This is a genomic window from Shewanella sp. GJ50-10, from assembly GCF_055808815.1.
Genome location: NZ_JBVVSS010000001.1, coordinates 1,499,458 through 1,730,143, shown reverse-complemented (window position 1 = coordinate 1,730,143; position 230,686 = coordinate 1,499,458). Strand labels below are relative to the sequence as shown.

Below are 230,686 nucleotides of genomic sequence, written 5' to 3'. Positions count from 1 at the left end.
GTTTATCAGCGCTGATAAAGAATTTAACTGCATCGATACGGTTTACGGAATGGGTTATCGCTGGGATAGTGTTAGCTGATGTTTAATATCCCCATTGGTCTTCGCGCCAAAGTTGTTATCTTATCTTTATTCCTACTGTGCTTGCCTTGGCTAGGCTATGAGTACGTGTGGGAAATGGAAAAGTACCTACGCCATGGTCAAGAAAAAACCCTTGAGGGCACGACTCAAGCATTAGCAACAGCATTGCATGAACGACCTAAACTATTTAATCATCAAGCGAGCTTTTTAAGCCAAGTAGAAAAAGGCCGCGACTTATACGCCTATCCATTATCAGGCCCTATTCAATTAGATGGAAAATTGATTGATTGGCAGCAATATCAGCACCGTATGATTAATTACTCCAGTGAGCATGTGATTTTTAATCGTGATGAAAGCCAACCTGTTGATATTAATTTTACCCATATGGTGGGTAAATATGGCGGTTACTTATATGGTTTTTTTAAGGTACATGACAAGCAGCTTGTGTATCGCAGTAAAAACAGTCTGCGAGTAGATAAAAACGATCACTTAGTGATTGCGACTCAAGCGCCTGATGGACTGTTTAAACGCTATGTAGTGGCTAATATGCAAGATGGTTGGTTAAGCGCATTTGAATTACCACAAGACCCAACACTCTCAATGCCCGTCACCCCAGAAATCCGTATACAAGGCCAATGGGTTGCTACTAAAGATGGCTATAATATCGAGTTCAGAATGCCGCTATCTATGGTAGGCAGTAAACTTGGTTTTGCAATTTATAACGTCGATGATGTTAAAACTCGCACTGTGAACACCATTATTGGTACTTCGGCAATTGATTCAGTGGACCATTTAGGTACAGTCTTGGTGCCCTCACCAGAAATAGAAAACATCATCAAAGGCATGAGCCACAATAGCTCGCGTATTTGGGTGGTAGATAATCACGGCAGAGTATTGGCTAAGTCCGGTGACATTCGTGCCAGTAATAACGTTTGGTCATCTAGCTTAACTGAAACAGAAAATCGCAGTGCATGGAGTCAATTTAAAAGCGATCACCTATTGCCTTTGTACTATAAGATTTTAACTAAACCACCGCAGGACTTTGTTGACTCCTTACAAGACTCTACTGAACTCAGTGGTAGCCATATCCAGCAAGCGCTAGATGGTAAACGCGGCTCAACTTGGCGATTAACCCCAGATAACAAAGCGGTAGTATTGGCCGCAGCCAGTCCTATTTGGATTGACGACAAAGTCATGGGGGCGGTAATTGCAGAAGAAACTACTCATGGCATTCGTACCTTACGTAATCGCGCCTTAGAAAAACTCTTTAATGTGATTTTAACCATCATGAGTATGGGCACACTTGCATTGTTTATTTTCGCATCGAGTATTTCTAGCCGTATCCGAAAATTACGCGATCAATCAGAACAAGCCATCGACAGCCAAGGTCGGGTGAAACAACAAATCGTACCTTCTAAAACTCGTGATGAAATTGGTGACCTATCTCGAAGCTTTGCCAGTATTGTCGGTAGACTTGGGCAATATACCCATTACCTTGAGAATATGTCATCACGCTTGTCTCACGAATTAAGAACGCCTGTTGCAGTAGTGCGTTCATCACTTGAGCATTTAAGTTTGCAACCCCTTGAGCCTGCCAGCGAAAAGTATGTCGCACGCGCACAAGAAGGCGTCAGTCGTTTGCATCTCATATTAAACAATCTAAGTGAAGCTACGCGTCTAGAGGCCAGTTTGTCCCACGTTGAACAAAGTGATTTTTCACTGCAACAAGTGGTCAGTGGCTGCATGCAGGGCTATCAATATACTTACCCTGACAATGAGTTTGCCGTAGACATTGACAACAATTCTATGTCGATGCACGGCGTACCTGAGTACGTTGCCCAACTAATGGATAAGCTTATTAATAATGCCATTGAGTTTAGCACTGAAGATCCCATTGAAGTTTCGCTGAAACTCACAGGCAAAACAGCTAAATTAACCGTTAAAAACCGCGGGCCACTTCTACCTTTTGATATGAGTGAACAAATTTTTGAATCTATGGTCTCTATCAGGCCGCAAGGTGTGCAGGCAAAACCCCATTTGGGATTAGGTTTGTACATCGCAAGATTAATCACTGAGTTTCATCAAGGCAGTATTCGGGCGCAAAACTTAACTGACGATTCCGGTGTCGAATTTTATTTAGAATTTCCAGTAACAGAATCAAAATAAGCATTATTATCACCCTCGCGCTTTATTATGGCCGTATAGATGGTAGGATGGCTAAATAAAATGAATAACATCACCTTGCATTAATTGGGAATGAATTTATGAGTCATCAACAAGACAAACTCGCAACGCAAATTGTCAGTGTCGGTAGAGAGAAAAAATACTCAAAAGGTATTATCAACCCGCCAATTTATCGTGCATCTACTGTGGTATTCGACACCATGGATGACATGCGCTTTGCCATAAAGAACAAAACCAACGGTGAAATGTTTTATGGTCGTCGTGGCACCCCGACTCATTTTTCTTTTCAGCAAGCGATTAGCGAATTAGAAGGTGGTGCAGGTACTGCCCTTTATCCATCTGGTGCTGGTGCCATTAGCAGCGCTTTACTGTCATTTTTGAAAAGTGGCGATCATTTATTAATGGTCGATAGCGCCTATGAGCCAACTCGTGATTTATGTAATAAATTGCTGGCAGGTTTTGGCATTGAAACCACCTACTACGATCCGCTGATTGGTGAAGGCATTAAAGACTTAATTAAACCAAATACCAAAGTGTTATTCTTAGAGTCGCCTGGGTCTATTACCATGGAAATTCAAGATGTGCCTACATTAAGCCGTATTGCACATGAACACGATGTAGTAGTAATGCTCGATAACACTTGGGCTTCACCCATCAATTCTCGTCCATTTGAAATGGGCGTCGATATTTCAATTCAGGCAGCGACCAAATACATTGTCGGCCACTCTGATGTGATGATGGGTACGGCCACAGCCAATGAAGCACATTGGGAACAATTGCGTGAAAACAGTTACATCATGGGTCAAACCACCTCACCTGACGATGTATACCTTGCAGCACGCGGATTACGTACATTAGGCGTGCGCATGGCCCAACATGATAAAAATGCCCTTAAAGTGGCAAATTGGTTAGCTAGTCGACCTGAAGTGGATCATTTGCGTCACCCAGCCTTCGAAACTTGTCCTGGTCATGAGTTTTATCAGCGCGACTTTAGTGGCGGCAATGGTTTGTTTTCATTTGTTCTAAAGCAAGGCAACTTAGCTTCTGTCACTGCTTTTGTTGAAAACATGCGCCATTTTAAAATGGGCTTTTCGTGGGGCGGATATGAAAGCTTAATTCTTGGTGTATTCGGAATTGATAGACTGCGCACAGCAACCAAGTGGGATACCAGCAAACCGCTGATTAGACTTCATATCGGTTTAGAAGATCCAGATGATTTGATTGCTGATTTAACTGACGCATTCGAACGCTTTAATGACGTTATTGAAAAATAACGATTAAAATTGCGCAGCATAAAATAAAGGGCCTTCTCATAGAGAAAGCCCTTTTTTGCTTTTTATGCACTATCCGAAAAAAGGGCTGCACTAACAACACCAATAAACTCTATCTAAAACACGTTAGCGGATCAGTTCGCGTTTACGATGGACTGCAGCACTCTTCTTAGTTCGTCACTATTGGCTTTCGATAAACCAATTATCACACTGGGCTTTTGACCTCGAGTTTCAATTTCGACTTTGTCCCAAATAATGCCACTACGATAATTAAAGCCCGCAATCTTATTCCACGGCACTTCATCAGTATTATTCCATAGCCTAAATATGCCTGGTGTATTAATCGTAACCTTGTCTTCATCAGTGACGATTTCTTGAGGTAAAAACCGAAATCTGAATAACAATGATGCCAACACTTCTGAATTAAATGACATAGACAACTGGGTGACATCAATACTTATTTGGCTAAAGCGATAATGACAATGCATACAGACTTTAGCCTCTAACGGTAATGTGCCATGGCAATCAGGGCACACATGGTTAGATAAATATTCAAGGCAATGACCACATTTAAGTGCACCATCATTCAATTCATTCTGACAAAAAGGACAATCCATGTAGTCACCTTTGCTATTGTTGTTTTCTCTAAGTCTTTAATACATCGATAAATACTAGTTCGCTGCTTGTGTCTGGCTGTAAGCTTTAGTGCCCCATAAAGGCACTGTCGACAAGCTGTGTTTATAGCTTCCTGAGGTTTCTTTTGTAGAATAAGAAACATACATCAGTGTTTGGTTTTCTTTATCAAAAATACGTCTAATTTTCATCGTTTTGAAAAAGATACTTTTTGATTTTTTAAACACAATTTCGCCTGATGCCGACATATCAATTGCAGCAATCATTTGCGGGGTAATTTCACCTGTTTGGCGACATGAAATAGCGGAATCAGAAGGATCAGAAAAACTTAAATCCGCTTCGATACTCGCCACATGACAGGTCACTCCAGTCACAATCGGGTCGACCATCATATTGAGCTTAATATCTTTAGTGGTAAACACCCCTAAACTCACTTTACCCACATCATCACTACAGCTCATTGTAAGAAAACTCGTTGCAACAATGAATAAGACTGACGATAGTTTTTTGTTTAAAAATAATTTTGATTGAGAAAACATAAAGCGACTTTTCCTTAAGAGTTAAATACTTTACCTGCCCAGCGCACTAAACCACTGGTCACACTGCCAAAGTGATCGCCGACCACGATTTCAGCTTGGCTAAATTGATCGGCAATACATTGATGGATCACCGGGCTTTTGGCTGTACCGCCTGTCACATAGACCACATCAGGCATAACACCGGCTTCTTCAACGGCTTGCTTCATAATAGTGACTAATTTGGCCACAGGTTGATCCACTGCAGTTTCAAAATCAGTTTGATTTACAGCGACAGCAAATTGAGACTCAATAAATGATAAATCAGCTTGGTACTCAGCTTGAGTTGATAGACCAATTTTTGATTGCTCTGCTTGACGCACAAACTGGTAACTCATTTGATGCTGTCTTAATGACTTTAAGCGCGTCAATAACTCAGGTTTTAATGAATCTTTGATTAGTTCATCAATTAGCTTCGCCGTCGACAACGAATTAAAGTCACGCTGAGCACTAATATCATTCACAGCAACGCCATTCCAAAACGGTTGCCGCGGTACTGTCAAATTGGTTTTTAATTGCGATCCCAAACCTAAATGAGGCATAAAGCAATTCATTGCAACGGCAATGTCTAAATCATTACCGCCCACACGCTGACCACTATGGCCTAACACGTCGTCACTGCGATCGGTTTTATGCTGTAAATCAGGCCCCATTTTCACCATAGAGCAATCCGTCGTACCACCGCCCACATCCACAACCAATACTGTTTGATTACGGCTCATTGAGGCTTCAAAGTCCATGGCTGCTGCCATTGGCTCAAATAAAAAGCTTACCTGCTCAAAACCTGCTCGTTTAGCGGCGGTCTCTAAAATCGCTTGGGCTTGTTGATTGCTTAATTCACCACCAATTCCTTGGAAATTAACTGGTCTGCCGATAACTGCTTGGGTAATGGGTTCGTTAATTAATTTGTTTGCTCGGGACATAACCTCTAGCATCATTAACGTCACAATATCTTCAAACAAAGCAACTTGTTCTGGGCGTAACCCACTGGCACCAAGAAACGATTTTGGCGACCGGACATAAAAACCTTCATCAGGAAAATCTAAGTAAGCATCGATGGCTTCTGGACCTACAAACACCACTTGTTCATCTGGGTAAATATCTAAATCATGGCGCACCATTCTTGCTCGGCTTAATTGCGCTGAGCGTAACTTGCCATATTCAGCTTTAAACTCTGGTGCAATACGTTGATAAACAGCTTCTGCGATTAACTCTCGATCCATTGCATATAAGGTAGATGATAAGAAATTACTGTCGCCATTGATCGGAATTAACCTAACTTCTCCCTCTTTTTCAATACCAACGGAACAATTTGCACTGCCATAATCAAACCCAATAAACATTTCTTACCACTCAAAAATTCAAATCAATGCTAAAAATAACACAAGCTTTATATCGGATCTTATAAAGTTTAGTGTTCACTGTTATTTAGCTGACAATTTCATCAATTGGTTTAATTTGCTTAATCAATTTGTTGCACTATTGAATTTGCTGAAAACAGTGTTCAACTCAATAACATCACAAAATTGTCATATTACTGCAGTAAAATATCTTTTTACTTTATTCATATTAAACAGTGAATTAGCTATTCCACCCTAGCGTATTATTTTCGCACCATTCGATTATGGCTTTTATGAAAGTATTACCGCAATGCTTTGCAGGAGCAAAATGTGACTGAATCCCGTCATCTAAAATTCGTTGATAAAGAACTGTCTTGGTTGTCATTTAATGAACGTGTATTACAAGAAACTTATGATGCTTCTGTACCACTGATTGAGCGAGTGAGATTCTTAGGGATTTTTTCAAGTAACATGGATGAGTTTTTTCAGGTTAGAGTCGCTGCAGTTAGACGTGCGATACTCGTTTCTGGGATCAGTTCTAAACAGCTTCAGTACCAGCAATTAATGACCAAAATTCAGGATAAAGTATTCGACTTACAAGAAAAGTTTGATCAAATTTACCCTGTATTAATGAAAGAATTAGCCCGCTGTAATATCTTTTTAATTAACGAGACTCAACTGAGTGAGTTTCACAGTGCCTGGCTTAAAAAGTACTTTAAAAACCAATTAAAGCGTCATATAGCACCACACATCGTCACCGATGAAAGTGATTTAGTACAGCACTTAGTTGATGGAACAACCTACTTAGTCGCTAGCCTCCAATCGGGCGATAATAAAGCGTACGCTTTGGTGGAAGTGCCCAATAAGAATGTACCGCGATTTTTAGAACTTCCAACTGAAAAAACATCAAAAATTAAACACTTAATATTGCTCGATAATATTATCCGTCACTGTATTGATGATTTATTTAGACCTTTTTTTGAGTTCGATACCATTCAAGTTTTCTCAATGAAAATGACCCGAGATGCGGATTACAACATCAGTAATGAGCTTGAACAAACAACACTTGAGCGAATGACAAAAGGGATTAAAAAGCGCTTAAATGCTCAGCCAGTTAGGCTGGTTTATGACCGTAATATGCCTGAAGATATGTTAGAAATGCTCAAGTCACACTTGCATATCAGCTCTACAGAGTGTCTGGTGCCGGGTGGGCGATATCATAGCTTCAAAGACTTTATGGACTTCCCCAATCCAAGTCGTAAAAAGCTGGTTAATGAGAAGCTTCATCCCATTGATAGCAGTCAGTTTTTAGCGTTTGATAACAGCTTTGATGCTATTAGACATAAAGACATTATGCTCAATTATCCGTATCATAAGTTTTCTCATTTCACAGAGTTAGTCAGACAAGCCGCTTACGATCCAGCAGTTAAATTCATTAAAATTAACCTCTACCGAGTGGCTAAAAAAAGCCACATTATGCAGTCACTGATTGATGCTGTTAAAAATGGTAAACAAGTGACGGCAATCATTGAGCTTAGAGCCCGTTTTGATGAGGAATCAAACATTAACTGGACTCGCCGCTTAGCTGAAGCTGGAGTAACGGTTCATCATGGTATTCCGAGTTTAAAAGTCCATTCAAAATTATGCCTCATTGGCCGTAAAGAGCATGGCCAAACTCAGTATTATTGCCACATAGGTTCAGGTAACTTTAACGAAGGAACAGCCCGTTTTTATACTGACTTTTCGTTGTTTACCGCCAATCAAGATATTGCAGGTGAAGTTAAACAAGTCTTTGATTTAATCGAACGACCTTACCGTAAAGACGAGTTTAATCATCTAATCGTCTCGCCTTATAACTCGCGATCACGCTTTTTAAGCTTAATCGATGATGAAATTGCACAAGCTAAACAAAAAAAGCCTGCCAGTATTCAGCTAAAACTGAATAATCTGGTGGATGACATCATGATTAATAAGCTATATGAAGCGTCGAATGCCGGTGTAAAAATCACTATGCTTATCCGTGGTATGTGTAGCTTAATCCCGCAAATACTAGGGCAAAGCGACAACATTAAGGTTTATAGCATTATCGACCGATATCTAGAGCATTCACGGGTGATGTTGTTCCATGCAGGCGGCGAACAAAAACTATTTATCGGCTCATCAGATTGGATGACCCGTAATATTGATGAACGGATTGAAGTCTCAACGCCAGTATATGATAAGCAGTTAAAACAGATGGTTATTGCTATACTTTCGTTGCAATTTAAAGATAATACTAAGTCTAGGGTGATTAATCAGCAGCATGATAATCGCTATAACCCTAGAGGAAATAAACGCAAACTTCGTAGCCAAGTTGCTATTCATCAATACCTTAATAGCTATGAAAAGAAGGTAAAAACTGCATTAGCAGTCAAACATAACAATAAGAACCAAGCAGAATTACCACAAGAGGCTTAAATTGGCTGATGTTATTGCACAAGACTCACAACATTTTGTCGCTATCGACATGGGGTCAAATAGTTTTCACTTAGTAATTGCTCGTGAACAAGACGGGCTTTTGCAAGTGTTACACAAAGAAAAACGCCAAGTGCAGCTGGCAAAATACCTTGATAATCACAATGTATTAGCAGAAGTAGCAATTGAAAATGGCGTTCAATGTCTTAAAGATTTCAGTCAGCGCTTTTCAAACTTAGCGAAAGCCCAAGTCAAAATTGTCGCCACGCACACCTTACGCGTAGCCAAGAATCGGCAATCTTTTTTAACCGCAGCTCGCAAAGTGCTGCCCTATCCAATTAATGTGGTTTCGGGGCATGAAGAAGCTCGTTTAATCTATACCGGTATTGCCCACAGCCAAGTGCTTGAACAAAAAAATATCGTTATAGACATTGGTGGTGGCTCAACAGAAGTGATTGTGGGTAATGAAAAACGTGCTAAACATTTAGCCAGTTTAAAATGTGGCTGCGTCAGTTATAACAAACGTTTTTTTGTGAATGGTCACCTTTCAAAAGAATCATTTAAGCAAGCTATTCAAGCAGCAGATAAGCAATTTTCAGGCTTAAGCCAAGTTTACTTTAACCAAGATTGGTCACTCGTGTTAGGGAGTTCAGGCTCAGCAAAAGCCATTACTCTCGCCATCAGTGAAGTTACCGATAATGGCGAAGGCATAACTAGTAAAAACCTATTAGCGTTAAAAAAGCACCTTATCAATGTCGGTCGTATCGACAAGCTTGAATTCGAGCAACTCGATGAAAGAAGGATCCCGCTTCTTGCTGCAGGTTTAGCCATTTTAATCAGTTTTTTTAGACAGTTAGAAATCAAACATTTGCAAGCTGCAAAAGGTGCTCTGCGTGAAGGAGTCCTTTATGAGCTTGCCAAGATTGAACAGCAAGATGATATAAGACAACGAACATTAACCAGTTTAGCTCAGCTTTATCATACTGATGCAAACCAAGCGAATAAGGTCACTCAAACGGCCTTAGCTCTATTTGAGCAAGTCAGTAAACCATGGGGATTAACGGATTATCGCTGGTTACTCGAAGGCGCTTGTCAGCTTCATGAAATTGGCATATCCATCAACTCTAAGTCTCACCACAAGCATGGTAGCTATATTTTAGAAAACAGCGATTTACCTGGCTTTAACCAACAACAGCAGCAAATGCTAGCGTTACTGGTGGGCAATCATCGCAAGAAACTGAATTATCTATCCATCACCATCGCAGACGATATTCAGCGCCAAGCTTTTACGCGCTTACTAACCCTTCTGCGTCTAGCTGTATTGTTTAATTTAGGCAGAACATCCAGCAGCGACCAACAAATAAAGGTTAAAGCTCAACAAGCAGATTTTACAATTAAGCTTTCGCAGTGCAAAGAGCAAGATAAAGAAGCAACTCAACGCTGTGAATTATTAATACAAGATTTATATGCCGAACAGAAAAAGTTAGCCACAATAGGGATTAACTTAAGTTTTAAGTAAGTTGTGTTTTAAATAAGTTGAGCTTTTACTAAAGAGAACACCCATAAAAAAGTACACGCTATTATTCATAGCGTGTACTTTTTAGTTCTTTAATCTTGTTAGACCTAAATAAAGAACTGTAACTTGATGGTGATGCTTATCGAAAGCTGACTGATAAAAGTAGAGTTTTAACTAGCTTTCGTTTTGCGCTTGCTTTAACGACTCTTTATCTTTGCGGCGCTGTGCAATGACTTGTTTAACTTCGCTGCCAATGTGCGCTTCACCACGTTGTTTTGCTAATTGTACTTGGCGTTCTCGTTCAATAAAGCGCTGACGTTGCTCATCTGAAATTTTATCAATACAGTGTGGGCAACTAACCCCTTGGACATAAGCTTCTGTTTGCATTTCTTCTTGGGTAATCGGCATGCGACAAGCATTACATTGATCGTAAATGCCTTTTTCAAGTTGATGATTCACTGCGACTCGGTTATCAAATACAAAGCACTCACCTTCCCATAAACTTTGCTCAGGCTTTACTTCCTCTAGATATTTTAGGATGCCGCCTTCAAGGTGATAAACCTCATCAAACCCTTGTTCTTTTAAATAGGCAGTGGATTTTTCACAGCGAATACCACCGGTACAGAACATTGCGACTTTTTTATGTTTGACAGGATCTAGGTTTTCTTTAACGTAGTCAGGAAATTCACGGAATGTTTCTGTTACAGGGTTAACCGCATCTTTAAAGGTACCAATTTGTACTTCATAGTCATTACGAGTATCTACTAATAGCACTTCAGGATCTGAAATTAACGCATTCCAATCTTTAGGCTTTACATAAGTACCTACCACTTCACGAGGATCGATTCCCTCAACGCCCATAGTCACAATTTCTTTTTTAAGTTTTACTTTAGTGCGATAAAAAGGCATTTGTTCATCAAATGAAAGCTTGCACACAATATCAGCTAAGCCTTCTTGTGTGGCTAACCATGCCAGTAATCCATCAATGGCTTGCTGGCTACCAGCAACTGTACCGTTAATGCCTTCTTTAGCCAGTAATAAGGTACCGCGGATTTCAGCATTTTCCATATGGGCTAATAATGGTGCTCTAATAGATTCAAAATTAGGTAAGGCAACAAACTTATATAACGCACAAACTACAACGTGTGACATGGTTTTCTCCGCTAGCTGGAACTTAATTTCCAGTGCATAGGTTTTATCGAAATAATGTGTTTATTAAGCTTTAAATTTGAGAGCGTTGTTGTAGAGCAATATTAATTAATGCCAATAGGCAACGATAACTGCTCAGAACAAACGGGACGCAGCTCAAATAAAAGCGCGGAATTGTACCTTAATCACACTTATCTCGGCAATTTTATTTGATTAAGATCACATTGCGAAGCGAGTTATAGCTAACAATCCATTGAATAACGCCTTAGAATGGCTCGTATATTAAGAAATCAAAAATAAACACACCACATGATCCTATACAGTTTTAGACGTTGTCCTTACGCAATGAGAGCCCGCTTAGGACTACACTTATCTTCACTAAACCCGCAGGTACGAGAAATCATCCTTAAAAATAAACCTGCTGAAATGCTGGAGATTTCTCCTAAAGGAACGGTACCGGTTTTAGTCATTCATTCCGAGAATCAATACCAAAACAAAAACCAAGACGAAAGTATTAATAATAAGTGGCTTATACTAGAAGAAAGTCTAGATATTATTAATTATTCACTCAGTCATTATCCTGCAACGAATTACGAATATTTATGCAAAGGTGAATATGACTTATTGATAAAGTCGTTAACAGATAAAGATGCAAAAGCATTAATTGATATAAACGATAATGAATTTAAATCTTGGCTAGACAAATACAAATATGCAGATAGACACCTTGAATTTACTGAAGAGTATTACCGTGAAAAAGCATGTAAATTCATAGCAATACTTGAGACTAAGCTGAGCAATACAGATCACTTATTTGCTCACAGTCCAACCTATGCCGATTTTGCTATTTTTCCATTCGTTCGCCAGTTTGCCCACGTTAACCGAAGTTGGTTTGAACAAAGCCCGTATTCTCATGTGAGAAAATGGCTAAAACACCATATTGAAAGTGATTTATTTCAATCCGTTATGTGCAAATATCCATTATGGCTCGATGATATTGAGCAACAAACCAAGTTAAAGTGACCAAACTAGTTAAGCATATGCTTAATTAATAAGCGTAGATTCACACTTTTGTATAATTATTCAATAAAACCATTGAATTAATGAGTTAAATTGAAGTATGTTACGTCAACTATAAGATGGATTTTTTATTGTTTTTGCTGCGAAATTCCAAAATGAGATTAAGCTTAGATAAGTCTCTTTGCAGTAATCAAGGATGTAGACATGGAACAAATGGATTTGGTGATGTTATTAATACTGTTGCTCAGTATTTTACATATCATGTTTTGTCATAGAGCGATGACAACTGGCGCTCATATAGATAATGTGCGCAGGTATTTATGGGGAACCATCAGCCTATGTTTTGGACCTTTAGGTTACTATATTTATCAGAATTTACTGCCACTAGATTCGTTAGACCCTAAAGAGTAAATTAAACTTACTTTAACACCTACTCCAATAACTTTTATCATACAGACGCTGCCTTTAACGCAGCGCCATATTTTTATATGTTCTTTTTTTATTTTGCTTTGATGCGCAGACTTTATATTTCAAAGTGCTTTGATAAATCCTGCCTCTAAAGAAAACGAGCAAACTGACGACCTTCCTTTAAAGGTTTAACTGGTGCTTTAACTGCTGGTGTTCCAACATATAAAAAACCTACAATTTGTTCTTCTTCAGCTAAGCCTAACTCTTTATTTACAGTGGCATTAAAAGCAAAGTCACCTGTACGCCAAACTGCACCTAAGCCTAAAGCAAATGCTGCTTGTTGCATTGCCATGGTCGCACAGCCTGCTGCAAGTTGCTGTTCTAGTAATGGAACTTTCGGATGCTGTTGGTTTTTAGTCGCAATGGTAATGACCATAGGCGCACGATGCGGCATGCCTTTAGCCTTTGTGATAAAGGCTTCTTCAGCTCCATTCGCGCTAGCTGCTTTAACAAAAATTTCGCCTAACTTATTAAGGCCATCACCAGTGGCAATGATAAATTCCCAAGGCGTTAAAGCACCATGGTCAGGCACTCTTGCTGCGGCATTAAGAATAAAGTCGAGTTGAGATTCTGAAGGGGCTGGCAGGGTTAATCTCGGCGTTGATTGTCGGGTGAGTAATAATTCTGATGCGTCCAATGAAATGTCCTTTTTACCAATCACAATAATAAATTCAGACCGATACTAACAAAAATCCCACATTGAAGTGGGATTTTTTAATGACTCAACTTATGACATAAAACGTTTTCGAATAAAGTAATCAAGGCTAGTGTATCGACCACCACCTAGCATAAGTAGAGCCAGCAACATGAATAAATAGGTTATGGCAAATTCGATTCCGTTATTCAAAATAACAAAATTACCTGAGCTTGTTAGCCACTCATAATTACCGTGCTGTTGCAAAATTGACTTGGCAGCCTCTAATTTTTCAGCCGAAGCAGCAACATTATCATTCGCTAACCAAGAACTCGCATCTGCTATGGCTAACCAACCATTATCAATATGCACAGCAAAAGCTGCGACGAACATGGTGAACATCATCGGAATAGCAATGAGTCTAGTTGCCAATCCAATTAATAATAAAAAACCACCAAATAACTCTGTACCAGCAGCTAACGCCGTCATTACCTCAGGCATAGGCAAGCCTAACCCCCAATCTGGATTACCAAACCAAGCTGCGGTATCACTAAAATGCGACAATTTGTTGTAACCCGCTTGCATTAAAACTGGCGCAAGGTAAATACGCAAGGCTAATGGCGCTAAGCCTTCAATATGTTTTAAAAAGTTTAAAAATTGCTGGTAAAGATTACTCATATTTATTCCTTAAAATATTCGTTCATTACGTCACTAGACCAAGCATAGTAGATAAATCTTTCAAAACATGATCAAAAATAACTCATACATTTTATTTCAGATTTACTTTATCTCTTTTGAAAGATCACTTAGGTCAGTAATTAACTCATCCATTTTTTTAGTGAAATGTTGTCTTTGTTTAGCAGATAAACTGCTATTAAGGTCAATCACTAATTGGCCAAATAAACGAGAGTTTTGGTCAACATGTTGCTGATAAACTTCCGATTTTAATTCATCAGGCGATGTCATCAATAAGCGCATACGCTGCTCAAGTAGCTCTGTATCATCACGCATTTCAATGGCTTGTTGAAATTGCCTTAACCAGTCCAGTCGATATTCTAGCCACATATCTAATGTCGCTAATCGCTGTTTATTATATTGCTTAACTAATGCTTGTTGCTGTGGCGAAACACTGCCTAACCAATCGTCAATGTTATCGATGACTTTTTCATTTGAATCGTCTAACAATTGCTGCGGAGTTTTTCCGGCATACTTTTGATTTAGTTCTTTATTATCTTCTTTAAGCTTTTCAATCAATTCGCGAGCTTGTTGATCTGAAAGGCTGGCTAAAATGGGTAATAAATCAGGTAATACAAAATCAAAAATACGAAACCAATGTGCTTTAGCATCGGTGACTTGCTGCTGCCATAACTCAGGAGTGACAGTTTGGCTTTGAATCGCTTGCGAAAGAGAGTTTAACTGCTGGCTATATCGGAGTAATTCATCTTTTTGATGCCAGATTAGGAATTTCTCTAGCAATACATCAAACTGTTTCTGCTGCTGTTTATCAAAAGTAACGTACTCCTCTACTCGCCATTCTATGGCCCAATCGAGAAAGAAATAGCTAAATTTTGTGGAACACCCCACCAAAAACACCACCAGCAATAATGGAACGAATGACTTCTTCAACGGACGTTCTCCTTAATCTTGGCTATTGATTAAGAATAATAGCCTTATGATATTAAAGATAGGTATTTGTTGAATAACATAAAATATGAAGTTTTTGAGTCAGTTGACGTTTGATTAACTAAAGCATCAACGAGTTGATCATCTTCTGAATCTGGGCCTTTAGCTGCCATCATCAATGCCCAAGCCGCGCTAAATGCCCAAAAGCAGTTATAGATTTGATCTAAATACTGAATAGCATTGGTTTGAAGGTTTGGATGTTGAAATAGATATTGCTCAGAAAGATCTTTAGCTTGTTGATCAGTTAACTGATGAGTTGCCAAAATCGAGGCTAAATCAAACATCGGATGGCTTGCTGCGCAATATTCAAAATCGATACACAGCAATTTATCTTGTTGTAGCAATAGATTAAACGGTGATAAATCGCGATGACAAAATTGTGGCCTAATCAAACAAGACTCTACATCAGCCAGCCAAGAAGTCATTGCAGGTTTTAAATCTAATAATTGTGCAAATGCATCACACCATTGTTTATCTAATTGGTGATTTGACAGTTCAGCTAATGACTCAAGATAGACGTGCCACTGCTCAGTAATGCTAATGGCTTTAGGGGGTAAAGCTAATGTAGTGAGTTGATTCAGTAAGTTCAGTAATTGACTAACGGGTTCGTACTGCTCAGCTAGACCATCACCACATTGAAAGACATTGTTTTTGGGTCTATTAGATGAGCTAAAGCCATATTCAGAGAATGTAGATGACCAATCAAAGCTTGCTTGCTTGATAAACTCACTTAAATAAAACTGCTTAGTCCCGCTTTGCCATATAAGTTTAGGCGCTAATTGGATAGCTTGCGCCATTTGCCAGCAAGCGACTTCATTATCTCTATCACACCACTGCTGAATATCTTTATTATCCCGTAACACCCAGTCTTTAGATGGCATTTTAAGGTGGTAATTACTGTTACTTAAGCCTGCGGACAACCTATCGACACCAGTACAATTGTCGCTAATATCCACCACTAACGATGAAGGCAATTGATGTTTAAGATCAGCAGGCAATAATGCCCAAGGGTTAAATACTGTCATCGGTTATTAGTCTTTATTCTCGCTCGGTTTGTGGGTTTTAAAATTAGCAGAGAGCTTATCAACAAGAGTTATTTAGCGAGATTAAACTGTGTTTCAAGCGTATCTTGCTGCATTTTTTTACGCCACATAAAATAACCACTCACCGCCATAAATAAGTATAAAACCAGTAAACCAGAAGTGAGCATTAAGCCTTTTTGAAGATACAAATATATAGACAACGAATTTATTACCATCCAGTAATACCAGTTTTCTATCACTTTTTTAGCAACTAAGTAGGTAGTCATTACAGCAAAACACGTCGTTAATGCATCAAGGTATGGAAAAGATGCCGAAGTATTCGTGGCCATCAAATAACCTACAATCAACGATATTACAGACGTTACCGCAATAATAATCAGATGCTTATTCAATGACCAACTCACAATAGCTAACTCAGTATCTTGAGAGCTGCCTTCAATTTTATTACTGCCATAGCGCCATAACCAAAAGCCATACACAGCCATCGCCATATAATAGACGTTAAGTAGGGATTCCATTAATAGTGAGACTTTCCAAAACAACACCGTATAAATAGCGGTACTGACAAAAGCTGCAGCCCAGCACCAGATATTGGTTCTCATGGCTAAAACTAAATAGGCGATTGCAAGTACCACAGCAATAGCTTCCCACCCTGTCATAGCGGAGGCTTCTGTTAAGGCAGTTTGAAAGTATTGGAAAATCTCAGCAAGCATATTAATGATTTCTTTTTCTATTCAAAAATTAATTAACTAAAGTATTTAAGGACATTAGTTCTTAAAAATTACTTCTTATAATGAGTAGCAATAGTTCGCTATGAACAGTTATTCAGTGTGAGTTAAATCTAACTCGCCACCAATGAATTTACACACAAAAACAGCCTTGCCCCACTTTTGGTGAGCAGCTTCCATCTCCACAGCAAGCATTGACATCACATCAGCATATTCACCACAAACTTGTGTTGCCATGGCATTGGTTTTTCTTTCGATATTTGAGTAGCTATCAACACGGCCAATAAACCATTTAATCGGATCCAAATAGTTTTCGTTAAACGGATACATACTGATTTCAGCTGTTAATTTCATCAGGAATTCCTTAGGGGCGACTTAAGTAAAAATACCGCCATAGTTTAGCAAAGAAATGGCAAACCATGGCGGTATTTCACTGTATTTCATTGTTAAATAACAATGTTAAAACTATTGTTATTGTTAAAGAAATTCAGCTTTATCAATAATCAGTAAACACTACATAAACTTCACATCAAGTGTAATGCCTAACTGGCGAGGATCGCCATAACGAACATATTGTTTATCAGCCCAATCTAAATCTGGCTCATTACCAAAGTAGAAACCACGTACGCCATATTGCTCATCAAATAAGTTTCTGCCCCATAAGTAAGCTGACCACATCTGTGACTCATAACCAATGCGTGCATTGAATATGGTGTAAGCATCTGATTTGGATTCATTGCTATCTGAGTAGTAAAAGTCACTTTTTCCACTGGCATTTAAGTTGGTGAACCAACCTGAATCACTGACATAGCTCATACCTGCGCTGTAAGTGAAGTTAGGCGCATGCGCTTGGTCGCGCCCTGTTAAGTCAATTACGTTACCTGAACCATCATTGTATTGATAATCACCGTATTCAGTTTCTAACCAACCTACACTGCCGTAAAACTCTATGTTATCTGTGGCATAGTATTTAAAGTCTGCTTCTGCGCCATAGTTTTTAGCGCTACCGGCATTATCAGTGTATAGAATGAAGCGCTGTTGGTCGTCAGGATCTTGCTGTGACGCCGATACTTGTTGGTTTTGACGGTCCATGTAAAACAGCGCCATATTGGTCGCTACCGCGCCATCTAACCATGATGATTTAAGACCTAACTCATAGTTGTATAGAATTTCAGTATCGAATTCTTTTTTATCAGCAAGTTCAGGTGGTAAAGTCATGTTAAAGCCACCCGCTTTGTAACCGCGAGCAATTCTAAAGTAAGCGTTATGATCTTGGTTTAAGCTTTTAGAAATCGCTAAATGCCCGCCCCACATATTTTCTGTAGGATCGAATTCATCGCCATTACTGTCGGAATACTCACTTACGCGGCGTTCTAATCGCACACCTGCTGAAAATACATAACCATCACCAAACTGGGTATCTGTTTGGGCAAAAATGGCATAGTTGGTGGCTTCATATTCTGACTGTAATACTTCATCAGGCCAGCCATTGTATTCAGAGTATAAATCGTTATCTTCTTTCAGGTTCATGCCGTATAAACCCACTAACCAGTCAGTCGAATCGTTAAAAATTCGTCCTGCTTCGTTTGAGCTAATACGGAACTCTTGTGAAATCGTTTTGCGGTCGCCTTGCTTATCCCATGTGTAATCGTAAACACATGGCTCTGTGCCAATCTCGACCCAGTTATCATCATAAGCAGTACATTCTTTTGAGGCCCAATAATCAGGGTTAGCCCAATCGCCATCATAATTATGGTGATGGTCAGTTTGTGCAAATGAAGTTAGCGAGGTCAGTTCAAATTTTTCAAACTGAGTAAAAATCGCTTTTAAGCCAACGCCAGTGGTTTTTTGGCTATCAACTCCAGGCTTATCAGTAATGGTTTCAAAACCATTATTATCTAATGTCCAAGCATCATAACCATTGTCAAAGTTGGCATGTAATAAGGTTAAATCAAGTTGCACGTCATCGGTTGCATACCAGCGCAGTTTTGCTCTAGCGGTAAACTCGTCACGGGCGTTCGTATCTTCACGCTCTAGATAGGTATTATCACGGTAACCATTTTGAGAATGCTGTTCTAACGATACGCGATACAACAATTTACCTGAATCAGATAAGGGACCGGAGCTAAAACCAGAGAAAGTTTGTAAATCATCATCACCCATTGACACTTGTGCGCCATGTTCAAATACATCCGTTGGGTCATTACTTTTTAAATAAATTAACCCGGCTAATGCATTAGCACCATATTGGGTGCCTTGAGGTCCACGTAATACTTCAACTTGTTGCATATCGTACATGCTTGAAACCATGCCGATACCTGATAAATCAATATCATCAACGATAAAGCCAACCGATGAGTTAGGTGCGCCTTGATATTCTTCTTGCTCACCAACACCACGAATTTGGAAGTATTTAGGACGTGAACTGCCGCCTGACCAGTTAAAGTTGGCAATAGAGTTCAATACATCTTCAAAATGCTGTGCCCCTTCGTCTTGTAATTGCTGACTGTCGATTACCGTCACGCTAGAAGGCGCTTTTTCAAGCTCGATATTACTGAAGTCAGCATTAACAACAATGACTTCCATCTTTTCTGCATTTGGCGCTGAGCGCTCAATATCTTCAGATTGTGCAACAGCAGAAGTCGATAAAGCGGCGAGAATGGCAATCGCAACAGGCGATTTAGGTTTAAATAAAGACATAGGACCTCAAATAATAATTTTGAGATCCGGCAAGCATAGTGAATGAGTGATGTGCATCTGTGACAACATTGTCGAGTTCGCTTTCTTGTTTTAGCGTTAATTCAAAAATGATGTCTTAAAAAATGCAGCCTATTCCTACGCCGGTATTAGCCGGATCAGGTTCTAAGGGTTCGTCAAAAAACATCTCAGTTAGCTCTTTTTTGAGCTAACACCCCTTGGCGAGGCGGATTATAAACGATTAGCAATAAGTACGACACTGTTACTGAGAACTTTTCATTAACTATTTAAGTACAAGTTTGTATCACCTAAAGAAGTGAACCGTTTAGGCATAAAAAAACACCCAAATATGGGTGTTTTCTAAAATTGATTAACGCTTAATTTGAGAAGGCTTTGCGGACATAAACATCAAAGCGTGTGGCTGTGGTATTAGGTGCTACAGCGGTTACCTGCATTTGTTGCTTACCGTGAAGTTTTAATGATTTCCAGCTAGTAGCTTCATCTTCAATAGTAAATCCACCAGCGTCATACCAAGTAAATTTATATTGTAGACGTAGGTCGGTGCTAACCTTGCTTAATATTAACGCCGAGCCTTGTAATAAATCACCTTGTGTACGCACGTTAACTTGCTCGACAGCGACCTCTTGACCAAATGAGTAATTATCAACCCGAGTTTCGCCATTGGAACCTGCTGATACTCCAGCGGTGTGATTAGCACAAGCTGACATCATTAATACTAATGTTACAACGACTATTGAAAACTTCATCATGTATCCTCTTGATAACTTAGCCCTATGGGCTTGAAACTGACGGTTCGTAAGTGACTCTTCTATAAAATATATAAAGCTTATTGGTCTAACAAAAAGTGCGCTCTCGCGGTGGCAATTAATTGCTTTCTATTCGTTTGCCAGCAATTGATTGTAACGTGCGCGACTCTGCGGCCTTGGCGAGTAATTTTACACTCTGCAAAGGTATCTTGGTGCAAACCAGCCCTTAAATAATCGATTGAGAAATCAATAATTTTAGGCACTTTCTTCGCTTGCATGAACACCATTAATTGTACAATTGCCGACATTTCCATAAAGCCTGCAATCACACCTCCGTGAATAGCGGGTAAAATCGGGTTGCCAATATTGTCGTCTTTTTGCGGTAATTTAAACACCATTTCATCACCGAAACGGTTAACACTCATGCCGATAAACTGTGTGTACGGCACTTTAGCTAATAAATAACTATAGTCGTTCAAGTCAATGGCACGTTTAACAATATCATGAACATTTAAGTCATCTGCCGCAAAAGCATCTGCAATTGGCGTAATTGATTCCCGTGTACCGATATCGCTATTGCTTGGCTCTACAGTATTTTTCGACTCGCCCATTAATGCTTGACGAAATTCTTCACCTACCATTTCAGGGCTAATACGCATAAATGAACCTACAGCGTGAGCAATAGGGTCATCAACACTGTCTTGATATGCAATTGCTCGAGTAAATGCGACATTAGCAGATAAACGATAACATTCGGCAATGGCATATAGCGGCTTATCAGGTTCCGCGGGCTTCATATAATCAACACGCAAATCCAGTGTTGGTGATATCTCTAAAGACTCGTACTTAGCTAAAATTGCACTCACAACCGACGTACCTGATGCCGTGTCGATTAACGTAGTCACTACCCCGCCGTGGATAACACCAGTATCAGGGTCACCAATAATATCTTGGCTATATGGTAGCTCTAGTAATACATGGTGTTCACTGGCTTCAAGTACGCTGATATTCAAACGTCGGCATTGGGCTAATTGATTAACAAAGCGGGTCGCTACTTCTGTTAACGGGAAAAATTCACTGTTTATTTTCATTTCGCTTAATTTATCCTGCGTGATTAAGCATAGAACCTAATGGTTTACCGCCTACCAAGTGCATGTGAATATGATAAACCTCTTGGCCACCATGTTTGTTGCAATTCATAATTAAACGGTAGCCATCTTCAGCAATACCAGCTTCATCAGCAAGTTTAGCTGCAACTGACATCATGCGGCCTAAAGCAAGTTCATCTGAAGCTTTAATATCGTTAGCAGTAGGAATAAGGTGATTGGGGATAATCAATATATGGGTCGGAGCTTGAGGTGAAATATCACGAAACGCAGTGACTAGCTCGTCTTGGAATAAAATATCCGCTGGAATTTCGCGGCGAATAATTTTACTAAAAATGGTTTCTTCGGCCATGGGTAATCATCCTTATCGTTATATGTAGGGTGAAGCCTGTTACGTTATTCGCAAACTAGGTTATCTTATAGTATCAACTACCGCCTTTGTCACTCCAGTAAATACTCATTTTAGATTTAGTGGATATGTACATCTGCATTTGCACATTGCTAGTGATTTTGGCAGCATTAACACTCTTCTAGCTCGCATTTCTTTTTAGCAACACCAACTTACTTGGAATTTGTTCATGCATTATCACATCATTGCTATCGATCCTAAAGCGCATTTATTTGAAGTCACTCAAACAATTAACACTGCAAAACCTCATCAGATTTTGTCATTGCCTTCTTGGTTACCGGGCAGTTATATGATCCGTGATTTCGCCAGAAATCTAATTGATATAAAAGCAGTTGATAACAATGAACAACCCGTTGAAGTATTGCAGTTAGATAAGCAAACTTGGCAATGCCAAAACAGCGACAGTTTTATCAAAATTAGTTATCAAGTTTACGCCTGGGACTTATCTGTGCGCTCAGCGCACCTAGATACTACCCATGGATTTTTTAATGGCAGTAGCGTTTTCTTATGCGCTAAAGGACTTGAAGAAACCAAGCATACCTTAACCATTGAAAAACCAGCGTTGGATGAACTTAGCCAATGGAAATTAGCCACCAGCATGAAAAGAACTGCTGGTGAACCATTTGGCTTTGGTGAGTTTTATGCCGATAGCTATGATGAATTCATCGATCACCCTGTCGAAATGGGCGATTTGACGATTGAAAGCTTTGAAGCCTGCGGCGTTCCGCACGATATTGTCCTCAGCGGCAAACATCGCGCATCAATGCCGCGATTATGCAAAGACTTAAAAGCCATTTGTGAATATCAAATAAACCTTTTCGGTGGTAATGCGCCATTTGAACGGTATGTCTTTTTAACGACTGTTTTAGGTAATGGTTTCGGAGGGTTAGAGCATCGAGCCAGTACAGCACTCATGTGTTCACGAAAAGACTTACCCACTGATATGGAGCACGAGGTAAACAAAGATTATCGAGTTTATCTATCCCTATGTAGTCATGAATATTTCCATAGCTGGAATGTAAAACGGATTAAACCTGCCGAGTTTACCCCGTTCGATTTATCTCAAGAAGCCTATACAGAGCAGCTTTGGGCTTATGAAGGTATTACCTCTTATTTTGATGATTTTCTTACCTATCGAAGTGGTTGTGTTGATCAAACTCAATATTTAACCATGCTTAGCGAAATCATGACCCGAGTTTATCGTTCCCAAGGCCGTTTCAAGCAAACCTTAAAATCATCGAGCTTTAATGCTTGGACTAAATTTTATAAGCAAGATGAAAATGCCAATAATGCCATTGTGAGCTACTACACCAAAGGAGCATTATTCGCACTCTATTTGGACTTAACTATCCGATTAGAAACTGATGGAAAACAGAGCTTAGATGATGTTATGCGCGCGCTTTGGCAAGATTATGGTTCAAGAAACATTGGTACTCAGATAGATACTCACAAGCAAATCATTGAGAAGCTGTTAAATAGAAATTGTGATGACTTATTCGCTTATCTTGAAAATACCCAAGATATCCCGCTAGAAGCTTTACTTGATAAAGTCGGGATTACTATGCGCCTTAGAGCAAGCGCTGGGAATACCGATTTAGGCGGCGGTGATGTATCTGGTAATAAAATCGCATTTGGCGCAAGAACCAAATCGGAATCTATCGGATTAAAAGTATTAACCGTGACACAAAATAGTCCTGCTCATCAAGCTGGGTTAAGCGCTGGGGATTTATTAATTTCAGCCAATCACCTTCAAGTCGATGCTCAACTTGAAGCACAACTTCAATCAATGACCATCGGTGATGAAGTGTTACTGCATTGGTTTAGACGCGATGAGCTGATGCAAGGTCGTATGCCAATCAGTGCAACTGAAGCGGATACCATTAGCCTTGAAATCCAAGATAAAAATAAGCTAAGCATTTGGCTATAGTGAATAGAGATAATTTGTAAAAGTGATTTGTAAGTTATTTAGAACTGATTTATAAGAAATAAAAAAGGTGCCTCAAGGCACCTTTTTTAGGTAAAAATTATAGATTATCCACGTTTGATTCTTGCACTTACTTTAGATTCACTATGCGCTTCCAACCAATATTTCTGTAAGGTTGTATTTTGCATACCTGTTGCTGAATCACCTAAACTCCAAGCCCCTTTCCAAATACCGTCAGCGATTAAATGAACCACTGCACTTTCAATGGCTGAAACAACACAAAGACTCACAGGTTCATTTGAAGTGTAACCAGCTTCAGCTTCTAATAAGTCTTGAGCATCAATAAACTTAAACACTCCTGCTGTAATTTCTTTTGAAATAACCGCTTTGGTCGTCGTCACACTACTTAACAATCGTCCGGTGCGAATATCAACCGCACGTAAATTTACAGTAATACTGTCAACACGATACTGACCAGATGCGCCAATGCCTAAATAACGTGCGCCTGCACCGCCAGTTTTAATATTGGTATCATAAGCGACAATTCCGCCTTCCATTAACACCTGAGCACTGTTTAACTGTGGAAGTTTACTCGCATCCCCTTTAAGTCCTGCGCGAACAATTTTTCGCTCCGTCAAAAGATTTTGAAGTCCTTCTCGCTCTACAGGAATAAACCATGACGAGTCATTTAAAGACTGCGCTAAAAACGCTGTCCCAGACTGCGGCACTGCCGTAGAAAAGTTACTTGATGGAATTGGCTTGTATTGCCCTGTTTGATCTCTAAAGTCATAAACAGCCGCAACCATAGCGCCTTGCGGAAAAGGTAAACTTGTTAGGTCATAATAAGTTTCACTTTTTGGCATTAAACTAGACGTTGCATCAATGTCTTCAAATTGCTCGTCAACTGATGAACAAGCTGAAAGTAAGATGACTAAAGAACTAATAATAATCTTATTCATTGTTAGCCACCCACACTATCATCAACAATACCGCCAACTTCAATAATGGTTGTTTCGCCAGTCAGCACATCAGTAATGTGTACAATTAGCGAACCATCTTCATTGACGACATTAATTTCAAAATCATCAGTTAATAAATATCCTTCACCACCATTAGCTGCATCATTAAAAAGTTGGCTCATTAATCTAGATTGCAATGAACTAGAAAGTCTCTCTAATGCTGTCGGTGGAACATAGCCAGAACCACCGCTATCATGGTCATTTTGTGCAGCTGCGTTCGCTAATAAATATGAACCATTTAAATAACTGCCACCAAATGCAGGGTTCACGGGTTGATAAATTAATTGAGTTGCAAAACTATTAACTGAAAACATTAATAGAATAAAAGTAAATATTAGTTTTTTCATATCGGCATTCCCTGCTTATATTTCATCAGGAGCAAGATCAGGATCAAATAATGCTCCCAACACTGCTTGTTCATTTCTTTTAGTCACCGCTGAATTTACACGTTTAGCGGCATACTTAACCTGATCGTCCATATTCCTACTCACCGGTGAAACAAAAGTGATAAATATGGTTTTACGATTCTGTTGAATTAAAATTTTACTACCACTTCTTGCTGTTGCTTGCTCAACAACCGTTAAGCCCGAGTGCTTGTTATTACCGCCAATATCTCGATATGCAGCTACAAACTCACGATAAAAGCGATGACCTAGCCTTGTCATAGCTCTGTTTAATATAAGTCCATCAATTAAGTCAGATTCTTGTTTAGGTTTGTTATCATTAACTATGATTGATTTTGTCCCTGGTTTTTTTAATGAATTTTCTTGCGCCACAGATGCTTTAGACTCTGGCACGATTTCATCTAAAGCAGGCTGCACCTCAGGGACTGACACTTCTTTTTGAGTTTCGACTTTAACTTTATTAACTTCAGCAGCCACTGACTCGTTCATCATAATGACAAATAAGAAATTAAGGCTTATGAATATCAATAAAGAATTTTTCACACTCTTACCTCATGCATATGAGTTTGAGCCCAAGCAATCGCTTGTCCACGACTTGAAACTCCAATTTTTCTAAATGCTCTATAAAGATGAGTTTTAATGGTGCTTTCGCTGACAAATAGTTGATTAGCAATATCTAAGTTTGTACTACCTGTTAGAAGAGCTTGTAACACTTCTCTTTCTCTAATAGTAAGATGCTCCGACTCATCATCTGCATCATCATTCATAATCGACTTATGTAAATCAATTGGAATGACACTTCGGCCTTTCAAAATTTCATTTAAACCACTGCTAATTTCGGTCAGATCCGCATCAATATAAAACGCTCCTGTCGTTGTGGCAGGATGGATTAAAAATTTTGCATCAACTTGCTTTGGAAAGTTTATAAACACTGTCTTTACAACATAATGCTCACGCTCAATGAGTCGTTGTAATTGATAAGCTTGTTGTAAATCTATGGTGGCTAAATCAAACACCACTAAAGATATTTGCTGAGTTGCGAGTTGAGAACTCATTGTTGCTGGCGTTGCTTTAGCAAGCTTAACCAAGAACTCTTGAGGCCAACGGCAATCAAGTAAATCAATGAGTAATTGAGAACGGGAAACTATCATCCAGTTGATAACTTTAAACATCACTTACACTCCATGTGATTGCGAATAAAAGGTAATTAATAAGCTTTGATACTGTGCCTGTATCATTAAAGCCAGATTAGCAAGCTAACCTGGCTTTAACAATTAGCCGAAAGGGTGTTTAAAAACCCTTACTTATACTTTAGTACTACATACCTTGGTTAACCATAGCTGTGTTGTTGCTACCAAGTTGAGTTACGTTAGCCATATTACCTGTATCAGATTGCATTACTGAAGCAGTGTTCATATCGCCATTGGCATAAACTTTTGCATAGTTATTGTCATCTGTTTGTGTAATATCAATATCATTGCCACTACCTAACCAAGACTCAGCAATCGCTTCATGAAACTCACCAGTCTGTGAAATATCTACATTAGAACCTGAATCAGATGAATCCGCATAAGCATGGTTATCATCACCTAATTGAGTGATATTTAAAACGTTACCATCACCATAAGTACCAGCACCGATATCTCCAGGACCGTAGTAATTAGCTGCATCAGGATGTTGTGATACAGAGTTTCGGTTACCGTCTTGGTTAATAGTTATTGTACTTCCAGCACCTAGCTGAGTAGAAGTGCCCGCATAGTTTTCAGAACCTGATTGAGTAGTTGATACAAAATTGCCAAAGCTACCAGCACCATGCTCAGAAACTGCAACGTTTAAATTACCAGTTTGAAGAATTGTCACATCATCTCCGTCACCAGCTTGGTTCACAGTAGCACTGTTACCCATACCTGATACAGAACCACTTTGAGTAACAGAAGCCATGTTGTTTGAATTGCTTTGAGTTACTAAAGCATATTGATCATAATCAGACTGCATTACTGTTGCAGTTTGTTCTTCACCAGACTGATTTACTGTAGCTTGACCATTTTCACCGTCTTGCGTCACTGTTGCTAAACCACTATTACCAGTTTGGTCAACGTCAGCCATGTTATTAAGATTAGATTGGGTAACATAAGCTTGGTTTACATCGCCCATTTGCATTACGTTAGCGTCATTCGATAAGCCAGTCTGACTAGTATTACCAATATTTGAGCTACCAGTTTGACTAACCATCGCGACTGTATCGTCCGAGCCAGCTAAATTGTAATTCTGAGTATCTTGAACAACTAATGAACTGTTATTATCGCCATCTTGGTAAATACTAGCTGATGCTGCATCTGATGATTCTTGCTCAATTCGACCAAAGTTATTTGGTCCACCAGCTTGCGTTATTGTTGCATCAGCATAATCAGACCAATGGTTATAAATTTCTGCTGTGTCATTACTGCCATTTTGATCGATAATTGAAACTGCGCCATCACCATCATCTTGGAAAATGTTAGCGTTATTCTCATTACCATCTTGAGTCACTGCAGCAACTGCATTTGCACCATTATTAAATTGCTGTTCAATAAATGCGATATTTGAATTACCAGTAGATTCAATAGAGCCTGTTGCTGTTTGAGTATCATTATGTTGCAGCACAGTACCTACATTTAAATTACCCGTTTGAGTAATAGTAGCTAACGTTTCAGAAGTTTCTGATTGAGTAATTGTTGCAGTGTTTGTATCACCAGTTTGAGTCACAAAAGCATCATTGTTCTCACTGTCAACGACTTGCGTTACTGTCGCGCCATTGCCGTTACCATTTTGGTCAACTGTTGCTTCATTAGTAGAACTTGCATATGCGCTACTAGAAGCAAAAATTGCTGCTGTAACTAAAAGAGCTATTTTAGAATGTTTCATTATCGTATTTCCCTTTACTATGTTTAAAAAAATTAATTATGCTTGGGTTAATTTCCACAACACCTTTGAGTGACTTCAACGTGCTGCGAATTACCCCATTGGAGTACACCTACCGCATTCCCGGAGCCATACTGCTGGATCCCGATAGAATTTTCGTAACCACTTTGCTGTATTAAAGCTACGTTTCCTGTTCCTGTTTGCATCACATCGAGAGATAAGCTTTCTCCATGCTGCAAAGAGACAACTACATTACCCACCCCGGTTTGTAAGATTTGCGCTTCAATATCAGATCCTGACTGAATCAAACCAGCAAAATGTTGCGAGCCTTGTTGATTAGTATTTATTGAATTATTAAAGCCACCTTGATGAGAACGAAATAAGTTGTCCATTCCAGATTGATTTAGGTTTAATGAGTTATCACTGCCGTCTTGATTGATTCGAGCAATATTGTTTGCCCCGCTAGCAAGTTCATCATATTCACTTAAATCTGACTGACTGAAACTAGGAAAAGAAGCTAGACAGACAACAAGAGCAAGCATCCCTGCTATTGTTTGTAAGCGATGCAATATTTCACGCTTGAATAAGTCCATGCTTCCTGCCCTTAACATAGTGAAGAGTTAATTCCCTTCACATTTCCAGTAAGCTCAGTATTACTTTTTCCCGACAAATCTGAATCCACCCCGAGTATTAAAGGCGCTTAGACCAATAGGCTAAAAAAATATCACCCCCCACTTTATTACTACACCCACAAATAGCACTAAGCCACATAAGCAATTGATAAATAAGGCAAAAGCTTGTTCGCGTCAGTAAAGTGACATATAACGAAAGGTTGAGAGGTTTACCAGAAGTGAGACTTTGTTGGGTTTAGAATTTGAAGCTCAGGGTTAAACCAACAACAAATAAAAGCACCACAGCAATAAGATTGCACACATGGATTGCCAAAATTTAATTGGGTTTCTTTGAATAAAAGGAATGAAGGTTGTGGAATGAGTTTGACTAGGGGTTGTTAATGCATGAACAAATTCATTAGAATCAGCAAAGCGTAATGAAGGCTCTATCGACAACGCCTTTTCTAAGGCTGTATCCATCCACTCTGGCACCATTGGGTTGGTTTTATAAACGGGAATATAAGTGAGTTTCAAAAAATCAATTCTTGTGTGACATTTTGCAAGTTGACCTTTAAAAGGTTGCTCACCTGCGAGCATTTCATAAGCTATAACCGCAAAAGAGAATAGATCAGCTCTGCCATCAGACTGATAACCTAATATCACTTCAGGTGATGTGTAATCAGCAGTGCCGAGTATCTTGTCTCGTTTAAGCGGCGTATTAATTTCAGCGATACCTTTGATGTGACAAGCACCAAAGTCGATTATTTTGACCACCCCATCGCGGGTGATATAAATATTATCTGGCTTTAAGTCTTGATGAAGGGTTTCTTTACGATGAAACGCGCGAATGCCAGTTTCAATTTGTTTTAAAAGTTGCAGCACATCTTCTACTGGCCCTCGCTGATGTTGCTCCATCCAATCAGCCAGACTTAGCCCTTCCAAATATTCAGTTAAATAATAAAGTGCCGATTTATTCACATGATGATCAACCACTTTCACCACATGTTGATTATTAATTCTATGACCTATCCAACTCTCAAGCATAAAACGTTCTATATAAGCTGCATCATCAATGTAATTGACTGATGGGGTTTTCATGCAGCGTTCTTCACCAAGCTTATTTTTTACAATATACACTTGGCTGCGCTGACTTTGATGCAGCACCTTGGTGACTTCATAGTCATCCAGTTTCATCCCTACAGCCATTGGCGGCGGAAAAGGTCGGCTAGATAGTTTACGGTAAACATCATCAATGGCTTGGGTGGGAAGCTGTTTTATAGAGATAAGCTGTGCGCTTAAATTATCTTTACTGTCTAATTCATAAGCTTTATCAAGGAGCTTTTGACAAAATACCTCACAGGCATCATCCGTTAAAGTGGGATTAGATTGCTGAAAATTCGATAAACTTTTAGCTAGTTCATGGTCGGTAACCACATCATGAATACCATCTGTGGTCATTAAATAAAGGTCACCGACTTCGATATTGAACTGCTTGTAATCAACCTCTAAATTAACATCCATACCCAATGCACGAGTAAGGTAACTGGTAAAATCATTCACTGAAGTGCTGTGATCTCGACTTAATTTGACCAATTGACCATGTCTAAAGCGATATATTCGCGAGTCACCAACATGCAGCATATGCGCCGAACACGACTTAAACACTAGCGCACTAAAAGTACACACATAGCCTTTTCGCGCATCGCGGTAATCTTGTCCTAGACCATACAACCAGCGATTAAGCGCCGTTAATACTCGAGTACTAGAGGTTAAAACACTCCACGATTCAGGTGTTGAATAGTAATCAGCGATAAAGTTAGACACGCTTATAGCTGATGCTTTAGCACCACCTTCAGCTGCACTCACTCCATCGCTGATGACACTCACAATCCCTTTTGTGGTTAACATCAAACCCGTTGGTATTTTGATCCCAATGGCATCTTCATTTTCAGGTTTGCGGCCTTTATCAGACACTTGTCCTGCAAATACCTCTAATGAGCCAGAAATCGGTAATTGCTCATCTTTTGGGTTTGCAGCATCCATTAAAGCGGTTTTATTCTTACTCTCATGACTATCAATATGAGCATCAACATAAGCATCGTCTTGAGTTAAGGCATTCTCTACCTTATTCAAACTTGCAGTGTTCAATTTAGTATTATGATTTGATTGCATCACAACCCTTTATAAAAACTAACACCGTAAAGTTAATACAATACGGTGTTAGTGATTGATAGAGAAGACTAATTAACACTAATAAGTGTCACTTCACCCTTTTCATTCACTTCAGCCATATGGCCTTTAGGCTCAGCCATAAAGAATAAGGTAATAAAGCCGAGTACAGCGCTAACAGCAATGACATAAAAGAACACAGATGTCGGTACCATTGAATAAACAGTTAAGAAAAACACCGCGCCAACATTACCATAAGCCCCTGTCATACCAGCAATTTGCCCCGTTAAGCGGCGCTTAATTAGTGGTACAGCAGCAAATACAGCCCCTTCTCCGCCTTGAACAAAGAATGAACATGCCATAACTACTACAACTGCTAACGGCAGCGACCAAGTCCCATCAATTTGCCCAACAGCAAAGTAACCCACAGCTAAACCTGCTGTAAGAATTAACAAGGTATTTTTACGGCCAAATTTATCACTTAACCAACCACCACCAGGGCGAGACATCAAATTCATAAACGCATAACTCGATGCCACCATACCTGCTTGCGCCATGCCTAAACCAAAGGTTTCAGCAAAAAATAAAGGCAACATGGAGACAACCGCTAACTCAGAACCAAATGTCGTAAAGTAAAGTACATTTAACACCGCGACTTGCTTAAAAGGATAGCGTTCAAACTCAGGCACTTCTTTGACAAAAATATCTTTATTCACCTGATATGTTTGATAAAAGTCGACAAAAAAGATACCGACTAAACCTGCGTAAATAATGTTTGTAGTTTGCTCATCAAGCATAGCAACGCCTGCTGGTGATAACTTCCAAGCAAGTAGTGCTAAGGTTGCGTACATCGGGATTTTCATGAAAATCAGTAACGCAAAATCGCCTTTACTGGTGACTTCTAACCCGCCTGCTTTTTTAGGTTTAAAATAAGTCGAACCTTTTGGCGTATCAGTGACATTAAAGTAATACACAAATGCGAACGTTAAGCTCATTAATCCAGTTAGACCAATGGCATAACGCCAGCCATCTTCACCACCAAAATAAATAGCAATGGCAGGTAATGTGAATGCAGCAGCAGCTGAACCGAAGTTACCCCAACCGCCGTAAATGCCTTCAGCAGTCCCTAGCTCTTTTGCAGGGAACCATTCACTGACAATACGAATACCAATAACAAAGCCTGCGCCAATAAAACCAATTAAAAAACGCGCTAGCGCAAGTTGCTCAAACGAGTCTGCTACCGCGAACATAAAACACGGTATCGAACACACACCCATTAACACTGAGTAGGTTAATCGAGGACCATATTTATCCGTCACCATTCCGATAATAATTCGTGCAGGAATAGTTAACGCAACGTTTAAGATTAACAAAGTCTTAATTTGCGATGTCGTTAGGCCTAAGCTATCCGCGATTACGCTCAGTAACGGCGCAGCATTAAACCAAACCACAAAAGTAATAAAAAATGCAATCCAGCTTAAATGCAGCGTTTTCATCTTTCCCGAAAACGACAATAAGTTAAATTTTTCAGAACTCATACTTCACGTCCTTATGACTTAGCCAATACAAGAACTTGGCCAGCTTCCTTTTTAATCTCATAGGGAGAAGCGACTAACGCTTCATCTTCGATACAAACACCTGTTTCAAGGCTGTAATGTTGCTTATAAAGCGGTGAAGCAACACATAACACCCCTTCCATATCGCAAATTAACCCTCTGGCTAATAAGCTAACGCCAGTCGCAGGGTCAACATTATCAATGGCAAATAATCCGTGTTTACCTAGATCAAATATCGCAACCGCTTTACCAGCAACCCAAGCAGCAACACCTGTTCCTTGAGGTAAAGTTGATTCATTACATACGTTTACCCAACTCATACTAATTCCTCCGCTACAGCTTGCTCGTTTTGTTCACTGGTGATGTCTTTAATCGCTATATTTCCAGCACCTGATGATTCAGGGCTTAATGGGAAACGTTGCTCACGAACGCGCTCGTATAAATGTGTCTCACCTTCTGGCATCGCATCAGGGTTAACAAACTCATTAAAGCGCGCTAAAAACTCCGGTTTATCTAAACTGGTTTTCCATTCGCACTGATAAGTATCGACTACATTATTCATTTGCGTATCTAACTCGGCAGCAATGCCTAAACTGTCTTCAATCACTACAGATTGCAGATACTCAAGGCCGCCCTCTAACGATTCCATCCAAACAGAGGTACGCTGTAACTTGTCTGCAGTTTTAATATAGAACATTAAAACTCTATCAATGTATTTCACTAAGGTTTCAGTATCTAAATCAGTGGCAAACAAATCACCATGACGTGGACGCATCCCACCATTACCCGCAACATACAGATTCCACCCTTTATCCGTTGCAATCACACCAATATCTTTACTTTGTGCCTCTGCACATTCACGGGTACAACCAGATACTGCAAATTTAATTTTATGAGGACTACGCAGACCTTTATAACGATTTTCTAAATCAATCGCGGTGCCAACTGAATCTTGAACACCATAACGACACCATGTGCTACCGACGCAAGATTTAACAGTACGTAGTGATTTACCGTATGCATGACCCGTCTCAAAACCTGCATCAATTAGCTTGTGCCAAATAATCGGTAACTCGGATAATTTGGCGCCAAACATATCAATACGTTGGCCACCGGTAATTTTGGTGTACAAATCGAATTCTTTGGCCACTGCACCAATTGCGATTAAACCATCTGGGGTGATTTCGCCGCCCGCAATACGCGGTACAACCGAATAAGTCCCGTCTTTTTGTAAGTTACCTAAGTAGGCATCATTAGTATCTTGAAGTTGCACGTGACTACTTTCTTGGTTCAATACATATTTATTCTGTAACGAAGCAAAGATTGACGCGGCAGCGGGTTTACAAAGATCGCAACCAAAAGTGCTGTGTTGTCCAGTGGGTGATTTTTTACCATGTTTAGTAATCAAACTATCAAAGTCAGTAATATTCTCGACCTGACATAAATGATAAAGGGACTGTCTGTCATGCTCAAAATGCTCACAAATACCTGTGTTACATTCAACCCCTTCAGCAATAAGGGCTTGATCCATCACCTGTTTAACTAATGCTGAACAACCGCCACAACCTGATGCTGCGCGAGTACACGACTTAATTTCAGCGATGGTATGGTTACCTTCTTTCACTGAATTAACAATATCGGCTTTGGTTACCTGATGACACGAACAAATAATAGAGGTGTCTTTTAACTCAACAGCAGATTCATCACCAGTCATTAGCAACTCAACCGCATTACCTTCAATTTCATCTTGTGATAAATAACAATCTAATAGTCGGTTGTAGTCACTATTATCGCCGACTAACACCGCACCTTTTAGGAACTTACCAGTTTCATCTAGCCAGAGCTTTTTATAAATTCCTGATTGGTTATCTGAAAGCTCAACAAACTGCGCATTTTCAAACCCACGGCTTTCACCTATTGCAGCAACATCTACACCAAGCAATTTAAGCTTGGTACTCATGTCTGCACCTGTAAAAGTAGAAGATGAAGCTGAACTATCAGCACTTGCAGCAATGTGAGACACAGCAACACGCGCCATTTGATAACCTGGTGCAACTAAGCCAAAAATGCGGTTTTGCCATAAAGCACATTCACCAATGGCATAAACATCTGCCGCTGAAGTTAAACAGTTATCATCAATGGTAATCCCGCCGCGCTCACCCATTGCTAGGCCACTTGAACGAGCCAATGCATCTTGCGGGCGAATACCTGCTGAAAACACAATCATGTCTGTTTCAAGGAAGGTATCATCGTTAAATGTCATGCGGTGCATAGCCGACTCGCCATCAATAATGGCGGTAGTCGCTTTTGAAGTATGAACCGAAACACCCAAGTCATTAATTTTACTTTTCAGTAAATCACCGGCTTTATCATTTAACTGAACTGGCATTAACTGCGGTGCAAACTCAACCACATGGGTTGTAACTCCTAACGCCATAAGCGCATTTGCAGCTTCTAAGCCTAATAGCCCGCCACCGACGACAACGCCTACTTTAGATTGGCTTGCTGCGGCTTCAATATCTTGTAAATCTTCAATGGTGCGGTAAACCACACAACGTTCTCGATCATTACCGTTAATTGGCGGTACAAAAGGATACGACCCCGTTGCCAAGACTAAACGGTCATATGTGCTAGTGATACCATCTTCAGTAGTAATGGTTTTATTTTCTGTATCTACTGCCGTAATGCGCGTCTCTAGATGAAGTTTTACACCCCAATCTTGGTAATCCTGTGCACTTGTTAACATCAGCTCATCAGCGCTGCCTGTTTCAAAGTACTTGGATAACTGTACACGGTCATATGCTGGACGAGGCTCTTCACCAAAGACTTCAACATCAAATTGATTTTGTAAGCCTTGACTGCATAACTGTTCAATAAAATGGTGCCCGACCATGCCATTTCCGATCACAACAAGCTTTGGCTTTGCACTTGTTACTTTCGTTGAATTCGACGTTCCTGTTGAATTAGCCATCGTAGGCTCCTTTATTATTTTGAATGCTAAAAAACAAAAAGGCGCCAATCTCTGGGTTAACAGAGATGGCGCCATTGCCTATGATTCAAATTTTTAAAAATAAACTGAAAAAACTTTTACTGACTAACAAATCATTATGAGTGTGACTAAGACGCCATTGCCTTAAATCAAACCCTCATATTCATCAAAATATTCGCTAGCCTTTAATCTTGGATAAATTTCTCACTACATACATTTAATATTGCATCGACTATGCCAACCCGATAATTATTATAAACCACTGATAATTAATACTTAAAAGTCACATTAAATATAAACACTTAGGCTTCCTTGTTCACCACAGGAGCAGTTGCACCAAACTGATGCATCTTCTTTGCCTCAAGTTGTTGCGCTGCAGTAATGATCTGCTGCGCCATGTCTGCAAGACTAATGCTTCTATCCATTGCTTGTTTTTGAATTAATTCATGAGCTTGTGATTCAGAAACACCTTGTCTTTGTAACAGTGACTTAGCCTTAGACATGAGTTTTAAACCTGTACACTGGGCATCAAGCAGCTTGACCTTTTCAAGTATATTAGACGCGCTGTTAAAGCGAATTTTGGCTAATCCGACTAATGAGTTTAATCGCTTTGGGGTCATTTTCTCTGGCACAAAAGTGACTCGACCGCACTTTAATAAATTCTCAAGATGACTCTCATCCCAAGCGTAAGCATTAACGATTATTGGCAATGCTGTACTTGCCAGTAATCGCTCAATAAAAACTTGTTGCATAGGTTGCAACGCTTCAGTAAAAAACACCAAGCACAAACCGTTACCTTTCATGGCTTGACGCTCTAACTGACTTAGCGAGGTCATCTCGACACAAGGCTCAACAGAGCTCAGCTCAGACATACAATCTACAAACAAATCTTCATTTTTAAACGAAGGGTCACGATAAACTAAATTAACCATGAGTTAGCTCCGAACGTTATGGTTAAGAAACAGAATATTAAATTCGCTAAAACTACTGTAATCAATAACTTCATGGCCGCTGCTCGCACACATTGGCATCCGCTTGATAAGAGTTCATAAACGTCTCACCAGTTTGGCTTAAGTCATCTTTAAAAGAGGCGCTATTATTGCGAAGAAGCCAGTCTTTATTGGCTCTTTTAATCGCTTTTTCAATGGTTAATGAAGGCGACAACAAGGCATACACTAAGGCCATTGTTGCAGTAATACTGCTAATGGCTTGGTGCAACTGTAAATCTGTCAATTCGGTTTCGTTAATATCAACACCGCGCCACAACTGTGCAAGCAAGTATGCTGGCAAATCAGACTGCCCTACTTTTGCACCAACAAAAGCCTCAAGCTGTGTCGGCATGTCCATCTGCTCAGTTTTAGAGGCAAAGTGAGTACCGGCAGCACTAAAACGTAGCAAGCTTACTTGAGTGGTTACTCTTGGATTAATCTCTGTTTCACCCTGCAACCCTTTAAAAATGGCAATATTGGCAGGCTTTTCTGCTCTATTAGGTACTTGTTGTGCAGCCAATAGTATTGCGACTTGTTGGTGCTGCTTATCTAAACCGGGATGAAAATAGCTGCGTAAACTAAATGCTGCATTAGTTGGATTAATACAACGAACTGACATTTGAATTAAACTTCGAAGCCCCAATTCTTGGTGTAAGCGGCGACAATCATTAAGTACAGGAACGATATCAGCAGAGTTAACGTAGATAACCCCAGAAGACGCTAAATTGGATTTCGCTTGCTCTGCGGTAAAACAACGTGGAATATCTAGCGCAGAAATAAAAGCTTCAACATGTCGACGATGAGGCAAAGATTGACTGTCGCCATGTAAGATAATGGTTTTGCCATTTTTCGCGAGTGTTTTAGCCGCTAATAATAACCAAGGTAACTGCTCTCTTTTACCTGCATAAACTGGCCAGTCGATATCAGCTTTAATTGATTGCCACTGAGGTGAGACTAACTTTTTTAATCCTGCAGCGACGCCCGCCAATTCTTCAATGGATTCACCACGAACACGCATCAACATCATTGCTGCTGCCATTTGGCTATTAGTTACATCACCTTTAGCAAAAGCTGTGATTAAATGTGACGCCTCTGCAAAATTTAAGCTGCGACTGCCTTTAATCCCTTTCCCCAAGGTTTTAACTAATTTTCGGGTATCAAAGTCTTCGGCTGTCAGCATGGCCTCATCATGTTGTTCAACCATTTACGACCTCGTCTAGATGGTAATCAGCCATATTGTTGTTCGCTAAATTGGCATCAGCAGAGCGAGTTTCAATATCATCAAGTAGTGCTGTTAACTCTTGGCCAACGGCAACGACTTCCCCAATAATAATTAGTGTCGGACCGCTGTCTTTAATGGTTTGTGCTTTGTCAGCCATGTTGCTCACATTAGCGAACGTCACTAACTGATTCGGTCTACCACCGTTGGTCACAAATGCCACTGGAAGTTGAGCAGGTGCATCGACCGCCAGTAAACCTGCTGAAATTGCCGTGGCTTGTTCTTTGCCCATATAAAAAACTAAGGTTGATTCAGCAGCAAGCAAGGCTTTCCATTGAGTTGGCGCTTGATGATTACCTTCACTAATAAACCGTGTACCTGTTACTAAGGTGACTGAACGCGCGGTGCCACGATACGTTAAAGGAATACCTGTGGTAGATGCACAGCCCAATGCTGCTGTTACTCCGGGAGTAAATCGACTCACTACCCCTTTTTTAGCAAGGTAAATAGATTCTTCAGCTCCGCGACCAAAGATATGTGGGTCGCCCCCTTTTAAACGCACAACCTTTAACCCTTGTAGCGCAAGCTTTGCCAGCAAAGCATTAATATCATCTTGTTTATAGCTAGGTTGACCGCAACGTTTACCAACAAAATGGCGTTCACACTCTGGAGACACTAGAGAAAGAATATCGCTACTGACTAGGCTGTCATACACCAGCGCTTGGGCTTGAGAAACAATCCTCGCCGCTTTAATCGTCATCAAATCCAATTGTCCACAGCCTGCTCCAACAATTTCAACTTCACCTGCGCCTAATTGATTTTCATCCGTTGTGTTTAAAGAGGTTATGGCCTGATTAAAGTTAACTAACTTATTAAATGAATGGCTCATCACGCCACCTCCTCTTGTGTGGATTTTGTCGAACTTTTCTTGGTATTTTCTGATTGTGTTTTTACTTCAGTATTTTGAGTAGCAACTGCTGGCATTTTCGTTTCATGCTCAGAATCTTTAGTTTCAATAGCCATATCTTCAAGCCCAACTAACCAGATATCACTAGCACATTGGACGACTTCACTATGACAACTACCACATTGCTTTCCGCATCCAAGTTCTGCCTGAGTTTCGATAAGTGCAGCATTAAAGTCGGCTTGGTTAATTGAAATATTGTCTGCTGCGCTGCGTTTATTAAATACGGTGTTGTCGAGTTTTTGCAGCATAGCATCTTGAATTTTGGCTTCCGTCACGCCTGTACATGCACAAATAAGTGGGCTGTTACCTGCTTTGATTAACTGATGCAATTGCTGCATTAACGCAGTATCGACTTCTTTTCCAATAAGCAAGTGCATAGGTTCAAGTGCCACTTCAACCTGTTGATCGCTTAACAATTTTAGCGATACCAGCAGACCTTTATGGATATTGCATTGCACATGAATAAGTTGCTTACTGAGTAAACTGATGGTCCATTTAAGAGAATAAAGCGTCGATTGAAACCCAAAGCCTTGCTCTGCATCACTGAAAGCAATGTGAAAACACTCACCTTGTGATAATGACTGCTGTACGTTCCAGCAAGTTCCATTAAATTCAGGGTCGTGATCACCAAAAATGACCCCTTGAAGTGCCACATTAACTTTAGATACGCTAACGGTTTGACACTTAAATGCAGGTTGCTTTGATACTGGGTCAACAGCGCTGCTTAAGGCTTGATTAACCCCATCGCCAATTGAAAATTGCGACGACCAATGCATAGGCATAAACGCAATATCTGGCGCTTGATTATCATCTGAAACCACTCTGGCAGCAGCAACTCTTCCACTATCAGTTTTTGCATCATCAACTTCTGTTTCAAAACTGACCAAGTCCCCATGTTGTAAATCAAGTTGCTGGATTTTTAGCGGATGCATTGCAATAAATGGCTCAGGAATACTGGCGCGAAGACTGGCAATATGGCCAGTACGAGTCATGGTGTGCCATTGATCTCGGCTACGACCACTGTTTAATTTAACTTGATGCTGACTGACAACTTCAGTGGCGACACTAACTACTGTTGAATGCGCAGTCGTAATAAATTGCGCTTTTTGGCTTGGGGTTGAGAATAAGCCATATTGATAAACTCTTTGATTCGATTGACCTAATTGTGAGGTATCTGCCACAGGCCATTGAGTCGGCTTTAAAGCATCATATTGCTCATCAGTTAAATTACTCATACCAGTTAAGTCGAATTGTTTTTCAGGAAAGCGACTTTTTACGGCTTTTGATAATTGTGCAAACTCTTTAAATACTGCGGCGCTATTTTTGAAATCAAATTCATTTTCAAAGCCCATTAATTTAGCGACTTCAGCAAGTGCCCACCAATCAGCTTTAGCCTCACCTTTTGCTGGGATAAAACCACGCTGGCGGGTAATGACTCTTTCGCTATTAGTCACAGTGCCGCACTTTTCTGACCAACCTAAAGCAGGCAACAAAATATCTGCTTGTTTAGCTGTTGCAGCATCTTGAGTGATATCTGACACCACCACAAAAGGACAGGCATCAAATGCTTGCTGAATTTTAGCGGTATTAGGCAGCGACACTAACGGGTTAGTCCCCATAATCCAGACCGCTTTAATTTTTCCTTCAGCCATGGCATCAAAAAGTTCAACAGCGGTTAAACCTTTATCTTTCGCAATAACACCGCTCTTATCATCGGTATGCCAAAAATCGGCAAGCAATTGACGTTCAGCATCAGTAAAGCCCATATGGCAAGCAAGCTGTGTTGCTAAACCACCGACTTCGCGGCCACCCATTGCATTGGGTTGTCCAGTAAGAGAAAAGAAACCACTACCAGGCTTACCGATATGTGCTAATGCTAAATGGCAATTGATCATCGCATTGGTGGTATCAGTTCCTAAAACCGACTGATTTACCCCCTGACAACTGGCTGTCATTACTTTTTCATTACCAATGAATAATTGGTAAAAGTGCAGCAACTCACTGCTTGATAAACCCAGTGAAGTGGCTAGATTATCCACTTCAAATTGCTGCTTATCTTGTGACAGTTCAGTTAACACAGCTTCGAAATTTTGAGTATACGCCGCAATATAATCGGTATCAGCAGCGTCATTATCTGCGATAAACTGCAGCAATCCATTAAATAGTAAACTGTCAGTACCTGGGGCAATTTGTAAATGTAAATCTGCCTGACTTGAAGTCGCGGTTTTAGCTGGATCAATCACAACAATTTTTGTGCCGCGCTGTTCACGGGCTTTTATCATGCGTTGAAATAAAACAGGGTGAGTCCAAGCACTATTGGCACCAACTAATACAATCACATCGGCAAGTTCAAAATCTTCATAACAGCCTGGCACCACATCTTCGCCGAATGCGCGCATATGACCACTAACAGCAGAAGACATACATAAGCGTGAATTAGTATCGACATTGGCAGTGCCAATAAAACCTTTGGCCAGCTTATTTGCAACATAATAGTCTTCAGTCAGCAACTGACCTGACAGATAGAAGGCTACTGAGTCAGGCCCATGCTCTGCAATTGTTTGCTTAAAAGTCTCTGCAACTGTTGTCAGTGCAGCATCCCAAGAAACCGGTTTGCCTGATTTCAATTTGGGGTAGCGCAAGGTATTAAGCTGAACCAGACTTTCGATAAGTCGCTCGCCTTTGGCACATAGCTGACCTTTATTGGCCGGATGGGCTTGATCGCCAATCAACTCAAACTTGGCATTAAATGCAGTTGATTTTTGTGTACCAACATTTAGTAAACCTGAGTTTATCAAACCTGAATTTAGCGATTTTGGTGAAATTGTAACGCCACAGCCTACTCCACAATAAGCACAACTAGATTGGATATTAGACATGCAACTTCCCTTTACTGACAAAATTTTATGTCAATAACACCGCAAAAGTTGTGCCAATTACTAAGGTAATGATTTAACGGGGATTTAACAAATAAGTAAAAGAAAAGCATTAAGAACTGTGCAACATAAGTGCACCATTTCGCACCAAATTTGCGCAAACCATTGAAAATAAACGATTATAAATACCACTTTAGAGGTATAAGAAAAAGAGTAATGTCGAGAATGTTTTCAACTTCAACTTGAAGTTTGATGACAAACTGCAATTAAAGCCATAAAAAAAGCGCCGACATCAACGGCGCTTTTTTATACTATTTTGCATCGTACTCATAATAAGCATCGATGAAAAATAGCAATCAAGTTATCAAAACTACTGAGCAGAACGCCCATCATCATGACAACTATCACATGTTGGTACATCGCCAACATTCATGTCATGTGGTGCGTGACAATCTGCACACATTAGCATGCCATCATGCGGTGCGTGATTATCGTCCATTTCAGCAAGTGTTCCGTGACAGCTTTGACACTGTTCGAACTCATACTCACCATCTGCTGAAGGCTCGCCGTCAGCGTGACAGCTTTCACATCCACCCATTTCTGCGTGGAAATCAGCTAAGTTCTCATCATGTGCAAAAGCATTTGATGACAAAGTTAGTACAGCAAGAGCTGCTGCAAACAATGCTACAAGAATTTTATTGCTCACTATTATACCCTCCATTTGTGATAGTCGAGAAAGCTCTCATCAAGTGGCTTTCTTCGATATCGGTTATCAGCACGACATTTATGGCTCAGTTATAAACTTAGCTAACACTGGTTATTTTAGCAACAGCAAAAGTAACCACTAATAGCTAACAACTGCACCAACTCCCTAATATGCGTCACTTTTTGTATCCGCAATATTAAAGTCGAGGTTATTCTACTCGTTCAAGAGTAAAAAGAAAGCAATAAAAAAGGAGCCATAAGGCTCCTTTTGTTAATCATATTAAGATATTAGCTGTTTTTAAGAGCGCTAATACGCTTATCAAGTGGTGGATGGCTCATTAAAAATTCAGCCATTGAACGCTTACCATTAATACCTAATGCTGACATTTGTGCTGGCATTGCGCCCGCTTCAGGGCCAGTTTTTAAGCGCTCTAATGCCGCAATCATTTTATGCTTTCCGGCTAGTTTCGCAGCGCCTTCATCAGCTTTAAATTCACGAATACGTGAGAAGTAAGCCACGATCATTGACGCTAAAATACCAAATAACATATCCATGACGAAAACAACCGCCATGTAAGCAAACATACCTAGACCTTCACCGTCTTCACTGTTGTTAGCAACGACGTTATTCACAATACCTGCAACAACACGGGCTGCAAAGATAACAAAGGTGTTTACCACGCCTTGAATTAGGGTCAGAGTCACCATGTCGCCATTGGCAACGTGGCTAACTTCGTGTGCTAGTACGCCTTCAATTTCGTCTTGAGTCATGCCATAAAGTAGACCAGAACTTACTGCAACTAATGCATTGTCTTTGCTTGGGCCTGTGGCGAAAGCATTCATTTCTGGTGATTGGTAAATCGCCACTTCTGGCATTTTAATACCAGCTTGCTCTGCTTGACGAGCAACAGTGTCAACCAACCAACGTTCAGTGTTATCACGTGGTGATGTAATAACCTCACAACCCATAGTCTTTTTAGCCATCCACTTAGAGATAGCTAAACTGATGAATGCACCACCAAAACCAAACATTGCAGCAAAAATTAATAATCCGCTCATGCTTGAAGTACTCACTCCAAGTAGAGACATAACAATTGAAGCTACTAGCAAAATTGCTAAGTTAGTTCCAATCAATAACATAATACGTAACATTACAACTCCTATCTGGCACAGATGCCGCTTTAAACTTAAATATTGAACCCATCAGTTCGCGTTAATCGCGGTACTGTTTACATTTTTTTCGTCTTTCTTAATCAAACAATCGATGAACACTTAACGACATAATATGTCCTAAAAATTGTTTTTCAAGGGTCGAATCTCAAAAATAGACATAAAATGTCGACTAATTTGAAAAAAGTATCACAGCAAGCCTTACCTAACCTGAATGCATACCAATAAATTACGCAATGAATAAATTAGCAATGTGTCATTAATAAATCAGCCGATAAGTCTAGGTAGCTTGCATTAATCTAAACTTAAAATTTACATTCATTTACGCCTAAGTCATGGGTTAAGTTATGGAAAGCGATTAATCTTTGTTAATATCGGTGTATACCAGAATAAGAAGTTAATAATTAACCAGTTAAGGATATTTACATGGCTATGAATGCATTGATGTTAAGCAGTTCTCGTGAAGGCAATACCGCTTATTTAGCCCATGCCATTGATTACATCAAACCACTGACAACCCATGCTAAAAAATGGGTGTTTATCCCCTACGCTGGCGTAAGTGTCGACTATGATAAGTACCTTGCAATGGTCACCGAAGGTTTGGCGCCACTGAATATTGAAGTCAGCAGTATTCATCAATACAGTGACCCGAAACAAGCCATAAAAGACGCTGACGGAATTTTAGTTGGCGGTGGTAATACTTTCCAACTATTAAACGAACTTTATCGCTACGACCTAATCCATTTAATAAATGAACAAGTCACTAATGGTAAGCCTTACATTGGTTGGAGCGCAGGCTCTAACATCACCGGCTTAAGCATTCGAACCACAAACGATATGCCAATTGTTGAACCAGCATCATTTACGGGTCTTAAACTGCTACCTTTTCAATTAAACCCTCATTACACCAACTATCAGGCGCCTGGTCATAATGGCGAAACTCGTGCTCAACGATTACTTGAGTTCACCTTAGTTGACCCAATAACTCCAGTGATTGGCATTCAAGAAGGTACAGCACTTTGGCGACGCGGCGATACCTTAACCTTGGTCGGCGATAAAGAAGCCTATTTATTCCATGGCAAGCAACAAGAAGTCGTTATCCCTGTTGGCAGTGACTTAAGTAGCTACTTAGATTAAACAAGTTAACGCTTAAGTTTTATCGGATAAGCTTCTTCATTTTCACTTAGACAATAAAAACCTAGCGAAAATAAAAAGCCTTAAATTCATATTGAATTTAAGGCTTTTTTTAACTCATCGCCAGTTAATTAACTGGCGATAGTTATAACAGATATCAAATCACTATCACTTAAAACGTGTAGTTCAATTTAACGCTGAAGTAACGTCCAGGTTGGCTATAAGTCTCTTCAGTCACACCTAAGTTAGACATCAAAAACTTAGATTGACCAGCCACATCAGCATAATCGATGTACTCAGTGTCAAACACGTTGAATATACCTGAACGTACTGTCCAGTTATCACTCAAGACAAAGTTAGCTGTGACATCGAATACCGCATAGCCAGAAGTATTAAACACTTCATTAAAGCCCATATCAGGCATTCCAGGGATTGGCGGGAAAATATCTAAATCAGTAGTACGATCCATACTGTCAGCAAAACGGACTGTTAAACCGAAGTCCATTTCTGTATTGGCAAGGTAAGTGTGATAATTAATACCCACATTACCTTTAAGCGGACTAACCGAATTTAAGTAGTCACCGTTTTGATCTTCGCCGTGGGTGTAAGCAATGTTACCCCAAAGTTCAATCTCATCAGTAAACCACTGGCTAAATGATGCTTCAGCACCATATAAAGTCACTTCATCATAGTTAATGTACTGGTACTCAAGCGAACGAGGCATTACACAACCTAATGGACCACCACAACCAACAAATTCCCAATCAATATAATCATTAGCTTGAGTATAGAAAGTGGTGAATTCGTATTGAGTATCGCCGTGATGACCACGCACACCCAGCTCGATAGTATGGCTTGATTCAGACTCTAAATCGTAGTTCGCTTGGATCATTACTGGGAATGGCATTTTGCCATCTTTAACTTCAAGCTCACCCCATTTTTGATCTGGCGTAGGCATTTTGTAACCATAAGCGTACTGAGCATACACATTGACGTTCGGCGTCATGTGGTACACAAGACCAAGTTTTGGAGACCAAAAACCATCACTCATTTCTTCAAAATCAGCTGGGTCACGACCCGCTTCTTCAGCCTGATTTTGATCTGGTGTGTTTTTAAAGTAATCGTAACGCAAACCTAAAATCGCATTTAACTTGCCATCATAAAAGGTAATGTCATCTTGAATGAAAGCACCCACACGTAAACTTTTGGTGTCAGCAAATGAGAAAGTATCTGTATCTGAAGGTGTCCAGCTACCATTGTCATCCATCACTTGATAATCACGAGGACGGCTCATTTCTGATTGCTCAACATCCACACCATAAATGATATTGTGGTCATGACCCGTTAGCGATAAAGATTTGCTAAAGGTACTGGCAAAACCTACACGGTATTCATCGAATTGGTAATCTCTGTGCTCATAAATGTCACGAGCCTCACCGTTAGCACCATTGTAGTAATCACGCTTTTCACTTTGATCTGTTTTACCGTAGTACAAAACAAAATCGACATTGTCGTGGATAACACGGTCTTTAGTAGAGCGTAAACGTAGCGAAGTGTTTAACGATTGTGTTTGACGGTCATAGTCAATAGAGCTATTTCCTGCACTATCGAATGTGCTTTCCCAGCGGTCTAGCTGCTGATTCATATAATCAACAGTTAACTGTAAGTTAGTGTCATCATTAAAGTGATATTTACTTTTTATTAAGAAGCTATCTGTCACTAAATCACTATCAGGAAGTGTTTCACTGTAGTTTTGTTGCTCTTCACCTTCACGGCGTTGGTACGTCACTAAGTTATCAAAGTTACCTGCAGAAAACGCACTGGTAAAACCTGCACTGTACTCATCATTCATGCCGGTGTAACCCGCATTCGCTGAGAAGTAGTAATCTTCGCCACGTAAATAGTCATCAGCATCTTTTGATGTCATCACTAATACGCCACCAAGAGCATCTGAACCATACATGGTTGATGCTGCAGCTTTTAAAACTTCAACTTGTTTTAAGCCTTCAACTTCAGTCAAACCACGGCCTGTACCCTCAGCGCCAGGGCCTAATGGAGAAGCATATTGGTTGTTCACACGCACGCCATCCTTCACCATCATGACACGGTTGCCACCAATACCACGGATAGTCACCGAGCTTGGTTTACCAGCACCGCCTTTAACATCAACTGCCGCTTCATTACGGAACAAAGTTGAAAAATCAGTGCTCATATTGCGGGCAATAGCTTCTTCATCAATAACCACGACAGAGCCGGCAACTTGATCAAGCGTCTGTTCCATACGAGAACCAGAAACAACAATCACTTCATGGAAATTTGAGATAGATTGTTTAATTTCTTCTTTTGATACGACTTCTTGAGTCTCTGCTACGACCTGAGGGGATAGTGCAGCAGCGATTGCAGCACTAATTAATTTAACTGAAAGTGGTTTCATCAACGCTATCCTTAATTAAACCTTAATAGGAATTAATCTCATCTTTAATAGCGCAGGAGTCTACCATGAAGATTTTTTCACATAGCGATCACGATCCCAATATTAGCGTGTAGCGATGAATCTCAAGATTTTTCTTCGCCACTGTTTCATAGATGTAAAAACATAGATTGCTAATGTTTGTTTAATTGAAACTAAAGCAGCGGTTTAGGACAACATTTGCATCAAAATGTATCTTAAAACCCAACAAAAACTATTGAAGAATTAACAGTAAACAGATGAAATGCCTTAATGCTTACCTAGAGCCAGTATAAAAATACCATGGACAAACTATAAGGATTTTAGAATGGGTGAAGAATGTAATAAAAAAGAGCTAACACAAATTAATCTGCTAGCTCCTTTTTACAGTCATCGTTGTTTATTTAAAACTAGTACTGATTAATTAACATCTTAATCAGTCAGTTGCCTCTGAACTCTTAACTGATTGTTCATCAACTGAGGGGGCCTCAAGATCAGCGCTATGAACATCTTTTAGCTCTTGTTCAGTCAATACTCCCCCACCTAACGAACGGTAAAGCGTGATCATTGACAATAAACGGTCGCGTCTAACTTGGCTCAAGGTTAATTCGGCATTGAATAAGCTACGCTGAGCATCCATTAAATCTAATGAACTCGACACCCCATTTCGGTATCTCAACATAGCTAAACGTGTGTACTCTTTTGAAGCTGCAACCAAATCTTGCTGCGCTTCAATAGCAAGCTCTGAACGTCTAAAGCTATTCATCGCATCATTTACTTCAAAATATGCCCTAAGCACGGTACTGCGATACGCCAAGTTAGCCTGTTTATATTCTTGCTGTGCAATCTCATATTGCGCGGAAATACTACCAGAATTAAAAATAGGTGCAGTAATTCCACCCAACAAAGACCAAGTCACGCCTTGGCTGTCAAATATGCTACTAAGATCATCCGTTTCGGTGCCGTAACTTCCGCTAATGGTAAACTGAGGAAAGAAAGCTGTTTTCGCCACGCCGACATTGGCGTTAGCCGCTATAAGCGCTTGTTCTGCCGCTTTAACATCAGGACGCTGTGATAACATTTGCGACGGCACACCAACAGCAAAGGTCGTTGGGAATAACTGAATATCTTCTAATAACTCAGTACCCGTTTTTACTTCTAACGGATAATTAAACTCGCCGAGTAATATTTTTAACTGGTTTGATTTAGCTTTTCTTTCAAAGTCTAAATCAGGCAAAGTCACTTTAGCGCTTTGATATTCCACTTCAGCTTGACGCACTTGTAAGCCTGAAATCACCCCGTTCTTTTTACGTAAACGAGACAAATCACGTTCTTTTAAACGGATTTCAACAGTATTCAGGGCAATTTGATAACGCTGCTCGATATCTAACCATTCATAGTAGCGACTAGCCACATCACTAATAAGGCTAATAACTGCTAGGTTTAACGAATCTTGAGCCGAAATAAAATTGGCATATTCCGCTTCACTTCTGCGTCTATTAGCTCCCCAAATATCAAGTTCCCATGATACGACGCCATCTAGGGTAAACTCATTACCGTGCTCAGGATCAGTACTGGTTATTGCACTATCAATAGAGCGTTCAGCCCCAGCTTCTAGCCCTAATGATGGATACAAGGCAGCATCTGTCACAGTCACTTTTGAGCGAGCAGCAATTAATCGAGAGCGCACCGTCTTTAAATCTAAATTTTTCGATAACGCATGAGAAATAAGCACTTGAAGCTCAGGGTCTAAATAGAATTCTTTCCATTTAGATAAACCCAAGTTTGTTTGCGACTCTTGGGCTAGATCATCATGATATTGTTCAGGCACTTCCATTTCAGGCCGCTCATAATCAGGGCCCATAGCGCAGCTAGATAACAATAAAGTTAACCCTAGAGAAACGCCGATTCGAGTCATTTTATGCGAAGGTGTCAGTTGAAAATTAAACATTACCTGCCTCCTGCGCATTTTCTGGTTTTGCTTGAGTCTCAGGTTTAGCTTCAGGTTTAGAACTATTATCTGTATTGCCATCAGCTGATATTTTAGATTTAAGCCAACCTGCCGTAGTCACAAAAAATAGCGGCACCATCACAATACCAATCGAGGTGGCGAACACCATGCCACATAAAATCGGAATCGAAATACTTTGGCGACTCACAGCGCCAGGCCCAACCGATAACACTAGTGGTAATACCCCAAGAATAAATGCCATCGAGGTCATTAAAATAGGCCTAAAACGCATGGTGGCAGCCTCTAAAGCCGCATCAAGTCTATTCTTGCCGTCTTTATGTAACTGGTTGGCAAATTCAACAATCAAAATTGAGTTTTTAGCGGCCATTCCAATAAGCGCAATAAATGCCACTTGGAAAAACAAATTACTTTCCATGCCACTGACTAAAGTCCCCAATGACGCACCTAACATCGCAATTGGTGCAATCAACAATACAGCAATGGGAATAGTCCAACTTTCATATAAAGCAGCTAAAAATAAGAACACAAACAGCATCGCTAACGACACGGCAATGCTGGTTTGATTGGCAGATTGCACCTCTTGATAAGTGATCCCTGTCCATTCGTAACTGAACTCATTAGGCAACATAGGCTTAGCGACCCGTTCAATGGCCTTAATCACATCACCCGATGCGTAACCTTGAGCAGGTGTTGCATTAATCGAAGCGCTACTGAACAAGTTATAGTGAGTCACTGCTGCAGGCCCCACCGTATAATCATATTCAGCCAACACTCCAATTGGCACCATTGCCCCCGTATTTGAGCGAACATAGTAATCTTTTATTTGCTCTGGAAATTGACGGTACTGCTCTTCAGCTTGCACTTTTACCCGATAAACACGGCCGAATAAATTAAAGTCATTCACGGTAGATGAATCTGTAAAGGTTTTAATCGTGCTATAAATATCAGCCACATTCACCCCAATGGCCATGGCTTTCGCTTCATCAACGGTAAGATGTAGCTGCGGAATCGCGCTCTGTAAAGATAAACTCGCCGAGGCAATTTCAGGTTGCAGTTTCAGTGCTTCAACCAATTCATCCGCGGTTTCCATTAAGCCTTTAAAGTTCGTCCCAGAAGTATCTTGTAACTCCATTTCAACCCCAGAGCCATTACCAAGTCCTGGTACTGCTGATGGTAAATACAGATTAAATTCTGCTTCTAAAATGTTATGCAGGGAAAGACGAATATCTTTCATGACCTTTTGCACCGTGGCATCACTTTCAGCTCTATCAACCCAAGGCTTTAAAATCACCTCAAACTGACCGTTTGCTTGGTTAGAACCTGAACGTTTATTTTCCCCCGCAAGGGTAAATGAATAAGCAATGGCAGGATGGGATAACACATAAGCTTCGGCTTTTTTAAGCACAGCTTGTGAGCGGTTAACGGTTGCGCCATCAGGTAAGGTCATATCAATAAATAAACGACCTTGATCTTCATCGGGCATAAAGCTTGATGGTAACGTCGACATGATGAAGTAAACACCACCGACCATTAAGGCAAACAACAAATAACTGCGTTTTGCATGCTTAGTGGTTAACGCCACCAACGCGGTATATTTGGTGGTGCTGATATCAAGCTTATCGTTCATCCATTTGAAAAAACCTGAAGTGGGTTTATCACCCGGTCTTAATAACAAAGCACACAATGCAGGAGATAATGTCAGCGCTACAATTGTTGAAATAAGCACAGCAACAGTAATTGCCACTGCAAATTCGCGATACATAATACCGGTGATCCCAGACAAGAATGACACTGGAACAAATACCGCAGCCAACACTAAACTGGTCGCGACTAATGCGCCCGACAGTTCTTTCATGGCTGAGCGTGTTGCTTCGGCAGGCGATAAGCCGTTTTCATTCATTAATCGCTCTACGTTCTCGACCACCACAATCGCATCATCGACCACAATACCAATGGCGAGTACTAAAGCTAAAAGACTCACGGTATTAATGGTAAACCCAAACGCCAACATGGCAGCGAGCGTACCGATTAACGACACAGGTACCGCAATGGCAGGGATTAAAGTGGCGCGTACATTTTGTAAAAACAAATACACCACTAGAATCACTAATATCAGTGCTTCCACCAATGTTTTAACCACTTCATCAATGGAGTTTTCGATAAATACTGAGGCATCAAAAAACACTTCCCAGTTCATGCCTTGAGGGAATTTTTCGGCAAGTTTTGCCATCTCGGCTTTAACGTTTTTAGTGACTTCAAGTGCATTAGCTCCAGGCAATAGGTAAACCTGTAAAATCGTCGCATTAGCGCCATTAAGCTGAGATTGTAAAGTATAAGAGGAAGAACCTAGCTCGATTTGAGCAATGTCACGTAATCGAATAATCGAACCATCATTATTCGCCCGAACAATAATTTCTTTAAATTGCGGCACACTGCTCATACGCCCTGCCGCTGTGATTGGCAATGTCATGCTTAGCGAGTCACTGTTTGGCTGGGAGCCAATTGATCCCGCTGGGGATTCTTTATTTTGTGCTTTAACAGCATCAATCACATCGGCTGTGGTTAACCCATAACCCGCCATCGTATCGGGTCTTAACCAAACACGCATCGAATAACTTCGAGCACCAGTATTACGCACTCGGCCAACACCGGGAATACGCTTGAGCGCCGATTCAATATTAATGGTGCCGTAGTTACTTAAATAAATCTCATCGAAACGTTCATCACTTGAGGTGAGTGCAAGTTTTAATAACTCAACTGAGGCTTCTTTAGATACCGATACCCCTTCTGTTTGCACATCAATGGGCAAACTGCCCGTCGCTTGTTGAGTTGAGTTTTGCACATCAACGGCTGCGAGATCGGGGTTAGTACCCACATCAAACGTAATAGTGACATTGGCACTACCTGAGTTGGTGCTTTTTGAGCTCATGTAAATCATATTGGGCAAGCCGTTAAGCTCTTGCTCAAGTGGCGTGGCAACCGATTCAGCCGCCGTCGTTGATGTTGCACCAGGGTATGATGCAGAGACTTTTACCTGTGGCGGGGTAATATACGGATATTGATCAATCGGCAGCTGAAACATGGCAATTAAGCCAAGCAACACGATGACAATAGAAATTACGCAGGCATAAACAGGTCGATTAACAAAAAATTGAGCCATTATTTTTGCTCCTGTTCTTGTTCTTGCTCCTGTTGCTTAAGCCCTTGCTTTTTAAGGATGGCATCTTCTCTTTTAAGGTATTCATCAGCCGTTAAAGGTTCAGCTAATTGACCATGTCGTACACGATGCATTCCTTCAACAATAACCAGTTCACCCGCTTTTAGGCCACTTTTAACCACCACACCCATTTGGCCTTGATGCTCAATAACAATAAAACGACGCTCCACTTTATTATCTGGCAATACCACCATGACATAAACCCCGCCTTGCTCAACTTGAGTGGCTTTTTGCGGGATAACAATCGCGTTATTAACTTCATTTAGTTTAATACGAACATTGGTATATTGCCCTGGAAGTAGCTCCCTATTAGGGTTAGGCAGCTCAGCTCTTACTTGGAATGTACCCGTTTCAGGGTTAACTGACGGGTCAGTAAAACCAACATCACCTAAATAACGGTACTCACTGTTATCTGGCAGTGTAATGGTCACAAAGCCTTCTACAGCTTTACCTTCAGCTTCAGCCTCTTGCTGTTCGCTGTAGCTTGTCATACGGCGGCGTGCGTTGAGGTAATCAAGAGCCGACATATTAAAGGTCACGAAAATAGGGTCGACTTGCTTCACTCGGGTTAATAGTGACTGGCCGCTGCTACCCACTAACGCACCAATATCCACTTCAGAGCGGCTCACTAACCCAGAAATGGGTGAGGTAATTTGGGTATAACTAAGTTCAAGTTCAGCTTCTTCTAGCTCAGCTTTACTGGCGGCAAGACTTGATCTTGCTTGTGAAAGTACCGAAATAGCATTATCAAAATCAAGTTGACTGGTAGCGTCTTGCTCATAAAGCGGCTTTAAGCGTTCAACGTCTCGCTTAGATTTATCTAGCACTGACTGCTGTGATTCAACGTTAGCTTTTAATCTGTTTACTACAGCTAAGTAAGGACGATTATCAATGCTATAAAGTAAGGCGCCCTCTTTAATCGCGCTGCCTTCAATAAAGCTTTTATCTTGCACAAACCCATCGACACGTGCCCTAACCTCAACATCTAATGACGCTTGAGTCACCCCAACATAGTTACCAAATAAGGGCACAGTAGCGGTATTAACTTGCTCAACCACCACCAACTTAGGCGTAATTTTTGGCTCTGGCTTTTCACAGCCTGACAATGTTGCGGCAGCGATAATCACTGCTAACGAAAGTACCTTGGGTGTGAAAGACGTTGCCATATTTATACCTGAATCCTTTATGGTTATCGCTTTTAACTTGCTGGTTTATTGATCACAAAAACACTATAAAACAGCAAGATATTGAAGTTACACTTTAACAACAGTGTATGTTCAATTTTCTAACACAGCAAGCAAAGGTTTGAGTAAATTGATAACAATGAATCAAGGAAGTTTGGAATGGTTTATGGTTGACGAGTGCTAACAAAAATTGAGCTAAATAGCGGTATTTTATTCGACTCATGTTTTGTGATGAAGATTAACAAGATTGTTAAATAACTTAACTTGTTAATTAATGACAATCACTAGTGTTGCATGCTGCAAACAAACAATAGCGAAGTCAATCAAACTGACAATATCGACTTCAATAAACAGATTCCACTAAAGCCGATTATGAACAAATATTTTCACCATCAATTTAACCTTTAATCCCCCACTTAATACTAACAGTCCCTCAAAAACGTATCGAACAACGTTAAATACTAAATACTAAATACTAAATACTAAATACTAAATACTAAATGCTAAATGCTAAATGCTAAATGCTAAATGCTAAATGCTAAATGCTAAATGCTAAATGCTAAATGCTAAATGCTAAATGCTAAATGCTAAATGCTAAATGCTAAATGCTAAATGCTAAATGCTAAATGCTAAATGCTAAATACTAAATACTAAATGCTAAATGTTAAATCCATACATCGTTAGGCGCGGTCAATTCTCCATCTTTAGCACCTGTGTTTAACACCCCTTTAGGTTCAATAATCATAATTTTGCATTCATTTTCCGCAAAAGGTTTATGTTCAATGCCTTTAGGCACCACAAACATCTCACCAGACTCTATCGTTTCAACTTTATCTCTAAATGCAATATTAAGTGTACCTTCAATGACAATAAACACTTCATCTGTATCTGGGTGATCATGCCAAACAAACTCACCCTCTACTTTAACTAATTTAAACTGGTAGTCATTCATCTCAGCAATCACCTTCGGTGACCAGTGTGCTGCAAACAGGGCAAACTTACTGTCGAGATTAATCACCTTATTATCCATTTTGGAGTACTCTCTCTATACTGATTAGGAACGTTTAATGTTGAAATTAATGCTCTGAGGAACAAGCCTTAGCATCTGCCTAAAAGGTTTTTTTCATTACAATTTAGCGCAGCGAATAAAGATAAAATTGGGTTGTGTCGCTAACTTTTGATAACGTTCTGCAGATATGGATTTCACTTTGTCGTCTACAAAACCTTCATTTAACCCCGTGATCACTAAACCACTGTCAGTAATCGCTGTCATTAACTCAGTTAACGATCGCCGATAAAAACTCACCTCAACTGGCATTCCTATGGTATGCCATACATCATTTATCAATTCACGTTTAAAGTAATTGCCAGAAGGTGAAACTTCAAAATCCACCATTGGATGGTGCGTAGATAAAACCAGATATCCATTGGGTTTCAATACCCGAAATATCTCAGCAAAAAATAGCGTTAAATCTTCGAGGTAATGGATCATCAACGGACAAATAACGACATCGGCACTACTATCGCCTTCCTAAGGTAAGCCCAAGGATAAATCTTGGCAATATGCACTCACTTTAGTCCCAAGTTTTGACTTAACTAATTCAACCATTTGTGCAGAAACATCAATACATGTCACACGACTGGCCAATTGCTCAACCAAATATTGGGCATAAATACCTGAACCACAACCTAAATCAATCACCTCAAGCTCATTCAACTTACCTAATAGCGCCTTTAATGATGGCCTTTCCAGTAACGCATTGTAAATATTCTCTTGAACAGCTAAATCATATTGTTCAGCATAAGTTGAATACATTTTTGATGTCATTGTGAGCCTCAAACAATAAAAAAACTAAATCGAACATGCTAATAAGTTTAAATCGCTACCAAAAACTCTAGCGCCGTGACTTTGAGAAGAAGTGTTCATGTAATGATGTGAGCATCTGATGAAATGATATCACCATGAATTGATGACATTGGAGAATCAAGTTTATCTTAAGCGAATAACCTCTGTGTTATCAGCCCTAGCACTTTCATGAAAAATATCACCTAAATACCGAGCCAGTTCACTTTCTAACAATTCACTTGGAATGATAACTTCATAAACCCTAGTGCGAAGGCCTGTATTTGAATCGATAAATAAGTGCCACTCACTGTCTACTCTTTTAACTGACATCAACTTTCCAAACACATCAAATTTTAAGAACATAGGGTTTCCCAGATTGGTGTGAAAGTATTTAAACAAAACGACATTAGATAAAAACTCCGTTTATTCACTTTAAGCTTTTATTAACGATGAGTACAAGTTTCATAAAAATTCTTGCCACAATGGTGGTATTTCAACTTCACTGGTAAATTTTACCGCCGACTAAGGCTAAAACGCCCAAAACTAGAGGATATTATACCAAACTCAAAAAAACGATAAGCGATTGAAATAAATACTTTTTAATATGGTCTGATACAGAACGATATGCTATTTAGAAATAAGTGACGGTTCAAATCCGTCCTCAAGTACCACTATCAGTAAAGCTACCTGCCATCGAGCAGATCTTTATGCCTGTAATTTGATACGCCGAAGTCAGGTATCCCTACCCAGCTTCGGTTTACTAGCAATCAGAATTGATAAGATAGAGTGATAAAGTGAACACGATTTTCGCTGTATTCTCCTACTGGTCGCAGTAACTGCAGCTCTGTTGCATAAATTTCAGCCTCTCCCAAATTTTGATACTGATAAGCAATGCCGATTTTATTTCCCGACGCTAAGGTTTTTTGCGCGCCAATACCTAAACGCCATTGCTTATCCAGCGGCAAAACTACGTCGCGATATTCAGCATCAACTGGGCTGGTGTCAATACTAAAACCCGCTTGCCATAACCATTCACCCATTTGATAGCCCGCAGCAATACCCGCTGAATAGGTATCTTGATAATTGGCATCATAGTCACTCCAGCTCTGCCATTTGGCATTTGCCATGATATTTAGCCGCTCAGTCAATTGATGATCGATACCAACATCAAAAGTAGATGGCCAGTTAATCGCTGTGCCTTGTACATCAGCAAATGACTCGTCAAACTCAATATCATGTTCACTGCCATGTTGATAATTAACCCCAATACGAGTTATATCGTTGAGTTTGTATTGTGCCGACAGTGCAAATGTCGGCGCCACTTCTGCACCAGTCATCGAACGCCCAAGTACACTGGCATCAACCGCAGCATATTGAGCGACAACACTCGCACCGAGTGACAGCCGCTCATTCACTTGGTATGCCGCTGAAGCAGTAACACTCAACATCGATATTTTGTTCTGTTTGACAATATTGGCAGGCCTGCCCCCAATACCATTACTATAAGCAACACCGAGCCCACCTGGGGAATTCAGCGCAATTCCTGCTACCCAATCATCATTTAACCGCTGAGCATAAGACAGATGAGGAACGAACTGCTGGCCACTACTTTGTGTTGTCTCGCGCCCAAGCCCTTCAAATTGCGAACTGACATCTATCAGCTGTCCACCCAAAACCATGCTCGAATCATCTAAGCCTGTTAAACCTGCGGCATTAGTAATGACAGCGGAGGCATCTTCACTATTGGTGACACCCGCAACTCCGGCGGTTGCTACGCTTTCAGCGGTGCCAATTTGAGATAAGCTCAATCCCGCTGCCATGGCTGTATTACAGCTAACCATCGCTGCTGATAATGTAAAAAAAGTCTGCTTTTATTCATTTGATATTTACTCAATATAGGCACTACTGCGCTTTAATTTTATGGATCATGGTGTACATCACGGGGATGACGATAAGAGTCAAAATGGTGGCAAAACTAAGCCCGGCCATAATGGCGACCGCCATGGCCTGAAAGAAGCCATCAAACACCAAGGGGATCATGCCCAGCACTGTGGTCACGGCGGCCATGCTGACTGGACGTACCCTAGATACAGATGCATCTACTACGGCAAGATAGGCCTCTTTACCTTCTGACAGTTGCTGCTTTATCTCTTCCACCAGCACAATGGCATTTTTAATCAACATGCCCGACAGACTCATGGTTCCGAGTAACGCTAAGAAGGTAAAAGGCATATTGCTGAAATAGAGCCCGACCACCACACCTATCAGTGCGAAAGGCACCACTGTCCAAATCACCGCAGCATCTTTATAGGAGGCAAACAGGAAAATAGTGATAAGTACCATCACCAAGTAACCACCACCGAGTTTTTCACTTAATGCAATCATCGAATCTCGAGAGGATTCGAATTTCCCCCCAAGTCAGGCTGTATCCTTCGGGAAGCTCAATGGCTTCAACTTCAGCTTTAAATGAACTTAAAACTGACGCGGTAGTGCTACTACCCATAGGGCTTTCGTCGGTCATCGCCATGATGGTGCGTTTGCGGTCGCGGCGCATAATGACTGGATCTTCAAACTCAACCGATACCTGCTTTAATACTTGGCCTAGGTTGACGTACTGACTTAATTCATGACTCCAGATCTGCAACTCATTAATGCCACCAATGTCCACTCTCTCTTGTTCTGGCGGTTGAATGACGATTGGCAGTAAGTCGCTACCATCACGATAGAGACCAACTGTTCGACCAGAGAAGTTCGCCAACAGTACGCTATCGACTTGTGCTTTGCTGATCCCTAATGAACGGCCTGCTGCATCATTAAATTGTGGCCTAATGACCTTGGTGCGCTCACGCCAATCATCTCTCACTGCTGATGCATCTGGCACTTGCTCCATGATTAATTTAGCTTGAGCTGACAGGCTTCTCAACACATCGGGGTCGGGGCCGACAAATCGAGCTTCCACTCGACCATCGGGCGCAGGTCCCATCTCAAAGCGCTTAAAATTATAAGTCGCGCCAGCAAACTCATCCTCGATGAGGGTTTCAATATCAGTCATCACCTCTTTGAGACGATCGAGATCTTTAACCGTAATCAGCAAGTTGCCATAGTTGTTGTAGAGTTTTTCCGGTTTATAGGCGAGCATAAACCGCACATGCCCACCTCCAATACTTGAGGACACTTGCTCAACTTCAGGGTGCGCCAGTACCGCTTGCTCCATTTTTCGAATGTGCTCAGCGGTGGCGTTAATGTCAGAGTTATATGGCAACCACGTGTCGACCATAAATTTTGGCAGGTTCATTGGCGGAAAGAACTCATTCTTAAGCATACCAAAGCCCTTTACCGAACCTAGCAGCAACACGATTAGCAGCAACATGGTGATTTTGCGGTAACGAATGCAGAAGGTCAGTAGTGCGCGATAACTAGTAAAAATCACACCTTTATAAGGATCTTCGAACTCTCCAGCTTGGGCAACTTTGACATTCTTAAACAGCCGTTCGGCCAGAAATGGAGTAATACTAATTGCAGTTATCCAACTCAGCGTGAGAGAGAACAGCACCACCCAGAACAAGCTGCCAACTAATTCACCTGAGATATCTTCTGATAAGCCGATAGGAGCAAAAGCAGTAACAGCAATAACCGTTGCACCTAACAGTGGCCATTGAGTTTGCTTAACAATATCCACCGCAGCATCAAAACGTGTTTTACCGCGCTTCATACCAATAAGAATACCTTCCACCACCACAATGGCATTGTCGACCAACATCCCCAACGCAATAATAAGCGCACCAAGAGAGATCCGTTGTAGGTCAATGGCCATCTGTTCCATGGCCATAAATGTACCCATAACACTGAGAATGAGTACGCTACCAATAATAAAGCCACTTCTTAGCCCCATCGTCAGCAACAGCACAAATATCACAATCGCCACGGCTTGGATTAAGCTAATAACAAAACCGTCCACCGCCTTTTCAACTTGCTCAGGCTGGTTATAGATAAGCTCCAGCTCCATTCCCATTGGTCGGTGCTGCTCCAATGAATCAAGCAAGTGATTAATGCGCTCACCAACAGTGATGACATTCTCCCCGCGTAAGAACGAAACGCCAAATTCCAGTGCTGGCTGACCATTAATAGTCATCATCTTAATTGGCGTTTGTGCATAACCGAGCTTAACCTCGGCAACGTCGCTTAAGTAAAGACGTGCATCACTGCCTTTAGGACTAATCACCAAATCTCTCAGTTCGCCAATATTGGAGAATTCACCGGTAGGCGACAGACGAACGGTGTCATTTTGCACCCGAATTCGCCCCGCGTTAGACACCACATTTTGCTGCGCTAACAGTGATTCAATATGACTAACAGGGATCTCCAGCGCCGCAAGTTTACGTTTCGATAGCTCAATAAAGACCTGTTGCTGCTGAGTACCCGCAACGCTCACTTTACTAACTCCCTCAACCGTCACCATCTCCCGTCGCAGGTAGTCGGCATAGGACTCAAGCTCTGCATAACTGTAGCCCTCACCGGATATGCCCCAAATCATGCCAAACACATCACCAAAATCATCATTAACCACTGGCTTGCCTGCGCCAGGGGGTAAGCCCTTTAAGTCGCCAATTTTTCGTCTAACTTCATCCCAAATTTGTGGCAGGTACTTGCCGGTATATTGCGACTGCATCATGACTTCAACTTGGCTAAGTCCAGCCGTATTCACTGACTTGATGTACTTAACGTAGGAGAGTTGCTGCAGTGCATTTTCAATCGGCAGTGACAACTCCTCCTCAACTTGCTCAGCCGAAGCACCTGGATAAGTGGTCACAATCATCGCTGAACGTGGCGTAAACTCAGGATCTTCCAAACGACCTAGGTCTTGAAAAGCAAAATAACCGCCAATTCCCAGTAACAAGATAATTAACCAGCTAATGACGCCATTTTTAATAAAAAATCCGGCAATACCGTGGCTGCTCTTCTCTGTAAGACTATCCATTACAGACCTCGCTCACGAACCATAGGTCTGATTTGCTGCCCTTGTTCCATACGAGTTGGTGCTGCGGCAATGATCCGCTGCCCCACCTTTAAGCCCGCAGTGATAATCGCACCACCTTGTTCTATTCGACTTAATTGCACCTCTTGCTGTGCAACGCGATGAGTTTCGTCTACTAACCAAACAAAAGATTTTGCGTCATCCAAAGCAATTTTCTCATCACTGAAAACCGCAGCTAACGGTACTTTAACTCGTGCAGATGGACTGGCATGTTGCGGTAAACTCAATGACAGCTCGGCACTCATTCCAGGGAGGATCCGCATCGACTTTGGCGACAACATCGAAAATGTCACTTGGTAGCTAAGTGCACCTTGGCTACTGTTCTTTTGCATCTCCTTAAATCGAGCTTTTATCTCAGTATCGGGGTAAGCGTCTAACACCACTTTGGCATTGAAATTTATCAGCTGTTTGGGGTCGAAGCGTTCAACGAGCCTTTCTGGTAAGTCGAAACTGACTTGCTGTAGAGACTCGTTTTGAAAAGATAAAATAGGTTGCGCGACGGCGATGTGATCATGTTGGTCAACATGGTTTTTAGCGACAACGCCGGAAAATGGAGCTCGCAGCTCAGTGTACTTAAGGTTTTGATTCGCTTGTTCTAAGGTTGCCTTAGCCACCAGCATTTGTGCCAAAAGCGTATCTGCTTCAGACTTTGAGGCTAAACCTTTATCAGTAAGTAACTGAATGCGTTTGTATTGCGCCAGAGCCAGATCATACTTAGCCGCCGCGTCGTCAACTAGGATACTGAAATCGGAATCATCTAAGGTGGCAATTAACTCGCCTTTAGCCACTTTTTGCCCCTCAACTACATCCAGTAATTCCACTTGACCATTGACCCTGAAAGCCAATTCAGTGCTTTGCTCAGCGCCAACAACGGCAGAAAAGCGTTTTTCACTATTTGGATTCACAGCTTCGACCATGGTGACTTTTGCTGGTCGAATTAACTCAGGGGTTTGCGGTGCGCTGTCGTCCTGCTGAGCATTACAGCCAAACAGCGCTGATGAACTCATTAAGGCAAGCATTAGTTTGTGGTTTTTAACGTCAATCATCTCTTGCTCCAAACTCCTGCAATAGTGCATGGAGGTTATGGGTTGTCATGCCAAGATTGACCGTCAAACACCTACGGTTTTATGTACGCCGAATAGAAACAGGCTTAACAGTCTTACTGTGACATTGCGTTAATCGTTAGAATCGGGCGCGATAGGTTATCCAAGCGTTGTTATCACTGTCGCCAGTAATTACCACCACATTGTCTGAGTCGACCTTGTAGCCGATTTGAAATTCAGCGGAGAATTTTCTGGTTTCTTCACCATCTAAGCCGTAGCTATATTGCGGTGCGATCTGTAAAAAGAATTTTTCGGCAAAATCGTATTTGATGTAGTTAACACTGGAGATAATGCGTGTTTCTTTGAACTGGTCTTTTGCCTCCCAGCTTTTGCCATAGGTTAATGCACTGTATAGCTTTACTTTCTCGGATATCGGGAAGACTTGCATTACACCGAATGTGGCATAATTACTGGTGATGCCATCAACAGAGAAATCATGACCAGCGTCAATAAACAGCCCGGTTCCGGTCTTTTTATTGGGCGTAAAAAAGCGTACTCGGTAATTTTCGAAATTATTCTTTGCTTCTAACTTGCCTAATGCTCCCCAATCGCCTTTAGAAACCCCAAATTGAAAGGTAGCCCCGAGTCCTTTATTACCAGCGATTATTTCACCACCGGTATAAACTGACATCGGATCTGTCATATCCGCGGGCTGCTCCTGAGCAATGACGAACGGCGCAGTTATCAATGCCAATAGTCCCAACAATATTTTTTTATTCATCGCTCTTCCCCTGCAATCAACAAAGGGGCGCACCGCAGAGTACGCCCCTAATTGCTACTTCTTGCTATTGTCTTCAACCACTGATTTATCGTTCATACCAATTCCGCCGTTTGTTAAACGTGGAGGGTAAGCTTTCAATGTCTGTTGATGTTGACCGACAGCCTTAAGCAGCTTAGGTAGCACCCATGTTTTCTCTTTCATCCATAGGAACCAGCCGCGAGTGTCAGGAGAACGTTCAAACGGGTCAGCTTTAATGTTGAGGATCATGCCCAAAGGCCACTCATCTGCAGGTGCAATCCATTCCGTTTTGGTTTTAAGGTGTACTTTCCACTCATCGACGCGGAAGGCATTTAGGCTACTTTCGTTATAGAAGAAAAACTCATGACGATTACTCTTACCACCTTCAGTTAGCATCTCTAATTGGTTGTAACCATCAATATGCACCTTGTAGGTTTCGCCATTAATCTTCTTACCCGTGAGTAAATCTTGCTTAATATCAGCATCACCTGCAGCAGCCATAATTGTTGGCACCCAATCTTCTGCCGACATTAGGCCGTCAGTGTATTCACCTTGTGGTATTTTGGCTGGCCAGCTCACTAGCATGGGAACACGGAAACCGCCATCCCAAGTGGTGCCTTTTTGGCCACGGAAAGATGCCGCGCCAGAATCAGGCCAATGGTCTAGGTTCACGCCATTATCAGAGGTAAATAGAATGATGGTGTTATCGATCTCACCGGTCGACTCTAGCTTATCGAGCAAAACACCAATTTGATCATCTAGCTCTACAAGGCCGTCGTAGTAGGTATTGTGTTGACTAGCACCTTGATACTCTGGTCGCACGTGGGTTTTCTGGTGCATACGTGTTGGGTTGTACCACATGAAGTACGGCTGATCGTCGTTGGTTGCTTCATGCTTATCTAGCCAGTTGATTGCAAAGTCCAAAAACTCACCATCAACAGTCTGCATACGCTTGGCACCAAGTTCACCTTGGTCACTTATCGTTTGCTTACCCACGACACCAAAGCGTGGGTCGACGGTATCGTCAAACTTATCGGTAGCAACGGTGTGGATCATATTGCGGCCACGACCTTTAAAGTTTGGGTCTTTTGGAAACTCAGGCTGCTCATGCATCTCCATCACGTTCAAGTGATAAAGGAAACCGTAGAACTCATCAAAACCATGAACCGTTGGTAAATGCGGATTGTTGTCACCTAAATGGCTCTTACCAACATGTACTGTGGCATAGCCTTTGTCTTTCAACATCTCAGCCAGTGTTGGATCTTCTTTTTGCAGACCACGAGTCGAACCCGGCTGACCAACCGAAGTTAAACCGGTTCGAATTGGATATTGGCCAGTGATAAATGCTGAACGTCCAGCCGTTGAACTGCCTTGGGCATAGTAATCGCTGACCATCATGCCACGCTCTGCAATACGGTCGATATTTGGGGTGCTGACTGCGCCTAAACCGCGGTGATATGCCGAGATATCCATGGTGGTAACATCGTCGAGCATAATAGCAACTACGTTAGGTTGCGACGACGCTGCCGACACACCTGTTGAGGCCACAACTGCAAGTGCAATTGCTGACTTGGTTAAGGTATTAACCATAATGACTCCTAGGTCTATTTCATTTAGTAATGTGAAATAAGTAATGTGAAATGTGCTTAAAGGTTTTGAATAGCTGGGACTGTCCACTTCATCTCAAGGATCTCTTTCGACGGAATGTAAAGTCTTGCCAGTACGTAGAAATTGCCATCTGGTGTGGGAAGCCAGTTAGCGGATTTATCACCTTCGGGTTGGTCATGTTGTAGGTGGATGTCGAAGGAGCCATCACCATTTTTGTCGAGCTCAGTGAGGTTATTAACGCTATAGCGCTTAATCTCATTGCTCACCAAAAGCTTAGTTTTAGCGTCGTAAACCGTGAGTGACCAAAAAGCACCGACCGGTGGCGCTTGGTCAAAACTCATCTTGTAACCTTGGTTGCCATTAAGTGGTTTACCATTGCCGTCGGTATAAGTGATGGGGTAAATAGCTTCGTTGGGACCTTGCCCGCCTAAGTAAGGCCCAGCTATCAACGAGCGCAGAGCATTGTCGTCACCAAAGTCATCAAGCTCAAAAGCGTAAAACCAACCATCCTTTATCTCTAAGGTATTTGGGTTAGCAACTTGGGCATTAATAATCTGCTGAGCATCCGCCATTGCTTGTTCAAGCACTTGTAACATTTCAGCTGAGAGTTCAGTGGTGTCGAAGCCATGCTCTGTTAAGCCAATTTTTTCGAATTGTCCAAATAGTGCCTGTTGACGTTCATCTAATGGATTGTGTTTTACATATTGCGCAAGTTCAGTGAAGAAGCGCAGCGGATCAGCTTCATTTCCAGGTCGAGGGCTCAACTCGGTTGCCACCGCTTGACTCGGCTCCCCCAAGTATTCGCTCAACGGTGTCAGTTCATACTTATCCTGTACTGCATGCACATTGGCGTAATCTTGTTCGCCTAAAACTTGGGTACGTCCCCACAACCAAACTTTTTCAGTTGGCGCTTCAATCACTTTGGTATTACGCGGCGCCTCACCTTCCCAGCCAGGAGGCACGATAAGGAACTCTTTCGCTAGACTGCCAGTCTCACGCGTACCGACGTATTGAAAAAGGTTGTGCCACATGTCAAACATATTGATGACAAAGTATCTATCAGTGACATCAGGCACAGATAACACAATCGGCTCTGCAGAAACGTCCAATACCGCAGAGGAATAAAGCGTATCTCGGTTGGCCGTTGGCATATCTTTATCTGCTGGCGAACTGAGTCTTCGTGCGTGACCAAACTCATTCAAAGGAGCGCGGTAACTGGTGTCCGCTTGAGGTGCACTAACATCAGTGTATTGACGGGAAATCTGCTCCATTCTGACGAGAGCAGCCCCCCACAAGTAGGCGTTGACGCCCAGACTATAGGTTTCGCCAAGTAAGCTCTGCTGGATAGTTAAGGTTTGTTCAGATTGAGTATTTTGCGAACTGGCCTGCGCATAACAGATAGGCGAGCTGGCAATAGCGATCGCTAAAGCGACTTTAGCTAGGTGACTTTTAATCATAGTGTTTCTCCGTTTTTTTAAACAATAAATAAAAACGGATGAAAAAGGGTTGATAGTGATTATTACGTTATTTAATAGTCACCAATTTGAAAATAAGGTCATGTAAAAAAAGCTTTTTTAGCATCACCAACGAGGGCAGCAGCGCTGAATTATCTGTGTAAAACAGCGCTATGAGAGAATATTAAAAAGGGAAGAATTGCCGAAGATATTAACTAGCTTTTCATTAAAGAAATAATTTCCTGCTCCAACCAATCGGTTAACGGATTATGTCGGTTACTTTGGTGGGTAAATAAGGCATAACTGCGTCTAAACGTATCTTTGTAAAGCTCAGAAGGTAACGCCTCAAAGCGATAACGTTGATCTAAAACATTAGCGAACTTCTCTGTTGCAACGCAGATATAATCACTATCTTGTACCAACTTCAGCATCATACTCATGTCACTACAGCGTAAGTTGATATGGCCATCTAAAGCGTATTTCTTCATCAGCATTTCAGCCTTTGAAGGTTCGGTATAACCCGGAATAGTATTCAGACAGATTGGAAATTTCAGCACCTCGGTCAATTCATTGCTGACTAGCGGGTGCTGCTTTCGCATTATCAGCATGAATTTGTCGTAACCAAGATCCCGCTGGTACAGCACCTTGTTAGTATCCATTGGCAAATAAGATATCCCCCACGCTTTGGGGTTACGCTCCAGCAGCTGCACGGCATCATGCCCCCAATGAGCACACTCTACGGTAAGCTTCGGAGCTAGTTTTGTTAACTTACCCACCAGCGGTGCACCTATAACAGCCATCAACGGAGAAGGCAGCAACAATTTCAACTCTCCAGACATATCAGCAATATTCCACTGCTCTTTGTCTAAATACAGCTGCTCCATCTGCTCAAGCAAATCTGGTAACTTAGCGATAAGCGTTAAACATTTAGCTGTTGGTTCTAACTGCGTTTTACTGCGAACAAACAGCTCATCATTAAACTGCTCACGGAGTTTTTTCAGCATAACGCTAATGGTTGGCTGACTGACATTTAGTACTTTAGCCGCTTGCACTGTTTGTCTTGTTTCATTTAAGACCAGTATCAAGCGCAACAAATTATAATCGTTCGATGTGACAACCATTGCTGCTCCAATTAAACATGCTCAATATCTTCATCCATCCGCCCAAGCTTAACTATCACATGGATTGAATAGACTTTAACCTAAGCATGACTTACAAGCTATGAACTCTGTCTAAATCAATAATACCCACTTGTGTTATAGCCATTGGCCAACAAGTTAGAAAATAGGAAAAAACGCCGGTGAATAGCCTTGTTTCATGGCATCGACCATAGGTAACATTTTCGGTAACGCATGCTTAAAAAATATCTCATAGCCTTCGCACAGCACATTATGGTTTTCACCCTGAGCTGTTTTTTGGGTTCGATTTTTAGGGCAACCGCCGTTACATAGCTCAACAAAATCACAGCTACGACACTTAGCACTTAAGGTTTCATATTTAGCAGCACCAAATTGTAATTGCTGCTCACTATTTGCCATCACTTTTAAGCTAGCTTGATGGTCATTAAGTTTGAAATCACTATAGCCATAGTGATCACAGCTATAGACTGAGCCGTCCGTTTCGACCATTAACTGCTGACCACAAGTGCGACTGTGATGACACATTTGGCTTTGATGTCCCATCAATATCATCAAACAATTTTCAAAGAACTGGATATACACTTTCCCGACATCTTTTTCACTCCAAAGGTCGAACAATTCGCAAAGGAACAAGCCCCATTGTTTACCTGTAAGTGACCAGTCATGATCTGAGCGACTATCAAGCTCATGGTCAATACAAGGTTGAAATTGCATATAACCACTGCCCGCTTCTTTCAAAAATGGATAGATATGCTTAGCGTGACGATAGGTCTTATTATTCACCACTGTTAGCGTATTAAATTCTACCTTATGGTTTTTAAGGTGCTTAATCCCCCGCATGGTGCGCTCGAATGAAGAGTGACCTTTTTTATCGATACGTGCGATATCATTCAGTAGATTTGGGCCATCAATACTGACCCCAAGCATAAAGTTATGATCAGAAAAGAACTGCGCCCAACGTTCATTAATCAAGGTGCCGTTAGTTTGCATCGTATTCATCACCACTTTACGCGTGGTGGTCTCTTGCTGCTGTTTGATGGCCTTTCGATAAAAATCCAATCCTCTAAGCATTGGCTCACCACCATGCCAAATGAAGTCGACCTTTTCAGCTCGATTAGGTTGTGACTGAATATGATCCTTCACCAACACTGCCATTAGCTCTTCGCTCATCGAGCAATTTGTATCAGCATCATCTAAGTGATTTAGGTAATAGCAATAGCTGCAATCTAGATTGCATTTTGCCCCTTCCGATTTAATGAACAGACTAAAAGGTAAATTAAGGTTATTCATACAAGTCTCCAAACGTCTTTATTTTAAAATAGAGACGATTAAAGCTAGCCACAATAGCCTGAAAAATCCTTCAAACTTGCCAAGCAAAAAAAACCAACCGCACAGAAGGATAAAACCCCAATTAAAACAGAGGTATAAATAAAAACACTGACGCTATTAATAATCTTGATATTCACTATTTAACATTTTTTATGCCTGCTCTCATACACTCTGTTCACCGCCACTAATTACACAAGGCTTAATATGAAAAAACGAATTCTCTACCCACTTATCTGCTCGATAATGAGTGTATTTTGTGCCTCTACAGTAACGGCTAATTCCATTGACCCTGAAGAAGAGCTCGCTTACAACTTAGGGGTGCAAGCCTTTATCTATGCAGCCGGCCCACTGACCACTTCGCAAGTTAGAAAGACATCAACCGCCACCGATTTTCCATTAAATAATGGCATGGCTCCGATGAATCAAATGGGCAAAACCCAGCAGTTATCTGGGCCAGAAAGCCGAATTGTTCCCACAGTCAATAACGATACCCTCTACTCTCAGTCGCATATAAATCTTAATGATACTGGACCATTAGTGATTGAAGTGCCACGCACTGATAATCGCTATTTCATCGTTCAGTTGTTAGATAACTATACCGAATCAATTGAAAACCTAATCACCGAAAACGTTGGCACTCGAGGAGGAAAGTTTCTGTTAGTGAATCAAGGCTGGCAGGGGGATGTTCCACAAGAAATCGACAGAGTAATAGAATCTAAAACGCCGTTAGTTTGGTACATTCAACGTGTTGGTGTCGCTGGTAAGCAAGATCTACAAGCAGCAAACAAAGTTAATGCTGGTTTTATTAATTATCCACTTGCTGACCTTGGCCAGCCGCAACTGCCAGTGAATTTAACTAAAGCAACGGGTGGGATCCCGCCAATGACCCGCCCTGATGGTCTAGAGTGGTTCAAATTGATAGACCAAGAACTACGCACTAACCCGCTCGCAAAAGACGCACCGATTGTTGATCAGTTTAAGTACATCAATATTGGCCAAGCCCAACCGTTTGACGAACAGAACTTGTCGGAAGCACAAAAACGCGGCTTAATGCGAGCGCTCAGTTCTGCCCAGCAAATTATCGCTTATGCTGGCCGTGATTTAGGCATTAAGAACAATGGCTGGTCGATGATGTATGAAGGTGGGGTTTATGGCACTGATTACCTGAGTCGAGCCAGTATTAACTTTAGAGCAGCTGGACTTAATACTAAAGAGCGAGCACTCTACCCTAACCGCTACACAGACTCTAATGAGCAACAGCTAGATGGCAAATACCAATACAGAATGACTATGCCTGCCGATGCACCAGCAAAAGCATTCTGGTCTGTTACTATGTATGACGCAAAAGATCTTTATATGATTGAAAACCCGATAGACCGTTACTCAATTTCAAGTAATCGTCCAGATGAACTCGTTTATAATCGCGACGGCACGCTCACCATGTGCATTCAGCATGAACAACCTACCGAAGCAAACTGTAACTGGTTACCAGCACCTAAAGGTGATTTTTATCTGCATATGCGCCTCTATGAGCCAAGTGAGGCGGTATTAAACAACCAATATCAATTACCTGAAGTCTTTAAGAAGTAGCTATACTTACCAAAGCATGACCCGGGGAAATGGATTTCTCCCTCCTTTTTCAATGGACTTACTGACTAATACATTGAGCATGATATTCATTATTCTCCAGCCCTTTACTTCAATGTTCTCTTCTTTAGCTCCAATTTTAATTCGATGATGAGTGTTGTTGCACAGTTAACGCCCCAATCAAGCGACGAGCGTTGAATTGCATTGTTGAATTGCTTTGTTGAACAAAACCACTATGCGGCAATAAAGACAAACGAATTCATTAGTAAGCCTGATTAACTAAACTAAAAGGTGTGATAACACCAATGTATTTGAGGTGAATAACCGCATTAAGGGCGAGAGAATATTAACGACAAAAGTGAAGATTGAAGAGGATTCTAGCACTTAATGATGAATACAAATGGCTTGAAACTGTTGCAGCCATTAAGCGTGAATATAATACCGCAATATACAAGAAGAAAATAAATGAGTATAGTTTCTGTAAAAACAACTTCATATCAACAAGATAGAATAATTACAAAAACTTATGACAGAGCATTCCAACCATAGCATTGAACGTATAGGCCGTTCGATATACCCATTTCGTATATTTGGTTTTATCCTGTTTGGTATTAGTATCTTTTTGTCATATTCAAAACAGGGATTGAGTCTAGACGCATGGGCTATCGGCGGTTTATTTATTTGTGCAATTTACCCTCAAGTTGTTTTCATTCGCTACTTGCGACATGAAACTCGTGAGACCGAAATAAGTCATATGTTTTGGGATATGGGCTTCCAAGGCATTTTGGTAGCACTAGTGAGCTTTACACCCAGTGTATTTTTGCCTTATATCATTGCCAATTCAGCAGCTAATTTTGCTCTACGCGGTTCAAAGCAGGCTCTCAAATCAGTATTGTTAGCAATAGCAACCGCACTCTCTGTTGGTTATCTAGCCGACAAGCCTTTAATTTTAAACGCTGACCCAATTGAATTAATTACCCCATGGCTCTATATGATCGCCGTTTGCCACTATATGGGTTATCTCTCTTATGTTCGTGGTATTGCTCTCATAAAGCGTAAGCGAAAAGCTGATGAACAAGCACAACTTGATTTCCTGACGGGTTTGAATAATCGCCGATATATGTTTAGCCAAGTAGCAGTTAATGACACCAAACCACGAGGCCAAACTTCAGTGATAATGGTCGACCTAGATCATTTTAAACAGATAAATGATCACTATGGACACGATCATGGCGATGCGGTGCTAGTTGAAGTTAGCGGATTGCTAAAGCAAAGCCTGCGTAGCACTGATGTCATCGCTCGTTGGGGTGGTGAGGAATTTCTAGTGTTATTGCCTAATACAGAACTGTCTGAAGGCTTCATATTAGCAGAGAAGATTCGAAGCATAATTGCCAGTCAAAGCATCTATTTCAATAATGTCGAACATCAAGTAACAGCGACTCTAGGAGTTGCCGCCTACAGTGCCAATGAAAACTTTGAAGAAACAATCACCAAGGCAGACGAAGCACTGTATAAAGGAAAACAACAGGGCAGAAATCGAGTTGTGAAAGTCAATTAAGAACCCAAACAAGGCTAATTGCGAACAACTAGGCATATAACACGTGCTGCCAACAGCTAATGATATTTATAGGCAGCTGGCAACAAATTCGTTTACACCTTAAATGAGCCTGCAACTAACTGTGCAATAAGCACCTCTGACTTGAAAAGGACCGTCTTAGGGTTAACAGATAAATGTCTAGCACCATGATATTTAAGCAAATTATTATGCAGCCATTATCGATAATGATTGCGATAATATCTATATTTACGCGATCTTTTAAGCTAACGCCGCATTAAGGTGTAAGCAACGCTACCACGACACTAAACCATTGCGCCTTAAACACAAAACCCAACGATGGAATAAAAAATGCCAAACGTTGGGAACCACGCTTAAATGCTTTGTTATGTAACGGTTACTACTGAGTCAAGCCATTAACCTTAAAGTCTGCTTTAAAGTCACCAAAAGCTTCAAGAGTTCGCTCAGTAGGATTCGGATAAAATACAGGTGTAAGTTTGTTATCTTTACAAAACTTAACCACCTCATACCCCATCAGCTCAAGTGCCTTTTTCTCTTGTTTGTCAGAAATGTTAGCATTCCGCCAATGATTGAAATAAATGCGGTCTTCAAAATTAGAAACTGCTTTTCCAACAACGCGAAGGTATTCTCTCTTCGAAATCTCACCAAAAGCTACATGAGGTAACTGAGCATCTAGAAATTCATAGAAGTGGATCGGATCGAAAACGCTATGATTTCGACACGCAGCCAACTGCTCTACAGCTTCGTAATGATTGATAAAACCGTTCGCGTTACTTCCCTCCAACGAGCACGTAAAGCCCAAATTATGATCCACAAACGCAAATAGAAACTTCTTTTGCGCCTTAGAGTAAGCAGTTTCAATAGCACAATTATGATACTGAATCGTAAAGAATGCGACTGCTACGTTTTGCTGTACCATTCTTTGTTCAAATGCTTGTATATTATTGAAAAACACTACAAATCCCTAAATTACTAACGTATATTTCTTAAATGGGGACTACTCACCGAGATTCAAGCACGTACTAAAAATTAGTTACATAACGCCTGCTTAAGCGGACTAAAATAGTGGGTTGTAATGTGTAGCAAAGTGAAACCTAACCCACTGTTTTAGTTCCGTTTAAAGCTCTTGTTAGCTGTATTATTTCATACCAAAATTAAGCGGTGGCAGTTCATTATGCACCTCAAAATATTTTTTAATCAACTGGTACTCCAACTCTTCAGGCGCTTGTCCATCACTTGAATGGTAAAAATCTACAACAATTTCATCAAGGTGTTTTGTATGCGCTAAAAAGTACATTAATCTTACGTTTGTTTTTTGTGACCTCTCGTTGAGGTTCCAAAATAAATCAGTACCGTCTAACGTCATATCTGATTGACTATTATAATTTTTAAACCTGTTTTGATAGCCATCTTTAGTGCAACCAATTTTTATTATGTTCGATTTACCAAAAAACCTGCAGATTTCATGATCTTTGTATCTAATAACGTATGCACCAATGTCATTAGAAAAATTAGAAACTTCAATTTTTCTTCGTTTTCTCGTTTCTTCAATTCTTCCATTACTGTTTAAAGTAAGCATCAACGGTAGAGTTTTATTACAAATCACAATTACAACTTATTTAACATTAAAATTAGAAACACAGATTTATACAGCTAACGCCCTGTTAAGGGGCAAATTGTAGTTGGCTAAAATGTGAAGCGAAGCGGAACCAGCCAACTGTTATTTGTCCCGCTTGAACAGCTTGTTAGCTCTTTTTATTGCGAGAATCTATCGCAGCCATTTTTTCTTTGATTTCGTCATCTGATAAATCAGAATACTTATCTAAATGTGGTAAATAATTAAGGCAGGTAAACAAATAATAAAAGCCTATTAAGTAGCCAACTAAACCAAAAGTTGGAACAAGTGGTTGAAAAAACCAGCCTAGTCCGAAAAAAATAAAAGCTTTAATAAAATAGTGCAGTGATGCGTAAATAATTAGTAGGAAGGTGTGATTAATTTCATTGTCATCCTCTGTGACAAACGTATTCAAGATAATCCAATCCCTAGAGTCTTTATCTTTTGATTTTTTGTTGAATATTTTTTCAATATGTTTTTTTGAAAGACTCGTTACTGACTGCCCAAGCAATAAAAACAACCAAAAAAATCCAGAGCCTAACGCGCCTTGAAATATAACGGGCCATTCTAATATTTTGTTTAAGATTTCCACAGTGTTTCCTTGAGAGCTAACAGCTTATTATACGGCTCGCCTGATAAAGTCGACCGTTTAAGTTATTGATTTATAACATCCTACATTTGCTATCTTATTGATGTAAAGCACTTTAAATTTCAATATTGGCAAAACAAAGCGTGCAAAAATTTTTTTGAATGTGACTTCTCAAATTTCATTCTGAAAAATATCAATATAATTAGAACCTTACAAAAAAATAGCGATAATCACACCTACAACTTATGGATAATTCTTGACCGACTAACTCAAGCATCTGTCACAAAACAGCCTAAAACCATTATAACTGTATAAACATACAGGTATAGATTTAAACGGGCAAAATTTGAGAATAAATGAGCGTGTGTCATTTAATTGGATTGATCCAAGGGGCTTGATTGGCGGTTCTACCACCGAGCGTTCTGAGGCAGGTAAATTACTATGGCTATGAATATGGCTAACAACCACGACTTTGACTTTGTTTTAAAGGTAAGGATTGATTAGCGTGCACATACGATAACTTTTTTCGTTTATCGTATGTGCACTTTTATACTGAGATTAAGCTTTAACGACCTGCAAGCGCTGATGCTGGGGCTATTTTAGTCGCTTTATATGCAGGGTAAATGGTGGCGAGTAAACTCATTACCAGCCCCATTCCCACCACCACAATCACATCTTGTTGTTGTAATTCAGAGGGTAAAAAGTCAATAAAATAAATATCAGAAGCCAATAACTGAATACCAAATGACTGCTCTATGAAACTGGCAAAGGTACTTAAGTTAGTTGCTAATATGACCCCGATGATTGCGCCAATGGAGCAGCCCAATAAGCCATTTAAGCCACCTTGCATGATGAATATCGCCATAACTGCGCCGCGCTTTAAGCCCATGGTCATTAAAATCGCAATTTCGGCACTTTTATCTCTAACAGCCATCACTAATGTCGAAACAATATTAAAGCACGCCACCGCAATAACCAGCGCTAACACCAGATACATTACCATTCTGACTAATTGAATATCTTGATATAAATGACCTTGAGAACGAGTCCAGTTGTTTAAGTGTAAATACTGGTTTTGAGCATAGCCTAAGTCACGGGTTATTCTTGGTGCACTGAAAACATTATTTACCGTGATCCTAAGCCCAGTAGCAGAGCCTTGTGGGATTTTTAATACCTTTGCAAGATATGACATCGACACATAAGCTTGAGTCGATTCGATTTCGCCGCCTAAATCATAAACTCCCGCCACAATAAATCGGTGACTTTTAGCGGCAGACAATTTGTTCGATTGACTCATATCTGGGGTATACATAGATAATGTATCGCCAACACTTAAGCCTAATTTATCTAATAAACTGCGGCCTAAGACAATGTTATTAACGGGTTCGTCTAATGCATTCCAGCTATCAGTTGACATAAATTCAGCGAGTGTTGATACATGCTGTTCAAATTCAGGTTCTATACCAGTTAGCTCTATGCCTTGAAATCCGCCCGGCTTTTGCACTAAACCTTGCAGCCGAATAAACGGTGCTGTTGCTACAATTTCTGGCATTTGCTTGGCCGTTTCAGCGATCCCTTGCCAATCATGTAATGGCTCGTTGACACTGAGTAACTCACCGTGAGAAACCACGCCTAATAAGCGTTGTTCTAATTCACGTTCAAAACCATTCATGGCAGATAACAACAAAATAAGCACTGCAACACCAAGCGCAATGCCCGCTGTCGAGGCAAATGAAATGAATCCAATAAATCCATTAGACTGCCTAGCACGATAAAATCGCCAACCTATTGTCAGCGGCAATAGTGATTTCATTAGCTATTTTCCACGGAATTGGCTTCGTTTAATGGTGAGTCATGCAAAGTTTGCAAAACGCCATCTTTCATCGTCAGTTGTCGGTCCATTTTGGCAGCAAGTTTATAGTCGTGAGTGACCACCACAAACGCTGTCCCTAATTGCTGAGCAAGTTCACGAATAAGCAAATAAACGCTGTCACCACTGTTGGCATCCAAGTTACCCGTAGGTTCATCTGCAAGTACCAGCTTAGGTTTATTGATGAGTGCCCGAGCAATAGCTACGCGTTGGCGTTCTCCGCCCGAAAGCTGTGCTGGAATATGTTGTAAACGGTGCCCTAACCCTACTCGCTCAAGTAACTCTGTCGCTTCTTTTAAAGTTTGCTTTTTATCTCGACCTTGTATAAACGCTGGCATGGCTACATTTTCAAGTGCCGAAAATTCAGGTAATAAATGATGGAACTGATAAATAAAGCCTAAATCTTGGTTACGGATTTCTGCCTGACGAGTGGCATTTAGTTGGTATAAATTCTCGCCATCGAGTAAAACTTCACCGGATGTCGGAATATCGAGTGTTCCCATAATATGCAGTAAGGTACTTTTGCCCGATCCAGAGCTACCGACGATGGCAAGTTGCTCACCTTTGAATACGTTCAAGTCAACATTCGTCAGTACTTTGGTGGTGTTTTCACCATCATGGAATTGTTTACTTACGTTGCTCACTTGCAAAATCACAGGGCGTTCATTATTCATTATTCATATCTCAATGCGGTTGCAGGCTGAACTCGAGCAGCGGTTAATGCAGGGTAAATGGTGGCAATAAGCGTCATTGCTAAGGTGCCTACAACGATGATAGCAATTTGGGGAACTGAAATAGCAACAGGTAACATTTGGCCAGTGCCAAGTACTGAAATACCCAGCACATTCAGTATCATGTTCAAATTCAGGGTAATCGTTACACCTGCGAGTGCGCCCAAAGCGAGACCAATGACAGCATTGAGTGACCCCTGAACAATAAAAATATTCATCACAGCTTGCGTTGTCAGACCTTGAGTTTTTAGCACTGCCACATCCGTGGTTTTATCTATTACCATCATCACTAATGCTGACACGATATTAAACGCGGCGACAGCCACAATCAGTGACAACATCAGCGACATCATGTTCTTTTCCATTTTTACAGCTGCAAATAAATGGCCGAAATCATCACGCCAATCTCGAGTCGTGATAGTAATTCCTTGCTGTTTAAATTCAGTCACTAAATTTTCGCCCATTTGCGGCGCCGAAAAAGGGTCAGCTAAATAAACACGAAGTTCGTTGATTTCACTTGGCTTTAACCGCATTAAACGTCTGGCATCTTTATAGTGAATATAGGCTAGCGCTGAATCGACTTGCGAGCCCATTTCAAACACCCCTGCTACAGTAAACTTACGCTGACTGGGAACAGGGCCAAGCGGTGAATACACCACACCGTCGCCACTAAGTAACCTGACTTTATCACCAATATTTATCGATAATTTTCGTGCAAGTTCGCTGCCTAACACAATGTTATAACTGCCAGGCGTGAGCTGCTCGAAAGCACTAGAATAGGTATTGGCAATAATCGCAGATAGGTTTTGCTCAAACTCAGGAAATACGCCATACACTTGCACAGCGCTAATGTTTTGACTGGATTGCACCATAGCTTGCGTGGTCACTGTAGGCGCAAGTCCATGTATTTGTGATTGGGCAGTTAATGATTGAGTTTGTTGTTGCCAGTCACTGAAACCAGCCTCATTGACTAAGGTAAGTTGCGGAACTGCACCAAGGATCCGTTCTTTAAGCTGGCCTTCTAAACCATTCATTACTGAGCTGACAATAATCAGCGCAGCCACACCTAAGAAAATTCCTGAAACGGCAAATAGAGTAATGAAAGATGCAAAAGCATTGGCTTTTCTTGTGCGCCAATAGCGGTAACCAATAAATAATGAAAACCGAAAATTCATAAAGAAAAATGCATCCCAGACGTAATTTGAATTAAAAAGGTGTTTATTGGAATAAAAAACAACCATTTAATTAAGCAAGTGGGCTAAAACTTGCTAAATGATAAAGATGAGCATGATAATAGGGGTATTAGTTTGATAAATAAAGAGGCAAACCTTGTTCACTGAATCCAATGCATATTTTACTGTGCCTCATCAATTTAATGTCTACCTTGAAACTTGGCCTGAATCGAAAGGGATCCCAACCGAAGAAGACTTGCGTTCAATGCAATCAGTTGGCTTAAAGCTGCTTTCAGAAGTGAAAGAGCTTGAAGCAAGCTGCCTTTTACAACTACGCAGTTTAGATAACGATGCTAAAGCCGTAGTGGACTTTTTAAAGCTTCAATCCCGTAAAGTCGATTTAGTGTTACATCATGTGTTAGAAAAAGAAGTTCAGTCTGGTGAGCAATTCCAAGGCTCTCATTTTGGTGGCAGCGGAATTAACTTAAAGTCAGACACACCATTAAACGTCGGCGATTACTTTAAAACTTCCATCTATATCAGCAGTGAACTGGTGGCGATTTTATGTTTATGTCAGGTGACTCAATGCCAAAGCTCTGATTCTCAAAACGCTGATACAGCTAACGAAGCCGCTAACACTGAAAGCTACAACATTAGCCTTGAATTTAGCCAAATATTGGATGCTGACGTCGAACAATTAGTTAAAGCCAGCTTAAATGTGCAACAAAAAATGCTTAAGATGCGTAAACAAAACCGCCAACAAGCTGCTGACTAACGAATATTTCCTGCAACTTAGCTTTTGCTCGCTTATAATAGCTGCCAGCAATAAAGGCAGCGAGGAAGCTTGCCTTGGTTATGACCCATTTAGACTATTTATTACCACTGGTATTAAATAATCAAACGGGATAAATCACCCATTTATAGAAGCCAACTTAGTAATTCAATGAAGAATTTTAGCGTGTTAACACCGCCTAGTGTCAAAAAAGGCCAACAATTTCAGACCTTATCTACTCTAGGGGGCGTTTCCCAAGCCATAACGCTTGCGAGTTTAATCACCCAGCATTCTGGCACCAGTTTAATCGTTACCAGCGACACACCAAGTGCATTACAACTGGAAGTGGAACTCGCCTATTTATTGTCTCAGTCTGATGTCAATGTGTGTTTATTTCCCGATAGAGAAACCTTGCCTTATGACAGTTTCTCCCCTCATCAGGATTTGATTTCTCAACGTTTAGAAACGTTAGCTCAAATGAGTCAAAGCCAGCACAATGTCATTATTGTGCCGGTGAACACTTTAATGGTGAAGTTGCCACCTAAGTCGTTTTTGACCGCTAATGTCATGTTGCTCAAAAAAGGTGATACCTATAGCTTGCAGCAAGTTAGGCAGCACCTGACAGATACAGGTTACTATTTAGTTGACCAAGTCTATGAACACGGTGAGTTTGCTATTCGCGGCTCGATTATGGATATCTTTCTAACAGGTTCTGATGAACCATTACGTATAGAATTGTTTGATGATGAAGTTGAGTCAATTCGCTATTTTGATGTAGATACCCAGCGCTCGAAACAAGAAGTCGATGCGGTGCGTATGTTGCCAGCAAAAGAGTTTCCTACGGACGCTGCTGGTATTGAAGGCTTTAGACAACGTTATCGTCGCCGCTTTGAAGTCATCTCTAAAGAAGCAGAATCTGTATATCAATTAGTGAGCCGCAACTTAATGCCAGCGGGTATTGAGAACTACTTGCCGCTATTTTTTGATGACTCCGCCAACTTATTTGATTATCTGCCAGAGAACACGCAGCTGATCACTTTAGGCGATATCGAGCAAGCCAGTCAAAATCACTTAACTGAGATTAATGCTCGTTATGAAGACAGACGTGTAGATCCATTAAGACCCCTTTTAGCCCCGCAAGAGCTTTATTTACTGATTGATGAGCTCTTTGCGCTGTTTAAAAATTATCAGCGTTCACAGTTTGCGTTAAGCACTGAAGAAAATACTAAAGCGCAGCCTGCTAATGTCTCTGCATTGCCCGACATTAATGCCAATCATAAATTAAAGCAGCCGCTGATTAACCTGCAACAATACAGCGAAAACAATAAGCTGCTGGTGTTTTGTGCAGAATCAGAAGGCCGCCGCGAAGCTTTAATCGAACTATTAGCCAAAATAGACATTAAGCCCAAGCTATTTGCTCATCTTGATGAATACCTCAATGCCAAAACGGTAAAAGACAATATTGGCCTTGTGGTGTCACCGCTGTCTCGTGGTTGTGTCATCCATGACTCGCCTAAAGGTGAAGTTAGTATTATTTGTGAGACCGAGTTATTTGGTCAACGAATTTCACAGCAACGCCGCCGAGAAAAACAAAAGCAAGTTAGTTCTGATGTATTAGTTAAAAACCTTGCAGAACTAAAAGTCGGTGAGCCCATTGTCCACCTTGAGCACGGTGTTGCTCTTTATAAAGGCTTAGTGACACTCGATACAGGCGGTCTTGTCGCTGAATATTTACAGCTTGAATACACAGGCGGCGACAAACTTTACGTCCCAGTATCTTCTTTGCATTTAATCAGCCGTTACAGTGTCGGCGCCGATGAAACGCCTAGCTTAAATAAACTTGGCAATGAAACTTGGGCGAAAGCCAAGAAAAAAGCCATTGAAAAAATTCGCGATGTGGCAGCTGAATTACTCGATGTTTATGCACGTAGACAAGCTCGCCCTGGCGATGCGATGAAAATTGAAGCTGAGGAATATGCCCAGTTTGCCCAAGGTTTCCCATTTGAAGAAACCGTCGATCAAGAAACGGCTATTGAAGCTGTTTTAACTGACATGCAAACTCCAATGGCAATGGACAGATTAGTCTGTGGTGATGTTGGTTTTGGTAAAACCGAAGTGGCCATGCGCGCCGCATTTGTCGCCGTCAATGCTGGCAAACAAGTGGTCGTGCTCGTGCCAACTACCCTACTTGCCCAGCAGCATTATGAGAACTTTAAAGACCGTTTTGCCGATTGGCCTGTGGTGATTGAGGTGATGTCGCGTTTTCGTTCCTTAAAAGAGCAAAACCAAGTATTACAACAGCTATCAGAAGGTAAAGTGGATATCGTTATTGGTACCCACAAACTACTTCAGGCTGAAGCAAACTTTGATAATTTGGGTTTATTAGTGATTGACGAAGAGCACCGCTTTGGTGTGCGTCAAAAAGAGAAAATCAAAGCATTACGTGCCAATGTCGATATTCTCACCTTAACTGCGACGCCAATTCCACGTACTTTAAACATGGCCATGTCTGGCATGCGTGATTTATCAATTATCGCCACGCCACCCGCTAAACGTTTAGCGGTTAAAACTTTTGTCCGTGAATACGATATCGCAACAGTAAGAGAAGCCATTTTACGTGAGATCCTCCGTGGTGGTCAGGTTTACTTTTTACATAATAACGTTGAAACCATCGAAAAATGCGCCCAAGACATTCGTGAGTTACTGCCTGAGGCCCGAGTCGTTACGGCCCATGGGCAAATGCGTGAACGTGAACTTGAAAAAGTGATGTCAGAGTTCTACCACCAGCGATTTAACGTTTTGGTTTGTACCACGATTATTGAAACCGGTATTGATGTTCCTAGTGCAAACACCATCATTATTGATCGCGCTGATAAATTTGGCTTAGCTCAGTTACATCAACTGCGTGGCCGTGTCGGTCGCTCGCATCATCAAGCCTACGCTTATTTGATGACCCCGCACCCTAAGCTTATGAGTGCAGATGCCCGTAAACGTCTTGCCGCCATTGATGCATTAGAAGATTTAGGCGCAGGATTCATGCTTGCAACTCAAGATTTAGAAATCCGCGGCGCTGGCGAGTTACTTGGTGACGAACAAAGTGGCCATATTTCAAAAATTGGCTTCAGTCTTTATATGGAAATGCTTGAATCAGCAGTAAAAGCATTAAAAGAAGGCAAAGAGCCTTCACTCGCTTACATGCTTAATTCTCAATGTGAAGTGGACTTACGTATTCCAGCATTATTGCCGGATGATTATGTATCCGACGTTAATATGCGTTTGTCTTTATACAAACGTATTGCCAATTGCGAAACCGAAAAAATGCTTGATGAGCTTAAAGTTGAGTTTATTGACCGCTTTGGCTTACTGCCTGATGCGACCCGTAATTTAATGGAGCTTACCCTTTATAAGCACCAAGCGACTGCACTGGGTGCAAGTAAAATTGAAATGCATGCTAAAGGCGGCAGTATCGAATTTACTGACGACCATAAAATTGACCCTATGTTTATCATTGGTTTATTACAAAGCCAGCCACAAACTTATCGAATGGAAGGCTCAAATAAGTTAAAGTTCACTATGCCTGCAGAAACAAGCAAACAACGTCTAGACTTAATTAAGACATTGTTAGAGCAATTAGCTAAACACCGTATTGGAGAAACTAAATAGTGCTGCGTAACTTTGCTATTTCCATTGCCGCTTTAACAGCGATGACTGTATCGATTCAAGCTCAAGCAAAATCTTGGTTTGAGGTTGAAGTATTTGTATTCGAAAGACAGTCAAACAGCTTAGAGCAGTGGCAAGAAAACACTGCAATGCCTGCTAACCGCAAGAATATCGACTTAATCACGCCAATGATCAGTAATGACATTACCGGTGTTGCGCTAGGTTTAGCGGGTTGTACCTCTACAGACTGGACCAGCAGTGAAGTCGATTGCCAAGACCCATTAGTCAGTGCAAATAAAACGACTTTCCCAAGCCAAGTACCATTATCAATTGCAGCTAGTGAGCCTCAAGTGGCTTATTTAGAAGAAGGCCCCCTGCTATTAGCTGAGTCTCAAAGTGAATTTGCAGAAATCATTAAAACGGTTCGTCGTGAGAAAGATGTGCGCAGTTTATTGCACTTAACTTGGCAGCAAGATATGCAGTCACGCAACCGTGCTAGACCTATTCGTATTTTTGCAGGTAAAGACTTCTCAGAAGAATTTGATTATGCAGGACACCCTGTTACAGAAGAAATTGAAGATGAATTCACTACATTTGATTTCTCTTCATCGTTTGGCAGTTTTGTTGATGAGCCGCAAACTGAACCAGTATGGGAACTAGACGGAAATATTAATATTTATCTTAGCCATTATTTGTTTATTGAAACCAACCTTGCCTTGCGTAAGCCTATTCAAAAGCAGACTAACACTAACGATTACTATCAATACAGTACCGATGGCAATGATGAGAAAGTCATGAGCCCATTCCTACAATCTATTCCTATGGTTCAAAACCGTCGGGTAAGATCTGGTGAAGTGCATTATTTTGATCACCCAAACATGGGGATTATCATGCAAATCAGAAAGATGGAACAACCTACGACGACTAAGCCTGTAGATTTAGTACTTGAGGATGATTCACAGATTGAATTAAATGCTGAACCTGTAACTGAAGCGATGGCTTCTGGCATCGATTCGACTCAAAATCAGCTTAATTAAATGCTGGCTTGATTAAGCATTTAGTAAGTAGCTTTAGCAAAAATTAAAACCGAATGTATCGTATTAACAATACATTCGGTTTTTTTACATAAAAAAACAGCTAACCATTCGGCTAGCTGTATTAAGCAAAAATTTGCAAATAATATGACATTGATATAAATGAGTTTAAGTCGCATGTTAAACTCACCTGTATCATTTTGTAACACACCCACAACATTTATGCTAACAATTAAAGTTTAACTGCTCAGCAATTAACCAAACGGAAAGTTTCTCTTTAGCAAATCGCAAAAAGTCCCTTACACCACCGTTGTAATTAGTCAGTTAAAAAGTCTCTTTCTCAATCAACTAGCTGATAAAAGTAATCACTTAGCCAAAATTTGCTTGGCTAACATCTGCGCTTTTTCCCAACGCTCAGTTGAGCCAAGACCAATCATCACTTGCGCCATATCCGCTTTAAGTCGCTGGGCATTTGATTTTGGCCCCTGTGCAGGCCAAGTGAACTCCGACAATAACGTTTTCACCCCTTCTGGGTCATTACATACCAAAATCATATCGCAGCCTGCAGATAATGCAGCTTGGGCACGCCCTAAATAATCACCGGCAAATGAAGCCCCTTTCATACCTAAATCGTCTGAAAAAATAACCCCATCAAATGCTAAATCTTGGCGCAATACATCTTGAAGCCAATAAGATGAAAAGCCCGCTGGATTAGAATCCACCTGTGTATAAACCACATGTGCTGGCATCACCCCATTAAGCTGTTGTTTAGCCATCAGCTGTTTGAATGGCTTAATATCATGGTTAAAGATGTCTTCTTTAGGGCGGTTATCTTCAGCCATTGCCACATGAGTATCGGCTTTAACGCTGCCGTGACCAGGAAAGTGCTTACCAACAGCAGCCATGCCGGCTTGATTCATTCCATCAATAAAGCTTGAAGCTAATGCACTCACGTCATCAGGGTTAGGACTAAAACTTCGTGTTCCAATTACGTCACTAATGCCATTAACATCAAGAACTGGGGCAAAACTTAAGTCGATATCACAGGCAAGCAATTCGATAGCCATCAAGAAGCCAAGTTCTTTGCTCCAGCGCTGCGCTAATGCCATATCACCTTTGGCTGCTGGCAATATATCTCCCATTGCAGGGATAAGGGTAAACTCTTCTCTAAAGCGTTGTACTCGGCCACCTTCGTGATCAACTGCAATCAATAAATCAGCACGAATCCTGCGTACCGACTTCACAAGCTCTATCAGCTGCGCTTTATTAGAAAAATTACGGGTAAATAAAATAATTCCACCCACTTGTGGGTGCTGTAATAAAACCGCTTCTTCTTCGCTGACTCTGAGTCCAGCTAAATCCATCATTAAATAACTCACGCGTACTCCTATTAATACCGTAACGCTAAGCCCTTGATTGTCCATATTACAAAATAGTCGCCACTGTGATCTTGGTTACAATAACTTCAACTAATCTGAAGTTCATCGCATAAATAAATCTAATGCGCGATCTAATAAAAAGTATGGGATACTCAGTAAAATAACAAGCAAAGTTTGAAAAGCCGTTAGGCAAATACTGCTAAAAAGTCTGTTTTTAATAACGACTATTATGCAGAGAAACAAAGGCTAGAGATACAGTTAACCAAGAATTGTTAAGCTGATTTTTAGCTTTCTCAACCGCCACGGTAAAATAATAAACGACTATAATAATAAACGACTGAGTATATAGGTTGATAACAATGATTAGCGTATTTGATATGTTCAAAATCGGTATAGGGCCATCGAGTTCCCATACTGTCGGACCAATGAAAGCCGGTAAGCTGTTTATGCAGCATTTAGCAAACCAAGGTTTGTTAGAAACAACCGATGAATTACGTTCAGAACTGTTTGGTTCGTTAGGCCAGACAGGTAAAGGTCATGGTACAGGTAAAGCGGTTATTTTAGGCCTAATGGGTGAAGATCCTGATACCGTTGATACTGATGCCATTGATAACATTCTTGAGCAAGTCTCCGCTAATCAAACATTGATACTCGCAGATGGACGCCCAGTTAAATTTACCCGTGATAACGGCATTACCTATCATCGCCGCAAAAGTTTACCTGCTCATGCTAACGCGATGACCTTATATGCATTTAGCCAAGGTGAATGCATATATGAACGAACTTATTACTCAGTGGGTGGCGGTTTCATTCTTGATGAAGATGAAATAACCCAAACTAACGCATCCCCTGCTACCCCAATCAAATCAGCTCCTTATGACTTTGATTCTGCAAGCCAATTATTAGATGTGTGTTGTGATAACGGGTTAAGTATCTCATCACTTATGATGGCTAATGAGCTCAGCATCGCCTCTGAAGAAGACGTAAAACAAGGTTTGTGGGATATCTGGCAAACCATGAAAAACTGTATCGAACGTGGTTATCAAAAAGAAGGCATGTTACCTGGTGGCTTAAAACTTCGTCGCCGCGCCCCTGCGCTTTATCGTCGTTTGCAAGCTGAAGGCCGTAATAACATGGATCCATTAACGGCAATGGATTGGGTTGATTTATTCGCGCTGTCAGTTAATGAACAAAATGCCGCGGGTGATCGTGTGGTTACAGCGCCGACTAATGGCGCTGCAGGTATCATCCCTGCTGTACTGTGTTATTACCACACCTTCGTGCAAGAAGTGGACATTGATGTATGTTGTCGCTATCTATTAACTGCCGCAGCTATTGGTATTTTATATAAGAAAAATGCCTCTATTTCGGGTGCAGAGGTCGGTTGCCAAGGTGAAGTGGGCGTAGCTTGCTCAATGGCTGCTGCTGCATTAACTGAAATCATGGGCGGCACAGTCGAACATGTAGAAAATGCCGCTGAAATCGGTATGGAACATAATCTCGGTCTCACATGCGATCCTGTCGGCGGCTTAGTGCAAGTGCCTTGTATTGAGCGCAACGCAATGGGTGCTGTTAAAGCCATTAACGCTTCGCGTATGGCACTTCGAGGTGACGGTAATCATAAAGTAAGCTTAGATAAAGTGATTAAAACCATGATGGATACCGGTAAAGATATGCGCAGTAAATACAAAGAAACCGCCAAAGGTGGATTAGCGGTTAATATTGTTGAATGTTAAATCTGCTAACTCGCTCAGAGTGCGATGTATTAAAACACTAGAGCACCGTTTTACAGCTTAGTGATGACGACAAAAGAGGCTATTTAGCCTCTTTTTTGTTTAAAGCGTGAGCCTTTTGATTGTTTTTTAGTTAAAAATACTTTTAGATGTGAATGCATTCATCAATAAAGAGCAATCAATGAAAAATATTATCTGCGATATCGATGGCGTTTTACTGCACGACAACAAGCTCATTCCTGGAAGTGATAAATTTATCCATAGAGTGCTCGAACAAGGTAACCCTCTGGTTATTCTTACCAACTACCCCGTCCAAACTGGCAAAGACTTACAAAACCGTCTTGGCGCTGCTGGAATTAATGTTCCTGAAACTTGTTTTTACACATCAGCAATGGCTACAGCGGACTTTTTAAAGCACCAAAAAGGCAGTAAAGCATACGTTATTGGTGAAGGTGCCCTGACTCACGAGCTTTATAATGCTGGCTTTACGATTACTGATATTAATCCTGACTTTGTGATTGTCGGTGAGACTCGCTCATTTAACTGGGACATGATCCACAAAGCGTCGCGCTTTATCGCTGATGGTGCTCGTTTTATTGCCACAAATCCCGATACCCATGGCCCGGCATACAGTCCAGCTTGTGGCGCTTTATGCTCGCCTATCGAACGCATTACAGGTAAAAAGCCTTTTTATGTGGGCAAACCAAGCTCATGGATCATACGTTCGGCGTTAAACCACATTAAAGGGCATTCAGAAAATACCGTCATTATTGGTGACAACATGCGCACCGATATATTGGCCGGTTTTCAAGCGGGTCTTGAAACGATTTTAGTGACCAGCGGTGTCAGTCAAATGGCCGGTATCGATAAAGAACCGTTCAGACCTAACCATGTATTTAAATGTGCTGGCGATATCGATGTGGTCTAAGACACAGTTAAAACCAAGATAAAGCTAAAGCTAAAGCTAAGTTAAAACAGAATTAAGCCTAAGCTAAGTCTATATCCTAGCTAAAGACTCAACCTCATTCTATTTAAGTTTACAGAGCATTCAGTGATAACAGTCTCACTGTAATGCTCTGTTAAACCACTATTATTTAGATGAATCTGCTACACATTCATTCGGTTAACATTAGGTAACATAATTTCAGGCTTGGACACTTGTTTGAGATATTTGCTTGATTCATTATGCCTTCATAGTAATAACCCTTGTGTGCCTGAATCGTGAATTCATTGAAAGAAGTTCACCTATGAAATCGTTACGTTATTTTCTGAATTCTGGCCCCGATATAATCTAAAAATAACAATAGGATTACCTATGAAGCAATTACTCCCTTTATGTGCGCTTGCCTTATTAAGTGCATGTAGCCCACAAAGTTCGGATAAAACCGAATCAGTGACTACTCAGGTAGCTGCTAAAGCAGAAACGACCTCAGCGATAAGTTTTGATGAAGCTCGTTTTCGAAACGATATAAAAACCCTTTCTTCAGATGAATTTGAAGGCCGCGCACCCACGACAAAGGGCGAAAAGCTCACATTAGACTATTTGTCAGTCGCTTTTAAAGAAATGGGATTAGACACAACATACCAAGATACCTATCTACAACCAGTGCCTATGGTGAGTTATACCGCAAGCGAAGCGCAAAAAATTAGCTTGGCTGGTATTAGCATGAACTACCGAGAGGATATCGTGTTAAGCACCCGTCATGACAAAGGCGGCGTTGATATTAAAGATGCCCCACTCGTTTTTGTTGGTTATGGCGTTAATGCACCTGAGTATCAGTGGAACGATTATCAAGACCTCGATATGAAAGGAAAAATCGCAGTTATCTTAGTGAATGACCCAGGATTTGCCCATCCTGAATCCGATAAGTTCAACGGCAAAGCTATGACTTACTATGGTCGTTGGAGTTACAAGTTTGAAGAAGCCAGTCGCCAAGGGGCATTAGGTGCCATTATCATCCATGATACTGCCCCAGCATCTTACCCATGGGCAGTCGTTGAAAACAGTTGGACTGGCGCTCAACAAGATTTGGTCTTCAGTCAAGAAGTACAAGACGCACGTATTGATGTTGAAGGGTGGATAACAATGGACAGCGCTAAAGCCTTGTTCAAAAAAGCTGGCTTTGAACTAGAACCATTAATGGCACGCGCAGCAGATAGCGCGATTAATTTAGAATTAAACCAAACCGCCGACATTAGTTTTTCCAGTAAAGCTGAATACGCAGACAGCTATAATGTTGTTGCAACACTTCCAGGTAGTGATGCCGCCCAAGAACATATTTTGTTTACAGCTCACTGGGATCATATTGGTATTGATGAAACAAAAGATGGCGATAACATCTATAATGGCGCACTTGATAATGCATCGGGTACCGCTGGTATTTTAGAAATCGCTCGCCAGTTTGCAGCGCAAGCAAAACAAGGTAATGGGCTAAAACGTTCGCTGACCTTTATTGCAACAACAGGTGAAGAACAAGGTTTACTCGGTTCGCGTTATTACGCAGCAAACCCAATCTACCTGATTGATAAAACCGTTGCAGTGTTTAACTTAGACAGCACAAATGTTTACGGTAAAACCCAAGATTACACAATCGTTGGTAAAGGTCAGTCTGAACTTGAAGCATACTTAATAGAAGCTGCTAAAGGGCAAAACAGAGCTGCAACCCGTGAACGTAACCCTGCATCAGGCGGATTCTTCCGCTCAGATCATTTTAGCTTTGCAAAACTGGGCGTACCTGCAGTATTTGCCGGTGGCGGCAGTGTTCCGCTAGATGAAGCCACTGCACAATATAAAGAGGCTATGCAGGCACAAATGAAAGGTTGTTATCACAATGTCTGCGACCATTATCGAGCTGATTGGGATTTATCTGGCGCATTGCAAGACTTAGCTGTTTACTATCAAGCTGCACAAGCGCTGGCTAATAATCAAGATTGGCCTGGGTATTACAATGGGTCGGAGTTTAACAGTTTACGACCAGCTAAAGACTGACTCAGCTAGCTCCACTTATTTTACAACAATATCCCTTGGTGAAATCTCCCAAGGGATTTTTGTTTAAATTAACAGCAAATAAATCACTTTTATCACCGTTTTAATTTAGCTCGTTATGATTCCATAATCTCAAATAGGTTTATGGAATAATCGGGCAAAAATCAATATTCAACAATAATCTAATTCAATTATTAAACGATCCTCAAAATCACGCCACACAAAAACATATTAACACCACTAAAAGCGCTAAAGTGATGAGAATAATTCAATAAACGCTATTGAACCTTGCGTAAAATGCTGTCAAAGTGAATCCCAGATAAAGATTATTAAGTTTGTTTTACGTTTTCTGGAGCCACATTATGTGTTCAATTTTTTCGATTTTAGATATTCAATCAGACGCTAAAGAACTGCGTCAAGTGGCTTTAGAAATGTCAAAGCTATTACGTCACCGTGGACCAGATTGGTCAGGTGTTTATGCTGATGATAAAGCAATCCTTGCCCATGAACGTCTTGCGATTGTTGACGTTGACCATGGAGCTCAGCCATTAATCAGTGAAGATGACAGTATCGTTTTAGCAGTAAATGGTGAAATTTATAACCATAAACAACTTAAAGAAGAGTTAGGTGAAAAGTACCGATACAAAACTAACTCAGACTGTGAAGTCATCTTAGCTTTATACCAAGAATACGGCGTAGACTTTTTAGACAAGCTAAACGGTATTTTTGCTTTCGTTCTTTACGACAAAACAAAAGATGCCTTTTTAATTGGCCGTGATCACATGGGCATTATCCCACTTTACTCTGGCCGCGATAGCTTAGGTAACTACTACATTGCCTCTGAAATGAAAGCACTAATGCCTGTATGTAAGACTGTAGAAGAGTTTAAACCAGGTCATTACCACTATTCTGAAGATGCTGATTTAACCCAATACTACCAACGTGATTGGCGTGACTATGATGCAGTTAAAGACAACCCTGCAAGTAAAGATGAATTACGTGATGCACTAGAAGCTGCAGTAAAACGTCAACTTATGTCTGATGTACCTTATGGCGTTTTATTATCAGGTGGTCTAGATTCATCAGTTATTTCGGCAATTACACAAACGTTTGCTAAACGTCGTATTGAAAACGACAGTGAAACCGATGCTTGGTGGCCACAACTACATTCATTTGCAGTCGGTTTAGAAGGTGCGCCAGATTTAATTGCAGCGAAAAAAGTTGCTGACGATATTGGTACGATTCACCACGAAATCCATTTCACTTTCCAAGAAGGTTTAGATGCGATTAAAGAAGTGATTTACCATTTAGAAACTTATGATGTCACCACGATACGCGCTGCAACGCCAATGTACTTAATGGCCCGTAAAATTAAAGCCATGGGCATCAAAATGGTGTTATCAGGTGAAGGCGCTGATGAATTATTTGGTGGTTACTTATACTTCCATAAAGCGCCAAATGCACAAGCATTCCATGAAGAGTTAGTACGTAAACTGTATAAACTTCATTTGTTCGACTGCTTACGAGCAAACAAAGCAATGGCAGCGTGGGGACTTGAAGCCCGCGTTCCTTTCTTAGACAAAGAGTTTATGGATGTTGCTATGCGCATTAACCCTGAAGCCAAAATGTCTAAAGATGGTCGTATTGAGAAAAACATCTTACGTGAAGCCTTTGAACATGCATTGCCACATGAAGTGGTATGGCGTCAAAAAGAGCAATTCAGCGACGGTGTTGGTTACTCTTGGATTGATGGCCTTAAAGACATTGCAGCAGAGCAAGTCGATGACTTACAACTGGCCAACGCTAAATTTAGATTCCCGTACAACACACCAGAATCTAAAGAAGCATATTACTACCGTAGTTTCTTTGAAGAGTTCTTCCCACTAGAATCAGCTGCAGAAACGGTACCTGGTGGCAAAACAGTAGCTTGTTCAACACCAGAGGCGTTACTTTGGGATGAAAGCTTACAAGGAATTAACGATCCATCAGGTCGTGCTGTAAAAAATGTCCATGACAGCGCTTATTAATTAAGGTTTGTAACCCGGACGCGACACCCAATAGAAAGTTAAGCGTTAATATCAAAGCCACCTTCTCGGTGGCTTTTTTATTCGTTTGATATATTCTAGTCTTTGACAATCAACATATTTAAAGGATTAAATCATGTCAATCAATGCCGGTTACTTAGGGCAATTACTTATCGTACTTTGGCTACCTTTTACCATTTTCATTACTTGGGCTAGTTTAAAATTGGCCACAAAAAAGACCACTTCGCCAAGAATTGCTGCTGTGGTAGGTTTCCTATTCGCTTTCATTCCACCGCTAGCGTTATTATATATTGCAGTTTTAGTGATGATTAAAGATAATCCAGCTTTAGAACAAACAAGTTAACTCTCTAAAATCCTACTAATTTAAAAGGTTTTCAATGTCTGATGTGACTATATTCCATTTAGAGATGACCCAAACAAGTCAGCTTCAAGCCAAGACAGATCCCAAAGGGCTAATCGTCACTAAAGCAGCAGTGCCGCAATATGAATTTAACCGTTTTCTGTATCAGTTTGTCGGCGCTGCTTGGGAGTGGACTGACAAATTGGCTTGGACAGATAAGCAGTGGCAAGATTACAGTGAAGATACCAAGCTTCATTTGTATGTGGCCTACTTTGAGGGATCTCCAGCAGGTTATTTTGAGCTGCAGCAGCAAGATAATGGCACTGTTGAGATTATGTATTTCGGCTTAGGAGTGCGCTTTATTGGTAAAGGTATGGGCGGATACTTACTTAGCCAAGCCATAGAACAAGCCTGGGCTCTTGATAACACTCAAAGAGTTTGGGTTCATACTTGCTCACTTGATCACCCTAGCGCGCTAAAAAACTATCAAGCCCGTGGGTTTTCCTTGTTCAAAACAGAAGTTGAAGCTTAAGAAAAGGGAATGTTTAAAGCATAACCTTCTGAATAGGCGGTTACGCTAAGCCTATTCTTGCAAACTGTTATTCAGCTAAAAATACTGGTTTCTTAATCAAACGCGCACGCTCAGCCAAATCAGCTAAGTGCGCTGTTTTATCACTGTAGTTCATCTTATGCCAGGCTAAAATCTCTTGATGGGTGCGATGGCAGCCTAGACAAACATCATTTTCATTTAAACAGCAATTGGCCACACAAGGCGATCTAGGCTCATTCAGACCAGACGGCATATTCATTCCCATTAATATCTGCAAAATGAAATCGTTTACCGCCAGGGAAACTAAATACAGGCTTAAGAATTGCGCCACCAGCCGCTAAAACTTTACGCTCACTGGTTTCAAGACATTGGCTATAAAGCACAATTAACGGGCAGCCCGTGTTTAGACTAAACCCCTGCTCTGCTTGGTAAAAGCCACCATCTATACCCACATCCAAAAAGCAGCTATATTCGGGGCCGTAATCCTTAAAATGCCAACCAAACACTTCAGTAAAAAATGCTTTTGTTTTGACTAAATCTAGGGCAGGAATTTCTAAGTAGTTAATTTTATGATGTTGAGACATAAGTAACCCCTTAAGTAATATAGATATTTTTGGGAAGAATTTGACGATATAAAGTGTTAAACGAATTATCGATAATAACTAGCAAATTCGCCCAACGTTCAGGCTTTGAAAGTGTCGAGACTTCTTAGTTCAAAATAGAATAATTATTAGAGTATGTCGAACTTAAATGTAACCGCGTTAGCTTATGCAGCGCAGTATATAAATGACAAAACCATGGCAAGAATATCTAAGACCATGGTTTTATCAGAAATAAAATGAAATAGGCATAGTTCTATGTGCAAATATTCAGTTTCATAAACTCAAATGTAAAAGCTGATACTCAAAAGTACGGGCTCATAGATTACGACTGTAAAAATGCCGCGACTGCACCAATCAAACCGCCGAAAACTCCACCCCAGACAACTAACCAGCCCAAATGCTTGCGGATCATTTCTTGAATAATATCTTTAACCATCTCTGGAGTTAACTCATCAAGACGCTGGTCTACAATATTTGATACTTTATCTTGCAAGTCAGCCATGACATTAGGCTGCTCAAGTTCATTAATCAAAATTTGATTAAACTCTTCACTTTGAGTGAGCTCAGTCAGAGACTGTTTCATTTTATCAATGAAAGGTTCTTTCAGCGGTATTAGCGCTTCAGTACCACCAAACATAGATAACATGCCGCCGAACGAAGAGTTTTCAACTGTCGTCACTAAAGCATCAAATGATGGTTCAAGATCCACTTTATCTATTACAGGAGTTAAATCAATGGCGCTGCTACTGTTTTGAGTCAACAAGCGATCGATGTTTTCTTGAGTAAAAAATTGCTCCATCATTAAATGCTTTATACCCGCTTTAAACTCTTCAAATCGAGAAGGTATAACACCTGAACCATATAAGCCGGGGACTTTTTCAAATAACATGTGCACAGCTAGCCAGTTGGTTACTGCGCCAGATAACGCAAATAACCCTATGGTAAATACCATGGTGATTTCTGCAAAATAGCCAATCAACACTAATGCTGCGGCAATGACATTTGTCACTAAACTCTTGTTCAACCTAAAACCCTCGGACATAAAAAAACCTTTGGCATTTTATCAACTTCCAAAGGTCAGATGCTAGCTTACAATTTAATAAATTTATTCACAGTTTTGAATGATACAAATACATCCCTTCTGATTCGGTCATGTTGGATAAATTACTCTCTAGTTCGCTTTTAAGTACTTTAGTACGCTTAACCAGCATAACATCTGTGCCTTGGGCCAACATTTTCGCTTTTTCAATCAACTGAATTGCTACTCCTTCACCACGATGAGATGTATCGACAAAGACATCGTCAAAATACCAAACCGGTTTAAGTAACAGTGAAGAATAGGAAGGATAAAGTTGAACAAAACCGAGACACTTTTGTTGCTCCCATGCCACAAGAATCATCGAATCATTCTCAACCAAACGATTAGTTATAAATTGACGACATTTCTTAGGTTCAGATTTAAACCCCATAGATTGTCTATAGTCATCAAATAAATTAACTAAAACGTCGGTATCTAATTCTGAAGCTAGTCGGATCTGCATGCTTTCATCCTTGAAAATGGTAGTTTTAAAGCAAGATGCCAGTTGGAAGGTCATGCTTGAATACTATTACAATATCATCTTGATCTATGTGAGAATTGCACAACAAACTATTTACTTATTAGTCTAAACAATTGAGAGAGTCAAGCCACACATATCAACAAAACAGCTTAAAAAGCTTATCAATACATTAGCTTAAATATAAATACCACTTTTGTCCATTAAAAATAACTAATGAATAAATTTTGTAAAATATGCTAAAACATGCGGGCAACTGAACCTTAAATTCGCTAAAATGTCTAAACAATTACTGTCTTAAACTAACAAGAAGCAGTCGTCCTTATGATGCCGTCGATAAATACTCTAAAACAAGCCTTCAATAATCGTCCCCGTTATCAAAAAACCGCGATAATTGGATCATTCATCTATTTACTTTTCGTGTTGATTTTAGGGCTACTCATTCCATTTATCGCAACTAAGCAGGCACCTAAATCTTTATCAGAGTTACTTGGAAGACAAGTCAGTATTGAAGCGATAAAGGTAAACCCTTTCACTTTTGAAATGAGCTTAAGTCAGTTAACGATTAATGAAAATGACAGCGAACAGGCGTTTTTTCACCTTGATAGCTTAGATGTCGATATCATGTTTTGGCGTTCCTTGTTTAATCTTAATGTCAGCTTAGATTATTTAAAGATTGATGGTACAGCGCTTTCTATTGAACGCTTAACTGCACTCACCCAATCGGCAGAAACGAGTGCAAAGTTAGGATATCAATTTAATTTTACCGACATTATTAAAACGTTTGATAATAGAGTCGCTGAACTCGCGAAAGCTAACCCAGAACAAGACAACAACAGCGAAATTGACGAAACCTCTGAGCCTATAGCGATTCATATCAATCAATTTGCCTTTAATAACGCAAGTTTACAGATAAACGATAAGTTAACAGACACTCAGTTGCTTTACCCTAACATCACCCTATCGGCGACTAACTTTAAAACCGATGGTTTATTAGCAGAATTTCCAGATGCCAATAAACTCGAACTAATGATAGCCGATGATAAAAATGGTCAGATAACCCTCAAGACTCAAACCCAATTAGCACCACTTGATGCCAAAGGGGAAGTATCAATAGATTCCATGGACTTAACTCAATATTGGTCTTTTGTTGAATCGTTATTTAAGGTGTCATTGCAATCTGCCAACCTCAATGTTTCATCGACTTTTGATATTACAGAAGAAAAACAACTTGCAGCAGCTAATACACCCAACGCACCACAAGAAACGGAACAACATAGTTCGCCGCTTAATATCAATATTTTAAATACAGATATTAAAGTCGATAGCATCGTGGCAAAAGATGCTAAAAGACAGGTGACTACCATTGATTTATTTGCCTTAAATGACATAGCTGTTTCTACTAAAAATCAAACCATTGATATACAAAAGTTGCAAACTTCTAATGGCGATTTTTGGATTACGATAGACCCAGATAAAGTTAACTTACTTGATTTATTCACCCCAATTTTTGTCGATGAAGATGCAAATTCTGACACGCCTGTTGAAACGACTATCAATGAAGAATCATCAAGATCTTCAGAAGAAAGCAAAGCTGGCGAAAATGAAGTTGTTGAAAATGAAGTGATAGAAAATACAGCAGAAAACGCACCAACTTGGCTTATCACATTACATGCGTTAGAGCTTAAAGATTATCAATTTGAATTAACTGAAAGTGTTGCTAACAAAACCGCTAACTTTTGGAAGATTGCTGATATTAACTTTTCAACTCAGACAATCAAGTCTGACTTGTCGTTACCCATTGAATATCAATTATCACTTTCAATAAACGATCAAAGTGAGTTCATATCGCAAGGTCAATTTGATGCCGACCTCTTAAGCTTAGAGGCTGATATTGATTACCAAAAGGTCAATTTAACCAAGTTCCAACCCTACATTGCGCCATTTATGAACGTGACACTAGAGTCGGGGATCTTTAATACTAAAGGTCACATTAGTGCTAATGCTGAGCAGAAGTTTATTTATCAAGGCCAAGCTTCAGTTAATCAGCTTAAGATAAGTGATAACTTGTTAAAGCAACCTTTACTGAATTGGGAGTCAATGGACATAACTGCCCTCACCTTTGATAACTTAGGCCAGTCATTAGCGATAGATGAAACTCTATTTGATGGCCTATTTAGCCGCCTGATTATTTCCGAAGATAGAACAACCAATATTGCTGACTTAGTGGTTAAACCTGCAACTTCTGATAACAGCGCTACAAACAGCAAAGGAGTTGATACCTCAGACGACATACAACTCGAGGTAACAAAGAAACCTACGCAAGACACAACTGAAGATGGTCAAACATCAGCCTTTGCTATCGATATAAAACGTATTGGCATTAAAGACAGTTCTGCATTCTTTGCAGATAATTCCTTAACGCCTAACTTCGCTTCAGGTATTGAACAACTTAATGGCGAAATTACCCAAATATCAACTAATCCACAAACTCGAGCCTCGGTTAATTTAGAAGGTAAAATCGATAAATATGCCCCGGTCACTTTAAAGGGTGATGTGAATCCATTATTGAAAAATCCATATTTGGATTTAAATTTTGCCTTTAACAAAGTCGAACTGACTTCCATTAACCCATACTCAGGTACGTATGCCGGTTACTATATTGATAAAGGCCAATTGTCTTTAGCACTTAAATACCAACTAGAAAACAACCAACTCGTTGGTAGCAACCATTTGGTCATTGACCAGTTAGAACTAGGGAAACCGAGTAATAGCTCTCTTGCAACATCATTACCTATCACCTTGGCCATTGCGCTATTACAAGATAGACATGGCGTCATAGATTTAGGGGTCAATGTAGACGGCGACTTAGATTCGCCAAGCTTTAGCTTTGGTAGCATTGTGATGACTGCGATTACTAATGTGATCACTAAAGCTATTACAGCACCCTTTTCATTGTTAGCAGGACTTGTTGGCGGTGATGAAGATGAAATGGACAAAATTGGATTTCAATATGGACTTGCTGATATCAGTGAAGACCAACAAGCCACTCTAACCTCATTAGCTAAAGCACTTAACGATCGCCCGCTATTGATGCTTAATATAAAAGGTGGCGTAGATTTAGCCAATGACCAATTTGCCCTGCAGCAGCAACAACTACATCAAAAATTAGCCACTCAAGCAGGTACGGAAGTTTCAACATTGCCGGCTGATTTGTCTGCCAGCCAGTTCCCTCAGCAAGGTACTCTAACGGATGCTTTAATAACTGTATATCAAACAGAAACACAATTAGACCCGCTGCTGATTAAGCAAGAGCTTGCTGAAAAAAATCCTGATATTGAAGCTGCTGATCTTAATGCGCGCTGGCTTATTGCTTTGTATAACTTCAGCTTGAATCAACAAGATATAAGTGAGTCCAAACTAGGTACTTTAGCTCAGCAAAGAGCTAAAGTCGTCAAAACCTACTTGGTTGATCAAGCAAATATAGACCCTAGCCGTGTGTTTATATTAGAAAGTCGAGTGCATATGGACCAAACAGATGCACAAGCCTTACTGACTTTAGATGCTAACTAAACAAAGCTAGAACCATAATGCATAGGGCTGAGATTAAATTATCTCAGCCCCGAGCTTCTTTGGCGGTTTAATCAGCATTAACTTAGGTTCTGTTCACAGATGACTATTATCTGTGAACAACATCACGTAAACTATCGCTGAAAATTAACTTAGATAATATTTAGACGTCTGTTTTTAACTGTTTTGTTAAATTCGATTATTAAAGGAAGTGGTATGTTTGTAATTCGTTGGCTACTTGGCCGCATTATCCTGTTAGTAAACTTTTTATTCCCAGGTAAAAAATTTCAACGCCCTGTTTCAGAGCAAGCAAAAATAGATGAGCAGACTAAAGCACTGGCTTTATATCAATATGCGGCTTGCCCGTTCTGCGTAAAAGTTCGCCGCGCAATTCGTCGTCAAGGACTGAATATTGTCACTGTCGATGCTAAACAAGAAACCAATAAGCAACAACTTGTTCAACAAGGTGGTCAGCTAAAAGTGCCTTGTTTAAAAATTGAAAAAGATGGTCAGACTCAATGGATGTACGAGTCAAACGACATTATTGCCTATTTATCAAAGCAATACGCTTAACCGATTTTAGATAGCTTGGTGTACTGAGCTTTATGTTAAGACCAGTACACTTAAGTTTATAAATGATAGTAGCCAACATTTCCCCAATTAACCTTGGCTCTATAGAACACGTTTAATAGTTTACTGCCGCAAGCTTCAGTCTGGAGGCTTTAATACCCTCTTTAGCATAGTAAATATCTGTAAAAACTATCAATGACTGCCACTTTCGTTTTAATATGAATTGTTTCTATTTTAAGTTTTATAAAGGATTATTACTGGTGCCAAAGTACTCTACGTTATTGATTAGTCTACTGCTGTTATCTGCTTGCTCTTCTGCACCTATAGAACCTGAAGCTTACGCTGGAAAATTTAAGGATAGATTCACGACTTCCATTAAAGGCGAAGGTATTAAGCTTTTTACTTACCAAGCTAAAGTCGCGACAGCAACAGATCGTGGTATTGAAGATCCATTACCTCATCAGCAACGTGTTAATCGCCGCCGACAAGATGCCCGCAGTTATGCCATCGAACAAGAACGTCGTCAGGATCAATTAGATTTGTGGGGCCGACAAGTGGAATTAGGCTTACAAAAAACAATTGATATGACGGGTTATTGCAAAGATGGTTTCATTGTCCTCAATAAAAGTATCAGTGAAGGTCGCGGTGAAGTTCGTGGCGAATGTAATGATGGTGCAACAGCTGAAGACATTGAAAAGTTTAGCCGTAATTATTAACTAATATTTCACAAGGGCGGTGGTAATTGAATAAAAAGCCCGTGAACTAGGATAAATAAAGGGTTTAACTATAACCTCTTGCCAGTTTGAGCTAAACTTACCTTAAATCATTTTCAAAAACATGTAACCAGCACTTAGTAATCTTACAGAGTGATAAAACTGGCTACCTGTTTTAAGTTATACAAGTGCCAGCGGCACATTTAAGCGAGTTAGATAGACCATGAACAGAAAACAGCTGATGATAAAAAAGACCGCTAAGCGGGCTAAAGCTAAGCAAAACAAGATAGTAAAAGATAACCCGCAAAAAAATCCAAAGGTGGGTTACATCTCTAAAGCCGTCCGCGCTCAGATGGAACTTGAAGAGCAACAAAAATTGGCTGCTGAAGCAAGCAGTGAAAATACTGAAGCGCCAGCTTCTGAAGCATAAAGCTTTTAAGCATATAGCTCTTGAACGATAAAGTTCTGAAGCTAAAGCAGAATATAAAAAAGCCCCGCAAGCCTGATTAGGATTGCGGGGCTTTTTTGTCATAAACAATTGAGTTTAAAATCAAATAATCTTTAACCTAAAACACTAAGCTAAAGCAATAATCTAAGTAAATAACCTAAGTAAATAACCTGAAACGTTAATCTGAAGTACTAATTTAAAATGCTAGCCATAAATTAAATGGGTAATAGATCATTTATCTTTTGAAGATAACGGATTGTCTAAGTCACCATCTCGAATGATTTCTTCACATAAAGGCTCTTCGTTAAGCTGAGCTAACTGAATATAGGAAGAAGACTGTGGTGATGACGTCGGGCTCATTTCAAGTTCTATTTCATCATCTTCTGATACTGGTTCAACTGCTGATTGCTGAGGTGCTGTGGCTGTAATTTTATCAATTAATCGATAACCCACCCACACGCCACCTAGACCAAACAAAATGGAACCCAGAGCTTGGCCAATTAACACACCGTAAACTCCACCAATCTGCGCACCAAAATACACAAAAGGTATTGTGCCAATGGTCGCTTTACCTACATTAAAGAAGGTGGAATATTTGGCTTTGCCTAAGTTATTAAATGATGCATTGGCAACAAACAAAATACCGTTAAAGATAAAGAATATCGCAATATATTTGCAGAAGAATAAAATCAATTCAGCCGCTTCTCCTTGCATATCAAACGCTGCAACGATTTGATGTTTGAGTGCAAATAATAAGATAGAAACACCTAATACAAACACGGTGCAAAATTGAATCGCTTTCGTCAGGCTTTCTTTTACTCGGCCAAATTCTAAAGCGCCATAGTTTTGGCCGATAATAGGTCCTACTGCACCACTTAGCGCAAATATCATCCCGAAACAAACAGGAATTAATCGTCCTAATACCGCCCAACCTGCCACATAACTATCACCGAAATCAGCAATCGCTTTAGTCACAACCGCGTTACCTATTGGGGTCGCTACGTTGGTAAGCATCGCAGGTAATGCAATGGCGAAAATGGTTCTGATGTCTTCGATGAAATGCTGGCGATTAAACTGCCCAAGCATTTTATGCTTAACCACAATTCCCCGAGCCGAAATGATAAATACCGCAATGCGGGCAAACACTGATGCCACAGCGGCGCCTTCAATCCCCATGCCTAAGGCAAAGATAAATATGGGGTCTAAAACTAAGTTAACGCCGCCGCCTGCAAGCGTCGACATCATGGATAATTTAGCATCTCCAATGGCTCTTAACGCGCCACCCAGTGCCATAGCTAAACAAATGAACGGTAATGATGGTACTAATATGCGCAGGTAACTTTCAGCTAAAATTGCAGTTTCACCGCTAGCACCAATTAACGCTAACAGTTCAGGAATAAAAATAAACACAGTTACTGCGACTACGACACTGGTAATTAATGACACCACTGCACTGTTAAGTAACATGCGCTTTGCCAATACCAAATTCTTTGCGCCCACAGCTCGTGACACTAAAGCGCCAAGAGCAATGGATAAACCGATACCAATTGATGTGGTAAAAAATGAAATCGCGCCAGCATAACCTACTGCAGCAGCAAGCTCTAATTCACCTAATAAACTTAAGAAAAAGATATCAAGTAAATCGACCACGAACAGCGCTGAGATCCCTACCGCAGCAGTAGAGCTCATCACTAATATGTGACGTAAAATTGAGCCTTGAACAAACTTAGCTTCGGTCATGAGTTCCCTTCTGAATTTTGTTGTTCTAACTCGCTACCACAATGATGACAATATAATGCTTGTAAATGATGACCGCGAGTACCGCAGTTACTGCACTTTCTTAAATCTCGCTCGGCGACCATTTCATGGGAGATTTCAGCGGTAAGGATCCCCGTTGGAATAGCAATAATGGAATAACCAATTAACATGGTAAACGAGGCAATAGCTTGGCCTAAGTTAGTCTGGGGCGTGATATCGCCATAACCTACGGTAGTAATCGTCACAATCGTCCAGTACATGGATTTAGGAATAGAGGTAAACCCATTAGCAGGCCCTTCTACCACGTACATTACGACACTCAACGCCATAATGATCAGGCTGACCGAAAAGAAGAAAATAAACACTTTCCTTCTCGACTGCACCATCGCTTTTAATAGCAAATTACCTTCGCTTAAATAACGTAATAATTTGAGTACGCGAAAAATTCTGAATAAACGCAGTATTCTGAAGGCAAGGGAGACATTCGCTCCTGGGAATATCAACGCCAAAAAGCTCGGTAGAATCGACAATAAATCAACAATACCGTAAAAACTGCGCATATACGCCAATCGACTCACAGAGCCATATAACCTCAACAGGTATTCAATTGTAAACAACCAAGTGAATGCCCATTCGGCATAGTAGATAACTTGGCCATATTGCTGATGATAGCTTTCTATCGTATCTAAAATTATCAGTAATACGCTAAGTAAAATACAGATCATTAACCCAATATCAAACCAGCGACCTAAACGGGTTTCGGTACCGAAAATCACCTTTCGTATTTGTTTTTTAAATGGGGTATCTTGTTTTTCTTCTAGGGTCATAGCTCACTCAGTAATGACAGGGAATTTAATCCCGCATACATGATAAAAGTACGGTATTATCTTTAAAAAATTTCAAATTATTATCGCAATTAGTCGCTGTTCTGATAAATTGCCTAATCGGTGATACTCATGTTAACACTATTAACAATACAAGCTAACACCGTAAACCTATAAAACCGCTTATTGGAGACTTCATGTACTTGGTTAAATGCTTTATTTTCATGGCTATATTCAGCGCAAGCTTTGCCTATGGCTCTGTTAGCCAGTTAACCAGCTCAAAAGTCGATTTAGTGGTAGTGAATAAATCTGAATCTAGTATGTCGATTTATCATGAAGGAAAAATAATTAAAACATATCAAATCGCTATGGGTGATGCGCCAAAGGGACATAAAGTCAAAGAAGGCGATCAACGTACTCCTCAAGGTCGTTATATTTTAGATTACAAAAAATCTGATAGCGCCTTTTACAAATCGATTCATATTTCCTATCCAAACGAAGAAGACAGATTACGTGCTAATGCATTAGGCGTTAGCCCTGGGGGAATGATCATGATCCATGGACAAAACCCAAACTCCAGTTTAACCCCTGAGGAAGCTCAACAATTTAATTGGACCAATGGCTGTATTGCTGTCACCAATAAAGAGATGGACGAGCTTTGGCGCGTAATTGAAGAAGGCACTCCCATAGAGATTTGGCCTTAACCGATTTCATTCCCCTTCCACGATGTAACAGGAAACTTTTATGCATTACGACCAGTTAATTGAAAACTGGCCTGATTTTAGTCAGCGCATTACCGCCTTTATTCAACGCTTAGGTTTAGAGAACTTACAATTAGAATGTGACCACTGTGCACTTCGTGTGAATAGTCATGAGGCTGCAGCGCAGCTTAGCCAAGAATTCGAACAACACGGTCAGGTTATTTCTAATAATATGATTAACGGCCGCCCTATCCTGATCATTAAATTAAATAAGCCATTATCCCTTGAAGGTTTAGATGTTAATTGTGTCGAACTGCCTTATCCTTCCGATAAAGTGTATCCACAAGAAGGTTGGGAACATGTCGAGTTAGTTTTCCCGTCACCAGCATTAACCTGCGAGCAGTTAATTGCGGATCTAGTCTCTGTAGTTCCCAATATTGGCAATATAATTGAAGGTAACGTGACTGGTATTAAGGTTAAACAAAGCTCACCTAAAGGTGATAATGAGCGTTTAGCAAACCCGACAATTGCTTTCAAATCGAACGGAATATGTGTAAAAGTTCATCCACAAAGCATCGAAGCCATCATTGCTAGCGAAAGTTAATTAAGTCCGAGAATTTACGCTAGCATAATCATTAGAGTCACCTTTAGCGTAAACGCTAATGAGAAAAATGACGCTGCCAGTTTCGATTCAATATCTCAAAGTTATCAATACAAAAGGATTTCCGTTCTACGCGGTACTCCTTTTCTATTTGATTCAGTAATTTTGGATATCGTTCAGGTGCAAAGCCATACACCATGCATAAGCTTGAAAAGTATCGCTGTAAGTCAAAGCTGTGATCGTCAATATATTCACCATAATCGTAATACTCAGGGCGATTTTCAGATTCAAAAGCAAACATGTCCGCCGCACTGATTAACGCTTCATCTCCTCCATCGATAAAATTGAGCATAACAACTGCGGCAAAATGATCTACTGCGTCTTCTTCTTTACCTAAAATGGCAATATCTTGATCGACGATATAGGCATGTCCAACTTCATGTAACAAGGTATGCAGTAAGGTATCCATTGCTGCGTCTTCAACTGTTTTACCATATTCTTCAAGGTAATTATTTGCTGAAAAATACGCTAAAGAATCCGCAATAAAATGATAAGGAATTTGGATAGTGTGAATGGAAGGATCATACAATGGTCCTTCTGAACTGCCATACTCAATTACTAGCGGTTGTTCGAATCTGAAGAATTGCTTAGAAAGGCTTTTTACTAATTCATTATTGCCACTATTAACGACTAGATCTTTAATCGCTAAATCATCTTTCCCAGCAGATAAATAACTTACGGTGATCCCTGATATCTTTACGTCAGACGATTCGGCAATCGCTGAACATGGAAAGCTAGTCAAACTGATTGCCAGCAGCGAAGTAGTAATGAAACCTGTTGGCGTCGAACCCAAATATTTCATTGTTTACCTTAGCCACTTAAAGTGGCGATTCAGTCTAGCCAGTTTGGCATAGTTAAATATTGACTAAAAGCAGCTAACTGTTGGCTCTATTTATTTTTAGCGGCTGTTTCAGCTGCAAGCACTTCTGTCATTGGCGGTACAACTGTCACAGGGTCTAAGCGCATTTGATACCAGTTTAATCGCCAGTCTAAATGTGGTCCGGTTGCTCGGCCTGTAGCGCCAATCTCAGCGAGCTGCTGACCTTGAGTGACCACGTCACCTTCTTTTACGTATAACTTACTTAAATGAAGAAATGTCGAGTTAATGCCATAACCATGATCGATTATCATAGTGCCGCCTGAATAAAACATATCAGGTTCAGATAAGGTAATAACACCATCAGCAGGTGACACCACCACAGTACCTGTAGGGCGAGCAACATCTACACCGTAGTGTGGATTACCAGGTTTTCCGTTATAAACTCTTTGGCTGCCGTAAACTCCTGAAATACGACCTGTTACTGGCCATATAAAATCTTGCATAAACGAAGTTTGTTCACTAAAGGTGTTTCTTGCAGCCCTTGTTTGTTTCGAGTCTTTTGCAGCCCTTTCTTGAGCGACTGGGTTGGGTTTCATTATCTTTTTACTGATGCCAGTAATACGATCAATTTTATATTCTTTAGTCGCAATACTCAGCGGTTTAAGCTCTGTTAAACCACTAGGGTAAACCACTTCGAGCATTTGCTCTGCTTTCGCTTCTCTTTCAAACCCAATGGCAAACTGCCCCTGTGGTGTCACTGCTACCTCTTCACCATTTAGCTTTACTACGCTACCAGCTGGTACAGACCCTCGCACTAGAGCGCCTTGTTCAAATATACCGTTTAATTGAATTTGTGCTTGGGCATTAAAAGCCAATAATACAAGAGCCAATATTGATGTTGGATAGATAAGTTTAAGTTGTTTAACAGCCATGTTTAACCTTAAAGAGTTTGAATATAGTTAATTGATGATTATCGTTTTAATACTAAGGGCTTAAAGAGCTTTATTCAATTTTACAATTGAAATAAAACACAGCTTAAGCACCCCCTAAACAATGAATGGTGCTAGATAAAAGGAACTCAACAGAAAGGTAATCAAGTAGTGGCAATACTAACAATAGAGGAATGACAAACTGCTAGCTGTAGATAATAAAAGCAATGAGTCACTGATTAAGTCACTCATTGCTTAAATCTAAAAAGGCTTTACGGGCTACTTTACTGCAATAGCGCCTTTGCCAATACCTTCAAAGGCAATAACTTTAAAGTCAGAACTCGGCGTTTTAGCAGCCATAGTTTCAGCGATAAATTGAGCGAGTAACTCAACTGTGGTGTCATGGGGAATAATGTCACAACAACTTCTAGGCATGGCTAGTTGAAAGTCACCTTGAGGAGCTTGGTAATGAAACCCGTAATGGCTTTCATCATTCACATTTGCTTGTTTTGATAACTCCAATGTTGACACATCAACAACGTCTTCTTCGCTGCCTAAATAAATATCTTGCCATCTGTCAGCCCAGTATTGGTCCCATTTCGGCGCAGCAATACCATTTTCAAATACGGTGATCGGACTTCTATGGCCATGAGCAATACGTTGGCAATTACCGTCATGCTTACGTAAACCATGGGTGTAATGATAATAAGGCGTGTCTAGTACTTCATTACGTAACGTCAGGCTTATACCTTCGACATTGTCTGGTAAAGCTTCGCGTAACGCTTTAATGAGAAATGAATTAACACTGTCAAAGTCGATGACTTCAGTTGGAACAAGTGCAAATGCTTCTGATGGGCAAGCAAGGTGAATATCACCTAGTTTGCTAGAAAAGTCCATCCAAACACGATCGCCCTTTTGCTGCCAACGCACTTCACTGCATGCTGTAGGGATTAATAATCGGTGATCAGCTACATCATCAATGGTGTTTTTAATGGTTTTTTTGACTTTAGAAAAATCAAGCACCATATTTTGCTCATCTAAGCCACCATCGAGTAATACATCGACAATCCAGCTCTCGCCCACCATGCCGCGTATTGGACATAAATAGGAAAAATCGATAACGGTTAAATCTTTTACGAACAATTGCATTAAGGCTCCTAGGCAGAAAAACAGTCCGCCTCAGTTAACATATCCCAAATAGCGATGGCTAAAGAGAGTGATTTATCAAGGCTATTCTAAACAAAAGCAGGCCTAGGCGCGAGAAAACAAACTGAGTTTATTCAAAAAGGCTGAATATTGAAATTTATTGCTTTAATTTGGGTGATTAAAAGTCGTTAATGATGACTATTCCATTTTATAACCGACACCGTAAATTGAATGAAGTAGATTAGATTGGGTACTGTTTAATGTCAGTTTAGAGCGAAGGTTTTTTATATGACTATCAATCGTTCTTGAGCTTACCACTCTGTCATCGACATAGCACACTTGCATCAAACTATCGCGAGAATGCACAACACCAGGACGTTTAAGCATGGTGTGCAGTAATCTAAACTCTACAGGAGTTAAATCCACCTCAACACTGGATACATTGCACTTGAAGCGCTGAATATTGATAAGGATATGTTTATAGGCAATTTCATCTTCATTTGTTTGAGGAGCAGCTTCAACTCGTCGAAGAATCGTTTTTACTCTGGCAACAACTTCCCTTGCAGAAAAAGGCTTACACACATAATCATCAGCGCCTATTTCTAAACCAATTAGACGATCAATCTCTTCTACTCTTGCCGTTAACATTAATAGCGGGATTTGGGAAAATTGACGTACTTCTTTGCATATTGTCAGACCATCTTTATGGGGTAGCATTAAATCTAATATGACAAAATCGATTCCACCTTGCTTTATTGTTTCAACAGCAATCAATCCATCGTGTTGTACAAGGGTGTCGAAACCTTCAAGGGTGAGAAAATCAACGAGAACTTGAGCAATCTTAGGTTCGTCTTCAACAATTAACACTTTCATTTTTGGGTGACTAACATTCATAGTTAATGAGACTCTTTAAATATTGGTAATATAATTTCAATACATAAACCACCTAAGTTTGACGGTCTTGCAGTAATGCTCCCGCCGTGGGCTTCTACGATATTACGACTAATGGTTAACCCTAAACCTGCACCGTTATTTCTTCTCACTCTTGAACTATCTTGCCTGTGTAAAGGGTCAAATAACACTTCGCAGTCATCAAGCGGTACACTGGGTTTAGTATCATTGACTAAAATAAACACTGAAGCAGACTCTTTAAATAAATCAATGTCGATATGACCAGGACTATCGGTATAAGCAACAGCATTTAAAACAACATTAGTGAACAGTTGTTGCAGTCTCATTTTGTCGCCATTGACTATCACTTCTTCAGTATTGATGAAATTAATTGAGAGTCTTTTTTCCGACACCTTATCGATTAATGAGTTCAATGTTTCTGCAATACAAGCAGTGATGTTAATAGGTTCAAAATGATATTTAAGCCCACCTAAATCTGATAAAGAAAGTTGATATAAATCATCAACCATGTGCTTTATCCGCATAACCTCTTGTTCTAATGATGTAAGCTGGACCTGATTAAAAGGCCTAATCCCCGCTTTTATTGCATCAATCTCACCACATAAAATACTAAGCGGTGTTCTTAATTCATGGGATATATCTGCAAACCATCTATTTTTAGACGTACGATTTTTATCTAAGGTCATCGCCAAATGGTCAATATCTTTCATCAATAAACCTAACTCATCTTGACGCTCAACATTGAAACGCTCTGCATAATTACCTTTAGATAAGTGTGTGATCCCCTTTACAACTTCTCTAACAGGTTCTAATAAGAGACGTGCTAAGACCCAAGAAATTAAACTTGCTAACAACAAACAAAGTAAACCAATCCCAACACTCGTCCATAATTGTTGTTTAGAAAATGCGGCTGCTGAAATGCTATTTACTTTAACAATAGGCTTGCTGTATAGCGTGGCAATCACTTGATCGTTATAAATGACTTCGACAAAGGTCAAATTACTGATATCACTAAACTCAATTCCTGCAAGTAGTTTTCCTGAAGGAGAATACAAAGCTGTCGGTGGGCCTCGTCTAGGAGGGGGTGGAAGATTGTTCCTCATATGGGGAGGTAAATCGCGCAAGCCATTGCGCTCAATAAAAGCTGGAGGCCCTTCAAGTCTTTTAGGTGCTCTAGGAATGTTAGGAATGTGCTGACGTAAAATCAGGCTTAACTGTTGCGAAGACGCGTTGTCCCAATCAAAAGACGATTTCTTATAAAGTTCAGCATAAGATACCGCCAACTCTTCTAACCTTTCTTGTTGTAATGAATTAATGTAGCTAATGAAACCTTGATCAAACCCCCACCTTGCAAGCGAAAGTGTGGCAATGAGGACAACACTTGTCAGGCCTACAAAGGCTAAAAATAATTTTTGAGAAATATTCATTTAGATTCAACCAAGCTTTAAATACCAAAGTTTGTATATTTGCAAAGGAAGTGAAAGTATCTATAAGTATTTATAGTGTTCACAAACTCATAATTAAGAGTATATCTGCCTGTTTTGTTGAGCACTAGCATGCTAAACAAGCTAAGATTAATCTCCTTTATTTCTGCACAATTTCTGCGAATTTACTTGGTATGGTAACTAATATACGCAAATAAATAATTATCCAGGAAACTGTCATGATAAAAACCTTAACGACGCTCAGTATAGTTATTGCCATTAGTGGTTTCTCCGTACCTTTATCGGCAGATGAGCAACAAAAGCAAATGCGTAAGCCTCCTCAAGAAGCTTATACGGTTTGTGAAGATAAATCAGAGAATGAAACAGTCAAGATTACCACTCCTAACGGTCAAGAAATTACCGCGACGTGTCAAATAATGGCTGACAAACTAGTGGCAATACCAGAAAACCATAAGCCTCCTCAACGCCAGAAAAGATAGTGAGGCTGTGATGCTCATTAATAGAAATTCAGTGAACATTAACACTAAAATCAGCTAAACGTTAACGCTACCAATAAACCTAAGGTCCACCGTCATCAGGAACTTTTCCACCGGGGCTAGAAAAGGCTGTTGCGACTCTTTCCAGTGATGAACAAAGCGAAGTAATAAAAGTAGTCAAAAGTTCAGCAAACTAATACAGGGATTAATACTTACGCTGAAGTTAAATCGTTTAATTTAAATCGATCATTGCATGAAATAATAAAAGCGATAATGACACCATTATCGCTTTTTGATTAATAGGTTCCTGATCATAGTAGTAAACCTTTAAATTAATACATGGTTATATAGAGGGTAATTGCTTAGTAAGCGCCTCAGGCAGTTGAGGTTTACTAAAATAATAACCTTGTGCCTGATCGCATCCATTTTCAAGTAAGAAAGATGCCTGCTCTTTGGTTTCAACCCCTTCCGCTATCACGGTTAATTTTAACGCGTGACCAAGCACAATGATTGCTTTTGCTATCGCAGTATTATTGCTGTCGAACGGGATGTCAGAAACAAATGACTGATCGATTTTAAGCACATTGATCGGTAATTTTTTTAAATAGCTTAATGATGAGTAGCCCGTTCCAAAATCATCTACAGATAATTGGATACCTAAATCACCTAAACGTTTTAAGTCCGAAATAACTCGCTCAGGCTCATACATCATACAGCTTTCTGTCATTTCTAATTCGAGCAATTCCGCTGGAAAGTCTGTTTCTGAAAGGATCCGTTCAACATTATCTATAAAGTTAGTACGCTGAAATTGAATGCTAGCAACATTTACAGCTAAATGACCAAAGCGATATCCTTCGTCTAACCACCTCTTACCTTGCTTACAAGCCATAACGAGTACTTGTAAGCCTATTTCATGAATTAAGCCTGTCTTCTCTGCAATAGGTATAAACTCTGCTGGAGAAATTAATCCATATACGGGATGGTTCCACCTTATAAGTGTTTCAAGCCCTACGAGTTTTCCAGTAATTAACGATAATTTAGGCTGGTATACTAAATGGAATTGGTTTTCTTGAATTGCTTCATGCAGTGCACTCTGTATCTTGACATGCTCTGCTGAATTCATCGTCATAGTTGAATCATAAAAAGTGACGTTATTGCGCCCACTTTGCTTGGCCATGTGCAAGGCCGTATCCGTGTTCTGCAACAAATGTTCACTATTTAAAGAATCACTTGGGAATACAGAAACCCCCATACTTAGTGTAACTCTGATTAATGGTTTATCTTCTAATTTAAATGGCTGCTCTATAGATGCTTTAATTTGATTGATTTGACTAATGATAAGATCATTTTGACTGAAATCGGTCAATAAAATAACAAATTCATCACTACTGAGTCGACCCACTAAGCATTGCTCATTGCTAAGTTCTGATAGCCTTAGACCTACTTCAATCAATAACTTGTCACCAATGTCATGACCTAAACTATCATTGATATGTTTAAAGAAGTCGATATCAAAAAACACTACAGCAAGTTGTGTTTGTTGTTTGAAGGCTCTGTCTACTTGTTGCTGTAATTTAGAACGAAATAACACTCGGTTTGGAAGCTGGGTTAGCGGATCGTAATATGATAAATTTGCCAATTTCTCTTCAGTGATTTTTTGTTCCGAAATATCAGCAAACACAGCAACAAAAAAACTGATTTCGTCTTTTTGTCCGTACACAGCATTTATCGTGACTAATTGAGGAAATATTTCACCTGATTTACGTTTATTCCAAATCTCTCCGTGCCACTTGCCTTTAACTAGTAATGTATTCCACATCTGAGCAAAAAATAAACTATCATGCTTTCCTGAATTTAAAATACGCGGATTTTGGCCCACTGCTTCTTCACGGCTAAACCCAGTTATATTAATGAATGCAGCATTAACCTCAGTAATCTCGCCATCCCTATCAGTGACCAGTACACCTTCAACGGTATTTTCAAACACACTTTCTGCAAGCATCAGTTGTGTTTGTGTTTCTTTATGACGCCCGATATTACGGGTTATACCGATAACACCTGCAAGTTCATTATTCTTATCTAAAAGCGGCGCTTTAATAGTTTCTAACCAATGACTGTTCTGTTGCTGGTCAATTCTTTCACATTCGCCAACAATAATCGGTTCATTAGCTTTAATTGCTCGATTATCACCGTCTTTAAAAGACTCAGCTGTTTCGCTGCCAAATAATTCTTCATCATACTTTCCAATAATATCGGAATGGGACTTATTCCACGCCAAATCGACACTTTCATTACATACAACATATTGTCCACTCAGATTTTTAATCCAAATGTGCTCATTGAAAGCATTAATGAAATTTTGTAAGTTTATTGAATCAGGTATGAGTAAAGGTGAAGTTAACGCATCAGCTTCTTGAATTGATTGGCGAATTTCTTCGTTATAAATAAGCGATAAATTTTCAGCCGCTAAGTTCAGAACAGCACAGCTAGTTTTTTTAACAACATTTATATCGCTAATAGAAACTAGAAGTGCAACGCCATTGTTATTTGAATCAGAGATAGCTTTTGCATGTAACAGATAAACTTCACCAAAAAGGTTAATCTGAGTTACTGACTTACTAGTTGTCGAAATTTGATTATTATGAATAAAATGAATTAATTGTCCATGTGCCTCTTGTAGCAAGCTTGCATGGAGTGTTTCAACAGACTGGTACGAACTTACTGATAATGTAAACTCATGATTATTATCTAATGAAAAAACAAACACATTAGAATTTAACACTTCAGAGGTTAAATTAATGCTTTCTTGCCAACGTAGATATATTGGATTTGTCATTTTTTTCATTTTAAAGCTAGTCCCTACCATTCAGGCAGTCATCAGTTTTCAAATTATATAACTAAATTAAGATAATAGAATAATCAATTCCAATATATGAGAGCTAGATTATTCTCACCTTAAACATCAGACAACATTGTTAAAACAAAAGCATCAAAAATGATAGACGGTTCTCTTTGCAAGGTTAATTAAACCAAGTGATTACGCATTAATTATTGCTCTGATTAACAACATGTTTAATTCATATCTCTATATAATAGCGACACAAACCATTGATAGATTCAATAAATACACATTTTAGTTATTCAACCAGCACTTTGTTGAGATCACTCTCAATGCCTTACTCCACAAGTTTATTTTGAGCGTATTATAAGCTCTACACTCATAAGCTAAAAGACTAAGTCCCATCCGCTTAAATAAAGTGTTTATTTTGTTTAAAAGAGAGATTTGACGCTTGATGATGACCTACCTTTCCTTGATGCCATATCGGACACATGGTCATATCTACCACAATATCGACTGTTGATGTCATTAAACTTGTAAGTTAACTTTTCACAGACACAAAAAAGCCCGATACGTGAGTAACGGGCTATCTGCTCTCAATTAAAAGAAATTTGGCGCTTGGCAACGACTGACTTTCAGATGGGCATATCAACCACACTATCAGCAGTTGATCTGTCTAAACCTGCTGTTTACTTTTCTTCAGGCAAAGAAAAAGCCCTAACACATCGTGTTAGGGCTTTTTCAGTATTAAGCGCTTGGCAATGACCTACTTTCACATGGGGAGACCCCACACTATCATCGGCGCTATTGCGTTTCACTACTGAGTTCGGGATGGGATCAGGTGGGACCACAATGCTATTGTCACCAAGCAAATTTGGTTGTTAATCGCTATCGCAATTAACTAAATTCGGAAAGCTGTTTTTTCTTTGAGTTTCAAGTACATGGATGTACTTGATGTCATACATGCAGGAGCATTTTATGACCTTACTTTATTAAGCGCTTTAAATTCTTCACTAAGTCTTATGTAATAAATCTAGTTACCATCAACTCAGATACACCTACATGGATGTAGGCAGTGCCAAGAAATGATTGGACTCATTTCTGGTAAAACTTATCTGGGTTGTATGGTTAAGCCTCACGAGTCATTAGTACAGGTTAGCTCAACGCCTCACAACGCTTACACACCCTGCCTATCAACGTCCTAGTCTCGAACGGCTCTTTAGAGGAATTAAATTCCTAGGGATGACTCATCTTAGGACTCGCTTCCCGCTTAGATGCTTTCAGCGGTTATCGATTCCGAACGTAGCTACCGGGCAATGCTATTGGCATAACAACCCGAACACCAGCGGTTCGTCCACTCCGGTCCTCTCGTACTAGGAGCAGCTTCCTTCAATCATCCAACGCCCACGGCAGATAGGGACCGAACTGTCTCACGACGTTCTGAACCCAGCTCGCGTACCACTTTAAATGGCGAACAGCCATACCCTTGGGACCGACTTCAGCCCCAGGATGTGATGAGCCGACATCGAGGTGCCAAACACCGCCGTCGATATGAACTCTTGGGCGGTATCAGCCTGTTATCCCCGGAGTACCTTTTATCCGTTGAGCGATGGCCCTTCCATACAGAACCACCGGATCACTATGACCTACTTTCGTACCTGCTCGACGTGTATGTCTCGCAGTTAAGCTGGCTTATGCCATTGCACTAACCGTACGATGTCCGACCGTACTTAGCCAACCTTCGTGCTCCTCCGTTACTCTTTGGGAGGAGACCGCCCCAGTCAAACTACCCACCAGGCACTGTCCCGAACCCCGATAAGGGGCCGCGGTTAGAACATCAAAACTACAAGGGTGGTATTTCAAGATTGACTCCACTCCATCTAGCGACGAAGCTTCAAAGTCTCCCACCTATCCTACACATGTAGGTTCAATGTTCAGTGCCAAGCTATAGTAAAGGTTCACGGGGTCTTTCCGTCTAGCCGCGGGTATACGGCATCTTCACCGCAATTTCAACTTCACTGAGTCTCGGCTGGAGACAGCGTGGCCATCATTACGCCATTCGTGCAGGTCGGAACTTACCCGACAAGGAATTTCGCTACCTTAGGACCGTTATAGTTACGGCCGCCGTTTACTTGGGCTTCGATCATGAGCTTCTCCGAAGATAACCCAATCAATTAACCTTCAAGCACCGGGCAGGCGTCATACCGTATACGTCATCTTGCGATTTTGCACAGTACTGTGTTTTTGATAAACAGTTGCAGCCACCTGGTATCTGCGACTGCCAGCAGCTTAGGGAGCAAGTCCCATCACCGCCAGCAGCGTACCTTCTCCCGAAGTTACGGTACCATTTTGCCTAGTTCCTTCAGCCGAGTTCTCTCAAGCGCCTTGGTATTCTCTACCCGACCACCTGTGTCGGTTTGGGGTACGATTCCTACTAACCTGAAGCTTAGAAGATTTTCCTGGAAGCATGGCATCAACTACTTCATCCCCTTGGGGACTCGTCATCAACTCTCAGCCTAGTGTAAACCCGGATTTGCCTAAGTTTACAGCCTACAGTCTTAAACGCGGACAACCAACGCCGCGCTAGCCTAGCCTTCTCCGTCTCTCCATCGCAGTTAGCAGAAGTACGGGAATATTGACCCGTTTCCCATCGACTACGCCTTTCGGCCTCGCCTTAGGGGTCGACTCACCCTGCCCCGATTAACGTTGGACAGGAACCCTTGGTCTTTCGGCGTGGGGGTTTTTCACCCCCATTATCGTTACTCATGTCAGCATTCGCACTTCTGATACGTCCAGTGTGGGTTACCCCTTCACCTTCAACCGCTTACAGAACGCTCCTCTACCGCTTGCACCTAAGTGCAAACCCATAGCTTCGGTGTATTGCTTAGCCCCGTTAAATCTTCCGCGCAGGCCGACTCGACTAGTGAGCTATTACGCTTTCTTTAAATGATGGCTGCTTCTAAGCCAACATCCTAGCTGTCTAAGCCTTCCCACATCGTTTCCCACTTAGCAATAACTTTGGGACCTTAGCTGATGGTCTGGGTTGTTTCCCTTTTGACGACGGACGTTAGCACCCGCCGTCTGTCTCCCGAGTAGTACTCACTGGTATTCGGAGTTTGCAAAGGGTTGGTAAGTCGGGATGACCCCCTAGCCTTAACAGTGCTCTACCCCCAGTGGTATTCGCTCGAGGCGCTACCTAAATAGCTTTCGAGGAGAACCAGATATCTCCGAGTTTGATTGGCCTTTCACCCCCAGCCACAAGTCATCCGCTAATTTTTCAACATTAGTCGGTTCGGTCCTCCAGTTGATGTTACTCAACCTTCAACCTGCCCATGGCTAGATCACTCGGTTTCGGGTCTACACCTTGCAACTAAACGCGCAGTTAACACTCGGTTTCCCTACGGCTCCGCTATTCGCTTAACCTCGCTACAAAATGTAAGTCGCTGACCCATTATACAAAAGGTACGCAGTCACGGTCTCAAGAACCGCTCCCACTGCTTGTACGTACACGGTTTCAGGTTCTATTTCACTCCCCTCACAGGGGTTCTTTTCGCCTTTCCCTCACGGTACTGGTTCACTATCGGTCAGTCAGGAGTATTTAGCCTTGGAGGATGGTCCCCCCATATTCAAACAGGATGTCACGTGTCCCGCCTTACTCGATTTCATCTATGGTTAGTTTTCATGTACGGGGCTATCACCCTGTGCCGCTGTGCTTTCCAACACATTCCACTAACACCCCATAGACTTAAGGGCTAATCCCCGTTCGCTCGCCGCTACTAGGGGAATCTCGGTTGATTTCTTTTCCTCTGGGTACTTAGATGTTTCAGTTCCCCAGGTTCGCCTCATAACGCTATGTATTCACGTTATGATGACCACTTATGTGGCCGGGTTTCCCCATTCGGACATCGTTAGCTCAAATGCTTGTTACTAGCTCGCCAACGCTTTTCGCAAGTTACTACGTCCTTCATCGCCTCTGACTGCCAAGGCATCCACCGTATACGCTTAGTCACTTAACCATACAACCCAAATAAGTTTCTAAAAGAAACAAACTGTTGTTAAAGCCCATAGCCTTAACTGTTGTACCGTAACTAGCTGGTTTATTACTAATTTGCATCTCTTACGAGTACACAAATTCGCCTTAGTTTTTAGAATATTCAAGACACTTAATAAAGTGTTTTGAGAACTCAATGTATTATTGAAAAGGGATTAACTTCCCAATAATACGATTTGTATTAATTAACATGACAGACTCATGCAATTAAATACTATCAGCTTTCCAAATTGTTAAAGAACGGGCTTAAAAAAGCCAAAGATAAAGCTGTCGCTTTATCTTTGGCGTCTCTATCCAAATATGCATGACTTACGATTTTATAAAAGTAAGTAAATGGTGGAGCTATGCGGGATCGAACCGCAGACCTCCTGCGTGCAAGGCAGGCGCTCTCCCAGCTGAGCTATAGCCCCATTTACATGCAGTTGAGAAAAAATCAAGATATCCAATGTAGACATTGGCGAAGCCAAATCGAGTTTAGACAAGGCGACTTGTTGCGACGTTTAGTTCACTAAACGAGTAATAAGTCAACGCAGTAAAAACGAAGATTTGGTGGGTCAGAGTGGACTTGAACCACCGACCTCACCCTTATCAGGGGTGCGCTCTAACCAGCTGAGCTACAGACCCATTCTTTTTGGTCTTTTAATCCTTACTCGGCGTTACTTTCTTCGTTTCTCAGTCATGTGCTAGAGCACACTCCCTGCGAAACTCATCAAGTGCCTTGATTAAGAATCAAAATCCTCAAAAATATCTTTCGATACATTTCTCTTTCTTTCTATCAAGTAATCTGTGTGAACACTCAACAAACATTAAGTTAGTCGTATAGGTAAGGAGGTGATCCAGCCCCAGGTTCCCCTAGGGCTACCTTGTTACGACTTCACCCCAGTCATGAACCACACCGTGGTAAACGTCCCCCCGAAGGTTAGACTATCTACTTCTGGTGCAGCCCACTCCCATGGTGTGACGGGCGGTGTGTACAAGGCCCGGGAACGTATTCACCGTAGCATTCTGATCTACGATTACTAGCGATTCCGACTTCATGGAGTCGAGTTGCAGACTCCAATCCGGACTACGACGTACTTTGTGAGATTAGCTAGACCTTGCGGCTTTGCAACCCTCTGTATACGCCATTGTAGCACGTGTGTAGCCCTACTCGTAAGGGCCATGATGACTTGACGTCGTCCCCACCTTCCTCCGGTTTATCACCGGCAGTCTCCCTAGAGTTCCCACCATAACGTGCTGGCAAATAAGGATAGGGGTTGCGCTCGTTGCGGGACTTAACCCAACATTTCACAACACGAGCTGACGACAGCCATGCAGCACCTGTCTCAGAGTTCCCGAAGGCACTAAGCTATCTCTAGCGAATTCTCTGGATGTCAAGAGTAGGTAAGGTTCTTCGCGTTGCATCGAATTAAACCACATGCTCCACCGCTTGTGCGGGCCCCCGTCAATTCATTTGAGTTTTAACCTTGCGGCCGTACTCCCCAGGCGGTCTACTTAATGCGTTAGCTTGGGAGCCCAGTGCTCAAGGCACCAAACTCCGAGTAGACATCGTTTACGGCGTGGACTACCAGGGTATCTAATCCTGTTTGCTCCCCACGCTTTCGTACATGAGCGTCAGTCTTTGTCCAGGGGGCCGCCTTCGCCACCGGTATTCCTTCAGATCTCTACGCATTTCACCGCTACACCTGAAATTCTACCCCCTCTACAAGACTCTAGTTCACCAGTTCCAAATGCAATTCCCAGGTTGAGCCCGGGGATTTCACATCTGGCTTAATGAACCGCCTGCGTACGCTTTACGCCCAGTAATTCCGATTAACGCTTGGACCCCTCGTATTACCGCGGCTGCTGGCACGAAGTTAGCCGGTCCTTCTTCTGTAGGTAACGTCACAGTAATGGCGTATTAAACCACTACCTTTCCTCCCTACTGAAAGTGCTTTACAACCCTAGGGCCTTCTTCACACACGCGGCATGGCTGCATCAGGGTTTCCCCCATTGTGCAATATTCCCCACTGCTGCCTCCCGTAGGAGTCTGGGCCGTGTCTCAGTCCCAGTGTGGCTGATCATCCTCTCAGAACAGCTAGGGATCGTCGCCTTGGTAAGCCATTACCTTACCAACTAGCTAATCCCACCTAGGTTCATCCAATCGCGAAAGGCCCGAAGGTCCCCTCCTTTCCCCCGTAGGGCGTATGCGGTATTAGCAGTCGTTTCCAACTGTTATCCCCCTCGACTGGGCAGATCCCTAGGCATTACTCACCCGTCCGCCGCTCGTCAGCATTGATAGCAAGCTATCAATCTGTTACCGCTCGACTTGCATGTGTTAGGCCTGCCGCCAGCGTTCAATCTGAGCCATGATCAAACTCTTCAATTAAAGTTTTTTGAGACTAAGTCTCGGCTCAATGAATTCTGATTACATTATGCAGACTCGGAAGAATCTACATCCTGTTTGTTACATATTGCTATGAACACTCATCGTTACATTGATAATAATTTTGATTGCTACCTAAGCAGCAATTTCGATTAACTCAACACCTGTGAGTGTCCACACAGATTACTTGATAAATTGTTAAAGAGCGGACTCGGTAACTAGCGTCATACGCCTTGTTCCGTGTCAGTGGTTGCGCATTATAGGGAAATCATTTCATCCCGCAAGTGCTTTTACGAAATAATTGATAAAAAACAGTTCAAAAGCACACTTTTTAAACGTTTCGACCTAAAAACCATCAAAAAAGTCGTAATCCATGACTTTTATGACAATTTAAAGGCGTTTTAATCTAAAAAGATTACAGTTGCTTAATAAAAGAAGGAACATCAGCAATACTATTTACTACTGTTGTAGCAAGCTCTATACCGGCTTCATCTACCACTTTGCCACTACGAACTAATATTGCAGTATTAATACCCGCAGCTTTAGCTGCACGGATATCATCAGCTTTATCACCCACCATTATAGAGTTTGCCATATCTATTTTAAGGAATGCGCCAGCATCTAGCATCATTCCAGGTTTCGGTTTACGACAATCGCAATCTTGCTTATATTCCCCTAAACCTTTCTCTGGATGATGCGGACAATAATAGATACCGTCTAACTCGACACCTTTATCTGCAAAGTTCCAGTCCATCCATTCAGTTAAATGGTGAAAATCGTCTTCTGAATACATACCACGAGCAATACCTGACTGGTTAGTCACCACTACAATTTTATAGCCCATCTCTTTAAATGCTAAACAAGCTTCGAAAACGCCTTCGATATACTCAAAGTCATCTACAAGGTGCACATAACCCTTATCAACATTAATGACTCCGTCACGATCTAAAAAAACGGCTTTATTCACGGTACTACTCCTAAATTCTTTATTAACGTGATTATCCCATTACTGAGAAAAATATGCACTTGTATTATAAAAGCTACATTTTTTGCGGTTGTACTTTATAATGCATTCTGTAAAGGTTACCCTTCCGTAGATATTTTGTGGCATTTATTAAGAAGTAATGAGTCAAATACAACCAATAATTCATAAAACTCGAACCCAAGCAGTTGTTGAAGTGCTTAGAGAGCGTATTTTGTCTGGCTATATAAAAGCCGGCGAACCTCTAAGACAATCAGCTATTGCTGAACAGCTCAATGTAAGCCGTATTCCTGTACGCGAGGCGTTAGTTCAACTTGAAGCAGAAGGCTTAGTTAAGTTTGAAGCACATAAAGGGGCGACTGCGACTGAACTTTCTGTAGAACAAGTCACAGAATTATTTGAATTAAGGGCTATGATTGAGACTGATTTACTTGCAAAAGCAATCCCAAATTTGCGAGAAGATGATTTCAATAAGGCTGATGCAGTTCTAGCTCAATTAGAGTCGGCATTAAAGTTACAAGACTCCGTAGCAACATGGAGCGAACTCAATACTCAGTTTCATACCTGTTTATACGAAGCCGCAAACAAACCACATACACTCGAAGTTGTCCATGGACTGAATAATAACTGTGATCGCTATATTCGCTTACAGCTATTGTTAACAGGTGGCATTCCCACCGCTGAGCGAGAACATCGCGAACTATTTGAGTTGTGTAAAAACAAAGATATCGATAAAGCGACAAAGCTTTTACGCGAGCATATTTTACATGCCGAAAAAGCGATTAAAAAATTAGTGATTCAGCAAATTAAATAATTTGCCCTCTAGTCAAATGTCGTTTTAACAGACAATTTTAAATTTTATTTGAGAGATAAACACATGCAGTATGCTCATATTACCGGTTGGGGAAAATGTGTCCCACCAGCAACATTGACCAATGATGACCTAGCCACATTTATGGAAACGTCTGATGAGTGGATCAAAACTCGTACAGGCATTAGTGAAAGACATATCAGTCATGTGAACACTTCTGAGCTTGCGACAGTAGCAGCAAAAAATGCACTATTAGCAGCAGGTATTGATGGAAGCGAGTTAGATTTAATCATTTTAGCCACGGCAAGCCCTGATACGCTTATTCCAAATATAGCTTCAACAGTACAAGCAAATGTAGGTGCGACCTGTGGGGCATTTGATATCAACGCTGCATGCAGTGGCTTTTTATATGCATTAGGTATGGGTAGCTCAATGATAAAGAGCGGCCAAAACAAAAAAATTCTTGTTATAGGCGCTGAAAGATTATCTTTTTATCTCGATTGGTCTCGCCGTGAAACTGCAGTGCTATTTGGTGATGGTGCTGGTGCAGTTGTAATTGAAGCCAGCAATGAACCTGGTGGTGTATTAGGTTACGAGCTTAATAATGACCCAGCAGCCCGTGGTATCTTATCTTCAGGTTTTGGTACCCAAATGGATCGCTTTGATTCATCATCTTTAGATTTCTTCATCAACTTAGATGGGCAAGAAGTGTTTAAACGTGCCATTCATGGCATGGGAGGACTCAGTACTAAGGTACTTGCAAACTGCAATATGACCAAAGAAGATGTTGATCTGGTTATTCCGCATCAAGCTAATGAACGTATTATTGATACCTTAATTAGCCGCATGAAAATTCCAAAAGAAAAGGCATTCGTCAATATTGCTAAATACGGTAATACCTCTGCGGCGACTATTCCTATCGCGATTTGCGATGCGTTAGAGCAAGGCAAAATGACATCTGGTCAAACCATTTTATCTTGTGCCTTTGGCGCTGGACTGACTTCTGCAGCGTTATTGCTGAAATGGGGTGAGCGCACTCAACCAATTAACCCTCCAACAGCTGAACTACCACCATGTGAAGTCTCAGCATTAGAGTTAATTAAGCCGGCGGTTGATTTTTTCTGTAATAAAGAAAAATAAACTAACCGAGTTATTCAAACTCAGCTAATCACTGAAATTAAAAACCAGCATAATGCTGGTTTTTTTGTGCCTAAAACTTGGCTACTAATCTTGAAATACCTTTAGTCAGCGACTTGTAAAAAGCAATTTATAAACACCTGCTTGAATAAACCCGTTTAAATTGAAATAAACTCAGATGCAGACAGTTTGTTAATATCACCAATAGAATTGAGTTGCGCGACAAGTAACTCTGCACAAGCTAAAGCATCTGTTAAAGCATCATGGCCAGAATAGGTTGGTAAGCCATATCGCTGCCTACATGCATCGAGCCGCAAACTCCCCTCTTTTAACACATCATGTTGACGAAGCAATCGCTGCTTTTCTAGTGCTAAGGTATCAATATAAGGCAGTTTAATGGCTCTGTTATGGCTCTTTAGTAAATGAGATTGTAAGAAACCAATATCCATTGGCGCATGATGTGCTACCAATATGTGCCCTTTAGTTTGCTCAATAAACCATTCCATAGCTTGCTCTAAACTAAGCGCGCTGGATAAGTGATTATCAATAATGCCATGCACCGCTGCGCTTTGACCGACACTACCTTCGATATTTATCATAACCTGCTGCGCTTTTGAAAGCGGGATTGATAAAGGAATACTACTTGGTTCAATAGGTACTATACCAATACTAATAATTTGATCTAGAAGTGGATCTAAGCCTGTCATTTCTAAATCAATCGCCATTAAAGGCACTTTGACTATGGGCTTATTAATCACAGTTAAACAATGTTGCTGATATTCAGACAACTGATCTTTTTGACCAAAGATTTCAAGATAAAGCCGCGTTTTGAGCCAGAGTTCATTCACTGATTAATAGCTCCGCATAAACTTCATTCTAAGACCCGATTGCGCATCATGAACCACTTTAAAAGCATCCCGCAATTGATGGCGCATCAACGAAGACATTTGTTGAGGTTTTAAATAATTGGTCACATCTTGCTGACTGGTATATTGCTCACCTTGGTTTGCTAGGCGCATATGAGCAATAAACTCATGAGCATCAGCAAGATTAAGGGCATCTTTACGGTTAATAATATTCGCATCCATAAGTGCTCGAATACGTTTCGGGGTATTTACCTCTGTGATCCCCGCACTTAATGCATACACCCTAGCAATATCATTAATGAGTGCGACACCTTTGTGCTTTAAGTCCATGCCTTTGACTTCACTGCCATCTCGTTCAAGCACAAACTTCCTAAAAAAGCCCAAAGGTGGCGACTCAACAAGGGAGTTACCCGCCATACCAGCAAGAAAAATATCATTATCTTTAGTGCGCTCTAATACGTGCAGCTGCAATTGGTCGAATAAATTTTGTGGACCATAAACAGCGCGCATGTCAAAAAAGATACTGGCATGCATTAACGCTTTGGGTTCTGGTGCATTTAACCATTGCTCAAAGTGCCGCTGCCATTTATCCAGTGATAAACGCCACTTAAGGTTTTGCGCCATAATATCGCCAGGACAATAGATATAACCGCACTTATCAAGGCCTTCACATACTGCATGGGATAATGCGTCGAAATAACCTTTCGCATGCTCATCAGGTTCATGAGCCAACAATAGACCATTATCTTGATCGCTACATGCAGCTTGATCTTGCCGACCTTGCGAGCCAAAAGCTAACCAACAGAATGCCATAGGAGCTGCGCCTAATAACTGCTGGTTTAAAATAATCAGTCTTCGCGTTAACGCATCTGTAACCGAGGTCAGCACACGACCTACTTCTTCAGCTCTAGCATCCGCACTGATTAGGTTTTGCAATAATACGGGGATCTGCTTACTGACATTTATCAAGCTTTCAATGTCTTGTTGCCTTTCAATTTCACCAATTAACAACAAAGGCTGTGAGCTTTGACCACGTAAGATATCGGTACTGGTCAGTATACCTACCGCAGGCGGTTGTGTTTTTTCATCAGTGGGAGGCTCAGCTAAAATGGGTAAATGGTGTATACCGTGCTCACTCATTAATAACATGGCTTCAAAAACCAAGGCATTGGCAGTCAAAGTCTTAGGATTTGCTGTCATTGCTTGATGAACAGCTAAGTTACCATCAAAGCCTTCAGCTAATACGCGATTGCGTAAATCTCTGTCGGTTAAAATCCCAATCAGTTTATTGTTATCTATCACCAATACTGAAGATACTCGGGCTAAACGCATTTTTTTTGCCGCTTCGCTGACTGTTTCATGACAATCAATACTTAGTGGATCTGCTGACATCAAACTATTAACCCGATTAGTCGTGGTTAAGTCTTTGGCTTTAAACCTTGCTTGATGACGCATTCTTTTCGCAAAGGCACGATTAAAAAAACGGTCAAACACTCTACTTTCATTTCTAAGGTAATTAAAGGTTTCAGGGTCGAGGTGATATACCAAGCTGTCTTCTAAAATTTGTACCTGATTACTGACTTTTTCACCTGACAATAGTGATGGGAAACCAAAGTAATCTCCTTCTCCTAACCTATCGAGTAATTCGCCTTGCTCATCTCTAACCTCAAACGCGCCACTTCTAACAATGTATAGCTGTGGATGGTTTTCATCTAGAGGAACTATTTTGTTGGCTTTACTGTAATAACCAATGGTGAGTTGCTGACAGCAACGAACAAGATTTGATTCAGATAAAGAATCAAACGGCACCAATGCATGAATAAACTGCAAAATAGGCTGAAGTTCACTGGCATCTTTCATATTGGCCTCATTCTTACATTGCTTAAAACAGTAAATTATTCTCGCTAAACTGTTTCAACTATACGTAAATCTTAAATGTGGCTCTATTCGACTTTAAGGTTAGTGAAGGAAATTTCACGCCTAAAATCTGATTGTTATGGTTATATGAAACAAACAAAAAGAGCGCCGAAGCGCCCTTTTTAGTAAGGTCATTAACAAGTTCGTTAATGCTAGTCGATTAACAACTCATACTAGTGGTCGTGCGCTTCACCTGAACCTTTAGGGAAACGAATTGACTCAACCATTGCCACTACATCATCAGGTATTTTCTTAGTCACTTTAGTTACAGCAAATGCAACACCAAAGTTAATAAACATACCTACCAAACCAAAGCCTTCAGGTGAGATACCTAAGAACCAGTTATCACTAATGTTGGCACTTGGATTAATGAACTTGAAGTAAACAATATAAGCTGCAGTACACAATAGGCCAGACAACATACCTGCAATTGCGCCTTCTTTATTCACTGTTTTAGAGAAAATACCCATAATAATCGCAGGGAACAGTGATGATGCAGCTAAGCCGAATGCAATCGCCACTACCGCGGCCACAAACCCTGGAGGGTTAATCCCGAAGTAACCAGCCATCACAACACCTAAACCTGCTGCAATACGGGCATACTTGAGCTCCTCTTTATCAGAAATATCAGGCATTAAATTCTTCTTCAATAAATCATGAGATACCGAAGTAGAAATAACCAATAGTAAACCTGCTGAAGTAGATAGTGCAGCTGCTAGACCACCTGCTGCTACCAGTGCAATAACCCATGCTGGCAGTGAAGCAATCTCAGGAGTCGCTAGTACCATGATATCGCGGTCAATCTTCATTTCATTGGCATCACCATTGGTATAATAGATGTTGCCATCATTATTCTTATCATCCCAAGTAATAAGGCCTGTTTTTTCCCAGTTTTTAATCCACTCAGGTGCCGATTCATATGATACGCCTGTAGAATCTGGACCATTAATGGTTTCAATCATGTTTACACGAGAGAACGCTGCTAACGCTGGAACTGTTGTGTACATAATTGCAATAAATACTAATGCCCAACCTGCTGAAACACGTGCATCTTTCACACGAGGTACAGTGAAGAAGCGAACAATAACGTGTGGTAAACCTGCCGTACCGAACATTAATGCACCCGTGATAAAGAACACATCAATCATGCTCTTCGAGCCTTCGGTATATTGGGCAAATCCGAGTTCAGCCGACAATCCGTCGAGCTTATCAAGTAAGTACACCCCCGTGCCATTACCTGCAGCATCAACCATTTCAGCACCAAAACCGATTTGAGGTAAAATATGACCTGTCATCATCACTGAGATGAAAATGGCTGGCACCATGAAGGCAAAGATAAGTACGCAGTACTGAGCAACCTGAGTATAAGTAATCCCTTTCATGCCACCTAAAACCGCATAAAAGAATACAACGGCCATACCAATGTACACACCGGTTTCTACATCGACTTCTAAGAAGCGAGAGAACACTACGCCTACACCACGCATTTGACCTGCGATATAAGTGAAGCAGATGAAAATGGCACAAACAACAGCAACTGTACGTGCAGCTTGTGAGTAATAACGGTCGCCGATGAAGTCTGGCACTGTAAATTTACCAAATTTACGAAGATAGGGAGCCATACATAGCGCTAGCAGAACATAGCCGCCCGTCCAACCCATTAAGTAAACTGAGCCGTCATAACCTGTAAAAGATACGATACCTGCAAGCGAGATAAATGATGCCGCTGACATCCAATCTGCTGCTGTTGCCATACCGTTCATTACTGGTGGAACCCCACCACCAGCGACATAAAACTCTTTAGTTGAACCAGCACGAGACCAAATGGCAATACCGATATATAGGGCAAAAGTGACCCCAACAATAAGATAAGTTAACGTTTGAACATCCATGATTTATTCCTTAATCTTCGTGTACATCATATTTTTTGTCTAAAGCATTCGCTTTCGCTACATACACAAAAATTAGTGCAACAAACACATACATGGCACCCTGTTGTGCAAACCAAAAACCTAACTTAAACCCCATAAAGGTAATTTCATTTAGTACGTCCACTAATAAAATGCCGCACCCAAAAGATACAAACGCCCAAACTGCGAGTAGTTTTAAAACTAATCGTAAGTTTTCGCTCCAATATCCTTTTGCCTTGTCTTCATTTTCAAAAGCCATTGTGACTCCCCTGTGCTAATTATTTTTAAAGTCGATAGTTAATCTAGCAACTCAAAATGTGACCACAATCACGACCTTAGTCTATAGAGGTGCTCTCTCAGCTTTACAGAATACAAACATATAACTTAAAATTCATACACTTATACAATTATTCACTTAGTTTTTTCAAACATTGCAACGAGCACTGTTTAGACCAAGGTCGAATTAGAAAAGCATAAAAAGAAAACAACTTAGCTAGAAAGCAGCACACTAAATGTTGGGGATATGGATAATTTGAAGCGGCTTTAAACGACTTTTGGGGGATAAAAGTGATAAATAACGAAAGGGAAAAGATGGTTAAGTAAATAAGTTACTTATGATTCAAGAAATTTTTAGTTATTCACAATGGGAATCATAATAAATGACTCCCATTAAACATTATGCCAATCATCATTAAATGATAGATGGAAAAGATTACAGTGAAGCAGTATTAAGACAAAGCTGTCACACTGCGGCATTCAAAGCTTTCAATAAGCCAGCGACGTTTCATACAATTAAAACAGCTTCTAAGCTCATCATCGATCATTTCATCTTCATCATCTTCCATGAATTGTTCACAATAAAATGCAGCTTGTTGGGCTTTTTCGCTATCGTCATTAGTAAAGCGGAACACCCAATGGCCTTCTTTAAGATAAAACCAATTTTCTCGATTAAAAGACGTGTTATTAGTCATAACTTCCACCCATTAATACTTTTTCAAATGCTGTTTTAATGCATTTTGCCAACGAGGCTCACCAGTCAGTTCATCTCGTTGTTGATACACTAACAAAGCAAACTGATGGTTCTGCATGACGGCTTTGATTTTACCTTTAACATGGACGATTTCATTGTTATTAAGTAAAAAACCATTTAACTCAATTATCGCATCCAACCCAGTTAGCTGTTTGATTTTTTCTACCGTTAGCGCTAATTCAGAGCTTGAATCAGTTAAGCCAACATCAAGTTGACCTTTTACCCTTCCGTCTCGTCCTGAAAGCCTCAAGCCAATACCCGCGATGGCGCCGATAACACCTTGGCCAGTTCCGCCATGTTCCGATAAATCGATACCTATATTGGCAGCTAATTCATATGCATCTGACTTGGTTTTAACCTGCTGCTTAGACTCAAATCCAAAAGTCATTAACCTCTGTATATCATTAGTGGCTAGCTGGCTTTTTTCAATAATCGCTAAGCCTGGATCTGCAGCAGGTGCACTTTCAGCTTTTAAATGAACAACACAAATATCCTTTATTACAGCTAAGGATTGTGAAGTCGTCACTTCAAAACACATCGCACTATTATGAGAGGTATAAGGTATATCTGGGTGAACAAATAACTGATGTCGAGTTACCCATGTTGGAGATGACACCTGTTTAAATTGACCGATATCTTCTTCGTTAAATGCTTTTGACATTAACAAACTCAATATTTCTTCAGCAATTTCACCTGTACCTTTAGTGCCAATATCATCTGTATCGTCAATACAAATTAACCACGTTTTCATCATTATTGCGGCGTCCTATTTCTTGTTATTAAATCATGAGCATCCAAACGAGTAATAATTATTGGCACAAGTAAAGCTGCGGCAATCGCAAAGCCACCTCCTTTTAAACTGCTTAGCCCAAATTGGATAAAAGCGACTTGGGGATCCATTCCAACCAATAAATTCTGTATCCAAGATTTACTCGCCCAAGCGATGCTGCCGATAACAGCCAGTAAAATGCAGCGCCAGCGTAACGTGAACAAGTTAGCCATAAATATCAGTGCAATATCCATCGCAAAAGCGGGCAAGGCAAATTTCAACAATATAAAAGGGCCGCCTTTCCCTACGCCTAAAATCATCGCTAACATGCCCGCTAATAGGCCACATAGCGTCATGCTGCCAACTTTATTCGTTGCGCCATAACACACTAAATAAAATAAGCTCATTAAAAACATCGAATGGCCCGTTAATCCCAATTTCATTCTCATCATGCTTTTAATGGCCACCAGCAGCGTGGCACAAAAACCAATGAATAATGCATTATGTAAAGTGAAGCCTTGCTTCATTTATTAATCCTCTTTGTTTAATTAACTAATTTAATGGCCAATGGGTATGTTTACTGTGTTTATCAAAATGTCGTTGTTGTGCAGATTTAGCGATATATTTAGATAAACTGAGTAACTGAATGAGTAATGGAAATAACACGCAACGAACCAACTCAGCCCAATTTAATGGATTAGCCAAATGCTTTGGCGTAATGCGCGCACCACGTAAACACTGAATGTGGTAAATATCTCTGACTTCTTGGGTGATAAAGGGAAGTAACTTAATAGAAGTCGTAATCACAAATGCCCATTTAGCCGGTAGTAACAAACACAAAACTTGGCTCATATGCTGCGCAGTTTGCGTGCTCGCAAGCCACCAGCTAGGCAACATGACTAGAATAATCCTTAACACCACAATCATCGCTTCTATTACCCTGTCACTGCCATAAAACAGAAAGTAGAGTCCCACTGTCATGACTGATTGAATGGCAAATAATTTAAGTAGTGGTGTTAGCCGAGCTTTACGAAACCATGCATGGATAAGTAAACCTAGGTTGATTAGCACTAACAAGCCGAGTTGCTTTGTGGACACTAAAAAAGCGCTGCTGGATAAAGCAATACTAAAAATAATGGCTAATCCGCATCTCCATTGAGCATTTTTAGATTGCCTTAGCCTTTCTGTGTTGGCAGCTGAAGTATCAGCCGTTGGAACCGCTCCAGAAGCTCCTGAGTGTTTTAGCTTGCTATGATTATTGGATTGAGAGTAAACCTTTTGTTTCATTGATTTACCTGTTGAAACCTTACTGGACTCAAAACCAACTCTTGATAGCCTGATAGGTTACATAGCTGCTCAGTTAACTCTCTATCGGTTATTTGCCAGCTCTTGTTGATTAAGTTCTCAAGTATCGGTCGGTGACTAGTAACAATAATGGCCCCACCTTGATGTAAGAATTGCTTTAAAACCTCAATCACTTTAGAGAAATATCGGTTATCTAGACCTGCAAAAAGATCATCCAACAATAACAATTTAGGTTTAATACAAAGCACTGAAGCCAAAGCAACCAAATGTTGTTGTCCGTAGGAAAGTTTATGGGGAGATTGCTGCGCTATATGACTGATTTCAAGCTGAGTTAATATCTCGCTCGCTTGGGCTAAAGGTAGACCAAAACGTTTGAGGCTAAATTCAAGTTCCTGCATAACCGTCACCTCAAACAACTGCCTTGATGGACGTTGCATTAAAAAACCAAGTTCTTTGCCAAAAGAGCCTAGTTTTGCAGGCTTATTTAAAAACAAAATATCGCTACAATTGCTGTTATCAATTCCCACGATTTGATTAAGTAAGCTTGATTTACCACAGCCATTTTCACCAAATACACCAATCAGGTCTCCAGAGTTGGCATGTAAGGTTTGTTTAATTTGAAGTAATGGCTGAGCATCTTCGAACTGAATAGTAAGCGGGAAAATCGTTAGTTTGGTTTCTGTGTTATTAGTATCAGCTGTGCTTGCTGACTTTCCAGTAGCTGTATCATTCACTGGCGAACTAACTTTAGTTCTGGTGAAAGGACATACATTGTTGGCTTGCTTTGGCTTTGGCTCTGAGTCTTGCTGTTTCAATAAACCATTATCTAATAACCAATATGTATCGATGATCCCAGCAAAAGCCCCCGAGTGATGTTCAGTCATGATCACACTGACTCCACTGTCAATTAGGCGTTTAAGTGCACCAACAAGTTCTTTTACACCAACATTATCAAGCTGCGCCCACGGCTCATCAATCAGTATTAGATTGGGGTTTAATACCAGTTGTGCAGCCAGCATCAGTCGATACTTTTGCCCTAAAGACAAATTAATCACTAAAAAACCTAGTGGTAAATCAAGTCCAACTAGCTTTAATGCTTGCTCTACCTGTCCAATCATTTCGGTAGCAGGAATAGCGATATTTTCCAAGCCAAACGCAACTTCAGCCCCAATAGATTCGCGTATGAGTTGCACGTTGGGGTCTTGCATCACCAAGCCTAAACGAAGTTCAGGATGATGCATTACCTCGCCTTGGTAATCGAAATCACTTGGCATTGCCATGAGTTGTAACAACGTCGATTTGCCAGCACCTGTGACGCCACAAATACAGTGACACTCACCAGTTGAAACTGAAAAGTTAAGCTGATGAAGCAAGTCTTCTGATGCCGAATATTGCCGATAAACAACTTCATGCAATGCCAATAAAGTCATGGACTATATCTGCCAGTTTATGCCAACAAAGATCTGTCTACCTGCTTGAGGAAGTGCTTCACTTTGGTAGTAATTAACATCAAGTAGATTAGTCGCTCTGATATAAGCTTCTAAATTATCAACCATCAGTGGCTGTACTAAATTAATGTCCACCAAGGTATAACTATCCATCTCATTTTTAACTGAAACAGTTTCGCCTGATATTTTTTCACTGGTGTAATAAACTTGATCAGTAATATGTTCAACATTTAAGTTAACTTTTAATCCGAAATTAAACCCATATTGCCCTTGGAATCTAAATTGATGTTTAGGGCGATGCTCAAGCTCATTCATTTCAACATTACCGGTATCTTCTGAATCTAAATAGCTATAAGCAAATGTTAGGTCTAAGTCGTCGAAATATTGGTTTGATATAGAAAAATCAACGCCTTTGAACTTATAGTCATCCATATTTTGATAGAAGCCATCACTGTCTTTTGCGATGTAGTTTTCGGCATCCGTGTAATAACCTGTGATATCCATATTGGTGTTATAGGCAAAACCTTGATTAAGACCTAATTCAAAATGAGCAGATTCTTCTGGTTCTAAATCTTGATTACCTGAAGACTTGGCATATAGGTTTCTTAAGGAAGGGAAACGTACCTTTCGAGCAATACCTGCGTGAATTTTGCTGTCATCAGCCACACGCCAATAACCGGATAATTGCCCAGAATAATTATTCTCGTTTTCGCTATCACGTTCTTGGTTATGCACTGCTGCACCAACCGTCATGCCATATTTATCATTGTGTTGATACTGATATTCAAGAGCAAAAGTATGTAACCATCCTTGTTCATTAAAGTTATCACTCGAGCCTGAACCGCTACCATCGCCATTCCCGCCACCATTTCCTCCACCAGAGCCACCTCCTGAACCACTGCCAGAACTGTGCACTGCAGCAACCTCAGCTTCGTAATTAATCGACTCCCAAGCTTGCTTTTCGCTCATCAAAGAACCTGTCAGTAAACCCGATTCATCAAAATCAGCCACAAGCTGTAAGTTTGCCCCTTGAACCGTAGAAGTTCCATCTTGGCTAGAGCTAATATCACTATAATCACGACTGGTATAGGCTGATTCGAATACTTGACTCTCATTGTGATAACCGTAACCACGCAGCACTAAAAGATCAGAAAACTTGTGCGCAAACCCTAACTGAACAATTGAGCTTTCATAATCGTCTACACGTTCGTATTTTACTTTACCCGTTCCAGTTCCATCACTGCTTGGCTTACCCCAACTACCCGACTTATAGTTAACATTTGCAGTTAACATCGTATCGTCAGAAATAAAGTAACTGCCTTGGGCGTAGAAGTTATCTAAGGTTTTATCAGCATTTAAGCGAACATCTGTATCTTGTTCTTCTGTCTCTTCAAAGTCAGATGATAATGGATAACCATCTGTTTGCTGGCGGTTGTAGCTCATAAATCCTTGCCACTTTTCACCACTACCCGCTAAATTGATATTGCCATTAAATGTATCGTTTTCAGCAAACTCAAGATTACCTGAAACGCTAGGTGCATTATCACCTTGCCTTGTAATGATGTTAATCACACCACCCGCACCACCTGGACCATAAAGAACTGATGATGGTCCAACTGACACTTCAACTGATTCAATTTGTGAAGCAGGAATAACACTTGGGTCGAATTGTCCATCTTCTGCATCATTTGCTGGCACACCATTAATTAAGTAAATAACATGGCGAGCTTTAAAACCGCGAATATCCACTCTTGGTGTACCTTGCCCCCCCACTCTTACATAAATCCCTGGAACATTAGCTAAAATCAAGTCAAGACTTTGACCACCAGAGGCCTCAATTTCTTCCCTTGAAATATCCCAGTGAGTCATTGAAGATTGCGCAGCAGTCGGGCCTTCACCTTTAACGACGATTACTTCTTGAATGTTAAGAATAGGATCCCTTTCGACCGTATCTGCATGAGCGTTAAAGCTGGCTAAAATAGCAATTGATAAAATGGAGAAATGTAGTGATTTATGGGATGGCTTGTTGATGTTCATTTTGCTGCAACGTCCTAATTAGAAAGTCCTATTTTTGTTGCGCGCATTGTTACTTCCGTTGTATGAATACTCAATAAAGAGCCTTTAAAACTACTGCAGGTAACACAAAAGCCAGAAAAATAGAAAATCAAAAACGAAAAAAGGACAAAATGTCCTTTAAAAGTGTTCGATAAATAACTGTCATAAAAAATGACTGTTAGGGCCTGTTGTTCTTTGCCGGTTAAATTTTGTTCGAGACAAAAGCGATTTAATTAAGGCGGATGGATTGATGCCTAGTCATTTAAGCATCTCTTTATTCACAAAGACTTATCCAACAAAAAGTAAAACGCTTTTAGTCGAACCCTTTGGGCAGCGTTTGTTGGGCATTTTTACTGCGTTATCGACTTTTTATGTAGAATAACTACACCACAAAGTCTCAGCCTTGTATAAATGCCCAACAATTCACTGCAAAAACAACCTTGAAAGTTCAACAGGCCCTAGGCTTTGTCTTTAGTTTTTTTCCTCTTCTGCCCATTCATTCAACTTCCTATCAATCGTTTTGCGGGAAATACATAGATGTTCAGCGGCAAGTAATCGATTACCTTGATAGAGATTCACAACCCGCAAAATATGGGCTTTTTCAATTTGTTTTAAATCCCAATCTATAGGAAAGAAGTGTTGGCTGGAGCTAGGTAACTGATCTTTTTCATTGCATTTGGTTTGTAGGCAGTTTGTTTGCGGGTTTTGTTTAAAAAATTCATTCGGTAATAGGTCCATCAACAAACAATGCTCTACCGTATTCTTTAACTCTTGAATATTTCCTGGCCAGCTATATTCAGTCAGACTTTGAAAATCAGTTACTCGCCAAGCTTGAAAACGATTAAGCAGCACTTCCCTATTAGCATCACTGTTGGTGATTAATTGATTAGTGAAATACTTCACCAACAATACAATATCTTCTGCGCGCTCATTTAGTGGCGCTAAGTACATACTAAGACCTGCAAGTTGATAATAAAGCTCTGAAGAAAATGCTCCGCTTTGAACCCGCTTTAATAGTGAAGAACAACTTAAACTGATTAGCCTAATTTGTGGGTTATTGATGAGTTCAGAAGACGATAACAACTGCATTAACGCAATTTGACCAGACACTGAAATCTCATCGATATGGTTAAAAACAACTAAGGTAGATTGAGTTTGCTCTACCTTCAGTTCATCAAGTTCTGTCTGTTGATAAAGATTCAAACTACCCAGATTAAGCTGCGCTTCAAAGCGACAATCAATATTAATTATCTGGCTTTTATTAGCCGCTAACTGCTGTAAGTGTCGAACGGCTCGTTTTTTCCCTGTACCGCTCTGCCCTTCAATTAACAGATGTTTGCCACTGATACTGGCATTAATGATATTTAAACGAATGGCATCCGCAACTGCGCTGTCGCCAATATGCTGGTCTAGCTTAAGGCTAGAAACCTTAGCATTGTATTGGGCTTTACATTGATGGTTTACACACCAGCGTGAAATAGCAGATTCAAGGCGAGAAACTTGAATAGGTTTACTAATAACGTCTTTTGCGCCCAGCCGCATCATACTGAGTACATCTTCAGCTTCAACAATACGGCTTAAAACTATAAAGTCTTTGGGAAATATCTGCTGCTCAGCTAATTCGGGATAAGCATTAAAATTATAGTTTTCAAAAGGCTCAATGAACTTTGGCTCAATAAGCTTGGACTGCTCAGATTTAGACTGAATATAGTCTTGCTGCGTATGCTCTTGTTGAAAATGCACTGGATTAACCAGCTTCGACTTAATGCTTTGTGTTCGAATGAGCTTGGATTGAGAGCTGTTTAACTGAACTTGATTTGATTGAACAAAACTAGACTGATTATTCTTTTCAGTTAATGCCTGCCAAAATGCAGACACTTGCTTGATATCAATAATAACCAGATTAAAGCTAAAGCGCCTGTAACTCACCACTGCTAACTCAACACTTCTCGCATGCTGAACCAGCCCAAAGTGTTGTGATAACGTCGGCTCGACCTTTTCCCACACACTTACATTTGGCTCTATCACCAATACCGCTGCATCAAGGGCTTTTTTATCCTGTGATGTTTGCTTTGTTTCCAAACAGGCAGGTTCGAAAGATACAAGCTTTGTAGCGTGATCATTAAAATTAGCCTCGTTCATTAACAAACACCTTGGGAATAAATCATGTATTAATTCTTTTTATTTCAAAATCGGGACAACAGATATTCAAAAGATAGTGCGAACAGGTTTCATCGCAAAGTTAATAGTCAATTCCTGTGTAAGAAACCCAACCTTGCCCACAAATATCAACTTTAGCTTGTATGTTAATTTGCAACTGAAACAGCAATTATTACACTAGCTTATAACAGTATTAAGCTCTATCGATGCCATTTAATTTAGGATTACCATGCCAGCTGACTCAAACATCATTTATATGAGCACCAAGCAAGTTGCTGAATATTTGGATTTAAACGAGAAAAAAGTCTACTCAATGGCAAACCATCGTATTTTACCCGCGACAAAAGTCACGGGGAAATGGTTATTTCCCAAAGTGTTAATCGATAGATGGCTTATGGATTCATGCCACAGTGGCATGTTGTCCGACCGAATGCATATTACGGGTAGTGACGACCCGCTGCTGTCGATGTTAGTTGCACAGTTAATGTCCGAAGGTGATCACCAAGAAATAATCAGTTATAGCTCAACGGGGTCAAAGTCAGGTTTAGAGTTACTTTCACGTGGCTATGCCGATGTTTGCAGTATTCACTGGGAAAACGAGCATGGTAACCGTGATAGCTTATTTTCATTATTAAAAAGCTACCCTAATCACCAGCAATGGATATTAGTCAGTGGCTATGAACGCCATCAAGGTTTAATGGTGCGACAAGAAATGGCTTCACTTTTTGAAAGTGATATAGCTGTACCACAACAACCACTTAGATGGGTATCACGTCAAAAAGGCGCCGGCAGTCAACGCCACTTAGAGCAATGGCTAACCGAGCAAAATGTTAATTTGAATGAATTGCTTTACACTGCCACAGCGAAATCTGAACGTGAGTTAGCAGGTTATATTGCTCGTAATAATGCTGACATTGGCTTTGGGTGCCAAGCTGTTGCTGCCGAAAGTGGCTTACACTTCATCCCTAAACTGACCGAGTCTTTCGATTTTGTTATGTCACAAAGCATCTTTTTTAGACGTCAACTTCAAGCATTAATTAGCTTGTTAAACCAAGCTCATACCACACAACTCGCCAATTTATTAACAGGCTATCAGTTAACCAAAAGTGGCCAACTACTTTGGCGAGGTCAGTGACAATTAGGCTTTGTAATCTCTCCATTAAATAAAGCCATAAAACAAAATCATCCTAAACGCGTCAAAGACTTGTACTAGCTGAATAAGGCAGGTAGTATTTTTTTATAATAATGACAAGGATGATTCATTGAATATCAAATCCATTAAGCCACGAAACCTTATTTTTGCACTTATTTTAGGTGTGATTGGTTTCATCATTAACTGTTATCCAATCCCTATATTTGCCAATGTTCAATTGGTACTCGGTAATACTTTCACTATCATCTCAGCAGTCATATTAGGTCCTTGGTATGCCTTGATAACAGCCTTATTAAGTTCCACAGGTTTAATGCTGACGTGGGGTAGTCCTCATGTGTATTTAATCTTTGGCGTCGAAGCGCTCTTTATTGGGTATTCCCGTCAAAAAGGCTTATATCCATTATATGGCAGTGCCTTGTACTGGCTAACTATTGGTATGCCATTGGCTTATCTTTATATGAATACCTTTAGTGACTTACCTGACAGTCATATGTTATTCGCCATTATTAAACAAAGTATTAATGGTCTCATTTATGCCAGCTTAGCTTCATTACTTATCGTATTGGTCCCAAAACTATGGCTATTTAACGGTCAGAGCACGGCAAAAGTTCGTCGCTCTTTTAATGATCAAGTAACTTACTTCATGACATTAATGCTCACCTTGTGTTTATTAATCTCTGCGCTGACCTTTAATTATTTGTTTTTAGCAAAACAACAAACCTTACTTCAGCGAAATTTAACCGACACCACAGTTCATTTAGCTTCTGCCACAGAGCAATATATTGAAAATCATAAAAAGGTTGTCGAGTATGCAGCCAACTTTCTGAGCCTAGCAAGTACTAACGCCGATGAATGGCAACCCATGCTCAGTAAACTTCATAACAATTACCCTAGCTTTATCACCATGTTAATTGCTAATGAAAATGCTAAAATTGTCGCTGGAAGTCCTGGTGCGATGATGTTAGATGAAAACAACAACATCAAGGATATGTCGATCAAGGACAGAGGTTACTTTATAGAAGCTTTTCACAACCGCCGTGTCTTTGTGTCGCCAGTATTCCAAGGTAGAGGTTTTGGCAATGATTCTATTGTTGCTATAAGTGCCCCATTCTACAGTGGCAACAATGAGAGCAATGTAGCTGGGATCATTGAAGGCTCGCTAGATTTACGTTTTTTCTCCAGCATCGATAACAAAAATAACTATGGCGATAAAGAGCTGCTTGTTTTAGTCGATGAAAATAATCACATCATCTATGCCACATCAGAACTGGGATTAACTGAGCATGAAGAATTTAAATACTCTGATGATAAGGGCTTGTATCACATTTCATTAGACGTGATTAAATTAAACAACTTAGAAGCCACCTCACCTGAATATGTGTATACCAATAAAAAATTAAATAATGGCTGGCGATTATATGTGCTTCAGCCCTTATCCCCGCTGTTAAAAACAGCTGAAACCCAGATGTTTAGTACCTTTATCCTGCTCATTTTTTCACTCATACTCACATCATTGATTTCTAGAAAAGTATGTCAATTGCTCACTACACCGTTAGAAATTGTAGCGAACCAATTTGGTCAAATGAGTAATGAAGAATTAAAAAGCCAAGTGGTCGATGAGAACTCCTCTATTGAAGTGTTTAATCTTTATCAGAGATTAACTTCAAGTAAGCGCGCATTGTTAAAGCAGCAACTTGAACTTGAAGAGACCGTTGCTATTCGTACAGATGAACTTGAACAAGCCAATAAAAAGCTACTATCGTTAGTCGATGAAGATCCACTCACAGGACTTAAGAATCGTCGCTTTGCCGAAGATAAATTTGAAGCAGTGCTAGACTTCTGCCTTCGTGGAGAACATGCCATTACCATAGTCATCTTAGATTTAGATTTCTTTAAAAAGGTGAATGATACTTATGGGCATTTAGCTGGTGATGAGTGCTTACGCGTTGTATCAGGGTTACTAAGCAATGAATTCAAGCGTGACACTGATATTGTGGCTCGATATGGCGGTGAAGAATTTTTACTGATCTTGCCACTATCAAACGCGCTCAAAATCGAACAACACTTAAATAAATTCAAACAAAAGCTTTCAGAGGTCGTAATAACCTCTCCAACGGATGAACAGCAGTTTTCTGTCACTACTAGCGTTGGGGCAATTACTGCTAACGCAAGCTTTTCCAACGATATCGACGTTTGGATAAAAGTGGCTGATGACAATCTTTATGCCGCCAAACAGCAAGGCAGAAACAAAGTCATCATTAATGTGATTAACGAACAGGCTACTGAGCAGAAGGCTTAATAAAGTCTTCAATTTGCTCAATCATATAAGGATAAAAAGGATTCCATTTTTGCCTTAACATTTCAGATGCGGGGATCCCAAACAGCCCCCGCTCCCCTTTAAAAATGGCTTGGCCTATTTGAATGTGCGCATTTTCCTTTTGATAATGAGGCCCATATAAGGTGTCTGACTCAGGAAATGGCAATGCAACATGGGAAAGAGAATAAACACCTTTTGGCCACTCAAGCGACATTGAATTTACGTCTTTAGACTCACCACCCGCCACCAGATGCTCTTGAACATAATGATCTCTATCTGGATTGTTTTCAATAATACTAAGCTGATAATTCATCGGTGAATTTAGCCAAAGTGACGCCATTTCATTTAACGGATCATTGGTAATTAGCTGATGATTATTAGGATTACGATTAATGTCGAACACCACTAACCTATGATGCTCCGCGGGTAAATATTGATATAAATATTGAATAACGGCAGTCGAAGAAACCGTATCATCCGCGATAGATTGAAAGGTTAATAGCGGCGGTATGCTTTGCAACTGAGTCTCGGTCAGTTTTGCAATGATATCTTGGTTACGCTGCGCAAGTTGATATACCACATCCCCTGCATTTACAGCAAATGAAGTATATTTAAAAGGATCGTACTCGACAGAAATACTGTTCCAAAACAGCTTTTCATAACCTAGTAGACTGCCCAGCCTAGCCTGCCATTTAGCGCCTGCAGCAATGGGCGCTAAGCCAATTGCTGGCGATATAAATACCATGCCTTGATATTCAGGCGGTTTATTTAATGCAATACGTTCAAGCTCGATATTTAACGCAAGTGCCGCACCAGTAGAAAAGCCTATAACATATAAGGGTTTGCCTTTAAGCTCCGCTTTCATATGACTGGTTGCAAGTGCAACTGCACTTGCAAGATCTGGCCAAGTAATTTCAGTGAGCCCAGCTGGAATCGTGCCGTGACCTGGGAGCCTTAAACCTAATACATGAGCGGATGATTTAAACTGTTTCGCTAAATGTGACATTGCATATGGCGAGTCAGACATGCCATGGACTAATAACACCCCATATTCAGCTTGGGCATTTTTCCATTCAAAAGAACGGTTCCAATTGATGTCCCAAATATTGGGGTCGGACAAACTGCCATTTTCATAGCGATTAATCACAGATGGGGCTTGTGGAATGTATTCTTGATAGATTTTGTTATCGAGTTCAGTAAAAAGCTTATCTTCAAGTTCAAGGTACTCAGCAAAGGCCTTTAAGCCAGATTGCTGGTGATATTCTTGCTTTAAATGAGTGGTATGCCATGGGTCTAACTCAGCGCGGGCATTTAAGATCCATACAATCGCCACCAATAAAGCGATGACACTGCCAATAAACCCGTAAATCGCAAAAAATAAAACATGCTTTGTCGAGCCGATAACAATGGCTTTCATTTATCTGTCCTTGTAACTATTTACCGGTAATGCTCACGTTGATATCAGTATAGAAACGATGTGGTATAGCGTTAGAGTCTAGCTGATATTAATGATAATCTAAGAAAAATGATTGAATTAACAGACAAATAAATGACATCAGACCTCTATAAATCAGAAAGCTTATCATTGCTAATCGGTGATAACAGTGCAGATATTGCTTTCTATTTACCTAACCCGCCAATGATGCCAGACAATATCAAACCTAATGACTCAAACTTCATAGAACAAGTGATTGAACTAAACGGAAATCACTGGCGAAAAATATTGACCATTATGGCGAAATTAGCGGTGAAGTCAGATAATGCCGATGCTTGGCGAGCCGTTAGAAATCAACTTTTCATGCCATCAAATGAGCTTATAAGCACCAAACTGGTTATTAATAGCACTCAACTTGAGCAAGCCAAAGTTCACATTATATGTGGTCAGCAAGCGTTAGAGGATGTTAAAGCGAATAATAAAAACAATGCTGAAATAGGTGAAGCCATATTTAAAGCTAAACCACTAGATGAGAAGCAAAAAATAATGGCGCATAAGCAGATACTTATTGCGCCATATTTAGATTATCGCCAATTTTCTAACCAACAAATCAGTCTAGTGAGAAGTTACATCAGTAAACTTAATTAGTCATAAATAGTCGGAATTGGCTGACGCTTGTGTTGAGTGCGTTTATAAATCGCAATTAACTTGTCTTCAACGCTTGCATCCACTGACTTACCTTCTAAAAAGTCATCAATTTGATCGTAGCTTAGTCCAAGCGCCACTTCGTCTTCAAGTTGTGGCTTATCGTCTTCTAAATCAGCTGTCGGCGCTTTAATCACCAACACTTCTGGCGCACCTAAAAAGCTAGCTAATTTACGTACCTGACGTTTATTTAAACCAAATAACGGCGCTAAATCACACGCTCCATCACCAAATTTTGTATAAAAACCAGTAATATTTTCAGCACTATGATCAGTACCAACCACTAAGCCACCCGTTAAACCAGCAATATGATATTGGGCAATCATACGCATACGCGCTTTAACATTGCCTCTGACAAAATCAAGATTATCGTTTTCAGCAACTGTGATGCCGGCATCTTCTAGGCCTGATACTGTTGCATTGTGAACACCAACAACGCCGTCAGCAATATTCACAGTGACCTGCTTGCTTGGCTTAATAAACTGGCAAGCTAACTGCGCCTCATCTTCATCTTTTTGAACTTGATAAGGTAGACGCACCGCAATAAATTGATAAGCTTGTTCAGGGTTGGCTTCGTTTAAACTATCAACGGCCAACTGGCACAATCTGCCTGTAACAGAAGAGTCAACACCACCACTTATGCCAAGCACTAAGCAGTTAGCATGTGCTTCAACCAATTTAGTCTTCAAAAACGCCACACGACGTTCAACTTCATAAGCCGGTTCAATCGCCTTAAGTACTTTCATTTCTCTTAAGATTTGTCCCTTCACATTGCTCTCCAAATTCGCCGTTAAATCTATTGTTAGTTCTGTTGTCAGAACCGTGGTAAGTGCTAAATAGACTTGATTTACTTACAATGAGGTAGTTAATCAATTTACCCAAACATCCTACTGAAATTTACCGCAGGTACAAGTGCAAGTTGCGCTAATTTACCTTGTAGTGATAAAACAAAAAAAGGCGGCCATATCACTATGGTCGCCTTTTCATCAAATATGGGCTTATCTTTCCCAGTAAGATTCTTCTAAACTGTCTTCGCGTTCTGGTAAACCGCGAGAAAGTCTCGGGCTGTGTTGGGCCAGCACTTCATATGCTACACGGTTAGCGTATTTACACACTTGTGAGAACGATGAGTAACACAGGCCATCACGCTGATGTTTGCTCGAACCCGGCACGTTAGTTTTATGAAAAGTATTCGCCGATAAGTCATGTAATAGCGCCGCCAATGCACCATCACCTGCGCCATTGGTATTTCTGATTAACTCAGGGCCGCCCATGTAAGGAGAAATATGGGCAAAGACTTTAATTGGCGTTTCACAATCTGCTTTTAACTTAGGGCGAGAGAACTCGTAACGGTTAAATTCAGGAATCGCACCAGGAAGTAAAATATGACTAGTTGCACGCTTTTCAGTATCTTCAGCGTAACCTGCGGTATATAAGCCTAATGGGCCAGCGGTACAAAGCACCATGTCAGCCCATTCAAGCGCCGCATCACTGGCAAGTAATGGATCGCTAAAGCCCGTTAACGCTTCACCTTCATCTTCATTCATCGCCAAAATAGTCACATTTTCACGGATGAAATCTTGCCACCACTTTGGGTCTTCTTGAATTAAGAAACGAGTACCTAAGGTTAGTACTACTGGTACATCTGCAGCTTTTGCATATTCAATGGCTTTCATTGCCGCTGATGTCATTCCGTCGCCTTCACTGGCACGCATTAAATATGCTGTGATCACTAAAGCTGAACTATTTTGCACGACTTCTTGATCGATATACTCTGGGGTGAGTTTATCCATTGAGCCTTTACTAATGGCAAAGGTTCTTTCACCGTCTTCAGAAATAAGCGTGAAACAACGACCAATAGGGCCATCAACAGGTTGCAAGTAGTTCAAATCAACTTTTGATGAAGTATTGCAAAGATAGCGATAAGCATAGCTGCCTACCATGATATTTTGACTCATCACCCCGAACAACACTGAACGGTCATCAGCCAAAATGGAATAATTGTGTACTGTATTACCAATGGTGCCACCAGCAAACTCGTCGCTGATCATCTCATTGCTTTTTAGCTCATGGTAAAGTTCATGGGCTTGTTGGTCATCAATGAGGGTTGAGTTCCCTTTTGGAAGACCATAACGGCTTAAAAGCTCGTCTTCTACTTTAGCTTCAATATCTACCAAGGTTTGGTCGATACCACAAATATAAGTCGACACCGACTGCTCTTGTTGGGTTAACTGAGCCAGTAATGGGTCTCTGTTATTGACAGGAAAATAATGCTTAGATTTGCGTTGACCAGGAAACTTCATCTTAAACTCTCTGAGTAGGCATCCGTGCTAAAAGGGATAATGAATAAATACGGCATTTTGCTTATTAACAAACGCTAATTTTAACACAAAAACAATCAACACCAAGATAGATATCTATCTTTGTTTCTTTTTGTGACGGTGATTTTATTTATGCCATAAAAAAGCCTGCTATGCAGGCTTTTTTATGAACAACAGCAATCAGATACTGTTGCTTAACACATAACTTAGGTAATTAACCTAATAACTGTTTAACTTGCTCGCTAACAGCGGCAACAGTTTGTGTTCCATCAAACTTGGTGTACTGAGTGTTACCTTCAGCAGCCACTTTACCGTAGTACTCTACTAACGGCTTAGTTTGCTCGTGGTAAATACCAAGGCGTTTACGTACTGTTGTTTCTTCATCATCAGGACGGATAGATAAATCATCACCCGTCACATCATCTTTACCTTCCACTTTAGGTGGATTGTAAACGATGTGATAAACACGACCAGAACCAGAGTGAACACGACGGCCGCTCATACGCTTAACGATTTCTTCATCTGGTACATCGATTTCGACAACGTGATCGATTTCAATACCGTTAGCAACCATCGCATCTGCTTGAGGAATAGTGCGTGGGAAACCGTCTAATAAGAAGCCTTTCACACAATCATCTTGTGCAATACGCTCTTTAACTAAACCAATAATTAGGTCATCTGATACTAACTGGCCCGCATCCATCACTGATTTAGCTTCTAAGCCTAATGCTGTGCCAGCTTTAATTGCTGCACGAAGCATGTCACCAGTTGAGATTTGTGGAATACCGTACTGCTCCATAATAAACTGAGCTTGTGTGCCTTTACCGGCACCAGGGGCACCCAATAGTATAATGCGCATCTCAAAAGTCCTCTTTATTGCTTTCATATTTTTAGGCCGCGATTCTCGCACATTTAGCCTGTCTTTAGAAGGCAAAAAGCGAAAGAGTTAGACCAATATCTAATACGTCGCGGCGTACTTAAAAGGGTGTTGTTTAATACAGTAAGCTGTATAAACGGCGGCGATACTGATTGGCTAAGGTATTGCCTTGCCCTAAAGCAGTCAGTATTTCCATAAACACTTGTTTAACTTTGCCATCAGCCGCTGATAAATCTTTTTGCAAAATCACAAATAAGCTTTCTAATGCTTCTTCGCCGCGATTTGCTTGATTTAACGCTTTAGCAAGGTCAATTGAAATGTCTGTATTATCAGGTTGTTGCTCTAGTGCCTGTTGTAACTGGCGGATTTCAGGCGTATCAGCCGCATCCTCAGCTAGCGCAAGCTTGGCTTTAAGGTTTTGGTAGTAGCTATCTTGATCCGCAAGCCCTATGGTCTCTAATAAGGTTTTAGCGTCAGCTAAAATGCCAAGCTGCAAATATACATCAACTAAGACCAATGCCACTTCGCCGTTCTGCTCAGATTCTGCATAAGCACTTTTTAATAGCGCTAATGCTTGTTCAAGCTTTTCTTTGGCTTGGTTTTCTTCAACAAGTATTGCTTTAGCGGCATTTAAATCTTGTACCCACATGGCAGGTAAATGCTTATTTAGCAGTTCGTTGACTTGCGCGGCGCTTTGCGTGCCTGCAAAACCATCAACAGGCTGGCCTTTGCTAAGTACCAAATGAGTCGGCAAGCTTTGAATTTGGAAATAATTCGCAATCTCTAACTCTGCTTCGCAATTCACTTTCGCCAAAATAAAGCGTCCAGCTTGCTCGTTGGCAATTTGCTCCATCACTTGCAGCATTTGCACACTTTCTGGCTGTTGCTGCGCCCAAAAAGACATAACAACAAAGTTATCCATTGAGGCATCAACAACTTGCTGAATGTTCTCTTTGGTTAAATTAATAATATGTTCCATCGTGGATCCTTGTTAGCTATCCGATTAGATCAGTATCACACTGGCTAAAAATGATTGCTAATAAAAAGCGGACACTGGGTCCGCTTTTTGGTTATAACTTACTAAGTAACAGGATTAACTGTGCTTACTTCAAGCTTGCTACTAGCATTTCATTGGTTAGCTTAATGAACGCAGAAGGATCCGCTAAGCTACCCTTTTCAGAAAGCTGCGCTTGTTGCAGTAATAAGTCTGCCCAATTAGCAAATAACAGCTCGTCTTGTTCGTTGTTTAAGCGCTCAACCAATGGATGATGCGGGTTAATTTCAAACGTAGGCTTAGACTCAGGTACAGGCTGACCCGCTGATTGCATAAGTTTAATCATTTGTGATGACATTTCACCTTCACCAGCAACTACACAAGCAGGCGTATCGGTTAGACGCGAAGTTACTTTAACGTCAGCTACTTTAGTGCCTAACGCAGTCTTCATACGCTCAACTAAACCTTCAGCTTCACCTGCAAGTTTTTCTTGAGCTTCTTTTTCAGCCGCATCTTCTAACTCGCCTAGCTCTAAATCGCCACGAGTCACAGAATGGAGTTTCTTGTCTTTAAATTCAGTTAAATGGTTAATTAACCACTCATCAATACGCTCTGACATTAATAACACTTCAATGTCTTTCTTACGTAGCAATTCAAGATGTGGACTGTTTGCCGCAGCTTCATGGCTGTCAGCAACAATATAATAAATCTTGTCTTGGCCTTCTTTCATACGGCTGATGTAATCATCTAAAGACACGTCAGTTGCTGGGGTATCATTATGAGTTGAAGCAAAGCGTAATAGACCTGAGATACGTTCGCGGTTTGCGAAGTCTTCAGCAGGGCCTTCTTTTAACACTTGGCCAAATTCAGCCCAAAATGCTTGATACTTTTCAGCATCGTTTTTAGCCATTTTTTCAAGCATACCCAGTACGCGTTTAGTCACACCACCACGTAGTGCTTTCGTCACGCTATTATCTTGTAAGATTTCACGCGACACGTTTAATGGTAAATCATTTGAATCGATTAGACCTTTAACGAAACGTAGGTAAGTCGGCATGAACTGCTCAGCGTCATCCATGATGAATACACGTTGAACAAATAATTTAAGACCATTTTTAGCATCACGGTTAAACATATCCCACGGCGCTTTGCTCGGGATATACAGTAAGCTGGTGTACTCTTGCTTACCTTCAACGCGGTTATGAGACCAGCTAGCAGCATCACCATAATCGTGTGAAATGTGCTTATAGAATTCTTGATACTCTTCATCAGAGATATCAGATTTGCTACGAGTCCAAAGCGCAGTAGCTTTGTTCATTGGCTTCCACTGACCTTCAGTAGCAGGAATCGCTTCACCGCCCTCTTCAGTCGCTTCAACCGCTGGCGTACCTTCTTCAAACATTTCTACTGGTACTGAGATATGATCAGAGTACTTAGTAATGATTGAACGTAAACGGGTATCGTCTGCGTATTCTTTTTCTTCGTCACGTAAATGCAGCGTGATTTCAGTACCACGGCTATTTTTAGTGATGGTATCAACAGTAAAGTCGCCTTCACCTTCTGATTCCCACACTACACCTTGGTTAACGTCAGCGCCCGCTGCACGAGTACGAACCGTAACCTTGTCGGCAACAATAAATGCAGAGTAGAAACCTACACCGAACTGACCAATAAGTTGCGAATCTTTTGACTCTTCACCAGATAAGTTTTTGAAGAAATCAGCAGTACCTGATTTAGCAATAGTACCTAAATGTTCAATCACGCCATCACGTGTCATACCGATACCGTTATCTTCAATCGTAACGGTGCCTTTTTCTTTATCGGTGCTGATACGAACGTGAAGTTCAGTATCATCTTCAAATAACGTGTTGTCTGTTAAGGCAAGGTAACGCAACTTGTCTGCAGCATCGGCCGCATTTGAAACTAGTTCACGTAAGAAAATTTCTTTATTTGAATATAAAGAATGGATCATCAGATGAAGAAGTTGTTTTACTTCGGTTTGAAAGCCATGTGTTTCTTGTTGAGACATGAAAATTTCCCTTGGTTTAACGTTAATACAGCAATTTTATTGAAACCGTTTCGATATGTTCAATAAAACTAAAATTCTTTGTTACCTAGGAAATGGGGCGTGAAATTACGTTTTCAAGGGGATTTTTTTCTGATGGCTAAAAAAACGCAAAAAGGGCTAAATTAGCCCTTTTTTATCTATTACACATCAAAAGTTATGACGTTTAATATAATGTCTATAGCGGGATCCGACCGTTAAACGATAACGCTAATGTGGTGCTATCAACATACTCAAGCTCGCCACCCACTGGCACGCCGTGAGCAATACGGCTGATAACCACATTATGACGGCGAGCGATATCAGCGATAAAGTGCGCTGTAGCATCACCTTCAACCGTTGGGTTTGTCGCTAAAATAAGCTCGGTGACATCTTCTGACGACAAGTGCTTTTCAAGTAACGCAAGACCTAGCTCTTCAGGCCCGACACCATCTAGGGGGGATAAATGCCCTAATAACACGAAGTAGCGCCCCATAAAATGACCACCAGCTTCAATAGCTAATACGTCTGCTGGCGTTTCAACAACACAAATAACACCTGCATTACCACGCTTTGGGCTACTACAGATTGGGCATAGCTCTTGTTCAGTAAAAGTTCGACATGCTTGGCAATGACCAACTTCACTCATTGAGCGCTCTAATGCACTCGCCAGCTTTTGACCCGCTTTACGGTTACGCTCTAATAACTGAAATGCCATACGCTGGGCAGACTTAGGGCCAACACCCGGTAAACAACGTAACGACTCAATTAATTCATCAACTAGCGGACTAAATTTCATAACCTAATAATGGCCTTAACAGTGCTGTAGCACTAAATAAAAATGGGCTTAGCTGGGTCAAAATGGTATCAGCTAAATGAATGGATGAATTATTATCGTAAGCGATAAAGATTGCAAAGAGTTATTGCGTCCATATCTCAGCCGTACAGACAATATTAGCCTGCCTATCATTAATCAGCCTCTATAAGTTACTTGTCAGAGCGATAACGGAACACTTCCTCTAACGGTAAATTAAATACTTCGGCAATTTTAAATGCCACCTCTAAAGTGGGTGAATACTTATTTGACTCGATAGCCATCACTGTTTGTCTAGTGACTCCAATTTGCTCAGCAAGCTGCTTTTGAGTCATTTCATCATGTAAAAACCGTAAAGTACGAATAGAGTTGCTAATTCCCATACCTTCTTGATCATTTTTACCCATAAATATCTCCTGTGCGCCCCTTATACAACTGCACACCGTAATGGGCTAACTCGGCGGTTAAAAATGCCACCAGTAATATATGTAATGGTAAGTGTGGGATAGGCTCAAACAAAATTATTTCAGCTTGTTTGTCTAACCCATATTGTACCATGGCTAAAATAACCCCAGTTTGTAAGATTATTGCAGAGTACTTATAACCTACTAAATTTATTTGCTTTTCTCGCACATCCATAGGTTGATTTAATTCATCATCGCTGACAAATGCCAATACGATATAACTCAACACCATCAACACTACCGAGTAAATAATAATTTCGAGTAGCACACCTGATAACCACACCGTTGAAGCTAATTCCTCAGTACTGGCATAGAACATACGGCTTAAATAAATATAGAAAATGTAACCTGTCACCAATAAATCCACTGATAAGGTCACTTCTCTAAAGCTGGTTTCTTGCAACCATTGATATAACTTCTGCTTGTTCGACATGTTAACTTAACCTCACTCCATGTTAAAGATATTTAACTTAGGGTTAATTTATGCTTACTTTTTGTTCGTGTCAAATATTTTTAACTTAGAGTAAAGTTTTGAATACTTAAGCATGACTAATCGACAGAGTCAAAATTAACGCTGTGGGCGCTTAAAACGGCAAGAGACAAAGACAGCAATAGTGGTATAAGCGAGTTAAATGGTGAGAATATCAGCAAGGTAAAATTCAAGTGAAGGGTTGGGAATGTGGAATAGTTTGTCTGTTGGGTCTTTATTAATAATATTATTAAGTATGAGTTACTTATGTCGAGCTACCATACGGCACTTTGCCGATAGCACCATCAGAACTCCGCTTAAAATGATTGCTGTTGCGAGGGCAAGCTTTAGAGTTACCTGCTCACTAGCAAAGACAACGCCCCCTAATGCAGCAATAATCGGCACTAATAACTGCACCACACCAGCTTGAATTGCCGATAATCCCTTGAGCGCAGCATACCAAATGACATAGCCAACAGCAGATGCTAGCCCACCAGAGACAATCGCCAATATCACTCCGGAATAAGTAATTGTTGAGAAAGCTATTGTCACCATGAGTAATAATACTACCCATGGTAAAGTCCAAAAAAAGTTATCGCAGGTATCTTTTATAGGGTTATTACCCCCTCTCCCCTTGAGGGTGTAAAGACCCCAAGCCACACCCGATATGCTCATGAGTATAAAGCCCACGAATGAAGGCGAGCTAGCACCAGGCATCATCAAGTACACAAATCCTGAAAACGCAGTCACAAGGCCAAATAACTCACTAAGCTGTATTTTCTGCCCGCTTATAAGCCCACAAATTACCATTGTCATTTGCACTGAACCAAATAGAATCAGCGCCCCAATACCTGTATCAAGTGACATATAGGCATAAGAAAAAGTCAAAGCATATACAAACAACATGGTTGCAGCTTTGAATTTGCCTGTTTTCAGCCCCGTTAATATTTGAGTAATTGGATTTAAACTTTGAGGAAACAGATTATGATGACGCTTGTTGTTGCTCTTAATGTTACCTTTAACATTCGTCTCGGGTTTGATGACTTGCGTCAGTTTTACAATAACAACTAACACAACGGTGCCAGACAATAATCGAATAGCAGTAAAACTTGCGGGATCAATGGCACTATCTCCCAGTGCAATTCGACATAATACCGAGTTTCCTGCAAACGCGACTAATGCCAAAAAGGTATAAAGGATTGTTGTCATAAGGTCAGTATAAAAATAGCAATGTTGAATTGAACGATGAAAACGAGCTTTGTAAAAGAATTAACTTTGTTTACAGCAATACCTATGCTGCATCTCCTTTACTGACAAACTCGCTAGCTTTTTGAAAGTATCTAAGTTTATATCAGTGAGCTTATTGATATAAAGACACGATTTGCCTAACTTATATTTTCCAAGCTCATCAAGAAGTGACTGGTAGTGTTCGAACCCCGGCATGATATAAACCACTAATTGTTGCTTAAGAGGTGAAAAAGCAATGACTGCAGCATCACCTTCTCGCCCGCTGTCATAGAGGTAATGATAACTGCCAAACCCAATATTGCTGCCATTAAAATATACTTTGTAGTCTGATGCTTCTTGTAAAATATTCAGCAATGTCAAAGCGTCTGATTTTCTGGTGTCAGATACTCACAATACTCACATTGCAAACGAAAATCGCCCACAAAAAAGCCCAAGCTAATAACTTGGGCTTTCATTTAAAATTTAACTAGTTTCTAACTTTGCTTAACGCTAAGTTAGGCATTGTCAGTCTTAGAAAGGCATTTTCATTCCTGGAGGAAGTTGCATACCGCCAGTCACTTCTGCCATTTTAGCTTTTTGATTTTCTTCGATGCGACGTGCTGCGTCGTTGAATGCTGCAGCGATAAGATCTTCCAACATTTCTTTGTCGTCTTCCATTAAGCTTGGGTCGATATCAACTTTACGAATGTTGTGTGCACCTGTCATGGTCACTTTAACTAAACCTGCACCCGCTTCACCAGTCATTTCTGACTGAGCGATTTCTTCTTGCATTTTAGCCATTTTGTCTTGCATCTGTTGGGCTTGTTTCATTAAGTTGCCCATACCGCCTTTTCCAAACATAGTCTTTTCTCTTAATTAGGTTATTAGCAAGCAGCCAAAGTGGGGCTAATCTTACTGAAAAAAATAAATTGGCAATAAATCTCAGTTTATTGCTATCAAACTTTTGAAGCTGCTAGCGCTTTCGCGCAATTATTGTGCGACTAAAGCAGGAATTTGTTGGCCTATGGCCTGTAACTTCTCTGCTGGATACACCAAGGTATCAGGATTTAACTGTGCAGCTAATCGTGTGAACATCCATTGTACTTTGTCATCATTAATTAAAGCGTAATTTGCATTAGCTAATAACTCACGATGGAATCTTTTTCTTAATTCTAGCGGTGTTTCATGTTTTCTGTCTAAGCCAACTGTAATTGATACTGTTGTTGGTTCGCCTAAACGCTCAGATAATGCGATTTGAAGTTGCTCAATCGCCACATCGGCAGCCAAATGTTTTTGATCCGGCTTTAATAATAATGGGATTGGGTTCTCCAATCGCTGACAAACAGAATTAACTGCCAACTGCCTTACTCGGCCACCAATACTCAATGATGCCATCACCTTGTACCAATGTAAGTCTAACTCATCACCTGATATTTCATGTTCATCACTGACAAGTGCTGTTGATGGCTCCGATTGCGATAGAGGTGTTTGTGATGAAGCTACAACGTTACTCTGTTCAATAGCATTAACTGCGTTACTGCCCGCCATATTAGTCGTAGTAGCATCATTCGACGAAGATGATACAGTCTCAGCCTTAACTAGCGCTGTATCAACAGTGTTAGTCGTATCAACTTGCACACTAGATTCAGCTTTAGCTGATGATTGTTCTTTCGTTAACAGAGCTTGAGCCATTGGTGGCTCAACAGCATCTTCAGGCTTACTCCAAGGCGCTCTATCATTCTCATTTTTAGCTTCATCTGTTTCTGCTGAAGCCGTGTTGGATGAATGATCTTCTGAATGCGAGTTTGATTGCTGATTTGATTCAGTTTGTGCATTTCCTTCTGCGGCAATTTTACTGCGTGGTGCGGGTACCTTAATACTAGGATTCGCTGCCGCCTGTTGCTTTTTTGCTTGTTCACCTTCTGTGGCAAGTGTTGTTAAATCAGCTTTTAATGAATCATTGGTCGCCAGTACAGCATCAAGCAGCGCATCTAAGTCTGCTGCTTCTTCAGCAGTTGGCTCAGGAGCAGCTTTAGTCTCATTGACTTGAGTTTGCGGCGCGTTGTTAGTTGAATGACTATCCATCAACTGGCTGTCATCAAACGAAGATGCTGAAAATGAATTCATATCATCGTGTTGATAATCATCCATTGAGCCTTCTGCACTTGCTTGGGCAAATTGCTCATAAGCATCCATTGGCATGCCATCACTGTCATTTGACTGCGCTTGAGGTTGATTTAAAGGCCCTCCCCCTGGTTCAGACTCAGGCTCAGGTTTAATTTCAGGCTCTGTTAAAGGCTGTGTAATAGATTGCGGCTTAGCATCGTCAACTGCAGACGTGTTTACTTGCGCTTCAGCAAGTACTGTTTCAGTATTTAGTTGCGTTAATTGTTGCTCTGTGACTAATGCAGCTTTTTGTTCAGGTGCGAGCTCTGCTTCCTGTTTTGATTCTGAATTAGCGTTAAAACCTAAACTACTGGCTTGGCTTAATAGTATTGCTTGTTCAGCTGCAAGGGCTTCGTCTGATTGAGGCTCTGATTTAGCCTCTGGCTTAGTTTCAGGTTTAGGCTCTGACTTTAACTCAGTTTGGTTAACGTCTTGAGCCTCTGGCTTTACTTCTTGTTTAAGCTCTTGTTTCAGTTCTTGTTTAAGCCCTGACGTTAAAGCTGCCTCAGCAATAGCTTCTGCACTTGGCGCAGCAGGCAATGACACTTGCGCGGCATCATTTGTATGCCAGCGTTTTACCGCTTTTTCAGGCACAAAGGCAATAGCTCTTAGTAATGCCATTTCTAATCCTGATTTAGGATCAGGGGCAAAGGCCAGCTCTTTTCGGCCTGTAAGTAACAATTGGTAATAAAGCTGTACTTGTTCAGGAGTTAGTTGCTCAGCGAACGCTAGAATTTGTTCGCTATAAAGTGATTGCTGCGCCGCAGCAGGTGCAAACTGGCTTAAGGTAATTTGGTGCAGTAACTCGAGTAAACTTCGCAGCACTTCATCGGCATCAGCACCAAAGCTTAGTACTTGCTGAATTGTCACCATTAAATTAGCAACGTCTGCATCACACAGGGCTTTCAACAGCGCAATAACTTGCTGGGCGTCAATACTGCCTAACATAGTCTGCACTTGCTGATGCATGACTTGACCACTACCAAATGCAATGGCTTGATCCGTTAAACTTAACGCATCACGCATACTGCCGTTAGCCGCTTTTGCCAATAAAGAAAGAGCTTGAGGTTCGTACTCGAGTTGCTCTTGAGTCAAGATGAAGTCTAATTGTTTAGATATTTCATCTTGAGAAAGGCTTTTAAATTAAATTGCAAACAGCGAGACAACACTGTTACTGGCAATTTTTGTGGATCTGTGGTCGCCAATAAGAACTTCACATGCTCAGGTGGCTCTTCCAGTGTTTTAAGCAAGGCATTAAAACTACTTCGAGATAGCATGTGAACTTCATCGATAAGGTACACTTTAAAGCGACCGCGTGAAGGCTTGTACTGGACATTGTCCAGTAACTCGCGGGTGTCATCCACTTTGGTACGCGACGCGGCATCGACTTCGATTAAGTCAACAAATCGGCCTTGGGCAATTTCAATACAACTCGAGCACACTCCACATGGCGCAGATGTAACGCCTTGTTCACAGTTAAGCCCCTTGGCAAATAGCCGAGCTAAACTGGTTTTACCGACACCTCGAGTGCCGGTAAATAAATATGCATGATGTAAGCGCTGCTGAGTTAATGCATTTGTAAGAGCCAATAAGACATGCGACTGTCCTACCATTTCTTCAAATTTTGCAGGGCGCCACTTACGGGCTAACACCTGATAAGACATGGAATTCCCCAAGCTTTATATAAAACGGGATTAATTAGAGTCACTGCAATAAAAATACGTTATGTAAGATATGGTATTTATAAACGGTATCTAAAAGCGGTATCTAAAGTCAGTACTCGAAAATAAAAATTAACAATAACATGCAACAGATTGACGCGCTATGCATACTCAATGGATACGCCATTTGTCGAGCGGGTTTGGCGAAGATTTAGACTAAGTTTAACGCTATATTCTGATTAAGAACTATCATCCTATAATTACCAAAGCTGACAAAATCAACCATTGTAGATATGGGCGCTGTAGTAATATCGTAAACATAAAAAAGCAGCGCTAAATGTTCTCCATTTAAGCACTGCTCTTAATAGCCTTATTTAAGCTATAAATTTACTCACCTTCGAATTCACACAAGGTCAAAATGTCGATACCTAATGCTTCAATACGTTTCTCGCCGCCTATGTCAGGCAGTGAAATAACAAATGCAGCATGAGCAACATCGCCACCAAGCTCACGAATTAACTTAACTGTCGCTTCGATAGTGCCGCCGGTTGCTAGTAAATCATCAACCACTAATACTTTGTCACCCGGTTTAATGGCATCAACATGAATTTCTAGGGTGTCTTTACCGTATTCAAGATCGTATGTTTGAGCAATTGTCTTTCTTGGTAACTTGCCTGGCTTACGTACTGGTACAAAACCAATACCTAGTTCAAGTGCTAATGGCGCACCAAATAGAAACCCGCGAGCTTCTGTTCCTACAACTTTGGTGAATCCAAGCGACTTATAATGCTCAACAAATAAAGCGATAGTGGCTTTATAAGCTTCAGCATCTTCTAATAAGCTGGTCACATCGCGGAACATAATGCCTGGAATTGGATAATCAGGAATGGCTTTAATGCTGTCTTTGATTAACGCTAAACTTGCTGGATTCATAGTCATATTGTGTAGTCTATTTAAAAAGGAATGGATTAATAGCCAGATTGGCAATACTCATTAAACTGAAATTGCAAAAATAGTATCTGGCATATCACTCGATTTGGCTGATAGTAAGCATGTTTTAAGTGAGTTGCAACTAACGAGCAAAATACCAGCAACTTTTAATCTAACTCTGGGATCTGCCACATAAAAAGCAGCAGTACACATAACATACAAACTAACATTATCTGTACCCACAACAGTGGCACTATTGCGATACTAATTACGAAGCTTAGCGTGGTCATTATCATCGCTTTACGCTTTAGTTTTTTATTAATCGATCGTTTGTTTTGCCAATCGTTTAAACCTTGAGAAAACCACGGGTGGGTCATCAACCAATGATGCAATCTGTCACTGGAGCGAGCGAAACAATACGCTGCCAGCAAGATAAAAGGCACTGTTGGCAACAGCGGCACCACAATACCAATGGTACCTAATGTTACGCTGGTTAAACCAACAATTACAAAAAAGCCGCGCTTTAACGACATATCACTCCAAGCCAAATCAAAAAAACCATTCAATAGAATGGTTTTTGGATAACCGATGCTATTAAAAATAGCTCGGTATAATAACTGAGATTGACAGTTAAATTAAGCCTGCAAGTCTCAATGCTGAAATAGAAGCTGGTAATGTTGGTAATAGCAAAACAAGGATAAAACCAATAAAATACAAAATGTTAAATGGGTCTTTAAACGGCTGACTCATGTTATTTGATTCCTAAGAGTAATGTTAACCACCTTCTGGCAGCGTGAACTGGATCACAAAATTCGCGCTATTGTAAGTAAAAAGGTAGTCAATAAAAACCCTTAAATAACTGTGTGTTTTGACTTGTTCTGTTATGCATCAGCTAAAGTGCAGATAATGCCCTTTTCAGCTAGTTGTTGGAGCATCTGTAAGCAGCCATTTGATAAAGTTTCAGCACTCATTTGAGGATAAGAAGTCTGCAGCCAAACGATAATATCACTCAGATAACAAACCTGTGATTGGCTGATAAACCCTAATACTTGCGCTGTTAGCAGATTTAACTGTAAAAATATTACCTCATCAGCCTCGTCACGGTAGACACAAAAACTATAAGGCTGCTCGCTTGGCTCTGTTGGTTGATAATTAACACTAATATGTTGCACATCATAATGATACTGAGTGACAGTGGCTTTGACCGACAGTGACAATGGCAACTCGGTGAGCATTTCGGCGGTTATTGATAGTTCTTTTTCATTATCAAAGACAGTAGCAATATATAGCTCAAGCCATTCGTAATGCGCCAGTTCAATCATAAATGGAGGGTCGTAATCCACAGTTTGATATTGAGTTTGTAAAAACGTGATAAACTCTTGGGAAATCTCAATAAAAATTGGGGTTTTACAGTCAAAACTAACAAAAAACTGTTGAATAAGCTTTAGCCAAGCTTCATCGGTATACAGAGACTTTAATACTGGAAAAGCCCCCGATACAAAACCATTAATATTATTAAAAAATAGCTCTCGATATACCGTCATTCTCTCTAAGGTCATACCATCTGGTAACGGCTGACTAGGATCTCGAATGTAGTCCATAAATGAGTGCTGAGTGTCAATAAAATTCATTAAGCACTCCTTGTCTTTAACGAAGCTAAAGCTTGCTGCTGATATTGATGGATTTGATTAATTTCCAGTAATAGCTCTGGGGTTTCAGGGATATTAAAATCACGTTCCAATAAAGTTGGAAACACACCATGTTGCTGATAACTTTGTTGCAGTAATGCCCAAACAGGATCAATCACATCCGCGCCATGGGTATCCACCATTAGCTCTGAATTTTCTTCGTAATGTCCCGCTATATGCATGTACTCGATACGCTCAGTTGGCATTGATGCTAAAAACTCAGCAGCATTATATTGGTGATTAACTGAATTGACGTAAATATTATTAACATCTAATAGCAATTTACAGTCAGCTTCGGTTAAAACGGCATTTACAAACTGCTGTTCATTCATTTGTGCACCGGGCGCTGCATAAAAAGACACGTTTTCAAGTATGAAGGGTCTTTCCAAAATATCTTCAACCTGTTTAATACGCTTAGCCACGTAACTGACCGCCTCTTCCGTGAAAGGAATAGGCATCAAATCATACATATGACCACTACCAGAGCAATAACTTAGGTGTTCTGAATAAATATTGATTTGGTGTAAATCGAGAAAGGCTTTGATGTTTTTAACAAACTCGGTATCGAGTTTTTCAGGGCTACCAATAGAGAGTGATAAACCATGACAAAAAAACTCATGCTGTTCGGTTAACTGTCTAAACTGTTTGCCAAATTTCCCGCCTAAGGTCATCCAGTTTTCAGGCGCGACCTCAAAGAAGTTAATTTCATCAGGCACCTGCTGACAAAACTCGTCAAGCATCTCTCGGCGTAAACCCAGTCCCACTGTTGCTTGATTTGCCATTCCATCACTCCATTTGCAACTTTCATCAACTAAAAAGGCCTGCAAAACAGGCCTTATTTGACGACATGATTGCTAGCTATAACCTTATATAACAATAAGTTTTAAGGGTTGCTAGCAATTTGTCAGTAATCAATTAAATTTGATTACTTGCTACCGCCACATTTACCTTCACCACACTTACCTTCTTTGGCTTTTTTCATGTCGCCGCCGCACTTACCTTCGCCACATTTACCTTCTTTGGCTTTTTTCATGTCGCCGCCGCACTTGCCTTCGCCACATTTACCTTCTTTGGCTTTCTTCATGTCACCGCCGCACTTGCCTTCACCACATTTACCTTCTTTGGCTTTTGCATGCGCAGCTTCTTTCATACCTTCACCACATTTACCTTCACCACACTTACCTTCTTTACCTTTGGCGTGTGCTTGAGCAGCTTCTTTCATGCCTTCGCCGCATTTTCCTTCGCCACACTTACCTTCTTTGGCTTTTTTATCACCGCCATCAAGTTGGTAACCGGCATTCATTTGCTCAAAGCCAAATGGGTTAGCTTCAACTGAAGTTGAAACACCTGCAGTTAATACCACTGCACCTAAAGCCATTGCTACTGTAGTTTGTTTTACTGAGTTCATAATAATCTTCCTTATATTCAAACTTTATAATGGTGACCAACAACTAACAGTGCTGGCTTACAATTTAATAGACCTACTACTGTTTACTTTTATTTCACAAAAATTGATCTAAATCATGATTATTTTCAAAAAATCTTGCTAGACAGCCAAGGTTATCTGTAATCATAGTGTAAATTTTTGATGTATCAACCTGATATTTAAGATTAATATTACTTTTTCAACTTATTTGTATATTTTTACTGTTTCGAAATGAATTTGTATAAAAAGCTAAAGTCGCTAAAATGGCGCTCCTTTTATTTACAACAGGTTCAGCCGTGCGCGTAGTATTAGCTCCAATGGAAGGCGTCATTGATGATTTGATGCGAGAAATATTGTCTGAAATTAACCCATATGACTTGGTGGTTACCGAGTTTGTGCGCGTTATTAGTCAACTGCTTCCCGAAAAGGTCTACTACAAACTGTGTCCTGAATTGCGTAATGGTGGTTTCACCGCGTCTGGCACTCCAGTTCGTATCCAATTACTGGGGCAACACCCAAGTGTGATGGCTGAAAATGCACAACGTGCGGTAGAGCTTGGTTCTCAAGGTGTCGATGCTAACTTTGGCTGCCCAGCTAAAATGGTCAACCGTAGTAATGGCGGCGCAGTGTTATTGCAATATCCAGATACTATTCATGACATTGTTAAAGCCATGCGCGATGCCGTACCCGCCGAGCAACCTGTCACTGCCAAAATTCGCTTAGGTTTTGAAGATAAATCGTTATTTATGGAAAATGCGTTAGCCGTATATGAAGCCGGTGCCACTGAACTTGCTATTCATGCACGCAGTAAAGTCGACGGTTACAAACCTCCAGCTTATTGGGAATACATCACTGAGGTACGTGAACGCTTACCTATCCCGGTCATTGCCAATGGTGAAATTTGGAATGCTGATGACGCTAAACGCTGCATGGAAGTGACAGGCTGTGACAATATCATGCTTGGACGCGGCGCAATCTCCCTACCCAACTTAGCAGCAACCATTAAAGATGGCACAGCAGCTTATACATGGTCGCAAACCTTGAGCTTATTGCTGAGTTACACTCAAAAACAACTTAATGGTAAAAAGTCGGATTATTACCCAGCCCGAGTGAAGCAGTGGTTCACCTACCTCAATAAGCAATATCCTGAAGCTGATGTCCTGTTTAGAGAATTGAGAGTCATGAAAACCACAGATGATATCGTGGCTATTTTAGAAAAAGCTTATGAGCAACATAATCGATAGTTATTTGCGTTGAATCAAATTTCTGTTTCATTTTAAATAAAGCTTAATGTTCGTTAGCTAAAATGAAGCCTTGGTTTGATCTCCATCATAACAATAGTATCGTTTAGCGTTAGACTAAATATCCAGTAAAGCGATTAAGTAATTAGGCCCTTTGTGAGCACTCAAGAGATACAACAAACATTAATGCAAAAAGAAGCACAACTTAAATATGAGTTGGTGCATCAACTTAACCAGCAGGTTAATGTGAATAGTGCGGCGCAAATTCACTTTAACATGAGCTTGGCTGAGCTCATTGAGTTAATGAGTGAACAAAAACTAACAGACAGTCCTCTATTTAGTCAGCTCACTCGATTAGATGCAGCGCTTTGCCAACTTGAACTTGGTCTATATGGCTTATGTTCTGATTGTGAGTCTGAAATTGAACCTGATAGATTAGCTGCAGATCCAACAGAACAACGTTGCGCCCACTGCGATGAGAAACACCGTAACGAACACCGCCAAGAGCTGCGTTTGAGCCACTAAATTTCACCTCAAATTTTGCCATCGATAATTCCCCTTTAATGAAGTCCTCTATTTTTTATATGTGAACTTTTGACCATAAAAAAACCTCCGACTAGCGGAGGTTTTTAAGTTTTAACTCTTTAAAAAGTTTAGAAACGTTGACTTAAACGTATGTAATAAGTACGACCTAACACATCATATAAACCGACGTTAACATCACGGTAATCGGCATAGTCATAGTATGTTGGCGCTTCTTCATCTAGCAAGTTGTTAACACCGACGGTGATAGAACCATTCATTGAATGATTGTAAGCAAACTGGATATTATGCTTAAAGTAAGTATCGTAATCAGCATAGCTATCGTAGTCTTCTAGTTCACGCCAGTATTCTGCTGACTGACTACCAATGTATACAGTAGTCCAAGCTGCGCTAAAGTCATCATAGTTCCAACTTACACCCAAGTTACCACGAAAGTCAGGGTAATCAGTTGTACCAGAATAATCAATCATAGCCGATTCAGCATTATCTTGCTTTTTGAACTCTAGAACTTTTGACAAATCTATTTTGAAATTCCAGTCACCAAATCCAGTTTCAAGATTATAAGCTGTAACGAAGTCAAGACCTGAAGTTTCAACAGAAGCAATGTTACGTACGCCAGATTCGATGTATTCAATTTTACCGTCTGCGCCACGAGTAACGAAATCAGACGTTCCTTCACGTAGTTCGTCACGTAAAATGTCATCAACACCTACAGACTCAATCTTGTTATCGTAAGTGATTGAGTAATATGAAACTTCTAAGTTCCAATCATCAGTCACATTCCAAACACCGCCTACTGTGAATGAATTACCTTCTTCAGCTTCTAAGTCTGGGTTACCACCAAACCAAGTTTTATGTTGCTGACTTGGGTCACAGTATGTTGCATCAACATTACCTGGCTCATTACACCACAAGTTGTCTAGTGACGATTCAAAACTTAATGCTTGAGATGAGAACATTTCACCCATATTAGGTGCACGGAATGAATCACCATAACTAGCACGTAATAATAATGAATCTACTGGACGCCAGCTTAAACCCAATTTAGGTACGACAGCATCGAATGTTGAAGAGTTTACAATGTCACCAGTTGCACCCGTTAATTGGCCTTCTTGTTCATAGCGCTCGTAACGAACTGCGGCTGAAACTTCAAAGTTTGCAGGTAGACCCATCTGAAGCTCTAAATAACCCGCAGTACGATCACGTGTAGCGTTAACGTCATCACCACCTGAACCACCTGAGATAATACCTGCTGCAGATTCTGGATCTGAAGTTTGTTTGAAATCAATCATTTCATATTCTGCGCCTGCAACCATCGCTAAACTGAAATCACCATCATCAATCAATAATGTAGAAACTAAACCATCAATTTGCGTACTCTCAAATTTACCTTGGTATACGCCAGTATGTGCTGCAGCGCCATATAGCTCAGTCATCTGTGAATTCCAGTCGCTATAAGACATACCGGAAGTATTAAAGATATCGTAATTACCAGTATCAATTTCACGCTGAACAATACTGTCATTGATTAGGTTATAGTTGAAAGAATTGGTAGTTGAAGCTGAACTTTGAACATTAAACTCCCAATCTAAACCATTGCCTACATCTGCAAAACCAACAAAACCAGCTAAAATATCGAAATTATTCGTTTCAGTTAATGTGTCACGCTCACCAATTTGAACAGAACGCATATACACAGTGATATCTTCACCACCTGTTGAAGCGTATGGGTTATATGGATTGTCAGCTGACATTACCGGGTAGTTAGTGGATACAGGCGTACCAGCATAACGCGTTTCTGTTTCTGCTAAAGAAGCTGAAGCTCGACCACGGAACTGAATATCATCAGTAATATCGTAACTAAAGTTAGACATGAATGAGTTACGCGTGACATCACCAAATAACTTAGTGACTTCACCATAACTGTATAAACAACGACCATCAGAATTAGTATAAGTATTTTCTACTTGGTCACATAAAGCTGAATTATCGATCCAACCTGAATCTGAAACACCATTCGGTACAGAACTAAATGTACTGTAACCAAAGTAGCTAGGGTCATCCATATTCCAAACATCGCGGTCCATCACAGCTTTAGTATCGTAATACTCGTAAGTTAGAGTAATGTTTCCTTTGTCTGTGTTGTAACCTGTTGCGAGCGAAAAACGTGTCGCATCGCCGCCATCAACATCTGGTATTTCTTGACTGTAATCTAATTGAACACCGTCAAATTCTTTTTTAGTGATGATATTAATTACACCAGCAACTGCGTCAGATCCGTAAACAGCTGAAGCTCCATCACGTAATATTTCAATTCGCTCTACAATAGACATTGGAATTGAAGATGTATCAGCTACAGCGCCTGAACTTGAGCTAGTACCAGGCATACGACGACCATCTAAAAGTACTAATGTTGCAGAAGCACCTAGACCACGTAAATTAACACTACTTGTTGAACTCGCACCAGAGCCGTAACCTGATACACCACGCCAAGAACCAAAGCTGTTGATGGCTGAATTATTTAATACATCGGCAACCGTTTTTTCACCTGTCATTGCGATTGCAGCTGCATCGATAACCGTTACTGGAGAAACTGTCTCCATATCCACTTGCTTGATACGTGAACCTGTAACCTCAATACGCTCTACTTTTTCTACTTCTTCAGCAAATGCTACACCTGAAAAAGCAACCGATGCTGCTGTCGCAGCTAGAATACTGCGACGAATCGCCTTAGCTGTTAACGTTAATGAACTCATGTAAATCTCCCTGGATGTTAGTTTTACTAACATATTGACTTTTTATTGTTTTATTTAGTTAAACCGAAGTTAATAACCTCATCTCGATACTGTTAAAAGAAGGTAAATCATTCAACAAGCAACACATAAATTTAACTAGAGGTGTACAAATTGATACGACTTTGCGAGACCAATATCACACCCTAAAAATCAATAACCTTTAAAATCATAAGGTTAAAAAAGCACAATAAAACCACAGTAAAAACAAGAGATAAAGATACGGATGGTCACAACTGTCACCAACTAGTTAAAATCAAACAACATACTGAAACAATTGTAAAAAATAAGCAGAAATAACCTAGAAAAAACTGACAATGTACAAATAAAAAGTTAATCAATTATTTTATTTAACAAACAAAAAGCCCCAGCCGATATTTCGACTGGGGCTTCATAAACAAGAAGACTTAAAAGGTTAAGTTATCTCTATTAGAACTTCACGCTAGCACGAACGAAGAAGTAACGACCTAATACGTCATAAGTGTACGGATCGGTATTTGAATCGTTGTTACCTGAGTAGTAAGGAGGCTCTTCATCTAATACGTTGTTCACACCACCAGACAATCTAACTGTTTCGTTAATGTCGTAAGATGCTGAGATATCGTGGTAAACGATTGAGTCAACTGAAGGTGCGTAACAATCGCTTGGATCATCCTTACAAGCAAATGAATCCATACCATCGATGTAACGTGCTTCGTATGTAGCAGACCAATCGTCACCAGCTGCAGTTAAGTTAAAGTTAGTTTTTAACTCTGCGTATGCACCAACACCACCTGTGATGTAACCTTTGTAATCAATTACATTACCGTCTTGGTCATATTCTTCGTATGTATCAAGAATTGAAGTGTCTAAACCTGCTTTCCAATCTAAGCCTAAACCTTCGAATGTGTATGCAACGTTGATATCGAAGCCTGAAGTGTTAGTTTCACCAATGTTTTGTAAACCATTGTCGAAGCTAATACGGCCAGTGTTATCTATTTCAATATTTGAAGACTGACATAGTGCAGTGCCTTCATTAATCTTCATGCCATTTTCATCTAAACACTGATTAGCAATGTAGTTAGAGTCAACAGAAGTAATAGTGTTTGAAATAGCAATATCGTAGTAATCAACAGTTAAAGATAAACCTTCAACAAAGCTTGGAGAATATACTAAACCAAGTGTTGTGATATCTGCTTCTTCAGGAGTAAGGTCAGGGTTACCACCTACTGTTACTTCTGCTTGAGTTTGATCAGTAGCAGGATGAACGATTTGATCGAATGAAGGTGATTTACCACCGAACAATTCAGATACTGTTGGCGCACGGAACGCTGTTGATTGACCACCACGGATCATCAAGTCGTCAAATACACGCCAAGTTAAACCAAGTTTCCAAGTAGTATCATCACCAAATGTGCTGTAATCGAAGTAACGAACAGCTGCACTTAAGTCAACTTGCTCAAGTAGCATCACATCACTGATTAATGGAATAGCTAGCTCAACATATAATTCATTAACATCAAACTCACCAGAAGTCGCTTCAACACGTGGGTCATTAGCAAGACCTTGAGCAGTCAATGAATCAGGAGTGAAATAAGCAGATTCTTTACGGAACTCGTAACCAGCAGCGAAGCCCATAGTACCAGCAGGTAAGTCTACGATATCACCAGAAAGAGAAAGTGCTGCAATATCTAGTTCACTACCACCAGCATTTACTTCTGTGTATACGAATGGAGCAATGCTATCGCCCATCCAAGAAGATTGTAGGAATGGGTCAAACTCTTCAGCTTGAACAGCATCATTGATAGAGCCAATGTTATGTAAGTTAGCTAAAGTATCTACTGAGTCATTCTTACCTTTGTTGTAAGAAGCATCCCAAGTCCAACCATTATCGAACTCACCTTCAAGACCAACAACTAAACGGATTGTATCAACAACTTGAGAGAAATCACGAGAACCAGACTCAACCATACGGCGACCGTAATCTACAAGTTCGCCATCTTCAACCCAAGGAAGAAGATCATCAGTCATCCAACCACCAGCAGCAATTGGTTGATATTCCCAAGACTCACTATTCCAAATTGGCTGTGGTGCCATTTGCTGATCTGACCAACGCTTAGAATACATTGCTTCAGAGAAGAACATAATAGAGTCAGATAGCTCGTATGTACCAGCCATGCTTAAGTTTAGGCGTTCCATCGGAGTAGATAGGAAGCTAGAAGCTGAGTAGTTATAACGGTCTGCATCAGTAAACTCATGGTATTCACCACCACGACCACTTAAATCAGCACCATTTGCACCCCAGATGTGACCACCTTCTGAATAAGAAGAACCAGCACAGTATAGGCCATCAGAACCTTCAGCGATTGGACACTCAGAGAAGTCACGATCTGCTTGGCTCGCGTCACCACGTTTAGTGTATTGAGCATTGATTACAACGTTACCTTTATCAAAGGTGTTACCTACAGTGAAATCTAAACTTGTTTCTTCAGCATCGCCTTGACCAGACATACCTGTTTGAACATTCATTTCCAAGCCGTCGAAGTCACGCTTTAAGATAACGTTAACAACACCAGCAATTGCATCAGTACCATAAACAGCTGATGCGCCATCTTTAAGTACTTCTACACGTTGGATCATAGAAACTGGAATTGTATTCAAATCAACAGAAGATGCTGCGCCAGTACCAGAAGCAATCATACGACGGCCATTAACTAGAACCAATGTACGATTTGAACCTAAACCACGTAAATTTACACGAGCATTACCACCAGAACCATTGTTCACAGCAGCGTTAGTCATTGCGCCACCAGAAGAGGTCATTTTCTGTAGTACGTCATCAATAGATGTTGCACCAGAAGCGATGATTGCTGAAGCATCAATGACACTTACTGGGCTAGCAGTTTCCATATCGGTACGCTTAATACGTGAACCTGTAACTGCAATTCTTTCTACTTTCTCAGCTTGTGCTTCTTCAGCGATAACACTTCCTGAAAATACTGAACCTGTTGCAACGGTCGTTGCTGCAATTGTCAAAAAGCCACGGCGAATTGCCTTAGCTGTCAAAGATAATGAACTCATTATTAAACTCCCTTCGTCATAATCAAAAATAAAGTCACGACGTTATATTTTTTATTTTTAGGTTAATTATTTAATCAACCGAGAGCATTATTGTTAAATAAAATGACAATAGTCAACATCTATTACAAATTAATAACCAAGTGAAGCAACACTGATACAGACTCAACTTTAACACGTGTTAAAATAATGTTAAACCACCTAAAAACAGATACTTATAAAAATACAATCCTTTAAAGTTAAATAGAATAAGGAGTTTTGTTAACCAACAGTTATTGATAACATTAAATCAGACCAAATATTAACCAAACAAGTTAATTGAATCATGATTTAGGTTAAAATATAGATCTAAAAAAGACTTAAAATTAACAAAGCGTTAACTTAAGTAACAAACTTTTCTTAAAAAATAATTTTTAAATCACAATAAATTTAATAATTAGAAGTTGAGCTTGGTTATTATTTAACAAACAACCGACATTCAGCCAGGTTTGAAAAGAGTAATTACTCAATCTAATTAGAAGGTAATTGCAACAATTGAATTTTTAGCAAATAGAAAAGGAATACTTATTCACAAATATGAAAATAAGAAAGTCTCGGTTTCGATTGGAAACACAAAGAAAAATCAATCGATAAAACGACTATAAGTTCGGAACAGGGGTTGGAATAGAAGCAAGAAGAGCTATCTGCAATTTTTAGGCACAAAAAAGGAGCCATTAGGCTCCTTTTTGCGTAATTCAGTAAAGAATTAACGAGTGCGAGCACATAACTCTTCAGCACTGAAGAAGTACGCAACTTCACGTTCTGCAGATGCTACAGAATCAGAACCGTGAGCAGCATTTTCGTCGATGCTTTCAGCGAAATCTGCACGGATAGTACCTTCAGCAGCTTCAGCTGGGTTAGTAGCACCTAAGATTTCACGGTGAGCTAGAACAGCGTTTTCGCCTTCAAGCGTTTGAACCATGATAGGACCAGAAGTCATGAATGCAACTAAAGCACCGAAGAAAGGACGTTCGCTGTGTTCAGCGTAGAAGCCTTCAGCTTGTTCTTTGCTTAGGTGAACCATTTTAGAAGCGATGATTTTCAGGCCAGCAGTTTCAAAACGGTTGTAGATAGCGCCAATGTGGTTTTTTGCAACAGCATCAGGCTTAATGATAGAAAAAGTACGTTCGATAGCCATGAAAAGCTTCCTTCTTGATATAGGGTTTTTAAATTCGCGCGGATTATACGAAATTTACGTCAACATGCATAGGCCTAATGGCATCACATAATCAAAATGTAATCATGTGACTTAGGTTCTACTCAATTTGTGATAAACCTCAAGCTACTCAGCAATAAATAACTCACATTTAAACGACTCTATTTAGTCATCATTTAAGCCAATAAAGCACTTTATATTACTGACTAGCAAAACTTGGCTGTAAGTAGTTAAGCAGCATTTTGGGTAGTTCTGTTACGAAGGTTTCTTGATCCATTGAGCATGCTATTGCAGGCGTTAAACTAGGGTATAGAATCTTATCAAGTAAACTGTTGATCAACATGTATATCGCCATATCGGCAGCTTGCTGCTTTTTAAGGTCAACTTGAACCGGATCATTGCTGGCGGGAGAAAACTTTAATAACAAATTTGATAAACGGCTATAGGCTTCATTTCTATCTAGAGTGGGATTAGCAAACATAGTATCTGAATGAAGCCGTGCATTTAAATGAATGGTCCTAAAAACACTTTTTCTTGCATCAAGAAAATCGTTGGTTGAACGACACAACAAAGCCACCTGCTCCTCAAGCGTATGACATTGTGCGGACTCCATTTCATCAATCCATTGTCCTAGTTCCTTGCCAAACGCATCGTAAAGTAGCGGCAATAACGCTTCTTTGTTTTCGAAACGTCGATAAAAAGTACCGACTGACACCCCTGCACCTTCAGCTAACTCTTTAATACTGATGTGTTCGAAGTACTTTACTTGTAAAGCGTTTTGTAACGACTGAAGAAACTTATCATGAGTTTCTTGGCTGCGTTTTTGTTTCGGACGTAAATCGGGTGCTGACATTGACTATTCCATTCAAAATCAATAAGTGCGAATAACTCAGCGCATCATACAATTTATCTCAGCCAAACTCTAATTCGAACAGCATTAGCTAATTCAAACCGCATAATGCAAAGTGATTTAGAAATGCTGATGTAGTATGAGATAGTCACTCATAGTGATAGCTTGCTTATTTGAAAGTATTTATGTGCATTTGTCTGTATTCCATTTGGAAATTAAACCGTGTGCTAAACATAAGTTCTCTTTCGACTTTGTACTGAAGCACTATAATGCTTTCAGGTCATAGTGTTCACACTGTCATCTTACCCACAACTTTTCCTTCTTAACGCTAGATTGAATCAATTTTCAATGAGTCAATTTTCACCGCGTCAAAGTAAGATTAATTTCACACCAAGAGCAATGAGTGTTACCCCTAAAACACGGTTAATCATGGTTTGATACTTTTTAACTTGAGGCAATAGTTTTTGATGTGTCAGTAAGTAGCTTAATGATGAAAACCATAATAAGTGCGCAAGTGAAATGATGCCGCCATATACAACTTGTATGACTAGGGGCGTATCTAAAGTCACTAGCTGACTAAATATGCCAAGAAAAAACAGTGTTGTCTTCGGGTTTAAAGCATTCGAAATAAAGCCGCTTGCAAAGGCTGTTGAGGGCTTGATATGTGCAATATCTCCGTGCACTTCGTTGCTACTAGTGCTTTGGGTTTTAATAGCTAAAATACCAATATAAATTAAATACAGCGCGCCCAAATACTTAATAACGTTAAACATTATTGGCGAAGTATTTATCACTATCGCCAAGCCAGCGATACAATAGGATATATGAAGCCAAGTACCGGCAGTGATCCCAAGAGTCGTAAATAGTCCTGCTTTTCTTGAATAAAGCAGGCTATTTTTAGTGACTAATACAAAGTCTGCTCCTGGACTGATAGCCATCATCAGTGCCACAGTACATAGCGTTACAATCTCAATTTGATGCTGTAATATCAGATTTAAAAAGTTCATCTTTAACGTACCGTATTAGTTTCATTTTTAACGACTAATCCGGTGATGCCAGCCATATAACCAATTGCGGAATGCGTAAATCCATTGCTTGATAAAAGTTCAGCAGTGTAAGGCATTTCAATAAGTGGTTTTCCTGCGTTGATTTGGTTCACCCAATCTGGGTTTCCAATAGCAGCTTTACCAATTGCAACAAGGTCTGCACCTTGTGAAATTACACGGTCTGCGGCGGTTATGTTTGAAATATTGCCCGCTACCATCAGTACTATTTCGGGATCTAACTTGCTTTTGATCCACTGTAGTAATGTTTGTTCTTCATCTAGCAGGTGATTAGGTTTTTTAAACGAGTCATAAAGAGACATGTGTATATAGTCTATATCCATTTTGTTTAACGAATTTGCCAACTGGATTTGCTCCTGAATATCAACACCTGTGAAATGGGCGTAATTTTCAGGTGATAATCTGACTCCAATTATAAAGTCTCTTGGTATCTCAGTCCTTATACGGCTCACAATATCAAAAATAATTCGGTTACGATTTTCAAATGATCCTCCCCATTTATCTTGGCGCTGATTGAGCTCAGGGTTACTGAAATTACTTAGTAAAAAGTTAAATGCTGCATGAATTTCAACGCCATCCATACCAGCCTCATAAGCCAATTTCGCTGAATGAACAAAGTCGTTTATCAAGTTCACAATTTCAGCAGTGCTAATCTCTCTGACACCTTCCGGATAATGCTCATCTATTGCATACCTTGAAGGCGCCACCGCCACATCACTACTAAATTCCTGCTTTGTTCTCATCCCACCATGATGAAGTTGTACTATCGCTAATGCGCCATGTTGTTTCGCATTTTTGGCAATTCGGGCGAAACCTTGTTGCTGTGCATCTGTAATTAATGCTGGTTGTCCTTTCCAACTGCGGCCTGTCATTGATACTGCTGTTGCAGCAGTAATTAACATACCAAAGCCACCTTCGGCATTTTTCGCTAGCCAAGCTATTTCATTCTCACTGATATCGCCGTTATCAAAACTCATATTGTGTGTTAAAGGAGCAAGCACCGAGCGGTTTTTCATCTGCTTGCTGCTTTTATTGAAGTTGAAACCTTGTCTAGTTGCAAAATGAGTCATAGCCTGTCTTCCTTTAATGGGTGTACAGCTAAGATAATACATTTCAAATATATAGATAATATGCCAATATTGAACAACTAAATATCCTGGCAGGATATAAACAGCAGTTAGTAGAAAGGATGCATCACAATGAAGAGCAAATTAAATCACCTTTATTTGATGAAGTTGTTTATCGCTATAGTACAAAAAGGATCATTTGCAGAGGCTGCAAGAACATTAGACGTTGCAGCGGCTAAAGCCTCAAAGGATATTCATTATTTGGAAACTTCATTAGATAGTATTTTGCTAAATCGCTCAACACGGTCATTAAGCATTACCGATGCGGGCGAGCTATTCTATCAATCAGCGTTAGATATTGTAGAGATGCATTCGCAAATGCTAGATAACTTAGCGATGCTTAAGCACACTATTTCTGGAGAGTTACGGATAACTGCACCTGCTTTGTGGGGCGAAGTTATCCTTGCGCCGATCATCATCGCATATAAACAGCGCTTTCCTTTGGTTAAGTTTTCGGCAGAATTCTCCAACGAAACAGTTGATATTTTTAAAGATAATATTCATATTGCATTTCGAAGTACCCACTTAAGAGATGAGCCTTATTTGGCAAAATACATTGCGGATGACGAGTTTGTTTTGTGTGCGAGTAAACAATATTTGTTATCGAAAGCAATGCCGGTAATACCTCAAGATTTACTTAAACTTGATTTAATTACCCTGACAAGCAATGAGAATAAACTCAATCAAATTGACTTTATTCATAACGGCCAAGCTGTACTTCAACATTTAAACGGAGAGCTTCATTTTAACAACAAGCAAGTGATATACGAAACCGTAAAAGCGGGCTTAGGTTACGCAGTACTACCAAGATACCTTGTCCGTGAAGCATTAGCATCAGGCTTAGTCGTTGAATTGTTATCTGATTATCAAATTAAAGGCGCTAAATTTTACGCGCTTTATACACAACGTCGAAAAGATTCCGCATTAGTTAATCACTTCATCGACTTTGTGAGTGAGCAAATAAATGCCCACGTAAAAGATTAAGCTACTCTTTATTAGCCAATGTATTAACGCCATAAAGTCTGTATATGTTGAAAAATGTGAAGACTTTACATCTCAATCTAAGAACCCACTATCGATAATAGCTTGTTGTTCGAAGTCGATACTAGATGTACGGAAATGGAAATCCTGAATCGGATGCGTAATGACAAACAGCAAAAACTCAGTTATCCGTTTGCTGTACAGCAACGAAAGTACAAAAATATGAACAAGCATGCACAAACAGAAATCAATAAAACAGCTAAGAACGAATGTGAACGCGCTTAACTAGCTAGAAAAAATGTTCGTATCGTCATGCAGGAAAACATCACTGTTTAACCAACTCAATTAACTTTTTAGTGGGCTGTAATCGGTTAAACAGTGCTAATTTTTATGCTGCAACCATCAATCGGTTATAACTGCTCACCATTTTTATCTTCACCAATGAGTATCAAACTCGGATTGCTGTTGTAATCTGGGTGCAGTTGCCAATTACTAGCATCATAAATCCACGGCTGTAAGCAAGTTCTATCGGTAACGCAAGGATCAGTTAATGCATCCATGAACTCGACAACGGTATTAGATTGATCGATGTTAATATCGATTTCTGGAGCTGGCGAATTAGATGTTGTTTCATCAAAGCTTTGACGGAACAAGAAACGTGTATTGTCGAACGCATAAGGATTCATGTTGTTATAAACCTGCTCACAACTTTCACCATATTTACTCATGATATCCACTACTGAAGTTAGTTCACAGTACTCAGCATTACCTATTTCATTGAATGAAGCATTAGCATTAAGAATCGTACTGATCCCGAGTAAGTTATTCATCGCACCGCCAGGATTGCCATACACATCCATCACTTGAGTTAAAGTCGATAACGCGCCGTTGTGCATATAAGGCCCTGTGACGGCAATATTAAGTAAAGGCGAAGTGCGAAAATGATATGCATCTCCTATATCACCCGTCACATTCTGACGCCCAAAATCACTACCAGTGACAAACTGGTTGTCATCACCATTACCTGGGCCAACCTGACCTAAACCAATAGCATGAAATTCTCCATCCGTGAAATTATCACCTGAATGACATTGACTACAGGCTGCGCCACCTTCATCACCGGCGGTCATAAATAACACCGCTCCGACCTTTTGATTAAAACTCAATGTATCAATGTCTTTATTAGATTCACCACGTAGAGCTGCTAAGTATTCTTTCCATGGATTTTCAGCAAAAACCATAGACTCTTCAAATGCGGCTAAGGCTTCAGCAATTAAATCAAACGAAATAGTGTTATTGCCATAGGCATCAATAAATAATGCCTCCCATTCAGCATCTCCTTCAAAACGCTCAGCGAGCATATCGCGATACGCTTGATTGCTTGAACCTAAAGGCTCATCACCGCGCATTTCATTGTGAGTTATGGTTGGAAAACGTGACTGAGCATTAGCAAGCGATGCCCCCGAAGGAATATTATTATCAGCAGTGCTAGAACTAGTTGAATCTGGGGTAATAATACCGCCATCAGTGCCGCGTGCACCTGGCGTATTATTAACACTTTCTACTCTGGAATCCCAAAATAAGCCCCTATCTATCAACCCCAGATTAAATATGGTTGGCGCATTACGACCAATGACAGGATAGCCTTCTAGTTCACCTGCATCACTGCCATTAAAGTAACGGCCTGAGCCAAGCAAGTTAGGGGTGAAATCATGAAAAACATCTACCGCATCATAACCCACAGGCCAAGATAGATTATCGCCACCACCAAGCACCGGATGGTGACAAGATGCACATGCTGTATCGTATTCGCCACTTAAGCGTTTAGAGTAAAATAATGCTTTACCTAATTGGGCTTTGGCATCATTGATGTTAGGTAAATCGCGACCTACAGTTGGGTCGCCCGTTAAGCCTTGTTCATTAATCAGCACTTGAGCGTGAACATCAACAGGTTCCATGCTGCCAGATACCGTACCTAAACCATCATCACTGATGATGCCCTCTGTTTCTTGAACATCAACTTCTGCAAGCTGTAAATCGTCAATGCCGGAACGCACTACTCTCACTAACATTGCATCGCTGCGGCCTTTAAACCAATTTAACCCTGTTTTGAAATTAATAAACCAAGAGTCTTGTGAAAACTCAATCATAGGTGATGAGCTCCAAGTGTATTCTTGGGTTGTGGCGGGAAATACATTTAAATTAATAGCAGGTGAAACGGTGGTGAAATCAACCAGCGAAAATAACTCTTTATTGTTCGGTAAGCGCCAATCACTGTAGCCAGCCAAATCATGATTTTGCGCAAAGGCTAGCGCATCTCCCCAATCCATCGCTTCAGCAGAACCATTATCACATTGCAGCCCATCAAGACCGGCAACACATTGCGCCCACATTAATCCTGTAGCTGAATCAGTTACGGTGCCATCATCATGAACCACATAACGCTCATCTGGCGTTTCTTGTGTATTGGATTCAGTTGAAACGGGATCAATCACTCTGACTAAACGTAATGCTGCAGATTGATAGCGTTGAATATTTTTATTGTTCCCAAATACATATTGAAAAGCCCAAGCATAGAACTCACCATGTTCGCCACTGTAAGGCAATGCACTCCAATAGAACTCACTAACAGTATTCGGAAAATAATCGGTATCTATTTTTGTCGCACGACTTGAGGCACCAAAGTGCGCAATTGACATTAAATGGCTGTTACTCGGCACTCGCCAGTCACTATAACCGCAAAGGTTGTCTTCATTGGTTGTGATGATTAACCCATTCCAGTCATCATAATAATCACCTTTGCGTTCAACCCCTTCTCTTTCTCGCGCAGTTAACCCGCCCCAGCGATAAGTATTGTTCGCATCACGAATACCACCATCTCGAGTTTTAACTTCCCACATTAACCCTGTTCGGTTATCTCGAACGCAGGCCCAAGGCGAAGATGTATAGTTTCCATTGCCAGTATATTCAGAGCCATCTGCATTTATACGAGTGAAATCAAACCCATTAGCACCATTTTGTCCAGAGTCAGCAACTGCACTTCGTCCTTGGCTGCAGTCTTGCGCTAGATTGGTTACATTATCACTAGCCGTAATACTCACACTGCAATCTGTGCCATTTCTGTCATAGTCCGATCCAAAACCAATCCCGGTATCATTCAGCGCAGCCATGCCAAGATTAAAATTTTGTACTGGCGCCTCTCCTGAACCACCATCATTCCCACCTTCGCCGCCGGAGCCATCACCTTCATTACCTTCTCCACCAGAGTCTTCTTCACCTGTTCCGTCTTCCCCTGAGCCATCATCACCAGTATTTCCTTCTCCTGGGTCGCCACCGATTTCAGTTTCATCGCTACTGGTATCGCCCTCATCGCTACCACCACAACTTGCTAAGAAAAAAATGAATATCAAAGAACAGAGAATACGAAGTGTGCTTTTAATTTTTAGTTTGATTATCACAATACCGCTCCAATATGTTGTTAACTTTTTTGTATCATAAACTGACAAAGATGAGCGGAAGATGAGCAGATGAGATAGATTTGAGGTTTATAACGCAAAGACATGTTTATCATTAAAACAACTGAAGGTTAAAAGAGCTTATATACAAAAATTTTAATTAGTGGTCTGAATTTATGAGGAAAATAATGAGGAATTTACGGTGACACTTGATTTAGCTCTTAACTCAGAACCTTTTACAAAGCCTATATTCAATTAGCTTCGTCGCGGTGTTTGAGATTCATATATAACTGCTGCCCATGTAATTCAGCAATGAGCTCAAGTGACAATGCTTGTGTCGCAGTTTGGGCAATTGAAAGCCCTAAACCAACATGCTTGGTTCCTGTTCGGGACAGATCTTTGCGCCATAATCTATCAAACATAGTATTCAAATCATCTCTGCTAAGGTTAGGTGCATCATTAACCACTCTTATAATAGAATTTCTACTTTCACTGTCGATAGTGATTTGACTATTCTCTGGTGCATATTCCACTGCATTACTGATTAAGTTCGAAATGATCATCCGTAAAAGCCGAGGATCGCTTTGGACACTATAACCATCGTCAATCAGTTGAGTGACGGTCATATTGCGCTGGTTAATTTGATTGGTGTGTAATGAGATACATTCATCAACAAGAATTGCAATGTTCACTTGTTCTAACAAAATTTCGGCACGTGAGTTTTCAACTCTGGCTAATGAAAGCAAACTATCAATAGTCTGTTGCAATTGCGCTGACGATTCAGCTATATAGTGAAAATCTTCAGTTGAGGATTGTTCTGGCCACTTTAATGCCACTTCACTTGTGGTGCGCATCGCCGCTAGCGGTGTGCGTAACTCATGGGCTAAGTCGTTATTAAACTGACGTTCTCTAGCAAAACTTTGCTCTAATCTAGCAAGCAATTGATTTAACCTTGCCACCAGCGGCGTAATTTCAGCAGGTACGTCTGCTTCAGCTAATCTATTGTGTAATGAGCCAGCCTCCACATTAGCCACTTGCTCTGATAAGTTATGAATAGGGATTAATGCCCTTTTAATTGCAACAATGAGTATTGCTGATAATAAACTGCAGAAAAATAGCCCGCCTAACAATAATTGAATGGCAAATGCAGATAAGCGCTGATTGATGTCTTCTCGGTTAATCGCAACAGCAACATTAACTGCAGGTCGTCTTGGTCCACCTTTAACTGTAAATGAATGAACACGGATATCAGCGCCGGAACTTAATTGGCTATTGAATTGAATACCATCAGCATTATTAGTGACCTCAAGCTCATCTGAGCGAGGCAGTTGTTCAGCCCCTAAGCTCATTGATTTATTCAATGTTTGACCGTTGAGACCCCAAGATTGAAGATAATAACCACTTTCCACATCGTTAAGTTTTAATTTGGTGCTCGAAGCAAAGTCTTGCTCAATTGCTGCAGCGCCGAAACGTGGCGTTGGTCTCATCAACGTTAACTTCATGATCCGAGAAAACTCATTCAGCTCATTAACAAGGCTGGCATTTAACCTGCGCTGCTCAGTAAAATACAATAATGAACCCGCTAATATGGCAATAATCACAAAGCTAGGCACAAGCCATATTAAAAGCTTACTTCGAATACTCTTCATGGTTTTTGTGGGCTAATGATATAACCCATACCTCTTCGAGTATGAATAAGCGGTGCGCTAGATGTTGGTACGCTAATGGCTTTTCTTAACGCACATATTGCAGTGTCGACAACATTACTCGTCGGAGAGACTTGTTCATCATAAATATGTTGTTCTATTTGCGTGCGAGAAATAACGCTATCAGTGTGCAACATCAAGTACTCTAATAATGCATACAACTGAGAAGGTAAAACGATAGACTGTTCGGCACGTATTACCGTTTTGGCAGAACGATCCAATACAAGATCAGCAACCACCAGTTTCGGCGAGCGATGCTGATATTTACGTCGAGCTAATGCTTCAACTCGAGCAATCAACTCTTCAATGGCAAAAGACTTCACTAAATAGTCATCCGCACCTAAACGCAGACCTGCGACTCTGTCTTCAATAGAATCTTTTGCCGTTAAGAACAGCACTGGGGTTTCATTGTTGGCCTCGCGTAGCTTTTTAAGCACTTCGCGCCCATCTAAACCAGGCAACATAATATCCAGAATGATGACATCATAGTCTTGCTCTAAAGCCATCCATAAACCTTCTTGCCCATCACCTGTTGCATCAACAGCAAATCCAGATGCTTTTAAGGCTTTGACCACTGGTCGGCGTAATGCTTCAGAATCTTCGACCAACAATAATTTCATATAACCCCATTTTAAAAACTAAAGATTAAAACTAAAGATTAAATACTAAGCCAATAAACTCAATTAAATCAGAACGACAAACCCGATGACATAATCATACTAAAGATAACATGAGCAGAAGATTAACATTCAAATTAATCTTGTTACTTGTCAATACTTTTGGACGTCAATTCAATAAAGCCAATCTCTTGCTAAAAATTAATGTTGGATAAAACGCATTATGACGAACGGCTAAAACACACTTGCCCCTTTGCTATTCAGAAGCAAAGCTACACAAATATGAATAAACAAAAAAGAGCAATAACATTGCTGTTATTGCCCTTTCATATTCTAAGTTAGAATCTAGCTTAGTGTCCTTCAGACACCATGTTGACGGTGTACTTAGGAATATCAATGACTAAGTCGCAATCAACGACTTTAGCTTGGCAAGAAAGACGGCTCTCAGGCTCTAAGCCCCATGCTTTATCAAGCATATCGTCTTCTAACTCATCGCTTTCTTCAAGTTGGTCAAAGCCTTCACGAACAATACAATGACACGTAGTACATGCATTCGACTTTTCACAGGCGTGTTCAATGTGGATGCCATTTTTTAATGCAACATCTAAAATGGTTTCGCCAACTTCGGCTTCAACAACTGCTCCATCTGGACACAGCTCTTCATGTGGTAAAAAAACTAACTGTGGCATTTCATCACCTATATATTATCGACAGACTGACCTTTCAGCGCTGCTCGAATTGAATTGTCCATACGACGATTAGCAAACTCTTGAGTTTGTGCATCTAATGCTTCAATCGCTTTTTCAATAGCGTCGGTATCTTCACCCTGAGCAGTTAATTGTAACTGTTCAATGGCGGTATTAATCTCAGCTTGCTCTTGCGGGTTGAGTAAATCTGCATCTTTGGCTAATGCTGCGCTCAAGGTTTCTACCACTCTTGAAGCTTCAACTTGTTGCTCAGCTAACATTCGACGAGTGATATCATCTTTCGCATGTTTCATTGAGTCTTTTAGCATAGTCGCGATTTCAGTATCAGATAAACCAAATGAAGGCTTAACTTGAATCGTGGTTTTAACTTCAGTTGATTTTTCCATCGCTGTAACACTCAACAAGCCATCAGCATCCACTTGGAAAGTCACCCGAATATGCGCTGCGCCTGCAGCTAATGCAGGAATACCATTTAAGGTAAAACGCGCTAATGAACGACAATCATCTACTAGCTCACGTTCACCTTGTACAACATGAAAAGCCATTGCCGTTTGGCCGTCTTTAAATGTCGTGAACTCTTGAGCGCGAGCAACAGGAATGGTGGTATTACGCGTAACGACTTTTTCAATTAAACCACCCATGGTTTCGATACCAAGTGATAGTGGAATAACATCAAGTAATAACAAATCTGATTCTGGCTTATTGCCCACTAGAATATCAGCTTGAATCGCTGCGCCAATGGCAACAACACGATCTGGGTCAATAGACGTCAGTGGTGCTTTTTTGAAAAAGCTCTCAACTTGCTCACGCACTAATGGTACGCGGGTAGAACCGCCTACCATGACGGTTTCAATAATCTCATCAGCAGTAACATCAGCATCGCGCAATGTACGGCGACAACTTGCGATAGTCTTTTTAACCAGTGATGTAATTAACGATTCAAACTCTGCTTTTGAAACTTCAGTATTAACCGTATCGCCATTATCTAGCGTGACAGACGCAATACAAGTATCTGCATTGGTTAATTGCTCTTTCACTCGGCGTGACTCAATTAATAACTGACGCGATAAAGAGGCAGAAAGCTCATTAAGCCCTAAAGCTTGCTGTAAATGTGCTTGTAAAAGGTGGTCGAAATCATCGCCGCCCAACGCAGAGTCACCGCCAGTCGCTAAGACTTCAAATACGCCGCGATTAAGACGCAGAATCGAAATATCAAAGGTACCACCACCCAAATCGTAGATGGCAATAACGCCTTCTTGTTTAGTGTCTAAACCGTATGCGATTGCAGCAGCTGTTGGCTCGTTCAATAAACGAAGCACTTTAACACCTAAAAGTTCAGCTGCATCTTTAGTCCCTTGGCGTTGCGCGTCATCGAAATAGGCTGGCACAGTAATCACTACGCCCTCTAAATCACCACCTAAGGTTTTTTCAGCGCGAGCAATAAGCGGCTTAAGAATTTCAGCTGAAACTTGTACAGGGTTAACTGCGCCATTAGCAGTATTGAAAATAGGTAAACCATTTTCACTGGCAGTTAAGTCGTATGGTAGTTGATGTTCACCAGCTTGAATATCGGCAAGACTTCGGCCCATAAAGCGTTTCACTGAAACAATGGTATTTTTAGGATCTTTAGCCGAGTGAATTTGAGCAGCTTCGCCTGTTTCGATACTGTCGACAGCGTAATGCACAACCGAAGGTAGCGAATGCTGGTTGTCACTATCGGGTAAAGTCAGTGCTTCACCACTTCTAACAGCCGCAACTAATGAATTTGTTGTACCTAGGTCGATACCCACGGCAAGGCGGTGCTGATGCGGCGCGGCGCTTTGACCGGGCTCAGCGATTTGAAAAAGGGCCATAGTATTCCAATTGTTTAGTAATCAACATTCATCTAAAGATAATAAAAAGCCCTGCTAAAGTAACAGAGCACATCGTTAATCTAATAATGAATCTTCAATTCTTGCGAGTTCATCCTGCAATTTTGCCATAAATTTTAGCTTTCTTATTTGATCCGCTGCAGATAAATTATTTTCATCTGTATTGGCTGCTAATAATTGGGCAAGTAATTGCGAAAGTGTCTTTTCAAAGTCAGCAAATGACTGGTACAAATCATCAATTGATTCATCAGCTTGTTGACTATCTTTGATATCTTCTAGGGATTCACGCCATTCCATTTGCTGCATCAAAAAAGCGGTATCTTTGACTGTGGTGGTTTCGTGGCTTATATCAATGCCACGTAAACTCAGCATGTGCTCTGCACGTCGCAATGGATTTTTTAGCGTTTGATAACCGTCATTAACCTGCGCAGTTCGTTGCACAGACAGCAATTTTTGCTGTTCAGACTCGTTAGCAAATTTATCGGGATGAACCGCCCTTTGCAGTTCGCGGTAGCGCTCTGCAAGGTTGGCGGTGTCGATATCAAAGGAAGGTGTTATTTGAAATAATTCAAAGTAATTCATTGGCAGATATCATGCTCTTTATTGGTAAATTAGAGTGAGGCTTTACTACACAGTAAAGCTTTCACCACAACCACATTCACCTTTGGCATTAGGGTTGTTAAATTGGAAACCTTCGTTTAGGCCTTCTTTAACAAAATCTAATTCGATGCCTTGAAGATAGATAAAACTTTTAGCATCGATAATGATGTTAACGCCTTCAATCTCAAAAACGTCATCATCATCGTTAGCTTCATCAACAAACTCAAGCACGTAAGCCATACCAGAACAGCCAGATGTTCTTAACCCTAGGCGTAAACCCAAGCCTTTTCCTCGATTAACTAGGAAAGATTTCACTCGTTCAGCCGCAGCTGGGGTCATTGTTATTGCCATCTTAACTCCGGTATTACTTGTCTTGCTTTGATTTGTACTCATCTAATGCTGCTTTAATAGCGTCTTCGGCTAAAATAGAGCAATGGATTTTAACAGGCGGTAATGCAAGTTCTTCAGCAATGTCAGCATTCTTAATCGTTGCTGCTTCATCAACACTTTTACCTTTAACCCACTCTGTTACCAGTGAGCTAGAAGCGATTGCGCTACCACAACCGTAAGTTTTGAATTTAGCATCTTCAATGATGCCGTCTTCGCCGATTTTTAGTTGAAGCTTCATCACGTCACCACATGCTGGTGCGCCAACCATACCTGTTACCACTGAAGGATCATTCTTATCAAATGAACCCACGTTACGTGGATTTTCATAATGTTCGATTACTTTTTCGCTGTAAGCCATAACAATTCTGCTCCGTTTATCGCTATCGATAATAATGTATTAGTGATGTGCCCACTGAACTTGGTCCAGATCGATACCATCTTTAAACATCTCCCAAAGTGGAGACATTTCACGTAACTTACCGATAGAATCATCAATTACTTTAATTGCATGCTCGATATCTTCATCAGTGGTAAAACGACCAATTGAGAAGCGGATTGAGCTGTGTGCCATTTCATCATTCAAGCCTAATGCACGTAGTACATAGCTAGGCTCTAGACTTGCAGAAGTACAAGCTGAACCTGATGATACGGCTAAATCTTTAAGCGCCATCATTAATGACTCACCTTCAACAAAGTTGAAGCTCACATTAAAGATACCGCAGTAGCGTTGTTCCATATCGCCATTGATATAGGTTTCTTCGATATGCTTAATGCCAGCCCATAGCTTGTCACGTAGACGAAGTATGCGAGCATTATCTTCAATCATATCTTGCTTAGCGATAGCTGCTGCTTCGCCTAAGCCAACGATTTGGTGTGTAGCTAATGTGCCACTACGCATACCGCGCTCATGACCGCCACCGTGCATTTGAGACTCTAAACGAATACGTGGTTTACGACGCACGTATAATGCACCAATCCCTTTTGGCCCATACATTTTATGACCAGAGATTGAAATCAAATCTACTTTGGTTGTTTTCACGTCAATCGGTAATTTACCTGCACTTTGTGCAGCATCCATATGGAAGAAAATACCTTTTGAGCGACATAACTCACCAATTGCATTGATGTCTTGAATCACACCAATTTCATTATTTACATGCATGATGCTCACTAAAATTGTGTCATCGCGCATTGCACCTTCAATCACTGATAATGGAATAAGTCCATTGTCACCTGGTTCAAGGTAAGTCACTTCAAAGCCTTCGCGCTCTAACTGGCGACAAGCATCAAGAGTGGCTTTATGTTCTGTTTTACTGGTGATGACATGCTTGCCTTTCTTGTTATAGAAATGCGCAATACCTTTAATAGCAAGGTTGCTTGATTCAGTCGCACCAGATGTGAAAACAATTTCACGGTGATCGGCATTGATTAAATCAGCCACTTGGTTACGAGCAATATCAACTGCTTCTTCGGCTTGCCAACCATAGCGGTGAGAACGTGATGCAGGGTTACCAAACACACCGTCCATTGTCATAAATTGGACCATTTTGTCGGCAACACGTTTGTCGACAGGGGTTGTTGCGGCATAATCTAAATAGATAGGAAGCTTCATCATACACTCCGTACTGAGTAGTCATCTGTGTGACCACTTACAACGTACATATATTGTTATCGATACATCAACACAAAACTACAAAGTAACTCTGTGCTCATTCTGCATTTCATCTTGCTTTAAAGAGATAAATTGAACATCTCGTTTATGCATTAATCCAGCAAGCGTAATGCCATCTAAAAATTCTGAAATCTGTTTACTTAAATCTCCCCATAAAGAATGGGTGAGACAGCGGGAGCCACTTTGGCAATTCCCTTTCCCCTGACAACGAGTCGCATCAACTGACTCATCTACAGCATGCACGACCATGCCTACAGAGATATCGTTCGCTTCTTGTCCAAGACGATAACCGCCTCCAGGACCACGAACACTAGATACAAGACCATGTTTACGAAGCTTAGCGAAGAGTTGCTCAAGATAGGAAAGCGATATTCCCTGTCTTTCAGAGATATCCGCTAAGGGAACTGGCCCGGTGGCTGAGTGAATAGCAACGTCCAGCATAGCTGTCACTGCGTAGCGACCTTTTGATGTCAGTTTCATAACGTTATTTGCTCCCATATACTATAGGGCAATTTCACCATACCCGAGTAAATTAGTCAAGTATTTAACCCACTAAACCACTCAAGTATTATATCTCGTTCGCGTCTAACAATTTAGGTCTTAAAATTTGCAGGGGTATTTAACCTTTTTATACCGCAAGATTCAATGCTAGAGAGCTATTAATTGACCGAATATGTGATAAAACTGCAGTATGTCAAAAAAAACTGATTACTGTGAAAACCCGACGACTTAGAAATAAAAAAGTCGATACCTTTAAATGGGTATCGACTATGTGTTTTTCAAGTCTAAAGATTAAATAATCGGATCAAACTTATCAATTTCTTGAATACGCTTTTCAGCCGCTTCTTGTTCCGCTTCTGTAAAGTTATCAACATTGAGTTCAGGTAACTTTTCAGTGCAGACTTCGCCGCCCATGGTTTGTACAGCTTGGCAAATCTCTTGTACTTTTGAGTCCATCAAATGCATATGATCCAACATCTGGCCAATGGCACTTGCAACTGGATCTGGGTTATCAGGCGATACCGCATAAGCATCAAAGCCGTACTTCTTCGCCATAGCACTGCGGCGCTCAGTTTGTTCTTTCGTTTGCTCAGAAGGTCTTGCCACTACGCGGGCAGGAATTCCCACAACCGTTGTTTCTTTAGCAACATCTTTAACCACAACCGAATTAGAACCCACTCTTGCACCGTCGTGCATCGTAATTGGTCCAAGAATTTGAGCGCCTGCACCAACAACAACATTGTTCTCAAGCGTTGGGTGACGTTTGCCTGCTTGCCAAGTGGTGCCACCTAATGTAACGCCATGATAAAGCGTACAGTCGTCGCCTATTTCGGCAGTTTCACCAATAACAACCCCCATACCATGGTCGATAAAAAATCGACGTCCAATGGTTGCGCCAGGGTGGATTTCAATACCAGTGAACCAACGTGAGAAGGTAGATAAACATCGTGCTAGCAAATGCCATTTGGCATTCCAAAGCTTATTGCTAATGCGATGAATCCAAATCGCATGCATGCCAGGATAATTTACTAAAATCTCGAAACTACTATTCGCCGCAGGGTCACGGTGATAAATAGATTCAATATCTTCCTTCAATCGCGCTATCACGCCCATGTCACAGTCCTTCTTTTACCACTTTAAATTTCTTACTTTCATCGTTACAGAAATGACACTAACAGCAGTTTATGACTCTTTGTCTTTACTACTATCTTCTTGCGGCATTTTTTTATCAATCGAGGTTAAAATACCGCGCAGGATATTCATTTCTGCAGTCTCAACACGAGCACGGCTGAATAAGCGTTTAAGCTTTGTCATAATCTGACCTGGATGATTTTTAATAATAAAATTGGTCTTAGTTAATGTCGACTCAAGATGAACATAAAAGCGTTGCAAGTCTTCTGAGAGTGGATATTCCTCTTCAAAAGTCGCTTTTTCATCTAACGCTAAATGTGCCATACGAGTTTCATAACAAATGATTTGCACTGCCTGAGCTAAGTTAAGCGAGCTATATTCAGGATTGGCAGGAATCGCAACATGATAGGTACACTCTTGCAGCTCTTCATTACTTAACCCGTGGTTTTCACGACCAAACACAATAGCGACAGGACCTTTTAGGCTCTCAAGTGCTAACTTCTCGCCCGCCTCTTTAGGAACCAGCATTGGCCAATCTAACGTTCTGCTACGTGCACTAGTGGCAATGACTAGGCTGCAACCTTCAATGGCCTCAGATAATGAATCAACAATGGTGACGTCTCTAATCAGGTCGGCGGCACCTGCTGCAAGTGCAATAGATTGACCATCTGGCTCTACTCTTGGTTCTGCAAGGTACAGATTTGATAAGCCCATGGTTTTCATGGCTCTAGCAGTAGAACCGATATTTCCGGGATGAGATGTCCCTACTAAAACAACGCGTATATTACTCAGCATGAAACTACTTTATTTGTCTAAAAAACTATTTGCGGATAGTAACACAAGCAGCAATTAATTCCTTATATGAAAATCTGCATTTGATAAACCTGTCAAAATGCGTATAATTACGCGGCTGATTTATTCGTTCTTTAACATCCAGGGGATTGCTATGCATCCGATGCTGACTATTGCCACGCGCGCTGCACGCGCTGCGGGCCAAACTATTATGCGCGCCTATACTGAACTCGACAAAGTTGAAGTTGATTCAAAAGGTCTAAATGACTTTGTAACAAGTGTAGACAAGGAAGCAGAAGCTACCATTACATACCAAATTCGTAAGTCTTACCCAGACCACACGATTGTTGGCGAAGAAGACGGTGAAAACCGTGGTTCTAACAAAGATTATGTATGGATAGTCGATCCTTTGGATGGTACCAACAACTTCGTTCGTGGTATCCCTCATTTCGCAGTATCTATCGCAGTACAATATAAAGGCAAAATTGAAGTTGCCGTTATTTACGATCCTGTTCGCGAAGAGTTATTCTCTGCAGTACGTGGCCAAGGCGCTAAAGTTAACGACTTCCGTCTACGTGTAACTGGTGTAAATGAACTAGCTAATACCATGATTGGTACTGGTTTCCCGTTCAAGTCTCGTCAACACACTGAAACCTACATGAACATTCTTGGTGAAGTATTCCCAGTTTGTGCTGATATTCGCCGTGCAGGTTCTGCCGCGTTAGATTTAGCTTATGTAGCAGCTGGTCGTTTAGACGGTTTCTTCGAAATCGGTCTTAAGCCATGGGACATCGCAGCAGGTGATTTAATCTGTCGTGAAGCTGGCGGTACGGTAACTGACTTCACTGGTAACCATAATTACCTAGCTTCTGGTAACGTTGTAGCGGGTTCGCCTAAAGTAACTTCTGAGCTTGTTAAGATTATGCGCCCTTTATTGAATGAAGGCTTAAAACGCTAATCGCTTTTCTAACGACATACCGTTAGAACATAAAACCGCCAAACTTAATTGTTAATGGCGGTTTTTTTATGTCTGCGATTTATCAATGGCTTATTGTATAAATCATATAAATTTATCTTTTTTGATCTGGATCACTCAGCAAACTGGCTCCTAGCAGAATATACTGAATTATCAATTAGATTTAAAATAAGAGATAACATTATTATGCCGCTCCCTATCCTTCGTCAAATAGGCATCAAAAGCCTAAAAAGCGTTGAACACGTCGTTTTATTTATTATTTCCGTTGCGACCGTGTTTGCTATCGGCGAAGAAATCCTCCATATGTTCGAAATCAGAACAGTCGAGCTGGCAGACTTACTCTTACTGTTCATCTATCTCGAAGTGTTAGCTATGGTGGTTAACTATCTAGAGTCAGGTAAATTACCAATCCGCATGCCGATTTATATCGCTATTGTAGCCTTAGCCCGTTACTTAATTCTTGATATGAAAGGCATGGATGACTGGCGAATTCTGGCCATTTCGATTTCTACCATTGTACTGGCCTGCACCGTTATTGTTATCCGCTGGGGTCAGCTCAAACTGCCATACCCAAAGAGTAAAGATTTAGATCATTAATCAGTAACCTATCAGCACAAAACAAATATTGATAATTAAAGCGATAAGTGACTAACTTATCGCTTTTTTTATGGATGTTGATTAGTATTAATTGAGTGCATAAACAATGTACATAAATAATGTGCATTAACAAAAGCCAACACGGAGTGACGCGGTAATGTCTAATGAACCAACAGGATTTGAAGAAAAACGAAACTCATTAAGAGTGGATATGGAAGCTGAGCGTATTCTCTTACATTGGATTGATAGTGCCGGTGAGCCTAATGAAGATTACGGCGTATGTATTGACTTAGCGCGCAAAGGGATCCTCATTGATTACAAAAGTGCTTTCGAACTTGGGGATTTAATCGCTATCACCTTTAATCAAAATACAGAAAAACAAAATACCATTAAAGGGCAAGTATGCCGCTGCACACAAGCCAATCCACAAAGCTTTCATATTGCATTGCAATTACTTTGAACAACCGTCAGCAATGCCTGAGATAGATAATGATAAATTAGATTATTGATATAAAGCTTTTATTGCCTTTGATTTCAATACTTCTGATTTAATGAGTTATTTTCTACTATGATTAATTTAGGGCGATAGATATCTCATCAAATAAGGTAGCGCTATGATAATACTGGTAGGTGGAGAAAAAGGCGGCAGCGGCAAGAGTTGTTTAGCTCAAAACCTTGCTGTTTATGTTACCGACACTTTTAAAGCTAATGTATTAATGGTTGATTGCGACCCTCAGCGCACCACATCAGATTGGATACAAGCCCGCAACGCCCAAACCGATTTAAAACCAATTAACTGTATTCAGCTCTACGGCAAAATCCGTAATGATTTATTAAGCTTGGGTGAACGCTTTGACTACGTTATTGTCGATTGTGGCGGTCAAGATAACCTTGCCATGCGCGCAGCCATGTCAGTGGCAACTTATGTCGTTATTCCTCTGCGGCCAAAACGTAGAGACTTAAAAACCTTACCGCACATGGAAGACATGCTCAGTACCTGTAAAATGGTTAATCCTAAAATGGTGGCTACTGTTGTCATCAGTCAGTGTCCAGCACTTCCCTCTCAGTTCAAGCGTATTCTAGAAGCTAAAGATGTTGTTAAATCATTCGGACTCACTGCGCTAAATGCGGTGACCTTTAACCGTAATATTTACGATGACAGCGAAGAAAGCGGCTCGTCTGTATTAGAGATAGATCCTGAAGGCAAAGCCGCGCAAGAAATTAGCGCCATTGCAGAAGAGTTATTTGCTATACCACCTGATAACAACTTTGAGTTTTAACCTTGGAGTTGAAGCTAGAATTCGATTTTATATAGATACCGGAAAGTGAAACATTACTGACAACAAAGCCTGTTTAAGCAGGTTTCAATTTCTTAATGCTCATTCTATTACTAGTGTTAATAGTGTTATTGATACTATTACTAATAATATGACTGATACAAAATGTGATCTTTGCTAACTTATCACACAAAAACAATTGCTCATTAAGTGTCGCTGCGCCAAGATCACTTAAGCATTTTATATTGCGCTAATATACTGTCGGCTTCCATACCTTAAGTTTGAATCAATAGGCTACTTCTATGGCACTTATCCTCCTCCTGACCCAACAGATGTGCCTGTACCTTGTCATCGTATACCTATTCAGTAAAACTCCCTTGTTCAAAATGTTTGCCGAAACATCAACTCGCTTACCCCATAAAATTTTCATTTATGTGGTGTTTTCAAGCTTTTGTATTATGGCAACTTATTTTGGTGAGCAAACCACAGGTGCCATTGCGAACACTCGGGCAATGGGGGCTGTACTCGGCGGCTTGTTAGGAGGGCCTGTAACAGGATTTTTTATTGGATTAACTGGTGGGTTACACCGCTACAGTTTAGGTGGATTTACCGACCTTGCCTGTGCTATTTCAACTACATTAGAAGGCCTTTCAGCTGGAATGGTCAGCTATTACCTCAAACGTAGCGGCAATTTAGAGCTTATTTACAATCCGCTGTTAGTTTTCTTAGTCACTTTTTGTGCTGAACTAATGCAAATGAGCATTATTTTACTTGTCGCCAAACCTTTTGATCACTCCTTAGAGTTAGTAAGAGCAATCGCGCCACCAATGCTATTGGTTAACTCTTTAGGTGCAGCATTGTTTATGAGCATGATCCTCGATCAAAAAACCATGTTTGATAAACTGTCTTCAGCTTTCTCAACTAAAGCATTAAAAATTGCTGAGCGCAGTGTCGGCTTGTTGTCTAAAGGCTTTAATCAACAATCCACCAGCAAAGTCGCGCAAATTATCATTGAAGAAACTCAAGTGGGCGCTGTGGCCATTACCGATAGAGAAAAATTGTTAGCTTTTATTGGTATAGGTGACGACCATCATATCCCGGGGACTCCTATATCCTCACAAATTACCTTAGATGCCATAGCGAATAACACGGTGATGTTTGCTGACGGCGTAGAGACCAGCTACTCCTGCTCCATTACAGGTAAGAATTGCCGCTTAGGTTCAAGCCTTGTTATTCCGCTGCGCTGTGAAAATGAAGTGATTGGCACCATCAAACTTTATGAGCCTAAAAATAAGTTATTTTTGAATATCAACAAAACCTTAGGCGAAGGCATAGCTAAGCTGATGTCGAATCAAATCTTGTTCGGCCGCTATGAGCAGCAACAAAATTTATTGACTCAATCAGAGCTTAAGTTATTACAAGCTCAGGTCAATCCACACTTTTTATTTAATGCTTTAAATACGATCAGCGCCATTATTAAACGTGACCCGCAAATGGCAAAGCAACTATTACAGCAACTTTCGCAGTTTTTACGGATCAATTTAAAACGAACCACAGGCCTTGTCAGTCTCAGTGATGAACTTGAACACATTGAAGCTTACCTCTCAATTGAGCGAGCAAGGTTTATCGATAAGCTGCAACTAGATATTAATATTCCCGCAAGCCTGCATCATCTGCGCCTGCCCGCTTTTACCTTACAGCCCATTATTGAAAATGCGGTTAAACATGGTACCTCGCATTTAATTGAACAAGGCATCATCACCGTCACTGCAGAAACTATAAATGATGAGTTGATATTAAAAGTCACTGATAATGCAGGTTTGTATAATCCTCCAGAGCGTTCTGAAGGGCTTGGAATGAACATTGTTCATAAGCGTATTCAAAACCAATTCGGTGAACAATATGGCGTGAAAGTAGAATGCCAGGAAGATAAATTTACCTGTGTTTCAATCCACCTTCCTTATTCAGGAGATGTGTCATGATTAGCTGTTTAATCATTGATGATGAACCTTTTGCCCGCCAGCAGTTAGCTGATCTTTTGGCATCAGAAACTGACTTTAAAATCATCGAAGAATGCAGTAATGCCATTGACGGCTTACATGCTATTAATAAACATCAGCCTCAAGTGATATTCCTTGATATTCAAATGCCAAGAATTACAGGCTTAGAACTTATCAGTATGTTATCGCCAGAAAACATGCCACGAGTGGTATTTGTCACCGCTTTTGATGAATATGCCGTTAAGGCTTTCGATAATAATGCATTTGATTACTTGCTTAAGCCCATTGAAGATAATCGCTTTAAGCAAACCATAGACAAAGTTAGAAATGATTTAGCTCCACAAGCTATTCAATCCATTGCGCCTGAGTATATCGAACACTTACCTTGCTATTGTGGCAATAAATTAAAAGTGGTTGCAACCGAAGATGTTGAATACATTTTTAGTGATGTTGGCGGCATTCATGTTAATGCCAGTAACAGCTATTGCCATACTCAATTAACGTTAAAGGTATTAGAAGAAAAAACTCCATTGGTGAGGTGTCACAAACAGTACTTACTTGCACCAAGGGCGATTTCAGAAATTGAATTACTTGATACAGGAGCCGAAGTTACCACTCACAGCGGTGAAAAAGTCCCAGTATCTCGTCGTTATTTAAAGCCGCTTAAACAAGTGCTCGGTTTTCAGTAATATCGTTAATGAATAAACACAGCCTTCAATAAAACTAGACTAAAAAATACAACTCCCACCATTGAACACTGATTGACGACCTAAGTTAATCAGTGTTCAAAGGCTATACCCTAGCTCGTTAATCCCCTTTACAACTTACTTCTTACCACTACCTCAGATTTCTTAGCGCTCTCACTTAGTTCTTAGCATAACCGCTTAACCTGCCATACTACCGCTTAGCCTCTCAATTCGACCCATTAGCCAGTTTGTCCTTTTTTCTTGCTTTAACCTAGTTAAAGTGGCGCCATTGAAAATGGGAGATGTTAAAAATGACTTGGTTTTTACTTTGTGTAGGCTTGCTAATTGGCGGCTACTTTATTTACGGTGCGTTTGTTGAAAAAGTATTTGGGATTAATGCCCAAAGACAAACCCCTGCATTCACTAAAACTGATGGCGTGGATTATGTTCCTATGTCAAAAGGCAAAGTGTACTTAATTCAACTACTGAACATTGCAGGTGTCGGCCCTATCTTTGGCCCAATCTTAGGTGCTTTATATGGCCCTGCTGCCATGTTATGGATTGTATTCGGTTGTATTTTTGCAGGTGCAGTACATGATTATTTTTCTGGCATGTTGTCAGTTAGAAATAATGGTCAATCGGTACCAAACCTTGCGGGTAAGTACTTAGGAAAACCAGCAAAACACTTCATGAATGTGTTTGCCATCGTTTTGTTGTTACTCGTTGGTGTGGTCTTTATTTCAGCCCCTGCAGGCTTATTGAGTAAGCTAACTGGCTACGACATGGCTATCTTTGTCGGCATTATTTTCAGCTACTACCTAATTGCTACTTTAGTGCCTGTAGATAAAATCATTGGCCGCCTCTACCCATTTTTTGGCGCATTGTTAATGTTCATGTCTGTCGGCCTGACCTTAGCCATTATTGTTTCAAGTGAGCACTCATTGCTACCTGGTTTTGAAGCAAAAGATTTCTTAACTAACTTAAACCCAAATGATATGCCACTTTGGCCTGCATTGTTTATTACCATTGCCTGCGGCGCCGTATCTGGCTTCCACGCAACACAATCTCCATTAATGGCACGTTGTGTCGAAAACGAATCTAATGGTCGTTTTGTATTCTTCGGCGCCATGATTGGTGAAGGTGTTATCGCATTAATTTGGTGTGCTATCGCATTATCATTCTTTGGCGGTATCGAAGGGCTAAATGCTGGTATGGACGGTAACCCAGCTAACGTAGTTTATGCAGCTTCAAACGGTTTATTAGGCGCTGTAGGTGGTTTCTTAGCTATCTTAGGTGTGATTGTATTGCCAATTACTTCTGGCGATACCGCATTCCGCTCGGCACGTTTAATCTTGTCAGAGTTTTTCAAAATGCCACAAACTCAAATCTCTAAACGTTTATTGCTAGCAATTCCATTATTTGTGATTGGTGCCATTTTGACCCAAGTTGATTTTGGTATTATCTGGCGTTACTTCGGTGTTGCTAACCAAACAACGGCAGTATTGATGCTGTGGACTGCTTCAGCATATTTACTACGTCACAACAAACTACATTGGATTTGTACCGTACCAGCCATGTTCATGACCTGTGTTGTGATTAGCTTCTTATTAAGCTCACCAACATTAGGGGCTGGTTTAAACATGACGGTATCGACGATTGCAGGTGTGGTGACTACGTTAGTGATTGCAGCGTTAATTATTACTAAAACCAAAGGTCGACATGTAGAAGATGATGAAGAGCCAAGCTTAACAGCTGAAGCTTCAACGGAATCATAACCGCTACTTTAACCCAACTTAATAATGATTAATCATTAGTGATTTACTACCCAAGGCCGATAACTCTGTTATCGGCCTTTTCTTTGTTATCAATAAACCTGTGATTGTCCCCATTGGTTTTAAGTATTTTTTTTGTCATTTGTTATAATGAGCGCAAATTAGTTAATTAAGCCTGAGTAATGACACAAGCAAACAACCCACTGCACGGTATAAAACTTGAAACCATCGTTAATGATTTAGTCGATAATTACGGCTGGGAAGAATTAGGAAGCCGTATCAATATTCGCTGCTTTAACGACAACCCAAGCGTTAAATCGAGTTTAAAGTTTTTACGTAAAACCGAGTGGGCTAGAGACAAGGTCGAATACTTGTGGCTTAAAATGAACAAACTTCCCTTGCCTGCACCAAAGCCTTATGTTGACAGAAAGGACAAGGACGCGCCAGCGGTCAAAGAGTCAAAGTCTATTCATACAGACAAAAGTACTGAAGGCGTCAATGCCAGTATTTGGGGTAAGTAGTCGCTATATTGTTTTAATTAACTCTTAGTATTGATACCCATAAAAAAGGCATGAAATTCATGCCTTTTTTATTACATTTTTATATAGCTAAACCAGCCTACATCGGGAATTCAAAGATTAAGCGCCACACTTGTAACTCACCGTCAGTTTGATAACTGATACCAAATCGGTCGGTACTAAACCAACCCCAACCAAGTGGTTTTGATAACGCCAAGGTCGCACCGATTTCATAAGTGCTTGATGTGTGAATATCATCTTCTAATGGTGTAATAAATTTAAGCTTATTAAAATACCAGCGCCCAGCAACAAATAGTCTCGGCTCGATAGTATAATCGCCCCAATCCCAATGCTGACCAATGCCAAAGTCGATACCTGACTGCAGTACTGAATAACTCTCCGAGCTGTCATTGATACTGCTTTTATAGCCAGCGTAATAAACTCGATTCACCCATACCGGAGTATATTTAGCTTGCTCTAACTCATATAAGGCTGACACACCCGTTGAGAAAATGCCCACATTGCTTGAATTAGAAAAATTGTGTCCATAACCTAAATCTAAATAGCTTTCGAATGTGAGTTGCTCATCATAAAGCCATTTGTATTCGATCCCAGGCGTGATGGTCATTGTGCCAACATTATCAGGCAATTCGCCTTCGGGTAAATCACTGAAAGAGTAATCAAAGAAACCTAATGAAATAGGTAATCTTAAGGTCAAAATATGATCTTCAGACTCTTCAATATCAAACGCAAACGGAATGTTCACTACTGCAGCATTTTGCCCAGAAGCGCGATAAATACCACTACCAATGTAATTGGCAAAAGCGTAGTGAGAAAGATCGGGATTATTTGCCTCATCAGCATGACTGCTAGGCATCATAAAAAAACTAATAAAAAGCGCTGCAAATAACATTGCAACGCTTTTAGAATTGATAAAGCTAAACGCTTTCAATTGAGGTAACCCATTTTAATAAGCAGTTTACTTACAGATTAATGTATTCAAAATGAATCATGGTTATTTATCGTTATCGACAAAATGATGCTCAGTCATTAAATGACCTAGCTCTGTTGATTTCGTTTTTAAATAATCTTCATTGTAGCGGTTTTTACCCACTTGCAAAGGTACTCTTTCAGCAACTTCAATACCGACAGCTTGCATCGCTTTTACTTTACGTGGATTATTAGTCATGAGCTTAACTTTACTCACACCAATTTGCTTAAGCATAGGCTCAATCATGTCGTACTTACGCATATCAGCTTCAAAACCTAAACGCTCATTTGCTTCTACGGTATTAGCACCTTGATCTTGTAACTCATAGGCGCGGATTTTATTTAATAAACCAATGCCACGCCCTTCTTGGCGTAAATATAGAATAAAACCTTGACCTTGCTCAGCAATGTTTTGCATCGCAGTTTGCAGCTGAAAACCGCAATCGCAACGTAAACTAAATAAAGCATCACCAGTTAGACATTCTGAATGAATACGGCCTAACATCGGCTCGGTGGCATCAAGCTCACCATAAGTTAACGCCACATGCTCTTTACCGGTTTCGGTATCTTCGAAACCATGCATCGCAAATACGCCCCAAGGCGTAGGTAACTTAGAAGTGGCGATATATTTAATCGACATGGATAAACCTTTAAGACAACGCTCAATCCTTGAGACTATTCATCCTTGAACTGACATATATGTCATGACTATTTCGTATATTGGACTAGAATTTTGCAGGAGCAAAACCGGTGACAACAGTGATATTCATTTCACGGCCCATAGCTGTCATTGGATGTACAACTACAAGTCCTTTAACTGACTTTTTAAGTTTGCCCATATCAGCTTGTTCAGCTTTAGTCAGCGCACGATTGAATTTTAAGCCTTTAACTTCTTGGCCTTGTTTATTCAATTGACGTGATTGCTGGTTTTTCAAACTAGCAATTCGCTTAGTGACGGTGGCAATTTCTTTCTTAAACTGCATGATAATCGCTTTATCTTCACGAGCTTCAGCGGCAGCAAGTTTACGGCGAAACTTCTCTGCTTTATCGTTTAGTGTTTGCAGTTCTTGTTTTAAATTCATTTCTTTACCTTAAATTCTTACATGTTATCGATAGCAATGAGTTGTTTTGATATCGAACAACACTTTTTCGAACGCAAATTATATACCTAAAGAGGTTGAATTAGCTAACTTCAAAGCCCGTTACAACGCATAAATTTACCATTTCATCACTGCTATGGGTGTTTCATTGTCTAATGACTATAAATTGTACTTTGATTACTATACTGTTTTTATAACATTCAAGTTGAATACGAGATTAAACAACAACGTCATCACTGGCGAAAACAACTCAGATTATTCGTGTCGCAGTTATTGATAGTGGTAAAATAAAACCATCAAAAATGAGCTTAAAAACTCGCTCATGACAATCAACAAGCACAGCTAGAGTTGAATAACAGCAAAAGTTAACTAACAGCAATCAACTCACTAATGTCATGGATAACTTGATTTGAACTGCCACGCCATTTAAGGCTTGGATCGGCTAAGTCTTGTTCAAACTTACCATCAACCAATACGTCCACATACGACAACACTTGCTGTTGTTTCAGCGACATTTCATCAAGTTTATAACCACTCCACAGCCAAATATCTTTATCAGGGCATTCCGCTTTCACGCGTTTAACCAAAGACAAGATAGCGGTTAAATTTGCTGGAAATAACGGGTCGCCGCCTGACAAAGATAATCCACGGCGTTTGATTCGAGTGTCATTTAAATCAGCAATGATTTGATCTTCCATTTGCTTATCCACTTCATGACCTGAGCGAGGGTCCCAAGTCGACTGGTTATAACAACCGCGACATTGATGATCGCAACCCGATACAAACAAAGTACAGCGCGTTCCTGGGCCGTTAATCACATCGACTGGATAATACTGATGAAAATTCATAACACTTACCTTTCAAATAAATAAGGCGCTATTTAGCGCCTTATTTGATTCTACCTTAACTCAATGAAGCAACTAGATATGCTTAACGCGGCGCTTCACTTCTTCTTGCTTACCGTGGTTAAACGGACGTGCATCAGGGCTACCTAAATAACCACATACACGACGTGTTACTGATACTCTGCTTGGTTCATGGTTGCCACATTTAGGACACACAAAACCTTTACTGGTACAGTTAAATTCACCTACAAAGCCACAGTCATAACATTCATCAATTGGCGTGTTAGTACCGTAATAAGGCACTCGGCTATAACTGTAATCCCATACGTTCTCTAATGCTTCAATGTTGTGCTGCATGTTAGGGAACTCACCGTAGCAAATGAAGCCACCGTTAGTGATTTCTGGGTACGGTAATTCAAAATCAATTTTATCGTATGGATTAACTTTCTTTTCAACATCTAAGTGGAAGCTATTGGTGTAGTAACCTTTATCAGTCACACCTTCAACTACGCCAAACTGTTTTGCATCTAACTGACAGAAACGGCTACACAAGTTCTCACTTGGGGTGCTGTATAAGCTAAAACCATAACCTGTTTCTGCTTTCCAAGACTCGGTAGCACGCTTCATCACATTGATAATTTCAACGGCTTTAGTGCGAAGTAACTCACTATCGAATACGTGCTCTTCAGTTCCGTATAACGCATTGATTGTTTCATGCAGACCGATATAGCCTAATGAAATCGATGCGCGGCCATTCTTGAAAATTTCAGAAATATCATCATCTGCTTTTAAGCGAACACCACATGCGCCTTCCATGTATAAGATTGGCGCCACTCTGGCTTTAACCCCAACAAGACGAGCGATACGTGTATCTAATGCTTTACGAGCCAATGTCATTCTTTCATCAAGTAATGCAAAGAATGCTTTTTCGTCGCCTTTTGCTTCAATCGCAATTCTTGGCAAGTTAAGGCTAACAACACCGAGGTTGTTACGACCTTCATGAACAAGCTCGCCATTTTCTTCGTAAGTACCTAAGAAAGAACGGCAACCCATTGGGGTTTTAAATGAACCAGTAACACGTTCAACTTGCTCATAGTTAAGAATATCTGGATACATGCGCATAGTTGCACACTCTAATGCCAGCTTTTTAACATCATAATTGCTATCAGAAGCTTTATGATTTATCCCATCACGAATAGCAAAAACAAGTTTAGGGAATACAGCTGTTTTACGGTTTTTACCAAGGCCAGCCATACGTACTGTCAGAATCGACTTTTGAATTAATCGAGATTCCCAGCTGGTGCCTAAACCAAAACCAAAGGTCACAAATGGTGTTTGGCCATTTGCTGTATGCAGTGTGTTCACTTCATACTCTAAAGACTGGAATGCGTCATGACATTCTTTTTCTGTCTGCGCCATAGCAAAAGCTTCAACGTCGCTCACGCCCCACTCTTTACCAATCACTAATTGCTTTTGGTAACTCTTTTGCACAAATTCCGCTAACACTTCGTCGATGCGGTTAATGGTAGTGCCGCCGTAAATGTGGCTAGCCACTTGAGCGATAATTTGAGCAGTTACTGCAGTCGCTGTTGAAATTGACTTAGGAGTATCAATTTCAGCGTTACCCATTTTAAAGCCATGGGTCATCATGCCCGCTAAATCAATTAGCATGCAGTTAAACATTGGGAAGAAAGGTGCGTAATCAAGGTCATGATAATGCAGTTGGCCTGACTCATGAGCAGCAACAATGTCTTTAGGTAATAAGTGAGATTTAGCGTAATGCTTAGCCACAATACCCGCTAATAAATCACGCTGAGTAGGAATAACTTTTGCGTCTTTATTGGCATTTTCATTAAGAATAGAGCTATCGCTTTGTTCAACTAAACCACGAATTTCGCAGTTAAGCTTACTTTTAGCTTCACGACAAATATCGCGGTCATGGCGATACTCAATATAATGGCGAGCCACCTCTTTATGAGGCCCTTCCATTAATAGGTTTTCAACCAGATCTTGAAGATGATGTATCTCTACTTCTTGTTTATGTGATAACTGATCTCTAATCACACAAGCTACAGTAGCAGCATAATCTACATCGGCATGACCTGTAGCCGTCGCCATTGCAGCAACAATGGCATCCCTTATTCTAGACTCATCAAATACAGTCCGACATCCGTCCCTTTTAATTACTACAGGCATTACTTTTACTCCATTTATGCACAGGATATAAACACTATATATCCACAACAAAGAACCAATAAACACAATATATGGTGCATTAAGCAATAATGAAGACTAGAATTCTATGATCTGGATCATAGTTTAACGAAGGCAGATAAAATGAAAAAAATTACTGCCAAGCTCTGCACTAAATAGCAATACAGAGCTTGACCAGAATTATGAAAACCGTTATCGGCCTAGCGAAGAGTTGATTAAATGAGCGGTTTGGCGCACGGCTTGACGACCCGCTTCAATGGCTTCTGCAGCGCGATGAAACTCCATAGTACCAATATCAGCAAGCTGTGGTACCAAACACACGTCAGGCGGGTCGCCCATCAAACGTGCACGTTTATGGCGTTGCTCTAAAATATCCATTGATTGAGACATTACCGCAATCATCCCTGGATGAGATTTTGAAGACGTAGAAAACATTTCAGTCAGACCGGAAATGTACTCTTTACCTTTACCCCAAATGTCCATAAACGCCGACTCAGACTCTTTAGCTTCTTGTTGCTGCTTTTCAAGTTCCGTTGGCGCACGGCTTTTCATTTGCTGCGGTAACATATGCATACTATTGCGGCGGTGACCATTCAAATCAACCGCAATGACCACATCTACGCCCATTGCCCTGCACATAGACACTGGAACAGGATTGACGACTGCGCCATCCACTAACCAGCGTTCTTCCAGTTGCACAGGCGGTAAAAAGCCTGGCATCGAACAAGATGCTCTAACGGCATGACGTAAGTCGCCCTCTTTGAACCAGATTTCTTGGCCTGAATATAAATCTGTCGCAACGGCAGAAAAAGGCTTTTTAAGTTGTTCAATTTTAAGCTCACCAATGCGACCCGCTATTACATCAAACACTTTCTCACCACTGATTAAGCCGCCCTTACGCCAGCTTAAATCCATAAGCCCTAAAACATCCCAGCTTGAAAACCCCCGTACCCAGCTTTCTAGTTCATCGAGATGATCATTGGCATACGCCGCACCGACTAAAGCGCCTACAGAACACCCAGCCACCTTATCTGGATAAACGCCCATCTCGGCAAGTTCTTTTAATACACCAATGTGAGCCCAACCTTTAGCAGCTCCACTGCCGAGCGCAACACCAATGCGTAATTCTTTGGTCTTGCTTGGTTCGTTGGCAACATCCGACATGTTTATCGACATCCTTAAACTGAAATTAATGGAAATTTAAATAGTAAAACGCAGCATAACTGAGGCTTAAGCTGTTGGCTATCTCAGGCTTACACGTTATAATATCTGGCTATCATTTTTTAGGGGATTTACCTTTGTTATTTACCGATTTTTCTTTAGACAAACGCTTACTTGAAAGTCTAAAGCATATGGGCATTTCTGAGCCAACTGAAATTCAGCAGCAAGCCCTGCCGATTGCCCTAGCGGGTAAAGATTTAATGGCATCTTCAAAAACCGGTTCAGGTAAAACCCTGGCATTTTTATTACCTGCACTGCAGCGCGTAATATCAACAAAGGCCTTATCTAAAAAAGATCCGCGTGTACTTATTTTATTGCCAACCCGAGAGCTTGCTCAGCAAGTTTATGGCCAGCTACGTTTATTGGTGGCAAACACTCAATATAAAGCGGTGAGCATTTTAGGTGGTGAGAACTTTAACGACCAAGCAAAATCGTTATCCCGTGATCCTCACTTTATTGTGGCTACGCCGGGTCGTATTGCCGATCATCTTCAGCAACGCCATCTTTATCTTAATGGCTTAGAACTGCTTATTCTTGATGAAGCAGACCGTATGCTTGATTTAGGTTTTGCCCCACAATTAAAAGCCATTAATGACGCCGCTGATCACAAGCGCAGACAAACCTTGATGTTTTCTGCCACACTCGATCATGACCATGTTAATGATATTGCTGCGACATTACTGAAAACCCCAAGTCACGTGGCTATTGGTGCATCGCACAATGAACATAAAGATATTACACAGCGTGTATATTTAGTTGATCACTTAGATCACAAACAAGCTCTATTGCAGCACATACTTAAAACTGAGCAGCACAAGCAAGTGATTATTTTCACCGCGACTCGTGCAGACACTGACAGGTTAGCCAAGCTTCTTGCTGAACAAGGCTTAGAAACTGCAGCGTTAAGTGGCGACTTAAATCAATCTGCTCGTAATCAGATTATGGATAAATTCAGCCGCGGCCAACAAAAAATATTGGTGACAACCGATGTTGCATCTCGTGGATTAGATTTATTAAATGTGTCATTAGTGATTAACTTTGACATGCCCAAATTTGCTGAAGAATACGTTCACCGCATTGGCCGTACAGGCCGCGCTGGCGCTAAAGGTGATGCAATTTCATTAGTTGGCCCTAAAGACTGGGACAGCTTTAAGAAAATCCAAGTATTCTTACGTAAGAATTTTGACTTTTCGACTATTGAAGGTCTACAAGGCAAATTCAAAGGCTTAAAAGATAAACCAAAAGCTGGCAGCAAAAATGCCAAGGCAAGCGATGCCAAAGCATCGAACAAAAAGCGTAGTACAAGCAATAAACCTAAAACAGCACCTAAGCGTGATAAGCGCTTTATTACCGGTGTTGATATTGGTGATGCGCCAATGCGCCGTAAAGCCAAACCAGTAAAGATAACTGAAAACGATAACTCAATTGTTCAAGATGATGAACAAGAGCTTAGCGAAGATTAATACCTAATTTAAGCCTAATGCTGTTACTACTGTTAACTGTGGCATTAGGCAAAATCAAACTAGTACAAAGTAAGGTGAAACATGAAAATTTGTGGCGTGGAATTAAAAGGTGGCGAAGCCATCATTAGCTTATTAACTTATGAAGTTGAAACATTCAATGTACCTGAATGTCGTCAAATATCATTCAGCATTTCTAAATCAGCTGAAACAGAATCTATTCGTGAGTTTCACTTTGCTTTCCACAAATTAATGGAAGATTACAAAGTTGACGAAATCGTCATCATTGAACGTGAACAAAAAGGTAAGTTTGCAGGCTCTGCAACTAGCTTCAAAGCTGAAGCGGCAATTCAAATAACTGAGTTACCTGTTAGCATCATTAGCCCTGTTATCATTAAAGAAGAGCTAAAGCGTAACCCGCCACAAGCTGATTTAGAGACGCTTGGCCTAAAACGCGTACAATTACCAGCTTTTGAAGCTGCTTACGCACAGCAAAACCGTCGCATGTACGGCAAAGTTTAAGTTAAATACCAACTTAAGCTTTAGTAAACAATAAGCCTATCGATTCCCTTAATCATCAATTTGATGAAAACATTAAGATGAATTGGTAGGCTTAGTTTTATCCGCTAATTAACCTTATTCCATTGGGCAAAATAACAAGCTATGAGCTCAAAAAAAGCATCCAGTAAACTAGCAGACAAACCCGCTCGTAAAGCACCGCCTAAAATGGTTGTAAAAACCAGCTCGGCTAAAGTTGCCGCAGCAAAAGATACCTTAGCAGGTCTTGTGACCAGTAAAGATGTGCAAGCAAAACAAAAACAGCAAGCTCAGCTAAAATATCTTAATGGATATTCAGCCAGCACCATTGAACAAGTTAAACGTCATATTGAAAATGACACCCTTGAAAACCTACTATTAAGCCGTTACCCAACCATCCATGACATTCGCACTGATAAAGCCTTATATGACTATGCTATGGAATTTAAGCAGCAATATTTAAAGCAGTCTGACCCTATATCAAAAGTCATTTTTGATGAAAAAATCAGTTTAAGTCATCAAGCTTTAGGGCTACATACCTATGCTAATCGTGTTCAAGGCAATAAGGTCAAAGCCAAAAATGAGATTAGAATATCTTCAAGACTGCGCCATGTTCCTGAACCATTATTAAGAATGGTTGTTGTACATGAACTGGCTCACCTTAGAGAAAAAGACCATAACAAAGCTTTTTATCAACTGTGCAAATACATGACCGCTGATTATCACCAACTGGAATTAGATTTGCGCTTATTACTAACCTGTATTGAATTAGGCAAAACGCCGTATTAGGTTTAATGTATTGATGTTGATATAAATAATTTACAGGGGAAATATTTATGTTTGTAGCAACATTCAGAGGCGATAATCGCCGTACCCGTAATTACAAATCAGAAAAAGCCGCGATGAAAGCCATAAGACATTGGCTTATGGATAATCAACTAAAAGGGTATTCTGTTGGTTTAATGGGTCCAGGAATTGAACCTAACGAATTTTACAACTGGGAAGAAATTCCATTTGAAGAACCTAAGCCAATAGATTTTTATTCATCTCAAAAATGGAAAGCTCTTCGAAAAGAAGCATTAAATAAATATATCAGCACCTGCATTTGCTGTGGAAGAAGTATAAAAGATGGTGCCGTCATGCACGTTGACCATATAAAGCCCCGGTCAAAATATCCTGAACTTTCTTTAGACATCAACAACTTACAAATACTCTGTGACCTTTGTAATTTAGGTAAGTCTGATAATGACGAACCACCAATTAGCCCATAAAAAAACCACTTTCAATAATATCGAAAGTGGTTTTAATCTACAAAAAATGATTGTAAAGGTGTTAGCCTAAATCCATCATCATTTGTTTACTGCTCACCAACTCTTTAAATTTAGCCATTTGGTTTTTAGGTAACACTGACGCTTCAACAATACTGACTTTCATCGGATTCGCTGGGCGACCATTGACATGGAATTCATAATGAAGATGTGGCCCAGTTACGCGCCCCGTATTACCAGTTAAGCCAATCACTTGACCACGCTTAACACGTTGTCCCTTACGCACTAAGAACTTTGATAAGTGCAAGTAACGGGTTCTGATATTGTTATCATGCTCAATCACGATATATTTACCAGCAAAGCGATGGTTAGTGACCATCGATACCACACCATCACCAGGTGCAACTACACGAGTACCAATAGGTGTCGCAAAATCAGTACCGTTATGAGGCGATACCCGCCCAGTTACTGGATGTTTGCGATTAGGGTTAAAGTGCGAAGATAAGCGATATTGACGCTCTAATGGTATGCGCTGGAATGCACTTGCAAGCCCTTGACCACGCTCATCATAATAATTGCCATCAATATTTTGAAATGCATTGACATTATTTCTACGGGTATTAATTCTCACGGCTTGCAGCTGCGAGATCCCAGTAGACTCCCCTTCAATATACTGATCGTTCATCAATACATTAAACGTATCTCCAGCACGTAAATCACGTGAGAAGTCGAGTTTACTTGAAAGCAGAGTTTCAATAGTTTGTATGTTCGCCGCGCTTAAACCAGCCCTTTGAGCGGATAAATAGAAAGAGCCATTTATCTCACCGCTAATAATGCGATTTTGCCAAATGCCTTCAATATTGATTTCTTCAACGCCATAGCTGCCATCATCAAATCGAGTGAATATTACTTGATAAGCAGGATTAAAATACAACTCAAGTTTAGTGAGGTTTTGCTGGTCATCTTGAAAGAATTGAATCCGGTTACCCAAAGACAATGTATCTAATGCTAAAACATTTAAATCAGCTTCAAGTACTTTATACATGGTTTGCTGGCCAATGCCTGCAAGTTCAAATAAGTGGCCTAATGTATCGCCATTTTGGATAACACGTTCGAAGTCCGGTTTTACAGGCTCGACAACTTCAAACGTTGAAGGGCTATATGTCGCTATGGATTCAATATCCAAAGCTACTGGAATGCGTTGAGATGAAAACTCTTGCGGGGTCGGCCAAAGCAAAGCCGCCGCGACTACAAATACGCTGGCAAGTAATAATTTTCTATGTAAGACAGGCAGGTTCGGCACTTTTCTCAATCGTGCTTGCATCTCGCCTCTTTTAACTGAAAGCAATCTAAATCCGCCATAAATATATAAAAAGTAATACCTTTTAGCTAAGTCGATTAGACAGTGTAGTCACCGAGAAGGTGCATACTTAAGCACTAGAAGATATATTAGCGAACTGTTATACCAAATAAATAGCCTAATAAAAATATAATCTAGCGTTTGAACTGCATAAATTTGAAGTAGGCAGAGGCCGCTTGGCCACTATTGCCGCAATGGATAACTGTTAGTGAAGCTCTTGGGTGCAATCTGTTATCAGAATTTAGCGATAAGCGTATTAGATTGAAACAGATCTGAATTTAGCGCCGAGAATTTAATAAAAAAGAGCGAGAAAGTTGTCACTTTATCGCCCTTTTATGTTCAATTTACCTTTTAACTTAAGCCCATAACTTAAGTCCAATAACCTAAGCCAAAAACTACACAGCGGGTGTATCGAATTTATATTCAGCTTGTAATCGACTAACACCCAAGCCATTCATCTTATTCACTTTGACTTGCACACTAATACGTTCTTTCATTGCTTCAATATGACTAATAACCCCAATCATTTTTCCTGAAGCGTTTAGATTATCTAACGCATCTAATGCGGTATCCAATGTTTGACTATCAAGAGTGCCAAAGCCTTCATCAAGGAATAAGGAATCAATGCTGGTCTTATGGCTCACTAAATCAGACAGCGCTAGCGCTAAAGCCAGACTCACTAAAAAGCTTTCACCACCTGACAAAGTACGAGTGTCACGTACTGCATCACCTTGCCAAGTATCCAAGACTTGTAATTCCAGCGCTTCAGATTGTTTTCTTTCCAATAAATAGCGACCTTGCAACCTATCCAACTGACGATTGGCCAAAGTCACCAAATGATCCAGAGTCAATCCTTGGGCAAATTTACGGAACTTATCACCTTTTTGAGAGCCAATAAGCGAGTGTAAATAAGCCACATCATCATAGTCTTGCCTGGCTTGAGTCAATTGCTGGATTAATTGCTGCTGATTAGTTCGTTTATCTTCATCTTCCGTTAATTGATGAGTAATCTGCCAAAGCTGTTGTTTAACTTCTGCTAGATGAGTTTCAGCTTGTTGATTTAATTCACTGACCTGTTCGATATCAACTTGGTCATAGCCTAATTGCTCACCTTGATTTGTTAACTCAGCAAGCTGACTTTTTGCCTGCTCAACTAAAGTGTTAGCTTTAATCATCGCTTGCTCTAATCGCTGCTTCAATTGTTGCAAAGCCTCACGCTGCTCAGTTGGCAACACGGCTTGTTCAAATTCAGCTTGAGTTTCAAACGGGCTATGTAAAAGTGCATTATCAAATGCACTTTGCGCTTGGGTTAATTCATTGCTTAAACGATCAATTTGTTGCTGATTAGCTTGAAGCTCAGCAGCCACTTTGTCTAACTTTTGCTGCAGTGTCATTCGACTATCGCTAGCTTGATTCAATATCTGCTCAGCTTGCTGAACAGACTGCTGGCTGACTTGCTTCTCGTTAGCACATTGTTTATCGCTGAATAAATCAAAGCGTTGCTGAGTTAAACTCTGCAATTCTGTTGTCGTCTGCTTAATTTGATTATCTATCAGCTTTATTTGCTCAGATAAATCCGTAATTTGCGTTACAAGGCTCATAGCTTTTTGCTCACACAACTTGTGTTGTTGCTCTAATTGACCTTGTGTATCAATCGCTTTTTGCCATTGAACAATTTGCGTATCTAACTGCATTAACCAAGTATCAAACTGACTCATTTCCGGCATGATTAAGCCTGCTTGTGAGACGCTAGTTTGGCTCTGTGCTAACAAGTCTGAAAGCTGTTGGCGTATATCCTGTAGCTGCTGTATATGCTCTTGAGACTTTTGTTGTTGGGTTTGATGTTGCTGCTCAAGTAAGTTCAGCTGATGCTGCTGTTGTTCAGCTTTTGATTTTGCTGTTTGATATTGCTCGATATTTTGTTGGTGCGCATGAGAAAACTTGCGGATATCCGCCAATTGTAGATGCAGTTTCTGTTGTAGCTGGTTTGCTTGCTCAATAAATTGCGCCACTAACAGCCCGTCAATCACATTGTTAACTGGCGTTAAATAGCCCACATCTAAGAGTTCAATAAGTTGCTTAAACTCTGTTAAATATTGCTCAAGCTGGCTCTGACGTTTTGCTTGCTGGGCGGTTAATAGCTCAAACTGATGTTGGCGCTGCTTTTTATCCAGACTTAACTTTTCACCTTGTGCCTTAATCTCATTTAACGCATCTGACTGAGCTTGAAAACGTAATTCAGTATCGCTGACATCAATTGCTTGATATTGCTCGACTAACGGATGTTCAGTCGCACCACATAATGCACAAGGCTCACCTTGAATCAATTTGGCCCGCTCGGCGGTTAAATTAACAATGTGCTGCTCTTGCTTAAGCAGGGTTTGTAAATCTTTAACTTGCTGATTTTTTTCGCTCCACTCACTGCGAACTTGATTAAGCTGCTGGTCAATTTGATTTATCAGGCGAGTTAACTGCTGTGACTCATTAAGCTCAATCGTTTGCTCTTGTTGTACTTCATTATGTAAATGTTGAAGCTGTTGTAGTCGACTGCGAGAAACTTGTTGGTCAATTAAGGTTTGATATTGCGCTTGTAAGCTAGTCTCAGAGCTTTCACCTAGCAATTGCGATAACGCGTGCTCACTTGTCGCTACCAAAGCTAATTTGTCTTTGGCATCGTTTTGCGCCAATACAAGGTTCTGCTGATGCAGATTTAGCTGTTGCTGGTTCTCGCCATCTTGCTGACTTGTTACCTCAATTAATTGTGCTAACTGTGCTTCCTTTTGACTTAATCCAAGATAATTAGCTGCATGTTGTTTCCAAACAACAATATGGCTTTGGATTAATTGCCCCTGAGGAAAGCGCTCAATTAACTGTGCATTACTGGCTTGTGCTTGGTTTACCCCAGACAGTTCAGTATTGTTTTGCTCTTGTTCATTGGCTAAATTTTGCTGCTGAACTTGCAACTGCCCTTGAGCCTGTTGTTGCTGTGAATGCTGAAAGTTAAGCTGCTCAATTTTATTGTCTAAAGGCTGAACCTTCTGCTCAATTAACTCAAGTAATTCTTGATGGTTTTGTTTGAGCTGATGGCATACTTGCAGCTTATCCTCATATTGAACCGCAGCGGCATCAAAATCTACTTTGGCTTGCTGCTGGTTTAAGTTCAGCGTTTGCTGCTTCGCACTTAGCTGAGATTGATGCTCATTCAAGTGCTTTAGTGCGGTAAACAAGGGAGCGATAACTTGAGCAGGCTCACTGGCACTCAATTTATTCAAAGACGATGATTCAGCCGCAGTATCGGCCTCAGCTTTAGCAAGGTCACTTTGACTTTGTTCAAGCAAAGATTGGTTTTTACCAAGTTGCTGCGCCCAAGATAATTGCTGTTGATACTGTTTAACTTGAGTTTGTAATTCGGTGGATTGCAGCTCTAATTGACTCGACTGTTGTCGTTTGTCTTTTATGTCAGCTTCGCTTAGTAGCTCAACACTATCGGTTTTCGCTTCAAGCAGTTTTAGCCCTTGCTTAGCTTCACTGAAGTTAACGTGAACTTGTTCTGAAATGAGACCATAAATTTCAGTGCCAGTAAGCTCTTCTAATAACTCCGCGCGGTCATTGGCATCGGCATTTAAAAAAGCGGCAAACTGCCCTTGAGATAACATCATTGATTTAGTGAACCTAGCAAAATCTAAACCTGTAACCGCCTCGGTTAACTCAGTTTTTTGTTTAACTTGGCTTGCTAAAATCTTTCCTGAGTCCAATTCAGCGAGTTCAACTTGCGCATCTTGCAAATTACCATCAATTTGACCTCGGGAGCGACGCTGGCTCCAAAAGGCGCGATAGCCTTTACCTTTTACTTCAAACTCAACTTCCGCCAAACAATCACTAGTACCACGGGTCATAAGCTCGTTAGTGGTTTTTGAGATAACTTTTAATCTTGGCGTACGGTGATATAGCGCTAAGCAAATTGCATCTAAAATGGTGGTTTTACCTGAACCCGTCGGCCCTGTGATGGCAAATAAGCCATTTTCTTTAAATGGTGACTGAGTAAAATCAATCTTCCACTCATTTTTAAGCGAGTTAATATTTTTAAATCGTAAACTGAGGATTTTCATTATTTGCCCTCCTCAGCACTTTGGGCTTCAACCTGAGCCACCACTTGGCTAAATTGTTGCTTTACTCTTGCAAGTCTTTGTTGTTGATCTGTCTCTGTAAAATCTTCTTGCGCAAGACGGCGCTCAAATACATCGTTCACTGATAACTCTGACAAGGTTTCATTGTCCAGTTGCTTTATTTGCTGCTGGCGCTGATTGCGAGCACGCTTTAATTGCAATACTTCAACTGCTAATGGCTCGGTTATATCAGCAATACGAGTCTGTAAATCACTTAAAAAATCTTGCTGCGCCACTTCAATGCTCAGCCAAGTTAACTCAGCGGTCATATCACCTTTCTCAGACTCTTTAGGCGAAAATTCAGATAACTGCTGCTCAATGTCTGCAAGGCTGCCTTTAATATTCGCCATAGCTTGAAAACGTGGTACTTCAATAGGCTTAACTTCGGCTAGTTTGTCTTGGTCAAACTCGACAAGAAACACGCTTTTTTGCCCTGATAGTTCATCAAAGCTCAGTGGGATCGGTGAGCCGCTGTAGCGAATATGTTCGGTCTTAGCAATTTTTTGCGGTCTGTGAATATGACCTAAGGCAATGTAATCGGCAGCAGGGAAAAGGGATGCATTAAAAGCATCAAGACTGCCAATATAAATATCTCTTACGGACTCACTGGTACTTGCGCCCACAGTGGTTAAATGGCCGGTAGCAATAATCGGCAGAGGCAGAGTTTGCTGCGCGTTCAAACGCTCAGCTTCTGTAAAACATTGATCGTACAAAGACGCAATTTCATTACCTAATTTACGCTGCTTTTCAGCACTGGATTCACCCGACTGACTGAGCACCACATCACGTGGACGTAGATACGGCAGCGCGCACACTATGGCACAAGGTTGTTGCAGCTTGTCGTTAACGATAATGACATGCTCATTGGCGTCATCTAATGCCCCTGGAATTACCGTCGCATTTAAACAAGCAAGTAGCTGCTTAGACTCGCCTAATGTGGCAACTGAGTCATGATTACCGCCCAATACAATAAGCTTGCAACCCGTATTTTGAATATCAACAATAAACTGATTGTAAAGGCTTCGGGCATAACTTGGTGGTGTACCAGTATCAAAAATATCACCGGCAACAATCAGTGCGTCAACATGATGAAGTCGTATTTGCGCTAATAACCAATCCATGAACAATTGATGCTCTTGAGCGCGGCTTTTTCCATAAAAATTTTGACCTAAATGCCAGTCCGATGTGTGAATAATGCGCATGAAAACCTATATAGCTAAAAGTTGTACGTAAATTAATGGCAAGCATTTGTTTAGACAAGACGCTGTAAACCTTATGCGTACTGAGCCCATAACAATTTGAAGCTCATTAGGAATGACATTGTCACCACTAGTGGCTTGATGATTTTAACGCCTTTAGACAACACTAATCGAGAACCTAATGTTGCGCCAATAGCCTGACCGACAAGCATGATTAAACCCAATACAATAAATACTTGGCCACCAATAAGAAAGAAAATCAATGACGATACGTTAGTGGCAAAGTTAAGAATTTTGGCATGAGCCGTTGCTTTAGCAAGCCCGTACCCTGCTAGTGATACAAATGCCAAAGCAAAAAAGCTCCCTGTACCTGGCCCAAAGAAGCCATCGTAAAAGCCGACGCCCAATGCTGCAGTAAACGCAAACATTGTTGGCGTGAGCACTTGCTGTTTATCATCTTCTGAAATTTTCTTCGAAAATAAGAAATAACAACCAATCGCTAAAATCAGAAATGGCAAAACAAACTGCAAAATACTGACATCAATCATTTGTACTATTATGGTTCCCACTGCGGCGCCAACAAATGCACAAATAATAGAAAGCCTTGCTTGCTTTAAATTAATCATGCCTTTGCGAATAAAATACAAACTGGCAAAGAAACTACCACCACAGGCCTGCAGTTTATTGGTACCTAATGCTGCAGCAGGCGGCAAACCTGCCCACATCAAGGCTGGGATTGTTAGTAACCCACCGCCGCCAGCAATCGCATCAATAAAGCCTGCGAGAATGGCAACAAAAAATAAAATAATAGCGATTTGTAGAGTTAGCTCAAACATGAAGAGGGTCTTAATTTATTATTAATAGGCCATTAGACCTGCTTTAAATACAAAATTCAAAAGCTATCTGATACAAAGATAAGATTGTGTATTTTATAAAACTAATTGCAAGAAACCATTAACAATTCTGTTGTTTAATTAAACTCAAAACATAAAAAAAAGCAGCCAAGGCTGCTTTTATTATGTTTGCGATGAAACTAAAACATCTAAACAAGATAGCTCAAGTTAAAAGCCCCAGAAAAAATTAGTAATTAAGAACAGAATAAACATACTGATGAAGTTAATAATAATACCCGCACGCATCATTTCTGACTGCTTAATATACCCTGAGCCGAATACTATCGCATTAGGCGGTGTTGCTACTGGTAGCATAAATGCACACGATGCAGCGATACCGATTACCACAGATATCATCACTGGAGATAAGCCTAATGGCTCCGCAATAGCAGCAAATACTGGTACGAGTAAGGCTGCACTGGCAGTGTTACTGGCAAACTCTGTCAGCAATACCACAAAAGCAATCACAGCAATGACAAACAATGCCATATGCGCATTACCAAAGATATCCGTAACAAAGTGAGCTAAAAATACACTGGTGCCAGTTGCTTTAAGCACTGCACTTAATGTTAAGCCACCCCCGAATAAGATTAATACGCCCCAATCGGTAGTCGATTCAATCTTTTTCCAATCAACTAACTTGAGACTCGCAAGCACCACAACTGCACCTAATGCGACAATGGTATCGAACTTACTAATGCCACCTAACGCTTGAGAAAGCGGTTTACTAAAGATCCAACAACAAACTGTCGCTAGAAAGATCACTAAGGTCAGCTTACCACTCGTAGACAAAGACTCTGCCTCGGACTTGATTTCACATGTAGCCGATAAGTCAGGTTTTAAGAACAGATACAAAGCAATCAACATCGCAGGTAGCATTAAGGCAACAGTAGGTAAACCAAATGCAAGCCAATCACTAAAAGTTAGCCCAACTTGAGCTGCAGCAATTGCGTTTGGTGGGCTGCCGACTAAAGTTCCAATACCACCAATATTAGCTGAATAAGCAATACCCAGAAGCACAAATAAGTAAGTGGTTTTGTGATTTTTAAAATCAAGTTGATGCAATATACCTAATGCCAATGGCAACATCATTGCCGCCGTAGCAGTATTACTGATCCACATAGACAGTACTGCTGTCACCAAAAATAACAGCAAACAAGCAATACTGAGTTTACCTTTGGAAAGCAACAGGACTTTTTGTGCGATTAAGCGATCAATACCCTGATGGTTAAGCGCTGCCGCTAAAACAAAGCCACCAAAGAATAAATAGATGATTGGGTTAGCAAAGTTGCTCATGGCTGTTTGCGTATCAAACACATCTAAAAAGACAGCAATAATTGGAATCAAAATCGCGGTGATACTGATATGAATTGCTTCTGTTAACCAAAGAATTGCTGCAAATATTAACAGTGATAAGCCAGTATTTACGCCAGGCTCAAAAGGTAAAAAATTATACAGCAAAGCGAATAGCGCAATATTACTAAACAAAATAATAAAGTCTTTTTTATTCGATACTGCCGTTGATGACTTGTTTGGTGTGTTTTCCATTAAAGCGCCCTCCCTTATTTTTTATTGAGAACAATGTAAAGCACACAAGGGACTAAGATAAAGCACTGTTTTTCGGTTAGTTTATTACTTTTGAAACAAAGATAAATGTGAGCAACACCTCAATTAAGTTGCATTATGCGACTGAAACGAACAGTAACCATACTTATGTTGTGGTAATTAAGTTCCAAAACAGGGCATTTAGCGATTTGTTCAACTCGAACTGAATGTTTAACCCCATTTAAAAACTGTGATCCACATCTAACAAACCAACAGCCCGATAAACCCACAACGACTTTATTAGCCATAACGTGAGCAAGATCTAAATCGAAGGCACAAAAAAACCTACTGCTAAAGTAGGTTTTTAATTAAATAATTCAACTACCGACACTACAAAAAGTTAAAAATTAGCCAGTTGAGCCTTAAATTTCAATTATTTCAATTAGCAAATGCTATTTCAACACTTTAAGCGGTATTCATTTCGGTAGACAACTCAAGTTACAGACCCAATAGGTAATCAAGTCCGCTACAAATAGCAGCAACTTGCGCCAAAACACAATTTTCATCGTCAGATAGTGGACTATCTGGATACACTTCGGTGGTGGTTTTATATTGCGCTTGCGTTAACCCTGCACAAAGGCCAAGTTTACCGCACGGATAATTAATGACACCGAACTGCGCTAATTCAACACCAATCAAATTCCCGTCATCATCAGCTGGCGCAATATGAGTGACCTTTTCAACACCTTCAATAATGGCTCGTTGAAATTCAGCTTGTGGATTTTCTGTATCGCCGACTAAGTAAAAACCATCAGGAATATTCCAGTTGTTATTTACAACACCGTCTCTTGCTGCCAGTGCGGGTCTAAACTCTGAGTTATCAGTATCTGTGGTTTCATGTAAATCAATATGGGCCAAAATATCGACCCCAAGCTCTGCCATCACATTAAGCAAAGCTGCTGACTCTTCTGCTGGGCTATCTACATAAAATGAACGGTTTGGATCGACAGCGTTTGGATTCCAACGGTTGATGGTTTCATAACCCCAAGGGCTTACACATGGAGCAACGATAATGTTGAAATGCTCAGCATACTCCTCAGCTTTCGTTTCAGCGAAACGAATCGCGCCTTGTACACCACTGGTTTCATAACCATGTACACCGCCAGTAACTAAAATAAACGGCTTGTTAGGATCCCATGCTGATTGAATCATCATTAATGGATACTTAGCTTCATCATATGAAAGAGCGCCATATTGAGACACGGTAAAACGCGCTCGTAAAGCATCAATTTTACTGACGACTTCTTGTTGATAGCTACGCTTTATCTGTTGCTGCGACAACCATTGCTTTTTATGTTCGTCCGACCATTTTTGGCCTGTTACACCTATGCCATAAGACTCGTTAGTTTGCATATTTATCCTAGTTATCATTATTATTTTTATATTAGCCGTGTAAGTTCATAGAACAACCAGCAAAAAGCTAACCTATTGGAGGATGCTCCTTCACTGATAAGCTATAGGAAAAGAAGCGTGTGTCTTTCACAAAACCAATCTTTTCATACACAGATTGGGCTGGAAAGTTCACTTTTGCGGTACTTAAATCAACACGTACTGCCTCAATCTCTCGAGCAAGTTCAATAGAATATTGGATTAATTTATTGGCGACACCTTGGTTTCTTGAATCTGCATCAACAAAAAGATCATTTAATACCAGTACCTTCCCTAACTCAACGGTAGAAAACGTCTGATAATTAACCACAAACCCGACCGCTTGATTTTTATCATTGTAAGCGGCAAATATATACGCATCTTGATTTTTTAAACGATCTGATAAATACAATGCGTACTCACTTTCAGGAGAGTCCACACCATAAAACGTCATATACTGCGTAAACAAAGGCAAAATGTCGTTAAAATCGGTCAAAGTTATGCGGTTAATAATCATCGTTTCCCTCAATTGAACACTGCCATGACTATACTCAAGCGCTATACTTACAGTCCTGAGTTTTCAAGTTCCTGCTCGTCTAAGCCTAATTGTTTGGCATAGCTGATGTTTGGCACTATTCTAAACTCAAACTTTAAGATTTTATGGCAAGCTTCATAAAACTCTTCTCCTAGCCATTGTTTATCGTATTGTTGCAGTGCGCGTAGCATTGCATCTGCACCTGAGCCTTGCTTGATTGACTCTGGTGCCATCGCATCGATAAAACTTGCAACAAGGCCATATAAATCTTTTTCGGCATCACCTTCAACAGACCATAACGTCGGGTCGGCATATTGTGCAGCGTAGTGACTAGCGGCAATATCAGACCCTATACCGAAATTAACTAAGGTCGCTTTTCCATCTCGACAGATAATGTTCTTCGGGCAAATAGCTCCGTGATGAATATCTAAACTGTGAAGGTATTGCAAAGCAGTTAGAAGCTGTACAAACCACAATCGTGGTTGGCCGACTTCAATGGTCGGCACTTCATCTAGCCCCACACCTTGAACCCAATCTCTAGCAATAAATAAATCATCAGACTGTGGTAACTGACCAAAAGCCAGCACCCGCTCGACATGTGGATGATAAATTTTGGCTAAACTCCGGTACATATTACTTAAGGTGTTCCATTGATTGTCAACATCTTGATAAACGCTAACACAGCATGGGTAATTGCCTTGTAAATGCATCGCACGCCAAAGTTGGCTTCTTGAAGTCGCCGAGATAAAGTGATCTAGGCGATAATGGTGATCGACGATTGCGCCTTTTTCCACTTCAATTTTCTGTGGCAAGGTATCGCAAACACCTAAATCTATTAGCGCTGATAAATCACAGCGAATCGCATCTAAATCAATGGTGCTACCATTCGCTGCTGCGCGATACCATTGGTAAATACGTGGCTGTAATGTCTTTTCAGCTAAGTCCAAAAATGCTTTGGCGTAAGCTTGAATATCTTCACTGGTATTCAATGAATCTTTAATATCAATAAATTCGACATCGGCATCTTCAGAAATAAAGATACAGTTATCAGCCCAGCCGCCAATAGTGTAGCCACGGCGGTGAATTTGCTGCAGGCCTGTAACGCTGCGACGCAGGATTTCTAATAACTGATAAGTGGTTTGTTTTTCTACATCGAAAATATTCAGTGGTACACCACGAGGCATTCTGATGGGGAGAACGACTTGCTCACCGTCTTGAATTAGAGGTGCGCAAAATGGCACACAGCTACAACCTGACAGAGATTGAATTCGTTTGAACTCATCACGTAATTTTTGTTCGTGAGAATTTGCATCTATGGCATCTTCAAACTGACTGATCACTAAAATTTTGAGCAGCCATGGTGCAGTCCAACCACCCGGGTTATATTCTGATTGCCAAACTTCTAACCCTTGTTGTAAAAACAAACATTTAAGCTTAATAAAATCTTGAATTTTATTATTACGCTGCTCAACTAAGGCAACTTGACCTATGGTGTCTAACACCATTTCTTTTTGTGTTTCTGTTACAGGGTGTATGTGCGGCGCCGTTAGACCCCACTCTTTAGTCAGCGCAGCAATGATTTTAGCAGGAGTGTAAATACTGAGTTTACCGGTATCTTTCTCAACAAGAATTTCTTCACCCTTACGGCCAGTGACAAACACCATCCCCTGACACCAAGGCGCATAAACTCCCACTGGGATTTTATTCTTTAATTTACCGGCCAGTACACGAGCTACATAATTAGCTTTTGATAAACTATTATCCACATGACGACCGTCTAATGACCACGCATGAAGCCCTGCATTTAAACGGCCAATATAACCTTTTACATCGACCACATAGACACCAAATTCGCCGACAACGAGTGCATCGACTTCCATCGCTTGGCCAGTATGAGTAGGGATTTCGACATTGGTGAGGAGTAAATAATCTTCTGGGAGTTCTTCGGCTAGAAGAGAAAATGCCCAACGCTCGGCATCATTAACTGGGGTACCAAAACTAATATGTCTTGCCATTGAGAATGCGACTCCATTAATAATTATTGTTATCTATTTCTGCATATGGCTACATCCTATAATAGAAAGGTGCCAAAAAGACACAAAAAAACCACCATAAAGGTGGTTTTTGTTTTCATAAACTTAACAGCAATTATTTCGTTAACTTATGAATTAATTCAGACACTAGATATTCATCATTTAAGTGGTGAACATATTGGCTAAAATGACATTCAAGTCATCATGTACTGAAGCGCTCTCTCGTAACAGCGGTTCACATGCTCTCTCGCATGTAACAACTCTTCATATATTAAGAATGCAATACAAATTAATGGGTGTGCGAACAAGTGTCATCACATTGATGACCTTCTTCGTCTGCAAACTCATCATCGCCTTCTTGATGTTGCATTACGCCCCATCCGTCAGTCATGCCGTCAAATTCTTGAGCAAAAGTATTAAGCTCAATTTCTTTTGCGACTAGATCGTCATAGCTAGGTACCATGTTTAAACAAACAATCAGTTCCCACTTTTCAATTTCTTCACTGAAGTTAAGCTCTAACTCACCTTTAAGATCAGTTTGTGCTAAGGCTTCAAGTGCTGACTCAGCGTCACGCTGATCATCAAAAATCAAAAAGAAATCGACATCCAATGCTACCGATAAATCGATACCAGATTCAGCCATAGCCGCTAACATTTTACCATTATCATCATCAGGGAATTGCATTGTTCTATCCTTATGCACTGGCAACAATTTTAATGAGCTCGCCATTAAATTCAATGACATCACCCACAACACATTTTTTACGCTTGCGAGTATCAACTTCGTTATTCACTTTAACGAAACCTTCAGAGATAACGTGCTTAGCTGCGCCTCCGCCATCTACTAAACCTTGTACTTTTAATACTTTATATAACTCTACAAACTCATCGCCACTTAATAGTGGGAACTCTGCAACTTCGCTGCTCATTTAATATTGGCCTTTCATCATAAATATGCTCGGCATTATACCTGAACATGGATTAATACCAATGCTTAAACCCTGCCAGTAAAGCAATCAATGGATGAAACAATTGATTAAGCTCAATTCAACTTAAAATGAATTAACTGGACTAACAAGCATCAAGCATTTTAACGGGATCGGGATGAATATAGTTGAAACCTAGCTGTTGGCAAATTAAATTGCCAACAATGGTCTTACTTGGCAAAACTTGCTGATTGAACTGCGGGGCTTCCAAGCCTAAATGCACCGCGGCAGCTTGATAAAAGTCAGCTCTTGAAGGGTGATTGGGCGCCGCTAAATTATAAATACTCGCAACTTCATTGCCTTTTTCTGTTGCATGTAAAATAGTACGAACCGCTTTAATACAATCATCAAGATGAACAAGGTTTACTGCAACATTACCACCAGCAATATCTTGCCTTCCCCCAAAGAATTTCCCTGGATGTCTCTTAGGGCCAATCAATCCCGAAAAACGAATAATGCAGCTATTTTGCATTGCTGCAAAATGAGATTCAGCCTCAAGCAAAACCGCACTTTTATCATCATAAGCCTTGGCATCAGATTCAAACATATCTTTATCCGTTGAAGGATAAACACCTGTAGTACTGATAAAAATAACCCGTTTGTACTCATGACCATTAATGAGCTGCTTCAGCCGCTGAATGTGCGTTAGATAGTGACTCTCGCCCCGTCTTAGCCCTGGTGGAATATTGGCAATTAGAACATCAGCATCAAACAGAGGCGCTAATCTCGCCGTATCTTGCTCTATCGTTTGCTCATTAACTTGGGTTAAATCCAATTCAAACGGGCTAATGCCTCGTTGAGCTAACTCGTCACAACCTTGTTGAGTTCTTTTAGTGCCTGCCACTAACAGTCCATCTTTCACTAATTGCTGAGCCAGCGGTAAACCGAACCAGCCGCAGCCGACAATTGCTACTTTGTTCATTTATTTATTCCGTGGGTAATATGAAGTTTAAAGGCATTGTGTGACGAATTAATTCGATCGTTATTCGAACGCTACTCAATGATATGACTAATGTAGAAACAAACTGGGCTATTAGCTTGTAAAGTGCTGATGAGTTTTTCAGACAAAGACTCGATTTTAATAGTTTCAATAATCGTCACATCTTCATCAGTTAAACAGCGAAACATTGCCTGACCACCGCGATCATTACAACTATAAACATGAGGCTGTTTTGACTCAGGTGACGTCATCATCACTTTAGCAATGGTGCCATCAGATAGTTTTACTATTGAACCTGGAGGGTAAATGCCCAACACTTTTACCAAGACTTGTATCAAGTCTTTTGAGTGCTTACCCACTCTGGTTTTAAATAATGTTCCCAGCGCCACTTGCGGTGAACCAGTCTTCATTAATAAACCAGCATAGTCATTTGCCAATGCCGCAATTTGTGTCAGCTTAGGTATTTTAATCTCGGTGAGTTTATTTGGGTAACCACTGCCATCTAAAAACTCATGATGATGCAACACGATATCGAGCATAGGTGCTGGAAATAACCCACTCCTGTCTAGCATTTCATAGCCTAAGTTAGGGTGAGTTTTCATATAATTAACTTCTACTGTGGTTAAATCTGTGCGTTTTCGTCTAATAGCATCGGGGATTTTAAGTTTGCCGACATCATGAAAAACACAGCCTAGAGCTAAGTCACGTAACTCGCTGTGACTCAGGCCAATACTATTTGCCATCATCAGTGATAACACCGCAACGGACACGCTGTGCTGAGTAATACTTGGCTCTTTATCAACACTGGTTACGAAAACAATTTCAGGTTGCTTGCTTTCATTAAGATGAGTCATCAATTGCTCAACCACTGTAGCGGACTCTCGATATGAGGTTTCTGCATCACTGATAATTTTACTAAAGGCGGGTCTTAAGTCGCTAGCTGCTTTGTTAAACCTCTGCTGACTGGAGTGAACCGATTTTTTTATCGCACCTTGAATATCAAATTCGGCCACAACCTCTTCAACAACCACTTCTTCAATGTCGTCGTCATTTGCCAATAAGTGATGTCCATCAATGACCGTCACATAGGTGATATCTAAGCTGTTTATTAATTCAATTTCAGCGCGAGATGTTACAGGGACTTTGTTTCTGAAGAATGGATTATTGAACCACGAAATTGGCAGTTTGACCGTCAGGCCAACCACCAATTTTGACAAAGGTATATTAATTGATTCCGTTTTTGACACTATTGCTTACCTTCGAAATATCCATTTAATCCATTGGGTAATTGCATAGAACAGAGTCTTAATCTCTGCTCATTTTCTTATTCATTGTTATTTATTAGGTGTTATTTATTCGCTGTTACTTTTTCTGCAATATTGCTTCTGTGCTTTCATTCCCATCACCTGCTTTGTCATCATCAGCTTCCTCATTAGAAGAATGGCCATCATTAGGCGTTAAAGGCTGTGACAAAGCACTGTGATTTCTTGGTCGATTGTAATGCTTTATATGATGGTCATCCACCGCTTGCTCAATTAATTGCTTTTCACTGTTTTCATCGGGCTCAGAAGGTTTCTCTTGCTCTTTTAACTTCTCAGCTTGCTGAAAGTTTGTCTCTTGTTGCCAGTCATTAAAGTAATAATGAAGTCGCTTAGACTTTAATAAATAGATACAAGACCAAAAGATAAACAGCGCATCTAATGCAAAGCTAACACGAAACAGAAAATCATCATGCATAAGCCGTTGATTTAATATTATGGCATCGACTATTAATAATAGCCAAAGTCCGTATTTAATCTTATTAAATAGTGGCCTAGCAAACTGCGGCGCACGTTTTCTTTCTGCGATAATCAACGCATAAATAATAACAGCCCCGACACCTGCCACTAAGGCCATCAAGAAATCGCTTTTATCTGGATAAAATAAACGGACCAAACCAGAACGGTCATTAAACTGAGTCAACGATGCTGCAAACACACACCAGCCACGAGCCAAAAATATCAGTATTAAATACAAAAATAAGGGTGGTTTAATGTGGCCTTTCTCATCTAGCCAAGTGATATTACTGAAATTCACTGAGTACCTATTATTAACGATTTAGATTTAAAAAATCTGTCACTGTTTAATACACATGAGGGCAAAACCTCATAAAACAAGCGAGATGCCAAATCTAAACAGTCATATCACTGTAAATAACTCCCACACCTACTCACTTCTGGCGCAGGAGTTATTGCTAAGGGCTTATTACTTAAAGTATTAGGTTAACCATTCAATAAAGCCAAAAGCTGGTCTTCATCCATGATTTTTATCCCTAAATCTTGTGCTTTAGCCAGCTTAGAACCTGCTGCTTCACCAGCTACAAGGCAATCAGTATTTTTAGACACACTACCTGCCACTTTTGCGCCCATTGCTTGTAATTGCGCTTTAGCATCATTACGGTTTAATTGAGTCAAGGTACCAGTAAGTACCCATGTTTGACCTTTAAGGCTTAACTCAGCTTCATCCACAGCTTCAATTGCTGGCCAATTAACCCCAGCTTCAATGAGCTTATCAATCACCTCTAGATTGTGCGGCTGAGCAAAAAAGTGGCAAATATGTTTAGCGACAATAGCACCTACATCATCCACTTCCATTAGCTCATCAACGTTAGCGGCTTTTATCGCCTCTAAGGTTTTATAGTGACTCGCTAAATTAGCAGCTGTGGCTTCACCGACTTCGCGGATACCTAAGGCATAGATAAAACGCGACAAGGTCGTTGTTTTAGCATCATCAATGGCTGCAATAAGTTTAGTGGCCGATTTCATCGCCATTCGTTCAAGCATGGTGACCATTGATGCGGTAATGGTGAATAGCTCTGCAGGGCTTTGAACTAACTCTTTATCAATGAGCTGTTCAACGACTTTATCGCCCATACCATCAATGTTAAGAGCTTTACGTGAAGCAAAATGTTTAATCGCTTCTTTACGCTGAGCTTCGCAAAACAAACCACCACTGCAGCGAGCAACCGCCTCGCCTTCTAGGCGCTCAACCAAGCTTTGACACACTGGGCACTCTGTTGGAAATGTAATATCTTTAGCATCTTCAGGGCGTTTTTCAGGTACGATTGCGACAATTTGTGGGATCACATCACCCGCGCGGCGAATAATAACGGTATCACCTACTTTTACACCCAATCGAGCAATTTCATCAGCATTGTGCAAAGTGGCATTGGATACTGTCACACCGCCGACAAAGACAGGTTTTAACCTAGCAACTGGCGTTACTGCGCCTGTACGGCCCACTTGAAAATCAACTTCTTCAAGTAAGGTCATTTCTTCTTGAGCAGGGAATTTATAAGCGATAGCCCAACGTGGCGCGCGCGCGACAAACCCCAAAGTTGTTTGCTTAGCAATGTCGTTAACCTTAATCACCACACCGTCAATTTCATATGACAATGCGCTTCGTCTAGTCATAATATCTGCATAGTAAGCAAATACTTCTGGCAGCGTGTCACACACTTTGACTTCTTGGCTTAATGGCAAGCCCCAACCTTTTAACTGGTTAAGCTGGCCAAAGTGACTGTCAGCTAATGGGGTCACTTCACCTTCAACCACACCTAAAGCATAAGCGTAAAAGCCTAAGGCACGGGTTGAGGTTATTTTACTATCGAGTTGACGTAAACTACCTGCGGCTGCGTTTCTAGGGTTAACAAATGCCTTTTCACCTTTGCTAAGCTGACGCTCATTTAGGGCATCAAACGCAGCTTTTGGCATAATCACTTCACCGCGCACTTCCAGTAATTCAGGGTAATTATCGCCTCGCAGCTTTAGTGGCACAGAATTAATAGTGCGGACATTTTCAGTAATATCCTCACCTACTGCGCCGTCACCTCGGGTGGCAGCGCGCTCAAGCACTCCATTGCGATATAAAATACTCACGGCTAAGCCATCAAGCTTGGGCTCGCAGCAGTAACTCACAGTATCAACTTTATCGGTGATACGTTTATTGAAGGCTTCAAAATCTGCTTGTTCAAATGCGTTATCCAAACTCAGCATAGGTTTTAAATGAGTAATTTGATCAAACTTGGCTAACGGTGCACCGCCCACTCGCTGGGTCGGAGAGTCACTACTGATTAACTCAGGATGAGCGGTTTCAATTGCAATTAAACGCTGCATTAGCCTGTCGTATTCAGCATCAGGAATGCTGGGCGCATCATCAACGTAATAACGGATGTTGTGGCTATGAAGTTCAGTGCTTATTTGCTGTAGTTCGGTTTTAATGTCTTGCATAAAATTACTCATCTAAAGACAAATAAGGCCGCAAGCGCGGCCTCATTTAAAAAATAAATCAATCAGGGTTTATGATACAGCCCGGATTCTAGCTAAATATTGTTGTTTGTTGGTTTCTGTCCAAGCTAAACGTTTGTCGTCCATCACTTCAGCACCTAAATCATCAGCAAGTTGCTGGGCTGAATTAAGCATGATTGAGAAGTTCATTAATGGATCGCCATGACAAGGTAATGTCATAAATAACACCACACCTTGAGTCACAAATTGCTCCATGTTGTCAGGGTCAAATACACCCGGCTTTAACATGTTCGCCATAGAAAATAAGACTTTACCGTTGCCAGCGTTATCCAAATGACGGTGGAATATATCCATATCACCAAACTTGAAGTTTAATGATAATAGGCAAGGCAGTAGTTCAGCACCATGTAATTGTTCGCCTTCACGAGCAACAACGTGCAGTACTAGTACATCTTGTGGGTCGCCTAATGGCTCTTCCGCTTCTTTTACAGGTTCAGCAGCTACTGGTTTAGCCACAGTTTCAACTGCTTGCTCAAATTGGGGTTCTGCGCCAAAGTCAGCTGATGCCTCTTCTTTGTATTGGTCAGCTGGATATTCATCAACAGGGGCAGTTTCAGTAAATGTTTCTGGTTTTAACTCTTGAGTCGGCGCTGGTTGCACAGGCTCAAAAGTGTCTTCAGCGAACAAAGCTTGTTGAGTTGGAATATGTGCCTCGGCCTCTGGTGCTGGCTGTTCAATAGTATGTTCAGTTACAGGCTCAAAAGAAACTTGAGGCTCTACTGCAGCTGTTTGTAATACTGGCTCTTTACGGCCAGGATTGTAACTTGGCGCCTGTGAATTGACTGCTGATTGATTTTGTAAGCCAATGCCCTTTTTAGAGCCAGCTTCATTAATTTCAACATCGTTATTAGAAGACTTGTTTTGCTCGGAAGACTTATATTGCTGAGAAGACATGTTTTGCTTAGAAGACATTGGTTGCATTGTCGCTGCTTCTTCTGAGTCATTTTCGCTAGGAACACGACGAACTTCACCAATTCCATCAGCATCAAAACCTTGAGAGTCACGTTGCTGTGATTGCTCTTTATAAAACCCCGTCATCGGGTTGTCTTTTAGGGTTTTAGGTTGTTGTTTACGAATAGACCAAAAACCATGAACTAGTACTGCGATAATTGCTATTGCACCTAGTACAAACAAAACCAGTTGAAAATCTTCCATTGGTGACCCTGTAATCCTGTTTATTCCGCGTCGGCTAACGCCACCGCTTCATCGATATCTACTGCGACTATACGTGAAACACCTGGTTCATGCATAGTGACACCTATTAATTGATCAGCCATTTCCATCGTAATTTTATTGTGGCTGATATAAACAAATTGCACACTCTGTGACATCTCTTTTAGTAAGCGACAAAAACGCTCAACATTGGCATCATCTAGAGGTGCATCAACTTCATCTAGCATACAAAAAGGTGCTGGATTCAATCTAAATATGGCGAATACTAATGATAAAGCGGTTAGCGCTTTTTCTCCACCACTAAGAAGGTGAATTGTACTATTCTTCTTACCTGGTGGTTGCGCCATAATCGTCACACCCGTTTCAAGTAAATCGTCATCAGTCAGTGCAAGGTAAGCCTTACCGCCACCGAAGACTTTCGGAAATAGTTTTGATAAATCAGCATTCACCGCATCATAAGTGGTTTTAAATCGACTGCGGGTTTCCTTATCGATTTTGCGAATAGCCTCTTCAAGCGTTGCTAACCCTTTATTCAAATCATCATCTTGATTATCTAAATAGGCTTTACGTTCGCTTTGTTGTTCAAACTCTTCAATCGCCGCGAGGTTAATTGCGCCTAAATGACTGATCCTAGCTCTTACTTTATCAAGATTTTTTTGCCAAATACCGACTTTGGCATCTTCAGGTATCTGTTTTAGCACCGCCTGAATATTAATTTGTTGTTCTTCGAGTAATTGGTACTGACCATTGGCCTGACCTTTTAAACCTTCACGTCGTAACTTTAACCCGCTGAGCGATTGAGTCAAGTTTTGAAGGCCACCAAGCTGTTGTTTTTGAATCAATACCGCACTATCTAACCGAGATTGTAACTCTGCTTGTTGAGTGCGATTTGAATTTAACAATTGTTGCTTTAATTGCTGTACATCCAACTGCTGAGCAAGTTGCTGCTGTAGTTGCTCAAGCTGCTTATCACCCAATGATTCATTGCTTTGCTGTTGCGATAATCTAAGTGAACCAATTTGCTCTACTAAAGCATCACACTGTTGCTGTTGTTTACTCAGCTGAGCATGAGTCACGGCGGCTTGGGTTTGCAGTTGTTGCAATTGGTGGCGAAGCTGAACCACCTCTCTATCCTGCTGACTGCGCTTAGTTTTATATTCTCGCAACTGATTGCTTGCTGTTTGCCAGTCTTGATTGGCTTTTTGTTGCTCGCTCATTTGCTGCTGATGCAAACTTTTAAGCTGCTCCGTTTCTTTGGTTAACTGCTCAACTTGCAGCAAACCTAAACGAATTTGATTTTCGCAGTTGGCAACTTGCTCATCTAAGCTTGCTCGCCTGCGCTGATTATCTTGTTGCTGCTTAAGTAAGCTCTGGCTTTGAGCATCAAGTTTACTGCAATCTAATTGCAGTTGATGACATTTAGCTTGCGAAGCGCTCATTTGCCCATGCACATCTGCCACTTGCTGCGTCAACTCACTGACGGCTATTTGTTCCTTGAGTAATTGCGCCTGCAATTGTTCAATTTGCAATGATAATTGTTGGCGCTCATTTTTTAACGCAAGTTCAGACTGCTTACCTTCTGTTTTGCTAATAACAAAACCATGTCCTAACAAGTAACCATCTTTACTGGCGATTAAAGCCGTTTCATCCATTAAAGCGTTCGAGGCCAGTAATTGTTTCGCTTGGACAACATCTTCAGCCCAAGTGATTTTGTTTAACCATGGAGTTAAATTAACAGGCGCAGATAACTGCTCGTTCGATGAGCCTGAATCAGGGTTAAATGTAAATCCTAACGCTTGTTCAGCATCATCAACATGAGTTGAATGGACTGTAGTATTCAGCACACCTTGAAGAACGAGTTCAACCGCTTGCTCCCAACCCGGCGTCACCTCAACCACTTGCCAAAGGGCTTGGTTGTCATCAGGTTCATTATTACTTAGCCATTGGTCAATTAAGTCATGACGAGCCCTTAATGAGGTTAAATGCTGTTTATTCTGCTGATACTGGTCACTCAATTGCTTTAAGCTAGCTTGTTTTTCGTCTAAATCTTCACTGAGCTGATGCTTCACCTCATCTTCAACTTCAAGTTGTTGAGTAAAAGCATTTATTTGCGCGTCAAGTTGAGTCAATTCAGCTTGGGTATTTTCGTCAGTATTGCGCTGCTGCTCAGCGTTAAGCTCGATTAACTGCTGCTGTTGCTGAGTTAAGGTTAATTGCTGATGCTGAAGTTTGTTTTGAGTTAACGCCGCTTCCATTTTTGCGTTAGAGACAGAATCAGAAAGTAGACTTAAATGCTGCTGCAAGTCAGATGCTCTTTCATCAACGTCATGCAGTTGCTCATCAATGGTTTGCAGTTCTGCTTCACCGAGCTGCAAACTCGGCTTTAAGCCGATAACATCGCTATTAAGTTGCTTTTCTTGCAAGCTAAGCGCTTGTAACTCTTCGATGGCCGTTTGTTGCTGACTAACAAAATCTTGCAGTCTTTTCTCAAGTTGCGAGTCTTGTTGCTGCTGATGTTTTAACTGTTGTTCCAGTTTGGCGATTTCAGTGCCAGCTTGATAAAACTCAGCCACTAAGCTTTGTTCTGAGTCTGACAAATCAGCTAACTGCGATTTTAACTGGGTTAAGGTAAGCTCTGTGCTTTCTCCATCAGCACTAGCAGCTGCGATACTGACATCAAGTTGCTGCATTTCTTTAGCAAGGCCATCTGTTTGGCTTTGCAATTCTTGATATCGCATCACTAGCAATTGAGCGTGTAAATCTCGCTCTTGCTGTTTCAATTCGCGGTACTGTTTTGCAGCTTGTGCTTGTTGATCTAACTTTTCTAACTGACTGCCAAGTTCTAACCGAATGTCATTTAAACGTTCTAAGTTTTCACGGGTATGACGAATGCGGTTTTCAGTTTCGCGGCGGCGCTCTTTGTAACGAGATATTCCCGCCGCCTCTTCAATAAATACTCTCAGCTCTTGAGGTTTAGATTCGATGAGTCTCGAAATTGTGCCTTGCTCAATAATCGCGTAGCTTCGTGGCCCAAGGCCAGTGCCCATAAAAAGATCAGTAATGTCTTTGCGGCGACACTTTTGACCATTCAAATAATAATTAGAGTCACCTTCTCGGCTTACTTGGCGTTTTACTGATATCTCTTGATAACTGGCATACTGACCTGATAAACGACCATCAAGATTTTCGAAGCTAAGCTCAATGCTAGCAACAGATACAGGCTTACGGGCGCTGGAGCCGTTAAAAATAACGTCCATCATTGAGTCGCCACGTAGATTCTTAGCACTGCTTTCACCCAATACCCAACGCACGGCATCAATTACATTGGATTTACCACAGCCGTTTGGACCGATAATGGCCGTTAAAGGGTGGTTAAAGGGAATTTTGGTGGGGTCGACAAACGACTTAAAGCCAGCAAGTTTTATTTGTTTTAATCGCATTGTGCTTTTGTGGTCGTCCGTAAGGATGAAAGATAATCAATTCGTCTGAGATAGACATTTTACTAACTTTACCAATCACGCTGCATTTTGTAACGATTTTTATGACTTAAACACACTTTAAGGCTTGTTTTCCGACCAATGCATCACCACAATCAGTAATAAGCAGTTTTTTCAAGGACGTATTAGATGGCAGTCAAACCCGTAAAAAGTGGCGTTAACTATTTTATTGATGGCTTTAAGCTGATAAAACAGCCAGGTCTTCGAACCTTTGTATTCATTCCTTTAATGGTTAACTTAGTATTATTCTCAACCGCGATCTATTTTGCAGTGGGTAAATTAGATGAACTCTTTGGTTGGATGAATAGCCAAATACCTGAGTACCTCACTTGGCTGAATTTCTTCTTGTGGCCTCTGGCCATTATCAGTTTATTAGTGGTTTTGTCGTTTGTGTTTAGCTCCGTCATGAACTGGATTGCCGCACCATTTAATGGTTTACTGGCTGAAAAAGTAGAAATGCACCTCACTGGCAAATCATTAAACTCTGGCACCACCATTGATTTAATTAAAGATTTACCACGCATAATGGGCCGAGAGTGGATAAAGCTTAAATATTATCTGCCCCGTGCATTAATCTTTTTAGTGTTATTTATTGTCCCTGTGGTTGGGCAAACCGCAGCACCGATTTTATGGTTTTTATTTAGCGCATGGATGATGGCAATTCAATATTGCGATTTCCCATTTGATAACCACAAAGTCCCTTTTAACGATATGAAGTTTGCCCTTAGCCAAACCAAAGGCACGAGTTATAGTTTTGGCGCTGCCGTGACATTATTCTCGATGATCCCGATTGTTAACTTTATTGTTATGCCAGTCGCTATTTGCGGCGCAACCGCGATGTGGGTAGATAAATACCGTGAAGCCTATAAGCACCCAGAAATCGCACCTGAATAAGCCACTAAGCATCACATCAATGAAGCGCGAGAAGAAGCGCTAGAAATAAAAAGCCCCGATTATTTAGTTGGGGCTTTTTTATATGACACATTTAATAGCTTAAAATATTTAGGTCTACTTATGATTTCACTCTAACACAGTAACAATTTGAAACTATTATCCTACAAATAATTAACGACCTTTTTAAAAGTATTTGCGACAATTGCACAAACTAAATAAAAATCAGCGTGTACTGTGAATAAAACCTCATCTATTCAAACTCTTTTAACTGGATTGTTATTGGCGGGCTCTACCTTATCAGCCTCAGCATTAGCCGGCGATCCTGCGCAATTCAATGTCAATATTCCCACTTTAGCAGCAGGCATCGAAGTGGATGGCGACTTATCTGAACCCCAATGGCAACAAGCTGCCAAGGTTCAACTTAAATACGAGACATCACCAGGTGAAAACATTGCAGCTCCTGTAACCACTGATGCCAAAATATTTGCCACTGAAACCAGCTTATTTGTCGCTTTTATCGCCCATGATATTGACCCGTCAAAGATAAGAGCCAACTTACGAGATCGTGATAGTTCTTGGGGGGACGACCAAGTTGGTATAAAACTCGACACCTTCAACAATGCTCGTCTTGCCTATCAGTTTTTTATCAATCCTTATGGGGTGCAAAATGACTCGATAGAAAATGAACTTACTGGTCAAGAAAGTGATGCTTGGGATGGCATTTGGTACAGCAGCGGTAAACTGACTGACCAAGGTTATCAAGTAGAAGTTGAACTGCCACTTCGGTTATTCAACTTTGACGATAATAAAGATATTCAGACTTGGGGGATTGAGTTAGTTCGTTTTTACCCTCGTAATGAAACCCATAGAATATCTAGCCACAAAATTGACCGTAATGTTTCATGTCAGTTATGTCAGCTAGGTACAGCAACAGGTCTTGCAGGCGCTCAGCAAGGACAAGATATACAAATAACGCCATCGGTGGTGGGTTCACGTAACAGTAATCGAGAGTTAAACCCTAACCAACCTTGGCAAGATGACGATAATGTTGAAGTCGGCCTTGATTTACGCTGGGGTATTACACCGACAACATTATTAAACGCCACCATTAACCCTGACTTTTCCCAGGTTGAAGCAGATTCAGGCCAGCTTGATGTTAATAACAACTTTGCCTTGTTTTACCCTGAAAAGCGCGCTTTCTTTCTTGACAATAAAGACTACTTCGACACCCAACTGAGTTTGCTGCATACCCGTAATATTAGCTCGCCTGATTACGGAGTAAAACTAACCAGTAAAACAGATGACCACACATTAGCTGTACTCGCTGCCAATGATGAACAAACTCATTTTTTAGTGCCGGGAAACTTAAGCTCTGACGTCGCAACCATTGACGAAGAAAGCTATAACCTTGCAGCTCGCTATCGTTTTGACCCCAGTAAAGAGCTCTCCTTTGGCGGTTTAGTAACAGCGAAGCAATCTGATAACTACCATAACTATGTCGCCAGTCTTGATACGAAATGGCAACCCACCGAACAAGATACTTTCACTGCTCAATATGTGTTTTCAGATACCGAATACCCAGAAGATTTTTTCCAGCAGTTTTGTAATGGCGATGATTGCTCAACCCCACCACAAGAATGTGAAACAGGTAATTGTGATTACAACGAGCGAGTACTACGAACCAAAGAACAAGATAACTTTTCAGACAGTATGTACCGTGTGAGCTACGACCATGAACAACGTAACTGGCGAGCATTTTCGCGTTATGAATCTATTGGCGAAGATTTTAGAGCCGACTTAGGCTTTATTGAAAGGATCGATGCCAGTAAATTTGTTGCCGGTGGTAATTACTATTGGTACCCAACAGATAGCTTCTTTAACAAGGTTGAATTTGGTGGTGACTGGGATATTACCCATAATCAAAACAACGAAAAAATAGAACAAGAAGCAGAAGCAGCGCTCAGACTGCATGGTGGCTGGCAAAGCTATATTGCCAGTGGGTTTGTCCACAAAGATCGTGTCGGACGCCGTCAAGACAGTTCCTCGCTAGCCATTGATGATAACACCACCATGTACACACTCGATTTAATTTGGTTTTACACTAACTTCGTTCCTATCGAATCTTTAAAGCTGGAATTTGATGTGAACTATGGCGACGATATTGATTATGCCAATGATCGCCCAGCAACCATTACCATGTTCAATCCTGCTTTTGAGTGGAAAATTACCGAGTCAGTCATCTTAGATGTTAACCATAAATACCAAGCCCTAGATGTAGATGAAGGCCGTTTATTTACCGCAAATTTAACTGACTTGCGTCTTAACTGGCAGATCACCTTAAACAGCTTTTTACGCTTAACCAGCGTTTATACCGATATCGAGCGAGATCCTGATTTATACAAATATCAGACACCAAATGAACAATATCAAAAGTTAGGCAACGAAATTTTATACGGCTATAAACTTAATCCACAAAGTGTGTTTTATGTGGGTTACTCTGATGGTTTAATTTCAAATGATGATATTGATTCATTGACGAAAAGGGATGAAACCTATTTTATGAAGGTCAGTTACGCTTGGTTGCTGTAGCTGTAGCTGTAGCTGTAGATTTAGTATAGCTGTTCACCTCAAGCAATTAAGTGCTAAAACACGGCTTATCTAATCAGCCTTAAAAAGCTAAAGAGCCTAATAAAAATAAAATATCAGTGAACAAAAAAGGACTGCTTAGCAGTCCTTTTTAATATGTGTTATTTAAATAAAACTCATTAATAAATAACCCGATTACGCCCTGCTTCTTTGGCTTCATATAAGCCTAAGTCGGCACGATGCAGAATGGTGTCTAAGTTATTATCAGTATTTTCAGCACTCGCAATACCGCAGCTAAAGTTGATTTTTAGCTCACCAGCATCTGTCACGAAAGGCTGAGCATCAATTTGCTGCCTAAACTTATCCATCACAGTAAATGCACGATCGCCGTCTAAGCCTTTAAATGCCACCACAAATTCTTCGCCGCCAAAACGGGCCACGGTAAAATGCTGACCAAAAGCACTTTTTAATCGTTTCGCAAACTCAAATAACACCTGATCGCCCACATCATGGCCATAGGTATCATTAACGTTTTTGAAGAAGTCGATATCAATTAATCCTAAGGCAAATTGCCCTGCCTCACTCACATCCTTTTCATGTTGCTTGAAAAAGTAACGGCGAGTATAGGCTTTTGTTAGGTAATCTCGGTTAGCTTGCTCCCAAAGACTTCGCAGCATATCCAGCGAGTCTAAAGTATTTAATACGCGGCAATGAAACTCTTCGTGGACAAATGGTTTTTGTAAAAAGTCATTAGCACCATTTTTAATAAAGCGTGCAGAGAGGCTTTCGTCGGTATCATTTGATAGACCAATAATGGCCAAATCTTCACGGCTAAACTTTTCGCGTACTTTTAGAATTAACTCGAAACCATCAACATTAGGCATGTTGTAATCAGTAATCAGCAATTGAATATCAGGGGTTTCATTTAAAACCTGAATAGCTTCTGCGCCATCACATGCTTCAAGTACTGTAAATAGCTGCTGCTCTAATAAAACCTTAACGAACTTACGGCTAACTACTGAATCATCAGCTACTAGTACTTTTACATGTTGATTTTGGTCTAAACGAGCCACCAGTTTAACTACATATTCATAGCTAAAACGATTCTCCTTTAGAACATAATCTGCAATGCCTAATTTAAGGAGTTTCTTACGCTGACGAGAATCAAGGTTAGAGGATAAAACAATACAAGGTGTTTGATATGACATCAGCACCAGTTGGGCTATTTCACCATCTGGCGCATCGGGAAGGTTTAACTCTGCTACGACGACAAAGTATTTATGCTGTTCTAATAATGCATTCGCAGAAGCGACATCTGCGGCGACGTCCACTTCACAATGCAAGTCTTGCATTAATAAATGCCGAAGTACCTTAGATACAGCTTCGTTATCTTCAACAATCAGAATACGCAATTAATTCACCCATTTTACTATTAGGTCTTTTCTAAAATGATGCTCCCAATAGAATAGCCAGCACCAAATGAACACAGGAGTCCTAAATCACCGGTTTTAAAATCTTGATTATACTTATGAAATGCAATAATCGACCCGGCTGAAGCAGTGTTAGCAAACTCATCTAACACTACAGGAGCTTTACCTTCTGTAACATTATCACCGAGAAGTTTACGAACTACAAACATATTCATATTTATATTCGCTTGATGCAACCATAAACGTTTAAATTCATTAGCTTGTATCTGCTCTTCAGCTAACTGCTTATCCAAATGTTGATAGATCATCGGCAGCAGCTCTTTGAATACTTTTCGACCTTGTTGATGGAATAACTTGTCACTGCTATTTGCTGTATCGGGATCGCAGCGATTGATATGACCAAAGTTACTACGAATGTTATTAGAGTAATCTGTAAAGCACTGGCTTGAAAGAACATTAAAGGCGTGTTCGGATTGAGCTAATGAGGCCTTTTCCACCACAACTGCAGTCGCAACATCACCAAAAATAAAATGGCTGTCACGATCACGGTAATTCACTTGTGGCGAACATATTTCAGGGTTAATCACTAACACTCTTGATGCCGTTCCTGATTGGACTGCATTAACCGCATTAACAATTGCAAACGTTGCTGATGAACAGGCCACCAGCATGTCATAAGCAAACCCTTTGGTGCCCATCGCTTGTTGAATTTCAATGGCGATTGCTGGATATGAACGTTGAGTATAAGCACAGGCCACAATGACTAAATCTATATTTTCAGCACTGACCTGTGCTTGCGCTAGCGCTTGTTTAGCAGCTTCGATGCCAATTTCAGCTTGCATCGATAGCGCATCAGATGGCCTATCTTCAATAAGCGGCATCATAGTATTTGGATCTAATATGCCATCTTTAACCATCACATAACGACTTTTTATGCCTGATGCTTTTTCAATAAATTCAGAAGACGAGTGCGATAAAGCTGCGACTTCACCGGCATCAATTGCTATTTGGTTTTGTTGATTAAACTGGTCTACATAAGTATTAAAACTTTCAACTAACTCATCATTACTGACACTGTGCGGCGGTGTATATAAACCACTACCTGAGATAACCACTTTATTCATGTTATGTCTGCCATATCTATATTGGTGAATACAGCAATTTATCGTAAAGATTCAAAACTTATTGATGGGGAAAGGCTATACAGGTTTTATAACTCGCCCATTAAAGAAAGATAAATTGCGCTTCTGTAATCTCAGTCTATTACTATCTTTGCTATTCATTAAGCACTAAATGTTGATTTAATGATGGTCAGACCATCAACAACCTTTTAGCGTGCTTAACTAAGATATT

The 230,686-nt window shown here is 40.5% G+C and carries 182 protein-coding genes, 2 tRNA genes, 3 rRNA genes, 4 pseudogenes and 1 riboswitch (1 of these 192 cut by a window edge); of the genes and pseudogenes, 50 read left to right on the top strand and 141 right to left on the bottom strand.

All coding sequences use genetic code 11. The features are described from left to right. The 3 genes from pdsR to AC0L4E_RS07175 all read left to right on the top strand — a co-directional run. Positions 1-79: the 3' portion of a proteobacterial dedicated sortase system response regulator gene (gene pdsR, locus AC0L4E_RS07185; protein WP_473678619.1), read on the top strand. It extends 614 nt beyond the left edge of the window; only the last 79 of its 693 coding nucleotides appear in the window; the start codon falls outside the window, past its left edge; its stop codon occupies positions 77-79. Then, entirely contained in the window at positions 79-2,244 is a 2,166-nt protein-coding gene (gene pdsS, locus AC0L4E_RS07180) for a proteobacterial dedicated sortase system histidine kinase (protein ID WP_473678618.1), read from the top strand. Before pdsR ends, pdsS begins: the two co-directional genes overlap by 1 nt. A gap of 98 nt (positions 2,245-2,342) precedes the next feature. After that, positions 2,343-3,536 (top strand): cystathionine beta-lyase, encoded by a 1,194-nt coding sequence (locus AC0L4E_RS07175; protein WP_473678617.1) that lies wholly within the window; start codon positions 2,343-2,345, stop codon positions 3,534-3,536. A 131-nt stretch (positions 3,537-3,667) separates the two neighbouring features. Here AC0L4E_RS07175 and AC0L4E_RS07170 read toward each other — a convergent pair whose 3' ends face one another. The 3 genes from AC0L4E_RS07170 to yegD form a co-directional block, all read right to left on the bottom strand. After that, positions 3,668-4,150: a double zinc ribbon domain-containing protein gene (locus AC0L4E_RS07170; protein WP_473678616.1), complete on the bottom strand. Its 483-nt coding sequence runs from the start codon at positions 4,148-4,150 to the stop codon at positions 3,668-3,670. A 54-nt stretch (positions 4,151-4,204) separates the two neighbouring features. Then, the gene (locus AC0L4E_RS07165) at positions 4,205-4,627 is read right to left on the bottom strand and encodes a CreA family protein (protein WP_473678615.1); all 423 of its coding nucleotides are present in this window, start codon (positions 4,625-4,627) and stop codon (positions 4,205-4,207) included. 92 nt (positions 4,628-4,719) lie between these two features. Beyond that, positions 4,720-6,084, bottom strand: coding sequence for a molecular chaperone (yegD, locus tag AC0L4E_RS07160; protein ID WP_473678614.1), 1,365 nt, complete (start codon positions 6,082-6,084; stop codon positions 4,720-4,722). Positions 6,085-6,411: 327 nt separating this feature from the next. Between yegD and ppk1 the strand changes: the two genes are divergently transcribed. Next, positions 6,412-8,538 carry a polyphosphate kinase 1 gene (ppk1, locus tag AC0L4E_RS07155; RefSeq protein WP_473678613.1) on the top strand — a complete coding sequence of 709 codons (2,127 nt, stop codon included), beginning with the start codon at positions 6,412-6,414 and terminating at the stop codon, positions 8,536-8,538. 1 nt (position 8,539) lies between these two features. After that, the gene (locus tag AC0L4E_RS07150) at positions 8,540-10,054 is read left to right on the top strand and encodes a Ppx/GppA phosphatase family protein (protein ID WP_473678612.1); all 1,515 of its coding nucleotides are present in this window, start codon (positions 8,540-8,542) and stop codon (positions 10,052-10,054) included. 171 nt (positions 10,055-10,225) lie between these two features. On the opposite strand, the gene trhO is transcribed toward AC0L4E_RS07150, so the two are convergent. Then, on the bottom strand, positions 10,226-11,203 hold the full coding sequence (gene trhO / locus AC0L4E_RS07145) for an oxygen-dependent tRNA uridine(34) hydroxylase TrhO (protein WP_473678611.1): 978 nt from the start codon (positions 11,201-11,203) through the stop codon (positions 10,226-10,228). Between the two features lie 306 nt (positions 11,204-11,509). Here trhO and AC0L4E_RS07140 point away from each other — a divergent pair, with 306 nt between their 5' ends. Continuing rightward, positions 11,510-12,223: a glutathione S-transferase gene (locus tag AC0L4E_RS07140; RefSeq protein WP_473678610.1), complete on the top strand. Its 714-nt coding sequence runs from the start codon at positions 11,510-11,512 to the stop codon at positions 12,221-12,223. A 201-nt stretch (positions 12,224-12,424) separates the two neighbouring features. After that, entirely contained in the window at positions 12,425-12,631 is a 207-nt protein-coding gene (locus AC0L4E_RS07135; protein WP_473678609.1) for a hypothetical protein, read from the top strand. 145 nt (positions 12,632-12,776) lie between these two features. Here the strand turns inward: AC0L4E_RS07135 and AC0L4E_RS07130 are convergent, their stop codons facing one another. The 10 genes from AC0L4E_RS07130 to hinT all read right to left on the bottom strand — a co-directional run bounded on the left by AC0L4E_RS07130 (position 12,777) and on the right by hinT (position 21,698). Beyond that, positions 12,777-13,325, bottom strand: a complete 549-nt coding sequence (locus AC0L4E_RS07130; protein ID WP_473678608.1) for an NAD(P)H nitroreductase — start codon at positions 13,323-13,325, stop codon at positions 12,777-12,779. Between the two features lie 90 nt (positions 13,326-13,415). After that, positions 13,416-14,000 carry an HvfX family Cu-binding RiPP maturation protein gene (locus AC0L4E_RS07125; protein WP_473678607.1) on the bottom strand — a complete coding sequence of 195 codons (585 nt, stop codon included), beginning with the start codon at positions 13,998-14,000 and terminating at the stop codon, positions 13,416-13,418. Between the two features lie 102 nt (positions 14,001-14,102). Next, positions 14,103-14,948, bottom strand: coding sequence for a DUF6279 family lipoprotein (locus tag AC0L4E_RS07120; RefSeq protein WP_473678606.1), 846 nt, complete (start codon positions 14,946-14,948; stop codon positions 14,103-14,105). 44 nt (positions 14,949-14,992) lie between these two features. Continuing rightward, positions 14,993-16,030 (bottom strand): phosphotransferase, encoded by a 1,038-nt coding sequence (locus AC0L4E_RS07115; protein WP_473678605.1) that lies wholly within the window; start codon positions 16,028-16,030, stop codon positions 14,993-14,995. Between the two features lie 68 nt (positions 16,031-16,098). Continuing rightward, complete coding sequence (gene pnuC / locus AC0L4E_RS07110; protein ID WP_473678604.1) at positions 16,099-16,761, bottom strand: nicotinamide riboside transporter PnuC; 663 nt, start codon at positions 16,759-16,761, stop codon at positions 16,099-16,101. A 108-nt stretch (positions 16,762-16,869) separates the two neighbouring features. Next, a complete protein-coding gene (locus tag AC0L4E_RS07105) occupies positions 16,870-17,130 on the bottom strand; it encodes a YkoF family thiamine/hydroxymethylpyrimidine-binding protein (RefSeq protein ID WP_153915403.1) in 261 nt (86 codons plus the stop codon). A 159-nt stretch (positions 17,131-17,289) separates the two neighbouring features. Further along, positions 17,290-19,476: a TonB-dependent receptor gene (locus AC0L4E_RS07100; RefSeq protein ID WP_473678603.1), complete on the bottom strand. Its 2,187-nt coding sequence runs from the start codon at positions 19,474-19,476 to the stop codon at positions 17,290-17,292. A 114-nt stretch (positions 19,477-19,590) separates the two neighbouring features. After that, positions 19,591-19,702, bottom strand: a riboswitch (TPP riboswitch). Positions 19,703-19,850: 148 nt separating this feature from the next. Then, positions 19,851-20,240, bottom strand: a complete 390-nt coding sequence (locus tag AC0L4E_RS07095; protein WP_473681558.1) for a YcfL family putative periplasmic lipoprotein — start codon at positions 20,238-20,240, stop codon at positions 19,851-19,853. An 80-nt stretch (positions 20,241-20,320) separates the two neighbouring features. Continuing rightward, on the bottom strand, positions 20,321-21,331 hold the full coding sequence (locus AC0L4E_RS07090) for a PaaI family thioesterase (protein WP_473678602.1): 1,011 nt from the start codon (positions 21,329-21,331) through the stop codon (positions 20,321-20,323). A gap of 10 nt (positions 21,332-21,341) precedes the next feature. Further along, positions 21,342-21,698, bottom strand: coding sequence for a purine nucleoside phosphoramidase (hinT, locus tag AC0L4E_RS07085; protein ID WP_220754516.1), 357 nt, complete (start codon positions 21,696-21,698; stop codon positions 21,342-21,344). Positions 21,699-21,924: 226 nt separating this feature from the next. Here hinT and AC0L4E_RS07080 point away from each other — a divergent pair, with 226 nt between their 5' ends. Next, the gene (locus AC0L4E_RS07080) at positions 21,925-23,682 is read left to right on the top strand and encodes a M61 family metallopeptidase (protein ID WP_473678601.1); all 1,758 of its coding nucleotides are present in this window, start codon (positions 21,925-21,927) and stop codon (positions 23,680-23,682) included. A 104-nt stretch (positions 23,683-23,786) separates the two neighbouring features. Here AC0L4E_RS07080 and AC0L4E_RS07075 read toward each other — a convergent pair whose 3' ends face one another. The 16 genes from AC0L4E_RS07075 to htpX form a co-directional block, all read right to left on the bottom strand. Further along, the gene (locus tag AC0L4E_RS07075; RefSeq protein WP_473678600.1) at positions 23,787-24,638 is read right to left on the bottom strand and encodes a CsgG/HfaB family protein; all 852 of its coding nucleotides are present in this window, start codon (positions 24,636-24,638) and stop codon (positions 23,787-23,789) included. Positions 24,639-24,640: 2 nt separating this feature from the next. Beyond that, on the bottom strand, positions 24,641-25,045 hold the full coding sequence (locus tag AC0L4E_RS07070) for a curli assembly protein CsgF (RefSeq protein ID WP_473678599.1): 405 nt from the start codon (positions 25,043-25,045) through the stop codon (positions 24,641-24,643). A gap of 15 nt (positions 25,046-25,060) precedes the next feature. Beyond that, a complete protein-coding gene (locus AC0L4E_RS07065; protein WP_473678598.1) occupies positions 25,061-25,645 on the bottom strand; it encodes a curli production assembly/transport protein CsgE in 585 nt (194 codons plus the stop codon). Next, positions 25,642-26,274 (bottom strand): LuxR C-terminal-related transcriptional regulator, encoded by a 633-nt coding sequence (locus AC0L4E_RS07060; RefSeq protein WP_220754520.1) that lies wholly within the window; start codon positions 26,272-26,274, stop codon positions 25,642-25,644. The genes AC0L4E_RS07065 and AC0L4E_RS07060 overlap by 4 nt, the downstream gene beginning before the upstream one ends. Positions 26,275-26,419: 145 nt before the next feature. Continuing rightward, on the bottom strand, positions 26,420-28,006 hold the full coding sequence (locus AC0L4E_RS07055) for a beta strand repeat-containing protein (protein WP_473678597.1): 1,587 nt from the start codon (positions 28,004-28,006) through the stop codon (positions 26,420-26,422). Positions 28,007-28,053: 47 nt separating this feature from the next. Beyond that, positions 28,054-28,596 (bottom strand): curlin, encoded by a 543-nt coding sequence (locus AC0L4E_RS07050; protein WP_473678596.1) that lies wholly within the window; start codon positions 28,594-28,596, stop codon positions 28,054-28,056. A 294-nt stretch (positions 28,597-28,890) separates the two neighbouring features. Further along, positions 28,891-30,786: a bifunctional protein-serine/threonine kinase/phosphatase gene (locus AC0L4E_RS07045; RefSeq protein ID WP_473678595.1), complete on the bottom strand. Its 1,896-nt coding sequence runs from the start codon at positions 30,784-30,786 to the stop codon at positions 28,891-28,893. A gap of 68 nt (positions 30,787-30,854) precedes the next feature. Continuing rightward, a complete protein-coding gene (locus AC0L4E_RS07040; protein ID WP_473678594.1) occupies positions 30,855-32,321 on the bottom strand; it encodes a NarK family nitrate/nitrite MFS transporter in 1,467 nt (488 codons plus the stop codon). Between the two features lie 11 nt (positions 32,322-32,332). Then, positions 32,333-32,659 carry a nitrite reductase small subunit NirD gene (nirD, locus tag AC0L4E_RS07035; RefSeq protein WP_473678593.1) on the bottom strand — a complete coding sequence of 109 codons (327 nt, stop codon included), beginning with the start codon at positions 32,657-32,659 and terminating at the stop codon, positions 32,333-32,335. Continuing rightward, on the bottom strand, positions 32,656-35,310 hold the full coding sequence (gene nirB / locus AC0L4E_RS07030) for a nitrite reductase large subunit NirB (protein WP_473678592.1): 2,655 nt from the start codon (positions 35,308-35,310) through the stop codon (positions 32,656-32,658). The genes nirD and nirB overlap by 4 nt, the downstream gene beginning before the upstream one ends. 320 nt (positions 35,311-35,630) lie before the next feature. Further along, on the bottom strand, positions 35,631-36,260 hold the full coding sequence (locus AC0L4E_RS07025; protein WP_473678591.1) for an ANTAR domain-containing response regulator: 630 nt from the start codon (positions 36,258-36,260) through the stop codon (positions 35,631-35,633). Positions 36,261-36,330: 70 nt separating this feature from the next. Next, entirely contained in the window at positions 36,331-37,521 is a 1,191-nt protein-coding gene (locus tag AC0L4E_RS07020; RefSeq protein ID WP_473678590.1) for a glycosyl transferase, read from the bottom strand. Next, entirely contained in the window at positions 37,514-38,425 is a 912-nt protein-coding gene (gene cobA / locus AC0L4E_RS07015; RefSeq protein WP_473678589.1) for a uroporphyrinogen-III C-methyltransferase, read from the bottom strand. Before cobA ends, AC0L4E_RS07020 begins: the two co-directional genes overlap by 8 nt. Next, entirely contained in the window at positions 38,425-41,382 is a 2,958-nt protein-coding gene (locus AC0L4E_RS07010; protein ID WP_473678588.1) for a nitrate reductase, read from the bottom strand. Before AC0L4E_RS07010 ends, cobA begins: the two co-directional genes overlap by 1 nt. 367 nt (positions 41,383-41,749) lie before the next feature. After that, on the bottom strand, positions 41,750-42,085 hold the full coding sequence (cctA, locus tag AC0L4E_RS07005; protein ID WP_473678587.1) for a tetraheme c-type cytochrome CctA: 336 nt from the start codon (positions 42,083-42,085) through the stop codon (positions 41,750-41,752). 287 nt (positions 42,086-42,372) lie between these two features. Beyond that, the gene (gene htpX, locus AC0L4E_RS07000; protein WP_473678586.1) at positions 42,373-43,236 is read right to left on the bottom strand and encodes a protease HtpX; all 864 of its coding nucleotides are present in this window, start codon (positions 43,234-43,236) and stop codon (positions 42,373-42,375) included. A gap of 444 nt (positions 43,237-43,680) precedes the next feature. Here htpX and pepE point away from each other — a divergent pair, with 444 nt between their 5' ends. Beyond that, positions 43,681-44,391 (top strand): dipeptidase PepE, encoded by a 711-nt coding sequence (gene pepE / locus AC0L4E_RS06995; RefSeq protein WP_473678585.1) that lies wholly within the window; start codon positions 43,681-43,683, stop codon positions 44,389-44,391. Between the two features lie 169 nt (positions 44,392-44,560). On the opposite strand, the gene AC0L4E_RS06990 is transcribed toward pepE, so the two are convergent. The 15 genes and pseudogenes from AC0L4E_RS06990 to AC0L4E_RS06920 all read right to left on the bottom strand — a co-directional run bounded on the left by AC0L4E_RS06990 (position 44,561) and on the right by AC0L4E_RS06920 (position 67,424). Next, on the bottom strand, positions 44,561-46,822 hold the full coding sequence (locus AC0L4E_RS06990) for a TonB-dependent hemoglobin/transferrin/lactoferrin family receptor (protein WP_473678584.1): 2,262 nt from the start codon (positions 46,820-46,822) through the stop codon (positions 44,561-44,563). A gap of 451 nt (positions 46,823-47,273) precedes the next feature. Further along, entirely contained in the window at positions 47,274-48,788 is a 1,515-nt protein-coding gene (locus AC0L4E_RS06985; protein ID WP_473678583.1) for an efflux transporter outer membrane subunit, read from the bottom strand. Continuing rightward, positions 48,781-51,969, bottom strand: a complete 3,189-nt coding sequence (locus AC0L4E_RS06980; protein WP_473678582.1) for an efflux RND transporter permease subunit — start codon at positions 51,967-51,969, stop codon at positions 48,781-48,783. Before AC0L4E_RS06980 ends, AC0L4E_RS06985 begins: the two co-directional genes overlap by 8 nt. Then, complete coding sequence (locus AC0L4E_RS06975; RefSeq protein ID WP_473678581.1) at positions 51,969-53,192, bottom strand: efflux RND transporter periplasmic adaptor subunit; 1,224 nt, start codon at positions 53,190-53,192, stop codon at positions 51,969-51,971. Before AC0L4E_RS06975 ends, AC0L4E_RS06980 begins: the two co-directional genes overlap by 1 nt. A gap of 682 nt (positions 53,193-53,874) precedes the next feature. Further along, positions 53,875-54,240, bottom strand: a complete 366-nt coding sequence (locus AC0L4E_RS06970) for a cupin domain-containing protein (RefSeq protein WP_473678580.1) — start codon at positions 54,238-54,240, stop codon at positions 53,875-53,877. A gap of 96 nt (positions 54,241-54,336) precedes the next feature. Further along, positions 54,337-55,026: pseudogene (locus AC0L4E_RS06965) on the bottom strand (class I SAM-dependent methyltransferase). A gap of 174 nt (positions 55,027-55,200) precedes the next feature. Next, entirely contained in the window at positions 55,201-55,419 is a 219-nt protein-coding gene (locus AC0L4E_RS06960) for a DUF7661 family protein (protein ID WP_473678579.1), read from the bottom strand. A 404-nt stretch (positions 55,420-55,823) separates the two neighbouring features. Then, positions 55,824-56,864, bottom strand: coding sequence for an OmpP1/FadL family transporter (locus AC0L4E_RS06955; RefSeq protein ID WP_473678578.1), 1,041 nt, complete (start codon positions 56,862-56,864; stop codon positions 55,824-55,826). Positions 56,865-56,958: 94 nt separating this feature from the next. Further along, a pseudogene (locus tag AC0L4E_RS06950) lies at positions 56,959-60,034 on the bottom strand (efflux RND transporter permease subunit). Continuing rightward, complete coding sequence (locus AC0L4E_RS06945; RefSeq protein WP_473678577.1) at positions 60,034-61,137, bottom strand: efflux RND transporter periplasmic adaptor subunit; 1,104 nt, start codon at positions 61,135-61,137, stop codon at positions 60,034-60,036. The pseudogene AC0L4E_RS06950 and the gene AC0L4E_RS06945 overlap by 1 nt, the downstream one beginning before the upstream one ends. 136 nt (positions 61,138-61,273) lie before the next feature. Next, positions 61,274-61,837 (bottom strand): hypothetical protein, encoded by a 564-nt coding sequence (locus AC0L4E_RS06940; protein WP_473678576.1) that lies wholly within the window; start codon positions 61,835-61,837, stop codon positions 61,274-61,276. 132 nt (positions 61,838-61,969) lie between these two features. After that, the gene (locus tag AC0L4E_RS06935; protein ID WP_473678575.1) at positions 61,970-63,523 is read right to left on the bottom strand and encodes an arylsulfatase; all 1,554 of its coding nucleotides are present in this window, start codon (positions 63,521-63,523) and stop codon (positions 61,970-61,972) included. 56 nt (positions 63,524-63,579) lie between these two features. Beyond that, complete coding sequence (locus tag AC0L4E_RS06930; protein WP_473678574.1) at positions 63,580-64,998, bottom strand: DUF1254 domain-containing protein; 1,419 nt, start codon at positions 64,996-64,998, stop codon at positions 63,580-63,582. 212 nt (positions 64,999-65,210) lie between these two features. Next, a complete protein-coding gene (locus AC0L4E_RS06925) occupies positions 65,211-66,116 on the bottom strand; it encodes a LysR family transcriptional regulator (protein ID WP_473678573.1) in 906 nt (301 codons plus the stop codon). Positions 66,117-66,272: 156 nt separating this feature from the next. Further along, positions 66,273-67,424, bottom strand: a complete 1,152-nt coding sequence (locus AC0L4E_RS06920; RefSeq protein ID WP_473678572.1) for an anaerobic sulfatase maturase — start codon at positions 67,422-67,424, stop codon at positions 66,273-66,275. Positions 67,425-67,667: 243 nt separating this feature from the next. Here AC0L4E_RS06920 and AC0L4E_RS06915 point away from each other — a divergent pair, with 243 nt between their 5' ends. After that, entirely contained in the window at positions 67,668-69,053 is a 1,386-nt protein-coding gene (locus AC0L4E_RS06915) for a DUF1254 domain-containing protein (RefSeq protein WP_473678571.1), read from the top strand. Positions 69,054-69,576: 523 nt separating this feature from the next. Next, positions 69,577-70,608, top strand: coding sequence for a GGDEF domain-containing protein (locus tag AC0L4E_RS06910; RefSeq protein ID WP_473678570.1), 1,032 nt, complete (start codon positions 69,577-69,579; stop codon positions 70,606-70,608). A gap of 397 nt (positions 70,609-71,005) precedes the next feature. Here the strand turns inward: AC0L4E_RS06910 and AC0L4E_RS06905 are convergent, their stop codons facing one another. The 6 genes from AC0L4E_RS06905 to AC0L4E_RS06880 form a co-directional block, all read right to left on the bottom strand. Further along, positions 71,006-71,581 carry a hypothetical protein gene (locus AC0L4E_RS06905; protein ID WP_102384115.1) on the bottom strand — a complete coding sequence of 192 codons (576 nt, stop codon included), beginning with the start codon at positions 71,579-71,581 and terminating at the stop codon, positions 71,006-71,008. Between the two features lie 183 nt (positions 71,582-71,764). Further along, positions 71,765-72,232 carry a hypothetical protein gene (locus tag AC0L4E_RS06900; RefSeq protein ID WP_473678569.1) on the bottom strand — a complete coding sequence of 156 codons (468 nt, stop codon included), beginning with the start codon at positions 72,230-72,232 and terminating at the stop codon, positions 71,765-71,767. A gap of 139 nt (positions 72,233-72,371) precedes the next feature. Beyond that, positions 72,372-72,833 carry a hypothetical protein gene (locus AC0L4E_RS06895; protein WP_473678568.1) on the bottom strand — a complete coding sequence of 154 codons (462 nt, stop codon included), beginning with the start codon at positions 72,831-72,833 and terminating at the stop codon, positions 72,372-72,374. A 562-nt stretch (positions 72,834-73,395) separates the two neighbouring features. Then, a complete protein-coding gene (gene lolE / locus AC0L4E_RS06890; RefSeq protein WP_473678567.1) occupies positions 73,396-74,643 on the bottom strand; it encodes a lipoprotein-releasing ABC transporter permease subunit LolE in 1,248 nt (415 codons plus the stop codon). Beyond that, positions 74,643-75,374, bottom strand: coding sequence for a lipoprotein-releasing ABC transporter ATP-binding protein LolD (gene lolD, locus AC0L4E_RS06885; RefSeq protein WP_473678566.1), 732 nt, complete (start codon positions 75,372-75,374; stop codon positions 74,643-74,645). Before lolD ends, lolE begins: the two co-directional genes overlap by 1 nt. Next, a complete protein-coding gene (locus AC0L4E_RS06880) occupies positions 75,374-76,606 on the bottom strand; it encodes a lipoprotein-releasing ABC transporter permease subunit (RefSeq protein ID WP_473678565.1) in 1,233 nt (410 codons plus the stop codon). Before AC0L4E_RS06880 ends, lolD begins: the two co-directional genes overlap by 1 nt. 154 nt (positions 76,607-76,760) lie before the next feature. Here AC0L4E_RS06880 and AC0L4E_RS06875 point away from each other — a divergent pair, with 154 nt between their 5' ends. The 3 genes from AC0L4E_RS06875 to AC0L4E_RS06865 all read left to right on the top strand — a co-directional run bounded on the left by AC0L4E_RS06875 (position 76,761) and on the right by AC0L4E_RS06865 (position 82,072). Beyond that, on the top strand, positions 76,761-77,378 hold the full coding sequence (locus tag AC0L4E_RS06875) for a hypothetical protein (protein WP_473678564.1): 618 nt from the start codon (positions 76,761-76,763) through the stop codon (positions 77,376-77,378). Between the two features lie 168 nt (positions 77,379-77,546). Beyond that, complete coding sequence (gene mfd / locus AC0L4E_RS06870) at positions 77,547-81,038, top strand: transcription-repair coupling factor (RefSeq protein ID WP_473678563.1); 3,492 nt, start codon at positions 77,547-77,549, stop codon at positions 81,036-81,038. Beyond that, positions 81,038-82,072, top strand: coding sequence for a peptidoglycan binding protein CsiV (locus tag AC0L4E_RS06865; protein ID WP_473678562.1), 1,035 nt, complete (start codon positions 81,038-81,040; stop codon positions 82,070-82,072). The genes mfd and AC0L4E_RS06865 overlap by 1 nt, the downstream gene beginning before the upstream one ends. Before the next feature lie 362 nt (positions 82,073-82,434). On the opposite strand, the gene nagZ is transcribed toward AC0L4E_RS06865, so the two are convergent. After that, positions 82,435-83,448, bottom strand: a complete 1,014-nt coding sequence (nagZ, locus tag AC0L4E_RS06860; RefSeq protein WP_473678561.1) for a beta-N-acetylhexosaminidase — start codon at positions 83,446-83,448, stop codon at positions 82,435-82,437. A gap of 359 nt (positions 83,449-83,807) precedes the next feature. Here nagZ and AC0L4E_RS06855 point away from each other — a divergent pair, with 359 nt between their 5' ends. From AC0L4E_RS06855 to AC0L4E_RS06830, 6 genes are all read left to right on the top strand, one after another. Further along, the gene (locus AC0L4E_RS06855; protein WP_473678560.1) at positions 83,808-85,184 is read left to right on the top strand and encodes an L-serine ammonia-lyase; all 1,377 of its coding nucleotides are present in this window, start codon (positions 83,808-83,810) and stop codon (positions 85,182-85,184) included. A 178-nt stretch (positions 85,185-85,362) separates the two neighbouring features. Then, the gene (locus AC0L4E_RS06850) at positions 85,363-86,109 is read left to right on the top strand and encodes an HAD-IIA family hydrolase (protein WP_473678559.1); all 747 of its coding nucleotides are present in this window, start codon (positions 85,363-85,365) and stop codon (positions 86,107-86,109) included. Between the two features lie 387 nt (positions 86,110-86,496). Then, entirely contained in the window at positions 86,497-88,170 is a 1,674-nt protein-coding gene (locus tag AC0L4E_RS06845) for a M28 family metallopeptidase (RefSeq protein ID WP_473678558.1), read from the top strand. 359 nt (positions 88,171-88,529) lie between these two features. Further along, a complete protein-coding gene (asnB, locus tag AC0L4E_RS06840) occupies positions 88,530-90,194 on the top strand; it encodes an asparagine synthase B (RefSeq protein ID WP_473678557.1) in 1,665 nt (554 codons plus the stop codon). A 133-nt stretch (positions 90,195-90,327) separates the two neighbouring features. Then, positions 90,328-90,555: a hypothetical protein gene (locus AC0L4E_RS06835; protein ID WP_473678556.1), complete on the top strand. Its 228-nt coding sequence runs from the start codon at positions 90,328-90,330 to the stop codon at positions 90,553-90,555. Positions 90,556-90,589: 34 nt separating this feature from the next. After that, the gene (locus AC0L4E_RS06830) at positions 90,590-91,084 is read left to right on the top strand and encodes a GNAT family N-acetyltransferase (RefSeq protein WP_473678555.1); all 495 of its coding nucleotides are present in this window, start codon (positions 90,590-90,592) and stop codon (positions 91,082-91,084) included. Between the two features lie 67 nt (positions 91,085-91,151). On the opposite strand, the gene AC0L4E_RS06825 is transcribed toward AC0L4E_RS06830, so the two are convergent. From AC0L4E_RS06825 to AC0L4E_RS06810, 4 genes are all read right to left on the bottom strand, one after another. Then, a complete protein-coding gene (locus AC0L4E_RS06825; RefSeq protein WP_473681556.1) occupies positions 91,152-91,361 on the bottom strand; it encodes a DUF1289 domain-containing protein in 210 nt (69 codons plus the stop codon). Beyond that, complete coding sequence (locus AC0L4E_RS06820) at positions 91,336-91,686, bottom strand: VOC family protein (RefSeq protein ID WP_473678554.1); 351 nt, start codon at positions 91,684-91,686, stop codon at positions 91,336-91,338. The genes AC0L4E_RS06825 and AC0L4E_RS06820 overlap by 26 nt, the downstream gene beginning before the upstream one ends. A 340-nt stretch (positions 91,687-92,026) precedes the next feature. Beyond that, a complete protein-coding gene (locus AC0L4E_RS06815; protein WP_473681554.1) occupies positions 92,027-92,728 on the bottom strand; it encodes a DUF445 domain-containing protein in 702 nt (233 codons plus the stop codon). Positions 92,729-92,813: 85 nt separating this feature from the next. Further along, a complete protein-coding gene (locus tag AC0L4E_RS06810; RefSeq protein ID WP_473678553.1) occupies positions 92,814-93,245 on the bottom strand; it encodes a GNAT family N-acetyltransferase in 432 nt (143 codons plus the stop codon). Positions 93,246-93,584: 339 nt separating this feature from the next. Between AC0L4E_RS06810 and AC0L4E_RS06805 the strand changes: the two genes are divergently transcribed. The 4 genes from AC0L4E_RS06805 (at position 93,585) to AC0L4E_RS06790 (ending at position 98,543) form a co-directional block, all read left to right on the top strand. After that, positions 93,585-96,833, top strand: a complete 3,249-nt coding sequence (locus AC0L4E_RS06805; protein ID WP_473678552.1) for a DUF748 domain-containing protein — start codon at positions 93,585-93,587, stop codon at positions 96,831-96,833. A 213-nt stretch (positions 96,834-97,046) separates the two neighbouring features. Then, the gene (locus AC0L4E_RS06800; RefSeq protein ID WP_473678551.1) at positions 97,047-97,403 is read left to right on the top strand and encodes a glutathione S-transferase N-terminal domain-containing protein; all 357 of its coding nucleotides are present in this window, start codon (positions 97,047-97,049) and stop codon (positions 97,401-97,403) included. Positions 97,404-97,660: 257 nt separating this feature from the next. Beyond that, positions 97,661-98,116 (top strand): hypothetical protein, encoded by a 456-nt coding sequence (locus AC0L4E_RS06795; protein WP_473678550.1) that lies wholly within the window; start codon positions 97,661-97,663, stop codon positions 98,114-98,116. A 220-nt stretch (positions 98,117-98,336) separates the two neighbouring features. Then, positions 98,337-98,543, top strand: coding sequence for a DUF2986 domain-containing protein (locus AC0L4E_RS06790; protein ID WP_473678549.1), 207 nt, complete (start codon positions 98,337-98,339; stop codon positions 98,541-98,543). 249 nt (positions 98,544-98,792) lie between these two features. Here the strand turns inward: AC0L4E_RS06790 and AC0L4E_RS06785 are convergent, their stop codons facing one another. Together AC0L4E_RS06785 and AC0L4E_RS06780 are read right to left on the bottom strand one after the other, a co-directional pair. Continuing rightward, on the bottom strand, positions 98,793-100,301 hold the full coding sequence (locus AC0L4E_RS06785; RefSeq protein ID WP_473678548.1) for an MATE family efflux transporter: 1,509 nt from the start codon (positions 100,299-100,301) through the stop codon (positions 98,793-98,795). Then, positions 100,298-101,146, bottom strand: a complete 849-nt coding sequence (locus tag AC0L4E_RS06780; RefSeq protein WP_473678547.1) for an ion transporter — start codon at positions 101,144-101,146, stop codon at positions 100,298-100,300. Before AC0L4E_RS06780 ends, AC0L4E_RS06785 begins: the two co-directional genes overlap by 4 nt. A 221-nt stretch (positions 101,147-101,367) precedes the next feature. Here AC0L4E_RS06780 and AC0L4E_RS06775 point away from each other — a divergent pair, with 221 nt between their 5' ends. Both AC0L4E_RS06775 and AC0L4E_RS06770 read left to right on the top strand, forming a co-directional pair. Beyond that, positions 101,368-101,847, top strand: a complete 480-nt coding sequence (locus AC0L4E_RS06775; protein ID WP_473681552.1) for a L,D-transpeptidase family protein — start codon at positions 101,368-101,370, stop codon at positions 101,845-101,847. 40 nt (positions 101,848-101,887) lie between these two features. After that, a complete protein-coding gene (locus AC0L4E_RS06770; protein WP_473678546.1) occupies positions 101,888-102,448 on the top strand; it encodes a VOC family protein in 561 nt (186 codons plus the stop codon). Positions 102,449-102,503: 55 nt separating this feature from the next. Here AC0L4E_RS06770 and AC0L4E_RS06765 read toward each other — a convergent pair whose 3' ends face one another. The 5 genes from AC0L4E_RS06765 to AC0L4E_RS06745 all read right to left on the bottom strand — a co-directional run bounded on the left by AC0L4E_RS06765 (position 102,504) and on the right by AC0L4E_RS06745 (position 107,739). Next, complete coding sequence (locus AC0L4E_RS06765; RefSeq protein ID WP_473678545.1) at positions 102,504-103,307, bottom strand: DUF4344 domain-containing metallopeptidase; 804 nt, start codon at positions 103,305-103,307, stop codon at positions 102,504-102,506. 86 nt (positions 103,308-103,393) lie between these two features. Then, the gene (locus tag AC0L4E_RS06760) at positions 103,394-104,257 is read right to left on the bottom strand and encodes a M23 family metallopeptidase (RefSeq protein WP_473678544.1); all 864 of its coding nucleotides are present in this window, start codon (positions 104,255-104,257) and stop codon (positions 103,394-103,396) included. Positions 104,258-104,533: 276 nt separating this feature from the next. Continuing rightward, the gene (locus tag AC0L4E_RS06755) at positions 104,534-105,403 is read right to left on the bottom strand and encodes a 6-carboxytetrahydropterin synthase (protein WP_473678543.1); all 870 of its coding nucleotides are present in this window, start codon (positions 105,401-105,403) and stop codon (positions 104,534-104,536) included. Between the two features lie 195 nt (positions 105,404-105,598). Beyond that, positions 105,599-106,294 carry a response regulator gene (locus tag AC0L4E_RS06750; RefSeq protein ID WP_473678542.1) on the bottom strand — a complete coding sequence of 232 codons (696 nt, stop codon included), beginning with the start codon at positions 106,292-106,294 and terminating at the stop codon, positions 105,599-105,601. A 2-nt stretch (positions 106,295-106,296) separates the two neighbouring features. Beyond that, a complete protein-coding gene (locus AC0L4E_RS06745) occupies positions 106,297-107,739 on the bottom strand; it encodes an ATP-binding protein (protein WP_473678541.1) in 1,443 nt (480 codons plus the stop codon). A gap of 236 nt (positions 107,740-107,975) precedes the next feature. Here AC0L4E_RS06745 and AC0L4E_RS06740 point away from each other — a divergent pair, with 236 nt between their 5' ends. Then, on the top strand, positions 107,976-108,236 hold the full coding sequence (locus AC0L4E_RS06740; protein WP_473678540.1) for a hypothetical protein: 261 nt from the start codon (positions 107,976-107,978) through the stop codon (positions 108,234-108,236). Positions 108,237-108,576: 340 nt separating this feature from the next. Here the strand turns inward: AC0L4E_RS06740 and AC0L4E_RS06735 are convergent, their stop codons facing one another. From AC0L4E_RS06735 to gmhB, 7 genes are all read right to left on the bottom strand, one after another. After that, positions 108,577-111,078, bottom strand: coding sequence for an EAL domain-containing protein (locus AC0L4E_RS06735; RefSeq protein WP_473678539.1), 2,502 nt, complete (start codon positions 111,076-111,078; stop codon positions 108,577-108,579). A gap of 747 nt (positions 111,079-111,825) precedes the next feature. After that, a 5S ribosomal RNA gene (gene rrf / locus AC0L4E_RS06730) occupies positions 111,826-111,941 on the bottom strand. A 255-nt stretch (positions 111,942-112,196) separates the two neighbouring features. Next, positions 112,197-115,088, bottom strand: a 23S ribosomal RNA gene (locus AC0L4E_RS06725). 369 nt (positions 115,089-115,457) lie between these two features. Then, positions 115,458-115,533: transfer RNA gene (locus AC0L4E_RS06720), tRNA-Ala, on the bottom strand. A gap of 137 nt (positions 115,534-115,670) precedes the next feature. Beyond that, positions 115,671-115,747, bottom strand: a tRNA-Ile gene (locus AC0L4E_RS06715). Positions 115,748-115,947: 200 nt separating this feature from the next. Then, positions 115,948-117,491 (bottom strand): 16S ribosomal RNA (locus AC0L4E_RS06710). The 16S, 23S and 5S rRNA genes sit together here with 2 tRNA genes alongside, the layout of an rRNA operon. Before the next feature lie 412 nt (positions 117,492-117,903). After that, entirely contained in the window at positions 117,904-118,455 is a 552-nt protein-coding gene (gmhB, locus tag AC0L4E_RS06705) for a D-glycero-beta-D-manno-heptose 1,7-bisphosphate 7-phosphatase (RefSeq protein ID WP_473678538.1), read from the bottom strand. A gap of 157 nt (positions 118,456-118,612) precedes the next feature. Between gmhB and AC0L4E_RS06700 the strand changes: the two genes are divergently transcribed. Together AC0L4E_RS06700 and AC0L4E_RS06695 are read left to right on the top strand one after the other, a co-directional pair. Beyond that, on the top strand, positions 118,613-119,284 hold the full coding sequence (locus AC0L4E_RS06700; RefSeq protein WP_473678537.1) for a GntR family transcriptional regulator: 672 nt from the start codon (positions 118,613-118,615) through the stop codon (positions 119,282-119,284). Between the two features lie 63 nt (positions 119,285-119,347). Beyond that, the gene (locus tag AC0L4E_RS06695; protein ID WP_473678536.1) at positions 119,348-120,421 is read left to right on the top strand and encodes a beta-ketoacyl-ACP synthase 3; all 1,074 of its coding nucleotides are present in this window, start codon (positions 119,348-119,350) and stop codon (positions 120,419-120,421) included. A 155-nt stretch (positions 120,422-120,576) separates the two neighbouring features. Here the strand turns inward: AC0L4E_RS06695 and AC0L4E_RS06690 are convergent, their stop codons facing one another. The 11 genes from AC0L4E_RS06690 to AC0L4E_RS06640 form a co-directional block, all read right to left on the bottom strand. Further along, positions 120,577-121,266 (bottom strand): exonuclease domain-containing protein, encoded by a 690-nt coding sequence (locus AC0L4E_RS06690; protein ID WP_473678535.1) that lies wholly within the window; start codon positions 121,264-121,266, stop codon positions 120,577-120,579. 3 nt (positions 121,267-121,269) lie between these two features. Continuing rightward, positions 121,270-123,144, bottom strand: coding sequence for a DUF294 nucleotidyltransferase-like domain-containing protein (locus tag AC0L4E_RS06685; RefSeq protein ID WP_473678534.1), 1,875 nt, complete (start codon positions 123,142-123,144; stop codon positions 121,270-121,272). A 230-nt stretch (positions 123,145-123,374) separates the two neighbouring features. Then, the gene (locus tag AC0L4E_RS06680) at positions 123,375-125,093 is read right to left on the bottom strand and encodes a sodium:solute symporter family protein (RefSeq protein ID WP_473678533.1); all 1,719 of its coding nucleotides are present in this window, start codon (positions 125,091-125,093) and stop codon (positions 123,375-123,377) included. Positions 125,094-125,103: 10 nt separating this feature from the next. Continuing rightward, positions 125,104-125,370, bottom strand: coding sequence for a DUF4212 domain-containing protein (locus tag AC0L4E_RS06675; RefSeq protein WP_473678532.1), 267 nt, complete (start codon positions 125,368-125,370; stop codon positions 125,104-125,106). A gap of 469 nt (positions 125,371-125,839) precedes the next feature. Beyond that, complete coding sequence (locus AC0L4E_RS06670) at positions 125,840-126,082, bottom strand: hypothetical protein (protein ID WP_473678531.1); 243 nt, start codon at positions 126,080-126,082, stop codon at positions 125,840-125,842. Positions 126,083-126,094: 12 nt separating this feature from the next. Then, positions 126,095-126,892, bottom strand: coding sequence for a DNA-binding protein (locus AC0L4E_RS06665; protein ID WP_473681550.1), 798 nt, complete (start codon positions 126,890-126,892; stop codon positions 126,095-126,097). A 2-nt stretch (positions 126,893-126,894) separates the two neighbouring features. Then, positions 126,895-127,437: a core component of ECF transporter gene (locus AC0L4E_RS06660; protein ID WP_473678530.1), complete on the bottom strand. Its 543-nt coding sequence runs from the start codon at positions 127,435-127,437 to the stop codon at positions 126,895-126,897. A 25-nt stretch (positions 127,438-127,462) separates the two neighbouring features. Beyond that, positions 127,463-128,197: a CbiQ family ECF transporter T component gene (locus AC0L4E_RS06655; protein WP_473678529.1), complete on the bottom strand. Its 735-nt coding sequence runs from the start codon at positions 128,195-128,197 to the stop codon at positions 127,463-127,465. Continuing rightward, positions 128,194-129,645, bottom strand: a complete 1,452-nt coding sequence (locus AC0L4E_RS06650) for an ATP-binding cassette domain-containing protein (RefSeq protein ID WP_473678528.1) — start codon at positions 129,643-129,645, stop codon at positions 128,194-128,196. Before AC0L4E_RS06650 ends, AC0L4E_RS06655 begins: the two co-directional genes overlap by 4 nt. Positions 129,646-129,648: 3 nt before the next feature. Beyond that, complete coding sequence (locus AC0L4E_RS06645; RefSeq protein WP_473678527.1) at positions 129,649-131,700, bottom strand: TonB-dependent receptor plug domain-containing protein; 2,052 nt, start codon at positions 131,698-131,700, stop codon at positions 129,649-129,651. A gap of 489 nt (positions 131,701-132,189) precedes the next feature. Further along, positions 132,190-133,860, bottom strand: coding sequence for an AAA-type ATPase lid domain-containing protein (locus AC0L4E_RS06640; RefSeq protein WP_473678526.1), 1,671 nt, complete (start codon positions 133,858-133,860; stop codon positions 132,190-132,192). A 247-nt stretch (positions 133,861-134,107) separates the two neighbouring features. On the opposite strand from AC0L4E_RS06640, the gene AC0L4E_RS06635 reads away from it, so the two are divergent. Together AC0L4E_RS06635 and AC0L4E_RS06630 are read left to right on the top strand one after the other, a co-directional pair. Beyond that, complete coding sequence (locus AC0L4E_RS06635) at positions 134,108-135,013, top strand: substrate-binding domain-containing protein (protein WP_473678525.1); 906 nt, start codon at positions 134,108-134,110, stop codon at positions 135,011-135,013. A 127-nt stretch (positions 135,014-135,140) separates the two neighbouring features. After that, positions 135,141-137,330, top strand: coding sequence for a diguanylate cyclase (locus AC0L4E_RS06630; RefSeq protein WP_473678524.1), 2,190 nt, complete (start codon positions 135,141-135,143; stop codon positions 137,328-137,330). On the opposite strand, the gene AC0L4E_RS06625 is transcribed toward AC0L4E_RS06630, so the two are convergent. After that, the gene (locus AC0L4E_RS06625; RefSeq protein WP_473678523.1) at positions 137,311-138,765 is read right to left on the bottom strand and encodes an alpha/beta hydrolase; all 1,455 of its coding nucleotides are present in this window, start codon (positions 138,763-138,765) and stop codon (positions 137,311-137,313) included. The two genes, AC0L4E_RS06630 and AC0L4E_RS06625, sit on opposite strands and share 20 nt — an antisense overlap. A gap of 132 nt (positions 138,766-138,897) precedes the next feature. Between AC0L4E_RS06625 and AC0L4E_RS06620 the strand changes: the two genes are divergently transcribed. Next, the gene (locus AC0L4E_RS06620; RefSeq protein ID WP_473678522.1) at positions 138,898-139,431 is read left to right on the top strand and encodes a DUF6942 family protein; all 534 of its coding nucleotides are present in this window, start codon (positions 138,898-138,900) and stop codon (positions 139,429-139,431) included. Here the strand turns inward: AC0L4E_RS06620 and nadE are convergent. The 17 genes and pseudogenes from nadE to AC0L4E_RS06535 form a co-directional block, all read right to left on the bottom strand. Next, a complete protein-coding gene (gene nadE / locus AC0L4E_RS06615) occupies positions 139,428-140,258 on the bottom strand; it encodes an ammonia-dependent NAD(+) synthetase (protein ID WP_473678521.1) in 831 nt (276 codons plus the stop codon). The genes AC0L4E_RS06620 and nadE overlap by 4 nt on opposite strands. A 228-nt stretch (positions 140,259-140,486) precedes the next feature. Continuing rightward, positions 140,487-141,791, bottom strand: a complete 1,305-nt coding sequence (locus tag AC0L4E_RS06610) for an inosine/guanosine kinase (RefSeq protein ID WP_285164912.1) — start codon at positions 141,789-141,791, stop codon at positions 140,487-140,489. A gap of 232 nt (positions 141,792-142,023) precedes the next feature. Next, positions 142,024-142,668: an adenylate kinase gene (gene adk, locus AC0L4E_RS06605; protein WP_220754986.1), complete on the bottom strand. Its 645-nt coding sequence runs from the start codon at positions 142,666-142,668 to the stop codon at positions 142,024-142,026. Between the two features lie 133 nt (positions 142,669-142,801). Continuing rightward, the gene (locus AC0L4E_RS06600; protein ID WP_473678520.1) at positions 142,802-143,665 is read right to left on the bottom strand and encodes a co-chaperone YbbN; all 864 of its coding nucleotides are present in this window, start codon (positions 143,663-143,665) and stop codon (positions 142,802-142,804) included. A 124-nt stretch (positions 143,666-143,789) separates the two neighbouring features. Next, the gene (gene htpG / locus AC0L4E_RS06595; protein ID WP_473678519.1) at positions 143,790-145,709 is read right to left on the bottom strand and encodes a molecular chaperone HtpG; all 1,920 of its coding nucleotides are present in this window, start codon (positions 145,707-145,709) and stop codon (positions 143,790-143,792) included. Between the two features lie 214 nt (positions 145,710-145,923). Continuing rightward, positions 145,924-146,523, bottom strand: coding sequence for a recombination mediator RecR (recR, locus tag AC0L4E_RS06590; RefSeq protein ID WP_473678518.1), 600 nt, complete (start codon positions 146,521-146,523; stop codon positions 145,924-145,926). A gap of 188 nt (positions 146,524-146,711) precedes the next feature. Further along, a complete protein-coding gene (locus tag AC0L4E_RS06585; RefSeq protein WP_248983807.1) occupies positions 146,712-146,945 on the bottom strand; it encodes a helix-turn-helix transcriptional regulator in 234 nt (77 codons plus the stop codon). Further along, on the bottom strand, positions 146,938-147,435 hold the full coding sequence (locus AC0L4E_RS06580) for a hypothetical protein (RefSeq protein ID WP_473678517.1): 498 nt from the start codon (positions 147,433-147,435) through the stop codon (positions 146,938-146,940). The genes AC0L4E_RS06585 and AC0L4E_RS06580 overlap by 8 nt, the downstream gene beginning before the upstream one ends. A gap of 297 nt (positions 147,436-147,732) precedes the next feature. Further along, positions 147,733-148,680, bottom strand: a complete 948-nt coding sequence (locus tag AC0L4E_RS06575; protein WP_473678516.1) for a DMT family transporter — start codon at positions 148,678-148,680, stop codon at positions 147,733-147,735. 60 nt (positions 148,681-148,740) lie between these two features. Then, entirely contained in the window at positions 148,741-149,079 is a 339-nt protein-coding gene (locus tag AC0L4E_RS06570) for a DUF1801 domain-containing protein (RefSeq protein WP_473678515.1), read from the bottom strand. A gap of 150 nt (positions 149,080-149,229) precedes the next feature. Continuing rightward, positions 149,230-149,559, bottom strand: a complete 330-nt coding sequence (locus AC0L4E_RS06565; RefSeq protein WP_153916128.1) for a YbaB/EbfC family nucleoid-associated protein — start codon at positions 149,557-149,559, stop codon at positions 149,230-149,232. 129 nt (positions 149,560-149,688) lie between these two features. Beyond that, a pseudogene (gene dnaX, locus AC0L4E_RS06560) lies at positions 149,689-152,528 on the bottom strand (DNA polymerase III subunit gamma/tau). 384 nt (positions 152,529-152,912) lie between these two features. Further along, positions 152,913-153,464, bottom strand: coding sequence for an adenine phosphoribosyltransferase (gene apt / locus AC0L4E_RS06555; protein ID WP_220754973.1), 552 nt, complete (start codon positions 153,462-153,464; stop codon positions 152,913-152,915). 158 nt (positions 153,465-153,622) lie between these two features. After that, a complete protein-coding gene (locus AC0L4E_RS06550; protein ID WP_473678514.1) occupies positions 153,623-153,988 on the bottom strand; it encodes a YbaN family protein in 366 nt (121 codons plus the stop codon). A 348-nt stretch (positions 153,989-154,336) separates the two neighbouring features. After that, the gene (locus AC0L4E_RS06545) at positions 154,337-155,086 is read right to left on the bottom strand and encodes an HvfC family RiPP maturation protein (protein WP_473678513.1); all 750 of its coding nucleotides are present in this window, start codon (positions 155,084-155,086) and stop codon (positions 154,337-154,339) included. Continuing rightward, positions 155,086-155,925, bottom strand: a complete 840-nt coding sequence (locus tag AC0L4E_RS06540) for an HvfB family MNIO-type RiPP peptide maturase (protein WP_299570251.1) — start codon at positions 155,923-155,925, stop codon at positions 155,086-155,088. Before AC0L4E_RS06540 ends, AC0L4E_RS06545 begins: the two co-directional genes overlap by 1 nt. Before the next feature lie 143 nt (positions 155,926-156,068). Further along, the gene (locus tag AC0L4E_RS06535) at positions 156,069-156,551 is read right to left on the bottom strand and encodes an HvfA family oxazolone/thioamide-modified RiPP metallophore (protein ID WP_299570253.1); all 483 of its coding nucleotides are present in this window, start codon (positions 156,549-156,551) and stop codon (positions 156,069-156,071) included. A 314-nt stretch (positions 156,552-156,865) separates the two neighbouring features. Between AC0L4E_RS06535 and AC0L4E_RS06530 the strand changes: the two genes are divergently transcribed. Continuing rightward, positions 156,866-157,813 carry a tRNA-dihydrouridine synthase gene (locus AC0L4E_RS06530; protein ID WP_473681548.1) on the top strand — a complete coding sequence of 316 codons (948 nt, stop codon included), beginning with the start codon at positions 156,866-156,868 and terminating at the stop codon, positions 157,811-157,813. 153 nt (positions 157,814-157,966) lie between these two features. After that, positions 157,967-158,335 carry a TraR/DksA family transcriptional regulator gene (locus AC0L4E_RS06525; RefSeq protein ID WP_473678512.1) on the top strand — a complete coding sequence of 123 codons (369 nt, stop codon included), beginning with the start codon at positions 157,967-157,969 and terminating at the stop codon, positions 158,333-158,335. A gap of 128 nt (positions 158,336-158,463) precedes the next feature. Here AC0L4E_RS06525 and AC0L4E_RS06520 read toward each other — a convergent pair whose 3' ends face one another. The 6 genes from AC0L4E_RS06520 to AC0L4E_RS06495 form a co-directional block, all read right to left on the bottom strand. Continuing rightward, on the bottom strand, positions 158,464-161,109 hold the full coding sequence (locus tag AC0L4E_RS06520) for a TonB-dependent receptor (RefSeq protein WP_473678511.1): 2,646 nt from the start codon (positions 161,107-161,109) through the stop codon (positions 158,464-158,466). A gap of 465 nt (positions 161,110-161,574) precedes the next feature. Next, entirely contained in the window at positions 161,575-164,205 is a 2,631-nt protein-coding gene (locus AC0L4E_RS06515; protein ID WP_473678510.1) for a TonB-dependent receptor, read from the bottom strand. Positions 164,206-164,947: 742 nt separating this feature from the next. Continuing rightward, positions 164,948-165,379 carry a nucleoside-diphosphate kinase gene (ndk, locus tag AC0L4E_RS06510; protein WP_102526368.1) on the bottom strand — a complete coding sequence of 144 codons (432 nt, stop codon included), beginning with the start codon at positions 165,377-165,379 and terminating at the stop codon, positions 164,948-164,950. A gap of 217 nt (positions 165,380-165,596) precedes the next feature. Further along, positions 165,597-166,250 (bottom strand): TetR/AcrR family transcriptional regulator, encoded by a 654-nt coding sequence (locus AC0L4E_RS06505; RefSeq protein ID WP_473678509.1) that lies wholly within the window; start codon positions 166,248-166,250, stop codon positions 165,597-165,599. 365 nt (positions 166,251-166,615) lie between these two features. Continuing rightward, on the bottom strand, positions 166,616-167,254 hold the full coding sequence (locus AC0L4E_RS06500; RefSeq protein ID WP_473678508.1) for a LysE family translocator: 639 nt from the start codon (positions 167,252-167,254) through the stop codon (positions 166,616-166,618). 2 nt (positions 167,255-167,256) lie between these two features. Then, a complete protein-coding gene (locus AC0L4E_RS06495; protein ID WP_473678507.1) occupies positions 167,257-168,381 on the bottom strand; it encodes an oxidoreductase in 1,125 nt (374 codons plus the stop codon). A 129-nt stretch (positions 168,382-168,510) separates the two neighbouring features. On the opposite strand from AC0L4E_RS06495, the gene AC0L4E_RS06490 reads away from it, so the two are divergent. Both AC0L4E_RS06490 and AC0L4E_RS06485 read left to right on the top strand, forming a co-directional pair. Beyond that, entirely contained in the window at positions 168,511-169,422 is a 912-nt protein-coding gene (locus AC0L4E_RS06490) for a LysR family transcriptional regulator (RefSeq protein WP_473678506.1), read from the top strand. A gap of 135 nt (positions 169,423-169,557) precedes the next feature. Further along, positions 169,558-169,704 carry a hypothetical protein gene (locus AC0L4E_RS06485; protein ID WP_473678505.1) on the top strand — a complete coding sequence of 49 codons (147 nt, stop codon included), beginning with the start codon at positions 169,558-169,560 and terminating at the stop codon, positions 169,702-169,704. A 125-nt stretch (positions 169,705-169,829) separates the two neighbouring features. Here the strand turns inward: AC0L4E_RS06485 and AC0L4E_RS06480 are convergent, their stop codons facing one another. From AC0L4E_RS06480 to trmJ, 12 genes are all read right to left on the bottom strand, one after another. Next, positions 169,830-172,877 (bottom strand): Lcl domain-containing protein, encoded by a 3,048-nt coding sequence (locus AC0L4E_RS06480; protein WP_473678504.1) that lies wholly within the window; start codon positions 172,875-172,877, stop codon positions 169,830-169,832. 248 nt (positions 172,878-173,125) lie between these two features. Further along, entirely contained in the window at positions 173,126-174,475 is a 1,350-nt protein-coding gene (locus AC0L4E_RS06475) for a histidine kinase dimerization/phospho-acceptor domain-containing protein (RefSeq protein ID WP_473678503.1), read from the bottom strand. A 44-nt stretch (positions 174,476-174,519) separates the two neighbouring features. Beyond that, positions 174,520-175,200 carry a response regulator transcription factor gene (locus AC0L4E_RS06470; RefSeq protein ID WP_473678502.1) on the bottom strand — a complete coding sequence of 227 codons (681 nt, stop codon included), beginning with the start codon at positions 175,198-175,200 and terminating at the stop codon, positions 174,520-174,522. A gap of 347 nt (positions 175,201-175,547) precedes the next feature. Continuing rightward, positions 175,548-175,886 (bottom strand): ISC system 2Fe-2S type ferredoxin, encoded by a 339-nt coding sequence (gene fdx / locus AC0L4E_RS06465; RefSeq protein ID WP_102526364.1) that lies wholly within the window; start codon positions 175,884-175,886, stop codon positions 175,548-175,550. 8 nt (positions 175,887-175,894) lie between these two features. Beyond that, positions 175,895-177,757: a Fe-S protein assembly chaperone HscA gene (gene hscA, locus AC0L4E_RS06460; RefSeq protein ID WP_473678501.1), complete on the bottom strand. Its 1,863-nt coding sequence runs from the start codon at positions 177,755-177,757 to the stop codon at positions 175,895-175,897. Positions 177,758-177,832: 75 nt separating this feature from the next. Then, entirely contained in the window at positions 177,833-178,357 is a 525-nt protein-coding gene (hscB, locus tag AC0L4E_RS06455) for a co-chaperone HscB (protein ID WP_473678500.1), read from the bottom strand. Positions 178,358-178,402: 45 nt separating this feature from the next. Then, positions 178,403-178,726 (bottom strand): iron-sulfur cluster assembly protein IscA, encoded by a 324-nt coding sequence (gene iscA / locus AC0L4E_RS06450; RefSeq protein ID WP_102526361.1) that lies wholly within the window; start codon positions 178,724-178,726, stop codon positions 178,403-178,405. Between the two features lie 13 nt (positions 178,727-178,739). After that, positions 178,740-179,123, bottom strand: a complete 384-nt coding sequence (gene iscU, locus AC0L4E_RS06445; protein WP_102526360.1) for a Fe-S cluster assembly scaffold IscU — start codon at positions 179,121-179,123, stop codon at positions 178,740-178,742. A gap of 39 nt (positions 179,124-179,162) precedes the next feature. Then, positions 179,163-180,377 (bottom strand): IscS subfamily cysteine desulfurase, encoded by a 1,215-nt coding sequence (locus tag AC0L4E_RS06440; RefSeq protein WP_220755118.1) that lies wholly within the window; start codon positions 180,375-180,377, stop codon positions 179,163-179,165. A 78-nt stretch (positions 180,378-180,455) separates the two neighbouring features. Then, entirely contained in the window at positions 180,456-180,917 is a 462-nt protein-coding gene (gene iscR / locus AC0L4E_RS06435) for a Fe-S cluster assembly transcriptional regulator IscR (protein ID WP_220755117.1), read from the bottom strand. 312 nt (positions 180,918-181,229) lie between these two features. Continuing rightward, positions 181,230-182,051, bottom strand: coding sequence for a serine O-acetyltransferase (gene cysE, locus AC0L4E_RS06430; RefSeq protein ID WP_473678499.1), 822 nt, complete (start codon positions 182,049-182,051; stop codon positions 181,230-181,232). 69 nt (positions 182,052-182,120) lie between these two features. Next, a complete protein-coding gene (trmJ, locus tag AC0L4E_RS06425) occupies positions 182,121-182,864 on the bottom strand; it encodes a tRNA (cytosine(32)/uridine(32)-2'-O)-methyltransferase TrmJ (RefSeq protein ID WP_285164894.1) in 744 nt (247 codons plus the stop codon). Positions 182,865-183,015: 151 nt separating this feature from the next. Between trmJ and suhB the strand changes: the two genes are divergently transcribed. The 8 genes from suhB to AC0L4E_RS06385 all read left to right on the top strand — a co-directional run bounded on the left by suhB (position 183,016) and on the right by AC0L4E_RS06385 (position 190,690). Further along, positions 183,016-183,819 (top strand): inositol-1-monophosphatase, encoded by an 804-nt coding sequence (gene suhB, locus AC0L4E_RS06420; protein WP_220755114.1) that lies wholly within the window; start codon positions 183,016-183,018, stop codon positions 183,817-183,819. 204 nt (positions 183,820-184,023) lie between these two features. Continuing rightward, a complete protein-coding gene (locus AC0L4E_RS06415) occupies positions 184,024-184,434 on the top strand; it encodes a phosphate-starvation-inducible protein PsiE (RefSeq protein ID WP_299570276.1) in 411 nt (136 codons plus the stop codon). A 157-nt stretch (positions 184,435-184,591) separates the two neighbouring features. After that, complete coding sequence (locus AC0L4E_RS06410; protein ID WP_220755112.1) at positions 184,592-184,894, top strand: PilZ domain-containing protein; 303 nt, start codon at positions 184,592-184,594, stop codon at positions 184,892-184,894. Positions 184,895-185,048: 154 nt separating this feature from the next. Then, on the top strand, positions 185,049-185,714 hold the full coding sequence (locus tag AC0L4E_RS06405; RefSeq protein ID WP_473678498.1) for an AAA family ATPase: 666 nt from the start codon (positions 185,049-185,051) through the stop codon (positions 185,712-185,714). Positions 185,715-186,013: 299 nt separating this feature from the next. Beyond that, on the top strand, positions 186,014-187,693 hold the full coding sequence (locus tag AC0L4E_RS06400; protein ID WP_473678497.1) for a LytS/YhcK type 5TM receptor domain-containing protein: 1,680 nt from the start codon (positions 186,014-186,016) through the stop codon (positions 187,691-187,693). After that, positions 187,690-188,400, top strand: coding sequence for a two-component system response regulator BtsR (btsR, locus tag AC0L4E_RS06395; RefSeq protein ID WP_473678496.1), 711 nt, complete (start codon positions 187,690-187,692; stop codon positions 188,398-188,400). The genes AC0L4E_RS06400 and btsR overlap by 4 nt, the downstream gene beginning before the upstream one ends. A gap of 308 nt (positions 188,401-188,708) precedes the next feature. Next, positions 188,709-190,172 carry a carbon starvation CstA family protein gene (locus AC0L4E_RS06390; RefSeq protein ID WP_473678495.1) on the top strand — a complete coding sequence of 488 codons (1,464 nt, stop codon included), beginning with the start codon at positions 188,709-188,711 and terminating at the stop codon, positions 190,170-190,172. Between the two features lie 179 nt (positions 190,173-190,351). Then, positions 190,352-190,690, top strand: coding sequence for a VF530 family protein (locus AC0L4E_RS06385; RefSeq protein ID WP_473678494.1), 339 nt, complete (start codon positions 190,352-190,354; stop codon positions 190,688-190,690). Between the two features lie 97 nt (positions 190,691-190,787). Here AC0L4E_RS06385 and AC0L4E_RS06380 read toward each other — a convergent pair whose 3' ends face one another. The 6 genes from AC0L4E_RS06380 to rssA all read right to left on the bottom strand — a co-directional run bounded on the left by AC0L4E_RS06380 (position 190,788) and on the right by rssA (position 197,000). Continuing rightward, complete coding sequence (locus AC0L4E_RS06380; RefSeq protein ID WP_473678493.1) at positions 190,788-191,567, bottom strand: hypothetical protein; 780 nt, start codon at positions 191,565-191,567, stop codon at positions 190,788-190,790. A gap of 135 nt (positions 191,568-191,702) precedes the next feature. Then, on the bottom strand, positions 191,703-192,317 hold the full coding sequence (gene ribA / locus AC0L4E_RS06375; RefSeq protein WP_473678492.1) for a GTP cyclohydrolase II: 615 nt from the start codon (positions 192,315-192,317) through the stop codon (positions 191,703-191,705). 85 nt (positions 192,318-192,402) lie between these two features. After that, entirely contained in the window at positions 192,403-192,759 is a 357-nt protein-coding gene (locus tag AC0L4E_RS06370; RefSeq protein ID WP_473678491.1) for a YibL family ribosome-associated protein, read from the bottom strand. Positions 192,760-193,142: 383 nt separating this feature from the next. Continuing rightward, entirely contained in the window at positions 193,143-193,625 is a 483-nt protein-coding gene (gene nrdG, locus AC0L4E_RS06365; protein ID WP_473678490.1) for an anaerobic ribonucleoside-triphosphate reductase-activating protein, read from the bottom strand. A 72-nt stretch (positions 193,626-193,697) separates the two neighbouring features. Further along, a complete protein-coding gene (nrdD, locus tag AC0L4E_RS06360) occupies positions 193,698-195,818 on the bottom strand; it encodes an anaerobic ribonucleoside-triphosphate reductase (protein ID WP_473678489.1) in 2,121 nt (706 codons plus the stop codon). 210 nt (positions 195,819-196,028) lie between these two features. Then, positions 196,029-197,000 carry a patatin-like phospholipase RssA gene (gene rssA / locus AC0L4E_RS06355; RefSeq protein ID WP_473678488.1) on the bottom strand — a complete coding sequence of 324 codons (972 nt, stop codon included), beginning with the start codon at positions 196,998-197,000 and terminating at the stop codon, positions 196,029-196,031. A gap of 188 nt (positions 197,001-197,188) precedes the next feature. Here rssA and AC0L4E_RS06350 point away from each other — a divergent pair, with 188 nt between their 5' ends. The 4 genes from AC0L4E_RS06350 to AC0L4E_RS06335 all read left to right on the top strand — a co-directional run bounded on the left by AC0L4E_RS06350 (position 197,189) and on the right by AC0L4E_RS06335 (position 200,325). Further along, a complete protein-coding gene (locus AC0L4E_RS06350; protein ID WP_473681546.1) occupies positions 197,189-198,520 on the top strand; it encodes a DEAD/DEAH box helicase in 1,332 nt (443 codons plus the stop codon). An 81-nt stretch (positions 198,521-198,601) separates the two neighbouring features. Beyond that, positions 198,602-199,039 (top strand): DUF3010 family protein, encoded by a 438-nt coding sequence (locus tag AC0L4E_RS06345; protein WP_220755099.1) that lies wholly within the window; start codon positions 198,602-198,604, stop codon positions 199,037-199,039. Between the two features lie 204 nt (positions 199,040-199,243). Further along, complete coding sequence (locus AC0L4E_RS06340) at positions 199,244-199,843, top strand: M48 metallopeptidase family protein (RefSeq protein WP_473681544.1); 600 nt, start codon at positions 199,244-199,246, stop codon at positions 199,841-199,843. 47 nt (positions 199,844-199,890) lie between these two features. Next, positions 199,891-200,325: an HNH endonuclease gene (locus AC0L4E_RS06335; protein ID WP_473678487.1), complete on the top strand. Its 435-nt coding sequence runs from the start codon at positions 199,891-199,893 to the stop codon at positions 200,323-200,325. 61 nt (positions 200,326-200,386) lie between these two features. Here AC0L4E_RS06335 and AC0L4E_RS06330 read toward each other — a convergent pair whose 3' ends face one another. From AC0L4E_RS06330 to smc, 16 genes and pseudogenes are all read right to left on the bottom strand, one after another. Beyond that, the gene (locus AC0L4E_RS06330) at positions 200,387-201,646 is read right to left on the bottom strand and encodes a peptidoglycan DD-metalloendopeptidase family protein (protein ID WP_473678486.1); all 1,260 of its coding nucleotides are present in this window, start codon (positions 201,644-201,646) and stop codon (positions 200,387-200,389) included. 431 nt (positions 201,647-202,077) lie between these two features. After that, positions 202,078-205,791 (bottom strand): SbcC/MukB-like Walker B domain-containing protein, encoded by a 3,714-nt coding sequence (locus AC0L4E_RS06325; protein WP_473678485.1) that lies wholly within the window; start codon positions 205,789-205,791, stop codon positions 202,078-202,080. After that, complete coding sequence (sbcD, locus tag AC0L4E_RS06320; protein ID WP_473678484.1) at positions 205,791-207,050, bottom strand: exonuclease subunit SbcD; 1,260 nt, start codon at positions 207,048-207,050, stop codon at positions 205,791-205,793. Before sbcD ends, AC0L4E_RS06325 begins: the two co-directional genes overlap by 1 nt. Before the next feature lie 71 nt (positions 207,051-207,121). After that, positions 207,122-207,883 carry a TSUP family transporter gene (locus AC0L4E_RS06315; RefSeq protein ID WP_473678483.1) on the bottom strand — a complete coding sequence of 254 codons (762 nt, stop codon included), beginning with the start codon at positions 207,881-207,883 and terminating at the stop codon, positions 207,122-207,124. Positions 207,884-208,108: 225 nt separating this feature from the next. After that, on the bottom strand, positions 208,109-209,488 hold the full coding sequence (locus tag AC0L4E_RS06310) for an SLC13 family permease (protein ID WP_473678482.1): 1,380 nt from the start codon (positions 209,486-209,488) through the stop codon (positions 208,109-208,111). A gap of 495 nt (positions 209,489-209,983) precedes the next feature. Beyond that, the gene (locus AC0L4E_RS06305) at positions 209,984-210,898 is read right to left on the bottom strand and encodes a M14 family metallopeptidase (RefSeq protein ID WP_473678481.1); all 915 of its coding nucleotides are present in this window, start codon (positions 210,896-210,898) and stop codon (positions 209,984-209,986) included. 67 nt (positions 210,899-210,965) lie between these two features. Then, positions 210,966-211,430 (bottom strand): GNAT family N-acetyltransferase, encoded by a 465-nt coding sequence (locus AC0L4E_RS06300; RefSeq protein ID WP_473678480.1) that lies wholly within the window; start codon positions 211,428-211,430, stop codon positions 210,966-210,968. A 47-nt stretch (positions 211,431-211,477) separates the two neighbouring features. Then, positions 211,478-213,463, bottom strand: a complete 1,986-nt coding sequence (locus AC0L4E_RS06295) for a nuclease-related domain-containing protein (protein WP_473678479.1) — start codon at positions 213,461-213,463, stop codon at positions 211,478-211,480. 307 nt (positions 213,464-213,770) lie between these two features. Beyond that, positions 213,771-214,166, bottom strand: coding sequence for a ribonuclease E inhibitor RraB (locus AC0L4E_RS06290; protein ID WP_473678478.1), 396 nt, complete (start codon positions 214,164-214,166; stop codon positions 213,771-213,773). Between the two features lie 10 nt (positions 214,167-214,176). Next, a complete protein-coding gene (locus tag AC0L4E_RS06285) occupies positions 214,177-214,410 on the bottom strand; it encodes an RNA-binding S4 domain-containing protein (protein WP_153915639.1) in 234 nt (77 codons plus the stop codon). Positions 214,411-214,552: 142 nt separating this feature from the next. Beyond that, positions 214,553-215,389: an SDR family oxidoreductase gene (locus AC0L4E_RS06280; protein ID WP_473678477.1), complete on the bottom strand. Its 837-nt coding sequence runs from the start codon at positions 215,387-215,389 to the stop codon at positions 214,553-214,555. Between the two features lie 71 nt (positions 215,390-215,460). After that, positions 215,461-216,654: an HD-GYP domain-containing protein gene (locus tag AC0L4E_RS06275; protein ID WP_473678476.1), complete on the bottom strand. Its 1,194-nt coding sequence runs from the start codon at positions 216,652-216,654 to the stop codon at positions 215,461-215,463. Between the two features lie 367 nt (positions 216,655-217,021). After that, positions 217,022-217,483, bottom strand: a pseudogene (locus AC0L4E_RS06270) (DUF2919 domain-containing protein); the annotation flags it as partial. Positions 217,484-217,668: 185 nt separating this feature from the next. Beyond that, positions 217,669-219,675: an NAD-dependent DNA ligase LigA gene (gene ligA / locus AC0L4E_RS06265; protein WP_473678475.1), complete on the bottom strand. Its 2,007-nt coding sequence runs from the start codon at positions 219,673-219,675 to the stop codon at positions 217,669-217,671. A 69-nt stretch (positions 219,676-219,744) separates the two neighbouring features. Beyond that, entirely contained in the window at positions 219,745-220,908 is a 1,164-nt protein-coding gene (zipA, locus tag AC0L4E_RS06260; protein ID WP_473678474.1) for a cell division protein ZipA, read from the bottom strand. 20 nt (positions 220,909-220,928) lie between these two features. Further along, positions 220,929-224,366 carry a chromosome segregation protein SMC gene (gene smc, locus AC0L4E_RS06255; RefSeq protein ID WP_473678473.1) on the bottom strand — a complete coding sequence of 1,146 codons (3,438 nt, stop codon included), beginning with the start codon at positions 224,364-224,366 and terminating at the stop codon, positions 220,929-220,931. A gap of 186 nt (positions 224,367-224,552) precedes the next feature. On the opposite strand from smc, the gene cysZ reads away from it, so the two are divergent. Further along, complete coding sequence (gene cysZ / locus AC0L4E_RS06250; protein ID WP_473678472.1) at positions 224,553-225,317, top strand: sulfate transporter CysZ; 765 nt, start codon at positions 224,553-224,555, stop codon at positions 225,315-225,317. A gap of 234 nt (positions 225,318-225,551) precedes the next feature. Beyond that, positions 225,552-227,906, top strand: a complete 2,355-nt coding sequence (locus tag AC0L4E_RS06245) for a carbohydrate binding family 9 domain-containing protein (RefSeq protein ID WP_473678471.1) — start codon at positions 225,552-225,554, stop codon at positions 227,904-227,906. Between the two features lie 176 nt (positions 227,907-228,082). Here the strand turns inward: AC0L4E_RS06245 and AC0L4E_RS06240 are convergent, their stop codons facing one another. Continuing rightward, positions 228,083-229,315 carry a diguanylate cyclase gene (locus AC0L4E_RS06240; protein WP_473678470.1) on the bottom strand — a complete coding sequence of 411 codons (1,233 nt, stop codon included), beginning with the start codon at positions 229,313-229,315 and terminating at the stop codon, positions 228,083-228,085. A 20-nt stretch (positions 229,316-229,335) separates the two neighbouring features. After that, positions 229,336-230,457 (bottom strand): beta-ketoacyl-ACP synthase III, encoded by a 1,122-nt coding sequence (locus tag AC0L4E_RS06235; protein WP_473678469.1) that lies wholly within the window; start codon positions 230,455-230,457, stop codon positions 229,336-229,338. Between the last annotated feature and the right edge of the window lie 229 nt (positions 230,458-230,686).

What these genes read in the sequence shown, in the direction of transcription:
- recR (WP_473678518.1), bottom strand. Translation starts at nt 146,523, where the DNA reads ATGAAATTTAGTCCGCTAGTTGATGAATTAATTGAGTCGTTACGTTGT.
- ligA (WP_473678475.1), bottom strand. Translation starts at nt 219,675, where the DNA reads ATGCAAGACATTAAAACCGAACTACAGCAAATAAGCACTGAACTTCAT.
- AC0L4E_RS06500 (WP_473678508.1), bottom strand. Translation starts at nt 167,254, where the DNA reads ATGAACTTTTTAAATCTGATATTACAGCATCAAATTGAGATTGTAACG.
- AC0L4E_RS06620 (WP_473678522.1), top strand. Translation starts at nt 138,898, where the DNA reads ATGACATCAGACCTCTATAAATCAGAAAGCTTATCATTGCTAATCGGT.
- AC0L4E_RS06635 (WP_473678525.1), top strand. Translation starts at nt 134,108, where the DNA reads ATGCCAGCTGACTCAAACATCATTTATATGAGCACCAAGCAAGTTGCT.
- AC0L4E_RS06300 (WP_473678480.1), bottom strand. Translation starts at nt 211,430, where the DNA reads ATGATTATTAACCGCATAACTTTGACCGATTTTAACGACATTTTGCCT.
- AC0L4E_RS06915 (WP_473678571.1), top strand. Translation starts at nt 67,668, where the DNA reads ATGAAAAAACGAATTCTCTACCCACTTATCTGCTCGATAATGAGTGTA.
- AC0L4E_RS06575 (WP_473678516.1), bottom strand. Translation starts at nt 148,680, where the DNA reads ATGACAACAATCCTTTATACCTTTTTGGCATTAGTCGCGTTTGCAGGA.
- pdsS (WP_473678618.1), top strand. Translation starts at nt 79, where the DNA reads ATGTTTAATATCCCCATTGGTCTTCGCGCCAAAGTTGTTATCTTATCT.
- AC0L4E_RS07100 (WP_473678603.1), bottom strand. Translation starts at nt 19,476, where the DNA reads ATGTCTTTATTTAAACCTAAATCGCCTGTTGCGATTGCCATTCTCGCC.
- AC0L4E_RS06765 (WP_473678545.1), bottom strand. Translation starts at nt 103,307, where the DNA reads ATGAAATATTTGGGTTCGACGCCAACAGGTTTCATTACTACTTCGCTG.
- AC0L4E_RS06415 (WP_299570276.1), top strand. Translation starts at nt 184,024, where the DNA reads ATGCCGCTCCCTATCCTTCGTCAAATAGGCATCAAAAGCCTAAAAAGC.
- AC0L4E_RS06545 (WP_473678513.1), bottom strand. Translation starts at nt 155,086, where the DNA reads ATGAATTTTATTGACACTCAGCACTCATTTATGGACTACATTCGAGAT.
- pnuC (WP_473678604.1), bottom strand. Translation starts at nt 16,761, where the DNA reads ATGCTTGCTGAGATTTTCCAATACTTTCAAACTGCCTTAACAGAAGCC.
- AC0L4E_RS06280 (WP_473678477.1), bottom strand. Translation starts at nt 215,389, where the DNA reads ATGAACAAAGTAGCAATTGTCGGCTGCGGCTGGTTCGGTTTACCGCTG.
- AC0L4E_RS06910 (WP_473678570.1), top strand. Translation starts at nt 69,577, where the DNA reads ATGACAGAGCATTCCAACCATAGCATTGAACGTATAGGCCGTTCGATA.
- htpG (WP_473678519.1), bottom strand. Translation starts at nt 145,709, where the DNA reads ATGTCTCAACAAGAAACACATGGCTTTCAAACCGAAGTAAAACAACTT.
- AC0L4E_RS06660 (WP_473678530.1), bottom strand. Translation starts at nt 127,437, where the DNA reads ATGAAGCAAGGCTTCACTTTACATAATGCATTATTCATTGGTTTTTGT.
- AC0L4E_RS06520 (WP_473678511.1), bottom strand. Translation starts at nt 161,109, where the DNA reads ATGAGTTCATTAACGTTAACAGCTAAGGCGATTCGTCGCAGTATTCTA.
- zipA (WP_473678474.1), bottom strand. Translation starts at nt 220,908, where the DNA reads ATGGAAGATTTTCAACTGGTTTTGTTTGTACTAGGTGCAATAGCAATT.
- AC0L4E_RS07095 (WP_473681558.1), bottom strand. Translation starts at nt 20,240, where the DNA reads ATGAAGTTTTCAATAGTCGTTGTAACATTAGTATTAATGATGTCAGCT.
- AC0L4E_RS06670 (WP_473678531.1), bottom strand. Translation starts at nt 126,082, where the DNA reads ATGACTAATAACACGTCTTTTAATCGAGAAAATTGGTTTTATCTTAAA.
- yegD (WP_473678614.1), bottom strand. Translation starts at nt 6,084, where the DNA reads ATGTTTATTGGGTTTGATTATGGCAGTGCAAATTGTTCCGTTGGTATT.
- AC0L4E_RS06400 (WP_473678497.1), top strand. Translation starts at nt 186,014, where the DNA reads ATGGCACTTATCCTCCTCCTGACCCAACAGATGTGCCTGTACCTTGTC.
- AC0L4E_RS06310 (WP_473678482.1), bottom strand. Translation starts at nt 209,488, where the DNA reads ATGGAAAACACACCAAACAAGTCATCAACGGCAGTATCGAATAAAAAA.
- AC0L4E_RS07040 (WP_473678594.1), bottom strand. Translation starts at nt 32,321, where the DNA reads ATGAGTTCTGAAAAATTTAACTTATTGTCGTTTTCGGGAAAGATGAAA.
- AC0L4E_RS06855 (WP_473678560.1), top strand. Translation starts at nt 83,808, where the DNA reads ATGATTAGCGTATTTGATATGTTCAAAATCGGTATAGGGCCATCGAGT.
- AC0L4E_RS06675 (WP_473678532.1), bottom strand. Translation starts at nt 125,370, where the DNA reads ATGGCTTTTGAAAATGAAGACAAGGCAAAAGGATATTGGAGCGAAAAC.
- AC0L4E_RS06820 (WP_473678554.1), bottom strand. Translation starts at nt 91,686, where the DNA reads ATGTCTCAACATCATAAAATTAACTACTTAGAAATTCCTGCCCTAGAT.
- AC0L4E_RS07075 (WP_473678600.1), bottom strand. Translation starts at nt 24,638, where the DNA reads ATGAATAAGATTATTATTAGTTCTTTAGTCATCTTACTTTCAGCTTGT.
- iscU (WP_102526360.1), bottom strand. Translation starts at nt 179,123, where the DNA reads ATGGCTTACAGCGAAAAAGTAATCGAACATTATGAAAATCCACGTAAC.
- cobA (WP_473678589.1), bottom strand. Translation starts at nt 38,425, where the DNA reads ATGAGCCATTCATTTAATAAGTTAGTTAACTTTAATCAGGCCATAACC.
- AC0L4E_RS06990 (WP_473678584.1), bottom strand. Translation starts at nt 46,822, where the DNA reads ATGAAACCACTTTCAGTTAAATTAATTAGTGCTGCAATCGCTGCTGCA.
- AC0L4E_RS06750 (WP_473678542.1), bottom strand. Translation starts at nt 106,294, where the DNA reads ATGAATGTTAGTCACCCAAAAATGAAAGTGTTAATTGTTGAAGACGAA.
- sbcD (WP_473678484.1), bottom strand. Translation starts at nt 207,050, where the DNA reads ATGCGCATTATTCACACATCGGACTGGCATTTAGGTCAAAATTTTTAT.
- AC0L4E_RS06665 (WP_473681550.1), bottom strand. Translation starts at nt 126,892, where the DNA reads ATGAAAACGTGGTTAATTTGTATTGACGATACAGATGATATTGGCACT.
- AC0L4E_RS07105 (WP_153915403.1), bottom strand. Translation starts at nt 17,130, where the DNA reads ATGAAATTAACAGCTGAAATCAGTATGTATCCGTTTAACGAAAACTAT.
- AC0L4E_RS07020 (WP_473678590.1), bottom strand. Translation starts at nt 37,521, where the DNA reads ATGGTTGAACAACATGATGAGGCCATGCTGACAGCCGAAGACTTTGAT.
- rssA (WP_473678488.1), bottom strand. Translation starts at nt 197,000, where the DNA reads ATGTCGGATGTTGCCAACGAACCAAGCAAGACCAAAGAATTACGCATT.
- AC0L4E_RS06930 (WP_473678574.1), bottom strand. Translation starts at nt 64,998, where the DNA reads ATGATTAAAAGTCACCTAGCTAAAGTCGCTTTAGCGATCGCTATTGCC.
- AC0L4E_RS06485 (WP_473678505.1), top strand. Translation starts at nt 169,558, where the DNA reads ATGGAAATCCTGAATCGGATGCGTAATGACAAACAGCAAAAACTCAGT.
- AC0L4E_RS07055 (WP_473678597.1), bottom strand. Translation starts at nt 28,006, where the DNA reads ATGAAACATTCTAAAATAGCTCTTTTAGTTACAGCAGCAATTTTTGCT.
- AC0L4E_RS06700 (WP_473678537.1), top strand. Translation starts at nt 118,613, where the DNA reads ATGAGTCAAATACAACCAATAATTCATAAAACTCGAACCCAAGCAGTT.
- AC0L4E_RS06235 (WP_473678469.1), bottom strand. Translation starts at nt 230,457, where the DNA reads ATGAATAAAGTGGTTATCTCAGGTAGTGGTTTATATACACCGCCGCAC.
- AC0L4E_RS07140 (WP_473678610.1), top strand. Translation starts at nt 11,510, where the DNA reads ATGATCCTATACAGTTTTAGACGTTGTCCTTACGCAATGAGAGCCCGC.
- AC0L4E_RS06830 (WP_473678555.1), top strand. Translation starts at nt 90,590, where the DNA reads ATGTCTGATGTGACTATATTCCATTTAGAGATGACCCAAACAAGTCAG.
- AC0L4E_RS07025 (WP_473678591.1), bottom strand. Translation starts at nt 36,260, where the DNA reads ATGGTTAATTTAGTTTATCGTGACCCTTCGTTTAAAAATGAAGATTTG.
- AC0L4E_RS06680 (WP_473678533.1), bottom strand. Translation starts at nt 125,093, where the DNA reads ATGGATGTTCAAACGTTAACTTATCTTATTGTTGGGGTCACTTTTGCC.
- trmJ (WP_285164894.1), bottom strand. Translation starts at nt 182,864, where the DNA reads ATGCTGAGTAATATACGCGTTGTTTTAGTAGGGACATCTCATCCCGGA.
- AC0L4E_RS07070 (WP_473678599.1), bottom strand. Translation starts at nt 25,045, where the DNA reads ATGAAAAAACTAATATTTACTTTTATTCTATTAATGTTTTCAGTTAAT.
- AC0L4E_RS07010 (WP_473678588.1), bottom strand. Translation starts at nt 41,382, where the DNA reads ATGTCTAATATCCAATCTAGTTGTGCTTATTGTGGAGTAGGCTGTGGC.
- AC0L4E_RS07060 (WP_220754520.1), bottom strand. Translation starts at nt 26,274, where the DNA reads ATGTTTAAAGTTATCAACTGGATGATAGTTTCCCGTTCTCAATTACTC.
- apt (WP_220754973.1), bottom strand. Translation starts at nt 153,464, where the DNA reads ATGACTATGAATCCAGCAAGTTTAGCGTTAATCAAAGACAGCATTAAA.
- AC0L4E_RS06985 (WP_473678583.1), bottom strand. Translation starts at nt 48,788, where the DNA reads ATGTTTAATTTTCAACTGACACCTTCGCATAAAATGACTCGAATCGGC.
- AC0L4E_RS06940 (WP_473678576.1), bottom strand. Translation starts at nt 61,837, where the DNA reads ATGACAGATCCGATGTCAGTTTATACCGGTGGTGAAATAATCGCTGGT.
- cysZ (WP_473678472.1), top strand. Translation starts at nt 224,553, where the DNA reads ATGGCAGTCAAACCCGTAAAAAGTGGCGTTAACTATTTTATTGATGGC.
- AC0L4E_RS06340 (WP_473681544.1), top strand. Translation starts at nt 199,244, where the DNA reads ATGGTTGTAAAAACCAGCTCGGCTAAAGTTGCCGCAGCAAAAGATACC.
- AC0L4E_RS06935 (WP_473678575.1), bottom strand. Translation starts at nt 63,523, where the DNA reads ATGGTTAATACCTTAACCAAGTCAGCAATTGCACTTGCAGTTGTGGCC.
- AC0L4E_RS06805 (WP_473678552.1), top strand. Translation starts at nt 93,585, where the DNA reads ATGATGCCGTCGATAAATACTCTAAAACAAGCCTTCAATAATCGTCCC.
- iscR (WP_220755117.1), bottom strand. Translation starts at nt 180,917, where the DNA reads ATGAAACTGACATCAAAAGGTCGCTACGCAGTGACAGCTATGCTGGAC.
- trhO (WP_473678611.1), bottom strand. Translation starts at nt 11,203, where the DNA reads ATGTCACACGTTGTAGTTTGTGCGTTATATAAGTTTGTTGCCTTACCT.
- AC0L4E_RS06835 (WP_473678556.1), top strand. Translation starts at nt 90,328, where the DNA reads ATGTCAATCAATGCCGGTTACTTAGGGCAATTACTTATCGTACTTTGG.
- AC0L4E_RS06490 (WP_473678506.1), top strand. Translation starts at nt 168,511, where the DNA reads ATGAAGAGCAAATTAAATCACCTTTATTTGATGAAGTTGTTTATCGCT.
- AC0L4E_RS06850 (WP_473678559.1), top strand. Translation starts at nt 85,363, where the DNA reads ATGAAAAATATTATCTGCGATATCGATGGCGTTTTACTGCACGACAAC.
- nrdG (WP_473678490.1), bottom strand. Translation starts at nt 193,625, where the DNA reads ATGAATTTTCATCAGTATTATCCAGTCGATGTGATTAACGGCCCAGGA.
- AC0L4E_RS06610 (WP_285164912.1), bottom strand. Translation starts at nt 141,791, where the DNA reads ATGAAGTTTCCTGGTCAACGCAAATCTAAGCATTATTTTCCTGTCAAT.
- AC0L4E_RS06920 (WP_473678572.1), bottom strand. Translation starts at nt 67,424, where the DNA reads ATGAATAACCTTAATTTACCTTTTAGTCTGTTCATTAAATCGGAAGGG.
- pepE (WP_473678585.1), top strand. Translation starts at nt 43,681, where the DNA reads ATGGCTATGAATGCATTGATGTTAAGCAGTTCTCGTGAAGGCAATACC.
- AC0L4E_RS06535 (WP_299570253.1), bottom strand. Translation starts at nt 156,551, where the DNA reads ATGAACTCAGTAAAACAAACTACAGTAGCAATGGCTTTAGGTGCAGTG.
- lolE (WP_473678567.1), bottom strand. Translation starts at nt 74,643, where the DNA reads ATGAAATCACTATTGCCGCTGACAATAGGTTGGCGATTTTATCGTGCT.
- AC0L4E_RS07050 (WP_473678596.1), bottom strand. Translation starts at nt 28,596, where the DNA reads ATGGACTTATTCAAGCGTGAAATATTGCATCGCTTACAAACAATAGCA.
- AC0L4E_RS06640 (WP_473678526.1), bottom strand. Translation starts at nt 133,860, where the DNA reads ATGAACGAGGCTAATTTTAATGATCACGCTACAAAGCTTGTATCTTTC.
- AC0L4E_RS06540 (WP_299570251.1), bottom strand. Translation starts at nt 155,925, where the DNA reads ATGGCAAATCAAGCAACAGTGGGACTGGGTTTACGCCGAGAGATGCTT.
- AC0L4E_RS06810 (WP_473678553.1), bottom strand. Translation starts at nt 93,245, where the DNA reads ATGCAGATCCGACTAGCTTCAGAATTAGATACCGACGTTTTAGTTAAT.
- AC0L4E_RS06370 (WP_473678491.1), bottom strand. Translation starts at nt 192,759, where the DNA reads ATGAATTTAAAACAAGAACTGCAAACACTAAACGATAAAGCAGAGAAG.
- cysE (WP_473678499.1), bottom strand. Translation starts at nt 182,051, where the DNA reads ATGGGCGTGATAGCGCGATTGAAGGAAGATATTGAATCTATTTATCAC.
- AC0L4E_RS06385 (WP_473678494.1), top strand. Translation starts at nt 190,352, where the DNA reads ATGACACAAGCAAACAACCCACTGCACGGTATAAAACTTGAAACCATC.
- smc (WP_473678473.1), bottom strand. Translation starts at nt 224,366, where the DNA reads ATGCGATTAAAACAAATAAAACTTGCTGGCTTTAAGTCGTTTGTCGAC.
- AC0L4E_RS06285 (WP_153915639.1), bottom strand. Translation starts at nt 214,410, where the DNA reads ATGAGCAGCGAAGTTGCAGAGTTCCCACTATTAAGTGGCGATGAGTTT.
- AC0L4E_RS06685 (WP_473678534.1), bottom strand. Translation starts at nt 123,144, where the DNA reads ATGAAAGATGCCAGTGAACTTCAGCCTATTTTGCAGTTTATTCATGCA.
- AC0L4E_RS06380 (WP_473678493.1), bottom strand. Translation starts at nt 191,567, where the DNA reads ATGATGCCTAGCAGTCATGCTGATGAGGCAAATAATCCCGATCTTTCT.
- AC0L4E_RS06880 (WP_473678565.1), bottom strand. Translation starts at nt 76,606, where the DNA reads ATGAATTTTCGGTTTTCATTATTTATTGGTTACCGCTATTGGCGCACA.
- AC0L4E_RS06290 (WP_473678478.1), bottom strand. Translation starts at nt 214,166, where the DNA reads ATGCAATTCCCTGATGATGATAATGGTAAAATGTTAGCGGCTATGGCT.
- AC0L4E_RS06625 (WP_473678523.1), bottom strand. Translation starts at nt 138,765, where the DNA reads ATGAAAGCCATTGTTATCGGCTCGACAAAGCATGTTTTATTTTTTGCG.
- AC0L4E_RS06655 (WP_473678529.1), bottom strand. Translation starts at nt 128,197, where the DNA reads ATGAAACAAAAGGTTTACTCTCAATCCAATAATCATAGCAAGCTAAAA.
- AC0L4E_RS06505 (WP_473678509.1), bottom strand. Translation starts at nt 166,250, where the DNA reads ATGTCAGCACCCGATTTACGTCCGAAACAAAAACGCAGCCAAGAAACT.
- AC0L4E_RS07135 (WP_473678609.1), top strand. Translation starts at nt 12,425, where the DNA reads ATGGAACAAATGGATTTGGTGATGTTATTAATACTGTTGCTCAGTATT.
- hscA (WP_473678501.1), bottom strand. Translation starts at nt 177,757, where the DNA reads ATGGCCCTTTTTCAAATCGCTGAGCCCGGTCAAAGCGCCGCGCCGCAT.
- AC0L4E_RS07170 (WP_473678616.1), bottom strand. Translation starts at nt 4,150, where the DNA reads ATGGATTGTCCTTTTTGTCAGAATGAATTGAATGATGGTGCACTTAAA.
- AC0L4E_RS06305 (WP_473678481.1), bottom strand. Translation starts at nt 210,898, where the DNA reads ATGCAAACTAACGAGTCTTATGGCATAGGTGTAACAGGCCAAAAATGG.
- adk (WP_220754986.1), bottom strand. Translation starts at nt 142,668, where the DNA reads ATGCGCATTATACTATTGGGTGCCCCTGGTGCCGGTAAAGGCACACAA.
- AC0L4E_RS07125 (WP_473678607.1), bottom strand. Translation starts at nt 14,000, where the DNA reads ATGAGTAATCTTTACCAGCAATTTTTAAACTTTTTAAAACATATTGAA.
- AC0L4E_RS07175 (WP_473678617.1), top strand. Translation starts at nt 2,343, where the DNA reads ATGAGTCATCAACAAGACAAACTCGCAACGCAAATTGTCAGTGTCGGT.
- AC0L4E_RS06925 (WP_473678573.1), bottom strand. Translation starts at nt 66,116, where the DNA reads ATGGTTGTCACATCGAACGATTATAATTTGTTGCGCTTGATACTGGTC.
- fdx (WP_102526364.1), bottom strand. Translation starts at nt 175,886, where the DNA reads ATGCCACAGTTAGTTTTTTTACCACATGAAGAGCTGTGTCCAGATGGA.
- AC0L4E_RS06945 (WP_473678577.1), bottom strand. Translation starts at nt 61,137, where the DNA reads ATGATTGACGTTAAAAACCACAAACTAATGCTTGCCTTAATGAGTTCA.
- nirD (WP_473678593.1), bottom strand. Translation starts at nt 32,659, where the DNA reads ATGAGTTGGGTAAACGTATGTAATGAATCAACTTTACCTCAAGGAACA.
- AC0L4E_RS06770 (WP_473678546.1), top strand. Translation starts at nt 101,888, where the DNA reads ATGCATTACGACCAGTTAATTGAAAACTGGCCTGATTTTAGTCAGCGC.
- suhB (WP_220755114.1), top strand. Translation starts at nt 183,016, where the DNA reads ATGCATCCGATGCTGACTATTGCCACGCGCGCTGCACGCGCTGCGGGC.
- AC0L4E_RS07090 (WP_473678602.1), bottom strand. Translation starts at nt 21,331, where the DNA reads ATGAAAATAAACAGTGAATTTTTCCCGTTAACAGAAGTAGCGACCCGC.
- AC0L4E_RS06745 (WP_473678541.1), bottom strand. Translation starts at nt 107,739, where the DNA reads ATGAATATTTCTCAAAAATTATTTTTAGCCTTTGTAGGCCTGACAAGT.
- AC0L4E_RS06405 (WP_473678498.1), top strand. Translation starts at nt 185,049, where the DNA reads ATGATAATACTGGTAGGTGGAGAAAAAGGCGGCAGCGGCAAGAGTTGT.
- hinT (WP_220754516.1), bottom strand. Translation starts at nt 21,698, where the DNA reads ATGGCCGAAGAAACCATTTTTAGTAAAATTATTCGCCGCGAAATTCCA.
- AC0L4E_RS06975 (WP_473678581.1), bottom strand. Translation starts at nt 53,192, where the DNA reads ATGGCAACGTCTTTCACACCCAAGGTACTTTCGTTAGCAGTGATTATC.
- AC0L4E_RS06740 (WP_473678540.1), top strand. Translation starts at nt 107,976, where the DNA reads ATGATAAAAACCTTAACGACGCTCAGTATAGTTATTGCCATTAGTGGT.
- mfd (WP_473678563.1), top strand. Translation starts at nt 77,547, where the DNA reads ATGAAGAATTTTAGCGTGTTAACACCGCCTAGTGTCAAAAAAGGCCAA.
- nirB (WP_473678592.1), bottom strand. Translation starts at nt 35,310, where the DNA reads ATGGCTAATTCAACAGGAACGTCGAATTCAACGAAAGTAACAAGTGCA.
- AC0L4E_RS07045 (WP_473678595.1), bottom strand. Translation starts at nt 30,786, where the DNA reads ATGCAATCAAATCATAATACTAAATTGAACACTGCAAGTTTGAATAAG.
- AC0L4E_RS06315 (WP_473678483.1), bottom strand. Translation starts at nt 207,883, where the DNA reads ATGTTTGAGCTAACTCTACAAATCGCTATTATTTTATTTTTTGTTGCC.
- AC0L4E_RS06735 (WP_473678539.1), bottom strand. Translation starts at nt 111,078, where the DNA reads ATGAAAAAAATGACAAATCCAATATATCTACGTTGGCAAGAAAGCATT.
- AC0L4E_RS06695 (WP_473678536.1), top strand. Translation starts at nt 119,348, where the DNA reads ATGCAGTATGCTCATATTACCGGTTGGGGAAAATGTGTCCCACCAGCA.
- AC0L4E_RS06760 (WP_473678544.1), bottom strand. Translation starts at nt 104,257, where the DNA reads ATGGCTGTTAAACAACTTAAACTTATCTATCCAACATCAATATTGGCT.
- AC0L4E_RS06390 (WP_473678495.1), top strand. Translation starts at nt 188,709, where the DNA reads ATGACTTGGTTTTTACTTTGTGTAGGCTTGCTAATTGGCGGCTACTTT.
- AC0L4E_RS06440 (WP_220755118.1), bottom strand. Translation starts at nt 180,377, where the DNA reads ATGAAGCTTCCTATCTATTTAGATTATGCCGCAACAACCCCTGTCGAC.
- htpX (WP_473678586.1), bottom strand. Translation starts at nt 43,236, where the DNA reads ATGTTACGTATTATGTTATTGATTGGAACTAACTTAGCAATTTTGCTA.
- AC0L4E_RS06800 (WP_473678551.1), top strand. Translation starts at nt 97,047, where the DNA reads ATGTTTGTAATTCGTTGGCTACTTGGCCGCATTATCCTGTTAGTAAAC.
- AC0L4E_RS06565 (WP_153916128.1), bottom strand. Translation starts at nt 149,559, where the DNA reads ATGTTTGGAAAAGGCGGTATGGGCAACTTAATGAAACAAGCCCAACAG.
- AC0L4E_RS06580 (WP_473678517.1), bottom strand. Translation starts at nt 147,435, where the DNA reads ATGTCGAACAAGCAGAAGTTATATCAATGGTTGCAAGAAACCAGCTTT.
- AC0L4E_RS06410 (WP_220755112.1), top strand. Translation starts at nt 184,592, where the DNA reads ATGTCTAATGAACCAACAGGATTTGAAGAAAAACGAAACTCATTAAGA.
- AC0L4E_RS06330 (WP_473678486.1), bottom strand. Translation starts at nt 201,646, where the DNA reads ATGCAAGCACGATTGAGAAAAGTGCCGAACCTGCCTGTCTTACATAGA.
- AC0L4E_RS06645 (WP_473678527.1), bottom strand. Translation starts at nt 131,700, where the DNA reads ATGAACATCAACAAGCCATCCCATAAATCACTACATTTCTCCATTTTA.
- AC0L4E_RS06980 (WP_473678582.1), bottom strand. Translation starts at nt 51,969, where the DNA reads ATGGCTCAATTTTTTGTTAATCGACCTGTTTATGCCTGCGTAATTTCT.
- AC0L4E_RS06335 (WP_473678487.1), top strand. Translation starts at nt 199,891, where the DNA reads ATGTTTGTAGCAACATTCAGAGGCGATAATCGCCGTACCCGTAATTAC.
- AC0L4E_RS06775 (WP_473681552.1), top strand. Translation starts at nt 101,368, where the DNA reads ATGGCTATATTCAGCGCAAGCTTTGCCTATGGCTCTGTTAGCCAGTTA.
- AC0L4E_RS06325 (WP_473678485.1), bottom strand. Translation starts at nt 205,791, where the DNA reads ATGAAAATCCTCAGTTTACGATTTAAAAATATTAACTCGCTTAAAAAT.
- ribA (WP_473678492.1), bottom strand. Translation starts at nt 192,317, where the DNA reads ATGTCGATTAAATATATCGCCACTTCTAAGTTACCTACGCCTTGGGGC.
- AC0L4E_RS06650 (WP_473678528.1), bottom strand. Translation starts at nt 129,645, where the DNA reads ATGACTTTATTGGCATTGCATGAAGTTGTTTATCGGCAATATTCGGCA.
- AC0L4E_RS06845 (WP_473678558.1), top strand. Translation starts at nt 86,497, where the DNA reads ATGAAGCAATTACTCCCTTTATGTGCGCTTGCCTTATTAAGTGCATGT.
- AC0L4E_RS06960 (WP_473678579.1), bottom strand. Translation starts at nt 55,419, where the DNA reads ATGTTCTTAAAATTTGATGTGTTTGGAAAGTTGATGTCAGTTAAAAGA.
- AC0L4E_RS06515 (WP_473678510.1), bottom strand. Translation starts at nt 164,205, where the DNA reads ATGAGTTCATTATCTTTGACAGCTAAGGCAATTCGCCGTGGCTTTTTG.
- ndk (WP_102526368.1), bottom strand. Translation starts at nt 165,379, where the DNA reads ATGGCTATCGAACGTACTTTTTCTATCATTAAGCCTGATGCTGTTGCA.
- AC0L4E_RS06780 (WP_473678547.1), bottom strand. Translation starts at nt 101,146, where the DNA reads ATGACCCTAGAAGAAAAACAAGATACCCCATTTAAAAAACAAATACGA.
- AC0L4E_RS06790 (WP_473678549.1), top strand. Translation starts at nt 98,337, where the DNA reads ATGAACAGAAAACAGCTGATGATAAAAAAGACCGCTAAGCGGGCTAAA.
- AC0L4E_RS06755 (WP_473678543.1), bottom strand. Translation starts at nt 105,403, where the DNA reads ATGCAATTGTTCGTAAAAGATTTAACCGTTATCGATTTTTCCTATTTA.
- asnB (WP_473678557.1), top strand. Translation starts at nt 88,530, where the DNA reads ATGTGTTCAATTTTTTCGATTTTAGATATTCAATCAGACGCTAAAGAA.
- AC0L4E_RS06825 (WP_473681556.1), bottom strand. Translation starts at nt 91,361, where the DNA reads ATGAATATGCCGTCTGGTCTGAATGAGCCTAGATCGCCTTGTGTGGCC.
- AC0L4E_RS06600 (WP_473678520.1), bottom strand. Translation starts at nt 143,665, where the DNA reads ATGGAACATATTATTAATTTAACCAAAGAGAACATTCAGCAAGTTGTT.
- btsR (WP_473678496.1), top strand. Translation starts at nt 187,690, where the DNA reads ATGATTAGCTGTTTAATCATTGATGATGAACCTTTTGCCCGCCAGCAG.
- AC0L4E_RS06495 (WP_473678507.1), bottom strand. Translation starts at nt 168,381, where the DNA reads ATGACTCATTTTGCAACTAGACAAGGTTTCAACTTCAATAAAAGCAGC.
- AC0L4E_RS06585 (WP_248983807.1), bottom strand. Translation starts at nt 146,945, where the DNA reads ATGGGTAAAAATGATCAAGAAGGTATGGGAATTAGCAACTCTATTCGT.
- AC0L4E_RS07115 (WP_473678605.1), bottom strand. Translation starts at nt 16,030, where the DNA reads ATGACAGTATTTAACCCTTGGGCATTATTGCCTGCTGATCTTAAACAT.
- AC0L4E_RS07080 (WP_473678601.1), top strand. Translation starts at nt 21,925, where the DNA reads ATGCATTATCACATCATTGCTATCGATCCTAAAGCGCATTTATTTGAA.
- AC0L4E_RS06550 (WP_473678514.1), bottom strand. Translation starts at nt 153,988, where the DNA reads ATGTCGTTAAAGCGCGGCTTTTTTGTAATTGTTGGTTTAACCAGCGTA.
- lolD (WP_473678566.1), bottom strand. Translation starts at nt 75,374, where the DNA reads ATGAATAATGAACGCCCTGTGATTTTGCAAGTGAGCAACGTAAGTAAA.
- AC0L4E_RS06470 (WP_473678502.1), bottom strand. Translation starts at nt 175,200, where the DNA reads ATGAAATTATTGTTGGTCGAAGATTCTGAAGCATTACGCCGACCAGTG.
- nrdD (WP_473678489.1), bottom strand. Translation starts at nt 195,818, where the DNA reads ATGCCTGTAGTAATTAAAAGGGACGGATGTCGGACTGTATTTGATGAG.
- AC0L4E_RS06345 (WP_220755099.1), top strand. Translation starts at nt 198,602, where the DNA reads ATGAAAATTTGTGGCGTGGAATTAAAAGGTGGCGAAGCCATCATTAGC.
- hscB (WP_473678500.1), bottom strand. Translation starts at nt 178,357, where the DNA reads ATGAATTACTTTGAATTATTTCAAATAACACCTTCCTTTGATATCGAC.
- iscA (WP_102526361.1), bottom strand. Translation starts at nt 178,726, where the DNA reads ATGGCAATAACAATGACCCCAGCTGCGGCTGAACGAGTGAAATCTTTC.
- AC0L4E_RS06350 (WP_473681546.1), top strand. Translation starts at nt 197,189, where the DNA reads ATGGGCATTTCTGAGCCAACTGAAATTCAGCAGCAAGCCCTGCCGATT.
- AC0L4E_RS06785 (WP_473678548.1), bottom strand. Translation starts at nt 100,301, where the DNA reads ATGACCGAAGCTAAGTTTGTTCAAGGCTCAATTTTACGTCACATATTA.
- AC0L4E_RS06295 (WP_473678479.1), bottom strand. Translation starts at nt 213,463, where the DNA reads ATGGCAAGACATATTAGTTTTGGTACCCCAGTTAATGATGCCGAGCGT.
- AC0L4E_RS07165 (WP_473678615.1), bottom strand. Translation starts at nt 4,627, where the DNA reads ATGAGCTGTAGTGATGATGTGGGTAAAGTGAGTTTAGGGGTGTTTACC.
- AC0L4E_RS06970 (WP_473678580.1), bottom strand. Translation starts at nt 54,240, where the DNA reads ATGGATAATAAGGTGATTAATCTCGACAGTAAGTTTGCCCTGTTTGCA.